The organism is Pseudocitrobacter cyperus (genome assembly GCF_039889165.1).
Classification (GTDB): domain Bacteria; phylum Pseudomonadota; class Gammaproteobacteria; order Enterobacterales; family Enterobacteriaceae; genus Pseudocitrobacter; species Pseudocitrobacter cyperus.
This window is the reverse complement of the sequence record NZ_JAYMYY010000002.1, coordinates 401,405-589,305: the sequence shown is the minus strand read 5'-3', so window position 1 is coordinate 589,305 and position 187,901 is coordinate 401,405. Positions and strand designations below refer to the sequence as shown.

Here is a 187,901-nt window from a genome sequence, read left to right as displayed (position 1 = left end):
GTAGCGCGGTGGTCCCACCTGACCCCATGCCGAACTCAGAAGTGAAACGCCGTAGCGCCGATGGTAGTGTGGGGTCTCCCCATGCGAGAGTAGGGAACTGCCAGGCATAAAATTAAGAAGTATGGCATTGACCTTTGAGGCAGTTCGCTACTCGATAAGAGAGTAGGACAAAAGCGGAAGCTTTTGAACGTTGCGAAGCAATGGCCCGAAGGGTGAATCACGAAGTGATTCATAAACTGCCAGGCATCAAATTTAGCGTGCTGATATGGCTCAGTTGGTAGAGCGCACCCTTGGTAAGGGTGAGGTCCCCAGTTCGACTCTGGGTATCAGCACCACTTTTTCGGTTAAAGTTCGGCAGATGAGAAAAGAATTTGTCTGGCGGCAGTAGCGCGGTGGTCCCACCTGACACCATGCCGAACTCAGAAGTGAAACGCCGTAGCGCCGATGGTAGTGTGGGGTCTCCCCATGCGAGAGTAGGGAACTGCCAGACATCAAATAAAACAAAAGGCTCAGTCGCAAGACTGGGCCTTTTGTTTTAGCAGGACAAAGAAGAAGGCCATCCGCAAGGATGGCCTTTTTGCATTGGTGCGAAAAAAACGGAATAGCAATTAATGGATTACCTGCGATAAAAATGCCCGTGTACGCTCGGATTTCGGGTGTGCAAAAAACTCATCCGGCGCGGCCTGTTCAACAATCTCTCCGCGATCCATAAATATCACCCGATCAGCGACAGTACGCGCGAAACCCATCTCATGCGTGACACACAGCATCGTCATACCCGACTGCGCCAGTCCAATCATCGTATCCAGCACCTCTTTAACCATCTCCGGGTCGAGCGCCGATGTCGGTTCATCAAACAGCATAATCTTGGGCTTCATGCACAGAGAACGGGCAATCGCGACACGCTGCTGCTGCCCGCCGGAAATTTGCCCGGGAAACTTATGTGCATGCTCGGCAATTCTCACGCGTTCAAGGTAATGCATCGCCAGCGCTTCCGCCTCTTTCCTGGGCATTTTATGCACCCAAATGGGGGCCAGCGTACAGTTTTGCAGAACGGTCAAATGCGGGAATAAATTAAAGTGCTGGAACACCATGCCCACTTCCTGGCGCACTTTCTCAATATTACGCAGATCGTCGTTTAGCTCGATCCCATCGACAATAATCCGTCCCTGCTGATGCTCCTCCAGGTGGTTGATGCAGCGAATGGTCGTTGATTTCCCGGAGCCCGAAGGCCCGCATAATACAATACGCTCACCCGGCCTCACTTTCAGGTTAATGTCTTTTAAAACATGAAATTGCCCATACCATTTATTTACATTTTCCAGCGTAATCATCGCATCGGCGGGTTGCATTAAAATTTGGCTCATAGATTCCTCAGTGCGGTGTACGCCCGGTGTGGAAGCGCTTTTCCAGGTACTGGCTATAGCGCGACATGCTAAAACAGAAGATCCAGTAGATCAGTGCGGCGAAGACATATCCTTCGGTCGACATCCCCAGCCAGGCGGGATCGACGGTCGCCTGTTGTACGCTGCTGAAGAGATCAAACAGGCCGATGATGATCACCAGGCTGGTATCTTTAAACAACGCAATGATGGTGTTCACCAGACCTGGAATCACCAGTTTCAGCGCCTGTGGAAGGATTACCAGTCCCTGCATCCTCCAGTAGCCCAACGCCAGAGATTGCGCGGCCTCATATTGCCCCTTTGGCAGTGCCTGCAGCCCGCCACGTACTACCTCAGCGACGTAGGCTGACTGGAACAGGATCACACCGACCAGCGCGCGAATCAGCTTATCGATACTGGTGCCTTCCGCCATAAAGAGCGGCAGCATGACTGAGGACATAAACAGGACGGTAATCAAAGGCACACCGCGCCAGAACTCGATGAAAATGACTGACAGAATGCGCACTACCGGCATGGTTGAGCGTCGTCCTAACGCAAGAAGGATCCCGAGCGGTAATGCCCCGGCGATACCGACAGATGCGATAATCAACGTCAGCGTTAAGCCGCCCCACTGGCGTGTCTCGACGCGGTCCAGGCCGAAAATCCCGCCGTACAGTAGCCCCCAAACAATCAGCGGGTAGATAACCGCCCAGCCAGCAATGTAGCGTCCGCGCTGTGGCAGGTTGCGCCAGAACATCAGCGCAATAGAGAACAGACCAATCAACAGCGCCAGATTAATCCGCCAGCGCTGATCGTGCGGATAGAGGCCATACATAAACTGACCAAAACGTTGGTGGATAAAGACCCAGCACGCCCCGGCTTTCGTACAATCGGCGCGCGTCGTGCCAACCCAGTTGGCCTGCAAAAATGCCCAGTTCAGCAGCGGCGGAATTAACTGCCACATCAACCACAGGCAGAACAGGGTGAGCAGGCTATTCAGCCAACTGGAGAACAGGTTTTTGCGCATCCAGACAAACGGCCGCCAGGAAGGTGCTGGCGTGGGCGGGATCGGATGCGATAACAGTGCTTTTGTCATCATGGCTCCTTAACGCTCGACCAGGGCGATACGGCGGTTATAGAGGTTCATCAGCAGGGAGATCGTCAGGCTGATAATCAGGTAAACCGACATGGTAATGGCGATGGTTTCAATCGCTTGTCCGGTCTGGTTGAGTACCGTTCCGGCAAACAATGACACCATATCGGGATAACCAATCGCTGCCGCTAAAGAGGAGTTCTTCACGATATTCAGATACTGGCTGGTGAGCGGCGGAATGATGACCCGCAGCGCCTGTGGGATGAGCACCTGGCGCAGCGTGACCGGATTCGGCAGCCCCAATGAACGCGCCGCTTCATGCTGGCCATAAGGTACAGCCTGAATGCCCGCACGAATAATTTCCGCGATAAACGCCGACGTATATACAGAGAGCGCCAGGGTGAGTGCTGCCAGCTCAGGGATAAGCGCCATGCCTCCGCGGAAGTTAAAACCACGCAGTTCCGGCACATCCCAGTGCAATGCCGCGCCAAAGAGCGCGTGAGCCAGAAGCGGTAAGCCAATGATGAGCGCCAGCGAAGCAGGCCAGGTACGGCGGAGTTGCCCGGTTTTTATCTGACGTAAGGTGTTATAGCGATATAGCCCGATGGAGACGGCGATAGCGACAATAATGGCCACCAGAAACGCCAGCAGCCCTTCCCCCAACTGCGGTGCAGGAATATACAGCCCACGATTGCTGAGAAACAGCAGGTCAAAGGCGTTAACCGCCTGACGCGGCCCCGGCAGATTACGCAGTACGGCAAAGTACCAGAAGAAAATTTGCAGCAGCGGAGGAATATTACGGAACGTCTCGATGTAGATCGTCGAGAGTTTACGCAGCAGCCAGTTATCCGACAAACGCGCCAGCCCAAGGAAAAAACCGAGAATCGACGCGAAAACAATACATAGGGCGGAAACCAGCAGCGTATTCAGCAGCCCGACGAGAAACACCCGGCCATAGGTATCACCCTGCTGATAATCAATCAGGTGCTGGACGATACCAAACCCGGCACTGCGATCGAGAAAAGCGAAGCCTGAGGTGATACCGCGGTTATTCAGGTTGGTAATCGTGTTGTGTATCAAATAGATGGCGATAGCGACAAGCGTCGCTACGGCGATAATTTGAAACAGCCAGGCACGAACCGTGGGATTAGAAAAGGAGAGGGCTCCCTTTACGGTTGGGTGACGATGGCGCATAAAAAAACCTCAGAACCAGAACGAAAATGTGGGCGCCGCAGCGCAGCGCCCGTTACTGCCGTGCTTAGCGTACTGGCGGTGCGTACTGGATCCCGCCGTTATTCCAGAGGTTGTTTTGTCCGCGCTTAATCTTCAGTGGGCTTTCCGATCCCACATTGCGCTCGAAGATCTCGCCGTAGTTGCCGACCTGCTTCACAATGTTGTAGGCCCATTTATTATCGAGCTTAAGATCTTTACCGTAATCACCCTCTTTGCCTAACAGGTGCGCCATATCCGGCGTGGCAGGGCTGGCGGCTTTCTCGTCGACGTTCTTCGAGTTAATACCCATCTCTTCGGCGTTCAGCATGGCGAAAAGCGTCCAGCGAACGACGGAGAACCATTCGTCATCCCCGCGACGCACCACCGGCCCCAGCGGTTCTTTTGAGATAACTTCAGGCAGTACAATCCACTCAGCCGGGTTGCCAAGTTTGATGCGCAGCGCATAAAGCTGTGACTGGTCTGAAGCCAGCGTATCGCAGCGGCCTGACTCCAGCGCTTTGGCTGATTCATCAGAGCGGTCGAAGGTCACTGGCGTGTACTTCATGTTGTTGGCTTTGAAGTAGTCCGCCACGTTCAGTTCGGTGTCGGTGCCTGCCTGGATACAAACCGTCGCGCCATCCAGTTCTTTCGCACTTTTCAGATCAGCTTTGTTATGAGTCAGGAAGCCGATACCGTCGTAATAGGTTACTCCGGTGAATGACATCCCCATGCCCGCATCGCGCGACGAAGTCCAGGTGGTGTTACGGGAGAGCAGATCCACTTCACCAGATTGCAGCGCTGTGAAGCGTTCTTTGGCGGTAAGAGGGGTATATTTCACTTTGCTGTCATCACCAAAGACGGCTGCGGCGACCCCGCGACAAACATCAACGTCGATACCGCTAAATTTGCCATCGGCATCGGCGTAAGAGAAACCGGGCAGACCGTCACTGATCCCACACTGGACGAACCCTTTTTTCTTTACTGCATCAAACGTGGTACCTGCATGTGCCTGATTCACAACCGCAAACAGCGCGCCGGCAGCGGCGAGGCTGGCTATCATTATCTTTTTCATAATGCATCCTGTGTGGCGGAAAATTATCGTTATAAATGGCGTTTGGGAAACGCCTGAACCTGTCTGTCGTAATGGCTCTACTTTTCACTAAGCAAAGGTAGTGCCAGGTTTGCGCGTGTTATAAAAAGCGCAATATGTCTGAGTGTAGACAGGAAAAAATAAAACCTGCGCCCTTAAATGGTGCGAAATTACAACGTAAGCCACATTTTGGCGCAAAATATTTCCTTTTTAACGGCAACAGTTCACTAACAGTTTTTAGCGTGAATATAAGCAGACTGTGGGATAGAGTGAAATTGTGAAAATGCACACGAATAATTGCAACGCAGCATTATTGAGGGAAAAGGGATGTGATTAACTTCTATATGTATGTATTTATACAACGTGAAGAATGGTAGCGAATGCACCACGGAAAGGCAGACGCGCGGCAAAAGCCGCGCGTGAAGAAGCATTACTTAGACAGGGCGATAATCCCCATCGTCAGGCCCGCAACAGCGGCAGTTCCAGCGGCAATTGCGCCAGCCGTTTCCCAGTTATCCTGCGTGGTGCCTTTCATACAGGTATTGGTATGAACCAGACGGCCCTGGTCATCATAGACCGGTACGCAGGGAGAATCGTGTGCACAACCTGCCAGCAACGCAGTAAGCAGAGCGACAGAAATTAATCTTTTCATGGTGTTACCTCAATAATCACGCCTTCGTTTAATAAGCGAGTTTCCTTATTAACGAGCTCGGGACTATTTTATCACTGGCGATAAAAAGGCCATCGTAGGGAATAATGTCAATTTATGTGGATTGTAAAAATAAAGGAGGGACGTGTTTTATCGATTTGCTTTAGGAAAAAGCGAATCACTATCTTATTAATTACTATGGCCTACTGACTGTGTAAAAAAGGCGTCCGAAGACGCCTTTATGTTACCGCGCTACGCGTTTTTCTTTCTGAAGCGACGGCTTATCACGACAAAGAAGACAGGAACGAAGAAAATGGCCAATAATGTAGCGGAGACCATTCCCCCCATCACGCCGATGCCCACTGCATTCTGCGCACCGCTGCCAGCACCATTACTGACAGCTAGCGGTAATACGCCCAAAATAAAGGCGAGTGACGTCATAAGAATAGGGCGAAGACGCATCCGCACTGACATCAGCGTTGCCTCGATAATCCCTTTACCCTCTTTCTCTATCAGGTCTTTAGCAAACTCAACGATGAGGATGGCGTTTTTGGCCGATAACCCAATAGTAGTCAACAAACCAACCATAAAGTAAACGTCGTTTTTCTGCCCGAATAGTGTTGCAGCCAGCAGTACACCGACAATCCCCAACGGCACAACAAGCATGACCGAAAAGGGAATGGACCAACTCTCGTACAACGCAGCCAGACAAAGGAAGACGATAACAAATGAAATACCAATTAGAGCAGGAGCCTGGTTACCTGAGAGCCGCTCCTGATAAGACATCCCTGTCCAGTCGTAGCCAATCCCGACAGGCAGCGTCGAAGCAAGACGCTCCATCAGCGCCATGGCTTCACCAGTACTTTTACCCGGGGATGATTGACCCAGGATTTCCATCGAGGGCAGGCCGTTATAACGTTCAAGACGTGGTGAACCGTAAGACCATTTCGCTGAACTGAAGGTAGAGAAGGGCACCATTTCGCCATTTGCGCTACGGACGTAAAGATTGTTTATATCTTCTGGTAACATGCGGTACTTCGCGTCGGCCTGCACATAAACTTTCTTCACTCTGCCACGGTCAATAAAGTCATTGACGTAGTAGCCCCCCAGCGACGCGGAGATTGTCTCATTAATATCCGAAAGCGATACACCCAGCGCCTGCGCTTTTTCCTGATCCACATCGAGCTTGAACTGTACCGTATCTTCCAGTCCGTTCGGGCGAACACCTTCCAGCACATCAGGACGTTGCCTTGCTTTTCCCAGCAGTTCATTACGTGCTGCAGTGAGCGCCTGATGCCCAAGCCCGCCCTGGTCGATGAGCTCAAAATCGAAACCCGTTGCTGTTCCCAGTTCCAGAATCGGGGGCATGTTAAAGCCGCGAACGAAACCATCGCTGATTTGTGCAAACGCCGCATTGGCGCGCTCAAGGATAGCTTCGACTTTCGACTCTTTACCTTCACGCTGATCCCATGGTTTCAGGCTAACAAATGCCATCCCGGCGTTCTGTGCCTGGCCGCTGAAACTAAAACCGTTGACGGTAAAGACGCTTTCCACATCGGCTTTCTCGTTATTCAGATAATAGTGTGTTACCTGGTCGAGTACTTTTTGAGTACGTTCCTGCGTCGCACCCGGCGGAAGTTGAACGATGGTCATGAAGACACCCTGATCTTCATCAGGCAGGAACGACGAGGGCAGGCGTAAACCCAGCACGATCATCCCCACAACAATTAACACATAGATCAGTAGATAGCGGCCCGTGGAGCCGAGGATGCGACTGACGCTATTGGTGTAGTGGTTAACGCTATGATCAAACAGGTTGTTAAACCAGCCGAAGAAACCGCCCTTATGCGCGTGCTCCCCGGGTGAGACGGGTTTCAACAGTGTTGCGCATAACGCTGGTGTCAGGATTAAAGCTACCAGCACTGACAATGCCATCGCAGAAACGATGGTGATGGAGAACTGGCGGTAAATAGCCCCCGTCGAGCCGCCAAAGAAGGCCATTGGAATAAAGACGGCGGACAGTACCATGGCGATGCCAACCAGCGCGCCCTGGATCTGCGACATCGATTTTTCTGTCGCTTCCCCTGGAGGAAGATTTTCCTCAACCATGACGCGTTCGACGTTCTCCACCACCACAATGGCATCATCGACAAGCAGGCCGATGGCCAGCACCATCCCGAACATCGTTAGGGTGTTAATGGAGTAGCCGAAGGCCGATAGGATCGCAAAGGTGCCTAACAGTACGACGGGAACGGCAATTGTCGGGATCAGCGTCGCTCTCAGATTCTGTAAAAACAGATACATGACAAGGAACACTAATACAATGGCTTCAAACAGGGTTTTCACCACTTCGTTGATGGAGATCTTCACGAATGGCGTGGTGTCGTAGGGATAAACTACTTTCATCCCCTGCGGGAAGAAAGGCTGTAACTCGGCCAGTTTATCTTTAATTGCTTTGGCCGTGTCCAGGGCATTGGCTCCCGTAGCCAGTTTGATCCCGAGTCCCGATGCTGGATTCCCGTTGATGCGGGCAACAACGTTATAGTTCTCGCCGCCGAGTTCAATTCGTGCAACGTCTTTCAGGTGGACTACGGAGCCATCGCTATTAACCCGCAGGGTGACTTTGCCGAACTCGGTCGGATCTTTCAGGCGCGTTTGCGCAATGATTGAAGCGTTAAGCTGCTGGCCGGGAAGCGCCGGCGTTCCGCCTAGCTGTCCTGCTGCTATCTGGTCGTTTTGCACCTTCAGTTGATTAATCACATCGACGGGAGTGAGGTGATATTTATTCAGCAAATTGGCATCCAGCCAGATACGCATTGCGTACTGCGCGCCGAAAAGCTGTACGTCGCCCACGCCATTTATGCGGCTGATAGAGTCTTTAATGTTAGAGGCGACGTAATCTGAGATATCGTCCTGAGTGGTTGCCGGGTTATCCGACACAAAGCCCGCGACCATCAAAAAACTGCTGCTCGATTTCTCGACGCTAATCCCCTGTTGCTGGACTTCTTGCGGCAACAATGGCGTCGCGAGTTGCAGTTTGTTCTGCACCTGTACCTGAGCGATATCCGGGTCTGTTCCGGACTGGAAAGTCAGCGTAATGGTGACACTCCCTGCCGAATCGCTGGTGGAGGACATATACATCAGGTTATCGATACCGTTCATATTCTGCTCGATAACCTGTGTCACCGTATCCTGTACCGTCTGCGCATCTGCGCCAGGATAGTTCGCCGATATTGAGACCGCGGGGGGCGCAATAGTAGGGTACTGCGCCACCGGCAATTGTAATATCGCCAGTACGCCAGCCATCATTAAAATGATGGCCAGAACCCAGGCGAAAATTGGGCGCTTAATAAAGAAATTTGCCATATCGTCGGGTTACCTTACTGCGCCGTTGCTGGGGTGGATTCATCATTAACGGTGGTGACTTTCGCACCAGGATGCACTTTCTGCAGGCCGCTTACGATTACCTTCTCGCCGGCTTTCAGCCCCTGGCTAATCAGCCACTTGTCACCAATCGCCTGCGAGGCGACAACGTTACGGGTTTCAACTGTGTTTGCACTGTTCACCACCATTACGGTGGCATCGCCGCGCGGCGTTCGCGTCACGCCTTGTTGTGGCACCAGCATGGCATCAGGTTGTACCCCCTCATCTACACGTGCCCGCACAAACATCCCCGGCAACAATGTGTGCTGTGGGTTCGGGAAAACGGCGCGCAGGGTGATGGAGCCGGTGCTTTCATCAACGGTAACGTCGGAGAACTGCAGCGTGCCTTTCAGTGGATAGGGTTGACCATTTTCCATCAGCAGTTCCACGTTGCTGGCGCTGCTCTCTTTTTGCAGATTACCCTGCTCGACGGATTGCTTCAGGCGCATGAAATCGTTGCTGGACTGGGTAACATCGACATAAATGGGATCTAACTGCTGTACGGTTGCCAGTTCGGTCGTTTGCCCGTTGGTTACCAGTGCCCCTTCCGTTACGTTCGATTTACCGATACGCCCACTGATAGGTGATGTGACTTTGGTGTAGGCCAGATTAATACGTGCGCTCTCAACCGAGGCTTTTGCTGCTACCACCATCGCGTCGGCCTGGCGAGCGTCAGCGATCGCCTGGTCGTACTCTTGCTGACTAATGTATTTTGTCCCAACCAGCGGCACGTAGCGTTTTACTGTCAGATGGGCAATTTGCGCAGCAGCTTCGCTTTTCCCAAGCTCGGCTTTGGCGCTGTCATAGCTGGCCTGATAGGTTGCAGGATCAATTTGATACAACGATTGACCCGCCTCGACATCGCTACCTTCAGTAAAGTTGCGCTGCAGAATGATGCCGCTGACCTGCGGCCGCACCTGGGCGATGCGAAAAGCGGATGTGCGACCCGGCAGTTCAGTGGTCACGGAAAGCGGGGCCGTTTTCACAATGTGAACAGTAACCTGCGGTTCGCCAGTATGGGCTTTTTGCTCATCCTGATCGTTGCAACCGGCGAGTAATGCAGCCGAAAGGATGATGAAGGTGGGCAGGAGTGAAAACCTGGCGTATTTCGTCATTGTTGTTCCTTATGAACCGAAGCATGCTAATTACCGTCGGAGGGTAATAGAGAAAAAGGGGCTAAGAGAATTAAACGGTAGCTATCGTACAAATAATAAAGTGCCTATGTAAGTGCTAGTTATTTATTGGCGAAGCGAAAGGCACTTAAACACAAAAAACGAGATAAGTTAACTGTATTTTTTATTAAATAAGTGTTTCCAAACATAATTTATTGTTTGTGCCTGAGTTTGCATCTATTTAGTGAATATAATGATGTTGATTCATTTGTTTTTATTATATGTATTCAACGTGCTATTCATTATGCTTCGTGGTGAATTAAAGAGAAAAAAATGGCATTATCTTTTTCTCTATATTCTCTTCCATGCAGACCCCTACGATGGCGAAAAAAACCAAGGCTGAGTCACTTAAAACACGCCAGCTTCTGATCGAGACGGCAATCACTCAGTTTGCTTCGCGTGGTGTTGCCAACACCACGCTGAATGACATCGCTGATGCAGCCCAGGTCACGCGCGGAGCCATCTACTGGCACTTCGAGAACAAGGCGAAACTGTTCAATGAAATTTGGCTACAGCAACCCGCATTGGGCGATCTCATCATCATTGACGACACCGCCGAGTGGCAGAACAATCCGCTAAAATTGATGCGCGAAAGACTCATTCGGGGTTTGCAATATATCGCAACGAACCCTCGCCAGCGGGCATTAATGCAAATTCTGTATCATAAATGTGAATTTCACGAAGAGATGCTATCGGAACAATATATTCGTGAAAAAATTGGATTCAGCCATTCGCAGATGCATGGTTTATTAATGCAGGCAATTGCACTGGGGCAGATCTCGCCGACGCTGGATTTAGACGTGATATTAATTATTCTGCATGGTTGCTTTAGCGGAATTGTTAAGAACTGGTTGATAAACCAAACGCATTACGATTTATTTTTACAAGCCCCGGCGCTGGTGGATAATACGTTACGCATGCTGGCGAGTAATTATAATTTTGATGAATATCTTGTGCCGGAAGGAATAGCAGGATAATACTGCCAAGAGCATTTACCCTGCACGCTATCGCGCAGCAGGCTTACTCAAGTTCGCTACAGTTCACCAGTTTTAACGGATTGACCGAGTTCATGTTTCGGCACTTGTCCGTTTCCGTTGCCAGTAGCTCTATCCACTGCATTACCACCGCATCGAAGAAGAACATAAACAGCGCGAAAACGACAAGCCAACCGTATTTGCGAATCATGAGCCAACCCTGGTATTGATAACGTGAATGGCAGCAATATACACGAAAATGGAAGGCAGGAAAGTGGGTCGTTGTGTATTTTACAGACAATAAAAAAGGCGCGTCCCCATGCCGAGTAGCGCCTTTTTATCCGTCATGAGCGAAACTTAGTTCATGCCGTATTTTTTCAGTTTTTTACGCAGCGTACCGCGGTTGATCCCCATCATCAGAGCAGCGCGGGTCTGGTTACCACGGGTGTATTGCATCACCATGTCCAACAGGGGCTGTTCTACTTCAGCCAGTACCAGCTCATACAGGTCATTAACGTCCTGACCGTTCAGTTGAGCAAAATAGTTCTTCAGTGCCTGTTTAACCGAGTCACGCAGGGGTTTTTGGGTTACCTGATCCTGAGAGTTAACGGTAGAAACGGTCAGTACGTCAGAATTTACGCGTTGTTCGAACATAGTTCTGTCAGCTCTTTATTTCTATTACGCAAAATTTTCGAAGTATGCCTCCAACGCCTCCAGCTGTTCGCTGGCATCCTCAATGGCGTTGAATGTGCGCCGAAACTGGTCATCTGGTGCGTGTTCCTGGAGATACCAGGAGACATGCTTGCGTGCAATTCGGTACCCTTTTGCCTGACCATAAAAGTCGTGCAACTCCCGAACATGCGCGCAAAGTAAGCGCTTAACCTCTGCCAGAGGCAGGGGGGGCAGCAACTCCCCAGTGTCCAGATAATGCTGGATTTCCCGAAAGATCCAGGGTCTTCCCTGAGCCGCGCGTCCTATCATCAGGGCATCAGCCCCCGTATAGTCCAACACAGCCCTGGCTTTAAGCGGGTCAGTAATGTCGCCATTCGCGATAATCGGAATGGAAACTTTCTGCTTAACTGCCCGAATACTGTCGTACTCAGCTTCTCCGTTAAATAAACAGGCGCGTGTGCGTCCGTGAATCGTCAGGGCCTGAATGCCACAATCTTCAGCCAGTAGGGCAATTTCTTCACAGTTACGGTGCTCAGGAGCCCAGCCAGTGCGAATTTTGAGTGTTACGGGAACGTCCACTGCCTTCACGACCGCGGTCAGGATAGACTGCACCTGATCCGGATACTGCAGTAGGGCTGAGCCCGCGAGCTTGCGATTCACTTTCTTTGCTGGACAGCCCATATTGATATCAATAATTTGGGCGCCGCTTTCCACATTAATGCGTGCGGCCCATGCCATCTCTTCAGGATCGCTACCGGCGATTTGCACGGTTCGGATACCTGGTTCATCAACGTGCACCATCCGTAAGCGGGACTTATCACTCTCCCAAACCTGCGGGTTAGAGGACATCATCTCGGAAACGGTTAAACCTGCTCCCATCTCATAGCACAGCGTCCGGAATGGTCTGTCAGTGATGCCAGCCATTGGCGCTGCGATCAGGCGATTTCTGAGCTGATAGTGTCCGATGCGCATGAGTTAAGAAATGACCATACTGTGACTGCAAGGCGGCGTATATTACGCATTTTTTTAGCGAGATGAAAGGCCAAACTTTGACCAATCAGATGTTGTAGATCAATGAATCGCCGCTCAAAGGATAGTCAAAAAATAAATATCTTTATTAATCATAGCATTAATTCGAGATGGATATTTCGTGCACAAGAATAAAAAGGTCAAACTTCTCGTTTTTTCTTACTTCTCATCGGGCAATTACGATACAAAACGCTGTTTTTATGTGCAAAAAGGGGGCGCGATAGTGCGATCTGGATCGCATTTATCACCTTTGTAAGCAGGAAGAAGTGGGGGAAGGCGGCCCGGACAGGCCGCCTGAAGGATTACTTTTTACGGCCAGTGATGCGGCACCACTCTTCTTTTTCGACCACCGGGTCGAGGTCGAAAAGGTCAGCGTAAGCTTCGCACACGCTTTCAGCCTGGCTTGCCAGAATACCGGAAAGGCCCAGCAGGCCGCCTGTAACGGGCAGCACGCTGATTAACGGGGCCAGCTCGCGTAATGGGCCTGCGAGGATGTTAGCGACCACCACATCCGCTTTCATGGCGTCTGGCTGGTTCTGCGGCAGATAAAGTTCCAGACGCTCGGAGACGCCATTACGTTCGGCGTTATCGCGGCTGGCCTGAATCGCCTGCGGGTCGATATCAATACCGATGGCTTTTGCCGCGCCGAGCTTCAACGCCGCGATGGCCAGAATGCCGGAGCCACAGCCGAAATCGATAACGGTTTTGCCCGCTAGATCGAGCCCGTCGAGCCACTGCAAGCACAGGGAGGTTGTCGGGTGTGTCCCGGTACCAAACGCCAGGCCCGGGTCGAGCATGACGTTAACCGCGTTGGCATCCGGCACATCGCGCCAGCTTGGGCAAATCCACAGGCGCTCGCCGAAACGCATCGGGTGGAAGTTATCCATCCACTCGCGTTCCCAGTCTTTGTCTTCCAGTTGCTCGATTTTATGCGCAAAACCGGCGCCCAGTAGCGGATGCAGTTCCAGGGCGGCAACGACCTCTTTCATGTCGGTTTCTGCGTCGAACAGGCCGATAACGTCCGTATCGCCCCACAGGCGAGTTTCGCCCGGCAGCGGCTCAAACACTGGCGTATCGTGGGTATCCTGGAAGGTGATGGAGACGGCACCCGTTTCCATCAGCGCATCGCTTAAGTCCTCAGCGTTCGCGCCGCTGGTGTTCAGTTTTAGTTGGATCCATGGCATGGCAAAACTCTTTATTTATCAGTAGACAGTACGACAGTTTGTGGTGCGGATGAACCGAAACGGTTTCCGACCAGAAACGCCAGCAAACTCAGCAGTAACGAAGGCACAATCGGATGGAAGCCCAGGTACTGAATATTAAAGGTGGCGAGCACGGCATAAAGTACACCGCCCACGATCATCGCGCTCAATGCGCCTGCGGCGTTAGCGCGTTCCCAGTAAAGCCCCAGCACCAATGGCCACAGGAACACGGCCTCCAGGCCGCCAAAGGCCAGCAGATTCAGCCAGATGATCATCTCCGGCGGACGCCATGCCGCCAGCAGCAGCAGCGCCCCGAGAATCAGAGTGATCAGCGCTGACATTCGTTTCAGTCGCGTCTCGTTGTGCAACTGCTCCGGGCGAAGATTCAGATAGAGATCTTTAATGATCGTAGCGGAACTTTGCAGCAACTGGGCATTGATCGTCGACATAATCGCCGCCATCGGTGCGGCGAGGAAGATCCCTGCGGCGAACGGTGGCAGCACTTTAACCATCAGCGTGGGGATCACCAGATCCGGTACGGTGAGATCCGGGATCACGGCACGGCCTAGTGCACCTGCCAGGTGCATACCAAACATCAGTATCGCAACGACAATGGTGCCGATAATCATACCGCGATGCACGGCTTTGCTGTCTTTATAGGAGATGCAGCGCACCGCCGTATGCGGTAGACCGATCACGCCGAAACAGACCAGCACCCAGAATGAGGTCATAAAGGCGGGTGACAGAATATCTTCCGCCCCTTCCGGACTAACCAGTTTCGGGTCGATGGTTTGCAATGTTTCTACGGCATGGGTTAATCCGCCTGCTGCATGCACGATACCCACAAGCAGTACGATGGTGCCAATCAGCATGACCAGCCCCTGCATCGTGTCGTTGAGCACGCTGGCGCGAAAACCGCCGAAAGCGGTGTAGAGTGCAATGCTGATGCCGAAAATCAGCAGACCGGTTTCGTAGGGAATGCCCGCCGCAGTTTCAAGCAGGCGCGCGCCGCCGATGAATTGCACGGTCATCGCGCCGACAAATGCGATAAGCAGGCTCAGGCTCGCGAGCCATACCAGCAGGCGACTCTGGTAGCGGGCAAACAGCATATCGTTAAGCGTCACTGCATTATAACGGCGCGCCAGAATGGCAAACTTCTTCCCGAGAATGCCCAGTGACAGCCAGATAGCTGGCAACTGGATCATCGCCAGCAGCACCCACCCGAGACCATACTTATACGCAGCTCCCGGGCCGCCAATAAAGGAACTGGCGCTGATGTAGGTGGCCGTCAGCGTCATCGCCAGCACGATACCGCCCATTGAGCGGCTACCGAGGAAGTATTCGTTAAGAAACGAACCCGTCGACCGTTTGCGCATGGCATAAATCGAGAGGCCGAATACAACCAGCAGGTAGGCGATAAGCGGCAGGATCACTTCAAGCTGCATCGTCATCCTCCAGCGGAATGTCGCGATAGATAAATTTCACCATCGCCCAGCACAGCACAATAAAAATCAGCGGAACCAGCAGACAGGCCATCTCAAACCAGTGCGGCAGGCCGGTAAAGCCAATCGCAGAATCTGGTAAGTAAGCAGCCACCAACCACGCAGCAAGATAAAGAAGGGTCAGCCACAGCGCCCAGCGCGCCTCTTTGTGGGCCTGAACAAAACGGTTGTCCATTTTTTGTCCCTTGCGGATGAAGAAAGCGGGGATTGTACATGAGGCCGAGCAGGAGGGAAAAAACAAAAGGCCGGAATATCCGGCCTTATTCAATCAATGCACGCTTATTTGTCCTGAAGACCGAGTTTTTTCTCCAGATAGTGGATGTTAGTACCACCGTGCTGGAAGTTCTCGTCATTCATGATGCGGATCTGCAAATCAACGTTGGTTTTGATACCGTCGATGATCAGTTCCTGCAATGCGTTTTTCATGCGGGAAATCGCGACGTCGCGGGTTTCACCGTAGCAGATCAGCTTGCCGATCATTGAGTCATAGTACGGCGGCACAGTGTAACCGGCGTAGATATGCGATTCCCAACGAACGCCAAAACCACCCGGCGCGTGGAAGCGCGTGATTTTACCCGGGCTCGGCAGGAAGGTATCCGGGTCTTCGGCGTTGATACGGCATTCCACCGCATGGCCGCGAACCTGAACTTCATCCTGTTTGATAGAGAGCGGCTGGCCTGCAGCAATGCGCAGTTGTTCTTTAATCAGGTCGACGCCGGTGATCATTTCAGTAACCGGGTGTTCAACCTGAATACGGGTGTTCATCTCAATGAAGTAGAACTCGCCGTTTTCGAACAGGAACTCGAAAGTACCCGCCCCACGATAGCCGATATCAACACAGGCTTTGGCGCAACGCTCGCCGATGTAGCGACGCAGTTCCGGAGTGATGCCCGGTGCTGGTGCTTCTTCGACCACTTTCTGGTGGCGACGCTGCATGGAGCAGTCACGTTCAGCCAGATAGATAGCGTTACCCTGACCATCAGCCAGTACCTGGATTTCCACGTGACGCGGATTTTCCAGATATTTTTCCATGTACACCATGTCGTTGTTGAAAGCCGCTTTGGCTTCCGCTTTGGTCATGGAGATGGACTGCGCCAGGTCGGCATCGTTGCGCACAACGCGCATACCACGACCGCCGCCGCCGCCAGAGGCTTTGATGATTACAGGGTAGCCGATGCGTTTTGCATGCGCGCGGTTAGCGTCCATGTCGTCGCCCAGCGGGCCATCGGAACCCGGTACGGTCGGTACGCCTGCTTTTTTCATCGCGGTGATCGCAGACACTTTATCGCCCATCAGGCGGATAGTGTCGGCTTTCGGGCCGATGAAGATAAAGCCGGAACGTTCAACCTGCTCGGCAAAGTTGGCATTCTCGGAGAGGAAGCCATAGCCTGGGTGAATGGCTACTGCACCAGTGATCTCAGCCGCGCTGATGATCGCCGGGATGTTCAGGTAGCTTTTTACGGACGGAGCCGGGCCAATACAGACCGTCTCATCCGCCAGCAGTACGTGTTTTAAATCGCGATCCGCAGTGGAGTGCACAGCGACGGTCTTGATGCCCAGTTCTTTACAGGCACGAAGAATACGCAGTGCAATCTCGCCACGGTTAGCGATGACAATTTTATCCAGCATCTTCGCCTCGTTACTCGATGATGATCAGCGGCTCGTCAAATTCAACCGGTTGCCCGCTTTCGACCAGAACGGCTTTCACTACGCCTGCTTTATCAGCTTCGATCTGGTTCATCATTTTCATCGCTTCTACGATGCACAGGGTGTCGCCCACGTTAACTTTCTGACCCACTTCCACGAAAGCTTTCGCTTCCGGGCCAGGGGTGCGGTAGAAAGTACCAACCATTGGGGAACGTACGATGTGACCACTGATTTCAGCTTTAGCCGGAGCGGCTTCTGCTGCTGCTGCCGGAGCGGCAACAGGTGCAGGCTGCGCTTGTGCGGCCGGTGCAGCATAAGCCTGTTGCATAACCGGGAAGCTAGCTGGTGCGGTTGCGCGGCTGATGCGTACTGACTCTTCGCCTTCAGAAATTTCCAGTTCAGAAATGCCAGACTCTTCGACCAGCTCGATCAGTTTTTTAATCTTACGAATATCCATGAGTGGGTTCCGTACTCTTTGTTTAGTGTGATTGTGACAGGCGTTTTACCGCCGTCTGTAAAGCGTATGAATAGCCATCTGCGCCTAATCCGCAAATCACGCCTGCGGAGACATCAGACAGATACGAATGATGGCGAAACGGTTCGCGCGCATGCACATTGCTGAGGTGAATCTCGATAAACGGGATACTTACCGACAGCAGGGCATCTCGAAGGGCAACGCTTGTGTGCGTAAACGCGGCCGGATTAATCAGGATATAGTCGACAATGTCTTTAGCCTGATGAATACGGTCGATGAGTGCGTACTCCGCGTTGGATTGCAGGTGATCCAGCTCAACGTTCAGCGCTTCCGCTTCACGCTGTAAACCAGTCACGATTTGCGTAAGCGTCAGTGCCCCGTACTTCTCGGGTTCACGGGTGCCCAGCATGTTAAGATTCGGCCCGTTCAAAAGCAAAATGCGAAACTTGTCTGCCATTGTGCTGCCATCTCCTGCAATTTTCGGGTAAAAAACAAAATATACCTTCGATGCGCGATTGTCACCCTTTCAGAGGCCTAAAACCCCTGTCAGGTAGACTAAGGTCGCACATTATAACTATTTCGTAGCATTTGGCAGCTAAATACTGGTCTTATCAGGGAAGATTATCAACCGCATTCATGTAAAGTCAGCGCAGAGTTCAGTAATTTGCGGTAAGCCGCACATATCTCGTATCTAGCGCCACCACTGGCGGAACTTCTTGTAACGCCATGCTAAAAGGGCGAACGCGCAGAGTGCGTAAAGCAGTGGCTGCGGCGATAAAATTTTTACCGACCACAGGTAGTGAATCGGTGCGAGGATCGCCACAAGATAGACGAAATTATGCAATAACTGCCAGCGCCTCCCCAGTTTTCGCTGCATGAACTGGGTGGATGTCGCCGCCAGAGCCAGTAAAATCAGCCAACTGACAAAGCCGAGCAGTAAATAGGGGCGAGTAACCAGTTCCTTGCTTAGCAGCGCCAGGTTGTTGATACCCAGCTCCAGTAATGCATAGCTACATAAATGCAACGTGGCCCAGGCGAAACACCATAACCCTAACAGGCGGCGGGTTCGTATCAATAATGGCTGTTTAGCGTAGCGCGCCAGCGGGGAAATCAACAAGGTCGCCAGCAGTAATTTCAGAGCCATCCTACCGGTAAAGTGTTGAATATCCTTCGCCGGATCGGCGCTCAGTTGCCCGGAAGAGGCGGCCCAAAAGAGCCAGACAAACGGCAAAAATGCCGCAAGATGCAGACAAAGTTTCAGCCAACGAATATGTGTAACGGTTAAGCGCATTAAAAATTCTCCCGCAAATCGAGCCCGCGGTAGAGCGACGCTACCTGATCGGCATAGCCATTGAATAGCAATGTTGGCTGACGTTTCACATTGAGGATGCCGCCAGAACCGATAAAACGCTCTGTCGCTTGTGACCAGCGCGGGTGGTCAACGTGCGGGTTCACATTGGCGTAGAAACCATACTCATTCGCTGCCGCAAGGTTCCAGGTTGTAGGCGGGCGTTCGCGGGTGAGTTTAATCGACACGATGGATTTGATGCCCTTAAAGCCATACTTCCAGGGCACGGTCAGGCGAACAGGCGCGCCGTTTTGCGGCGGAAGTGCTTTGCCATACACGCCGACGGTGAGCATAGTGAGCGGGTGCATCGCTTCATCCAGACGTAATCCTTCGACATAGGGGTATTTCAGCCCACCGCCGATAAAGCGATCTTTTTGTCCGGGCATAATATCGGGTGCGTACAGGGTCTGGAAGGCCACATATTTTGCATTGCTGGTGGGCTCAACCAGCGACAGCAGTTTATGCAGAGGAAAACCCACCCACGGCACGACCATCGACCAGGCTTCAACGCAGCGCATCCGGTAAATACGTTCTTCCAGCGCAAAACGACGGGTGAGGTCATCGTGGTCGAGCGTCAGCGGTTTTGCGACTTCGCCATCGATCGTCAATTTCCAGGGATCGGTAGGCATGCTTCCGGCATTGGCGGCCGGGTCGGCTTTATCGAGGCCGAACTCATAAAAATTGTTGTAACCGGTGACTTTATCTTCCGGCGTTAAGGTGAGTGTGTTTTGCCACTCGGCGGGTTTGCTGAAATCAAGCGGTTTACCGGAAGGCGCGGGCGGGCGATCGTTGCCTTTAAACCAGTCGCTGAGGCCTGCCTGGGCGGGCAGCGCAATGGCAGCCGTACTGATTCCTAACATTTTCAGCACCTGGCGGCGCTGCATCATAAAGACGGACTCTGCGGTCACGTCGGCTTCGGTTAATTTTTTCACGTTATTTCACCTCTCCGTCATTTGTACTAAGCATGACGGAGAGGCGTTATTCGCGCGAATATGTCACGAAAATTTGAAGATTAGGCGATTTTTACCAGCGTACGGCCCTGCGCCTGATTGTTGATAATCGCCTCGGCAAACTGCGGCGCTTTATCGAGGGTGATTTCTGTCGCACTCTGGGCGTAGAACGATTCTGGCAGATCTTTCACCAGACGCTCCCACGCGGCGCTACGGCGCGCAATCGGGGTCATCACCGAATCGACGCCCTGCAAACGCACATTGCGCAGGATAAATGGCATCACGGTGGTTGGCAGAGCGAAACCGCCCGCCAGACCGCAGGCCGCCACGCAGCCGCCGTAGTTCATCTGCGCCAGCACTTTCGCCAGCACTTTATCACCGACGGTATCGACCGCTCCGGCCCACACCTGTTTTTCCAGCGGACGTGTTTCTGCAAATTCATCGCGCGGCAGAATGCGGTTAGCGCCTAACTGGCGCAGATAATCGTGGGTGCTTTCGCGACCAGAAACAGCGACCACCTGATAACCCAGTTTATGCAGTAGCGCCACCGCCGTGCTGCCCACGCCGCCGCTGGCGCCAGTCACTACGATTTCGCCATCTTCCGGGCGAACGCCCGCGTCTTCAAGCGCCATTACGCAAAGCATGGCGGTGAAACCTGCAGTGCCGATAATCATCGCTTTACGGCCATCCAGCCCGTTTGGCATCGGCACCAGCCAGTCGCCTTTCACACGCGCACGCTCGGACAGACCGCCCCAATGATTTTCACCCACACCCCAACCGGTGAGCAGCACCTGCTGGCCCGGTTGAAAACGCGGGTCATCGCTGGCGTGTACCGTACCGGCGAAATCAATACCAGGCACCATAGGGAAATTGCGGATGATTTTGCCTTTCCCGGTGATTGCCAGCGCGTCTTTATAATTCAGGCTGGACCACTGAATATCTACGGTGACGTCTCCCGGCGGCAACAGGCTATCGTCGATGCGCTGTACCGATGAAAGGGTTTTCCCGTCCTGTTGTTCTAAGATTAATGCCTGCATAACCCATCCTCAATGGCTCGATGTTTGGTAAAATTACTCTCAGAACTATACTCGCTACACACAATTCTATGTCGATTTGGCGCAATAAATTGCCAGAAACCCCTGATTTGGTAGTATGCCGGGTTCATTTAATATGTTAGTGCTCACTCTTCATCGAGAAGGCAGCCGGGGCCAGGCGATTTGTCGGGTGACGATTAACCAACGGAGTTAAATCAGGGATGCGATTAACGACGAAATTTTCTGCTTTTTTTACCTTGCTAACCGGGTTGACGATCCTGGTGACGCTGATTGGTTCCTCGCTAAGCTTCTATAACGGCATTCAATATAAAGTAAAAGGCCGCGTCGAGGCGGTGGCGACGGTGCTGGATAGCCGTTTGCTCACCACGTCCTTTGAACAGCTAACCCCGCAACTTGATGAAATCTTTGCCCCGGTGGATGTCGTGGACGTCGAATTTATCCAGGACGGCAAAGCGTTTTACAATTATGCCCGCAAAAGCAGCTATCGCCCGGTGGGCAGCTATTACCGCTATCGCGAACTGACGGTCGATTCAGTCAAACACCCTGGCATGCAGATCAAGCTGGTTTATCAAGACCCCATGGCCAACTATTTCCGCTCGCTGATGACGACGCTTCCGTTGACGCTGACGATTGTTTTTATGGTGTTAATCGTGTTCATCGCTGTGCGCTGGCTACGTCGCCAACTGGCGGGGCAGGAGCTGCTCGAATCGCGGGCGATCCGCATCCTTAACGGTGAACGCGGTGCAAAGGTAAAAGGCAATGTTCATGAGTGGCCGGCGCGTACCAGCAGTGCGATAGATGTACTGCTGTCGGAAATTCAGTTTGCCGCCGAACAGCGCAGCCGCATGGACACGCTGATCCGCGCCTATGCCGCACAGGATAATAAAACCGGGCTCAGCAATCGTCTCTTCTTTGATAATCAACTGGCGACGTTGCTCGACGATCAGGAAAACGTCGGCGCACACGGCATCGTGATGATGATACGCCTGCCGGATCTCGATTTACTGCGTGATAGTTGGGGTAACGAAGCGGCCGAAGAGCATCTCTTTATGCTTATCAACCTGCTTTCCACCTTTATGATGCGTTATCCCGGCGCGTTACTGGCGCGATACCACCGCAGCGACTTTACTGTATTGTTGCCGCATCGCACGCTGAAGGAAGCCGACAGCATCGCCGGGCAACTACTCAAGGCGGCGGATGCGCTGCCGATAACGAAAATTCTCGACCGCGACGACATGATGCATATCGGGATTTGCGCCTGGCGCGGCGGGCAGACCAGCCAGCAGGTGATGGAGCACGCGGAAGCCGCCGTGCGCAACGCGGTGCTGCAGGGCAGTAATAGCTGGGCTATTTATGATGATTCACTGCCGGAGAAAGGTCGCGGTAATGTACGCTGGCGAACGCTGATCGAACAGATGCTGCGACGCGGCGGCCCGCGCCTGTACCAGAAACCGGCGGTAACGCTTGATGGACGCGTCCATCACCGGGAGCTGACCTGCCGTATTTATGACGGGAACGAAGAGGTCATTGCGGCGGAGTTTCTGCCTATGGTGCTGGAATTTGGTCTGATGGAAGAGTACGACCGTTTGCAGATTACCCGCATCCTGCCGTTTTTAAATTTCTGGCCGGAAGAAAACTTTGGCTTACAGGTTTCTGTCGAATCGCTGATTCGCCCGCGTTTTCAGCGCTGGCTGCGTGATACTTTAATGCAATGCGAAAAATCGCAACGCAAACGGATTATTTTTGAACTTGCAGAGGCGGATGTTTGTCAACATATCAGCCGTTTGCAACCCGTCGTGCGGTTAATTAACGCGCTGGGTGCCAGAGTCGCCGTTATTCAGGCGGGTTTAACCCTGGTGAGCACCAGTTGGATCAAGCAGCTTGAGGTCGAATTGATCAAGCTTGATCCAGGCCTGGTGCGCAATATTGAGAAACGGAGTCAAAACCAGTTGCTGGTGCAGAGCCTGGTTGAAGCCTGTAAAGGCACAACCATGCAAGTTTTCGCACCGGGCATCCGGAGCCGTAGTGAATGGCAGGTACTGACAGAGTGTGGCGTTTCCGGCGGACAAGGTGATTTTTTTGCCGCCTCACAACCACTTGACACGAATGTGAAAAAATATTCGCAAAGATACTCTGTTTGACCTGCTGTTTAGCGTGTTTATCACGTAGAATAATGCGCGCGGTTTATTCGGGGGTGTGCGTGTCTGCTCGCCGGGTATATGTCGCATCATGCAAGTCGACGACCTTTGAAACAGGTTGCAAGTCCAGATTGGGGTGTGGTTAATGACTCCCGACGCTGATGGAGCCAGGTTGGATTTGTAACAGAGGAAACGAACTGCACTAATTTTCACCGTTGCAGATGATTTTTGCGCCTTGTCGCTGCTGCGTGTGGTTGGTAAAGTAAGCGGATTTTGTTTTCCGCCCCAGCTTTCAGGATTATCCCTTAGTATGTTGAAAAAATTTCGTGGCATGTTTTCCAATGACCTGTCCATTGACCTGGGTACTGCGAATACCCTGATTTACGTGAAAGGACAAGGCATCGTATTGAATGAGCCTTCCGTGGTGGCCATTCGTCAGGATCGTGCCGGTTCACCCAAAAGCGTAGCTGCCGTCGGTCATGACGCTAAACAGATGCTGGGTCGTACACCTGGCAACATCGCGGCAATCCGTCCGATGAAAGACGGCGTTATCGCCGACTTCTTCGTAACCGAAAAAATGTTGCAGCACTTTATTAAGCAAGTGCACAGCAACAGTTTCATGCGTCCGAGCCCGCGCGTGCTGGTATGTGTACCGGTCGGGGCAACTCAGGTTGAGCGTCGTGCGATTCGCGAATCCGCACAGGGCGCTGGCGCGCGTGAAGTGTTCCTGATTGAAGAACCGATGGCTGCGGCAATCGGCGCAGGTCTGCCCGTTTCCGAAGCGACCGGCTCTATGGTGGTGGATATCGGTGGTGGTACCACTGAAGTTGCGGTCATCTCCCTGAACGGCGTGGTTTACTCCTCCTCCGTGCGTATCGGCGGCGACCGTTTCGATGAAGCTATCATTAACTACGTTCGTCGTAACTACGGCTCTCTGATCGGTGAAGCGACCGCAGAGCGCATCAAACACGAAATCGGCTCCGCTTACCCGGGCGATGAAGTGCGTGAAATCGAAGTGCGTGGCCGTAACCTGGCTGAAGGTGTGCCTCGCGGCTTCACTCTGAACTCCAACGAAATCCTTGAAGCACTCCAGGAACCGCTGACCGGTATCGTGAGCGCGGTAATGGTCGCACTGGAACAGTGCCCACCAGAACTGGCATCCGATATCTCCGAGCGCGGTATGGTGCTGACCGGTGGTGGTGCGCTGCTGCGTAACCTTGACCGCCTGTTAATGGAAGAAACGGGCATTCCTGTCGTTGTTGCTGAAGATCCGCTGACCTGTGTGGCGCGCGGTGGTGGCAAAGCGCTGGAAATGATCGATATGCACGGCGGCGACTTGTTTAGCGAAGAGTAGTCAGCCTGAGTCCGGGGTAGCTTTCGGGCTACCCTTGATTTTACTGACACGAGAATACGCATAGCCTATGAAGCCCATTTTTAGCCGTGGCCCGTCGCTACAGATTCGCCTTATCCTGGCGGTTCTGATTGCGCTTGGCGTTATCATCGCCGACAGCCGCCTCGGTACGTTCAGCCAAATCCGAACGTACATGGATACCGCCGTCAGTCCTTTCTATTTTGTCTCAAATGGTCCCCGGGAATTACTCGACAGCGTGTCGCAAACGCTGGCCTCACGTGACCAACTCGAACTTGAAAACCGCGCGTTACGCCAGGAACTGCTGCTGAAAAACAGCGACCTGCTGATGCTGGGTCAGTACAAACAGGAAAACGCCCGTTTACGTGAACTTCTGGGTTCGCCATTGCGTCAGGATGAGCAAAAAATGGTGACGCAGGTGATCTCTACCGTTAACGATCCCTACAGCGATCAGGTGGTTATCGACAAAGGCAGCGTGAACGGTGTTTATGAAGGCCAGCCGGTTATCAGTGACAAAGGTGTTGTCGGTCAGGTGGTGGCCGTCGCCAAACTGACCAGCCGCGTGCTGTTGATTTGCGATGCCACTCACGCGTTGCCTATTCAGGTACTGCGTAATGATATCCGCGTGATTGCCGCCGGTAACGGCTGCACTGACGATCTCCAGCTTGAACATCTGCCGGCAAATACCGATATCCGTGTCGGTGATGTGCTGGTGACGTCAGGCCTTGGTGGTCGCTTCCCGGAAGGGTATCCGGTTGCCGTCGTGTCCTCCGTGAAGCTGGATACGCAGCGCGCATACACCGTGATTCAGGCGCGTCCTACTGCGGGCTTGCAGCGCTTGCGTTACCTGCTGCTATTGTGGGGGGCCGATCGTAACGGCGCGAACCCGATGACGCCGGAAGATGTGCATCGCGTGGCTAACGAACGTCTGATGCAGATGATGCCGCAGGTGCTGCCGTCTCCGGATGCGATGGGCCCGCCAACACCGGTTCCGGCGCCTGCCACTGGGCTTGCGACCCCGCCTGTGGAAACTCAACCTGCTGAGCTCTCCCCTCAGGGAGGGCCATAGTGGCAAGTTACCGTAGCCAGGGACGTTGGGTCATCTGGCTCTCATTTCTTATTGCACTGTTGCTGCAAGTGATGCCGTGGCCGGACAACATTATTGTTTTCCGGCCAAACTGGGTTCTTCTCATTCTGCTTTACTGGTCACTGGCGCTGCCGCATCGGGTGAATGTGGGTACGGGCTTTGTGATGGGCGCAATACTGGATCTCATCAGCGGTTCAACGCTGGGTGTGCGCGCGCTGTCGCTGAGCATCGTGGCATACATGGTTGTGCTCAAATACCAATTGTTTCGCAACCTGGCGCTCTGGCAGCAGGCGCTGGTGGTCATTCTGCTATCGCTGGCGACGGATATTATTGTTTTCTGGTCAGAGTTTTTAGTGATCAACGTCTCTTTCCGACCAGAAGTGTTCTGGAGTAGTGTAGTCAATGGCGTACTCTGGCCGTGGATCTTCCTCCTGATGCGCAAAGTTCGTCAGCAATTCGCCGTACAATAAAGGTCGTTATGAAAATTTATCTCGCTTCAGGTTCCCCGCGTCGCCAGGAACTGCTTACTCAGTTGGGCGTCACATTTGAAAAAGTGGTTCCGGGTATAGAAGAGCAGCGCCGTCCACAGGAGAGCGCGCAACAGTACGTGACGCGTCTGGCGCGAGAAAAAGCACAGGCCGGGGTGACGATGGTCAATCAAGACCTTCCGGTTCTGGGCGCGGATACTATAGTTATCCTCAATGGCGAAGTGCTGGAGAAACCGCGTGATGCCGCTCATGCCGCAGAGATGCTGGGCAAGCTTTCAGGGGAAACGCATCAGGTGATGACCGCCGTCGCGCTGGCAGACAGCCAGAACACGATCGACGTACTGGTTGCCACGGATGTGACGTTCAGAGTGCTTTCAGAACACGATATCGCAGGCTACGTTGCCAGCGGTGAACCTTTAGATAAAGCAGGTGCATACGGTATTCAAGGGTTGGGTGGCTGTTTTGTCAGGAAGATAAATGGCAGCTATCACGCCGTAGTCGGCTTACCGCTGGTGGAAACGTATGAGTTGCTCAGTAACTTTAACTCACTACGTGAGGAAAGGGATAAACATGACGGCTGAATTATTAGTGAATGTGACGCCATCCGAAACGCGCGTGGCGTATATCGATGGCGGCATTTTGCAGGAAATTCATATTGAGCGTGAAGCGCGACGCGGAATCGTAGGCAATATCTACAAGGGTCGTGTCAGTCGGGTTTTGCCAGGGATGCAGGCGGCTTTTGTAGATATTGGCCTGGATAAGGCCGCATTCCTTCACGCTTCCGATATTATGCCGCACACCGAATGCGTGGCGGGCGAAGAACAGAAACAGTTCACCGTGCGCGACATCTCTGAGTTGGTGCGCCAGGGGCAGGATCTGATGGTGCAGGTGGTGAAAGATCCGCTCGGCACCAAAGGCGCGCGCCTGACCACCGACATCACGCTCCCTTCCCGTTATCTGGTCTTTATGCCTGGCGCCTCGCACGTTGGCGTTTCCCAGCGTATCGAAAGTGAAGCAGAGCGTGAGCGCCTGAAAAAGGTGGTGGCGGAGTACTGCGACGAGCAGGGCGGTTTTATCATCCGCACAGCGGCGGAAGGCGTGTGCGAAGAGGATCTCGCATCCGATGCCGCATACCTTAAACGCGTCTGGACTAAAGTGATGGAGCGTAAAAAACGCCAGCAGACGCGTTACCAGATGTACGGTGAACTGGCGCTGGCCCAGCGCGTTCTGCGTGATTTTGCCGACGCGCAGCTTGACCGCATTCGCGTTGATTCGCGTTTGACCTACGAAGCGCTGCTGGAGTTTACCGCCGAATATATCCCTGAGATGACCAGCAAGCTGGAGCACTACAGCGGCCATCAGCCGATTTTCGATCTCTTTGACGTCGAGAACGAAATTCAGCGCGCGCTGGAACGCAAAGTAGAGCTGAAGTCTGGCGGCTATCTGATTATCGATCAGACCGAAGCAATGACCACGGTGGATATCAACACCGGCGCGTTTGTCGGCCATCGTAATCTCGACGACACGATCTTCAACACCAACATTGAAGCGACCCAGGCCATTGCCCGGCAGCTACGGCTGCGTAATCTGGGCGGCATTATCATCATCGACTTTATCGATATGAATAATGAAGATCACCGCCGTCGCGTATTGCACTCGCTGGAGCAGGCGCTGAGCAAAGATCGGGTGAAAACCAGTATCAACGGCTTCTCCCAGCTTGGGCTGGTGGAGATGACCCGTAAACGTACCCGTGAAAGCGTGGAACATGTGCTTTGCAATCAGTGCCCGACGTGTCATGGACGCGGAACGGTGAAAACGGTTGAGACCGTGTGTTACGAAATCATGCGTGAAATTGTGCGGGTGCATCATGCGTATGACTCCGACCGCTTCCTGGTGTATGCATCGCCGTCGGTCGCAGAAACGCTGAAGGGTGACGAATCGCATGCGCTGGCGGAAGTAGAGATTTTCGTGGGCAAGCAGGTCAAAGTACAAATCGAACCGCTCTATAACCCAGAGCAGTTTGATGTGGTGATGATGTAAAGCAGGCTGCTGCGACACAAGGAGAGAAGCGTGAGGCGATTGCCGGGGATTTTACTGCTCACCGTGGCAACACTGATTGTCATTGCTGCGCTGCTGGTGAGCGGCCTGCGTCTCGTATTGCCGCACCTGAACCAGTGGCGTCCGCAGATCCTCGCGAAAATCTCTTCGGCGGTAGGGCAGCCGGTTGACGCATCGGAAATTCACGCCAGTTGGGAAAACTTTGGGCCGACGCTGGAAGTGCGCGATATCAAAGCCGGGCTTGATGACGATGGCGGCGAGATGTCTGTTAAGCGCGTTTCGCTGGCGCTGGATGTTTGGCAAAGCCTGCTGCATATGCGCTGGCAGTTTCGCGACCTCACTTTCTGGCAACTCAACATTCACACGAATAAGCCGCTGCAAAGTAATGACAGCGGTGATGCGCTACAGGGCGATCGCATTGGCGATCTCTTCCTGCGTCAGTTTGACCAGTTTACCCTGCGCGACAGCCATCTCAGCTTCCTGACACTTTCCGGCCAGCGCGCCGAACTGGCGGTGCCTCAGCTTACCTGGCTGAACGGCAAAAACCGTCACCGTGCGGAGGGGGAACTGAGTCTCACCAGCCTGACCGGGCAGCACGGTCTGATGAAAGTGCGTATGGATCTGCGTGATGAAAACGGATTGCTGAACAAAGGCAAGCTGTGGCTGCAGGCGGATGACATCGACGTTAAACCCTGGCTGGGTCGCTGGATGCAGGACAACATCGCGTTGACCAGCGCGCGCTTCAGCCTTGAGGCCTGGGCTTCGCTCGACAAGGGCGAGATTTCCAGCGGCGACGTCTGGTTGAAAAAAGGCGGCGCAAGCTGGGAAGGCGATAAGAAAGACCATCACCTTGCCGTAGATAACCTGACGGCACACCTTTCGCGGGAAAAATCAGGGTGGGAATTTCGCATTCCGGACACTCGCATTTCTATTGACGATACCCCCTGGCCGCGAGGCGCACTGGCGCTGGCGTGGATACCGCAACAGGAAGTCGGTGGGAAAAATAATCTGCGTAGCGATGAGCTACGCATTCGCGCCAGTCATTTGTCACTGGCCGGTCTCAATGGCCTGTTGCCTATTGCCGATAAACTCTCGCCGACGCTGGGTGAAATCTGGCGCACCACGCAGCCAAACGGCATGATTGAATCTCTGGGGCTGGACATTCCACTCCAGGCGACCGGGAAAACCCGTTTCCAGGCGACGTGGAGCGACCTGGCGTGGAAACAGTGGAAGTTACTACCTGGTGCGGAAAATGTTTCCGGCGAGGCGACCGGCAGTGTTGAAGATGGCGAGCTGAAAGTGAATATGCAGCAAGCGAAGATGCCGTATGAAACGGTCTTTCGCGCGCCGCTGGAAATAGCCAAAGGTACCGCCACGCTCAACTGGCAGAACAATGATAAAGGCTTCATGCTTGATGGGCGCAATATTGATGTAGAAGCTAAAGCCGTGCGCGCAGCGGGCGGATTTCGCTATTTGCAACCAAAAGATGACCAGCCCTGGCTCGGCATTCTGGCCGGGATCAGCACGGATGACGGTGGTCAGGCCTGGCGATACTTCCCGGAAAATCTGATGGGTAAAGACCTGGTTGATTACCTGAGCGGGGCGATTAAAGGCGGTCAGGCCGACAACGCCACGCTGGTTTACGGTGGCAATCCGCATCTCTTCCCATATAAGCACAACGAAGGGCAATTTGAGGTCTCTGTACCGCTGCGTAACGCGACCTTTGCCTTCCAGCCTGACTGGCCTGCACTTACCGATCTGGACATTCATCTCGACTTCCTCAATGACGGTTTGTGGATGAAGGCGGATAAAGTGCAACTGGGCGGCGTGACGGCCAGCAACCTCAACGCGATGATCCCGGATTATGCGAAAGAGAAGCTGCTGATCGATGCCGATATCAACGGGCCGGGTAAGGCGGTTGGGCCGTATTTCAATGAAACACCGCTGAAAGAATCGTTAGGCGCGACGCTGGATGAGCTACAACTTGATGGGAATGTGAGTGCTCGCTTACAACTTGATATCCCGCTCAACGGCGAGCTGGTACATGCGACTGGCGATGTGGCGCTCAATAACAACAGCCTGTTTATCAAACCGCTCGACAGTACCCTGCAAAATCTGAGCGGCAAATTCAGCTTCTCTAACGGTGACTTGCAGAGCCAGCCGATGACGGCGACCTGGTTTAATCAGCCGCTGAAGGTCGATTTTAATACCCGCGAAGGTGAAAAGTCGTATCAGGTCGGTGTCAATATGGACGCCAACTGGCAGCCAGCCCGGACGGGGGTTCTGCCAAAAGCCCTCAACGACGAAATAGGCGGTAGCGTACCGTGGCAGGGGAAAGTGAATATTGAGCTTCCCTATCAGGGAAGCCCGACTTACAAGGTCGGTATTACCGGGGATCTGAAAAATGTAAGTAGTCACTTACCTGCTCCGGCTAATAAATCGGCTGGAGAGCCGCTACCGGTCAAAATTAATGTCAGTGGCAACCTGAAAAGCTTCGATTTAACCGGCAAGTTTGGCGATGAAAATCATCTCAACAGCCGTTGGCTGTTGAACCAGAAACTGACGCTGGATCGGGCAATCTGGGCAAGCGATAGCCGCACCAACCCGCCTCTGCCGGAACAGCAGGGCGTTGAACTGAACCTGCCGCCGATGGATGGCGCGCAGTGGCTGGCGCTGTTCCAGCAGGGTGCAGCCAGCGATGCCAGCTCGGCTGCGGTCTTCCCGCAGCAGATTACGTTACGTACACCGTCGCTGACTTTTGGCGGGCAGCAGTGGAACAACCTGAGCATTGTGTCGCAGCCTTCCGCGCAGGGAACAAAAGTGGATGCACAGGGGCGCGAAGTGAACGCCACGCTGACGATGCGCGATAACGCCCCATGGCAGGCGGCCATTCGTTATCTCTATTACAACCCCGCTTCTACCCCGATAACGCAGGCGCCAGCGGGCCCGCTGACTGCCAGCCGTATCGATTTCCGCGGCTGGCCGGATCTCCAGCTACGCTGTGCTGAGTGCTGGTTGTGGGGGCAAAAGTATGGCCGCATTGACGGTGATTTCACCATTAAAAACGATACGATGACCCTGAGCAACGGGCTGGTGGACACGGGCTTTGCCCGCCTGACCAGCGATGGCGTATGGGTTAACTCGGCGAGCGGCCAGCGCACGTCGCTAAAAGGTAAACTGCGTGGCAAGAAGATTGATGATGCCGTGGCGTTCTTCGGCGTTTCTACGCCGATCCGCGACTCATCCATCGATCTGGACTACGATTTACACTGGCGAGCCAGCCCGTGGCAGCCGGATGTACCTACATTAAATGGCATACTTAAAACGCGTATCGGCAAAGGTCAGTTTACCGATTTGAGCACCGGACATGCCGGCCAGTTGCTGCGCTTGCTGAGCGTCGATGCTCTGCTGCGTAAGCTGCGCTTCGATTTCAGCGACACGTTTAGCGAAGGGTTTTACTTTGACTCTATCCGCAGCACCGCGTGGATCAAAGACGGTGTGCTGAATACGGATGACACGCTGGTCGACGGTCTGGAAGCGGATATTGCCATGAAAGGGTCGGTGGATTTAGTCCGCCGTCAACTGGCGACGGAGGCCATCGTCGCGCCTGAAATCTCCGCCACCGTTGGCGTGGCGACGGCGTTTGCCATCAACCCGATCATCGGTGCGGCAGTCTTTGCGGCCAGTAAAGTGCTGGGGCCATTGTGGAGCAAAGTCTCCATCCTGCGCTATCGCATCACCGGGCCAATCGATTCGCCGCAAATCAACGAAGTGCTGCGCCAGGCGCGCAGCGATACAAAGCAATGATTTGACGCAATCGTACAATTGCCTCACTCTTTTAACACGAGCATCTTAGCGGTAACTAACGAGTAGCGAATAATGAGTCTAAACCTGGTAAGTGAACAATTGCTGGCAGCGAACGGCCTGAATCATCAGCGTCTGTTTGACATTCTTGGTCAACTCGCCGAGCGCCGTCTCGACTATGGCGATCTCTATTTTCAGTCGAGCTATCACGAGTCCTGGGTTTTAGAAGACAGCATCATCAAAGATGGCTCCTACAATATCGACCAGGGCGTGGGTGTGCGTGCGGTAAGCGGTGAGAAAACCGGGTTTGCCTACGCGGATCAGATAAGCTTACAGGCGCTGGAGCAAAGCGCACAGGCGGCGCGTACCATCGTGCGCGACGCGGGTGATGGCAAAGTACGTACCCTTGGCGCGGTAGACCATTCGCCACTTTATACCTCGCTTGATCCTCTGCAAAGCATGAGCCGTGAAGAGAAACTCGATATTCTGCGTCGGGTGGATAAAGTCGCGCGGGCGGCTGATACGCGTGTACAGGAAGTCTCCGCCAGCCTGACGGGTGTTTATGAATTGATCCTGGTCGCGGCAACGGATGGCACGCTGGCAGCGGACGTGCGCCCGCTGGTGCGTTTATCTGTGAGTGTACAGGTTGACGACAACGGAAAACGCGAGCGCGGCGCCAGCGGCGGCGGCGGTCGCTTTGGTTATGACTACTTCCTGGCGGATCTCGACGGTGAAGTGCGCGCGGATGCATGGGCAAAAGAAGCCGTGCGTATGGCGCTGGTGAATCTCTCGGCAGTAGCCGCACCAGCGGGCACCTTGCCGGTGGTGCTGGGCGCTGGCTGGCCGGGTGTACTGCTGCATGAGGCGGTGGGCCATGGTCTGGAAGGCGACTTCAACCGTCGCGGCACCTCTGTTTTCAGCGGTCATATGGGCGAACTGGTGGCCTCCGAACTGTGTACGGTTGTCGATGACGGCACCATGCAGGATCGCCGTGGCTCCGTGGCTATCGATGATGAAGGGACGCCGGGCCAGTACAATGTACTGATCGAAAATGGTGTGCTGAAAGGCTATATGCAGGACAAGCTCAACGCGCGTCTGATGGGCGTTGCGCCGACCGGGAACGGCCGTCGTGAATCCTATGCGCATCTGCCGATGCCGCGGATGACCAACACCTACATGCTGGCCGGGAAATCGACGCCGCAGGAGATTATCGAATCCGTTGAGTATGGCATCTACGCGCCTAACTTTGGCGGCGGCCAGGTGGATATCACCTCCGGCAAGTTTGTTTTCTCTACCTCTGAAGCGTATCTGATCGAAAACGGCAAGGTCACGAAACCGGTGAAAGGCGCGACGCTGATTGGTTCCGGTATCGAAACCATGCAGCAGATCTCTATGGTCGGTAATGACCTGAAGCTGGATAACGGCGTGGGCGTTTGCGGTAAAGAGGGGCAGAGCCTGCCAGTTGGCGTGGGCCAGCCGACGCTGAAGGTGGACAACCTGACGGTAGGCGGCACGGCGTAATTTTGCCTTGTCAGGCCTACGGAAGATTGTAGGCCTGGCAGGCAGTTATCTTACCGCTCGCCCGTCTCACCTCTGTCACGCATCCCCTGATACAAATTCGCCACCTCGACAAAGTAATCCGTCAGGTAGTTAATGCATACCTGCACCTTTAACGGCAGCTTATCTTTCTCGGTATAGAGTGCGTATACCGGACGTGGATCGGACTGATAGCGCGGCAGCAATATCTCTACCTCACCCCGGTTAATTTCCTCAATCACCCACATCAGCGGCACATAAGCGATCCCTGCTCCCGCAGAGAGCCAGCGGCTCAGCGTCATCGGGTCGTTCGTGACAAAACGCCCCTCCGGGATCACGCGTGTGGTCAGCCCCTCAGGGGCAATCAACTCAAATTCGTTATCCGGACGCACGCTGTATTCCAGCCACGAATGGTTGGCGAGGTCGGCGGGTTTCTCGGGAATGCCCGCCTGTTGCAGATAACTTTTGGCGGCACAGATAACCATCGGCATCGAGCCTAACCGGCGGGAGAAGAGGCTGGAATCCTGCAACGCGCCGACGCGGATCACCACATCCAGGCCGTCGGCAATCAGGTCAGGCGCCGGAATACCCGTAACCAGATTCACCGTCAGCCCGGTGTATTCTTTCAACATCTCTGCGGTGATCCGCGCGAGGACATTTTGTGCCATAGTTGAAGAACAACCGATTCGCAGCGTGCCGATAGGCGTGTTGTTAAAAGCATAAAGTTGTTCGTGGACGTCCTGTGCTTCAAACAGCATACGGCGGCAGCCCTGGTAATAAATTTTGCCGGCTTCTGTGAGTCCTATACTACGTGTGCTGCGGTTTAACAGCTTGACTTGTAACTCATCTTCCAGCTTTGATACAGTCTGACTGATGGAAGAGACGCTCATCTGAAGCTGTTTCGCGGCGGCGGTGAACGAGCCTTGCTCGACCACTTTCGCAAACACCGACATTCGTTTTAGTCGTTCCATTATTCACTCTGGCTTAAAAGTGATTTAGATCACAATATATAGATAACGGCATAACAGTTACGTTAATATACTGTTAGCTGAATAATTAAAGCGCACTCTCACCTGCACGCTAGTCTAAACCAAGGTCAACATGAGTCTGTTTCCTGTCATTGTGATTTTCGGCCTGTCATTCCCGCCGATCTTCTTTGAGTTGCTATTGTCGCTCGCCATCTTCTGGGGGGTGAGGCGACTGCTTATCCCAACCGGTATCTATGACTTTGTCTGGCACCCTGCGCTGTTCAACACAGCATTGTATTGCTGTCTTTTTTATCTGATATCACGTTTGTTCGTTTGAGGTAGATGTGAAAACGCTAATAAGAAAAATCTCCCGTACAGCTATCACACTGATACTGGTCATTCTGGCTTTCGTCGCCATTTTCCGCGCCTGGGTGTACTACACCGAGTCGCCGTGGACGCGTGATGCGCGTTTCAGCGCCGACGTGGTTGCCATCGCGCCCGATGTTTCCGGGCTGATTACTCAAGTAAATATCAAGGATAACCAACTGGTTAAGAAAGACCAGGTATTGTTCACGATTGACCAGCCACGTTACCAGAAAGCGCTGGAAGAAGCCGAGGCTGATGTCTCCTATTACAAAGCGCTGGCCAGCGAAAAGCGTCGTGAAGCCGGACGTCGTAATCAGTTAGGTATCCAGGCGATGTCGCGTGAAGAAATTGACCAGGCCAATAACGTGCTGCAAACCGTTGAACATCAATTGGCAAAAGCGCAGGCGACGCGCGACCTGGCGCGTCTTGACCTCGAACGCACGGTGATCCGCGCCCCGGCAGACGGCTGGGTGACTAACCTCAACGTTTTCGGCGGTGAATTTATTACCCGCGGCTCGACCGCCGTAGCGCTGGTGAAAAAAAATTCGTTCTATGTACTGGCTTATCTGGAAGAGACCAAACTGGAAGGTGTGCGTAAGGGCTACCGGGCAGAAGTGACGCCGCTTGGCAGCAATCGCGTCATTAAAGGAACCGTCGATAGCGTTGCCGCGGGGGTGACTAACGCCAGCAGCAGCAACGACGCAAAAGGCATGGCAACCATCGATTCCAACCTTGAATGGGTGCGTCTGGCACAGCGTGTGCCGGTGCGTATCCACCTGGATGAGCAGCAGGAGAACGTCTGGCCTGCCGGGACGACGGCGACGGTGGTGATCACCGGTGAGAAGGATCGCGATGCCCGGAACATGACCTTCTTCCAGAAACTGGCGCTGCGTTTGCGTGAGTTCGGTTAATCGCCATGGGGATCTTTAGCATTGCCAACCAGCACATTCGCTTTGCTATCAAGCTGGCATGCGCGATTGTTCTGGCGCTGTTCATCGGTTTCCATTTTGAACTGGAAACGCCGCGCTGGGCGGTACTGACTGCTGCGATCGTGACGGCGGGCCCGGCCTTTGCCGCCGGTGGCGAACCGTACTCAGGCGCCATTCGCTACCGCGGGATGCTGCGTATTATCGGAACCTTTATCGGCTGTATCGCTGCGTTAACGATCATTATTTTGATGATTCGCGCCCCGCTGTTAATGATTCTGGTGTGCTGTATCTGGGCTGGTTTTTGTACGTGGCTCTCCTCGCTGGTGCGCGTTGAGAACTCCTACGCATGGGGGCTTGCGGGCTATACGGCGTTAATTATCGTCATTACCATTCAGGCTGAGCCGCTGCTAACGCCACAGTTTGCCGTGGAACGCTGTAGCGAAATCGTGATCGGTATCGTCTGTGCGATCATGGCCGACCTGCTTTTCTCCCCACGTTCAATTAAAAAAGAGATCGATCTTGAGCTGGATAACCTGCTTATCGATCAATACCGCCTGATGCAGTTGTGCATCAAACACGGTGACAGCGAAGAGGTTGACCGTGCCTGGAGCGGGCTGGTACGCCGCACCGCGGCGTTGGGCGGCATGCGCAGTAACCTGAGCATGGAATCTTCCCGTTGGTCACGCGCCAATCGCCGCTTAAAAGCGCTGAATACCGTCTCGCTGACGATGATTACCCAGGCCTGCGAAACCTACATTATTCAGAATACTCGTCCGGAGACCGTCACCGATGACTACCGTGAACTCTTTGCCGAGCCGGTGGAGACGGTTCAGGACGTTCACCGTCAGCTAAAACGTATGCGTCGGGTAATGGCCTGGACGGGCGAACACGGCACACCGGTCACGATTTATGGCTGGATAGGGACGGCAACGCGCTACCTGCTGTTGAAACGCGGGGTGATCGGCAACGCTAAAATCAGCGCCCGTGAAGAAGAAATATTGCAGGACGAGGTGGTGGTGAAGGCAGAATCTGCCGAACGTCACCACGCGATGGTTAACTTCTGGCGTACAACCGTTTCCTGTGTGCTGGGAACACTCTTCTGGCTGTGGACGGGTTGGACGTCCGGTAGCGGGGCGATGGTGATGATTGCGGTAGTGACAGCCCTTGCTATGCGCCTGCCTAACCCTCGCATGGTGGCCGTCGACTTCCTTTACGGTACGCTACTGGCGCTACCGCTGGGAACGCTATTCTTCCTGGTGATCATCCCCTCAACGCAGCAAAGTATGCTGCTGCTCTGTATCAGCCTTGCAGTGTTGGCGTTCTTTATCGGTATTGAAGTACAGAAACGGCGGCTGGGCTCGCTTGGGGCACTGGCGAGTACTATCAACATCATTGTCCTCGACAACCCGATGACATTTGAGTTCAGTAAGTTCCTCGACAGCGCGTTGGGGCAACTGGTGGGCTGCTTCCTGGCGCTAATGGTTATCCTGATTATTCGTGATAATTCGCGTGAACGTACCGGACGGGTATTATTGAACCAGTTTGTATCGGCGGCGGTTTCAGCGATGACCACCAATTCCGCGCGACGTAAAGTGAATCATTTGCCAGCGCTCTATCAGCAACTCTTTCTGCTGTTGAATAAATTCCCGGACGACATTGCTAAATTCCGTCTGGCGCTGTCGCTTATTATCGCGCACCAGCGGCTGCGCGATGCGCCAGTGCCGGTGAATCAGGATCTCTCAGAGTTTCACCGCCAGCTTAGACGCACGGCGGACAGCGTCATCTCCGCGGGCAACGATGATAAACGTCGGCGCTACTTCCTGCGCCTGCTGGAAGAGCTGGATATCTATCAGGAAAAACTGCGCGTCTGGGATGCTTCACCGCAGGTCACTGAACCCGTTGGGCGGCTGGTGGCGATGCTGCATAAGTATCAGAGTGCGTTAACCAACAGCTAGTTTCCCCCTCTTAAAACCGACGCCTGAGCGTCGGTTTTTTTATGGCTATACTTAGAGGCGGAATAAAGCAGTGGGAAATTGAGGGCAGGCGATGGAAGTCTATTCTTTTGATTTTGATGAAATAGAGAATCAGGGTGATTTTTACCGGGAGTTCTCCCGCCTCTTCACGCTCAAAAGTGGGCTGGTACACGATCTGGATTCTCTATGGGATGTCGTTACCGGAAGTCAGCTCCCGCTCCCGCTGGAAATAGAGTTCCTGCATCTTGATGAGAAACAGAAGCGGCGTTATGGCGCGCTAATTCTGCTGTTTGATGAAGCGGAAGAGGAGCTCGAGGGGATGTTGCGTTTCAACCTCTCCCGGACATAAAAAAGCCCCCGCGTAACGGCGGGGGCAAGTCGTCGGACAAGACGACGAGGGTTTATTTGTACAGTTCTGCGGTCGCGTGCCAGGTGTTACCGGAACGCGCTTCAATGATGCGATAGCCGCTGGCGCCTTCTTTTTCTGCTTTTGCTGATAATGCGCTGTTCATATCCATCGGTGAGCTACCGACCTGAGATACGGAGACGGTACCCATTGATTGCAGACTCTGTGCTTGTTCTGCGCTGATTTGCTCTGCCGCGCTAACGCCGAAAGAGAGAACGGAAGCCAGGCCAAGAGAAGCGATGATAATTGCGTTTTTCATATTTTTTACTCCACCATGTGCGACAGCGGTGAGAGGAAAAAGAGGGCGTATCCTGAACCGCTGTAGATAATCTGTATTTTGAAACGTTACCGACCTTTTAAACGAACTTATTTGTACAGTTCAGCCGTTGCGTGCCAGTGGTCTCCGGTACGCGCTTCAATGATGCGGTAAGAAGAAGCACCTTGTTCTTCCGCTTTCTTGTTCAGCATCTCGTGCATATCCATCGGTGAAGAACCGATAGCGCCAACGGAGATGGTGCCCATAGCCTGACGATTTTGCGCCTGCTCACTATTAATAGAGTCTGCTGCAAAAGCACCGAAGGAGATGACAGAAAGGATGCTCAGAGCGGCTACTGTTGTTTTGATTTTCATGATCTACACCTCGTCGAATTATTTGGAAGGTCTTTGTTTTGTGATCCTCATCACGAAAATAAGTATAAACTAATCACATTAAAAATTAATACCAGACTAATGATTTCAGGTGTAAATCTGTTTTAATAAAATCATTTTTTATTACCTTAAGGAATAGAAAATGGTGTTTTAGTGCTATGTACCAGGGTATTTTATAGGGAAATCATATGGATAGAACGATTTGATTTTTCGTGCGATTTTGAAAGGTGGTATTCACTGTATATATGGTTTTAACCAATTTTTAGCACTTAATGCCAAACGGGATATAGAGGGATACGGAGGAAACGAAGCGGTAAAGAGGAATGATCCTCTGGCCGCTGGCCAGAGGACAGGCAGGATCACAGCTCTTGCTCAAACAGCACCAGAATGGCTTCGTAGAGATCTTTCACCGTAAAACCGCGGGCAGGGGTGGTGAAGATGGTGTCGTCGCCAGCGATGCTGCCGAGGATGCCTTCCGCTTTACCCAGTGAATCGAGCAGGCGGGCAATGAGCTGGGCCGCTCCCGGGCTTGTGTGAATAACCACAACGGCATCGTTATAATCGATATCCAGCACCAGATTTTTCAGCGGGCTGGACGTGGTTGGTACGCCGAGCTCAGCAGGCAGGCAGTAGACCATCTCCATCTTGGCGTTGCGGGTGCGAACCGCGCCAAACTTGGTCAGCATGCGGGAGACTTTGGACTGATTGATATTCTCGAATCCTTCCTCCTGCAGCGCCTGGACGATCTCTCCCTGAGAGCTAAACTTTTCTTCTTTTAATAGCGCTTTAAACGCCTTCACTAATTCTTCTTGTTTGGTCGAACTTCGCATAAGTCACCCGTATATGGTGATGAAATTAACATTATTATGCATATAAATGCATTTTTATGCAAATAATCTGCAAAAAAGGCGGGTTTTAATCGCGAGAAGGGGCGGATCTTAGCAAAATTTACCATTAATAAACATGCCTATATCACGGCCTGCAAATAAGGTTAAAAGTAAATTAAATGTTATGAAAATGATGTTGTTTTAACCAGATCACTGGTTATAGTTTAAGTGATAGTTGATGTGGATTTGGTTACGTGAAAAAGGCCTTTCCCGGTAAATGAGTGAGCAATTTTGTAGCAAGGCTGCTAAATACCCCTCATTCTGTAAGTAATTAGATTGTAATTATTTACGCCGTGAATTAAGGTCGCCGCAACGGAGTATAACAGGCAGTGCCCTGCGTCGGTTACGCGGTACATGACAGGTCACCCTGAATGACATTAACCACAATAAGGAGTTTCGGATGAAAGTTGCAGTCCTTGGTGCCGCTGGCGGTATCGGTCAGGCGCTTGCCCTACTACTTAAGACCCAACTACCTTCAGGCTCAGAACTTACTCTCTATGATATCGCCCCCGTCACCCCTGGCGTGGCCGTCGATCTCAGCCATATCCCGACCGATGTGAAGATCAAAGGCTTCTCGGGTGAAGACGCTTCCCCGGCGCTGGAAGGCGCGGATGTGGTGCTGATCTCCGCGGGCGTTGCGCGTAAACCTGGCATGGATCGTTCCGATCTGTTCAATGTGAACGCCGGGATCGTGAAGAACCTGGTGCAGCAGGTGGCGAAAACCGCCCCGAAAGCCTGCATTGGCATAATCACAAATCCGGTGAATACTACGGTGGCAATCGCCGCGGAAGTGCTGAAAAAAGCAGGCGTTTACGACAAGAACAAACTGTTTGGCGTCACCACGCTGGATATCATCCGCTCAAATACCTTCGTGGCGGAACTGAAAGGCAAAAAAGCGACCGAAGTGGAAGTGCCGGTGATCGGCGGCCACTCTGGCGTGACCATTCTGCCGCTGCTGTCGCAGATCCCTGGCGTCTCCTTTAGCGATCAGGAAGTGGCCGATCTCACCAAACGTATTCAAAATGCGGGTACGGAAGTGGTGGAAGCCAAAGCGGGCGGCGGGTCTGCAACGCTGTCGATGGGACAGGCGGCGGCGCGTCTGGGGCTCTCTCTGGTTCGTGCCCTTCAGGGTGAGAAAGGCATTGTGGAGTGTGCTTATGTGGAGGGCGATGGTCAGTATGCTCGCTTCTTCTCTCAGCCACTGTTGCTGGGCAAAAATGGCGTGGAAGAACGCCAGTCTATCGGCAAGCTGAGCGCGTTTGAACAGCAGGCGCTGGAAGGTATGCTCGATACGTTGAGGAAAGATATCCAGCTCGGCGAAGATTTTGTGAATAAGTAAATTTTTACGTCCTTGAGGCCGGAATTTAGTTTCCGGCTTTACTGTATTAGTAGAAGCATTTACTTAATTTAAATAAAGATAAATCTTATAGATTTGATTTATTTATGATTTCGCTAACACAGAATTGGTGGTAAATAAAATATATTAAATGTAATTAAACTAAAAGTTAATTACATTTAATAATATATTTTATATCTGATGAGGTAGCTTGCTAAAATATTTCGATAAAAAATCAATGCATTTATGCATCTTTTCCGAATCTGAGATTCTGGTAGGGTAGACGGCCCATATATTAGCACTTTGCTTATAATCTGGTAGTATATTTATAAGTGTGCCGTCCTTGATATGAGGATAAACATCCCACCAAGAGCGCAGCATGATTCCATGAGCATTCAAACTCCATTGCATTGCAACACTTCCGCAGTTAGTCGAAAGATGACTTCTGATACGGACTGGATATTCGATACCTTTTTTTTCAAGTGTCCATAAGCCAAAAGATGAATTCTTCTCTTGTATGAAAAGACAATTATGGTGCTCTAGTTCCTCTAATCTTTTTGGTGTGCCATTTTTTTCTAAATAGTGAGGAGATGCACATAATACTCTATAGTTTGTTGCTAATTTTCTTACAATGTTTTTTTCATTAATTGCATCTCCAACTTTAATCTCTAAATGGAATCCATTACTCGCAAGATCTACTTCCTGATCGGTCAAATATAATTTGATATGCAATTGTGGATAAATTTTTGAGAGATGAGAGATTGCTTCTGAAACATGGTTTATACCGAATCCAAAACTAGTGCAAATATTTATGCTACCAAATATTTCTTTCTTTTGAATGTTAGCTTCAGTAAGCAAGTTATCCATACCATCTAATACTAAAGTTGCTTTCTTAGCAATGTTTATTCCTTCTTCTGTTAAGATTAAATGCCTGGTGTCTCGATGGAATAACTTTACTCCTAACCTATTTTCAAGAATCTTAATTCTTTTGCTAATGTAAGCGGGTGATACCCCCATTTCTTGAGCTGTTTTGCTAAAGCTTTTTTTATATATAATAGTAAGGAAAACTTGTAGATCTTCAATCAAGGGCCATTCTTTTCCCATTTTAATTATTCCTATTATACTCACTTTTTTAATTAATTATCATTAAATCATGGTTGAAAATGAGAAGATAAAAGATTGATCACAGTTTGGATAAAATTTTTGTATCACTATCAACGAAGTGTAAATCTTATTTTTATATAATGAGAGTGCCAGGTAAATTTTCCTCGTGCTAGGCTAGCTATTCATCGTTAACGTCTGTAACCATAGTGGGCTTTGTAATTGAGGATTTAGTAATGGACAAACCTAAAACTTTATATGATAAATTTATAGATTCGCACACAATAAGAAATCTGGATGATAAAGGAAACGTATTACTGTATATCGATCGAACAATTCTTAATGAATACACTAGCCCACAGGCTTTCACCGGGCTACGCGAGGCGGAACGGCCTGTTTGGAATAATAAAAGTATTTTATTTAATATTGATCATGTGAATCCTACCAGACCTGAACGTAATGCCGATATGACAGATGCTGGGGGGACATTACAGGTTAACTATTTCCGAAGAAATAGCCGGGATTATAATATTGAATTATTTGATGTACTAGACCCAAGACAAGGGATAGAACATGTTGTAAGTCATGAGCAAGGGTGGGTATTACCGGGTATGGTGATTGGGGCTGGAGACAGCCATACAACCACATATGGTGCATTAGGAGCCTTTGGATTTGGTATAGGGACTTCTGAAATTGAGCATTTATTAGCTACCCAGACGCTAGTTTATAAGAAGTTAAAAACAATGCTTGTCACTATTACTGGTGTCTTAGCTCAAGGTGTAGTTGCTAAGGATATTATTATTGCTCTTATAGCTAAAATAGGGGCTAATGGGGCAACTGGATATGTTATTGAGTTTACAGGAAATACGATTGAATCACTTAGTGTTGAAGGTCGAATGACCCTCTGTAATATGGCGGTAGAAGCTGGAGCTAGAGGCGCTTTTATTGCTCCTGATGAAAAAGTATTCTCATATATAAAAAATACACCCAGAGCTCCACGAGGAGAAGATTGGGAGCATGCAGTTTCCGTATGGCGTAATCTAAAATCGGATAGCGGAGCCATTTTTGATCGCTATGTCGAATTATCTTGTGCAAAGCTGGAGCCTATGATTACTTGGGGAATTAGTCCAGATCAGGCTGCGACGATTAATGATGTTGTACCGTCTATAGAGGCTTTACCATCATTTATTAAGCCTGAGGAATACCACAAAGCATTAAATTATATGGGATTAAAACCCGGCATGCTCTTACAAGATATTAAGATATCGCATGCATTCATTGGATCCTGTACTAATTCTCGAATTGAAGATCTTCGTTCAGCAGCTGCGATAATAAAAGGAAGAAAAATAGCTCCGACAGTTCGAGGTATTATTGTTCCCGGTTCAACACAGGTCAGAAAACAGGCCGAGGATGAAGGTCTGGCATCGCTCTTTATTGATGCTGGTTTTGAGTGGCGTCAATCTGGTTGCTCTATGTGTTTGGCGATGAATGAAGATGTTCTCTCTTCAACTGACCGTTGTGCTTCTAGTACGAATCGAAACTTTGCTGGACGGCAGGGGGCTGGCTCCCGAACCCATTTAATGAGTCCTATGATGGTTGTTGCCGCCGCTATAGCCGGTCATTTAGTGGATGTTCGTGAATATTTATAGGGGTGAGTATGATGGAACCAATTAAAATAGTAACAGGCATTATGGCTCCGATGATGGATGATAATATTGATACTGATGTCATCATGCCAAAGCAGTTTTTAAAAGGGATTGATCGCGAGGGATTGGATAAAGGTTTATTCTTTGATCTGCGATTTAATAAATCTGGAGAATGCAATCAAGATTTTGTATTGAATAAGGCTATGTATCGTGGTGCAAAGGTATTGATTGTTGGTGATAATTTTGGCTGTGGTTCCAGTCGCGAACATGCCGTCTGGGGGCTTAAGCAATTAGGTATTAGAATTCTTATTGGTACAAGTTTTGCAGGCATATTTAACGACAACTGTGCTCGTAATGGTATTCTTACAATTACGTTAGATCATGATTTGGTATTATTTATCGCAGAACAAGCGAAAAAAGGAGTATCTATTACAGTTGATCTTTCTGAGCAATTAATTGCAGTTGCTGAGAAAAAAATTTTGTTTGACATTGATTCCGTTAAAAAATACATGCTGCTAAATGGCTTAGATGCTATTGATCTCACTTTGCAGTATGTAAAGGAAATTAAGTCTTTTGAAAAATTATATTTTGAAAAGAATCATTGGTTAAAAATATGATTCGTTTATTAGGAATGGTGCTGATTTCTCTAACCTAAATTATTTATTTTTTATAGGGTTTGGTTAGCCACGGTGATCATCACGTATTTTCATTGTTGGAATAAAAAGGATTATTTATGCCTATAGAATTAGCCTTTCTTATCGGAATAGCTGTTTTGCTATTTTTGGCATTGAAACTGAAAGTTAATGCATTTATGGCTTTATTAGCTACTGCATTAGTTATTGGAATTTTGTCTGGCATGCCTCAGACAAAGGTGGTCGATGCAATTGTTAGTGGCTTCTCTGGTACTGTAAAGAGTATTGGTATTGTTATCATCTTTGGTATTATGTTAGGAAACTATCTTGATGCATCCAGAGGTACAACCCGAATGGCACTTGATACCATTCGGATGGTAGGGCAAAAACGGTCAGGTATTGCTATGGTCATCACTGGCTATATTGTATCTATTCCTGTTTTTAGTGATGCGGCTTTTGTAATACTTTCGCCTTTAGTTAAAGCGATTGCTAAAAAAACGAAAATTTCAATAGCGGTTCTCTCTGTGTCCTTATCTGCGGGATTGCTTGCAACACATGTCTATGTGCCTCCGACTCCGGGTCCCTTAGCAGCAGCTGGTATGCTGGGTATTGATATAGGTCGAGCAATTTTATATGGTTCTTTTGCTGCATTGTTTATGGCTCTTGCCGGTTGGTTATTCGCCGAGTTTTATTTCAAAAACAAGAAAGGAGACTTTTATTCTTATCAAGAAATAGAGTCTCCAAAACCAGAGGTAGATATCAATAATGATGACCTTCCTGGGTCATTGGCATCTATATTGCCTTTATTTGTTCCTATTATTCTCATTATTTTGAATACTTCTTGCGGAATGATTTTACCCAAGACTTCTTCGATGGCAAGAATCGCTTCATTTATTGGCGATGCAAATATTGCTTTGGCCATTGGTGCTCTTTTGGCAATCGCAACTTTAGGTAAGCGTTTAGGCCACAAAGCTGTAATGAAGGTAATGGATAGTTCGCTTAAAGATGCGGGGCCGATTGTATTTATTACTGCTGCTGGTGGAGCACTCGGCCAGGTTTTAAAAGCCTCAGGTGCAGGTGATAGTATTGCCCATATGGTAATTAATTTAGGCTTGCCTTTTATCCTCATCCCCTTTGTTATTTCGGCCTTACTGAAGGTAGTGCAAGGTTCTGGAACTGTTTCTGTGATTACAGCGGCAACGTTATCTGCTCCAATTGGTATACAGTTAGGAATCGATCCTATTCTTATATTCCTGGCTTCAGGCGCCGGGGCCAGAGCTTGTTGCCATGTAAATGATAGCTATTTTTGGGTTTATACTAACTGCATGGGTTTTGATATGAAAACAGGTCTGAAGACTTTAAGTATTTCTAATGTATTCATGTCACTTGGTGGATTACTTGCCACATATATAGCAAGCCTATGGTTGTAATATTTTATATATTCGACTGGTTATTTTAGTAGAGCTATGGCTTACTTAATTTGTAACTAGTGACGTTATTGAAAAAATAGCAGTTGGTTAACCTAATCGCACGATAATGTGATTTTTTCATTTCAGTAAGTGCTGGAAGGCGAACATTATCGTGCTTCTACGTTGAGGTGTCCTCATGACTGATGCCGCACTACTGGGCGAAGGGATTACCCTGATGCTCCTGGGAATGGGGTTTGTCCTCTCCTTCCTTTTTTTACTCATCCTTGCCATACAGGGAATGTCCACCCTCATCAACCGCTTCTTTCCTGAACCAGAACCGGTTGCTGCGCCACGCCCTGTTCCTGCCCCCGTCGATGATTTCAGCCAGCTAAAGCCGGTTATCGCGGCCGCTATCCACCATCATCGTCGCCTTAATGCCTGATTCACGGAGGAATTTATGACCGTTGCTATTACTGATGTCGTCCTGCGCGACGCCCACCAGTCTCTGTTTGCCACCCGTCTGCGTCTTGATGACATGCTACCGATTGCCGCGGCGCTCGATGACGTGGGTTACTGGTCGCTGGAGTGCTGGGGCGGCGCCACCTTTGACGCCTGCATTCGTTTTCTCGGCGAAGACCCGTGGGTACGCCTGCGTGAACTGAAAAAAGCGCTGCCGAAAACGCCGTTGCAGATGTTGCTGCGAGGGCAGAATTTACTGGGCTATCGCCACTATGCCGATGATGTGGTGGAACGCTTTGTCGAGCGCGCAGTGAAAAATGGCATGGATGTGTTCCGCGTTTTTGACGCGATGAACGACCCACGCAATATGAAAGCCTCTCTTGAGGCGGTGCGCAGCCACGGTGCGCATGCGCAGGGCACACTCTCCTACACCACCAGTCCGGCGCATGATTTACAGACATGGCTCGACCTGACGGAACAACTGCTGGAAATCGGCGTTGACTCCATCGCCATCAAGGACATGTCCGGCATCCTGACGCCGGGGGCGGCATATGAACTGGTCAGTGAAATCAAAAAACGCTATGACGTGCGCCTGCATCTGCACTGTCACGCTACGACGGGGATGGCGGAAATGGCGCTCCTCAAAGCGATTGACGCAGGTGTTGACGGTGTCGATACCGCTATCTCGTCCATGAGCGCCACCTACGGTCATCCGGCGACTGAAGCGCTGGTCGCCACGCTCGCCGGGAGTGAGCAGGATACCGGTTTTTCTATTCCTCAGATTGAGAAAATCGCCGCGTACTTCCGCGACGTGCGTAAGAAATACCACAGCTTTGAGGGGCAGCTAAAAGGCTATGACAGCCGTATTCTGGTGGCGCAAGTGCCGGGCGGCATGCTGACCAACCTTGAGAGCCAGCTTAAGCAGCAGAACGCCACCGATAAGCTCGACGCCGTGCTGGCGGAAATTCCGCGCGTGCGGGAAGACCTCGGCTTTATCCCACTGGTGACACCCACCTCGCAGATCGTCGGCACCCAGGCGGTGCTCAACGTGCTGACCGGCGAGCGTTATAAAACCATCGCCAAAGAGACGGCTGGCATTCTGAAAGGCGAATATGGCCGCACGCCAGCGCCGGTGAATGCGGCGTTGCAGGCCAGAGTGCTTGAGGGGGCACAGGCGATCACCTGCCGTCCGGCCGACCTGCTGAAGCCAGAGTTAGCAATGCTGGAAGCGGATATCAAGCGTCAGGCGCAGGATAAAGGCATCACGCTTGCCGATAACGCGATTGACGATGTGCTAACCGTGGCGCTCTTCCCGCAACCTGGCCTGAAGTTCCTTGAAAATCGCGGCAATCCGGCGGCATTTGAGCCGCGTCCTGAGCTGGCGGCCGTGAAATCCGCCGCCCCGGCCAGCGCGCCAAAACCGGCGGCTTCGAGCGGCATCTACACCGTGGAAGTGGATGGCAAAGCCTGGGTGGTGAAAGTCAGCGATGGCGGGGATATCACGCCAGTGGCCTCTGCGCCAGCACCGGTGTCACAGGCTCCGGCAGGCGCTGCTACGCCAGTTGCCGCGCCGCTGGCGGGGAATATCTGGAAAGTTATCGCCAGCGAAGGCCAGCAGGTAGCGGAAGGCGACGTGCTGCTGATCCTTGAAGCGATGAAAATGGAGACGGAGATCCGCGCCGCGAGGGCAGGGCAGGTACGCGGGATCGTGGTGAAAGCCGGGGATGCGGTCGCGATGGGTGACACCCTGATGCAGCTTGCGTAACGGGGGGCAGATATGGAGAGTCTGAACGCCCTGCTTCAGGGCATGGGGCTGATGCACCTCAGCGCAGGCCAGGCGGTGATGCTGCTGGTCAGCCTGCTGTTGCTGTGGCTGGCGATTGCGAAGAAGTTCGAGCCGCTGCTGCTGTTGCCGATTGGCTTCGGCGGCCTGCTGTCCAACATCCCGGAAGCGGGTATGGCGATGACGGCACTGGAGAGCCTGCTGGCGCATCACGATGCCGGGCAACTGGCGGTGATAGCCGCGAAGCTCAACTGCGCACCGGATGTTCACGCCATCAAGGAGGCACTGGCGCTGGCATTACCGTCGGTGCAAAACCAGATGGAAGCGCTGGCGGCGGATATGGGTTACACGCCGGGCGTGCTCGCGCTGTTCTATAAAGTGGCGATTGGCTCCGGCGTTGCGCCGCTGGTGATCTTTATGGGCGCGGGGGCGATGACTGACTTCGGCCCGCTGCTGGCCAACCCGCGCACGTTGCTGCTCGGCGCGGCGGCGCAGTTCGGCATCTTCGCCACGGTGCTCGGGGCGCTCGGCCTGAACTACCTCGGCTTCATCCACTTCACCCTGCCGCAGGCGGCGGCGATAGGCATTATCGGCGGCGCGGACGGCCCGACGGCGATCTACCTCGCCAGTAAACTGGCGCCGGAGCTGCTCGGGGCGATTGCGGTGGCGGCGTACTCTTATATGGCGCTGGTGCCGCTGATCCAGCCGCCGATCATGAAGGCGCTGACTACCGAAAAAGAGCGCAAAATCCGCATGGTGCAACTGCGCACGGTAAGCCGTCGGGAGAAAATCGTCTTCCCGGTGATCCTGCTACTGCTGGTGGCGCTGCTGCTGCCGGACGCCGCGCCGCTGCTGGGGATGTTCTGCTTCGGTAATCTGATGCGTGAAAGCGGGGTGGTGGAACGGCTGAGCGACACGGTGCAAAACGGGTTGATCAATATCGTCACTATTTTCCTCGGCCTGTCGGTGGGCGCGAAGCTGGTGGCGGATAAGTTCCTGCAACCGCAGACGCTGGGCATTCTGGTACTGGGGGTGATCGCCTTTGGCATCGGGACGGCGGCAGGGGTATTGATGGCGAAATTGCTGAACAAATTCAGTAAGAATCCGATTAACCCGCTTATTGGTTCGGCAGGCGTCTCGGCGGTGCCGATGGCGGCGCGCGTGTCTAATAAAGTGGGTCTGGAAGCGGACGCGCAAAACTTCCTGCTGATGCATGCGATGGGGCCGAACGTGGCGGGCGTGATTGGCTCAGCCATCGCTGCGGGGGTGATGCTGAGGTATGTTCTGGCGATGGCCTAACGCTATGCAGAGCGGGTCTTCACACTTTTTACGATGTAAGGATACGAATATGAGTCAAATAGCAGCATTACGGCCGGCGATCGGCGCGTCGTCCATGGAAGCTGTTCTGAACAGCGTTAAGGAATCGACAGATGAACTCGAACAGTTGCAGCCAGTACTTAATCTTTTAGCGCATCCTGCTCTGACGTTGCGCACTCACGAAATGTTTCGCTCTTGCTATAGCGTCGGGGCGCAAAATGCCCACAGCGACAACACGTTTATTGCGGAAAAGTTGCCTTCGACGCTGCGACAATCGGCCGTCAGCCTGCAAAGTATTGGCCTGTTATGCGCGGCGGCGGGCAAAATGAACACCCTGCGCAAGCCGATGGCGCACAATCGATTATGTGATTATGCGGGGCAGTTCGCGGTCGATAGCGTTCCGGAATCCGCTCAGATTAAGGATTCGTTCCTGACGGTGCGTAGCATTGCATTGCCGGTTTATCAGCGCCTGTTACGCGATGGACACTCGCACCCGAACTGCGTACATCAGGTGTTGTTGCATCTGTTGGCGTGGAAAAGTGAGTCGCAGTGGGTGAGGCAACAGGCTCAGCGTGTGCTGTGGCAGGGAGGCATCCTGGGAGAAAATGGTACGGAAGAACTTGAACTGTTAGACAGCGAGATGGCCGTGCGACAATTTGCCTGGCCATCGCTGTGGTCGCTGCTGGCGATAGCGGGGTTTTTGGTTCGCTACCCCGCCGGGCCGATGTTTATTGATTAATACAGACTCCCCCGTAATGGGGGAGCCTCTGTTAGTTTGACGCCGGGTACTCCTGAATCGTGACCTTCAGCGTCAGCTTCTTATCATCACGCATCACCTCGACCGGAATTTCTGAGCCCGGGCGGATCTCGGCCACCTGATCCATCGTTTCCAGCGCGGAGAGCGCCGGTTTGCCATTAACGGATGTGATGACATCATTTACCTGAATACCCGCCTGGGCCGCCGGGCCGCCAGCGGTCACTTCATTGACCACGATCCCCTGGATCTGATCCATTCCTCCGCCTTGCGTATGCAGTGGGGCGATCTCTCTGCCGCCAATGCCGATATAACCACGGATCACACGGCCATCGCGGATCAGTTTATCCATAATTCTGGTGGCCAACTGGAACGGGATGGCGAAGCTCAAGCCTTCCGGTGTTTCGCCATCGTTGCTTTTATCGAAGGAGAGGGTGTTGATACCCATCAGCTCGCCCAGCGAGTTAATCAACGCGCCGCCGGAGTTACCGTGGTTGATGGAGGCATCTGTTTGCAGGAAATTCTGTCGCCCGGTCGGGTTCAGGCCGATACGCCCGGTGGCGCTGATGATCCCCTGGGTGATGGTCTGCCCCAGGTTGTAAGGGTTGCCAATTGCCAGCACGACATCCCCAATGTGCGGTACGCGTTTCGGGTTAATTGGAATAACCGGCAGCCCACCGGTGGCGTTAATTTTGAGTACAGCCAGATCGGTGAGCGTGTCGGAGCCGACCAGCAGCGCTTCGAATACGCGGCCATCCTGTAGCGCGACGATGATTTGGTCGGCATCGTTGATCACATGCTTGTTGGTAATGATATAACCGCGCTCATCCATGATCACCCCAGAGCCGAGGGTGCGGATCTCCAGTTGATTTTGACCCGTGTTGTTCAGGCCACGGTTATAGACGTTCACTACCGCGGGCGCAGCACGGCGCACGGCCTGGTTATAGCTTACCGGAGATTCGTCCGAGCTGGTGAGCGTGGTGGTCGCGGTCGTCCACTTGCGTAAAGAGGGCATCGCGGCCAGCAGAATGCCACCGACAATAAAACCAATTGCGATAGAACGTAAAAGCTTTGCAAGCATGATCAGGTATCGTTGATGAATAAACGTTCGCAGCATACCACGAGTTCACCGGACATCACATTGTCTGCAATGTCCGGTGAGGCGGTTAACGCAGAAGCAGATAAATGCTCTCTTCCCCGCGCATGACGTTCAGTGCGATAACGGACGGTTTGGTTTCCAGCACTTTACGCATCTCCGCGATGGACTGTATGCGCTGGCGATTGATACCGATAATGACATCATCTTTATGTAAGCCGACCTGCGCTGCAGCGCTGCCTTTTTCGACGTCGCTGATGACAACGCCTTTGGTGCCGTCTTTCAACTGACCGTCGCTTAAGGATGCGCCTTGTAGCTGCGGTGCGATCATATCCGCGCTGGCAGTGGCGGAGGTACTCTTATCGAGCGTCACCTCGACTTCCAGCGGTTTACCGTCGCGCAGCAGGCCCAGTTTCACTTTCGAACCCGGTTCTGTGGTGGCGATGCGTGAGCGGAGTTCCGCGAAACTGCTCAGTGCTTTTCCGTTCAGGCTGACAATCACATCCCCGGATTTGACGCCTGCTTTTGCCGAGCCAGAGTTTGGCAGCACTTCGCTGACAAACGCTCCGCGCTGAACGTTGAGGTTAAATGCTTTAGCGATATCGGCGCTCATCTCCATGCCGCGAATGCCAAGCAGGCCGCGTTTGATTTCGCCAAACTGAATAAGTTGCTTCGCCAGAATTTGCGCCATGTTGCTGGGGATGGCGAAACCAATGCCGACGCTGCCGCCGCCTGGGGCGAGGATCGCGGTGTTGATGCCAATAAGCTCTCCGTTGAGGTTCAGCAGCGCCCCGCCGGAGTTACCCCGGTTAATGGAGGCATCGGTCTGAATAAAGTTTTCCAACCCTTCCAGGTTCAGCCCACTGCGCCCCAGTGCGGAGACAATCCCGGAGGTCGCGGTTTGCCCGAGGCCAAAGGGGTTGCCGACGGCGACAGCGAAATCACCAACGCGCAGTTTATCGGAGTCGGCGATGGCGATTTGCGTCAGTTTGCTTCCGCCCTGAATTTGCAGCAGAGCAATATCGCTTTGATCGTCGCTGCCGATCAGTTTGGCATCAAACTCACGGCCGTCGTTTAACTGAATGCTGATTTTTTGCGCCTGGCTTATTACGTGGTTGTTGGTCAATACGTAGCCTTTAGCGGCATCAATAATGACACCTGAACCCAGCCCTTCAAACGGCTGTGCAGGTTCGTTACCGCCTTGTTCTCCGAAGAATTTTTTTAGCTCTTCCGGCACGCGCTGGTCTGGCGTTGCCGTGCCTTCCACCTGTACGCTCACCACGGCTGGCAGCACTTTTTCCAGCATTGGCGCGAGGCTAGGCAGCGCTCCTTGTCCCGGAACCTGAGTGGGAATGGATGCGCTGGCCACCTGAGGCACGGCGCAGGATAGCCCGACACTTAACGCTAATGCACTCAACAGCAAAGTAGATTTATTCATTGATGCTGGCTCTCCTGACCTGAGGTATAAAGGCATGCTTCCCAAACGGTCTGATGTTATTGAATTTTTATCAGAGGAACAATGCGGATATTGACTAAATATAGTCGGCGTGGGGCGAAGTGACGGGCGCAACAGGCGCGCCCGTGAAATAAATTGTTCGTCAGGAGGTTAGTCGCGTTTTGCGCCGCTACGCAGCAGGCCAGACGCGCCTTCTGAGTAGTCTCGCGGCATTTGTACAGGAGCCTGATCGTTACCGGCTTCAGATTCCGCCAGACGGTTGCGGAACGGGTTGGACTCCGCGCTCATTTCAGGCAGCAGATTGCTGGAGCTTTTCGCCATGTGCTGATAGAGCTGACGATAGTCATCCGCCATGTTGTTCAGCAATTCCGCACTGCGCGCAAAATGGCTCACTAACTCTTCGCGATACTCTTCCAGCTCGGCTTTATTTTTTTCCAGCTCGTATTGCAGGGCCTGTTGTTGACGCAATTTGCGATTGCCGAAACGCATGGCCACAGCACCGATAATAATGCCGACAACGAGCCCAATTAGCGCATATTCCCAGGTCATGAACATCTCCCATTGTTTTGTGGTTCCGTAGGGTATTGGTTGCCAGGCACTCCTTGCCTGTACCAGATACTGCCACTATAACCGCTTATTCCGCAGAAGTGGAATCCTGGCGTATCATCGCGTAGTGTAGAACGGCACTTTTTTCGCCAATCGTGAAGTAAGACATACCGGTTTTCAAAGGAATAACAATTAGATCATGCAAAGCCTGTCCCCCACATCGCGCTATCTTCAGGCCCTCGAAGCGGGTACCCATCAGCCTGATGATGTCCAGCGAGAGGCGGTAAATCGCCTCGATACTATTTACCAGGAACTGCTCGCCAATCGAACGACGCCTGTCCAAAGCGGCAGCGGTCTGATGGCAAAATTCGGAAAATTGCTTGGCAAGCGAGAGGCGGAGGCCAACACGCCTGTTCGCGGCCTGTATATGTGGGGCGGCGTAGGGCGGGGGAAAACCTGGCTGATGGATATGTTCTATCACAGCCTGCCTGGCGCGCGTAAACAGCGCCTGCACTTTCACCGTTTTATGCTGCGCGTACATGAAGAGCTGACGCAGCTTCAGGGGCACAGCGACCCGCTGGAGATTGTCGCTGAGCGTTTTAAAGCGGAAACGGACGTGCTCTGTTTCGATGAGTTTTTTGTCTCGGATATCACCGACGCCATGCTGCTCGGCGGCCTGATGAAAGCGCTCTTCTCGCGTGGGATTACGCTCGTCGCCACCTCGAACATCCCGCCGGACGAGCTTTATCGCAATGGCTTGCAGCGCGCGCGCTTCCTGCCAGCCATCGATGCGATTAAATCCCACTGCGACATCATGAACGTTGATGCGGGCGTCGATTACCGTCTGCGCACGTTAACCCAGGCGCATCTTTGGCTTTCGCCGCTAAACGACGAAACGCGCGTGGAAATGGACAAACTGTGGCTGGCGTTGGCCGGGGCACAACGCGAGCATGCGCCAGCGCTGGAAATCAACCATCGCTCGCTGCCGACGCTGGGCGTTGAGAATCAAACGCTGGCGGTCTCCTTTACGACGCTGTGTGTTGACGCGCGTAGCCAGCACGACTACATCGCGCTCTCGCGTCTGTTCCACACGGTGATGTTGTTCGATGTGCCGGTGATGACGCCAATGCTGGAAAGCGAGGCGCGGCGCTTTATCGCGCTGGTGGATGAGTTTTATGAACGTCACGTCAAGCTGGTGGTGAGTGCGGAAGTGCCGCTGTACGACATTTACCAGGGTGAGCGGCTGAAGTTCGAGTTCCAGCGTTGCCTGTCACGTCTGCAGGAGATGCAGAGTGAAGAGTATTTGAAACGGCCGCATATGCCATAAATACCACCCTCTCTCTGCGGGAGAGGGCCGGGGTGAGGGCATCAGGCCGCACACCCCCTATTAAAAACCCTCGATCAAAATCACAAATAAGGGTCGATCTTTAACCCCGACTTCTCTATAATCTTGCGACCCCACGTTACAAGAAGGTTTTTTTCCCGAAACTTTCTGTGTGCTGGCATTAGCTATTCGAAGGGGTAGGTTTGCCGGACTTTGTCGTGTGAACCTCAACTGACTAAACGTTTGGGTGTTCACCAACGTGTAACTATTTATTTGGGTAAGCTTTTAATGAAAACTTTTACAGCTAAACCAGAAACCGTTCAACGCGACTGGTATGTTGTTGACGCGACCGGTAAAACTCTGGGCCGTCTGGCTACTGAACTGGCTCGTCGCCTGCGCGGTAAGCATAAAGCGGAATACACTCCGCACGTAGATACTGGTGATTACATCATCGTTCTGAACGCAGAAAAAGTTGCTGTAACCGGCAACAAGCGTACTGACAAAATGTACTACCATCACACCGGCCACATCGGTGGTATCAAAGAAGCGACCTTCGAAGAAATGATTGCTCGCCGTCCTGAGCGTGTGATTGAGATCGCGGTTAAAGGCATGTTGCCAAAAGGCCCGTTGGGTCGTGCTATGTACCGTAAACTGAAAGTTTACGCAGGTAACGAGCACAACCACGCGGCACAGCAACCGCAAGTTCTTGACATCTAATCGGGATTATAGGCAATGGCTGAAAATCAATACTACGGCACTGGTCGCCGCAAAAGTTCCGCAGCTCGCGTTTTCATCAAACCGGGCAACGGCAAAATCGTTATCAACCAACGTTCTCTGGAACAGTACTTCGGTCGTGAAACTGCCCGCATGGTAGTTCGTCAGCCGCTGGAACTGGTCGACATGGTTGAGAAACTGGATCTGTACATCACCGTTAAAGGTGGTGGTATCTCTGGTCAGGCTGGTGCGATCCGTCACGGTATCACCCGCGCTCTGATGGAGTACGACGAGTCCCTGCGTGGCGAACTGCGTAAAGCAGGCTTCGTTACCCGTGATGCTCGTCAGGTTGAACGTAAGAAAGTCGGCCTGCGTAAAGCACGTCGTCGTCCTCAGTTCTCCAAACGTTAATTGGTTTCTGCTCAGGCAGAATACAATTTGCGCAAAAACCCGCTTCGGCGGGTTTTTTTATGCATGCAATATTGGAGGGTTCTGGGTTCTTTTTCCGGATTTCCAGAATCCACTCACCACAAGCCGTGCAAAATCTGGTAAACTATCATCCAATTTTCTGCCCAAATGCGGGTGATTGTTCAATTTTTGTTTGGTTTGCAAGCAGGAATACCACTCAACGCAGGATGGGGACACACTTCTGGCTAGCCACTGTGTGGCTGGTAGCAGTAAAAATTCTGAATATACCTGGAGGTTTTCATGGCTGTCGCTGCCAACAAACGTTCGGTAATGACGCTGTTTTCTGGTCCTACTGACATTTATAGCCATCAGGTCCGCATCGTGCTGGCTGAAAAAGGTGTCAGCTTTGAGATAGAGCACGTGGAAAAGGACAATCCACCGCAGGATCTGATTGACCTCAACCCGAATCAAAGCGTACCGACACTGGTAGATCGCGAACTGACTCTGTGGGAATCCCGCATCATTATGGAATACCTGGATGAGCGTTTCCCTCATCCGCCGCTGATGCCTGTTTACCCGGTCGCACGTGGTGAAAGCCGCCTGTACATGCAACGTATTGAGAAAGACTGGTATACGCTGATGAACGTCGTCATGACGGGGTCTGCGGCTCAGGCTGACGCTGCACGTAAGCAACTGCGCGAAGAGCTGTTGGCGATTGCGCCGGTCTTCACCCAGAAGCCGTACTTCCTGAGCGATGAGTTCAGCCTGGTCGACTGCTACCTGGCACCGCTGCTGTGGCGTCTGCCGGTAATGGGCATTGAAATGGCTGGCGCGGGTGCGAAAGAGCTGAAGGGCTACATGACCCGCGTCTTCGAACGTGACTCTTTCCTTGCCTCCTTAACGGAAGCCGAGCGCGAAATGCGCCTTGGCCGGGGTTAACTGAATGGATGTGTCACAGCTTTCTCCGCGCCGCCCATATCTGCTTCGTGCATTTTATGAGTGGCTGCTGGACAACCAGCTTACGCCGCATTTGGTCGTTGATGTTATGCAGCCAGGCGTTCAGGTGCCGATGGAGTACGCCCGTGACGGCCAGATAGTCCTGAACATCGCGCCGCGCGCGGTGGGCAACCTTGAGCTGGCGAACGATGAAGTTCGCTTCAACGCCCGTTTTGGCGGTGTTCCGCGTAACGTTTCCGTACCGCTGAGCGCTGTGCTGGCTATCTACGCGCGTGAAAATGGTGCTGGCACCATGTTCGAGCCGGAGACAGCCTATGGCGAAGATGCAGAAGGCTACAACGACGACCTTGAAGTCGTGGAAAACGAAACGGTGATGTCGGTCATCGACGGCGATAAGCCGGATCACGACGACGACACCGACCCGGACGATACGCCGCCGCCGCGCGGTGGCCGCCCGGCGCTCCGCGTTGTGAAGTAACCTGGTAAGAACAGACCCAAATGGGTCTGTTTTTTTTCATCTGAGACACAACATCTCCCGTCACGCATTTCAGCCGCACATTTTGTGATATGATGAAAACGCAGTAATTTTTCCCTATCTTTCCAGGTTAAACGGTACCTATGCGCGCATTTGATTCCAACTCAGAAGACACCATCGGCAATAGCCTGCGCCGCCGTCCGCTGGCGCGTAAGAAACTGTCCGAAATGGTGGAAGAAGAGCTTGAGCAGATGATCCGCCGCCGTGAATTTGGGGAAGGGGAACAGCTTCCGTCCGAGCGCGAACTGATGACGTTTTTTAACGTCGGTCGTCCCTCTGTACGTGAAGCGCTGGCGGCTCTCAAGCGTAAAGGGTTGGTACAGATCAACAACGGAGAGCGCGCACGCGTCTCGGTGCCCTCCGCCGATACGATCATCAGTGAGCTTTCCGGCATGGCGAAAGATTTCCTCTCGCATCCTGGCGGCATTGCCCACTTTGAACAGTTACGCCTGTTCTTTGAATCAAGCCTGGTGCGCTATGCCGCCGAACACGCCACGGATGAACAAATTGCGCTACTGAGTAAAGCGCTGGAGATCAACAGCCAGGCGCTGGATGACAACGCGCAGTTTATCCGCTCGGATGTCGACTTCCATCGCGTATTGGCGGAAATTCCCGGCAACCCTATCTTTATGGCAATCCATGTTGCGCTTCTCGACTGGCTGATTGCCGCTCGCCCGAAAGTGGCGGATCAGGAACTCCACGAGCACAACAATGTGAGTTATCAACAGCATATCGCCATTGTTGACGCTATCCGCGCCCGCGACCCGGACGAAGCGGATCGCGCTTTGCAAACCCACCTGAACAGCGTCTCTGCCACCTGGCACGCCTTCGGCAAAGCCAAAAAATCCCGCAAGTGATCCCATACCGGCGATCGAATTAGTGAAGTTGATCGCACAATAAGCTTTCTGTATTACGCTGCTGCAAAAGCGATCTGGTATAACAGGTATAAAGGTACACAGTTAATCCGATTAAACATCACTATGAGGTATGTATGGCTAGCAACTTACGGGGCGTAATGCCCGCGCTTCTTACCCCTTTCGACGCACAACAGAAGATTGATAAACAGAGCCTGCGTCGGCTGGTACGTTTTAACATCGAGCAGGGTATTGATGGCGTCTACGTGGGTGGGTCTACCGGGGAAGCGTTTATTCAGAGCCTCGCCGAGCGAGAAGAAGTGCTTGAAATTGTGGCGGAAGAGGGCAAAGGGAAAATCACCCTGATCGCCCACGTCGGCTGTGTTAGCACGGCGGAAAGCCAGCAACTGGCGACAGCGGCAAAACGTTATGGCTTTGACGCCGTCTCAGCGGTAACGCCGTTCTACTATCCATTCAGCTTCGAAGAGCATTGCGATCACTATCGCGCAATTATTGATTCGGCCGATGGATTACCGATGGTGGTCTACAACATTCCGGCGCTGAGTGGTGTAAAACTGACACTGGATCAAATCAACACGCTGGTCACGTTGCCGGGCGTCGGCGCGCTGAAACAGACCTCGGGCGATCTGTATCAGATGGAGCAGATCCGCCGTGAACATCCGGATCTGGTGCTTTACAACGGTTACGACGAAATCTTCGCCTCTGGCCTGCTGGCGGGGGCCGATGGCGGGATCGGCAGCACCTACAACATCATGGGCTGGCGTTACATGGGGATCGCGCAGGCGCTGAAAGCGGGCGATATCGCGAAGGCGCAGCAGTTGCAGCGCGAGTGTAACAAGGTGATCGACCTGCTGATCAAAGTCGGCGTCTTCCGTGGGCTGAAAACGGTGCTGCATTACATGGATGTGGTCTCCGTACCGCTGTGCCGCAAACCGTTCGCTCCGGTGGATGAGAAATTCCTGCCGGAGCTGAAAGCGCTGGCGCAGCAGTTGATGCAGGAACGGAGCTGACCCTCCCCCCGGAAAACCGCACACACATGACTATTGGCGCGGTCGGTTCCCTCTCCCTTGAGGGAGAGGGTTAGGGTGAGGGGGAGAACCCGCACCCATCCAAACACATTCATACCGAAGCGCGTGGGCTAAGCCCACCGCGGGAGACTCACCATGAGTACAACAACCCAGAACATCCCGTGGTATCGCCATCTCAACCGGGCGCAGTGGCGGGCATTTTCCGCCGCCTGGTTGGGGTATTTGCTTGATGGTTTTGATTTTGTCTTAATCGCCCTGGTGTTGACCGAAGTGCAGGGGGAGTTCGGTTTAACCACAGTACAGGCGGCAAGTTTGATTTCCGCTGCCTTTATCTCTCGCTGGTTTGGCGGCCTGATGCTTGGCGCAATGGGCGATCGCTACGGTCGTCGTCTGGCAATGGTCACCAGTATCATTCTTTTTTCGGCAGGAACCCTCGCCTGCGGCTTTGCTCCGGGCTACACCTCCCTGTTTATCGCCCGTCTGGTGATCGGCATGGGAATGGCGGGGGAATACGGTTCCAGCGCCACCTATGTCATCGAAAGCTGGCCAAAACAGCTACGCAATAAAGCCAGCGGCTTCCTGATTTCCGGCTTCTCCGTCGGTGCTGTTATTGCGGCACAGGTCTACAGCCTGGTCGTGCCCGTCTGGGGCTGGCGCGCGCTGTTTTTCATCGGCATTGTGCCAATCGTCTTTGCGCTGTGGCTGCGTAAAAACATCCCGGAAGCGGAAGACTGGAAAGCGAAACACGAAGGCAAAGCCCCGGTGCGCACGATGGTCGATATTCTCTATCGTGGTCAGTATCGGGTAATGAACATCATCATGACCTGCGTCGCGGGTGCATCGCTGTGGTACTGCTTTGCGGGTGAAGCGCGCATTGCCGGGCTGGTGGCGCTGCTGGGCCTGGTGTGCGCGATTATCTTTATCAGCTTTATGGTGCAAAGCAGCGGCAAACGCTGGCCGACTGGCGTCATGCTGATGGTGGTGGTGCTGTTTGCCTTCCTCTACTCCTGGCCGATTCAGGCTTTGTTGCCGACCTATCTGAAAACCGAACTGGCCTATGACCCGCATACGGTAGCAAATGTCCTGTTCTTCAGCGGCTTTGGCGCGGCGGTGGGCTGCTGTGTGGGTGGATTCCTCGGCGACTGGCTGGGCACCCGCAAAGCCTATGTGTGCAGTCTGCTGGCCTCACAGTTGCTGATCATTCCGGTGTTTGCGATTGGCGGCACAAACGTCTGGGTATTGGGCTTGTTACTCTTCTTCCAGCAAATGCTGGGGCAGGGGATCTCCGGGATCTTACCGAAGCTGATCGGCGGTTATTTCGAAACGGATCAACGTGCGGCGGGCCTCGGTTTTACCTACAACGTGGGTGCTCTCGGTGGTGCGCTGGCGCCGATCCTCGGGGCATTGATCGCCCAACGGCTGGATCTGGGTACCGCATTGGGTTCGCTCTCCTTCAGCCTGACATTTGTGGTGATCCTGCTGATCGGCCTTGATATGCCGACGCGCGTTCAGCGTTGGATCCGCCCGGAAGCGCTACGCACTCACGATGCGATCGACGGCAAACCGTTCAGCGGCGCGGTGCCGTTTGGCGGCGATAAAAGCGGATTAGCGAAAAGTAAAAGTTAACCAGGGATATGATGATGTCTTTACTTGAACAGCTTAATAACAGGATTGCGGTCTCCGGCGGTCTGATTGTTTCCTGCCAGCCGGTACCCAACAGTCCACTCGATAAGCCTGAAATCGTCGCGGCGATGGCGCTGGCGGCAGAGCAGGCGGGCGCGGTCGCGCTGCGTATTGAAGGTGTGGCGAACTTACAGGCCACCCGTGCGCTCGTTTCCATCCCGATAATTGGCATTCTCAAACGCGACCTTGATGATTCGCCGGTGCGTATCACGCCTTTTCCAGAGGATGTGGATGCACTGGCGCGGGCGGGGGCCGATATCATTGCCGTCGATGGTACAGATCGCCCTCGTCCGGCGAGCGTAGCGGCGTTGCTGGCGCAGATTCATCAGCACGGTTTACTGGCCATGACCGACTGCTCAACGTTTGATGACGGCATGGTCTGCCAGCGGCTGGGCGCGGACATTATTGGCACTACGCTCTCCGGTTATACCACGCCGCATACACCGGAAGAGCCAGACTTCGCGCTGGTGACATCTTTAAGCGACGCGGGCTGTCGGGTCATTGCCGAAGGGCGCTACAACACGCCAGCGCAGGCGGCAGAGGCGATGCGCCACGGTGCGTGGGCGGTAACGGTAGGGTCAGCCATTACGCGGCTGGAACACATCTGTCAGTGGTACAACGCGGCGTTAAAAAAGGCGGTTTCATGACCACGTTAGCGATTGATATCGGCGGCACCAAACTGGCTGCTGCGCTGGTGGATGATGCGCTGAACCTCGTGGCGCGTCGCGAACTTCCCACGCCGGGGAGCAAAACGCCGGATGCGCTACGCGCCGCTTTGCAGACGCTGGTTGAGCCGCTTGTCCCTCGCGCCACGCGGGTGGCGATTGCCTCAACCGGTATTATTCGTGATGGCGTTCTGCTGGCGATTAACCCTGATAATCTGGGCGGCCTGCTAAATTTCCCACTCACAAAAACGCTGGAAGCGATAACCGGGCTGCCTGCGTTTGCGGTGAATGACGCACAGGCGGCGGCCTGGGCGGAATATCATGCCCTGCATGGTGATTATCGTGACATGGTTTTTCTCACCGTTTCCACGGGCGTGGGGGGCGGCGTGGTAAGCAACGGCAAACTGTTTACCGGAACGGGCGGTCTGGCCGGGCATCTGGGGCATACGCTGGCCGACCCGAACGGGCCTATGTGCGGCTGTGGACGTCGCGGTTGTGTGGAAGCGATTGCCTCCGGGCGCGGGATTGCGGCAGCGGCACAGGGTGAACTCGCCGGGTGTGATGCCAGAACAATCTTTGCTCGCGCCGGGCAGGGCAATGACCAGGCGATTCAGCTTATCCATCGCTCGGCACACGCGCTGGCAAGATTAATCGCTGATGTGAAAGCGGCGACCGATTGCCAGTGCGTGGTCATTGGCGGCAGCGTTGGGCTGGCAGAAGGGTATTTAGCGCAGGTGGAAACATTTCTGGCGCAGGAGCCAGCCGTTTATCAGGTCACATTACAATCGGCGCACTATCTACATGACACCGGATTACTGGGGGCCGCGCTGCTGGCTCAGGGAGAACAATCATGGTAACTGGGGATATTCAGGCGTTAAGCTCTGCAGGATTGCATCCTGTGCTGGCCGAGGCGCTAACGCTGGCATTAACCGCACGTCCACAGGAAAAAGAGCCGGGGCGCTATGCGCTGCGCGGTGACGATATCTTTATGAATGTGATGGCATTTTCCACACAGCCTGCTGAGAGTAAAAAAGCGGAGCTGCATATGCAGTATGTGGATATCCAGCTTTTATTGACCGGAGAGGAGCGGATTTATTTCGGTGTCGGCGGGGCGGCACGGCAGTGTGAAGAGGTACATAAGGATGAGGATTATCAGCTTTGCAGCGCGATAGAGAATGAGCAGGCTGTGACGTTAACACCGGGTATGTTCGCAGTGTTTATGCCGGGGGAGCCGCATAAACCGGGGTGTAGCGTAGCGCTATCGCTGGATATTAAAAAAACGGTAGTTAAAGTCCGCGCCAGCTTGCTCGCGCCATTTTAATCCCGATATTTGTGGGCGCATGAGGCAAAAGGCATTCGTCCACAAGTTGATCCCCTTGTTTCATCGCTCTTCTTACCTTCTGAAAATATAATCAAATAATTAAAGAACTCTCTCAGAATAGATATTGTTTAATTTAAGATAGTGCGTGGCTGTTAATTTTATAGCAAATTTCATGATTTGATTTCTATATTATCTTTATGCATTTTGTGCTCTTTAAAATTACCACAATATTTTATTTCTGGATTTATTCTTTTGAATGCATTGTGCCGTTGAATATCAATGTGTATATTTTGATCTTCCCCGTTAGAAAAAAATGCTTTTTCTCTAATGCATAGGGTTTATTGCTTTACAATCGGAAAAAAGTTGTTCATGTTTTCGTGGTTATTTCTCTGGGGAATATTTCCCTAATGAATATCTATATTTAATATTTGTCTTTGTCACCACCTCAAATTATATTTTTCAACGTTCTCAACCAGCCTGTCGTTACAAGTCGTAAAGCGATTTTTGTCAACATTAAAATAAGCTCTTACACAAATAATATATATCATTAGCATCTCTTGTGTGATGTGGTGTGCCTATTATGTTGTTACTGACATGGCGTAGGAGAATGGGAATGAGGCTCTGCTTAAAATAATCATTTAAGGATGAACAATGAATAACACAGTAAAAATGGTGATTGCTGCCGCAATGACCATGGGCGTGGTTGCGTCTGCAAATGCGGTTAACACCGGTAAAGTGACTTTTAAAGGAAAAATCGAAGAGTCCCCGTGCTCTATCGTGGTTGGCGATGAAGATCAGACCATCAATATGGGTCATATCGGTACAGGTTCCTTGATTGGTGGTAAGAAAACGACTGCGGTCAGCTTCCATATCGGTTTACAGGACTGCACCTTCACTGACGAAAAGACAATGACCACCACTTTCCAGGGGGTAGGGGCGATCGCCACTCAGGATAACCTGGCGTTGATGGGCGTTTCTGGTGAACTGAAAGGCGCAAGCCTGGTGATCGGCGATAGCGCAGGTAATGCGAAGAAACTGGGTGACGCTATCTCTCAAAAACTGATTCTTAATTCTTCAGGCGTTGGTCTGGCGACTCAACAGGCTGACTTCAAAGCCTGGCTGGTGGGCGACACTGGCGGTACCTCCGTTGATCTGGGGGAATTTACCAGCGTGGCGAATTTCCAGATCGAATATCAGTAATCGTTCTTATGCTGCGTGGGCATTGCTCACGCAGCATTCATAACAAAAATAATAAGTTATTAAAGAGCCGGGTGAAATAATGGATTTTAATTCCCGATTTCGTGTTACTGCGCTGGCAATGTTGATCGGCGCAATTACCTCCGGATATTGGCAGGTGGCCTATGCTGATGACGTTGTTCAATTTAATACGCAGTTTCTTGATGTAAAAAACGGCGACCGTATTGATATCAACCGTTTTTCCCGCAAAGGTTATGTGCTGCCTGGGCAATATTCCTTACAGGTTGTGGTAAATAAATCCCCGCTGGCCGATGAGCAGCAAATTACCTATTTGAGTGATGATGACAACCCGGGTGATACCTATGCCTGTCTCTCGCCGGAACTGGTGGCGAAGCTGGGGTTAAAACCCGAAATCGTGAAAACGTTGCAGTGGGTAAAAGAGGGCGCTTGTCTGAAACCGGGCCAACTGGATGCGGTGGAAATTTCCGCCGATCTGACGCACTCGCAACTGAATATTATTATTCCGCAAGCGTATCTGGAATATACCGATCAAAACTGGGATCCTCCGGCTCGCTGGGATGAGGGCATCCCAGGGCTGCTATTTGATTACAACCTTAACGGTCAGTGGCGGCACAGCGAACAGAGCGATGGCAGTGATGATCATGATATTAGCGGCAACGGCACCGTCGGCGTTAACGTCGGGCCGTGGCGTCTGCGCGCCGACTGGCAGGGTAACTACCAGCGCGATAAGGGCGATGATTATAAAACCAGCCGTCACCAGTGGGACTGGAGTCGTTATTACGCTTTCCGCGCGCTGCCGCAAATCCACTCGCAACTGACCCTTGGCGAAGATAGCCTCAGTTCCGATATTTTCGACAGCTTCAACTTTATCGGCGCCAGCCTGCGTTCAGACGATCAGATGCTGCCGCCGAACCTGCGCGGCTATGCGCCGGATGTCTCCGGCGTGGCGAAAACCAACGCCAAAGTCACCATCAGCCAACAGGGCCGCGTACTGTATGAAGCGCAGGTTCCGGCGGGGCCGTTCCGCATTCAGGATATCAACGAATCGGTCTCCGGCGATTTACATGTGCGCATCGAAGAGCAGAACGGGCAGGTACAGGAATATAACGTCAGTACTGCCTCCATTCCGTTCCTGACGCGCCCAGGACAGGTGCGCTATCGGATGGCCACCGGCCGCCCGCAAAACTGGGATCACCATATGCGCGCAGACGCCTTCGCCTCGGGGGAAGCCTCCTGGGGGATCAGCAACGGCTGGTCGCTGTACGGCGGCGCGATTGGCGAAAACGACTACCAGGCGCTGGCGCTGGGGATTGGCCGCGACATGGCCGCGCTTGGGGCGCTGGCGCTGGACGTCACCCACTCCAGCACCCATTTGCCGGATAACAGCGCCTACGGCGACGGCACTATCCAGGGTAACTCGTTTCGCCTGAGCTATGCCAAAGACTTTGATGAAATGAACAGCCGCCTGATGTTTGCCGGCTACCGCTTCTCGGAAGAGAACTTCATGACCATGGGCGAATACCTCGACTCGCTGGAGTATGAGAACGAGCGCACCGGGCATGACAAAGAGATGTACACCGTCAGCTATAACCAGAGCTTTCAGGATATCGGCGTCACGGTCTATCTCAACTATACCCGCCACACCTATTGGGATCGGGGGACGGAAGATAACTACAACCTGATGATCTCGCACTATTTTGATATCGGCGATTTCAAAAACCTGAGCGTGACCTTCACCGGCTATCGCAACGAATATGACGATGAAACCGATGATGGCGTCTACCTCTCGCTTTCCATTCCGTGGGGCAATGACAGCACCGTCAGCTATAACGGCGCGTATGGTTCCAGCATGCACTCAAATCAGGTGAGCTATTACTCGCGGCTGAACGACGCCAACAACTATCAGCTCAGCGTGGGCAATAACGAGCATGACGCCAGCGTTAGCGGCTACTACAGCCATAAGGGCACCTGGGCCGATGTCGATGTCAGCGCCAACTATGAAAATAATCAGTACACCTCGGCAGGCATGACGCTGCGCGGCGGGGCGACGCTGACGGCGCAGGGCGGCGCGCTGCACCGCGTGGTGACGCCTGGCGGCACCCGTCTGCTGGTGGATGCCGAAGGGGTGTCGGATGTGCCGGTGAGCGGCTACGGCGCGCAGGTGAAAACCAACGCCTTTGGTAAAGCGGTGATCAGCGATGTGAACAGCTACTACCGCAGCCAGGCGCGTATCGACCTCAACAACATGCCGGAGAACGCGGAAGCGACGCAGTCGGTGGTGCAGGCCACGCTCACCGAAGGGGCGATTGGCTATCGTCACTTCTCGGTGATCAGCGGCGAAAAAGCGATGGCGGTGATCCGCATGCGCAACGGTGATTTTCCACCGTTCGGCGCAGAAGTGAAGAATGCGCGCCTGCAGACGGTCGGGCTGGTGGACGATGACGGCAATGTCTATCTGGCGGGGGTCAATCCGGGCGAGCGTATGCAGGTGAGCTGGGATGGCGCGGCGCAGTGCGAAATCGCCATGCCGGACCCGTTGCCGAAAGATCGCTTCAATGGCTTGTTCCTGCCCTGCCAGGGAGCAGGCCAGCCAGAGCGCGCGCCGAAACCGGAATCGTTAATTCAGGAACAGACGCATCGGCAAATGCCTGCGCCCGACCTGGCGGCGAATATCGCCACGCCAACGGCGACGACGCTCGCAGAGCAACCACGGAAATAAGGAAGAAAATCATGATGAAACGGATCGTTATCTGCGGGCTGCTGGCCGCCGCCACCACGGCGCACGCGGCGATTACGCCCGATCGCACACGCCTGATCTTTAACGGCGAGGAGAAGTCGATAAGCGTCACGCTGAAAAACGACAACAGCAAAAAACCTTACCTGGCGCAGGCCTGGGTGGAAGATGTTAACGGCAACAAGATCAACTCGCCGCTGACGGTGTTGCCGCCGGTGCAGCGCATTGAGTCGCTCTCCAGCGGCCAGGTGAAGGTACAGGGGATGCCGGGGCTGGCGTCTCTGCCGCAGGATCGCGAAACCTTGTTCTACTTCAACGTGCGGGAAATTCCGCCGAAGAGTAGCAAACCCAACACCCTGCAAATTGCCCTGCAAACCCGGATCAAGCTTTTTTACCGCCCGGCGGCCATCAGCAAGGTCGATATGCTTCATCCGTGGCAGAACAAGGTCACGCTGGTGAAAGAGGGCAGCCGTTATAAGGTGGTTAACCCCACGGCCTGGTATGTGGTGATCGGCGGCGCGTCTCCGACCGTTAGCGGTAAGTCGATTGAAAAATTCACCGCCCTGGTGCTGGCGCCCAACAGCAGCCAGATGATGAACATCGACGCCAGCGAGCTGGGCAGTTCGCCAGTGCTGACTTACGTCAACGACTATGGTGGCCGTCTGCCGCTGGTCTTCCGCTGTAGCGGAACGACGTGTGTGGTCGATGAGGCGAAAAGCGGGAAATCCTGAATGAAAAAACTCCTCTTAAGCGTACTGGCGCTCTCCTGCCTCTGCGCCAGTGGTCAGAGCCTGGCCGTCGGGGGGAAGACGGTGAATCTGACGTTACATATTCTGGTGGACGGCCCTTCCCCCTGTAGCGTGATCGGCGGCGATATCGATTTTGGCGACGTCGCGACCACGGGCATTGATGGCGGAACCTACGTACAGCCCATCAACTACAGCCTCAGTTGCGGCGCCAGCATCAGTAACGCTTTGCGGCTGCAAATTCAGGGTACCGCGGTGGAGATTAACGGCGAGTCGGTGCTATCGACCGATGTGCCGGGGCTGGGCATCCGGCTGCAAACCCGCAGCAATCAAAAGTTGCTGAAGCCAGGCACGACCGACTGGCTGAATTTTCTCTATACCGATGGCGAGCCCGCGCTGGAAGCGGTGTTGGTGAAAAACAGCAGTACCACCCTGGCGGCGGGAGAGTTCAGCGCCAGGGCAACACTGGTGGTGGACTATCAATGAAAAAATTACTGATAGCGCTGTACTGCGGTGTGGCTTGCCACTGCGCGCTGGCGGAAAACCTGACGTTTCATGGCCGATTGGTGACGCCGCCCATCTGTACCATCAACAACAATCAGACCATCGAAGTGCCCTTTGACGAGGTGGATATTGATGAGATTAACGGCGCCAATTTCGCGAAAGAGGTGCCGTACACCATCACCTGCGACAGCAGCGTGCGTTTCAGTTCAATGAGTATGACGTTGACGCTGCTCGGTACGCCGGTCGATTTTGATAACGCAGCGGTCGAGACCACGGTTAACGGCCTGGGGATCCAGCTCCGGCAGAACGACAGCGCGTTTACGGTGGGCAGCACCATCACCATCGACGAGCAGGCGAAGCCGACCATCAAAGCTGTACCGGTGAAAAAAACGGGCGTCGCGTTGCAGGAAGGCGCGTTTGAAGGTTGGGCGACATTACAGGTGGATTACCAGTGATGACAGGGAGAAAGACCATGCGAAAACCACTGTATGCGCTGCTGTTATGGAGCGCCGCGCTGTTGCCTGCTGAGGCGGTAGATAACGTCCATTTTACCGGCACCCTGACCTCCGGAAGCTGTGACCTGGTGCTGCAGGGCGACCTTCTGGATGAAGTGGTATTTCCCACGATGTCCACCTCCGGGCTGATGGCGCGCGGTCAGTCGGCGAAAGTGCCGGTGACCTTTGAACTGGAAAACTGCGACGTCAGTAGAAAGGGGCGCGTCAGCATCAAACTGACGGGCGCCGAAGATGGCGACCTGCCGGGTTATCTGGCGATTGACGGCGGCTCGGTCGCCAGCGGCATCGGCATTGGCATCGAAACGCTGGACGGCGCGGCCGTCGCTATCAATGGCAACAGTGGGACGACCTTTACCCTTGAGGCGGGTCATAACACGCTGCACCTCAATGCCTGGATACAGGCGAAAACTGGCGTCACTCCTGTGGCGGGCGACTTCACCGCCACGGCCACCGCGACCTTTGAGTATCTATAAAATGAAAAAACGACCCACTTTGCTGGCAGCGCTCTGCCTCTGTTTGAGCTTTTTCTTTTCTTCTGCGGTAACGGCGGTGCCGATGCTGCGTTCCAGTTTTATTACCGTGGAGTTGCTTTTCGCGAGGGGAAGCACAACATCTAATATTTATCTGGCGATATTAACTCCACAGGGGGTTTACCATGGTCAGTATTACATGGGATTGGCGGTTTATGCCGGAGACAATTTGGATATGGTCTCCTGGGATGGGCCGGAACCCGCCCCGGTACTGACACTCGAAAGCTACGGTAACACTGATGATAGCCGTTGCCCAGGAATCCCCAGTAAATTCCATTGTGGCTACTATACGTTACAAATCACGACTACCCTCGCGGATAGCGGCTGCCCATGGGTAGCATCCATTTATGCGGTGTCGTCGCATTACCTTGGCCCTGAAAAAGGAACGTATACCTCGCCGAAGACCTACGGCAGTGCCTGCCCCAATGTCCCGGTCGCGACCTACGATGTCTCCTGGAGCCCGGATTATATTCAGCATGAGAAAACCCTGCAGATGGCATCGACAGGAGGCACCGTTAGCCAAACGCTGCACACCTATCTGATGGAGAGCGGCACGTTGTGCGACGGCGGCCTGATGGATTCGCGCGGATCGTATTGCCGTTACGTCGGGGAACTGAGTTCAATAACCGTATTGGGGTGCAACAGTTCCAAAGTCACCTCCACCGCCATCAGGCTGGATCCGATGAACCAGGCGATCTACGACATCACGGTGAACGTCAACACCGCAGGCGGCGGAACGATCCAGTCCGATTGCAACTTTCAGTTTATTCTCAATGAGTTGTAGGTTTGATAAGGCGCTCACACGGTATCCGATGATGGGTTTATCGACGTCTGAATCCCGAGGTGAGCGCCTGCTGTGATCGAACAAGTTCTTCCTCAAGCCGCTTTTCATCGGGCAACTGCATCTTGTATTCGCTTGCCAGCACGGTGTTAGGCAAACCACTCAGCGCATAATGCGCTTCACCTGCGCCTTTTCCGGCGCAGAGAATGAGTCCGATGGGCGGATTTTCACCCGGCAGGGTCCATTGTTCTTTCGCATAATTCAGATACATGTTCATCTGCCCGGCGTCGGCATAGCCGAACTTACCGACCTTCAGGTCAACGATCAGCAGACAGCGTAAACGGCGATGGAAAAACAGCAGGTCTACCCGAAACCAGTTGTCGTCAATACGTAAGCGGCGTTGACGACCGACAAAGGCAAAATCATCCCCAAGCTCCAGCATGAAATCCATCAGATGGTTAATCAAAGCCTCTTCAAAATCGGATTCGGAGTACTCATCTTTCAGCTCCAGAAATTCCAGCACAAAAGGATCGCGTATTGCCTGCTGGGGCGTAACGTCAGCTACGATGGGCGGAGATTGCTGCAACATGGTTGATTTATCGTGTGACAACAAAGTTCGCTCATAAAACTGGGTGGCGATTTGTCGCTCAAGCTGTCGCACCGACCAGCCGCAGCGTAATGTCTCTTTTTCGTAAATGTTGCGGGCGTCAGGGTTTTTGACAGAAAGCAAACGGACGTACGTGGACCAGGGGAGGGGGAAAGATTTGGCAGACGCTGTCTGCCAAATCTTCGTCGATGGGAATGCTGCAGACAGTGTCTGGCGAATTTCAACATGTTGAAATAAGAGGTAAAAAAGCCTCATTTGGCGTAAGTTTTTTGCAGAAAACCCACGCTTATACCTTAGACTTAAATCCTTTGATAGCCGCTTGATAAGCTGTGTGCCATAAGCTGCCCTGGCCTCACCGCCTTGTTCAAATTCGACGATGCGTCGGCCTATTTCCCAGTAGGTTGCGGTCATCAGTGCGTTAACGCTACGCACCGTTTCCATCCGGGCGCTATCGACCAGATGAATAATACCGTCGTGAATCTGCTGATAACCTTCTGTCGTTTGTGCAGGGAGCGATTCCATCCTTTATCCCTCAGCGAGTGTTGAAAATAGAACAGCTATACGCCTGGAGTTCGCACGGAACAATCCACAGCAGCGTATTGCATTCATTTTCTTCAGGATATGCGAGGCGCTTTCCAGCAAAGGAGGGGGAATTAAGCGCCGCCACCCTTTTTTCGGGGAGGCGGCGCTGGGGCAGGTTTACACTTCCAGCCAGTTCATGATCCCGTCAGCCGCTTTCCGGCCTTCGGCGATGGCGGTCACCACCAGATCCGAACCCCGCACAATATCGCCACCGGCGAAGATTTTCGGGTTGCTGGTCTGGAAGGCGTTTTCACTGCCTTCCGGGGCGATGATGCGACCCTGCGAATCGAGCTCGACGCTGTGCGCTTGCAGCCATTCCATGCTATGCGGACGGAAACCAAACGCCATCACCACTGCATCTGCCGGAACCACATGCTCGGAGCCCGGAACGATCTCCGCACGGCGGCGGCCTTTCGCATCCGGCTGGCCCATCTCGGTGCGCGCCATTTTCACGCCGCTCACCTTGCCGTTAGCATTTACTTCAATGCCCAGCGGCTGCACGTTGAACTGGAATTCAACGCCCTCTTCACGCGCGTTTTTCACTTCGCGGCGTGAACCCGGCATGTTCTCTTCGTCACGACGATAGGCACAGGTGACGTGCGTAGCGCCCTGACGCACGGAGGTGCGCACGCAGTCCATCGCGGTGTCGCCACCGCCCAGCACCACCACGCGTTTGCCTTCCATGTTGATGTACGGCTCGTCCTGGTTCTCGCCAAAGCCCATGATTTGACGGGTATTGGCGATCAGGAACGGCAGAGCATCAAACACGCCGGAAGCGTCTTCGTTCTCCAGCCCGCCGCGCATCGACTGATAAGTCCCAACGCCGAGGAACACCGCGTCGTAGTCGCTGAGCAGCGTTTCAAGCTGTACGTCACGACCCACTTCGGTATTCAGTTTGAACTCAATACCCATGCCGGTGAAGATTTCGCGGCGGCGGGTCATGACCTCTTTTTCCAGCTTAAAGGCCGGAATACCGAAGGTCAGCAGGCCGCCGATCTCCGGGTGACGGTCAAAGACCACCGCTTTCACGCCGTTGCGCGTCAGCACATCGGCGCAGGCCAGGCCCGCCGGGCCAGCACCGATAATCGCCACTTTCTTACCGGTTTGCTTCACGCCAGACATATCCGGACGCCAGCCCATTTCAAACGCTTTATCGTTGATATAGCGCTCAATGTTGCCAATCGTCACCGCACCAAACTCATCGTTCAGCGTACAGGAGCCTTCACACAGACGATCCTGCGGGCAGACGCGCCCGCACACTTCCGGCAGGGTGTTGGTTTGATGCGACAGTTCTGCCGCTTCAAAAATACGCCCCTCGTTGGCGAGCTTCAGCCAGTTCGGAATGTAGTTGTGTACCGGGCATTTCCATTCGCAGTACGGGTTGCCGCAGGAGAGGCAGCGGTCTGCCTGCGCCTTGGCCTGGCCTTCGGAAAACGGCTCGTAAATTTCAACAAACTCGATTTTGCGGATCTTCAACGCTTTCTTAGCGGGATCAACGCGTTGCAGGTCGATAAATTGATAAACGTTCTGACTCATGATGACCCCTTACTGCGCCTGCACACGCAGCTCTGCTGCGCTACGACTACGGTGACCCAACAGTGCTTTGACATCGCTGGACTTCGGCTTAACCAGAGCAAACTTAGCAGAGAACGCCGGCCAGTTAGCCAGAATCTCTTCAGCGCGTTGCGAACCGGTTAACTGAACGTGCTCGGTGATCAGCCCACGCAGATGCTCTTCGTGGATTGCCAGAGAGTCAACGTCCAGTACTTCTACCAGTTCCGGGTTGACGCGTTTGCGGAAATCACCGCTTTCATCAAGCACGTAAGCGAAGCCGCCGGTCATCCCCGCGCCAAAGTTCACGCCGGTTTTGCCCAGAATACAGACGATACCGCCGGTCATATATTCACAACCGTTGTCGCCAATGCCTTCCACCACGGTGATAGCGCCCGAGTTACGCACGCCGAAACGCTCACCCGCGCGGCCTGCGGCGTACAGACGACCCCCGGTCGCGCCGTACAGGCAGGTGTTGCCGATAATGCTCGCTTCATGGCTGCGGAAGGCGGAGCCAACCGGAGGACGAATGGCAATCAGGCCGCCCGCCATGCCTTTACCGACGTAGTCGTTGGCATCACCGGTCAGATGCAGCTCCACGCCGCCTGCGTTCCACACGCCGAAACTCTGACCTGCGGTGCCGCTGAAGTGCGCTTTGATCGGATCGGCCGCCAGACCCTGGTCGCCGTGCGTTTGCGCGATATAACCTGACAGCGACGCGCCCACGGAGCGATCGGTGTTGCGAATATCGAACCAGAAGGTTTTGCTCTGGCGCTCATCGACAAACGGTTTTGCCTGTTGCAGCAGTTGCGCATTCAGCACGCCGTTATCGAACGGCGGGTTGGTCTCGGTGCAGTACAGCGCTTTGCCTGCATGCGGCTCGGCGGTCTCCAGCAGGCGAGACAGCTCCAGCTTCTGCTGTTTGGCGGTGAAACCGTCCAGCTCTTTGAGCAGGTCGGTACGACCAATCAGATCGACCAGACGCGTCACGCCCAGTTGCGCCATCAGCTCGCGCACTTCGCGGGCGATGAACTCAAAGTAGTTGGTCACTTTGAACGGCAGGCCGTGGTAGTGATTCTTACGCAGTTTGTCATCCTGAGTTGCCACGCCCGTTGCGCAGTTGTTCAGGTGACAAATTCGCAGGTATTTACAACCCAGCGCGACCATTGGCCCGGTGCCGAAGCCGAAGCTCTCCGCGCCGAGGATTGCTGCTTTGATGATATCGACGCCGGTTTTCAGGCCGCCATCGACCTGCAAACGAATTTTATGACGCAAGCCGTTGGCAACCAGCGCCTGCTGGGTTTCCACCAGGCCCAGTTCCCACGGGCAGCCTGCATATTTCACCGAGGAGAGCGGGCTTGCCCCCGTACCGCCGTCATAACCGGCGATGGTGATCAAATCGGCATAGGCTTTCGCCACGCCCGTGGCGATAGTACCGACGCCTGGTTCGGAAACCAGCTTCACGGAGATCATCGCTTTCGGGTTGACCTGTTTCAGGTCGAAAATAAGCTGTGCCAAATCCTCGATAGAGTAGATATCGTGGTGCGGCGGCGGGGAGATCAACGTCACGCCCGGCACCGAATAGCGCAGTTTGGCGATGTACGGGGTGACTTTATCACCCGGTAACTGACCGCCTTCGCCCGGTTTCGCACCCTGAGCGACTTTAATCTGAATGACGTCGGCATTCACCAGGTACGCCGGGGTGACGCCGAAGCGACCGGAAGCCACCTGCTTGATGCGCGACACTTTGTTGGTGCCATAGCGCGCCGGGTCTTCACCACCTTCGCCGGAGTTGGAGTTGCCGCCGATGCTGTTCATCGCTTCCGCCAGCGCTTCGTGCGCTTCCGGGCTCAATGCGCCGATAGACATCGCCGCCGTATCGAAGCGTTTGAACAGTTCGCTTGCCGGTTCAACGTCGTTGATGCTGACAGCGTTTTCACCCGGAGTGATGGCCAGCAGGTCGCGCAGCGTTGCCGCCGGGCGCTCGTTGACCAGCTTCGCGTATTCCTGATAATCGCTGTACTCGCCGCTTTGAACTGCCTGTTGCAGCGTGCGCACTACATCCGGGTTATAGGCGTGATATTCCCCGCCGTGCACATATTTCAGCAGGCCGCCCTGGCTAATCGGTTTACGCGCCAGCCAGGCACGTTTGGAGAGATTCAGCAGATCCTGCTGGAAGTCCTCAAAGCTTGCGCCGCCGATACGGCTCACCACGCCCTGGAAGCACTGTTCAACCACATCGTCATGCAGGCCAACCGCTTCAAACAGTTTCGAGCAGCGGTAAGAAGCGATGGTCGAGATGCCCATTTTGGACATGATTTTGTACAGACCTTTGTTGATGCCGTTACGGTAGTTCAGCATCACGGTGCGGTACGCTTTATCAATCGCTTTGGTGTCGACCAGTTTCGCCAGCGTTTCGTAGGCGAGATACGGGTAGATTGCCGTCGCGCCAAAGCCCAGCAGCACGGCGAAGTGGTGCGGGTCGCGGGCGCTGGCGGTTTCGACGATGATGTTGGCGTCACAGCGCAGGCTCTTATCCACCAGACGCGCCTGAATCGCGCCAACCGCCATCGGCGCCGGAACCGGCAGACGATTTTTGGCGATGTTGCGGTCAGAGAGCACCAGCAGGACGGTGCCGTTACGCACCATCTCTTCGGCTTTGTCGCACAGCGCTTTTACCGTCGCCTCAAGCGAGGTTTCAGTCGCGTCATACGTAATATCGAGCGTATCCGCACGATAGTGCACTTCGTTGATGGTGGTGAGCTGTTTAAAATCAGAGAACAGCAGGATCGGTGATTTGAAGCTCAGGCGGTGCGCCTGGCCTTCTGCTTCACAGAAGACGTTCATTTCGCGGCCAATGCTGGTCGCCAGTGACATGACGTGCGCTTCACGCAGCGGGTCGATTGGCGGGTTAGTCACCTGCGCAAACTGCTGGCGGAAGTAGTCGTAAATAATGCGCGGCTGGCTGGAGAGCACGGCGAACGGCGTATCGTCGCCCATTGAGCCGACCGCTTCCTGGCCGTTTTCACCCAGCACGCGGATAACCGAATCCAGCTCTTCCGCGCTGTAGTTAAACTGTTTCTGGTAGCTGGCGAGGGTATCGTCGTCCAGCTCGCGGCTGCCGACTTCTTCATCCGGCAGATCTTCAAACGGCACCAGACGGCGGACGTTTTTCGCCATCCACTCTTTGTACGGGTGACGGCTTTTCAGGTCATCGTCGGTTTCTGCCGAGTGCAGAATGCGGCCGCTGCGGGTGTCGATCACCATCAGCTCGCCTGGCCCAACGCGGCCTTTTTCCATCACTTCGTCGGGCTGATAATCCCAGATGCCGACTTCAGACGCGCAGGTGATGAGCTTATCTTTGGTGATCACGTAGCGCGCCGGGCGCAGGCCATTACGGTCAAGGTTACAGGCCGCGTAGCGACCATCGGACATCACGATGCCCGCCGGGCCATCCCACGGCTCCATGTGCATGGAGTTAAAGTCGAAGAAGGCGCGCAGTTCCGGATCCATATCCGGGTTGTTTTGCCAGGCTGGCGGCACCAGAAGACGCATCGCACGCACGATGTCCATCCCGCCTGCCAGCAGCAGTTCAAGCATGTTATCCATTGAGCTGGAGTCGGAGCCGGTTTCGTTAACGAACGGCGCGGCGTCGTGCAGATCAGGGATCAGCGGCGTCTGGAATTTATAGGTACGGGCGCGCGCCCACTGACGGTTGCCGGTAATGGTGTTGATTTCGCCGTTGTGCGCCAGATAGCGGAACGGCTGCGCCAGCGGCCAGCGCGGCACGGTGTTGGTGGAGAAGCGCTGGTGGAACAGGCAGATGGCCGATTCCAGACGCAAATCCGCGAGATCCAGGTAAAAGCGCGGCAGATCCGCCGGCATACACAGACCTTTATAGATATTCACCAGGTTAGACAGGCTACAAACGTAGAACTCTTTATCCTCGACCAGGCGTTTTTCAATGCGGCGGCGGGCGATGAACAGACGACGTTCCATATCGCGCGGGCGCCAGCCTGCCGGGGCGTTAACAAAGATTTGCTCAATACGGGGCAGCGAGGAGAGGGCTATTTCACCGAGAACGCCTTCGTTGGTCGGCACGTCGCGCCAGCCAACAATCGAGAGCGTTTCACGTTGCAGTTCTTCTTCAACGATGCGGCGCGATGCGGCGGCTTTGTCCGGATCCTGGTTGAGGAACAGCATGCCGACGGCGTAGTTTTTGGCTAAACGCCAGCCGCGCTCTTCCGCCACGATGCGGAAGAAACGATCCGGTTTTTGCAGCAGCAGGCCGCAACCATCGCCGGTTTTACCATCAGCGAGGATTGCCCCACGGTGCTGCATGCGGGCCAGTGCGTGTATAGCGGTACGCACTACCTTGTGGCTAGGTTCGCCTTCTATGTGGGCGATCAGGCCGAAACCACAGTTATCCCTCTCAAGGGATTTATCGTACAACATATCAGTGAACCTCCCCAGGCTCTACGTGACTCACTCCGACACCGATTGCGCACGGGCGCAGAAAGAGCATGGCGACGGGATTGGGTCGTTCAATGACCAATCTCGCATTCGCCCTCTTTTTGCCTTTTCGCGCAGGTCAAACAAGTTTGAGGACTTGCTTCAGAGGGAATCTCAATTACTGCATAAATATGATGAGCTGAGTGCTCATCCAGAAAGCTTCCAGCGGATTTCCAACTTATCGGGAATCTGTAGACAGGTCAAATGGCAATCTTATTTATCCAAAAATGTGCTAAAGCATGGTTAACATTTTGAATTTAAATGTATTTGTTTGGTTTTTACATTGTATTAACCACTAAATACCTGTCAGTGGAGTGTGATCTGACTCACTATCTGGAAGCGCTGTGATTAACGGCCTGTGCTAATTTTATCGCTTAAAGCAGCACATAACACTGGCAATGGTTGTGAGGGTATAGGATCGCTCTGTTTTTCTACAATGGCTGGATAATTGCAAAATAAGCGGCGTGTATAAGCAAAAGTAATCGCTTCTTTATTGAATGAAATTTCGTTTATTTTGAGTGGTTATGCAATGAGGTAATGGTCTGCCGGGCGATTGATCCAGGTCATCGCCGGTCGAGACTAAAAATGGCAGGCTTGGCCCCTTTCTACAGGCCGGTCTATCAGATTATGCAGTTACAAAAATTAGTCAATATGTTTGGTGGGGATCTTACGCGCCGCTATGGCGAAAAGGTTCATAAATTGACGCTGCATGGCGGGTTTAGCTGCCCGAATCGCGATGGCACCATTGGCCGGGGCGGCTGCACATTTTGCAATGTCGCCTCTTTTGCCGACGAAGCGCAGCAGTACCGCTCTATTGCCGAACAACTGGAGCATCAGGCGCACCTGGTGAACCGCGCCAAACGTTATCTCGCCTATTTTCAGGCTTACACCAGCACCTTTGCGGAAGTGCAGGTGCTGCGTTCTATGTATCAGCAGGCAGTCAGTCAGGCCAGTATCGTTGGCCTGTGCGTAGGCACACGCCCGGACTGCGTGCCGGAAGCGGTGCTCGATTTGCTCACCGAATATAAAGATCAGGGTTATGAGGTGTGGCTCGAACTGGGGCTGCAAAGCGCCCACGATAAAACCCTCCACCGTATCAACCGAGGCCATGATTTCGCCTGCTACCAGAACACCACCCGGCTGGCGCGCGAGCGCGGGCTGAAGGTCTGCTCGCACCTGATTGTCGGCCTGCCGGGAGAAGGTCAGAGCGAATGCCTGCAAACCCTGGAACGCGTGGTGGAGACTGGCGTAGACGGCATTAAGCTGCATCCTCTGCATATTGTGAAGGGCAGCATTATGGCGAAGGCATGGGAAGCGGGGCGCTTAACCGGCATTGCGCTGGAAGATTACACCGTGACGGCAGGCGAGATGATCCGCCACACGCCGCCGGAGGTCATTTTCCACCGCATCTCCGCCAGCGCCCGTCGCCCGACGCTACTGGCTCCACTATGGTGTGAAAATCGCTGGACTGGGATGGTTGAGCTGGACAAATACCTGAACGAGCAGGGTGTGCAGGGATCGGCGCTGGGGCGTGGATGGGTGCCGCCCCTCACCCCGGCCCTCTCCCGGAGGGAGAGGGAGAAAACCAGCGCAGTTCTGTGATATCACGCGGTCAGCCCTCTTTCGAAGGGAGAGGGAGAAAACCAGCGCAGTTCTGTGATATCACGCGGTCAGCCCTCTTTTGAGGGGAGAGGGAGAAAACCAGCGCAGTTTTGTGATATCACGCGGTCAGCCCTCTTTCGAAGGGGGAGGAAGCAAACCAGCGCAGAACATTAACACGCATGCGATCGGTTCCCTCTCCCTGTGGGAGAGGGGTAGGGTGAGGGCACCAGACCGCACAACCCCGCATTTTTCACACAACCTTCAACGCATTGCTCAGAATTGGGTATTATTGAGCGATGATGATGCGAAGGAACCTCCAATGAAGCAAATCCGTTTACTGGCGCAGTATTACGTCGACCTGATGATGAAGCTGGGTCTGGTGCGCTTTTCGATGCTGCTGGCTCTCGCACTGGTGGTGCTGGCTATCGTGGTACAGATGGCAGTCACCATGGTGTTACATGGTCAGGTCGAGAGCATCGATGTGATCCGCTCTATCTTCTTTGGTCTGTTGATTACGCCCTGGGCGGTCTACTTTCTGTCGGTGGTGGTAGAGCAGCTAGAAGAATCCCGTCAGCGCTTGTCTAAGCTGGTTGAAAAGCTGGAAGAGATGCGTGAACGCGACCTGAAGCTGAATGTGCAGCTTAAAGATAATATTTCGCAGCTTAACCAGGAGATAAGCGATCGTGAAAAGGCAGAGGCCGAACGCGAGACGACTCTCGAACAACTGAAAGTTGAGATGAAGGAGCGCGAAGAGACGCAAATTCGCCTTGAACAACAATCCTCTTTCCTGCGTTCTTTCCTCGATGCCTCACCGGATTTAGTCTTCTATCGCAATGAAGATAAAGAGTTTTCTGGCTGTAACCGGGCGATGGAGTTGCTAACCGGCAAGAGCGAGAAGCAACTGATCAATCTGCATCCGGAAGATGTATACACTCCGGAAGCCGCGGCCAAGGTGCTGGAAACCGATGAGAAAGTGTTCCGTCACAACGTCTCGCTCACCTATGAACAGTGGCTGGATTACCCGGACGGCCGCAAAGCCTGCTTTGAAATCCGTAAAGTGCCTTATTACGACCGCGTCGGGAAGCGCCACGGCCTGATGGGCTTTGGCCGCGATATTACCGAGCGTAAGCGTTACCAGGACGCTCTGGAGCGCGCCAGCCGCGATAAGACCACCTTTATTTCCACCATCAGCCATGAACTGCGTACACCGCTTAACGGTATCGTCGGCCTGAGCCGCATTCTGCTGGATACAGATCTCACCGCGGAGCAGGAAAAATACCTGAAAACTATCCATGTTTCAGCGGTAACGCTGGGGAATATTTTTAACGATATCATTGATATGGATAAAATGGAGCGGCGTAAAGTCCAACTGGATAACCAGACTATCGACTTTACCGGCTTCCTCTCTGATTTAGAAAACCTCTCTGGCTTGCAGGCGCAGCAGAAAGGGCTGCGTTTCGTGCTGGAACCGACGCTGCCGCTGCCGCATAAAATCATCACTGACGGCACCCGTCTACGGCAGATCCTGTGGAATCTTATCAGCAATGCGGTGAAGTTTACCCAGCAGGGTAAAGTTGAGGTGCGTATTCGTTACGACGAAGGCGATATGCTGCACTTTGAAGTGGCGGACTCCGGCATCGGTATACCGCAGGAGGAGCAGGATAAAATCTTTGCCATGTACTATCAGGTGAAAGACAGCCAGGGCGGTAAACCGGCCACCGGCACCGGGATTGGTCTTGCAGTATCACGCCGCCTGGCGAGAGACATGGGCGGTGATATTGAGGTTTCCAGCCAGCCGGGCCAGGGTTCAACCTTCATCCTGACCGTTCATGCCCCGGCGGTTGCCGAAGAGGTTGAAGATACGCTGGATGACGATGATATGCCGCTGCCTGCCCTTAACGTGCTGCTGGTGGAAGATATTGAACTCAACGTGATTGTCGCCCGCTCGGTGCTGGAAAAACTGGGCAACAGCGTCGATGTGGCAATGACCGGTAAAGCCGCGCTGGAGATGTTTACGCCAGGCGAGTACGACCTGGTGCTGCTGGATATTCAGTTGCCGGATATGACCGGGCTCGATATCTCACGCGAACTGAAGAAAGAGTATGCCGCTGATGACCTGCCACCGCTGGTGGCGTTGACAGCTAACGTATTGAAAGATAAAAAAGAGTATCTGGAAGCCGGAATGGATGATGTGCTGAGTAAGCCATTATCCGTACCGGCGCTTACCGCGATGATTAAGAAGTTCTGGGATACCACCGACGATGAGGAGAGTGCCGTAATGCCAACTGAACTGGGTAAATCGCAGCAGTTACTGGATATCCCTATGCTGGAGCAGTACATCGAACTGGTTGGGCCGAAGCTTATTAATGATGGTCTGGTGGTGTTTGAAAAGATGATGCCGGGCTATCTGGCGGTGCTGGAGTCTAATCTCACGGCTCGTGACCAGAAAGGCATCGTAGAGGAAGGGCATAAAATTAAAGGTGCTGCGGGGTCTGTTGGCCTGCGCCATCTCCAGCAACTCGGTCAGCAGATCCAGTCGCCCGATTTACCGGCGTGGTGGGATAACGTAGGTGAATGGGTTGAAGAGATGAAAACCGAGTGGCAGCACGATGTCGCGGTACTGAAAGCCTGGGTGGCGAACGTGGAAAAAAAATGACCCCGGTTTGACCGGGGTGCGCGAACACTGCGCCAACACCAGGGAAATCGTGGCTGCGCCATAATATTTAATAGGATTTTGGTTAGACACAACCTGATGAATACGATTGCACGCAGATTAAGATAGCAAATCTTGAAATATTTGTTACATGAATCAGCAAAATATGTGAAGCATAGCGAGTTAATCAGAAATAGTAATAATCTTCAGTCGGTTACAGCGAGGGATGAGCATCATGAAAAGAGTTGGCGTTGTATTGAGTGGTTGCGGTGTTTATGACGGTTCTGAAATTCACGAAGCAACCATTACACTGCTGGCGATTGCCCGCAGCGGCGCGCAGGCCATCTGCTTCGCGCCGGATAAGCGCCAGTTTGACGTCGTCGATCACCTCTCGGGAGAGGCGATGGGCGAGAGCCGCAATGTACTGATTGAGTCTGCCCGCATCGCGCGCGGTGAAGTAAGCCCGCTCAGTAGCGCACAGGCTGAAGAACTGGATGCGCTGATTGTTCCCGGTGGCTTTGGGGCCGCGAAAAACCTCTCTAACTTTGCGACCCAGGGAGCGGAGTGTGAAGTGGATAACCATCTGAAAACGCTGGCGCAGGCCATGCATCAGGCGGGAAAACCACTCGGTTTTATGTGCATCGCCCCGGCGATGTTGCCAAAGATTTTCGATTTCCCACTGCGTATCACCATTGGTACCGATATTGATACCGCGGAAGTGCTGGAAGAAATGGGGGCGGAACATGTGCCGTGCCCGGTAGACGACATTGTTGTTGATGAAGATAACAAAGTGGTCACGACCCCGGCGTATATGCTGGCGCAGAATATCGCTGAAGCCGCCAGCGGAATTGAAAAACTGGTGGCGCGCGTACTGGTTCTGGCTGAATGAGTAAGCGGATCACACCGCTGGCGTGGGTGAAGCGCCTGCTATGGCGCGTCGCGCTGCTGCTGGCGCTTTTCTGGGGAGGCGGCATTGCGCTGTTCAGTTTTGTACCGGTACCGTTTTCTGCGGTTATGGTCGAGCGTCAGTTAAGCGCCTGGTTCAGCGGCGATTTTCATTACGTGGCGCACTCTGACTGGGTCAGCATGGATGAGATCTCGCCGTGGATGGGGCTGGCAGTGATTGCCGCCGAAGATCAAAAATTCCCGGAGCACTGGGGATTTGACGTTCAGGCTATCCAAAAAGCGCTCTCCCATAACGAACGTAATGAAAACCGCATTCGTGGCGCGTCTACGCTTTCGCAACAGACGGCGAAAAATCTGCTGCTGTGGGATGGCCGTAGCTGGCTGCGCAAAGGGCTGGAGGCCGGGCTGACTGTCGGAATTGAAACGGTATGGAGTAAGAAACGTATTCTGACTGTTTACCTGAATATTGCTGAGTTTGGCGAGGGGATATTTGGCGTGGAAGCCGCAGCCCAGCGCTACTTCCATAAACCCGCCAGCAATCTGACGATGTCGGAAGCCGCGCTGTTAGCCGCTGTGTTGCCTAGCCCTGTCCGCTTTAAGGCCGATGCGCCTTCAGGCTATGTTCGCAGCCGCCAGGCGTGGATCCTGCGGCAGATGCGTCAGCTTGGCGGTGAATCCTTCATGACTCACCACAAGCTGTATTAAGATTTACGCGACGAAAATTCCAGCGGGCTGTGCTCTGTAAGCGGCTTGCTGGTTTTCAGTGCGGCAGCCAGTACCGGCTGCGCAATAAAACGTTCCCACAGACGATCCTGTTTACGACGGCAGAACCATTTTGACCAGGTGGCCAGTGGAATAAAGGTGGATTCACCGATGTTGTCGCAGATAACCGGCACCACTTCCGATTCGCTGATGCGGTGGCAAAGAATATTGGCTGGCTTCAGCGTCATGGTCACGATGTGGTTTTCATTGATGTACTTCTTCAGCGCGCGCAGGAGCTGACGCAGCACAACCAGATCTTCTTCGTAACGACATTCCTGAGCGAACTGTTTTAAGGTGATCGACGGTTTACCGTCGAAGTCGCTGATCACGTCATAGACATAACCCACCCCGCAGTCAGTCTCAACGGTACCGTAATAGCGCGGGATCCCGCTCCAGTCTTTCAGGTGGCGATTGAGATGGGCGTAATAACCCAGTTCACGTTTGATCTCTTTATCGCCGCCGTCATCATCGTTGTAGACGATCTTAATGCAACGTTGGGCATCATCCGGATGCGCATAACATTTACGATGTCTTCCGGTGCCCAGGGGGTTTTGATCCGATAACTTTAACATGACGCGCTCCTGGAATTATTTGCTGACAATTAACCAGTATCGACATCAAACTTAAATGAAACATAAACGAACCCTGTTAAGGTTTTCTTAAGGTTAGTCCTGGATTGAAAAGAGCACAAATTGTACAGGGACAATAAAAAAACGCCGAATGGCGTTTTGAAGGTGTGGAGTTCGTTGTGAAGGGCAGACAGGGCGAAGCCGCCATCTGCTATTCTGAGGAGAGTTACTTAATCTTCATCAAAGCCGGATTCAAACAGTGCGATAACTGCGGCCAGCGCTTCGACTTCCTGCGGCCCGGTTGCTTCAACTTCAATCTGACGGCCTTTAGCGGAATCCAGCATAAGCAGGGCAATCACGCTGTTGGCCTCCGCCTCTGTGCCTTCGTCGTTGCGTAATAGCACTTCCGCATCGAAATTCTGCATCAGTTCAAACAGCTTCATCGCTGGCCGGGCATGCATGCCCAGCCGGTTGGTGATTTCAACGGTTTGCTTTACGGTCATGATTTACGTTTTTCCAGCGTCCGGTGACGAGACTGCACGTTCTTACCGCGAGAGCGGAAGTAGTCAGCCAGTTGCTCGGCGACATACACCGAACGGTGTTTACCGCCGGTGCAGCCAATCGCCACGGTCAGATAGCTACGGTTATTGGTTTCCAGCATAGGTAACCATAGCTCAAGATAGCTGCGGGTCTGGTAGATAAAGTTATGAACTTCCGTGTGACGGTCAAGGAAGGCCGCTACAGGTTTATCCAGGCCGGTCATTGGACGCAGTTTAGGATCCCAGTGCGGGTTCGGCAGGAAGCGCACGTCGAAAACATAGTCCGCATCGATAGGGATGCCGTGCTTAAAGCCGAAGGATTCAAACACCATCGTCAGCTCGCGTTCACGTTTACCCAGCAGGCGAGTACGCAGCATCTCTGCCAGTTCATGCACCGACATCTCGGAGGTATCGACGATGAGATCCGCGCGTGAGCGCAGAGGCTCGAGCAGGTCGCTCTCTTTGTCGATGGCGCTTTCAAGCGACAGATTTTTGCTGGAAAGCGGGTGCAGACGGCGCGTGTCGCTGTAACGACGGATCAGCGTATTGCGATCGGCATCGAGGAACAGCAACTGTGGAGAAAATGCGTCCGGCAGATTTTCCATCGCTTTTTCGAAGATTTCCGGCGACTCCGGCATGTTACGCACGTCGATACTGACGGCGGCGGAGATCTCCCGGTCGGCAAGCGTATTCGCAAGCTCAGGCAACAGGACCACCGGCAGGTTATCTACGCAATAGAAACCCATATCTTCCAGCGCCCGTAAGGCCACGGATTTACCCGAGCCTGAGCGGCCGCTGACGATCATCAGTACCATGTACCGTTTCTCCTCAGTACGAACTCATTTTCCTTACGCTTCATCACTGTTTTCCGTTTCGGTGATGATTTGATAGAGCTCTTCGTCACTCTGCGCCGAGCGCAGGCGGCGGCAGATGGTTTTATCCGCCAGACGTTTCGCCACCAGTGAAAGCGTGTGTAAGTGCGTTTTGGTCTGGTCAGCAGGCACCAGCAACGCAAACAGCAGGTCAACCGGCTGATTGTCGATGGCATCGAACGCAATCGGCGTTTCAAGCTGCACGAATACCCCTACGGCGCGAAGAGTGTCTTCTTCCAGCTTGCCGTGTGGGATCGCGATACCGTTGCCAATCCCGGTACTCCCCATCTTTTCGCGGGTGAGAATCGCTTCAAACACCACCTGCGGAGGCAGACCTAACTGTTTCGCCGCCAGTTCACTGATGATTTCCAGCGCCCGTTTTTTACTCTGGCAGTGAACAGCACTGCGGGTACATTCCTGGTTAAGCACATTGCTCAGTTGTAGAGCCGAATCGTTATTTATCATAATTTCACCTAAGCATCGCCCGACACTTTACCGGCATCGGGCGGCTGCCCGGACAATTAGTGTTGTTTCAGTTTATCTTTATGTTTATTTAACTGCCGCGCCAGTTTGTCGATCAACAGATCAATCGCGGCATACATGTCTTGCCCTTCCGCGCTGGCATGAAGTTCGCCCCCGTTAACATGCAGGGTCGCATCCGAGATGTGCGTCACTTTCTCCACTTTTAACACAATATAGACCTGATTGATCCTCTCAAAATACTGTTCCAGCTTCGCGAATTTCGTGTTGAGGAAATCGCGCAGGGCTTCAGTGATTTCGACGTTGTGTCCAGTGATGTTGAGCTGCATAGTGTCTTCCTTATCAGTTGAGTCAGACCAGTTGTTTACGCTGGTTAGACGGCGGAATGGATAAAGACTCTCGGTACTTCGCAACGGTTCGCCGGGCCACCATGATACCTTGATCGGAGAGCATAGAGGTCAGCTTACTGTCGCTCAGTGGTTTCGCGGGATTTTCCGCGGCAATCAATTTCTTCACCAGCGCGCGAATCGCCGTGGATGAGGCTTCACCGCCACCCTCGGTATTCACATGGCTTGAGAAGAAATACTTAAGCTCAAAAATGCCGCGTGGGCTATGCAAATACTTCTGCGTAGTCACGCGTGAAATCGTGGACTCGTGCATCTCGACGGTCTGGGCGATATCCGCCAGCACCATCGGTTTCATATACTCTTCGCCGGACTCAAAAAACGCCTGCTGCTGCTCTACGATGCAGCGGCTGACGCGCAGCAACGTGTCGTTGCGGCTCTCAAGGCTTTTAATCAGCCACTTCGCATCCTGCAGATTACTGCGGATAAACTGGCTGTCGGCATCGTTACGGACGTTGTTGCACATCCCGGCGTAGTGCTGGTTAATCTGCAAACGGGGAATGCTGTCGGCGTTGAGTTCCACCACCCAGCGCCCGCTGACTTTGCGCACCAGTACATCAGGGATCACATACTCTGGCTCGCCGGTCTGGATCGACTGACCCGGACGCGGATCCAGTGACTGGATGAGATCGACCGCTTCTTTCAGCACGTCCTCTTTCAGACGCGTGACGCGCATTAACGATCGGAAATCGTGATTGGCAAGCAGATCGAGGTGGTCGCTGATGATCAGGCGGGCTTCGGTGAGGCGGGGAGTCTCTTTGGCAAACTGGGATAGCTGAATAAGCAGGCAATCGCGGAGATCGCGGGCGGCAACGCCAACCGGGTCAAATCGCTGGATCCGTTTAAGCACCGCTTCGACTTCATCCAGGCCGATTTCGTCGTTGCCCATGCTTTCGCGAATATCTTCCAGCGGGACGGTCAGATAACCCGTATCGTCAACGGCGTCAACGATGGAGGTGGCAATTGCCCGGTCAGTATCGGTGAACGGCGTCAGCTCGACCTGCCACATCAGGTAATCCTGAAGTGACTGGGTGGTTTCCCCCTGATAGACCGGCAGTTCGTCATCCTGGTAATCTGCGCCGGTGCCTGAGGGCGTTCCGGCGGTGTAGATTTCATCCCAACTGGCATCCAGTGGCAGCTCTTCCGGCATATCTTTCTGTTCGAGCGCGTCGGCGCTATCTAACGTTTCGTTATCCGGCGTCTCTTTAGCGTCGATTTCTTCATGAAGATCGGTTTGCTCAAGCAGGGGATTACTCTCCAGCGCTTGCTGAAGTTCCTGCTGAAGTTCCAGCGTAGACAACTGCAACAGGCGAATAGCTTGCTGTAGCTGCGGCGTCATGGCGAGCTGTTGGCTGAGCCTTAATTGCAAACCTTGCTTCATATTCAGTGCGATAATCTCCGGCTAACCTCTCTCAACCTTCTACCCTATCAGAGTCTGAAGTCTTCCCCAAGATACACACGTTTAACATGTTCGTCTTGTAAGATCTCTGTCGGGGTACCGTGGGCGATCAGTTGCCCCTGGCTGACGATATACGCACGCTCACACACCGCCAGCGTTTCACGAACGTTGTGGTCAGTGATTAACACGCCGAGACCGCTGTCGCGCAGGTGTTCAATGATGTGTTTGATATCAATAACGGAGATCGGGTCAACGCCGGCAAACGGTTCATCAAGCAGGATGAATTTCGGATTTGCGGCCAGCGCGCGGGCGATCTCTACGCGGCGGCGTTCGCCCCCGGAGAGCGATTGACCCATGTTGTCGCGCAGGTGTTCGATGTGGAACTCTTCCATCAGCTCGTTGCAGCGGTCTTCCCGCTGCTCGCTGGTGAGGTCGTCGCGAATTTGCAGCACCGCCATCAGGTTGTCGTAGACGCTCAGACGACGGAAAATGGACGCTTCCTGCGGCAGATAGCCAATCCCGCGGCGCGCACGGGCGTGCAGCGGCAGCAGGCTGATGTCTTCGTCATCAATAATGATATTGCCCGCATCGCGCGGCACGATACCGACCACCATGTAGAAGGTGGTGGTTTTACCCGCGCCGTTCGGCCCAAGCAGGCCCACAATCTCACCGGAATTGACGGTCAGACTGACATCCTCTACCACGCGGCGGCCTTTGTAGGCTTTAGCCAGGTTCTTTGCAATTAATGTCGCCATAACGAATTAGTTACTCTTCTTCTGTGCCGGAGCCTGGTTTTTGTTTTTGTCCTGCAACTGGGACGGAACCAGAACGGTCGTTACGCGTTTACCTTTTTCGCTAAACGCCTGCATTTTCTGTTCTTTAACCAGGTAAGTGATTTTGTCGCCCTTGATGTTGCTGTCGACCTGTTCAAGATAGGCATTACCGGTCAGCACCACGAAATCGCTTTGCAGTTCATAGTGCATCTTTGCCGCGTGGCCTTTTACCGGCTTGCCGTTATCCTGCATCTGGTAGAAGGTCGCCGGATTACCGTAGCCGTCGATCACTTCTTTGCCTTTTTCGCCGCCAGGGCGCGTCACTACCACTTTATCGGCGTTAATTTTGATACTGCCCTGAGTCACAATAACGTTGCCGGTAAAGGTGACGATATTGCCCTGCATATCCAGCGACTGCTGATCGGATTCGATATGAATCGGCTGGTCGGTATCACCCGTCAGCGCCAGTGCTGGCAGGCTGGCTGCCAACAGTGAGCCCGCGATCGCCAGTTTAAGGCTGAGTTTGTTTGTTCTGAATTTCATAAGAGGTTCTAACCTTTTCAATCAGCTCGGCGTTCTTGCTGCGTAAATTGCCGCGCATTTTCAGGCCGCTGGAATTAAATGTCGTTCCGTATAACGTCACCAAATCGTCTGAAGAAACATCCTGAGTAATCAGGTTGATTTGGGCATTATCCGTCGTAATTTTGCGCAATTGCGCATCAGGGGTCAGCGCATTCACTTCAACGTGACCGTAAAGGTACAGCATGCGATCGTTTGTCAGCTTCGCTTTATCGGCTTTGATCGACCAGGTTGGCACTTTATCGGTGTCAAAAGTGGTCAGTCGCGGCTGGGTAAACCACGAAATAGCCTCGTCGGAAAAATACTCGACGTGTTCCGCGATTAACCGATAATTCAACGCGCCTTCAGGGCTGTAGACCACCGTATCGGTATGTTCGCTTTTATAAGTTGGATCGTTGGCGTTCACTACGGGCTGACCGTCATCGTCATTACTGGCCAGATTCACGCCAATGAGGATGAGCGCTGCAAGCGAAAGCAGGATAATAACCCAACGTCTGGTTTTACTCATATCGATTGCCCTTTGGCTTCCTCTAACTTTCCTTGCGCCAGCAACAGGAGATCGCACACTTCACGAACGGCGCCACGCCCACCGGCAATGCGGGTGACGTAATTTGCGCGCGGCAGCAGCAGCGGATGCGCGTCACTAACCGCCACGCTTAACCCCACCTCCGCCATCACCGGCCAGTCGATGAGATCGTCGCCCACGTAGGCCACTTCATCGGCCTGTAGACCGAGCTTGCCGAGCAGCTCGCGATAGGCGATAAGTTTATCGGATTGCCCTTGATAAAGATGGGTAATTCCTAACGTATCACAGCGGTCTTCTAACAGTTTAGCTTTTCGCCCGGTAATAATGGCAACTTCGATTCCGGACGTCAGAGCGCAGCGGATACCGTAGCCATCACGCACGTTGAAGGCCTTCAGTTCTTCGCCATTATTGCCCATGTAAATCAATCCATCGGACAGCACACCGTCGACGTCGAGGATAAGCAGGCGGATTTTTTCCGCCTTCGCAATAAATTCGGTGCTCACCGGGCCGTAACAGGTTGCCACGGAAGTGACAGCATTACTCATTGTTTTTAATCCTTTTACACTACGCCTGCGCGCAGTAAATCATGCATATGGATGACGCCAAGCAGTTGATCGCCATCGGCAACCAGCACGCAGGTAACGTGGCGGGATTGCATCAGGTTTAACGCGTCAACGGCCAGCGTTCCCGGACGGATACGAATGCCGCCTGGGGTCATCACATCGGCAATGTTCAGGCTACGTAAATCGGCACCGTTATCAAAGATACGGCGCAAGTCACCATCGGTGAAGATACCGTCGATCTTCATGTTTTCATCGCAAATCACCGTCATGCCAAGGTTTTTGCGGGTAATTTCCAGCAGCGCATCACGTAAAGACGCCGTTTTATTGACGTGTGGGATTTCGTCGCCAGTGTGCATGATGTCGTTTACGCGCAGCAACAGCTTGCGACCCAGAGCGCCGCCAGGGTGGGAGAGCGCGAAATCTTCGGCAGTGAAGCCGCGCGCTTTCAGCAGTGCAACGGCCAGCGCATCGCCCATCACCAGCGCTGCCGTGGTACTGGAAGTCGGTGCCAGACCGAGCGGGCAGGCCTCTTTTGGCACTTTCACACACAGATGGATATCCGCCGCGCGGCCCATGCTGCTTTCCGGGCGGCTGGTCATGCAAATCAGCGGTACCTGCAAGCGTTTCAGAACCGGGATTAATGCCAGAATTTCGTTTGATTCTCCGGAGTTAGACAAGGCGATGACGATATCGTGCGGCGTCACCATGCCCAGGTCGCCGTGCGCGGCTTCACCAGGATGAACGAAGAAAGAGGAGGTTCCGGTACTGGCGAATGTCGCCGCCATTTTGCGGCCAATATGCCCGGATTTTCCCATGCCCATCACCACGACTTTACCGCCGCAGTAGAAGATTTTCTCACAGGCGCGGCTGAAGTCCTCGTTGAGGTATTGATCGAGCTGGGCTAAGCCCTCACGTTCAATCTCCAGCACCTCTTTCCCGGCTTTCTGGAAGTCAAAACCCGGTTGCAAATCGATTTGCGACATAATGTTATCCCGATTCATTCTACGAAGAGCGGCGTTGCCCACCAGAGCAGCGCCAGCCATGCGATAAATCCACCCATTAAGAGCGCACCCGCCATGCTGCCAATCTGGCGGCGTCGCCAGCATAGCAATGCAAAAATCACGCTCACCACAACCATCACGCCATAATCGCGGGTGAAGGCCAGGGGACTGAACGTTCCTGGCGCGAGAAGCGCCGGTATCCCCAGAACAATGGCGATATTAAAAAAGTTGGAGCCGATGATATTGCCGATAGCAATATCATTTTCGCCTTTGCGCACACCGGCGATGGCGGTTGCCAGTTCTGGCAGGCTGGTGCCCAGCGCAATAGCCGTTAAGCCAATCGTTAACTCGCTCATGGCAAAGAAGTTCGCCAGCACGGTGGCGTTATCAACGACCATGCGGGTTGCCATGGGCATAATGATCAATGCGATACCCAACCACAGAAAAGCGACTGGCAGCGACCCTTCGCGGGGCAGTTCTGCCACCTGTTCGCGGGTCAGGCTGTCGTTGCCCTGGCGTTCCGCCATACGGGCGATTTTAACGGTAAATAACAACCAAATCACTGCCAGGGTGAGTAAAAACACGCCGTCAAACAGTGATAATTCACCATCATACAACACATAGCCCGCCAGCAGGCTGACGATCAACATTAATGGTATTTCGCGGCGCAGGATATCAGAATGCACGGTAAAAGGGTGCAGAAGAGCGGCAAGGCCCAGTATCAGCAAGATGTTAATGATATTTGAACCGATAGCGGTGCCTATGGCCAAATCGACCTGCCCATGCAGAGCGGCGGCGGAAGAGACAATAATCTCGGGAAGCGATGTGCCGACGCTGACCACCGTCAGACCAATAATTAGCGGCGGTATCCCCACCGCGCGGCACAGTATTGACGCGGAGTAAACCAGACGGTCGGCGCTGTAAACCACCAGAAGTAAACCAATTATGAACAGAGCCGTCGCTAAAAGCATTTGAAATCCTTTCTTAAGGTATAATCGCTAGTCCATAACGCCTGGGATAACGAATTCCTAATTTTGACTTTATGCGGTGTAAAAGTAAAACAAATGCCAGATTTCGTTAACCAAAGCGGAGCAGATTCTGTAAGAATGTCGGGTTTAGGGCAGGGAAACATTTCATGCCTACCCTGTTAAGGTCCTGGTAAAGGTAAACGTATGAGCCAGAGTTTAGCGAATCTTGTTGATGTCCGGGGAATGAGCTTCACGCGCGGGAACCGTGTCATCTTCGACAACATCTCGCTTTCGGTGCCGCGCGGAAAAATTACCGCCATCATGGGGCCGTCGGGCATCGGCAAAACCACGCTGTTGCGCCTGATTGGCGGGCAGATCCCACCGGACAGCGGCGAGATCCTGTTTGACGGCGAAAATGTGCCGGAGATGTCGCGTTCGCGTTTGTATACTGTTCGCAAACGCATGAGCATGCTGTTCCAGTCCGGTGCGCTGTTCACCGATCTGAACGTTTTTGATAACGTCGCCTATCCTATTCGCGAGCACACACGGCTTCCTCCCGCTTTGCTGAAAAGCACAGTGATGATGAAACTGGAAGCGGTCGGCCTGCGTGGGGCGGCAAAACTGATGCCGTCTGAACTCTCCGGCGGGATGGCGAGGCGTGCGGCGCTGGCGCGCGCCATTGCGCTTGAACCCGATCTCATCATGTTTGATGAACCTTTTGTCGGCCAGGATCCCATCACCATGGGCGTACTGGTGAAACTGATTTCGGAACTCAATAGCGCGCTGGGTGTCACTTGTGTTGTGGTCTCGCACGATGTGCCTGAGGTGCTGAGTATCGCGGACTACGCCTACATCGTGGCGGATAAAAAAATTGTCGCGCACGGAAGTGCGTCGGCGTTGCAGGAGAACGACGATCCTCGGGTACGCCAGTTCCTCGACGGCATTGCCGACGGGCCTGTGCCGTTCCGCTATCCTGCGGGCGACTATCGCCGCGATCTCTTAGGTACAGGGAGCTAACATACTCATGCTGTTAAATGCACTGGCCGCGCTGGGCCATCGTGGGATTAAGACTCTCGCGACATTCGGGCGCGCCGGGTTAATGTTATTCAATGCCATCGTCGGCAAGCCGGAGTTTCGTAAGCACGCGCCGTTGCTGGTGCGCCAGCTTTATAACGTCGGCGTGTTGTCGATGCTTATTATCATCGTGTCCGGCGTGTTTATCGGCATGGTGCTGGGGCTTCAGGGATATCTGGTGCTCACCACCTACAGTGCGGAGACCAGTCTGGGCATGCTGGTGGCGCTGTCGCTGCTGCGTGAACTGGGGCCGGTGGTTGCCGCGCTGCTGTTTGCGGGCCGCGCGGGTTCCGCTCTGACGGCTGAAATCGGCCTGATGCGCGCCACCGAACAGCTCTCCAGCATGGAGATGATGGCCGTCGACCCTCTGCGCCGCGTTATTTCACCGCGCTTCTGGGCGGGCGTTATCTCGCTGCCGCTGCTGACAATTATGTTTGTTGCCGTCGGCGTCTGGGGCGGGTCGCTGGTCGGCGTAAACTGGAAGGGCATCGACGCCGGGTTCTTCTGGTCGGCGATGCAAAATGCGGTGGACTTCCGCCTGGATCTGGTGAACTGCCTGATCAAGAGCGTGGTCTTCGCCATTACAATTACATGGATTGCGTTATTCAATGGTTACGATGCGATCCCTACTTCTGCCGGGATCAGCCGGGCGACAACGCGCACCGTGGTGCATTCGTCGCTGGCGGTGCTTGGGCTGGACTTTGTGCTGACGGCACTGATGTTTGGGAATTGAGTGAATGCAAACGAAAAAGAGTGAAATCTGGGTCGGTATCTTTTTGCTGGTGGCCATGCTGGCGGCGCTGTTTATCTGCCTGAAAGCGGCGGATGTTACTTCGCTGCGCACGGAGCCGACGTACCGCATTTACGCCACCTTCGATAACATTGGCGGTCTGAATGTGCGTTCGCCAGTGCGTATTGGCGGGGTTGTGGTGGGGCGCGTTGCGGACATCACCCTTGACCCGAAAACCTATCTGCCGCGTGTGGCGCTGGATATTGAAGAACGCTACAACCATATCCCGGACACCAGCTCGCTGGCTATTCGCACCTCCGGCCTGCTGGGGGAGCAGTATCTGGCGCTGAACGTCGGTTTTGAAGACCCTGAGCTGGGAACGTCTATCCTTAAAGATGGCAGCACTCTCCAGGACACGAAGTCCGCGATGGTGCTTGAGGACTTAATCGGTCAGTTCCTTTACAACAGTAAAGGCAGTGACAATAAGAATTCAGGCGATGCGCAGGCATCTGGCGAAGGACATACTGACGCTGCAACGCCTGCTGCTGGCTCGACGAATTAATTTCAGGAGAAGTAATCTATGTTTAAACGCTTATTGATGGTCGCTATGCTGATGATTGCGCCGTTGACGGCGGCCACCGCGGCCGATCAGTCCAACCCGTACAAACTGATGAATGAAGCGGCGCAGAAAACCTTTGATCGCCTGAAAAATGAACAGCCGAAGATTCGTGCTAACCCGAACTACCTGCGTGATGTGGTAGACCAGGAACTGCTGCCGTATGTTCAGGTGAAATACGCCGGCGCGCTGGTGCTGGGTCGCTATTACAAAGATGCGACGCCTGCACAGCGTGACGCCTACTTTGCAGCTTTCCGTGAGTATCTGAAACAGGCCTACGGCCAGGCACTGGCGATGTACCATGGTCAGACTTACCAGATTGCGCCGGAACAGCCGCTGAACGACGCGACTATCGTGCCTATCCGCGTCACTATCATCGATCCGAATGGCCGCCCGCCGGTACGCCTGGACTTCCAGTGGCGTAAAAATACCCAGACGGGTAACTGGCAGGCTTACGATATGATTGCGGAAGGGGTGAGCATGATCACCACCAAGCAAAACGAGTGGAGCGACCTCCTGCGCACCAAAGGCATTGATGGCCTGACCGCGCAGTTGAAATCGATCTCTACCCAGCCTATTACGCTGGAACAGAAAAAATAATGACGGAACAGTTGAGCTGGACGCGCGACGGGGAAAGCCTGTCGCTGCACGGTGAACTGGATCAGGATCTTCTGGTGCCTCTGTGGGAAGCCAGAGCCGAAGCCACACAGGGCGCGACGGTTATCGATCTCAGCGGGCTTAGCCGCGTGGATACCGCAGGTCTGGCGTTACTGATCCACTTCATCGATCTGATTCGCCGACAGGGCAATACAGCCAGCGTTAAGGGGGTGAGTGAAAATGTCGCTACTCTTGCCGGGTTGTACAATCTGCCAGCAGATATGATCCCGTAATGCTTTCAGTGCGTTACTACTGTTGATGACTCCTAAAGCCCTATCAATCTGCACGATAGGGCTTTTTGCTTGTTTAAGCCAACGTCACTTTCCTCTAAGATGTTGGGCTGTTTTCTCTATCAGATAAAATGTGAACCCATGGAAAATCATGAAATTCAGACCGTGCTGATGAATGCACTCTCCCTTCAGGAAGCGATCGTCTCGGGCGATGGCAGCCACTTTCAGGTTATCGCGGTGGGTGAGATGTTTGACGGCATGAGCCGGGTCAAGAAGCAGCAAGCAATCTATGCCCCGCTGATGGAGTATATTGCGGACAACCGCATCCATGCCCTGTCAATCAAAGCGTATACCCCGCAAGAGTGGGCGCGCGACCGTAAACTTAACGGATTTTGAGCCATGGATTCGCCTGTAAAGGCGTGAATCGATGGCGAGTATGACTTTTAACAGAGAACAGAATAATGGATAAATTCCGTGTTCAGGGGCCGACTAAGCTCCAGGGCGAAGTGTCTATTTCCGGCGCTAAAAATGCCGCATTGCCAATCCTCTTCGCCGCGCTGCTGGCGGAAGAGCCGGTAGAGATTCAAAACGTCCCGAAACTGAAAGACGTTGATACGTCGATGAAGCTGCTGAGCCAGTTAGGCGCGAAAGTTGAGCGCAATGGTTCCGTACACATCGACGCCAGCGGCGTGAACATCTTCTGTGCGCCGTATGAACTGGTGAAAACCATGCGTGCTTCCATCTGGGCTCTTGGGCCTCTGGTAGCGCGTTTTGGTCAGGGCCAGGTTTCGCTGCCGGGTGGCTGCACTATCGGCGCACGTCCGGTTGACCTGCACATTACCGGCCTGGAACAGCTCGGTGCGACCATCAAGCTGGAAGAAGGCTATGTGAAGGCGTCCGTTGATGGTCGTCTGAAAGGCGCGCACATCGTGATGGATAAAGTGAGCGTTGGCGCCACCGTGACCATCATGTCGGCGGCGACGCTTGCTGAAGGCACCACCATCATCGAAAACGCCGCGCGTGAGCCGGAAATTGTCGATACGGCAAACTTCCTCGTTGCGCTGGGCGCGAAAATCAGCGGCCAGGGCACCGATCGCATCACCATCGAAGGCGTAAAACGTCTGGGTGGCGGCGTTTACCGCGTACTGCCAGACCGTATCGAAACCGGTACTTTCCTGGTGGCTGCGGCGATCTCTCGCGGTAAAATCATCTGCCGTAACGCTTGTCCGGAAACCCTGGACGCGGTGCTGGCGAAACTGCGTGAAGCGGGGGCTGAAATTGAAGTCGGTAGCGACTGGATAAGCCTCGATATGCACGGCCAGCGCCCGAAAGCGGTGAACGTGCGTACCGCGCCGCACCCGGGCTTCCCGACCGATATGCAGGCGCAGTTCACCCTGCTGAATATGCTGGCGGAAGGTACGGGTGTGATCACTGAAACCATCTTCGAAAACCGTTTCATGCACATTCCGGAACTGATCCGTATGGGCGCTCGCGCGGAAATCGAAAGCAATACCGCGATTTGCCATGGCGTCGAGAAACTCTCTGGCGCTCAGGTGATGGCGACCGATCTGCGCGCGTCTGCAAGCCTGGTGCTGGCAGGTTGCATCGCGGAAGGTACCACCATTGTTGACCGTATCTATCACATCGACCGTGGCTACGAGCGCATTGAAGACAAACTGCGCGCGCTGGGTGCGAATATCGAACGTGTGAAGGGCGAGTAATCGTTCTGCTGACAACGCCTCTTGCGCGCAGCGCGAGAGGCGATCGGATTTTACTTCTTCTTTGATTTACGCATTGACAGGGTCTTATCAATAAACTCATGCGTGATCGGGTCGTGATAGCGTGATGGCCAGATGACCCAGGGTTGAGTGCCCAGCGCGTTCGCAATAATCAGTTCACCCTTCGGCCACGGACGTGACAGAACGTTGGCAAGCGTAGAGGAACTCAGACCATTTTCGCGCGACACCGCCGCCATCGTTGTGCCTTTTTTGCGCAGACCCGCGATGATATCCGCAGGGTGCCAGTCAATAAACTTTTCCATGTTTCCTCCCTGATTCAGACGCTAAATTGTTCGTTGAAAAGACACGGGAGTACTATAGCGCTTTCTATAGATAAGTTCTAAAAAGTTCATGTAGTGCGCATGTAATTCAGAAAACATCAAATTACTGGCGTTATATGGTGTTTTTAGTGGTGTTTATAGTGGTGTTTTCTGGATTTTATTGGAACTCTCCCGTGAATGACACGGGAGAGGGAAGTGCGGTTAGCGATCGCGCTGGACGGCGATGTGGGCGAGGGCAATGAGCGCTTCACGCCATTGAGAATCGGGTAACGGAGAGAGGGCGGCGATAGCTTTATCCGCTTCTTCCTCAGCGCGCTGACGCGTCCACTCAAGTGAACCACAAGCCGCCATCGCTTCCAGTACGGGCTCGAGCAGGTGACGCCCGTTACCTTGCTCAATAGCGCTACGGATAAGCGCAGATTGCTCTGGTGTGCCGTTCCGCATCGCATGCAGCAGCGGCAGTGTCGGTTTACCTTCGTTGAGGTCATCTCCGACGTTTTTGCCCAATGTCTCACCATCGGCACTGTAATCCAGTAAATCGTCAATTAACTGGAAAGCCGTACCAAGATAGCGCCCATAATCCTGCAGCCCTTTTTCCTGTTCAGGCGTACAGTTCGCGAGTAGTCCCGAGCACTGGGAAGCGGCTTCAAACAGGCGCGCCGTTTTGCTGTAAATCACGCGCATGTAGTTTTCTTCGGTGATATCGGGGTCGTTGACGTTCATCAACTGCAAGACTTCCCCTTCAGCAATCACGTTCACCGCTTCAGACATCACTTCCAGAACTTTCAGCGAACCGAGGCTGGTCATCATCTGGAAAGCGCGAGTGTAGATGAAATCGCCAACCAGCACGCTGGCTGCGTTACCGAATGCGGCGTTTGCGGTCGCTTTACCGCGACGCATGTCTGACTCGTCCACGACGTCATCGTGCAGTAGCGTAGCGGTATGGATAAATTCAATCAGCGCGGCGATGGTAACGTGAGCATTTCCCTCGTAACCAACCGCGCGCGCAGCCAGAACGGCGATCATTGGGCGGATGCGTTTCCCACCTCCGCTGACGATGTAATAACCCAACTGATTGATGAGCTGAACGTCTGAGTTGAGCTGTTCAAGAATCGTTGCATTGACACCCGCCATATCCTGCGCGGTTAACTCATTGATTTGTTGTAGATTCATCGCAAAAGCCGGGCTTAATGTCCTGTTTACCACTTATCCACAGGGGATAACGAAGGTTTTACGTTAGAGTTGTGGTACTGATTGTACTGAAAAAACGGCTCAGATAAACGTTACCGTGAAAGTTGTGTTTTTTTTCTGCGTCTATTGATGGTAGCACTTGTCAAAGGCTCGCGTTTTGCGTAATATTCGCGCCCTATTGTGAATATTTATAGCGCACTCTGAATCACACGATTAATGTGCGCGGAAGCGGAGTTCTATATGTACGCGGTTTTCCAAAGTGGTGGTAAACAACACCGAGTAAGCGAAGGTCAGACCGTTCGCCTGGAAAAGCTGGACATCGCAACTGGCGAATCTGTTGAGTTCGCTGAAGTTCTGATGATCGCAAACGGTGAAGAAGTCAAAATCGGCGTTCCTTTCGTTGATGGCGGCGTAATCAAAGCTGAAGTTGTTGCTCACGGTCGTGGCGAGAAAGTTAAAATCGTTAAGTTTCGTCGTCGTAAACACTACCGTAAGCAGCAGGGCCATCGTCAGTGGTTCACTGATGTGAAAATTACTGGCATCAGCGCCTAAGACCTGAGGAGAGATTTAAATGGCACATAAAAAGGCTGGCGGCTCAACTCGTAACGGTCGCGATTCAGAAGCTAAACGCCTGGGCGTTAAGCGTTTCGGTGGCGAAACCGTTCTGGCGGGCAGCATCATCGTTCGTCAGCGTGGTACCAAATTCCACGCTGGTAACAACGTAGGTTGCGGTCGTGACCACACTCTGTTTGCTAAAGCAGACGGTAAAGTGAAATTCGAAGTTAAAGGCCCGAACAACCGTAAATATATCAGCATCGTTGCTGAGTAAGGTTTTCGTGGTCCGGTAACGGATTAAAGCCCCGCAACTCGTTGCGGGGCTTTTTACATTCGACGCCCGAAAAATCCCCAGACAGGGAATCCGGTATGAAGCAGCAGGCAGGTATTGGTATTCTTTTGGCGCTCACCACGGCGATATGTTGGGGTGCTTTGCCGATTGCAATGAAGCAAGTGCTGGAGGTCATGGAACCGCCTACCGTTGTCTTCTATCGCTTTTTAATGGCCAGTGTGGGCCTCGGTATCATTCTTACGTTGAAGCGTAAGCTGCCGCCGCTGCGAATTTTCCGTAACCCGCGTTGGCTGGTGCTGCTGGCGATTGCCACGGGCGGTCTGTTTGGGAACTTTGTTCTCTTCAGCTCCTCGCTGCAATATGTCAGTCCGACCGCTTCGCAGGTGATTGGGCAACTCTCGCCAGTCGGGATGATGGTTGCCAGCGTATTTATCCTCAAAGAGAAAATGCGCGGTACGCAGATTATCGGCGCTATCATGCTGGTCTGCGGGCTGGTGATGTTCTTCAACACCAGTCTGGTCGAGATTTTCACACGTCTCACCGATTACACCTGGGGCGTTATCTTTGGGGTCGGGGCGGCGATGGTCTGGGTGAGCTACGGCGTCGCGCAAAAGGTGTTATTGCGGCGCCTGGCGTCACAACAGATCCTGTTTTTGCTGTACACTTTATGTACTGTTGCGCTGCTGCCACTGGCAAAGCCCGCGGTTATCCATCAGCTCAGTGATTGGCAGCTCGCCTGCCTTATTTTCTGTGGGTTGAATACGCTGGTTGGCTATGGCGCTCTGGCGGAAGCCATGGCTCGCTGGCAGGCGGCGCAGGTGAGCGCGATTGTGACGCTCACTCCACTGTTTACACTGTTATTTTCAGATTTATTATCAATGGCCTGGCCCGATTTCTTCGCCAGACCGATGCTAAACCTAATTGGTTATCTCGGTGCGTTTGTCGTGGTTGCGGGCGCAATGTATTCCGCCATTGGTCATCGTCTTTGGGGACGGTGGCGTAAGCGTGAAGCGGTTGTAGTTGTTCCCCGCTCAGGCGAATGATTTACGGAGAGTAAAATGAAGTTTGTTGATGAAGCAACGATCCTGGTCGTAGCAGGTGATGGCGGTAATGGTTGCGTAAGCTTCCGCCGTGAAAAATATATTCCACGCGGTGGCCCGGACGGCGGTGATGGCGGTGATGGCGGCGATGTCTGGCTGGAAGCGGACGAGAACCTGAACACCCTGATTGACTACCGTTTCGAAAAATCTTTCCGTGCTGAACGTGGCCAGAACGGCCAGAGCCGTGACTGTACCGGTAAGCGCGGCAAAGATGTCACCGTTAAAGTGCCGGTTGGTACCCGTGTTATCGACCAGGGCACCGGTGAAACCATGGGCGATATGACCAAACACGGTCAGCGTCTGATGGTGGCAAAAGGCGGCTGGCACGGTCTGGGTAACACCCGTTTCAAATCGTCCGTTAACCGTACTCCGCGTCAGAAAACGATGGGGACACCGGGCGACAAGCGCGATCTGCAACTGGAACTGATGCTGCTGGCCGACGTCGGGATGCTGGGGATGCCGAACGCCGGTAAATCCACCTTCATCCGCGCCGTTTCTGCGGCGAAGCCGAAAGTGGCGGATTATCCGTTTACCACCCTGGTGCCAAGCCTCGGTGTGGTGCGTATGGATAACGAGAAAAGCTTCGTTGTTGCCGATATTCCGGGGCTGATCGAAGGCGCAGCGGAAGGTGCTGGCCTGGGTATCCGTTTCCTGAAACACCTTGAGCGTTGCCGCGTGCTGCTGCACCTCATCGACATCGCGCCAATTGACGGTTCCGATCCGGTTGAGAACGCCCGCATTATTATCGGCGAACTTGAGAAGTACAGCGAAAACCTGGCTGGTAAACCGCGCTGGCTGGTCTTCAACAAGATCGACCTGATGGATAAAGCGGAAGCTGAAGCGAAGGCTCAGGAAATTGCAGAAGCGCTGGGTTGGGAAGGTAAACACTACCTGATCTCCGCCGCCAGTCAGCAGGGGGTAAAAGACCTGTGCTGGGACGTCATGACCTTTATCATCGAGAACCCGATTGTTTCTGCCGAAGAAGCGAAACAGCCGGAGAAAGTTGAGTTCATGTGGGATGACTACCACCGTCAGCAGCTTGAAGAAGCGGCTGTCGAAGAAGATGATGAAGAGTGGGATGACGACTGGGACGAAGACGACGAAGAAGGCGTTGAGTTCATTTACAAGCGTTAATCTTATAAAACCCGGCCGGATGGCCGGGTTTTTGTTTGCCGCTTAGTTGTTCTGATAAATATCTTTGTACAATCGGCTCTCAAACCGCACCAACGGAATACGTCTGTTACGTTGGTCTGCCGGTGACACCGCATAGCCCGAAAGATACTGAACGAATGCCATTCGCTGGCCGCTGGCGGTGGTGATAAAACCGGCCAGGTTATAAACACCTTGTAATGAGCCGGTCTTCGCCGACACCTTTCCATCAACACCTGCCTGATGCAGGCCCGCACGGTACTGCAACGACCCATCATGGCCGGCGAGCGGCAGCATGGAGATGTAGTTCAGCTCATTATCATGCTGAGCGATATATTGCAGCACCTGCATCATCGTCGCGGGGGCAATCAGGTTATGACGTGAAAGCCCGGAACCATCGGCAATGATGGTATTGCCCAAATCCACTCCAGCCTGCTGGCGTAAAATCTGACGAACCGCATCGGAACCAGCGCGCCAGGTGCCTGGTACGTTAAAACGGGCATGTCCAATCATGCGGAAGACCGTATCGGCGATCATGTTGTCTGATTTTTTCAGCATAATCTTAAGCAGATCGTGCAGTGGCGCAGACTGTTTCGTTGCGATCACCGTACCCGGTTCGTTTACGAGCGTCTGGCGCAGCAATGTGCCGCTGTAGGTGATTCCAGCTTGTTTGAGTTCATCTTTGATAATTGCACCGGCGTAGCTTGCCCCGTCCTGAATGGCGAAGGCCAATGGCAGCGGCTCCGGGCGTTGTGGCAGGCAGCCGGTCAGGGTGTAGCGGTTGAGATCGCCAGGCACCACATCCAGCTCACAGTATTGCGCGTCAGGGGAGCCTTTCGCCAGTGTACGAACCTGGCTGAACATGGTCACCGGATAATAGGAAGCGACGCGAATAAACGCTAAATCATCCGCTTTTTGCGCGCTATAGAGAGAAATCGAGAAGCAGTTACGGTCGACAATCGCGGCAGCGGGCGGGGCGCTAAAGCACTGGGTCATGTCGTTCCACGGCCAGCCGGGGGCTTTGTCGTGGCTGGCGAAAATCGAGGTGTCGATTAGCACGTTACCTTCGATTCGCTGTACGCCTGCTTTTTTAAGATTCGCTACCATATTGCGGATATCCTGACGTTTTAACGTCGGATCGCCGCCAAATCGCGCTACCAGATCACCTTTTAGCGTACCGTCGTCGACGCTGCCTTTACTTTCAAGGGTCGTGGTAAAGCGAAAATCGGGGCCAAGCTGTAACAATGCCGCCAGCGCAGTGATCACTTTCTGCGTACTGGCAGGCAGCGCCATCTGCTGGCTGTGGTAGTCAATCTCTGGCGCTGAAGCGCCCACTTTTTGCACCATAAAAGCAAGATTGGCCCCTGCAGGAAGTTGACTGGTGTACTCTTCAACATTCGCGGCCTGGACGCTAAACGCTATACTGGTGGTCAATCCAATGATAAATCTGGAAAATCGCATAATCCCGCGCTAACAACCTGGAAACAAGCCGACATACTACGGCGCAACGCCCTGTAAAGTAAACGATGACCCATAGTGAACTTCAGGGTAAAATGCGCATCAAATGAGAAATTGCTGCTGACCTGGGACTTTGTGCCCGGGTCGGTTTTCTTTTGCTTCTGGCCTGGCCGCGTGGCGGTGTCAGGCGGGCTTAGAGCCGGAGTGGGGTGAACTGCTCCCAACAGGAATGTTCAAGAGGTATAACAAATGCAAGCTATTCCGATGACCCTTCGTGGCGCAGAAAAACTGCGTGAAGAACTCGATTTTCTGAAATCTGTGCGCCGTCCTGAAATTATTGCGGCAATCGCTGAGGCTCGCGAGCATGGCGATTTGAAAGAGAACGCTGAATACCATGCCGCGCGCGAACAGCAGGGCTTTTGCGAAGGTCGTATTAAAGACATTGAAGCTAAGCTGTCTAACGCGCAGGTGATCGATATCACCAAAATGCCTAACAATGGCCGCGTGATTTTTGGCTCCACTGTCACCGTACTGAACCTCGATACGGACGAAGAACAAACCTACCGTATTGTGGGTGATGATGAGGCGGACTTTAAGCAGAATCTGATTTCTGTGAACTCACCGATCGCGCGTGGTCTGGTCGGCAAAGAGCAGGATGATGTCGTAACCATTCGTACTCCGGGCGGCGAAGTGGAGTACGAAATCATCAAGGTAGAATATCTTTAACGGTTGCCCGGCACACTGATGCTGATGCATTGTAAAGATAAGAAAAAGGCCGCATAGCGGCCTTTTATCAAGCTGAAGAGCGTGGCATGTTGCTAGCCTTCGCGAAGGAAATCCCTCGTTTTACACACTGTTGTGTGCGATTTTAGGATATTCTTAACGTGGCAGCGAGATTTTACGCTCTTTACTCGGGCGATAAAGCACCAGCATTTTACCGATGACCTGTACGTTACAGGCGCCGGTTTCGCGCACGATAGCGTCCACGATCAAGGTTTTGGTCTCGCGATCTTCTGACGCGACTTTCACCTTGATAAGTTCATGGTGCTCTAACGCTTGTTCAATCTCGGCCAGTACCCCTTCGGTCAAACCATTATTGCCAAGCATGACGACAGGCTTGAGCGGATGTGCCAGACCTTTTAGGTGCTGTTTTTGTTTAGTACTCAGATTCATCGTATATTTTTGCTTACGTTGGGATTGAAAACGGGTCATTCTACCGCCATCTCCCATATATCGCCAAATAGTGCGTTGAAATTTACGCCGCATGGCAACGATGTTCTGCCCCGATGGGAAAGTTAAATGACAGGTAAAAAGCGTTCTGCCAGCTCGAGTCGCTGGCTTCAGGAACACTTTAGCGATAAATATGTTCAAGAGGCACAGAAAAAGGGGTTACGTTCCCGTGCCTGGTTTAAACTTGATGAAATACAGCAAAGTGACAAACTTTTTAAGCCGGGGATGACGGTTGTCGACCTCGGTGCTGCTCCAGGAGGCTGGTCACAGTACGTGGTCACGCAGATTGGCGGCAAAGGCCGCATCATCGCTTGCGATCTTTTACCTATGGATCCAATCGTTGGCGTGGACTTCCTTCAGGGCGACTTTCGTGATGAACTCGTAATGAAAGCGTTACTGGAACGCGTGGGTGACAGTAAGGTACAAGTTGTCATGTCAGATATGGCACCAAACATGAGCGGAACACCCGCGGTGGATATCCCCCGCGCCATGTATCTGGTGGAGCTGGCGCTTGAAATGGCTCGTGATGTATTAGCGCCAGGCGGTAATTTTGTAGTGAAGGTGTTCCAGGGCGAAGGCTTCGATGAGTATCTAAGGGAAATTCGCTCCCTGTTTACGAAGGTGAAAGTTCGTAAGCCGGACTCTTCACGCGCACGTTCGCGTGAAGTGTACATTGTAGCGACCGGGCGAAAACCATAGACGGTGGAATTTCAGATGAAAGTTTGAAAGAAACTGGATATAGAGTATCCTGACGCTGTTTTTAACACAGTTGTAATAAGAGGTTAATCCCTTGAGTGACATGGCGAAAAACCTAATACTCTGGCTGGTCATTGCCGTCGTGCTGATGTCAGTATTCCAGAGCTTTGGGCCCAGCGAGTCGAATAGCCGCAAGGTGGACTATTCTACCTTCCTGCAAGAGGTCAATCAGGACCAGGTTCGCGAAGCGCGTATCAACGGACGTGAGATCAACGTTACCAAGAAAGATAGTAACCGTTACACGACTTACATCCCGGTTAACGATCCGAAGCTGCTCGACAACCTGCTGACCAAAAACGTCAAAGTGGTTGGCGAACCGCCTGAAGAACCGAGCCTGCTGGCTTCTATCTTCATCTCCTGGTTCCCGATGTTGTTACTGATCGGTGTCTGGATCTTCTTCATGCGCCAGATGCAGGGCGGCGGTGGCAAAGGTGCCATGTCGTTCGGTAAGAGTAAGGCGCGCATGTTGACGGAAGATCAGATCAAAACCACCTTTGCTGACGTCGCAGGCTGTGACGAAGCGAAAGAAGAGGTGGCTGAGCTGGTTGAATATCTGCGTGAGCCGAGCCGCTTCCAGAAACTGGGCGGTAAAATCCCGAAAGGCGTCCTGATGGTCGGCCCTCCGGGTACCGGTAAAACGTTGCTGGCGAAAGCAATCGCTGGCGAAGCGAAGGTTCCGTTCTTTACGATTTCCGGTTCTGACTTCGTAGAAATGTTCGTCGGTGTGGGTGCATCTCGTGTGCGTGACATGTTCGAACAGGCTAAGAAAGCGGCACCGTGCATCATCTTTATCGATGAAATCGACGCCGTAGGCCGCCAGCGTGGCGCAGGCCTGGGCGGCGGTCACGATGAACGTGAGCAGACCCTGAACCAGATGCTGGTTGAGATGGATGGCTTCGAAGGTAACGAAGGTATCATCGTTATCGCGGCGACTAACCGTCCGGATGTTCTCGACCCGGCGCTGCTGCGTCCTGGCCGTTTCGACCGCCAGGTTGTGGTTGGCCTGCCAGATGTTCGCGGTCGTGAGCAGATCCTGAAAGTTCATATGCGTCGCGTACCGCTGGCGCCGGATATCGACGCGGCAATTATTGCCCGTGGTACCCCAGGCTTCTCCGGTGCAGATCTCGCGAACCTGGTCAACGAAGCGGCACTGTTTGCGGCTCGTGGCAACAAACGCGTTGTATCGATGGTTGAGTTCGAAAAAGCGAAAGACAAAATCATGATGGGTGCGGAACGTCGCTCCATGGTGATGACGGAAGCGCAAAAAGAATCGACCGCGTACCACGAAGCAGGCCACGCGATCATCGGTCGCCTGGTGCCGGAACACGATCCGGTGCATAAAGTGACGATTATCCCGCGCGGTCGTGCGCTGGGTGTAACCTTCTTCCTGCCTGAAGGCGACGCGATCAGCGCCAGCCGTCAGAAACTGGAAAGCCAGATCAGTACGCTGTACGGCGGCCGTCTGGCGGAAGAGATCATCTACGGCGTGGAACATGTTTCTACCGGTGCGTCGAACGACATTAAAGTCGCGACCAACCTGGCGCGTAACATGGTCACTCAGTGGGGCTTCTCCGACAAACTCGGCCCGCTGCTGTATGCGGAAGAAGAGGGCGAAGTGTTCCTGGGTCGTTCTGTGGCGAAAGCGAAACATATGTCTGATGAAACCGCGCGTATCATCGATCAGGAAGTAAAATCGCTCATTGAACGTAACTACGATCGTGCGCGTAAGCTGCTTAATGACAACATGGACATCCTGCACGCGATGAAAGATGCCCTCATGAAATATGAGACCATCGATGCGCCGCAGATTGATGACCTGATGGCCCGTCGCGATGTTCGCCCGCCAGCCGGCTGGGAAGAACCGGGTTCATCCAACAACTCTGACAACAATGGCACCCCGCGAGCGCCGCGTCCGGTCGATGAACCGCGCACGCCGAATCCGGGCAACACCATGTCAGAGCAGTTAGGCGACAAATAAGTTATCTGCGCTTGATAACGTAGCATCATCTAAAACCCTGAGGCTTGCCTCAGGGTTTTTTTACATTCAAAACAAGAATCGAAAGGATTAGCCATGAAACTCTTCGCCCAGGGCTCCACGCTGGATCTCTCTCACCCTCACGTTATGGGCATTCTGAACGTCACGCCGGATTCGTTTTCCGACGGCGGAACGCACAATACGTTAGTGGAGGCGGTGAAGCACGCTAACCTGATGATTAACGCCGGGGCGACGATTATTGATGTGGGGGGAGAATCCACCCGACCTGGGGCGTCCGAAGTCAGCGTGGAAGAAGAGCTTGCGCGCGTGATCCCGGTCGTAGAGGCGATTGCACAGCGCTTTGAGGTGTGGATTTCTGTTGATACGTCGAAACCGGAGGTCATTCGTGAATCCGCGCGCGCGGGCGCACATATCATTAACGATATTCGCTCGCTGACGGAACCTGGCGCGCTGGCCGCCGCGGCCGAAACCGGTTTGCCGGTTTCCCTGATGCATATGCAGGGTAATCCGAAAACCATGCAGGAAGCGCCGAAATATGATGACGTCTTTGACGATGTGAATCGCTTCTTTATTGAGCATATCGCACGCTGTGAAGCGGCAGGTATCGGAAAAGAGAAATTGATCCTCGACCCGGGGTTCGGTTTCGGTAAGAATCTCTCTCATAACTATGCATTACTGGCACGTCTGTCCGAATTTCATCATTTTGGCCTTCCGCTGTTCGTTGGGATGTCGCGCAAATCGATGATTGGGCAACTACTGAACGTCGGGCCCTCCGAGCGTCTCAGCGGCAGCCTGGCGTGTGCGGTGATTGCCGCAATGCAGGGGGCGCATATTATTCGTGTCCATGATGTCAAAGAAACTGTAGAAGCGATGCGCGTGGTGGAAGCTACGTTGTCAGCCAAGGAAAACAAACGCTATGAGTAAACGTAAATATTTTGGTACCGATGGTATCCGTGGCCGCGTAGGCGATGCGCCAATTACGCCTGACTTCGTGCTGAAGCTGGGCTGGGCGGCGGGTAAGGTACTGGCCAGCCATGGCTCGCGCAAAATCATCATCGGCAAAGATACGCGTATCTCTGGTTATATGCTTGAATCAGCTCTCGAGGCCGGGTTGGCCGCTGCGGGGCTTTCCGCCTCCTTTACCGGGCCAATGCCGACCCCAGCCGTCGCCTACCTGACGCGCACTTTCCGCGCCGAGGCAGGGATTGTTATCTCGGCCTCCCATAACCCGTACTACGACAACGGCATCAAATTCTTCTCTATCGACGGCACCAAACTGCCGGACGAAGTGGAAGAGGCGATTGAAGCGGAACTGGAAAAAGAGATTAGCTGTGTGGATTCCGCGGAGCTGGGTAAAGCCAGCCGTATCGTGGATGCTGCTGGCCGCTATATCGAGTTCTGTAAAGCCACCTTCCCGAATGAACTGAGCCTGAACGACCTGAAAATTGTGGTCGACTGCGCTCACGGTGCGACCTATCACATTGCGCCAAACGTATTTCGTGAACTGGGTGCAGAGGTTGTGGCCATTGGATGTGAGCCGAACGGCGTCAACATCAATGAGGAAGTCGGTGCAACCGACGTGCGCGCCCTGCAGGCCCGTGTGCTGGCAGAGAAAGCGCATCTTGGCATCGCCTTTGACGGCGACGGCGATCGCGTAATAATGGTCGACCACGAGGGTAATAAAGTCGACGGCGACCAGATCCTCTACATCATCGCGCGTGAAGGCCTGCGTCAGGGCAAACTGCGCGGTGGCGCGGTGGGGACACTGATGAGCAACATGGGTCTCGAAGTGGCGCTCAAGCAATTGGGGATCCCGTTTGTGCGCGCTAAAGTGGGCGACCGTTACGTGCTGGAAAAACTCCAGGAGAAAGGTTGGCGCATCGGTGCTGAGAACTCCGGTCACGTGATTCTGCTTGATCAAACCACCACTGGCGACGGTATCGTGGCGGCCCTACAGGTCGTTGCAGCGATGGTGCGCAACCATATGTCTCTGCATGACCTGTGCAGCGGGATGAAAATGTTCCCGCAGGTACTGGTGAATGTGCGATTCACAGCAGGCAGCGGCGACCCGCTGGAAAATGAAACGGTTAAAAGCGTGACGGCGGAAGTGGAAGCTGCGCTGGGTAATCGTGGCCGCGTACTGCTGCGTAAATCCGGCACTGAACCGTTGATCCGCGTGATGGTCGAGGGCGAAGACGAAGCGCAGGTTATCGCTTTCGCGAATCGCATCGCCGATGCAGTAAAAGCAGTCTAATCGCTGCGATAAGTGACTAATAAGGCGGCGGTTGCCGCCTTTCATTTCGACAAAAGATGCTTTTTTGCTGTTTTTTTCCGCAGTTGATACAATGCAATAAAATTGCCCTTGCGAAGGTGATTCGCTTTGGTTAGTATTCACACCCGCTTCAGTGGGAAACATTAAAAACACCCACTTTAATTGGTCGAAGCAATTGGTATGCGGCAACTCCGCAAGGAACAGGTTGATTATGTACGAAGCTCTTTTGGTAGTTTTCCTTATTGTAGCGATTGGCCTTGTCGGTCTGATTATGCTGCAGCAAGGTAAAGGCGCTGATATGGGAGCCTCCTTCGGAGCAGGCGCTTCCGGCACGCTGTTTGGTTCAAGTGGTTCTGGTAACTTCATGACCCGCATGACCGCAGTACTGGCGACGTTGTTCTTCATCATCAGTCTGGCGCTGGGCAACATCAATAGCAACAAGACCAATAAAGGAAGCGAGTGGGAAAATCTGAGCGCGCCGAAATCTGAGCAAACTCAGCCTGCTGCACCGGCTCAGCCGACCAGCGACATCCCACACTAAAAGTAGTATCCGTGCTGAGGTGGTGGAATTGGTAGACACGCTACCTTGAGGTGGTAGTGCCCTAACGGGCTTGTGGGTTCGAGTCCCATCCTCAGTACCAATATTCCGAAAGAAAGACGCTGAAAAGCGTCTTTTTTTTCGTCTGTAGTTAATCCCAGATCTGATAAGCGCAGCGTATCAGGCGTTGTGCTCGCGGCAGAACCGCCAGATGTCGGTACAACCTGCCCACAAAAAAAGCCGCTTACGCGGCTTTTTAGATGCATCGCAAGGGAGGCGATTACTTCCCTTTGTTTTCCAGGTTCTCGACCTGTGGCACACCGCTGGCGGCTGAGGAAGAGAGCAGGCCGGTCTTCGCATAACCAAACAACTTACCGCGCGTGTCGGTAATATCCAGATTACGCATGGTCAACTGGCCGATACGATCCTCGGCAGAGAACATAGAGTCGCCTTTTTCCATCGTCAGACGCTCTGCTTTATAGGTCAGGTTGTCAGATACGGTATTCAGAATGGAGTAGTCGTTCCCGCGACGCAGTTCCAGCGTGACTTCGCCGGTAATCTGGCTTGCGACCCAGCGTTGCAGAGAATCACGCAGCATCAGCGCCTGAGAATCGAACCAACGGCCCTGGTACAGCAGGCGACCCAACTGACGGCCATGCGCGTGATACTGCTCGATGGTGTCTTCGTTGTGGATACCGGTCAGCAGACGTTCGTATGCGATGTGCAGCAGCGCCATTCCCGGAGCTTCGTAAATGCCGCGGCTTTTCGCTTCGATAATACGGTTTTCTATCTGGTCGCTCATGCCCAGGCCGTGACGTCCGCCGATGCGGTTGGCTTCCAGCATCATTTCAACATCATCACTGAAGGTTTTGCCGTTCAGCGCGACCGGATGACCCTGTTCAAAACGCACCGTTACTTCTTCCGCCGGAATTTTCACGTTCTCATCCCAGAACTTCACGCCCATAATCGGGTTAACGATTTTGACGCTGGAGTTAAGAAATTCCAGGTCTTTCGCTTCGTGCGTTGCACCGAGCATGTTGGAGTCGGTGGAGTAGGCTTTCTCAACGGACATCTTGTAGTCGAAGCCGCAGGAGATCATGAACTCAGACATCTCATGACGACCGCCCAGCTCATCGATGAAGTCGCTATCGAGCCACGGTTTGTAAATCTGTAGTTCGGCATTGGTCAGCAGGCCATAACGATAGAAACGCTCGATATCGTTGCCTTTATAGGTGCTGCCGTCGCCCCAAATGTTCACGCCATCTTCTTTCATGGCGGCAACCAGCATGGTGCCGGTAACGGCACGGCCGAGTGGGGTGGTGTTGAAGTAGGTCAGGCCGCCAGTGGTATTGTGGAAGGCGCCACATTGAATAGCGGCAATACCTTCTGCAACCAGTTGTTTACGGCAGTCGATCAGACGGGCGTTCTCTGCGCCGTATTCCATGGCACGGCGTGGGATGGCGTCATAGTCTTCTTCATCAGGCTGGCCAAGATTAGCAGTGTAGGCATAAGGCACTGCCCCTTTTTGTCGCATCCACAGCAGCGCCGCGCTGGTGTCCAGACCGCCGGAGAAGGCGATACCAATACGTTGACCTACCGGAAGATGCTTGAGAATCGTCGTCATAAAGTAAAACCCTGCTTTGATAGACTGATGGAGAAAACGCTTTTTCGCTCTCAGTGAATTTTTATGCAAAATAAATGAGTTTTCATTTAATCATCTTTTGCGCATTACCGGAAGTGATTCGTGCGTTTTTCAGTGAAAAATCCTCACCTCCTGCGACTGTCGCGCACGATAGATTACGCTTAGCACTACTGCCTGTCCGCTGCATAGAATGTGAGGTTGACAAGATGTTACTTTCTTCCTTATACTACAGGCCGATTTTACGTCCCGTCCTCGGTACCAAATCCCAGCATTATTTGCATTTTTTACTCAAAACGCGTAAAATTTGCCACGTTTCAGGCGCGGGGTGGAGCAGCCTGGTAGCTCGTCGGGCTCATAACCCGAAGGTCGTCGGTTCAAATCCGGCCCCCGCAACCACTTTCCCTTAGAGTTCTTTTTCAAATATACTGTGAAGACTTAGGCCTTCGTAGCTGGATTTGAAAAAAATTCTTTCGGAAGGTTCTCCAGGCCGCAGTTGCGGCTATAGGGTTCAGTTATCTAAAGCCCCGATTTATCGGGGTTTTTTGTTATCTGACTACAGAATAACTGGGCTTTACGCCCTTTTTTTATGTCTTGGGGGTGGGTTTGTCCACATTAGAGCAAAAATTAACAGAGATGATTACGGCACCAGTTGAAGCCCTGGGCTACGAACTGGTCGGCATCGAATTTATTCGCGGTCGCACATCCACACTGCGCATCTATATTGATAGTGAAGATGGCATCAATGTTGATGATTGTGCTGATGTGAGCCACCAGGTAAGTGCGGTAATGGATGTTGAAGATCCGATTACTGTGGCTTACAACCTGGAAGTTTCCTCTCCGGGCCTCGATCGTCCTATGTTCACCGCGGAACACTACACACGTTTCCTGGGTGAAGAGGTCACGCTGGTTCTGCGCATGGCGGTACAGAACCGCCGTAAATGGCAGGGCATTATCAAAGCGGTAGACGGTGAGATGATCACTGTGACAGTCGAAGGCAAAGATGAAGTGTTCGCGCTGAGTAACATCCAGAAGGCGAACCTGGTTCCCCACTTTTAACAGTCTGGATTGAGGTGAAAGGCCCCGATGAACAAAGAAATTTTGGCTGTTGTTGAAGCCGTTTCCAATGAGAAAGCGCTGCCGCGCGAAAAGATTTTCGAAGCGCTGGAAAGCGCGCTGGCAACGGCTACGAAGAAAAAATACGAACAGGAAATCGACGTTCGCGTAGAGATTGATCGTAAGAGCGGCGATTTCGACACATTCCGTCGTTGGGTGATCGTTGAAGAGGTCACGCAGCCGACTAAAGAAATTACCCTGGAAGCGGCACGTTACGAAGACGAAAGCCTGAACGTGGGCGAGTACGTTGAAGACCAGATCGAATCTGTGACCTTCGACCGTATCACTACCCAAACGGCAAAACAGGTTATCGTCCAGAAAGTTCGCGAAGCTGAACGCGCAATGGTCGTTGACCAGTTCCGCGAGCACGAAGGTGAAATCATCACTGGCGTGGTGAAGAAAGTAAACCGCGACAATATCTCTTTGGATCTCGGCAACAACGCTGAAGCCGTTATCCTGCGTGAAGATATGCTGCCGCGCGAAAACTTCCGTCCAGGCGACCGTATCCGTGGTGTACTTTATTCCGTACGTCCGGAAGCGCGTGGCGCGCAGTTGTTCGTCACTCGCTCCAAGCCAGAGATGCTGATCGAACTGTTCCGCATTGAAGTGCCAGAGATTGGCGAAGAAGTTATTGAAATCAAAGCAGCCGCTCGCGATCCAGGTTCTCGTGCGAAAATCGCCGTGAAAACCAACGATAAGCGTATCGATCCGGTGGGTGCTTGCGTGGGTATGCGCGGTGCGCGTGTTCAGGCCGTTTCGACGGAACTGGGCGGCGAGCGTATCGACATCGTCCTGTGGGATGATAACCCGGCGCAGTTTGTGATCAACGCAATGGCTCCGGCGGATGTCGCGTCAATCGTGGTCGACGAAGATAAGCACACTATGGATATCGCTGTTGAAGCGGGCAACCTGGCGCAGGCGATTGGCCGTAACGGGCAGAACGTCCGTCTGGCTTCGCAACTGAGCGGATGGGAACTCAACGTGATGACCGTTGACGACCTGCAGGCTAAGCATCAGGCTGAAGCGCACGCAGCGATCGATACCTTCACCAAATATCTTGATATTGATGAAGATTTCGCGACAGTGCTGGTTGAAGAAGGCTTCTCCACGCTGGAAGAACTGGCCTACGTGCCAATGAAAGAACTGCTGGAAATCGACGGTCTGGACGAAGACACCGTTGAGGCACTGCGCGAACGTGCTAAAAACGCACTGACCACTCTGGCACTGGCCCAGGAAGAAAGCCTCGGTGATAACAAACCGGCTGACGATCTGCTCAACCTTGAAGGGCTGGATCGCGCAATGGCATTCAAACTGGCGGCTCGTGGTGTTTGTACGCTGGAAGATCTCGCTGAACAGGGCGTTGATGACCTGGCTGATATCGAAGGTTTAACTGACGAGAAAGCCGGTGAGCTCATCATGGCCGCCCGTAACATTTGCTGGTTCGGCGACGAAGCGTAATAAACTGTAGCAGGAAGGAACAGCATGACAGATGTAACCGTAAAAACGCTGGCCGCAGAGATACAGACCTCGGTGGATCGCCTGGTACAGCAATTTGCTGACGCTGGTATCCCGAAGTCTGCTGATGACTCTGTGTCTGCCCAAGAGAAACAAACTTTACTGGCGCACCTGAACCGTGAAAACGGTTCTGCGCCGGACAAATTGACCCTGCAGCGCAAAACGCGCAGCACGCTCAATATCCCAGGTACCGGCGGTAAAAGTAAGTCGGTACAAATCGAAGTCCGCAAGACACGCACCTTTGTGAAACGCGATCCGCAAGAGGCTGAACGCCTGGCCGCGGAAGAGCAGGCGCAGCGTGAAGCGGAAGAGCAAGCCCGTCGTGAAGCTGAAGAAGCAGCGAAACGCGAGGCGCAACAAAAAGCCGAACGTGAGGCCGCAGAACAAGCTAAGCGTGAAGCCGCTGATAAAGCGAAACGTGAAGCTGCGGAAAAAGACAAAGTGAGCAATCAACAAGACGATATGACTAAAACTGCCCAGGCTGAGAAAGCCCGCCGTGAAAGTGAAGCTGCAGAGCTGAAGCGTAAAGCGGAAGAAGAAGCACGCCGTAAGCTTGAAGAAGAAGCACGCCGCGTTGCGGAAGAAGCCCGCCGCATGGCAGAAGAAAACGAGAAAAATGGTGTGAATAACGCTGAACCAACTGAAGATACCAGCGACTATCACGTCACCACTTCTCAGCATGCCCGCCAGGCTGAAGACGAAAACGATCGTGAAGTTGAAGGTGGTCGTGGTCGTGGCCGTAATACTAAAGCGGCTCGTCCGGCGAAAAAAGGCAACAAACACGCTGAATCTAAAGCCGATCGCGAAGAAGCGCGTGCTGCCGTTCGTGGTGGTAAAGGCGGCAAACAGCGTAAAGGTTCTTCTCTGCAGCAGGGCTTCCAGAAGCCAGCGCAGGCGGTTAACCGTGATGTTGTGATTGGTGAAACCATCACCGTTGGCGATCTGGCTAACAAGATGGCGGTCAAAGGTTCTCAGGTCATCAAAGCGATGATGAAACTGGGCGCAATGGCGACCATCAACCAGGTCATCGACCAGGAAACCGCGCAGTTGGTTGCCGAAGAGATGGGCCATAAAGTTATCCTGCGTCGTGAAAACGAGCTGGAAGAAGCGGTAATGAGCGACCGTGATACGGGCGCTGCGGCTGAACCGCGCGCACCGGTTGTGACCATCATGGGTCACGTTGACCACGGTAAAACTTCTCTGCTGGACTACATTCGTTCAACGAAAGTGGCCTCTGGCGAAGCGGGCGGCATTACCCAGCATATCGGTGCATACCACGTTGAAACTGACAACGGTATGATCACCTTCCTGGATACCCCGGGCCACGCCGCGTTTACCTCTATGCGTGCTCGTGGTGCGCAGGCAACGGATATCGTTGTTCTGGTTGTCGCAGCAGATGACGGCGTGATGCCGCAGACCATCGAAGCTATCCAGCATGCGAAAGCAGCGCAGGTTCCGCTGGTTGTTGCTGTGAACAAAATCGATAAGCCAGAAGCCGATATGGATCGCGTTAAGAACGAACTGTCCCAGTACGGCGTTATGCCGGAAGAGTGGGGCGGTGAATCACAGTTCATCCCAGTTTCTGCGAAAGCGGGTACCGGTATTGATGACCTGCTGAACGCTATCCTGCTGCAGGCGGAAGTTCTGGAGCTGAAAGCCATCCGTAACGGAATGGCGAGCGGCGCTGTAATCGAATCCTTCCTGGATAAAGGTCGTGGCCCGGTTGCTACCGTTCTGGTTCGTGAAGGTACTCTGCATAAGGGCGATATCGTTCTGTGCGGCTTCGAATACGGCCGCGTTCGTGCGATGCGTAACGAACTGGGTCAGGAAGTGCTGGAAGCAGGCCCGTCCATTCCGGTGGAAATCCTCGGCCTGTCCGGCGTTCCGGCTGCTGGTGATGAAGTGACCGTTGTGCGTGACGAGAAAAAAGCGCGTGAAGTTGCACTGTATCGTCAGGGCAAATTCCGTGAAGTTAAACTGGCTCGTCAGCAGAAATCTAAACTGGAGAACATGTTCGCCAACATGACCGAAGGCGAAGTTCACGAAGTGAACGTCGTGCTGAAGGCTGACGTACAGGGCTCCGTTGAAGCGATTTCCGACTCTCTGCTGAAACTGTCTACCGACGAAGTGAAAGTGAAGATCATCGGTTCTGGCGTAGGTGGTATCACCGAAACCGACGCAACGCTTGCTGCCGCTTCCAACGCCATCCTGGTTGGCTTCAACGTCCGTGCCGACGCCTCTGCGCGCCGCGTCATTGAAGCAGAAAGCCTGGATCTGCGTTACTACTCCGTCATCTATAACCTGATCGACGAAGTGAAAGCAGCGATGAGCGGTATGCTGTCTCCGGAACTGAAACAGCAGATCATCGGTCTGGCGGAAGTTCGTGACGTGTTCAAATCACCGAAATTCGGTGCGATCGCGGGCTGTATGGTTACGGAAGGCATCATCAAACGTCATAACCCAATCCGCGTTCTGCGCGAGAACGTGGTTATCTATGAAGGTGAGCTGGAATCCCTGCGCCGCTTCAAAGATGACGTTAACGAAGTCCGTAACGGCATGGAATGTGGTATCGGCGTGAAGAACTACAACGACGTTCGCGTAGGCGATATGATCGAAGTGTTCGAGATCATCGAGATCCAGCGCACCATCGCTTAAGGTTGTCGGGGTTGTAGGCCGGATAAGGCCTACGTGAACCGCCCATTCCACCTGATATTAATTTTAAAAGGGGCTTTTGGCCCCTTTTTTGTCTGGAGAATTTATTATGGCGAAAGAATTTGGTCGCCCGCAGCGCGTGGCGCAGGAAATGCAAAAAGAGATTGCCATCATCCTGCAGCGCGAAATTAAAGATCCGCGTCTGGGCATGATGACTACTGTGTCCGGCGTTGAAATGTCCCGTGACCTGGCCTATGCCAAAGTGTTCGTGACCTTCCTGAACGATAAAGACGAAGCGGCCGTGAAAGCGGGCATCAAAGCGTTACAGGAAGCATCTGGTTTCGTCCGCTCACTGCTGGGTAAAGCGATGCGCCTGCGTATCGTGCCGGAACTGACCTTCTTCTACGATAACTCGTTAGTTGAAGGGATGCGCATGTCCAACCTGGTGACTAACGTGGTGAAGCATGACGAAGAGCGTCGTGTGAACCCGGACGACAGCAAGGAGGACTGATGAGTCGTCCTCGTCGTCGCGGTCGTGATATCCACGGTGTGTTGTTGCTGGATAAACCGCAGGGTGCCTCCAGCAATGATGTGCTGCAAAAAGTAAAACGCCTCTACAACGCCAATCGTGCCGGTCACACCGGGGCGCTGGATCCGCTGGCGACCGGCATGCTGCCGATTTGCCTCGGTGAAGCGACGAAGTTTTCCCAGTACCTGCTGGATTCCGATAAACGTTATCGGGTGATTGCGCGTCTTGGGCAGCGTACCGATACATCTGATGCCGATGGCCAGATTGTTGAAGAGCGTCCGGTGGCCTTCACCGATGCACAACTGGCTGAAGCGCTGGAGAGTTTTCGTGGCGACACTCAGCAGGTGCCGTCCATGTATTCGGCCCTGAAGTATCAAGGGAAGAAGCTTTACGAATACGCCCGCCAGGGCATTGAAGTGCCGCGTGAAGCGCGCCCGATTACCGTGTATGAGCTGCTGTTTATTCGCCATGAAGGTGATGAACTGGAGCTGGAAATTCACTGTTCGAAGGGCACCTACATCCGTACCATCATTGATGATCTGGGTGAAAAACTCGGCTGCGGCGCGCACGTCATTTTCCTGCGTCGTCTGGCGGTGAGTAAGTATCCGGTTGAGCGAATGGTGACGCTGGAGCAGTTGCGTGAGTATGTGGAACAGGCTGAACAGCAGGGTATTCTCGCCGCGCAGCTACTGGATCCCTTATTAATGCCAATGGACAGTCCGGCTTCGGACTTCCCTGTCGTCAATATTCCTTCCGTGGTGGCGGCATACTTTAAGAACGGGCAGCCGGTACGTGCGTCTCAGGCGCCTGCCAGCGGCCTGGTGCGTGTTACCGAAGGTGACGATGCCAAATTTATTGGTATGGCAGAAATTGACGATGAAGGCCGCGTTGCACCGCGTCGCCTGGTGGTGGAATACCCCGAGTGAGGCTGATGCCTCTCTTGCGATAACAGGTCGCTACGAGTAGAATGTTGCGGCTTAACGCCTGTGTAATTGTTTAACAATTGGCAAGCGTTATCTCAGGGCTGCTGAATTAGAGATCGGCACCCTTTCATTCTTTTAAATTTGGAGTTCAAAATGTCTCTAAGCGTTGAAGCTAAAGCAAAAATCGTTTCTGAGTTCGGTCGCGATGCGAACGACAGTGGTTCTACCGAAGTTCAGGTTGCTCTGCTGACTGCACAGATCAACCACCTGCAGGGTCACTTTGCAGAGCACAAAAAAGATCACCACAGCCGTCGTGGTCTGCTGCGCATGGTTTCTCAGCGTCGTAAACTGCTGGACTACCTGAAACGTAAAGATGTTGCACGCTACACCGCGCTGATCGAGCGTCTGGGTCTGCGTCGCTAATTCTGGCGAGTTTCAGAAAGAGGGGCCTTTATGGCCCCTTTTTTTCACCAGACGCCAGTGAGTTAAAAAAATACCCCGAAAAATAACGCCTTGCGAAAGACAGTTGTGCAACGTAAATGAATTTACAACGCACATTGCTAACGCAGCGGTATTTTGAAAGATAGCGGGTATAATGTATTGTTGTTATACATGTTCTTCATTGCAGAGGTTCGCGCGGCTAATGAGAGGCTTCACCCATGAAGGGTTAGGGTTGTCATTAGTCGCGAGGATGCAAAGAAGATCGGGTTCATCGGCAAGCATACCGAAGGTGTGCTGCTACTCATAAAGAAAGGATAGAATTTTGCTTAATCCGATCGTTCGTAAATTCCAGTACGGCCAACACACCGTAACCATGGAAACCGGCATGATGGCGCGTCAGGCAACTGCCGCCGTTATGGTAAGCATGGATGACACCGCGGTATTCGTTACCGTTGTCGGCCAGAAAAAAGCGAAACCAGGCCAGGACTTTTTCCCGCTGACCGTTAACTACCAGGAGCGTACCTACGCTGCTGGTCGTATCCCGGGTAGCTTCTTCCGTCGTGAAGGCCGTCCAAGCGAAGGCGAAACCCTGATCGCGCGTCTGATTGACCGCCCGGTTCGCCCGCTGTTCCCGGAAGGCTTCGTCAACGAAGTTCAGGTTATCGCGACCGTTGTGTCCGTAAACCCGCAGGTTAACCCAGACATCGTGGCAATGATTGGTGCATCCGCTGCGCTGTCTCTGTCCGGTATCCCGTTCAACGGCCCAATCGGCTCTGCACGTGTGGGTTATATCAATGACCAGTACGTACTGAACCCGACTCAGGACGAGCTGAAAGAAAGCAAACTGGATCTGGTTGTTGCCGGTACCGAAGCCGCTGTACTGATGGTTGAATCCGAAGCCGAACTGCTGAGCGAAGACGTCATGCTGGGCGCGGTCGTATTCGGTCACGAACAGCAGCAGACCGTTATCCGTGAAATCAACGAGCTGGTTAAAGAAGCCGGTAAACCACGTTGGGACTGGCAGCCAGAAGCAGTAAACGACGCGCTGAACGCACGCGTTGCTGCCCTGGCAGAAGCTCGCCTGAGCGACGCTTACCGCATCACCGACAAACAAGAGCGTTATGCTCAGGTTGACGTGATCAAATCTGAAACCATCGCGACTCTGGTGGCGGAAGACGAAACCCTGGACGCTAACGAGCTGGGCGAAATCCTGCACGCTATCGAGAAAAACGTTGTTCGTAGCCGCGTACTGGCAGGCGAACCGCGTATCGATGGTCGTGAAAAAGACATGATCCGTGGTCTGGACGTGCGCACTGGCGTTCTGCCGCGTACTCACGGCTCCGCGCTGTTCACCCGCGGTGAAACTCAGGCGCTGGTTACTGCTACTCTGGGTACAACCCGTGATGCGCAGAACCTCGATGAGCTGATGGGCGAGCGTACTGATAACTTCCTGTTCCACTACAACTTCCCTCCGTACTGCGTAGGTGAAACCGGTATGGTCGGGTCTCCGAAGCGTCGTGAAATTGGTCACGGCCGTCTGGCGAAACGTGGCGTACTGGCAGTGATGCCGGAACTGGACAAATTCCCGTACACCGTTCGTGTGGTTTCTGAAATCACCGAATCTAACGGTTCTTCTTCCATGGCTTCCGTGTGTGGCGCTTCTCTGGCGCTGATGGACGCAGGTGTGCCGATCAAAGCCGCCGTTGCGGGTATCGCGATGGGTCTGGTGAAAGAAGGCGACAACTTTGTTGTTCTGTCTGACATCCTGGGTGACGAAGACCACCTGGGCGATATGGACTTCAAAGTAGCGGGTTCCCGCGACGGTATCTCTGCGCTGCAGATGGATATCAAAATTGAAGGTATCACCAAAGAAATCATGCAGGTTGCTCTGAACCAGGCTAAAGGTGCGCGTCTGCACATCCTGGGCGTGATGGAACAGGCGATCAACGCGCCGCGCGGCGACATCTCTCAGTTCGCACCGCGTATCCACACCATCAAGATCAGCCCGGACAAAATCAAAGACGTTATCGGTAAAGGCGGTTCTGTTATCCGTGCCCTGACCGAAGAAACCGGCACCACCATCGAAATCGAAGATGACGGTACTGTGAAGATCGCAGCGACCGACGGTGAGAAAGCGAAATACGCTATCCGTCGTATCGAAGAGATCACCGCAGAGATCGAAGTGGGCCGTATCTATAACGGAAAAGTGACCCGTATCGTAGACTTTGGCGCATTCGTTGCCATCGGCGGCGGTAAAGAAGGTCTGGTGCACATCTCTCAGATCGCTGACAAGCGCGTTGAGAAAGTCACTGATTACCTGCAGATGAATCAGGAAGTACCGGTTAAGGTTCTGGAAGTTGACCGTCAGGGCCGTATCCGTCTGAGCATCAAAGAAGCAACCGAGCAGTCTCAGCCTGCGAACGCACCGGAAGCTCCGGCCGCGGAACAAGGCGAGTAAGGTTTGCCGTTTTGCCCTCTGCGCAAGCAGGGGGCAATTTTACCTGGCGGGATGCCTGTTTGCAGCCGGGGGACAGGACGTTCATCCAATTGTTGTCTTCGGGAGTGGGAAATGAAGCCTTTTTTGCGCTGGTGTTTCGTAGCGACAGCACTCACGCTGGCAGGATGCAGTAATTCTGCCTGGCGAAAGAGTGAGGTTCTCGCGGTACCATTGCAACCGACTTTACAGCAGGAAGTGATTCTGGCACGCATGGAACAAATTCTTGCCAGTCGGGCTTTAACCGATGACGAACGCGCACAGCTTTTATATGAGCGCGGAGTGTTGTATGATAGTCTCGGTCTGAGGGCACTAGCGCGTAACGATTTTTCGCAAGCGCTGGCAATCCGACCAGATATGCCTGAAGTATTCAATTACTTAGGCATTTACTTAACGCAGGCAGGCAATTTTGATGCTGCCTATGAAGCGTTTGATTCTGTACTTGAGCTTGATCCAACTTACAATTATGCGCACTTGAACCGCGGCATCGCGCTTTATTACGGTGGCCGTGCTAAATTAGCGCAAGATGATCTGCTGGCGTTTTATCAAGACGATCCCAATGATCCCTTCCGTAGTCTGTGGTTATTCCTCGCCGAGCAGAAGCTCGATGAGAAACAGGCAAAAGACGCGTTGAAACGACGCTTCGATAAATCGGATAAAGAACAATGGGGATGGAACATTGTCGAGTTCTACTTAGGCAACATTGACGAAAAAACGTTAATGGAGCGCCTGAAGGCGGACGCAACGGATAACACCTCGCTCGCTGAGCATCTCAGTGAAACCAACTTCTATTTAGGTAAGTATTACCTAAGTCTTGGGGACAAGGACAGCGCTACGGCACTGTTCAAACTGGCGGTTGCTAACAACGTTCATAACTATGTTGAGCACCGATACGCATTGTTGGAATTATCGCTCCTGGGCCAGGACCAAGATGACCTGGCAGAATCGGACCAGCAATAGCTGACGACTACATCAGCCCGTAATCTTTTTGATTGCCATCACCTTCGCGGGTGAGGGCGTTGTTGTTCGTTAATACACCTACTTTGAGCCGGTTCACACTTTTCAATGAAAATTGCAGATCAATTTCATGATGAGTTATGTAGACTGGCCGCCATTAATATCGAGGCACTTGTACTACATGGCTGAATTCGAAACCACTTTTGCAGATCTGGGCCTGAAGGCTCCTATCCTTGAAGCCCTTAACGATCTGGGTTACGAAAAACCATCTCCGATCCAGGCTGAGTGCATTCCGCACCTGCTGGGCGGTCGTGACGTGCTGGGCATGGCCCAGACAGGTAGTGGTAAAACCGCAGCGTTTTCCCTGCCACTGCTGAACAATCTTGATCCTGAGCTGAAAGCACCTCAAATCCTGGTGCTGGCACCGACCCGCGAACTGGCGGTTCAGGTTGCTGAAGCCATGACGGATTTCTCTAAACATATGCGCGGCGTAAACGTGGTTGCCCTGTACGGCGGCCAGCGTTATGACGTGCAGTTACGCGCCCTGCGTCAGGGGCCGCAGATCGTCGTCGGTACGCCGGGTCGTCTGCTGGATCACCTGAAACGCGGCACCCTGGATCTCTCTAAACTGAGCGGTCTGGTTCTGGATGAAGCTGACGAAATGCTGCGCATGGGCTTCATCGAAGACGTTGAAACCATTATGGCTCAGATCCCGGAAGGTCATCAGACCGCTCTGTTCTCAGCCACCATGCCGGAAGCGATTCGTCGTATTACCCGCCGCTTTATGAAAGAGCCGCAGGAAGTACGCATTCAGTCCAGCGTGACTACCCGTCCTGACATCAGCCAGAGCTACTGGACTGTGTGGGGCATGCGTAAAAACGAAGCACTGGTTCGTTTCCTGGAAGCGGAAGATTTTGATGCGGCGATTATCTTCGTTCGTACTAAAAACGCGACCCTGGAAGTGGCAGAAGCCCTTGAGCGTAACGGCTACAACAGCGCCGCGCTGAACGGTGACATGAACCAGGCACTGCGTGAGCAGACGCTGGAACGCCTGAAAGATGGTCGTCTGGACATCCTGATTGCGACCGACGTTGCGGCCCGTGGCCTGGACGTTGAGCGTATCAGCCTGGTCGTAAACTACGATATCCCGATGGATTCAGAGTCTTACGTTCACCGTATCGGTCGTACCGGTCGTGCGGGTCGTGCTGGCCGCGCGCTGCTGTTCGTTGAGAACCGCGAGCGTCGTCTGCTGCGCAACATCGAACGCACCATGAAGCTGACCATTCCGGAAGTTGAACTGCCGAATGCAGAACTGCTGGGCAAACGTCGTCTGGAAAAATTTGCCGCGAAAGTGCAGCAGCAACTGGAAAGCAGCGATCTGGATCTCTACCGTGGCCTGCTGGCGAAAATCCAGCCGACTGCAGAAGGCGAAGAACTGGATATCGAAACTCTGGCCGCAGCACTGCTGAAAATGGCACAGGGCGAACGTACTCTGATCGTTCCGCCAGACGCGCCGATGCGTCCGAAACGCGAATTCCGCGACCGTGATGACCGTGGCCCGCGCGATCGTAACGATCGTGCTCCGCGTGGCGACCGTGAAGATCGTCCGCGTCGCGAACGTCGTGATGCTGGCGATATGGAACTGTATCGCATTGAAGTGGGCCGTGATGATGGCGTTGAAGTTCGTCACATCGTTGGTGCGATTGCCAACGAAGGCGATATCAGCAGCCGTTACATCGGTAACATCAAACTGTTCGGTACGCACTCCACTATCGAACTGCCGAAAGGTATGCCGGGCGAAGTACTGCAGCACTTTACTCGTACCCGCATCCTGAACAAACCGATGAACATGCAGCTTTTGGGCGACGCGCAACCGCGTCCTGAGCGTAGCGGTGGACGTGGTTTCGGCGGTGAACGTCGTGAAGGCGGTCGTGGCTTCGGCGGTGAACGTCGTGAAGGCGGTCGTAGCTTCGGTGGCGAACGTCGTGAAGGCGGTCGCGGTGATGGTCGTCGCTTCAGCGGTGAACGCCGTGAAGGTGGTCGTGGCCCGCGTCGTGATGATGCTGCTGCTCCGCGTCGTGATGACTCCGCTGGTCGTCGCCGTTTCGGCGGTGATGCATAAAAAAACGCCGTTTGTTAGCGTAAAGTAAAATATACAGCCCCGGTTGAGAAATCGGGGCTTTTTTTATTTTCTTTGTACTCGTGTACTGGTACATTGGCGACGTGCTAATTAATAGCAAAGAATGATTCACTGGAGATATCGGCAAATGGCGACACTTACCACTACAGCTTCACGACCGTCACTCTTTGGCGGCGTGGTGATCATCGGCGGTACCATTATTGGCGCGGGCATGTTCTCGCTGCCGGTGGTGATGGCTGGTAGCTGGTTCTTCTGGTCGCTGGCGGCGCTGATTTTCACCTGGTTCTGCATGCTGCATTCCGGGTTGATGATCCTCGAGGCGAACCTCAACTACCGCATCGGCGCGAGCTTCGACACGCTGACCAAAGATCTCCTTGGTAGAGGCTGGAATATCATCAACGGCATCTCGATTGCCTTTGTGCTCTATATCCTGACCTACGCCTATATTTCAGCAAGCGGCTCCATTCTGCACCACACTTTTGCAGAGATGTCGCTGAACGTACCGGCGCGTGTGGGCGGTTTCACCTTCGCACTGCTGGTCGCCTTTATTGTCTGGATGAGTACCAAAGCGGTTAGCCGCATGACGGCTATCGTACTGGGCGCGAAAGTGATCACTTTCTTCCTGACGTTCGGCAGCCTGCTGGGGCATGTTGAACCTGCGACGCTGTTTAACGTCGCAGAAAGTAATGCCTCTTACACCCCGTATCTGCTGATGACGCTGCCGTTTTGCCTGGCCTCCTTTGGCTACCACGGTAACGTGCCGAGCCTGATGAAGTACTACGGCAAAGATCCGCAGACCATCGTGAAGTGCCTGGTCTACGGCACGTTGCTGGCGCTGGGTCTGTATGCCATCTGGTTACTGGGAACGATGGGCAATATCCCGCGCCCGGAATTTATTGGTATCGCCGAGAAAGGCGGGAACATTGATGTTCTGGTACAGGCGCTGAGCGGTGTGCTGAATAGCCGCAGCCTGGATTTGCTGCTGGTGGTGTTTTCTAACTTCGCGGTAGCGAGCTCATTCCTGGGCGTGACGCTGGGCCTGTTCGATTACCTGGCTGACCTGTTTGGCTTTGATGATAGCGCGATGGGGCGCTTTAAAACGGCACTGCTGACCTTCGTTCCACCCATTATTGGTGGCCTGCTGTGGCCGAACGGCTTCCTGTACGCGATTGGCTATGCAGGGCTGGCGGCGACTATCTGGGCGGCAATTGTTCCGGCTCTGCTGGCGCGCGCATCCCGTAAACGCTTCGGTAGCCCGAAATTCCGCGTCTGGGGCGGTAAGCCGATGATTGCGCTGATTCTGGTGTTTGGTATTGGTAACGCGCTGGTGCATATTTTGTCGAGTTTTGATTTGCTGCCGGTTTATCGGTAATTGTGCGGCCTGATGCCCTCACCCTAACCCTCTCCTACAGGGAGAGGGGACAGCCCGGAGTGAGGGGCACATAAACCGCACTTACCCCAACAACTCTTCCTTCACATCCATCGCCAGCCCAAATGAGTGCAGCCGCGCCTGATGATCGAAAATCTGCCCGTTGACCATGATTTCATCCGCGTCAGTTTCACGCAGAATCGACTCCAGGCCGTGGCGCACTTTCGCTTTATCCCCGACCAGCGACATACTCAGCGCCTGCTGTACGCCATACTGCTCGGACGGCGACCAGAACTGATCCATATTTTGAATCGGCGGCGGTAGCTGCCCGGTTTCGCCACGGCGCAGCTTCACAAAGGCCTGCTGCATTGAGGTGAACAGATATTCCGCGTCGCGATTGCTGTCGGCAGCGATGATATTGATACACACCATCGCGTACGGTTTGTCCAGCCGCGCGGAAGGTTTGAAGTTGGTGCGGTAAAGGTGCAGCGCCTGGAATAACATATCCGGCGCGAAGTGTGAGGCGAAGGCAAACGGCAGGCCGAGCTGTGCGGCAAGCTGCGCACTGTAGAGGCTTGAGCCCAGCAACCACACCGGGATTTTTTCGCCGTAGCCGGGAACAGGACGCACGTGCGGGTTGGGGTCACGGGCGTCAAACCAGTCGACCAGCTCCGCCACATCGCGGGGGAAATTATCCACATCGCCGCTCATGTGACGGCGCAGCGCCATCATGGTTCGCTGGTCGCTGCCCGGCGCACGTCCCAGGCCTAAATCAATACGCCCCGGATAAAGCGTATTGAGCGTACCGAACTGCTCGGCAATCACCAGCGGGGAGTGGTTGGGTAGCATCACACCGCCTGAACCGAGATGCAGGGTGGTGGTATTCGCCGCCAGATAGCCAATCAGCACGGAGGTCGCCGCGCTGGCAATGCCGGTCATGTTGTGGTGTTCCGCTAACCAATAGCGGTGATAGCCACGCTTTTCGGCGAGCTTTGCGAGATCAAGGGAGTGGGCAAAGGCATCTTTGACCTGCGAACCCTGTGGCACAGGCGCAAGATCGAGCAACGAGAAAGAAACAGGTTTGTCAGTCATAAAGGCTCACTTTGTTACAGCGTCATCATCAGATTGAAGGTCTTGTTCCAGCCTGGCAGCGCAGCGCGCTGTCGGCCAGAAAAGCTGCATCTTTAATACTGCATTAAAAATTGATGATTGTTGTTAACAAAGTGAGCTTTTTTTATCATGCTTGCAGCTCCAGGCCCGCCAGACGTTTCCAGTAACCGTTACAGTCGCTGTTAGCGGTAAGGTTCAGCGGCGCCTGGCCATTTTCGTTGGCGCGGAAGGCATTCAGCATCTCAAACGTTTCGGTGCCCAGCGGCGAGAGACGCACGATATCTACCAGACCTTCCATTGATGCCAGTTCATTACCCAGGTTGTAGACATAACCGCTCATGGTCTGAATACCGTTCAGCACGAAGACCTGCTGATTTTCCTGCGACAGCATGCTGCGCCCGTTCGGGTATTTGATGCAGCAGGTTTCGCACTCATCTTTCGGTTTGTCTTCTGAGCGAGCGGTAAAGCAGCGGGCGGAGTAAGCCAGCGGCAGGTGGCCATAGCTCAACACCTCCACCTCGAACTGATCACGAATGCCTAACTCTTCACACTGGGTCAGCAGGTTCGCCAGCCAGTCGCGGGAGAGTTCAACCGGCATGCACCAGCGGGTCATCCCCTGCTTCGCCAGCAGGCGCAGGGTAACGGCGTTATAACAGTTCAGCGCGTGCCCGGCGACAAACGGTAGCTTGCGTTCGGCGCACATATTCACCACCCCGAGGTCGCTCGCTTCCAGCAGGAAGTCGCCGTTCTCGACATAGCGTTTAAGCTCGCCCAGTTCCGAAGAGGCCTGCACCAGCGCCAGTGTAGACAGTACAATCTGCTTGCCGCTGCCGGCCAGCGATTTCGCCATATCCAGCCAGTCGCCAACTTTGGTGGCGCGGCGCTTGCTGCACACCGCTTCGCCCAGATAGATGATATCGGCACTGCTGGTGGCGGCCTGCTGGTAAAATTCTTCCAGCGTCTCTTTTGGCCAGTAGTACAACACCGGCCCTAATGAATATTTCATGCTCATTCCTACTGCCATTTGCGGTGATATGCACCAAGCGTGGTCTGTGTGCCTTCGGACATTGAACCGAGGGTGTCCATCCATGCCGCCTGCGGCACAAAGTTTTGCGGATCCGCAATGCAGCGGTCGATGGCCTGACGCCAGACTTTTGCTACCTGGCTGACATAGGCCGGGCTGCGCTGACGGCCTTCGATTTTGACGGAAGCGATATTGGCCGCCAGCAGTTCCGGCAGCAGTTCCAGGGTATTCAGGCTGGTTGGCTCTTCGAGGGCGTGATAGCGCTCGCCGTCGACCAGATAGCGCCCTTTGCACAGCGTCGGATAACCAGCGTTTTCACCGTCCTGGTAGCGGTCGATCAGCACTTCATTAAGACGCGACTCCAGCCCCTGCGGCGTTTGCTGCCAGCGAACATAGCGCGCCGGGGAGCATGCGCCGACGGTATTCGGTGATTCGCCGGTCAGGTAAGATGACAGATAGCAACGCCCTTCTGCCATAATGCACAGGCTACCGAAGGCAAACACCTCCAGCGGAACCGGCGTGACGCGTGCCAGTTGTTTCACCTGATGAATAGAAAGCACGCGCGGCAATACCACGCGAGCAACATCAAAGTTACGGTGATAAAAACGAATCGCTTCTTCGTTAGTCGCGGAAGCCTGAACGGAGACGTGGCGCTCAATATGCGGATAGCGTTCCGCGGCATACTCCAGCATGGCAATGTCAGCGAGGATCAACGCATCTGCGCCAAGCTGAGCCGCCATATCCACCGCGCGTTGCCAGCGAACATAGCCGTCCGGATGCGCGAAGGTATTGATGGCGATGTGCAGCTTGCGTTTATGCTGATGCACAAAGCTGACGGCTTCCTGCAGTTTTTTCTCTGTAAAGTTCAGGCCGGCAAAATGGCGGGCGTTGGTATCATCTTTAAGGCCGATATAGACAGCATCGGCGCCGTTTTCGATGGCCGCCTTAAGCGCCGGGAGATTTCCGGCAGGGCAGAGCAACTCCATAATTCTTCCTGCAGATAGCAATAATGTTAACGAGGTGGGATTTTAGTTAACCTGGCGGCAATTATTTTTGATTTGAGGCAGACAAAAGCGTATTGATGGCACCAATAATGGTTAGCTATTCCTACATAATTGTTGATTTACGCCGCTATGTCGTTTATCTGATATGGCAAAATAGTGGGATTATTGCATTCAGGGAGTAAAGCTTGTGTTGGATAAACTGCGTTCACGTCTGGTTCATATTGCCCCGACTCTGATGAGTGTACCGGTGAAGTTCGCGCCGTTCGCCCTTAAGCGTCAGGTGCTGGAACAGGTGCTTAGCTGGCAATTTCGGCAGGCGCTGGCCGATGGCGAACTGGAATTTCTCGAAGGGCGTTGGCTGAGCATTGAGGTGCGTGATATTGGCCTGCGGTGGTTCACCTCCGTCGAGAACGGCAGTCTGATTGTGAGTGAATCAGCACAGGCAGATGTAAGCTTTAGCGCGGATGCCAGCGATCTACTGATGATCGCCGCGCGTAAACAAGATCCCGACACGCTTTTCTTCCAGCGTCGGCTGGTGATTGAAGGCGATACGGAACTGGGGTTGTACGTCAAAAACCTGATGGATGCTATTGAGCTTGAGCAAATGCCAAAAGCGCTACGCGTGATGCTGATGCAACTGGCTGACTTCGTGGAAGCGGGGCTGAAGACACCATCAGACTCTAAACACACATCGGTAGGTGAGCCATGCTGATTCGAGTGGAAATTGGAATTGATGCGCCGGGAATTGATTCCCTGCTGCGCCGTACTTTTAACGGTGACGGGGAAGCCGAGCTGGTTCGCGAACTACGCGAAGATGGCCTGATTACGCTTGGCGTGGTGGCGACAGATGATGAAGGTCATGTCGTTGGCTATGTGGCATTTAGCCCGGTGAGCGTAGAGGGCGAAGAGCTACAGTGGGTTGGGCTTGCGCCGCTGGCGGTTGATGAAAACTACCGCGGTCAGGGGCTGGCGCGCCAGATGGTCTATGAGGGCCTCGATTCCCTGAATGAGTTCGGTTATGCCGCAGTCGTCACGCTGGGCGAGCCCGCGTTGTACGGCCGTTTTGGCTTCGAACGCGCCGCACAGTACGACTTACGTTGCCGCTGGCCGGATACGGAAGACGCGTTCATGGTTCATCGTCTGGCGGATGACGCGCTAAACGGTGTTCATGGCCTGGTGGAATATTCCGACCACTTTAATCGTTTCTGAGTCCCTTCAGCAGGGCTTCAAACGAACCATCTCCAGCGACGAGGTGCTCTTTCTGGCGCTTCGTTAGCTGTTTAATACGGTATTCCAGTCTTAACGCTAGCGAGCGTTCACCAACTTCACCTGAAAACGCCAGCGTCAGCTCACCTTTGCCGCGTAACGCTTTTGCGCCTTTACCACTCTGGTGTTGGGCAAAACGGCGCGCCACGTCTGTGGTGATCCCGGTGTAGAGTTTGTCGTCCGCCGTGCGGATCAGATAAAGAAACCAGAGCACGAATTGAAACCTGTATAGTAAAGTGAACGCACCTTAGCATAACGGAGAGAAAAGATGGAAACGCTTGCTGCCATTAGTCGCTGGCTGACAAAACAGCACGTTGTAAGCTGGTGTGTGGCGAATGAGGGTGAACTCTGGTGCGCGAATGCGTTCTTTGTGTATGACCCGGAGCGCATCGCCTTTTATCTTCTCAGTGACACCACCACCCGCCATGGTCAAATGACCGGTAAACTTGCGCCTGTTGCAGGTACGGTGAATGGTCAGCCGAAAACCGTGGCTCTGATTCGCGGTGTACAGTTTAAAGGGGAGATTCGTCTGCTGGAGGGCGATGAGAGCGACGAGAAGCGCGCGCTCTATCTGCGACGCTTCCCGGTCGCCAGAATGTTGTCAGCCCCCGTCTGGGAAATTCGTCTTGATGAACTCAAGTTTACTGACAACACGCTGGGCTTCGGTAAAAAACTGCATTGGTTACGGGATTCAGGCACCCAGCAGGCGTAACGCTTCCCGGTTAAATGCCGGTAAATCATCCGGCGTTCGGCTGGTCACCAGTTGGTCATTGTCGACCACCACTTCCTGGTCGTAAAAATCCGCCCCGGCATTTTTCACATCCACTACAATAGGTTTCACGGCGGTAAGCTTACGCCCGCGCACCACATCAGCGCTGATAAGCAACTGAGGCCCGTGACAGATAGCAAATACAGGTTTACCGGTGTTCACAAAATCGCGGGTGAAGGTGACAAAACGCTCGTCGCCGCGCAGGTAGTCAGGTGAATGACCACCCGGTAGCAGCAGGGCATCAAACTCCGATGGGCTGACCTGGTCAATGGCGGCGTCAATCTTCACTTTCGCTTCGCCGCGTTTGCCTGTTACCGTCTTCCCGACCTGCTTCTCAATAGTGATAACCTGATGGCCTGCTTTGCGAAAAGCGTCTGCCGGTGAAGTGAACTCTGAATCTTCAAACTCGTCGGTGATCAAGACGGCTATTTTCTTGCTCATGATTCCTCCATGGTTTTGGCTTCAGAAAAAATCCTGCGAACTATAAAGTGTGGGGCAGGATGGCGGGATCGCAAGGTAGAAGAATCTGTAAAAAGGGGAACTGAATGAGTCAGGTATTGATAACGGGTGCGACTGGTCTGGTTGGTGGGCACTTACTGCATCTTCTGTTGCAGGAACCCCACATCTACTCGATTGCTGCACCCACACGGCGCCCTCTGGAGGGTTCGCCGGAAGTTTTTAATCCGCACGATCCCCAGCTTAGCGACGCGCTGGCGCAGGTCACAACGCCCATTGATATCGTATTCTGCTGTCTGGGCTCCACCCTGCGTGAAGCGGGTTCAAAAGAGGCGTTTATTCAGTCGGACTACACGCTGGTCGTCGACACTGCGCTGACCGGTCTGCGGCTGGGCGCAAAGCATATGCTGGTGGTGAGCGCGATGGGGGCCAGTGCGCATTCGCCCTTTTTCTATAATCGCGTGAAAGGGGAAATGGAAGAGGCGCTGATCGCGCAGCAGTGGCCGCATCTGACCATTGCACGTCCCTCCATGCTGGTGGGTGAACGGCATAAAAAACGGCTCAATGAGTCGCTGCTGGCGCCGCTGTTCGGCTTTTTGCCGGGTAACTGGAAATCGATTAAAGCGCGTGACGTGGCGCAGGCAATGCTGACAGAAGCATTGTCGCCCAGGAAGGAGCCGGTTACGATTTTGAAGTCAGGAGAGTTGCGCGAAATAGCGCGACGGAGATAAGGCCTGCGATTGCCGCAGGCCATTAACCGTTACTGAATGTAGGTAAACGCGGTGGTTACGCGTTTGACACCACTTACGCGACTGGCGATATCGGCGGCAGCTTTCCCTTCACGATCGGTCACTACACCCATCAGGAAGACTTCACCATTTTCCGTCGTCACTTTCACGTTGGACGATTTCACCTGGTCGGTGGTCAACAACTGAGAACGCACCTTGGTGGTGATCCAGGTATCCGTAGAGGCCGTACCCAGGCTAATTGGCGTCCCCTGGCGGATCTCGTTGAACACTTCGCTGGTTCCTTCAACGCCCATTGCTATCTGTTTGGCCTGAGATGCCAGCCCGGTATTTGGCGCCTGGCCGACCAGCAGTACTTTGCCCTGATAGGCTGTGACGTTGATGCGCGCTTCTTTCTTAATCTGTTCGTCTTTCGACAGCGCGGTATTCACGCGTAATTCCAGCGTGCCATCATCAACCTGTGTGCCCACGCTACGCGGGTCGGTTGCTGCTTTGGTGCCGACAGCAGCGCCGCCAACCACGGCAGCAGCCACACATCCCTGAAGCAGCAGCGCGGAAATAAGGACTGCGAGGGGCGAGAATGCCTTCATATGTACTCCTTAATCGTCCTGGTGTGGGAAAAGCGTGTTATCAATAAGATCGGACAGGCAGTTCACCGTCAGCATATGCATTTCCTGAATGCGCGCACTGCGGTGAGACGGAATGCGGATTTCCACATCCTGCTGACCGAGTAATCCCGCCAGTTCACCGCCATCGTAGCCAGTCAGGGCGACGATAGTCATATCGCGCGTGACGGCGGCTTCCACCGCTTTCACGATATCGCGGCTGTTGCCACGGGTTGAAATCGCCAGTAACACATCTCCGGCATGGCCCAGCGCGCGAACCTGCTTGGCGTAGATTTCATCGTGTAAGCGATCGTTTGCGATTGCCGTTAAGACCACGTTATCGGCGTTAAGTGCAATCGCTGGTAAACCAGGGCGCTCAGTTTCGTAACGGTTGATCATACAGGCAGCAAAATGCTGTGCGTTGGCGGCGGAAGAACCGTTACCACAACAGAGAATTTTGTTGCCATTGAGCAGTGATTGCACAAGGGTCATAGCGGCTCGGGAGATAGCATCCGGGAGGGCTTCTGCCGCTGCAATTTGCGTTTGAATGCTTTCCGTGAAGCAAACTTTAATTCTTTCGAGCACGATTTCCCTTTAAATTCTTGATGTTGCTATTAGCAAAATGCGTTTTTAAACCATTCGATCTCATTGCCAGTGAAGGCTACCACATCGAAACGGCAATCCACAGTATCAAAACTCCCATTGTGACGGGCGAGCCACAATTGAGCAGTGTGTAATAATTTATGTTGCTTGCTCCGGGTAACGCTGGCGGCAGCGCCGCCATAAGCCCCGGAAGTACGATAACGGACTTCTACAAAAACCGTTACCGTACCGTCGCGCATGATCAGGTCTATCTCGCCGCCGCGATCGCGGACGTTGGCGGCGATGAAACTCAGCCCCTGATGCTCCAGCCAGCGACGCGCGCGAAGTTCCGCCGCGTCGCCGCTCTGTTTGGTGGTTAATTTGCTGAAACGACCTGACCCTGTTGGTATTTGAGCCATGATAACTTCCTGTTAATCACGCAATCCTGTGTTGCTGTCAAATCACCGGTGTTGCCGTTCAGTTCAAAGCCCGGCACCTGGCGCATCTGTGAGAAGTGGTTCGCCAGCGACCATGCATCTGCGCCCATTGCATACAGACGGGCCAGAGAGTAGTCGTTATTCACCGCGCGCAGCGCCTGCTGCATCAGCGATGGGTTGCTGCCTGCCAGCATCGGGATTTCACTGTACTGCAAGCCTTCCATCTCTAAACGGAAATCGGGCCCGGCGACGCCCTGTGCGCTGCGGGAGCTGGCATATAGTGTTGCGCCGCCCTGGCTGCCGTTACGCATGGCGATCATCGGTTTGATGAACGCAATTTCCTGCGCTGTCGCTACGATATACGCGGCATCCACTTTACCACCGCTGCTGATTTGCGCGTCGCTCGGTGGTGCCGGAATGGTCAAATCGCCAATGGTGACGCTTTGCGGTTGATTCTGGCTGGTGGTGACAGGGCTGCCTGTCAGGGCAATACCTGCGCCGCCATTTACGCCGCCGCGCAGTTCAGACAGAGAACCAAACTTCTGCTGCAATACGGTTCCGCCACCCAGGGTTTGCCACTCATCGGCAAAGGCGCGTGTCACGCGGTCACCCAATGCACTGCGCGGTACCAACAGCAGCGGAGCCTGTTTGCCCTGCTCATGAATATGACGGGCGGCATCACGGGCTTCATCTTCCGGCGACAGCGCGAAGTAGCAGACGTTCGCACGGTTAGTCACCGATTCCGGCTGGTTAAGCGCCAGTACGTTCAGCGGCGTGTTGCTTTTCAGCAAATCGTCGACGTGATTTTTCAGTAGTGGGCCAACCACCAGCGTGACGCCATCCTGCTGTGCCTGGGTCAGAATCTGACTCATCGGCTGCGTGGTGGTGTCGTAGATTTTTAGTTCGGCAGAGGGATTGGCAGCAACGGGTTGCGTCACAGGAGTCGCTGTTTCAGTTTGCGGTGCCGTAACTGGAGCGGGTTCCTGCTGCTGTGGGGCCGCCGTTACCGATTGTACCGGCGCTTGCGCGGGCGTTGGCGCCTGAACCGGCTGCGTTTGCGGTGAGGTCAGGTCTGTGACTTCGGCCTGAGACGGGCTCACTACGTCATTCGTCGATGCCGCCTGTGCAACCTGTTCAGGCACCGCGCTGCCGCTTACCGGAGAAATCCCGTTTTTCGCGGCTTCAAAACCCTGCTGAATAGCGCGGCCAAATACCGCAGCCTGGCCGTTTAACGGCAGCAGAAGGGCGATCTTATTGGTTGAAGCGGGTTTAAAACTCTGGACATTCACCAGTTGAGTGGGCAGCAGTTTCGCCCCCGGGTTCTGCGGATAGCGGGTTTGCCAGTCTTTGATCCCGGCTTTCATCATGTCCGGGTCGTTACGGTTATCGAACCAGACGCGTTGCAGATCAAGCCAGCCCTGCAGCACGTTTTCGTCGGCATTGATGACCAGCGCTTTGGCCTGTTCCTGGGTCATCGTCGAGAGCGCCTGCCAGGTGGCATCAATATTTTTCTGTTTTTCCGGCACGGCGGTTAGCAGTGGTTCCTGGGCGATTAACGCCCGCAGAAGCGTAAGAGAGGGTCTGCCTTGCTGTGATGCAATGTTATCGGCCCAGAAGCGGATCTGCTGATTAGTATTCAGATCGTTTGGAGATATTTTCGCCAGCAGCGTTTCCGCGCCTTTGAAATCCTGCTGTGCAAGTTTGATTTCGACAGCCAGCAGCGATTGTTCCTGGCGTTGATCATCGCTCAGTTCTTTCGGCAACTGGCCGAACAACTCTATCGCCTGCTGGCTTTTACCTTCTTTCAGCAGTGCACGAATGGCGAGTAATTGCCAGTTGGTCTTGCTATCATTCGTACTCTGCTGCATCTGCTGCAGGTAATAGCCAGAGTCTGCCTGCGCGGTTCCCTCTAAATGGGGTGCACTCTGGTCCTGCGTTTGCTGGGTGCCACAGCCGGCGAAAAGTAATGCCGCCAGAACAACGGGCAGGCAGCGCGCGGCTTTAGGACGAAGAAATGTTGACGGTACCATATGTATCCAGTGATATTTTTTTGGCTCAATGCTCAATATTAAATCGGCAATACGGATGAAACAATGAAACAACACGAATCAGATGCGAATTCTGAAGGTCAGCTCTATATTGTACCCACTCCTATCGGGAATTTGGCTGATATCACCCAACGTGCATTAAATGTCTTGCAAGCCGTTGATTTAATTGCCGCTGAGGACACTCGTCATACTGGTTTACTGCTGCAACATTTCGCGATTAACGCCCGTTTATTTGCGCTTCACGACCATAACGAACAACAAAAAGCGGAAACGCTGCTGGCGAAGCTGAAAGAGGGGCAGAACATCGCGCTGGTCTCTGACGCCGGCACTCCGCTGATTAACGATCCTGGCTATCATCTGGTGCGTACCTGCCGTGAAGCGGGCATTCGTGTCGTTCCACTGCCAGGGCCATGCGCCGCGATTGCAGCGTTAAGCGCCGCCGGGGTGCCTTCAGATCGCTTCTGCTACGAAGGTTTTCTGCCTGCGAAGTCGAAAGGCCGTCGTGATGCGCTGAAAGCGATTGAAGAGGAGCCACGCACGCTGATTTTTTATGAGTCAACTCACCGTCTGTTAGATAGCCTGGAAGATATCGTCGCGGTACTGGGCGAATCCCGCTACGTGGTGCTGGCGCGCGAACTGACCAAAACCTGGGAATCTATTCACGGCGCGCCGGTCGGTGAACTGTTGGCGTGGGTGAAGGAAGATGAAAACCGTCGCAAAGGCGAGATGGTGCTGATTGTCGAAGGCCATAAAGCACAGGAAGATGACCTGCCCGCCGACGCGCTGCGCACACTGGCATTGCTCCAGGCGGAGCTACCGCTGAAGAAAGCAGCGGCGCTGGCGGCGGAAATTCATGGTGTGAAGAAGAATGCGCTGTATAAGTATGCGCTGGAGCAGCAGGGGTAGTGATTGTGAGCACGTACAAACCGCCTTTTACAGTGACACCTTTAATGCTCAACCAGGTTGTGGAAATTGGTGAGTTGATGGGGCATTGGGCGGTGATGGCTGGTCTGGTAGATGTACCGGGCCAGTTGCGTAATGGCGATGTCGGTGTATATCGCGGCCAACGGCTTCTCCATATGGCACCACCTGCTTCTCGAGTCCCGCGCTTGATAGAGAGCCTTCTGCAACGGCCGTATGGGGCGCTTGTGGCAAACCTTAATCCTGAGCGAGTGAAGGTGTGGCAACTAAAAGGTAAAATACAGAGAGTGGGGCCGACCAAGAGAGGGACGTGGCGTGTGCTATAAGCTGCGTTTTTAACCAGAAAGAAAGTGGCCGGGAATAGTGGGCACTTCCTTTCTGAATTTATATTTGCATTGAGATTTTAGTTAAACGATCAAGAGCTCGACACCCGTTTTATCCAGCGCCTGTTTGTCCTGTTTGCTGATACTGTCATCCGTTATCACACAATTGATTCTGTCCATCGGTAGCACTTGATTAAAACCGCGCCGATTAAATTTTGTTGCATCCAGTACGGCGATAACTTTGTGTGCGGCCGCTGCCATAACGCCGCTTATGGAATATCCTTCGTTAAACGTTGTTATGCCGTTGGTAGCATCAATGCCGTCAGCCCCTACAAACATTAAGTCGGCGCTGATGTCATGTAGTGAATGTTCAGCAATCGCGCCATGCATTGAGTGTGTTTTATGTCGGACTGTTCCGCCACAAACCACTAATGTCAGGTCTTTGTTATCCGATAAGACATAAGCGGCGGGGAGGTTGTTGGTAATCACCGTAATATTGCTTTTGCGGGTTAGCGCTTCTGCAATCAATAAAGTGGTACTGCCGCTATCCAGGATCACCGTCATCCCTTCTTCAATCATTGCTGCCGCGGCCTGAGCGATTCGCTTCTTCGGATCGCTTGCGAGTTGATACCGATCTTCGAGGATTATCTCCTGATTATCGCCTTCTGCCAGATGGCTTCCGGGCTTTGCCGCGCCGCCATGAAAACGTGTGACAAGACCTTTCTCTTCCAGTAAACGCAGATCGGCACGGATAGTCACCTCCGAGATACCAAAGGTATTCGAAAGATCCATCACCAGTACGCTACCCTGGGTATTAATCAGATCGACGATTTTGTTCCTTCGTTCAAATGAATTCATGTTGATTTGCCTGATAATTAATTGTAAGTAGTTTAATCGAAGGATTGCGAAAGGTGAACGTCAAATTTCGAAAGTAAATGTGAGCCAGCGCAGGTTGCTGGCTCATGTTCTCAGGCGAGATTAAGGAGAATTTTGCCCTGCATTGGGGCACCGTTCAGCGCTTTTACCGCTCTGGCGAAACTCTCTGCATCGCCTCGGTGGGCGATAAGCGGCTCCAGTTGTAGACGTTTTTCGGCTAATAAACGCGCGGCAATTTCCCATTCTTTACCCGGCCAGGGGGCGGAATAGTTCATCCAACTGCCGAGCAGAGTGAGTTCTTTACGCAATATTTGCCCGAAAATGTTGGATGTTAGCGTCAGGTCGTGATGAAGCGTCCCTACTAAAGCCAGTTGTGCTCGTGGCCCGGCAATCTCAATGGCAAGAGAAACCGTTTGCGGCGTCCCCGCTGTTTCCAGCACCAGTTGGTCAAACTGAAAATCAGACATGGAGGAGGTCATCTCCCCGGTGGTCATCTCCCGGCTATTAAAGATATGCGTGGCACCCAGTTCTTTTGCCAGCATCAGTTTTTGTGGGTTGATATCAATGGCCGTAACACTTTTTGCGCCTAATTCCCGGGCGCACTGTAGCGCCAGCAATCCAATTGTCCCTGCGCCGACGATAATGACGTTTTTACCTTCACAGCCTTGAGCTAGCTGAAATGCATGAAGGCCCACTGTAATTGGCTCGATAAACGCCCCATCTTCAATCGGCATATCTGAAGGCAGGCGGAAAAGATTTGCCCGCTTCACAACGATGTACTCGGCATTTCCCCCTTCGCTGCGCGAACCGACAAACTGATACTTCTTACAAAGTGAGAAGTATCCACGTTCGCACTGTGGGCAGTGGAAGCAGGGAAGTAAAGGCACACAAGCAACAGCATCGCCCGGCTGAATGTCCGTGACGTCAGCGCCATAACTTTCAACATAGCCACTAAACTCATGCCCCAGCGTTATAGGGTAATAATGCGCGCCGCGTGCGAAGATTCGGGGGATATCTGAGCCACATAACCCTGAGCTGACCACTTTAACCAGTACATCATCTCCGGCTGCCAGTTGCGGCACTGGGCGTTCTTCAACGCGCACGTCTCCCTCAGCGTGAATCACCACTGATTTCATAATATTCTCCAGTAAAAGAAAGGGGGGAGCAGTTGCTCCCCTGAAATTAAGAGGAGGTCTGGCTTTCTGTTATTGCCGCCGCTTTTTCCACAGCGGTGAAATTACGTGCCCGACGCCAGGTAAGGAGCACCCCGGTAAAATAGATTGCGGCGATAACCACGAAGCCCACAACGTTTTGCCAGGTGAAGAGTTGAATCAGCAACCAGGTGATTGGCGAGCCCCCCTGATCCATCGACGCCACCATTCCACCCGCTTTTAACGCCCCGGCATTCGCAGCCAGTTGCGTATGCAGACCGATAGTTTGCGTGGCAATCCACAAGGTAATTCCCATGATAATGACGCCAGAGATCAGTGTGCGGAACAGATTGCCCTGGTGGACTGCAACGGCCATGGCAACAAAGAAGCCAATCGTCGCAAGATCGCCAAATGGCAGTACCTGGTTGCCTGGCACCAGCACGGCGACCAGGATGGTAAGAGGGATGAATATCAGGCTGGCTGAAACCACCGATGTATGGCCGAGTAGCAGCGCAGGATCGAGACCAATCAAAAACTCTTGCCCGCCAAATTTTGCCTGTAGGCGCTTACGCGCATGCTTTGCGATAGGCGTTAGCCCGTCCATGATGGGTTTAATTACGCGCGGCATCAGCAGCATCACTGCGGCGGTTTTCACGGCCAGTTGCAGTACGCCCTTCACGTCGTAGCCCGCGAGCATGCCAATCACCAGCCCCATTACAAAGCCTACGGTGACGGGTTCGCCGAAAGGCCCGAAGCGTTTTTGTACATCATCGGCGCTGAAATGAATACGATTGAGGCCAGGGATTTTTTCGATAAGGGTATCGACCAGAACTGCAATCGGGCCGAGGTATGCGGAAGAGCCGTGCGGTATAGCGATACCTTCAAGACCAAAGAAGTCGCGAGTGTCTTTAGCAAACCAGTCGCCGAGTTTGTAGACGAATGCCGCATGAACCACGACGCCCAGAATACCTAACCAGTAAGAACCCGTTGCCAGGTGGAGCATGGCGCCGGTGAAGGTCATGTGCCAGATATTCCAGATATCAACGTTTACTACTCGCGTCATCCTGGTGATCAGCATCAGGATATTGACGCCAATCGCCAGGGGGATCGCGATGAGGGCAATTTGTGATGCCCAGGTCATCGGGGAGGAGCCGGGCCAGCCGATATCAATGACATGCAGGTTAATCTGGAAATGTTCGGCCATCGCTTTCGCGGCTGGCCCAATAGAATCCAGCATCAGGCCAATGACCAGCCCAATCCCGACAAAGCCAATGCCGATATGAAGACCCGATTTGAAGCAGTCCCCAATTTTCATCCCCAACAGCTTTGAAAAAATGATAATCACCAGCGGCAGCATTACCGTTGGGCCTAAGTCGAGGATATAACGCATGATTTCGCTAAACATGGCGTTACCCCTTCAGGATGGTCAGGATTTTTTGTTGTAAGGCTTCGATACCCACGCCAGAGACGAACGGCATCCCATGTACGACGGGAATATCGCCAAAAGTACGATCGACGCGGGCTGTGGTACAGATGAGGTCGGCGCCATCCATATAGGTTTCGATTTCTGTAACCCGGCACTGCACAAGATCGAGGTTGATATTATTGGCATCGCAAAGTTCTTTTATCTCTTCAGCCGCCATTGTTGAGGTTGCTACCGCACCGCCACATGCCACAATTACTTTACGTTTCATCGGATATTCCCTTTATTATCTGTTTATTATCAAGCCTGTGCGCAGGGCGCAGGTTCAAGGATTGTGTTTTGAAAAAGCGTTGCCAGCTCGGAATCAGATGCGCTTAGCAAGGCGTCAAGCGTGTCCGGGTTTTGCAGTTCTCCAAATAAGCGGCGCAGCAGTTTGAGTTGCGCAGTCGGGTTTTCAACGATCAACGCGATAATGAGCGATACGGCAATCTCTTCATCATCATCTGCCTGCTGGAAACTCACGGGGTTATTCGGGCGAATAAGATAGATAGCGGGTGACTTTGCATGAGTTGCTTCGCAGTGTGGAATCGCAACCGCATGCTTTTCTAACGCAATCCCCGTCGGAAATATTGCCTCCCGCTCAATGAGCGCCTGTGGGTAGGTGTCATGGACGACACCTTTTGCCACCATCTCTTCGCCAATATGCGTCAATGCTTGCTGGCGTGAGCTAAAGTGAATACCTGTGCGAACAAATAGTTGGCTCATAAACTCTCCGGTTTTCAGGCCGCATCCAGCACACAACCAAAACGGTAGGCGCGGAGTACATCCTGGATTTTGTCGATAATGAGATCGTGTGGCGTAGCCGTCAGTGTTCCTTCGGAAAGGCGTTCAAACTGAACGGGCATAAACTGGCTGATTAACCCCAACGGTATTGAGATGCCCCCGAGGTTTGCGAGCAATTTCTCAACGCTTTGTTGAATACGCGGATGCGGCCAGTAGTAACGAATCCGGTCTGACAAACTAAAGTGAATATCGACCATCGCCTGGCTCCACGTCGGGCGATAGTACTTTTTCCAGTAGCCGGGTTCGTTGAGCATAACTTCGTCAATGACTTCCAGTATTCTGCTACGTTGCTCAGGAGAAATGATTTCATTCTCCATTTGAGCAAGCGCAAAAATGGCTTCGCGCAAGGCGAAGGTGAGCGCCGGGCCAACTTTCAGAATGGCGTAGTGATCGCGCACCAGCTCGCGGTAAGCCTGGCGAGTCTGGTAGTCGGTTGAGTGTGCTTCATACACCATGGGGGTCGTTTTAATCCAGGATGAAAGCGCCTGGGCTGCTTCTGGCTGGTAATGAATTATTTGCGTGTGGTCGAACTCGACTCCGGGCTGAACGACAATGGCAATCACCCGGGTAAGGGCATCCTCCAGCCCTAATGCGCGGAAGGCTGTTTGATGCGTTTCCAGCGTATTGGCGGCATCCTGTTCATGAGTGACGTGGACTGTGCCAATCGTTGAGGCCTCTCCTCCGGGAACCGGAACTTCGGTGCCAATAACATAGGTCAGGTTACGTTTTTGCTCATCCGTCGCCGTTTCCTCAGCAGCCTGGCAGAGTAGCGCTGCGCGCTGGGCGACAACCTCTGGCCTGAGCGGCGTGGGATCATCAGCACAGGACATCGAAGCATCAAGATGGATTTTGCTGAATCCGGCGGCAACATAGGCTTTAATCAGATCCACCGATTTTTTCATTGCTTCCGCCGCGGGTTCATTTTGCCAGCAGTTTGGCCCCAGGTGATCGCCACCCAAAATTAGCCGTTCATGAGGGAAGCCGATATTTTTTGCAATGCTATAAACAAAATCACGAAAGTCGGCGGGCTTCATGCCGGTGTAGCCGCCAAATTGATTGACCTGATTTGAAGTCGCTTCAATCAGAACCTTATTATCTGTAGCCAAATCGAAGCGCAGTGCAGATTCGATGACTAAAGGATGCGCTGAACAGACCGAGCAAATGCCAAGATGTTCACCTGCTTTATGGCGTAAAATTATCTCTTTCACTTCTCTCTCCGATATCTTTTGTTTTTTTTCAACATGCTTTAAAAATCACTACATTTTTCCTTCGCATCCGCAGTCTGCGATGACTTTACGCACCACCTCTTTCATGGCCGCTTTGGCGGGCATCATGTAGTGACGCGGATCGTTGGCCTCGGTATGGGCGTTAAAATAGTGTTTGAGGGCATCTGAGAAGGCGATTTTCAGTTCTGTCGCTACGTTGACCTTGCAAATTCCCAGTGAGATTGCGCGCTGAATATCGTGTGTTGAAAGCCCTGATGCGCCATGAAGGACGAGGGGAATATCGACACACTGGCGAATTTCCGCCAGGCGTTCAAAATCTAATTTAGGCTCTGCTGTATAGAGGCCATGGGCGGTGCCAATTGCAACGGCAAGCGAGTCAATGCCCGTTTTCTCGACGAATGTGCGAGCCTGTTCAGGATTGGTATAGAGTGCGTCTTTGCCATCGACGATCAGGTCATCTTCCTGTCCGCCTAATCGACCAAGTTCCGCTTCAACGCTGACGTCGTAGCGCTGGCAGTATTCGACCACTCGCCTTACCAACGCGATATTGTCCGTTAACGTCAGGTGCGAGCCGTCGATCATGACTGATCTGATGCCGCAGGCGACCCTGGCTTCAATATCCGTTGCGCTTTCATGATGATCGAGGTGGATTGCGAGGGGGTGATGCCACTCTTTCGCCAGTTCGCCTGCGATGGCAACAATATTGCCTGTTCCCGCATAGCTGAAGGTTCCGGGTGTTCCGGAAACGATCAGCGGGGAGCGTAGCTCTGCTGCCGTTTCTACCACGACCTGTAGGGTCTCAAGATTATGGATGTTGAAAGCAGGTACCGCATAACCTTCGCGCTGTGCTTTCTTAAGCATCGTTTTGCTTGAAATGATAAACATCCTTCCTCCGAATCGTTTCGCTTGAGTTCTTCGAAAGAATGTATAGGGTTTCGTAAGTTTGTTTTGTGATTTTGATCGTACAAACGAAAGATCGAAAGAAAATGGAGGTTATCGAAAGTTTTTGTGATAAGCGCACATTGTTACAGCATGCTCAGTGTCTGAATGCTCGTGAAATCCTTCAATACCAGAGACACGTTGGTTTTCCCTCATCCGAGTCACCCACTACCGGGATATCAACGCTCTGAGTATTTGACCCACGCGCCAGCACAGGCATATGCTGGCGCGACAGGGTCTTCCTCTTATCCGATTAGAATAAAATCGTTAATATTGACGCTGTTAGCATTTACGTTTTCTAAAGTAATGACATTGCCATTAAGCGGATTGCCGATGGTAATCACGGTACTGTTACCGGCTCCTCCGGCAATCGTGACGCTGCTGGCAAAATTCGCCGCGCTAATGCCTAATAGATTCAAATCAAGGAGATCCTGTCCACCGCCGGGATTACTGTCGAAACCGTTGGTAATACGGTCTCGTCCAAAGCCTGTGCTAAAGACGAAGGTGTCATTCCCGGAACCACCAGCCATGTTATCAGCGCCCTGGCCACCATCGATCCTATCGTTACCCGCTCCGCCTGCGATTTTATCGTTACCGGCTCCGCCCTGAAGGTTATCGGCGCCGTCACCACCATCAAGTGAGTCATTTCCGGCCCCGCCGTTCAGTTGATCGTTTCCTCCCATTCCATACAAAAAGTCATTACCGTTGCCACCGTTGATGGTGTTGGCAATGGCATTCCCTCTGCCGGTGAACGTGCCCACCCCGCTGAACACCAGTGTTTCGAGGTTATTGGTCAACGTGTAATTCTGTAGGGTGGTCTGGACAATATCCGTCCCGCTATTACGATCTTCCGTGACGGTATCACCTTTATTATCAACGATATAGGTGTCATTCCCAATACCGCCCTTCATCACATCAGCGCCAGCGCCGCCGTTGAGTGTGTCATTACCAGCCCCACCATTGAGCGTGTCGTTGCCGCCAGCGCCATTGAGGACGTCGTTGCCAGACCCACCATTGAGGAGATCATTGCCACTCCCGCCATTAAGGGCGAGGTTGTGGCCGACGACAACCGGCGGGTTATCGAGCTGGCTCGTCCCGAAGATATTCTCAGGAAGATTGGTCAGGCCCGTGTTGCGTGCCACAATCCCGGCAAAGCCCTGCTCCTCCATGATCTCATAGAGGTCGAGATGCTCCACGCGGTCGAGATAATACAGCCGGTCACCTTCCTGAAGCCGGTCAAGTTGCTCGTGGATGATGGCCCAGAAAGTCTGGCCAACCACACCGCCATTGATGTGTTTCTCGGCGAGTCCGCCAACGAACAGGTCAACTCTGTCGATGCCTTTGACGGTATTTCCATTGATGAATTTATAGCCAGGGTTAGCTGCCAGGAAGCCTGCAATTTGAGACTCTTCCAGCACGAGGTCGGGATAAGCCTGCCTGAATTGCCCAATGACGGTGTCGCTGAGATTGTTCCGCGCCTGGAAGTCCTCCCACGAACTGTAGGGTGTGAGGGAGCCGGCAAAGCTCACTGCCTCCTGCACATACGGATCGAGAGAGGCCATCAGGTCTGCCCGGATCTGGTTCATCGAACCTAAACCGACGTCCCACTCGCGGGCGACGTCGAAGGCGAACACGTCAGCACTCATACGAACGAGGTCGTTTCGGACAGCATCGACGATATTGACGTCGACTTCTTCCGCTTGCTGGACAACACCACCGGCAATAATCCCGGCAGCACCCAGTTGCTCATAGCCTGGCTGCGGAGAGTAAGGCAGTTGCGCTTTGGGGAAGGTGAACGCGCTCGTATCGTTGGTTGGGTTGAGGAACGCGTCGAACAGCGGTACCTGCGTTGCATTGCCCTGAGCGTCGAGCACTGTCAGTGTCTGCCCTATCAGCGAATGGCCGAACCGGTAAGCAGCCGTTGCGAACTCGTGCGAGACGCGTGCATCCACTTCCGGATTGTACCCGGCGAAGCCGTGATCGCCCGTACCTCTCATCCCACCCAGCAACTTGTCGGCAAAGTCGGTGTAAATCACGCGCTGATATTCAGCCTCGTTGATTATCTTGGCTGCCTGGAAAAGCTCTTCAGCGGTTCCTTCAAATCCGGCGTCAAGCAACCCGTTGACATGGAAGTTGTGATTCCGCTCCCAGATGTTATGAATAGCGGTGAGTGCAATATTCTCGTTCGCCCGTCCATCACCCGCCACGTAGTGGTCGAGCAGGTTGATGAAGGGGTTGGTGTCGAGCAGTAGCGCGAAGCCGCTTCCCATAAAATTAGAGGTCATGGCAGGGAGCATCGATTGGTTGATCACGCCATTGCTGTCGACCAACCCGGCGAAGTACTCCTGAAAGGCCACGCTGTGATCGCCCGGCAGTGAGTTGTCGGTAAACTGCGTGTTGTTGTTCCAGTGATGCAGGATCAGCTCCCTAAGCGTAGGCAGCAGCCTGAAATCCGGATTGGATGGATCTATTCCGCCCTCTAACAGCTTGCCCGTAAATCCGCCCAGCCCGTTGCCCTCACGCAGGAACTGGCCGACGAGTTCGTTCGAGCCATAAGTCTGATTCTGGTCTGCGAAGGGGGATGTCTTGTTGAGATGCTGCGGAATACCATTGGCATCTACGCTATCAACGGTGCCACGAGTCAGATCCGCAGGATTTGGAAACGAACCCGGAGCGCCAATCTGAATCGTTCCGTTACCTCCCTTTCCGAGAAAATCGAGACCGTGATCGAAGTACTGACCGAAGGCCGTGAACAAGCTGTTCACGCCAGCGGCGTTGCCGGAGAGGTTTGCTTCCTGTGCGCCAAGGATGTTGCTGATGGCACGCGGATCCAGCCCGGAGAACAGGGGATTGATGTCGCGGTTGTGAGTTGTCTCATTCCAGGCGCCATAATGCGCGTCGGTGAGTCGTATGAACGGCTGATCGGCCGAACCATAGTTAAGGTAAACACGGTTATTGCCGGTACCTTCAAGATCGCGGATCCCGAGAGCATCGTTGTCTTCACCGCCTTCAAGCCCGTTGACGAGATTCTTGAGGCTGGCGACGTCACTGGCGGTGAGCGGGAAGGCACCGTCGCCGCCGACATCGTCATCCGTCGACGATTCTTTGCTCGCTAAGAGCGTGGGTGCGCCAGGATTCAAACTGCTTTTGATGCCGACAGGCACGGTGCGCGTGTCCTGGGGCTGTGTAGAAAGCCTGGAACTCGACGCCAGTTCAATAACTTCCAGCGGCGATGGTATGCCAGACACACCATCCTGGCCTGTGTTGTTCGCCAGTTCGGTACCTTTGTTCAGGTTGTTAGGGATAACATTGAAGGCTCGTATACTGAATGGCAGCATAAGGCTGGCGAGTATATTGAGATTGGCTCCGTCGACATATGTTTGTGCTATAGAGGGCTGATGGAGGATAAATTTCAGGTCAGGCTTTTTGATATCGGTCATTTTCATTTCTCTCAATCATGATGATGAAAAGGCACGAAAAGGCGGAGCCGGAACGCGGCATTCGGATTACACGCCTGGAATGACTAACTGAGCGTACAGGCAGAGCGGCTCCTGAATCCCCCTTCACTTTACAAAAAGACCCTATAATGGAGATGCTCAGCCCCCACTGGAAAATCGCGACGACTTACTTTGCCAATGTGATAGCTGGCTTTAGGCAAGCGATCCCCCTGACATTGATTAAAGCAATAGCCACACTAAAATCGGTAATAAAAAAGTTTAGGAAACAACCCTGAAAATAATACGTTATTAGTACTGCTTCGTTGGCGGCTGAGCATGCCGGAAGATCGCTAAATATGAAGGGTACGATTATGCGCGCTCCTGACACCGTGGCTTACTCGCCAGCGAGCAAAGAGATGGCAGGCAATAAAAACATGGCCCTAAAGCCATGTTTTGCGAGGAATATACCAGAAGGATATCAGGTCACTGGTGCCGGGTTAAAAACAGCCAACTGGTTATGCAACCCCCACTGATCCGAGAAGGTTTTTTTCTTCCCGCTGGCGACATCCAGAATGAACTGGAACAGCTTCCAGCCCACATCCTCAATCGTTTCTTCCCCGGTGGCGATGGTGCCAGCGTTGATGTCCATTAAGTCATACCAGCGGTTTGCCAGTTCAGTACGTGTCGCCATCTTAATAACCGGAACGGCCATCAAACCGTAAGGCGTACCGCGCCCGGTGGTGAACACCTGCACCGTAATGCCGGAAGCCACCTGCTGTGTGCCACAGACAAAATCGCTGGCGGGCGTTGCCGCGTAGATCAGCCCGCGTTTGGTTGGGCGTTGACCGGGCGAGAGCACTTCCACAATCGCGCTTTTGCCTGATTTGGCAATCGAGCCGAGCGCTTTTTCCACTACGTTTGCCAGCCCGCCTTTTTTGTTGCCGGGGGACGGGTTGGCGCTGCGGTCAGTTTTGCCCATATCAAGATAGTTATCATACCAGGCCATCTCTTCCAGCAGACGTTTCCCGACCTCTTCGTTAATGGCGCGGGGCGTCAGCAGGTGGATAGCATCACGTACTTCAGTCACCTCTGAGAACATCACGGTTGCGCCGCAGCGCACCAGCAGATCGGAGGCGTAACCTACAGCCGGGTTCGCCGTCACGCCTGAGAATGCATCGCTGCCGCCGCACTGCATGCCGACGACCAGTTCAGATGCCGGGCAGGTCTCACGCTGGCGCGCGTTCAGTTTTTTCAGGTGACGTTCAGCCACCTGCAAAATATCATCAACCATCGATTTAAAACCGACGTGCTGTTCATCCTGCAAACGCACAATGCTGGCGCTGTCGACCGGGATGGCATTTACGTCCGGCGTACCTTCGAGCAGGCGTTCCGGCTGGAGTTTTTCGCAGCCGAGGCCAATCACCATCACTTCGCCGCCAAAGTTCGGGTTCAGGGCGATATTGTGGATCGTGCGGATGGGGACGATAGCGGCAGGTGCATTAATCGCCACGCCGCAGCCGTAGAGATGATTCAGGCCGACAACACCATCCACGTTGGGATATTTCGGCAGCAGGTCGCGTTCGATAATTTTGACGACATAATCAACGACACCTGCGACGCAGTGGACGCTGGTGGAGATCCCCAGCAGGTTTTTCGTCCCCACGCTGCCATCGGCGTTGCGATAGCCCTCAAAGGTGTAGCCCTCAAGCGCGGGCAGCGGCTCCGGTACTTTGGTCGCCAGCGGCAGGGTATTTAGCGGCGGCGCTTCCGGTAGTGCGACAGTAGACTCGTCAATCCAACTGCCTTTGACGATGTCGCGCACGGCGTAGCCAATGACTTCACCATAGCGGATGATTTCGCCGTTAAGAGGAATATCCACTAATGCCACCTTATGGCCTTGCGGAATATGTTCAATTAACTCCAGGCCATCAGGAAAGCGCGTTCCTGCCTTTAAGCCATTATCATTGACAATAATCGCGACATTATCTGTATCGTGCACTTTTATATAAAATGCTTTTGGCGCGTCTTGCCTTATTTCGATGTTAGCCATTGTCCAGTATTCTCCAGCCAGGTGGTAAACCTTAAAATTTACAATAAAGGGTATCGCTTTCTGACGAAGCAAAATTAATACACCGCGTGATGGCATCAAGAATGTCAGGAGTTTGCGGGTAAAAATGTGACTTAGATCACCACTTAATGTCCTCTCATCTCTGACAGGACGGGCAATACGTAAATCTGTGCATTAGCGCCCATGGTGATGGGCATATGCTCAATAGTATGCGTTATTAAAATATTCAAATTGTGGAAATGCACAGTGTGCAGGCCAGCGATGCTGATTATACTGAATCACGATTTCATTGTGTCTGGTTAGATATTCGATAATAAATAACCAGTGAAATATGTCTTCGTACAAAATAAATAATATAAGGCACTCTGTACCCGAGGATAAATAAAATGATGCTGGATACTGCTGTCGAATCGAAAAAAATTGTGCCAACCCGATATTTAATTTTATTAATCATCTTTATTGTTACTGCCGTTAACTACGCGGATCGCGCCACTTTATCCATTGCGGGTACCGAAGTGGCAAAAGAGCTGCAGCTGAGCGCAGTTTCCATGGGCTATATCTTCTCTGCGTTTGGCTGGGCTTACCTGCTAATGCAAATTCCAGGCGGCTGGCTACTCGATAAATTCGGCTCGAAGAAAGTTTACTCCTACAGCCTCTTCTTCTGGTCACTGTTTACCTTCCTGCAGGGCTTTGTGGATATGTTCCCGCTGGCATGGGCCGGCATTTCTATGTTCTTTATGCGTTTTATGCTGGGTTTCTCCGAGGCGCCATCCTTCCCGGCGAACGCCCGCATTGTGGCGGCCTGGTTCCCGACCAAAGAGCGCGGCACCGCGTCCGCAATCTTTAACTCAGCGCAGTATTTCTCACTGGCGCTCTTCTCGCCGCTGCTGGGCTGGCTGACCTTCGCATGGGGCTGGGAACACGTCTTTACCGTGATGGGGGTGATTGGTTTTGTCCTTACTGCGCTGTGGATCAAGCTCATTCATAACCCGACCGACCACCCACGCATGTCGGCGGAGGAGCTGAAGTTTATCTCCGAAAATGGCGCAGTGGTCGACATGGACCACAAAAAGCCAGGCAGCACGACACAGGGGCCAAAACTCCATTACATCAAGCAGTTGTTGAGCAACCGCATGATGCTGGGGGTGTTCTTCGGGCAATACTTTATCAACACCATCACCTGGTTCTTCCTCACCTGGTTCCCGATCTATCTGGTGCAGGAAAAAGGGATGTCGATTCTGAAAGTGGGCCTGGTGGCATCGATTCCGGCACTGTGCGGGTTCGCCGGTGGTGTACTGGGTGGCGTGTTCTCGGATTATCTGATTAAACGCGGGGCCACCATTACGTTAGCGCGTAAGTTACCGATTGTACTGGGTATGTTGTTGGCGTCGACCATCATCCTGTGTAACTACACCGATAACACCGCGCTGGTGGTGACACTGATGGCGCTGGCCTTCTTCGGTAAAGGATTTGGCGCGCTGGGCTGGCCGGTGATTTCCGATACTGCGCCAAAAGAGATTGTAGGCCTGTGCGGCGGGGTATTTAACGTGTTTGGCAACGTAGCCTCCATTGTCACTCCGCTGGTCATTGGTTATCTGGTTAGTGAACTGCACTCCTTTAACGCCGCGTTGGTCTTCGTCGGCTGTTCGGCACTGATGGCGATGTTTTGCTACCTGTTTGTCGTCGGCGACATCAAGCGTATGGAATTGCAGAAATAATTAACGGTTAAGAGACAAGGTATAAGTGATGAATAACGATATCTTCCCGAATAAATTCAAGGCCGCGCTGGCCGCCAGACAGATTCAAATTGGCTGCTGGTCTGCGCTGGCAAGCCCTATCAGCACTGAAGTGCTGGGCCTGGCCGGGTTCGACTGGCTGGTGCTGGACGGCGAACATGCGCCAAACGATATCTCCACCTTCATTCCCCAGTTGATGGCGCTGAAAGGCAGCAGCAGTGCGCCGGTTGTTCGTGTGCCGACTAACGAGCCGGTGATTATCAAGCGCCTGCTGGACATCGGATTTTATAACTTCCTGATCCCGTTCGTGGAAACGGAAGAACACGCTGTACAGGCCGTTGCGTCCACTCGTTATCCGCCGGAAGGCATTCGCGGCGTTTCAGTATCTCACCGCGCCAATATGTTTGGCACAGTGCCTGACTACTTTGCGCAGTCGAACAAGAACATCACCATCCTGGTGCAAATCGAGAGCCAGCAGGGTGTGGATAACGTTGACGCTATCGCCGCGACCGACGGTGTGGATGGCATCTTCGTCGGCCCAAGCGACCTGGCAGCAGCATTGGGCCACCTCGGCAATGCTTCGCATCCTGACGTGCAGAAAGCCATCGCGCACATTTTTGCTCGTGCCAAAGCACACGGGAAACCGAGCGGCATTCTGGCGCCGGTAGAAGCCGATGCGCGCCGTTACCTGGAGTGGGGCGCAACGTTTGTTGCCGTCGGCAGCGATCTCGGCGTTTTCCGAAGTGCCACGCAAAAACTGGCTGATTCCTTTAAAAAATAACCACCACTGCAACAAGAGAGAGACACAATTATGACGATGAAAGTTGGTTTTATTGGCCTGGGCATTATGGGTAAACCAATGAGTAAAAACCTCATTAAAGCCGGTTACTCGCTGGTGGTTTCCGACCATAACCCGGAAGCGGTTGCTGAACTGATCGCCGCAGGCGCTGAAACCGCCACCACGGCTAAAGCGATTGCTGAACAGTGCGATGTGATTATCACCATGCTGCCGAACTCTCCCAACGTAAAAGAGGTTGCGCTGGGTGAAGGCGGAATTATCGAAGGGGCGAAGCCCGGCACTGTGCTTATCGACATGAGTTCTATTGCCCCGCTGGCGAGCCGTGAAATTAGCGAAGCGCTAAAAACGAAAGGCGTGGAGATGCTGGATGCGCCGGTGAGCGGCGGTGAACCGAAAGCGGTTGATGGCACGTTGTCCGTCATGGTTGGCGGCGACAAAGCCCTCTTCGACAAATATTACGACCTGATGAAAGCAATGGCGGGCTCGGTGGTGCACACAGGTGAAATCGGTGCGGGTAACGTTACCAAGCTGGCAAACCAGGTCATTGTGGCGCTAAACATTGCGGCGATGTCTGAAGCATTAACCCTGGCAACCAAAGCGGGCGTAAACCCGGAGCTGGTTTACCAGGCGATTCGCGGTGGTCTGGCGGGTAGCACCGTGCTGGATGCGAAAGCGCCGATGGTGATGGATCGGAATTTCAAACCAGGTTTCCGCATTGACCTGCATATAAAAGATCTGGCCAACGCGCTGGATACCTCTCACGGTGTAGGCGCGCAACTGCCGCTGACTGCCGCCGTCATGGAGATGATGCAGGCACTACGTGCCGATGGCATGGGAACGGCGGATCACAGCGCTCTGGCGTGCTACTACGAAAAACTGGCGAAAGTAGAAGTCACCCGCTAATGACGTCCAGCCCGGATGGTGTGCAGCGTCCGGGCCTACACGGGTAAAATGCCAACTGGCGTTGTGCAGTAACAGGCTAATGATATGAAAATCGTAATCGCCCCAGACTCTTATAAAGAAAGCCTTTCTGCCAGCGAGGTAGCTCAGGCGATAGAAAAAGGATTTCGGGAAATCTTTCCTGATGCGCAGTATGTGTCTGTTCCGGTCGCTGACGGCGGCGAAGGAACGGTGGAAGCGATGATTGCCGCCACCCAGGGATCTGAGCGCTCTGCCGTTGTCACCGGCCCGCTGGGCGAGAAGGTGACAGCATGCTGGGGGATCTCCGGCGACGGTAAAACGGCATTTATCGAAATGGCCGCCGCCAGTGGCCTGGCGCTTGTACCAGCAGAAAAGCGTAACCCGCTGGTGACGACCTCGCGCGGCACCGGTGAACTGATTTTGCAGGCGCTGGAGAGCGGCGCAACCAGCATCATTATCGGCATTGGCGGCAGCGCCACTAACGATGGCGGCGCAGGCATGGTACAGGCGTTGGGGGCGAAACTTCACGACGCGAACGGTACCGAAATTGGTTTTGGCGGCGGTTGCCTTAACAGCCTGAACACGATTGATATCTCGGGCCTCGATCCACGCATCAAAAATTGTACCATCCGCGTTGCCTGTGACGTCACTAATCCGCTGGTTGGCGATAACGGCGCATCACGTATCTTCGGCCCGCAGAAAGGTGCCAGTGAGGCGATGATCCACGAGCTTGATGACAACCTGTCCCACTACGCCGATATCATCAGAAAATCGCTGCACGTTGAAGTCAAAGGGGTTCCTGGTGCGGGGGCGGCGGGCGGCATGGGGGCTGCGCTGATGGCTTTTCTTGGTGCAGAACTAAAAAGCGGCATTGAGATTGTCACTACGGCGCTGAATCTGGAAGAGCATATCCACGATTGTACGCTGGTGGTCACTGGCGAAGGGCGTATCGACAGCCAGAGTATTCACGGTAAAGTGCCGGTCGGGGTGGCGAGTGTGGCGAAGAAGTACCATAAACCGGTCATTGGCATTGCGGGTAGCCTGACGAGCGATGTCGGCGTGGTTCATCAATATGGTATCGATGCGGTATTCAGCGTACTGACCAGCATCGGTTCGCTGGAAGAAGCCTTCAGGGGCGCATACGACAATATTTATCGCGCTTCGCGCAACGTTGCGGCTACGCTTGCGGTCGGAATGCGCAGTGCGGGGTGACAAGGGCGCGCAAACCCTCTATACTTCGCGCCGAAGCTGACCAGACAGTCGCCGCTTCGTCGTCGTCCTCTTCGGGGGAGACGGGCGGAGGGGAGGAAAGTCCGGGCTCCATAGGGCAAGGTGCCAGGTAACGCCTGGGGGGTGTAACAGCCCACGACCAGTGCAACAGAGAGCAAACCGCCGATGGCCCACGCAAGTGGGATCAGGTAAGGGTGAAAGGGTGCGGTAAGAGCGCACCGCGCGGCTGGCAACAGTCCGTGGCACGGTAAACTCCACCCGGAGCAAGGCCAAATAGGGGTTCATAAGGTACGGCCCGTACTGAACCCGGGTAGGCTGCTTGAGCCAGTGAGCGATTGCTGGCCTAGATGAATGACTGTCCACGACAGAACCCGGCTTATCGGTCAGTTTCACTTTTTTTATGCAAAAACCCGCTTCGGCGGGTTTTTGCATTTTAGGAGTAAAATGAATACATCACTGTGATGGTATTTAGTTGCTGTATTAATACTCTTACTATTATTTTGTTGTGATCGCATTCAAATAGAGAAAATAACAGCATATTTAATCAGGTAAATAGAAAAATATTATTTACAAGGTGAAACTATATGCTTGTTATTGGTAAGACTTTCTCCCTTCCCGCGCGTATGATTTTCTCATTCTAATGACTTGCCTGCAGCGCACGTTCCCCACATCGCCCCGGAGTGGAACGAAAATAATAAAACCCTACACACATGAGCGTAAACGTATGGAAATGGCGAGGAATACAATGTCTGGCTCGTCTGCCCCGGAGGGGATGACGGCAAACGAATGGCGGAATGCGACACGTTTTGACAGTGTTGATATCGGGTGGATCACCATGAGCATCGGAATGGCGATAGGGGCGGGCATCGTGTTTTTGCCTGTTCAGGTCGGCATCATGGGGCTGTGGGTATTTTTGCTCTCGTCGGTGGTTGGCTATCCGGCCATGTTTCTGTTTCAAAAGCTTTTTATTAATACGCTGGTGGAGTCAAAAGAGTGTACTGACTACCCCAATATTATCGCAGGCTACCTGGGTAAGAATACAGGGATGCTATTAGGCGTTCTCTATTTCATTATGTTGATTATTTGGGTATTTGTGTACACCCTGGCGATCACCAATGACAGCGCCTCTTATCTGTATACCTTCGGCGTTACCGACGGTGTGTTGTCGACGAATCCACTTTATGGATTAGGCCTTATTTGCATTTTGGTGGTTATGGCTTCCACCGGGGAAAAATTGCTCTTCAGTCTGGCCGGATTTATGGCGACGACCGTTCTGGTGGCGGTAGCAATACTCGGAATACTGATGATCCCGCACTGGAACTGGCAGCATCCTGGGGCCGTGCCGGAAATCGGGACGCTTATCAAAAATGCGATTGTGACATTGCCGTTTACCCTGACCTCTATTCTGTTTATTCAGTCACTGAGTCCGATGGTCATCGCCTACCGCGCGAAGAATCAGTCCGTTGAAGTGGCGCGCTTTAAAGCGCAACGGGCGATGCGCGTCGCTTTTGTGTTGCTGTTTGTCATCGTCTTTTTTTACGCGGTTTCTTTTTCGCTGGGGCTGTCTCATGAGCAGGCCGTAGAGGCCAGCAAAGAGAATATCTCCTCTCTGGCAATTACTGCGCGTTATATACCGGGTAATTGGGTGACTGTCGCCGGTATTGTGATCAACGTTTTTGCGGTGGTCTCTTCGTTTTTTGGCGTTTTTCTCGGTTTTCGCGAGGCATGCATGGGGCTGGTGATGAATTTCCTCCTGCGGACGCGTAAAGAAGAGGAGATCAACAAAGTGCTGCTGCGTCGGGTTGTGAGCGTGGCGATTGTGCTGATGGCCTGGGGGGCACAGGTGACTAACCTGCCGATCCTCAGTTTCACTTCCATCTGTAGCCCGATTTTTGGCCTGGTTGGGTGTTTGATCCCGGCGTTGTTGGTCTACAAGGTTCCCGCACTGCACAAATACAAAGGAGCGTCGTTGTACCTCATTATCGTCACTGGTTTGTTGCTGTGCATCTCACCGATTTTGGCATTCTCCTGAGCTCCCTGATACGTGAAGGTTATGGCTATGTTTGAAACATCATTGAACCCATTATGGCAGCAGTTTATCAGCGTGATTCAGGAAGAAGTTAAACCTGCGCTGGGGTGTACCGAACCCATTTCTCTGGCGCTGGCCGCGGCTATCGCCGCTTCTGAGCTGGATGGCGTGGTCGAGCGTATTGATGCAAAAGTATCGCCAAACCTGATGAAGAACGGTCTGGGCGTTACCGTCCCTGGTACTGGCATGGTTGGGCTGCCAGTGGCGGCGGCGCTGGGGGCGCTTGGGGGGGATGCCGAGGCGGGGCTTGAAGTGTTGAAAAATGCGACGCCTGATGCTGTCGCAGAAGCGAAAGCGCTGCTGGCGGCCGGTAAGGTGTCGGTGACGTTGCAGGAGCCCTGCGAGGATATTCTTTTCTCGCAGGCTAAAGTCTGGTGCGGTGAAGCATGGGCCTGCGTAACCATTGTTGGCGGGCACACGCATGTTGTTCGTATCGAGACGCACAACGGGGTGCAGTTTACTCAACCCGATGTTGGGCCGCGCGACGCCCGGACGTCGCCAGCCGCGGTGTTGTCTGCCACCTCTCTACAAGAGATCCTCGCCTTTGTTGAGGGGGTGCCTTTTGCGTCAATCCGTTTCATTCTCGATGCGGCAAGGCTAAATGGCGCGCTGTCGCAGGAAGGCTTGAGTGGAGAATAGGGATTGCACATTGGCGCAACGCTGGAAAAGCAGCGTGAGCGCGGTTTGCTGGCGAAGGATTTGCTGAGTGCTATTTTGATCCGTACCAGCGCCGCGTCGGATGCGCGAATGGGAGGGGCAACATTACCCGCCATGACCAATTCTGGTTCCGGAAATCAGGGGATCACCGCAACGGTTCCGGTGATGGTTGTTGCCGAGCATTTCGCCGTCGACGAGGAGCGTTTGGCGAGGGCGCTGATATTGTCGCATCTCAGCGCCATCTATATCCATCACCAGCTTCCAAAGCTTTCCGCGCTATGTGCGACGACCACTGCGGCGATGGGGGCGGCGGCAGGCATGGCGTGGCTGGCCGGTGGCGACTATCAAACGATCGCAATGGCGATCGGCAGTATGATCGGCGATGTCAGCGGAATGATTTGCGATGGCGCTTCCAATAGCTGCGCGATGAAAGTCTCCACCAGCGCGGCAGCGGCGTGGAAAGCGGTATTGTTGGCGTTGGATGGTTCGGCGGTAAGCGGTAATGAAGGTATTGTGGCGGATGATGTCGAACGCTCTATTGCTAACCTTTGTGCGCTGGCACGCCATGCTATGCAGCACACTGATAAGCAGATTATTGAGATTATGTCTCGTAAAGCGATAGCCTGAAGAAACAAAAATCCCCGGAATACCGGGGATTTTTTTATGCCGCTTCTTCTTCCGACTGGCGGATTTGGGCGTCTGCGACAATCGCTTCCAGCTCACCTAACATCTCTTCGTAACCGAAGCTGACGGGAACGGTAATCTCTGGTTTTACCTGCTTTTTTGTCTGTGCTTTCTTATTGCTTTTCTTACTCATCTGCTCACTCTTTTCATCCTGAAAATCACACAGGTAAATCTATCAGTAAAGCGCGCAGCGGCGTATCGGCAACCAGCGTTATGTTATCTTCGTCACGAATAAATGCGCCATCACCGCAGGTGAGCGCCCCTTTTTCCAGCGCCTGCGTTTCAGCGTGCACGGTACCGTGGATAGACTGCAGGTAGGCGCGAGGGCCGTTCAGGTGGAAGCTGGCTTTCTCGCCTTTTTTCAACTCGATATGGTGTATCCACACTTTCTGACGCAACTGCAGGCTGCCGCCTGCGCCATCCGGCGAAGCCAGAAGTTGCCGCACCGTATCCTCAATTTCCACTTTCTGAATCAGCGGGTTTTCGCGTTCCGGACAAGCATCCAGCCAGAGTTGCATCCGGGTGAGCGGTTTATCCTTACTCAAATTATGTTCGCTGTAGCTGATGCCCGGCTGGGTCGAAATCAGCAGCGCTTCGCCTGCTTTCGCCTGGACATGATGGCCTTCGCTGTTGCGGTACTCCGCTTCCCCTTCGAGGATGATATTGAGAATATCCACTTTCGGGTACGTTCGCGGCTGGAAGGAGGCCCCTGGTGCCAGCACTTCCTGGTTCAGGACACGCAAAGAGGCGTATCCCAGCAGTTTTGGGTCAAAGTAGTGTCCAAAGGAGAAAGTGTAGCGAGCCTGTAGCCAGCCGAAGTCCGCCTGTCCACACTGTTTGGCTGTTCGGGTAGTAATCATAGTTTTTGACCTCTCTTTACACTAAATCAATGGTAAAGGTATGGACGCTGCATTGTTAGCCAGATATTCTGCCCGCTATATTCAAATTTCCTGAATGATAAAACGATGGCTAAAGAGAGAGCATTAACGCTGGAAGCCCTGCGGGTGATGGATGCAATTGACCGTCGCGGCAGCTTTGCCGCTGCGGCTGATGAGTTGGGGCGCGTTCCGTCTGCATTAAGCTACACCATGCAAAAGCTGGAAGAAGAACTGGACGTTGTGTTGTTCGACCGCTCAGGTCATCGAACAAAATTCACTAATGTCGGGAGAATGCTTCTGGAGCGTGGGCGCGTGCTGCTGGAAGCGGCGGATAAGCTGACGACCGATGCTGAAGCACTGGCGCGCGGCTGGGAAACGCATCTGACGATTGTCACCGAAGCGCTGATCCCGACTCCGACGCTTTATCCTCTTATCGAAAAGCTGGCGGCGAAAGCGAATACCCAGCTTTCAATCATTACCGAAGTGCTGGCTGGCGCCTGGGAGCGGCTCGAGCAGGGGCGCGCGGATATCGTGATTGCACCGGATATGCACTTTCGCTCTTCGTCGGAAATTAACTCTCGTAAGCTCTATTCGGTGATGAACGTATACGTTGCCGCACCGGATCACCCCATTCATCAGGAACCCGAGCCGCTATCCGAAGTGACGCGCGTGAAATACCGCGGCGTGGCAGTGGCTGATACCGCGCGCGAGCGTCCGGTGCTTACGGTGCAGTTGCTGGATAAACAGCCGCGCCTGACGGTCACGTCGATGGAGGATAAACGCCAGGCATTGCTGGCCGGTCTAGGCGTGGCGACCATGCCTTATCCGCTGGTGGAAAAAGATATCGCCGAGGGGCGTTTGCGGGTGGTGAGCCCGGAATACACCAACGAAGTGGAAATTATCATGGCCTGGCGACGCGACAGCATGGGCGAAGCGAAGTCGTGGTGTTTGCGGGAAATTCAGAAGCTGCTGGCGGTTAAGTAGGTGTTTTCCCCTCACCCTGGCCCTCTCCCCATAGGGGAGAGGGAACCGACCGCGCTCGGGCTAATGGACTGCGCTGATTTTCTCCCTCGCCCCTATGGGGAGAGGGCGGGGTGAGGGGGGGGCAATAACGCGCTACGAAATCAACTTCGGATCTGCCCCAAAGCGGTTGTCGCCCTGTGTGCCCGCCTGGCAGTTGAAAATAATAATCACCAGCCAGCCGATAATCGGGATAAGCAGCAACAGCAGCCACCAAGCCGAGCGATCGGTGTCATGCAGACGGCGGAACTGGACGGCCCACCAGGGCAGGAAAATCAGCACACCATAAATGGTTGTCAGAATGCCTTCGCCGCTGGCGCGCTGCCAGCCCAGCATCTTATCGAGAATACCCAGCACCAGCGTAAAGATGACGTTGACCAGAATAAACATCCAGTACTCTTTACGCCGCGCGCGGCCGCCAAAACCGATGTAATTTCTGAGAACTTTGAGATACCAATCCATTTTCTGCCTCTGCTATTCGTTAATCACTTGTTTTCTAAGCGATAGAATTAAGAATAGCCGTGAATGAAATGGTGGTAAATATTGATGTCACAAATTAATAGGGCATCCCTGAGGATGCCCTGTGTCATTAGCGGAAGCGTTCATCACGCCCGTGTGGCTCGTCGAGATCCTGCCACGGCCCAATGGAAATGATTCCAGTCGGGTTGATGGTTTTATGGCTGCGGAAATAGTGATTGCGGATGTGATCGAAATTCACCGTTTCGGCAATACCTGGCATCTGATAGATATCGCGCATAAAGCCGTGCAGGTTCAGGTAATCGCTAATGCGGTGCTTGTCGCACTTAAAGTGGGTGACGTAGACCGGATCAAAACGGATAAGCGTCGTCCACAGGCGAATATCCGCTTCGGTCAACTGGTTGCCTGTCAGGTAGCGATGCTGACCGAGGATCTGCTCCAGGCGTTCCAGCGAGGTAAACACTTTCTCCACGGCCTCGCTGTAGGCCTCCTGGCTGGTGGCAAAGCCGGCTTTGTAGACGCCATTATTCACCGTATCGTAGATCCAGCCGTTCAGCTCATCAATTTGCTCACGCAGCGTAACAGGGTAGTAATCACCCGCTTTTGCGCCCAGACCATCAAAAGCCGTATTGAACATGCGAATGATTTCGGCAGATTCGTTGCTGACGATGGTGTGGTTTTTCTTATCCCACAGTACCGGCACGGTCACGCGGCCGGTGTAGTGTGGGTCGGCATGCAGATAAAGTTGATAAAGAAATTCATGCTGATACAGCGAATCGCCGGTCGCCGCCGGGAAGCTGTCATCGAAAGTCCAGCCGTTTTCCAGCATCAGCGGGTTGACGACGGAAACGGAGATAAACGGCTCCAGCCCTTTCAGTTTACGCAGGATCAGCGTGCGGTGCGCCCACGGACAGGCGAGCGAAACGTACAGGTGATAGCGATCTTTCTCGGCGGCAAATCCGCCGACGCCCGACGGGCCTGCTTCACCATCCGCAGTGAGCCAGTTACGGAATGCCGAGACTGAACGTTGAAATTTTCCCCCGGTGGATTTGGTGTCATACCAGGTATCATGCCAGACGCCGTCAATCAGTTGTCCCATTTTTTCTCTCCTTCAGATGGCAAAAGCGAGGAGATGTCTCCTCGCTTTGATTCAGTATAGTGCGATTACCATTTTTTATTCAGCACGCGGTCGATGCTGAATGCGCCCGGGCCAGTGATAGCCAGCAGCAGGAAACCGCCTGCGATGGTGAGGTTTTTCATAAACATCAGCGAGTTTACGCCTTCCGCAAAGTTACTGTGGAACAGGAACGCGGTCAGGATGGTGAAGCCCGCGGTAATCAATGCGGTGGTACGGGTCAGGAAGCCAAACAGGATTGCCAGGCCGCCGCCGAACTCAAGCAGAATAACCAGTGGCAACATAAAACCAGGAACGCCCATTGCTTCCATATATTGTTGGGTGCCCGCATAACCGGTGATTTTGCCCCAGCCCGCGGTAATGAACAGGATTGGCATCAGAATACGTGCTACCAGTACACCAACATCTTCTAATTTTTTCATCTTACAACTCCAGAGAACCCATCGGGCGAACAATGTTATTTATTGTGCAAATACACGTTGATGCCGTGTGCCTGCTGTCGATGGAAAGAAGAATACCCGCGGCCTGGATCAATTGTTAGCAAGGAAAACTGTCGAATTGCTTCAAAAATTCTGAGTAATGCAATGCAAGATGAATATTTTTGTCGAGGCTGCTCGGGGAGTGGTGAATTGCCTGCTGACGGCGAAGGTTGCCGTTACCCGTACTCGATGCGCTGGCAAGGCTTTTAGCGCCAGGTTACATTACCGAAAGCCAGTTCGAGGCGGTGATGAGCTATATCGCGCAGGCCGGCCGTTCCGCCAGTCTGTTTGTCTTTTTTCGCCGGCTGGCGCGTAAGGTACCTCAACATAAGGAGACGTTGATGACGATTGCGGAGTGGATGGAAAAAGAGCGGGAAAAAGGGATCGATTTTGGCCGTCGGTTAGGGATGAACAAAGGGCGTCGCGAAGGTATTAAGGATGGGCTCCGTAGAGGGCTTCGGGAAGGGCTTGATAAAGGTCAGCGCGAAGGCGAACGCAACGCCAAACGCCAAATCTCCCAGGCATTGTTAGCCACCGGCATCGACGTGGCGATTATCGCCAAAACCACCGGTCTGACTGTTGCCGAGATAGAAGCGCTTGCCTAAAAACAAGGCCCGGCATGGTATACCGGGCCTGTGTCAGATTAACGCAGCGTATTTTTCACCAGCCGCCAGGCGCTCCAGACGCTGAATCCGCGTCGTGCCCAGCGCACCAGCCTGTTTGGCTGACGCAACCCCCAGACGGCGAACACGCCGCTACCTGCCAGAGCCCAGGTCCGCAGGCTGAGCAGCATCGCCCATTTGCGGTCGTAGACGTGGGTGAGTTCCAGCCAGTCGCGTCGGCCCGCACTTAAGTCCAGCCGCTGTTGCTGAATCTGACTCAGCAAATACGCCTTACGTGCCTCACGCTCCTTTCGGTTACTCACGATCGTCCTCCAGCAGCGCCCGGTCATTGGCCAGTTCGTGACGCGTGTGGCGCAGCAGGGTTGAGCGTCGCACTTTACGTAACGTCCAAAGCCCGCCGATTAACGCCAGCGCCAGCAAGGTGACGGTGGTGCCAATCATCACGTTCAGCCGATATTGCGGATCGACCGCCCAGATAATCAGCACCAGCAGGCTCATCAGGCCGAAAGCGGCAAACAGCAGGGTTAAGCCAACCAGCAGTAATAGCTGGAAGATGTTGGCTTTCTCTTCTTCCAGCTCTACCACCGCAAGGCGCACCCGCGTCTCAACCATCTGCACCAGCACGGTCACCAGCCGTTGGCCGATGCCGAGGATGTTTTTCCCCGGGCCTTGTGTGTGTTGATAATCCGCCATTATTAGCGACGCGTCAGCAGCACGCCCAGTACCAGCCCGACCGCAGCCCCAATTCCCACGCCCGTCCACGGGTTCTCACGCACATAACCGTCGGCACGCGCCGCGGCTTCGCGGGTCTGTTTGGCCAGCGCATCGCTGGTTTCGCCCAGGCGATGGCGGCTCTCTTTCAGCGCGCTTTCCGCTTTACTGCGCAGCTTACTTATCTCTTCTTTCGACTTATCAGAGGAGCTATTCAATACTTCTTCCAGAGTGTCAGCCAGTGATTTCAGTTCCGCGCGCAGGTTATCTGCATTGGTATCTTTAGACATGATGCTCTCCTGTTTGAATGTCCATTTGCTTAGTACTGGCGGGACTCCAGTTCTTTAAGCTCGTACTGAGATTCCGCGAGTTTATGCTCGCGTTTCGCAATTTTATCCGCATCACCTTTTTGCTTTGCTTCCTGCAGGTCACGCTGACGTTCAGCGATCTCTTCTTTTTGCTCAGCAATTTTCTTCTGATGATCGGCGCGTAACTGGCTATCTGAGCAATGTGCTTTGACTTCACTCAGCGCTTTTTTCAGGCCATCAATACGATGTTGATTGTTATGCTTTTCGGCATAGCTTATCTCACGCTGGATATCCTGCTCTTTCTCCTGACACAGTGTCGTCGCGCTCGTGCCAGCAGTAAGGGAAAGAAGGGCGATAGTCAGTGCGATGCGGTATTTCATGTAAGAAACCTTCCATTGAGTTAAGTACATCTGAAATGTACGGGTTCCAGTAAAGGGGCAAAGGTTCAGCCCATTTACTAAAGCATAGTTATAAAATCGGGAAAGCACCAAAGCCAGTGATTAGATACAGAATTATCCAAAGCGATGCGGGCTCTCACGCAACAGTGAAAGCCAGGTCATGGCGTCGCGATCTTCATCCTGTTGAGCAATGATGTAGTCGTGCGGTAGCGTACTATCGAGCACTTTTTTGGCAGCCGCGCTCTGGGCGCTGGACTCAAACTTAATGAGTAGCGCGTCTTTTTGGGGGGTAATGCTCTTAAACTGAATGCCGTTTGCATCCAGATGATGCCAGATGGAGAAGCCATCCGGCATGCTGGTTCCCTGATTTAGCGGGCGAATCGCCAGGGTGGACTCTCTGTGCTGAAGCGTTGTCCATAACCAGAGCATGGCGCAAAACAGGAGTAGTGCGCCAAGGCTCAGGGTAAATCGACGTAGCGTTACCTGTTTCAGCCCCATTATGAGCTCCGGTTGCCGTATTTTTTCTTCCACAGAACAACCAGCGACCCCACCAGACCAATTACCAGCAGGACAACCGGCAGCAGCATCAGGCATGACATCAGCGCGTCTTCATACTTAAGGAATACCGGCGTTTTACCGAGCAGGTAACCCAGTGACGTCAGAATTAAGACCCACAGCAGGCCGCTCATCCAGTTAAAGAACTGGAAACGGGCATTATTCAGCCCCGACAGGCCCGCGATCGTCGGCAACAGCGTTCTCACGAAGGCGATAAAGCGACCAATCAACAGCGCGGAAAGACCATGTTTATGGAACAGATGATGCGCGCGCTGATGGTAATGGGCCGGGAGGTGCGAGAGCCAGTTCTGCACAATTCGCGTATTCCCCAGCCATCGCCCCTGAATATAACTCAGCCAGCAGCCAAGGCTTGCTGCGGTGGTCAGCAGAAGAATGGTTTGTGGGAAACCCAGCGCGCCTTTGGCGATTAATACGCCAATGAGTACCAGCAGGCTATCGCCCGGCAGGAAGGCGGCAGGCAACAGCCCGTTCTCAAGGAACAGGATCATAAACAAGACAAAGTAGAGCATACCGACCATGGAAGGATTCGACAGGGTTTCGAAATCCTGGCTCCATAAGGCATTTAATAACTGGGTTAATAGTTCCATTCACGATTCCTGGTACAACGATTAACGTAACGCCTGAACGAACTGCGACATTGTTGGTGTTTTAATCGGTCGCGGCTAAACACATCCGTGTTAATGGCGAAGTAAGCAATTGCTAACTCACAGAACGACAAAATGCATCTAATTGTAACAAACGCCTGGGTTTTGCGTCATAAAAATTGCACTTTGTTGAGGTTTGATTTTGCGGGTTGTGGGGGTGGGAGGCGAGGCTATTTACAAAGGCTGACACTATATATGTTTTGCTTACCCTTAATAAGACTCAGGCCAGTCTGAAGACCGGCCTGAGAAGGGATTCTGATGGCTATTTTGCGCCGTTGGCGGCGGTATCGAGATGTACCACCGGGTTCTCGGCAAACAGATAGCGGTCAGCATTAAATTCGAAGTCATCGCTGGTTTCGTTAAACAGCATCAGCTTGGTGTTCTCCAGATGCTGCCACATTGCCAGTTTGGCGGCATGTGGGTCTTTGCGGATTAACGCTTTCAGGATCTGATCGTGGTCGTCGCACCAGTTATCCACCGTGCGCGCATCAATATGCTCGTGCAGCTTTTTCCAGTACGGGTTATGGCTGCGCTGCGTCCACATTTTCTCGACGATGGCGGCAAGGGCGGTATTCTGCGTCGCCAGCGCCACCTGGATGTGGAATTGCAAATCCCACTCGGAGTCGCGAAAGCACTTCTCGTTGCGCGCTTTGTCCTGGATCTCCATCAGCTTCATGATGTCCTGTTTGGTCACCTGGGTAGCGGCAAACTCGGCAATATTGCTCTCGATGAGCTGACGCGCCTGGAGCAGTTCAAACGGGCCATAATTGGCAAATTCCATGGATTCGTCAGGCGTCTGCTGATGACGCGGCGTATTGGAGATGACATGGATGCCAGAGCCCTTACGCACTTCAACGTAGCCTTCAACTTCCAGCATAATAATGGCTTCACGAACGACAGTACGACTGACGCATTTTTCGTCAGCAATAAAGCGCTCGGCAGGCAGCTTGTCACCTACGAGATAGACGCCTTGCTCAATGCGTTCTTTCAGCTCAGCGGCAAGTTGCTGATATAAACGACGTGCGTCAGTGATTTCCATATACTCTCCAGGCAGGGTACGGCAGATTAGATTTGTTATACCACTTTTACGAGAATCTAACCATAACGCCGGATGAAAAAAGCCGCCAGAGGAGGCGGCTTTTGCTACATGATTAACACTTTCAAACTAGCTTTGCGTGGCCGGTTGATGCGTTTCCTGCTCAACCTCTTCAGCCGGTTTGTTTTTCAGCACCGTCCAGATAACCAGTGCCCCTAACAAGTCAAAGATAGCCAGGACGGCGAACAGCGGGCTAAAGCCGATGGTGTCGGCCAGCGCGCCGACGACCAGTGCAAACAGGGTGCTCGCAAGCCAGGCGGACATCCCGGTCAGGCCGTTCGCTGTTGCGACTTCGTTACGACCAAATACGTCAGAAGAGAGCGTAATCAGCGCGCCAGACAGTGCCTGGTGAGCGAAGCCGCCAATACACAGCAGGCCGATTGCGACATACGGGCTGGTGAACAGGCCAATCATACCTGGGCCAATCATCAGCAGTGCGCCCATGGTGACAACCATTTTACGGGAAACAATCAGGTTCACGCCGAACCAGCGCTGGAACAGCGGCGGCAGGTAGCCCCCAACGATACAACCCAGGTCAGCAAACAGCATTGGCATCCAGGCAAACATCGCAATTTCTTTCAGGTTAAAGCCGTAAACTTTAAACATGAACAGCGGGATCCATGCGTTGAATGTCCCCCAGGCAGGCTCTGCCAGGAAACGCGGCAGTGCAATACCCCAGAACTGACGGTTACGCAGGATCTGCGCCACAGACATTTTCTTCGCTACGCCAACCTGGTGTTGTGCTTCCTGACCGCTAATGATGTAGTCGCGTTCTTCGTCAGTCAGTTTTTTCTGGTCACGCGGGTGTTTGTAGAAGATAAGCCATGCCATCGCCCATACGAAGCTCAGCACGCCAGAGATAATGAACGCCATCTGCCAGCTATGCATGACGATAGCCCAGACCACCAGAGGCGGAGCAATCATCGCGCCGATAGAGGAACCGACGTTGAAGTAACCGACCGCGATAGAACGCTCTTTCGCTGGGAACCATTCGGAACTCGCTTTCAGACCCGCCGGGATCATCGCAGCTTCTGCCGCACCGACCGCACCACGCGCCAGCGCCAGGCCGCCCCAGCTACCCGCTAATGCGGTTGCGCCGCAGAAAACCGCCCATGCAACGGCGAAGAAGGCGTAACCAATTTTGGTACCCAGAATATCCAGCACGTAACCGGCAACAGGTTGCATCACCGTATAGGCCGCGGAGTAAGCGGCAATGATATAGGAGTATTGCTGTGTAGAAATGTGCAGCTCTTCCATCAGTGTTGGAGCAGCGGCTGCAACGGTATTACGCGTCAGGTAACCCAGCACGGTGCCCAGCGTCACCAGTGCGATCATGTACCAACGTAACCCTTTAATTTTACGCATGTAAACCTCATCGTGTCGTTATTCCGCATTTTCATACGGTTATCATCCAGTACTACGGGAGGATGTCTCAATCGAGGGGCTTACCGGGAGAACCCGATACGACCCGAACCTTGCCTTCGTACTCGTGCTTAATTCGGTATCCGTACCGTTAAGTCAGTTGTATCTTTCACCAACAATGCATTCCGTCGGCTTATGTTTAACGGGGTGCACAATAACTTGTCATACAACTTTAAAAGGTGAATGCTGTCACAAAAGAGGTAATTTGAGTGTGGATATAGGTGGTAGGTCTTGAAGCCAGTCCTGGCGCGGCCTGTGTCGCTTTTTTTACTTTTTTAATGTCATTTTTTGTCAATTTTTATTGATCTAACTCACGAAAAAATCTTCGGCTTGCTGAAATTGGTGTGATAACTTTATCGGCATTACAGATAAACATCTGACCACTCGTGAGAGGAAGACGATAATGACCCCGTTTATGACTGAAGATTTTCTGTTAGATACCGAATTTGCCCGCCGTCTGTACCACGACTACGCAAAAGATCAGCCGATTTTTGACTATCACTGCCACCTTCCGCCGCAGCAGATTGCTGAAAACTATCGTTTTAACAACCTGTATGACATCTGGCTGAAAGGCGATCACTACAAATGGCGCGCTATGCGTACCAACGGTGTGGCCGAGCGTCTGTGCACCGGCGATGCATCCGATCGTGAAAAATTTGATGCGTGGGCGGCGACGGTTCCGCACACCATCGGCAACCCGTTATACCACTGGACGCACCTCGAACTGCGCCGTCCGTTTGGCATCACCGGCAAGCTGCTTTCACCGTCTACTGCTGACGAAATCTGGAACGAATGCAACGAACTGCTGGCACAGGATAAGTTCTCCGCGCGTGGCATCATGCAGCAGATGAACGTAAAAATGGTCGGCACTACCGATGATCCGATCGACTCGCTGGAGCACCACGCGACCGTGGCTAAAGACAGCACCTTCTCCATCAAAGTGCTGCCGAGCTGGCGTCCGGATAAAGCGTTCAACATTGAACAAGCGACCTTCAACGACTACATGGCGAAACTGGGTGAAGTGTCTGACACCGATATCCGTCGTTTCACCGACCTGCAAACCGCGCTGACCAAACGCCTGGATCACTTTGCCGCGCACGGCTGTAAAGTATCTGACCACGCGCTGGATGTGGTGATGTTTGCCGAAGCGAGCGAAGCGGAACTGGACAGCATTCTGGCGCGTCGTCTGGCGGGTGAAACCCTGAGCGAGCACGAAGTGGCGCAGTTCAAAACAGCGGTACTGGTCTTCCTTGGCGCAGAATATGCCCGTCGCGAATGGGTACAGCAGTATCACATCGGCGCGCTGCGTAATAACAACCTGCGTCAGTTTAAACTGCTGGGCGCGGACGTCGGTTTCGACTCCATCAACGACCGCCCGATGGCGGAAGAGTTGTCTAAGCTGCTGAGCAAGCAGAACGAACAGAATCTGCTGCCGAAAACCATCCTGTATTGTCTGAACCCGCGCGACAACGAAGTGCTGGGCACCATGATCGGCAACTTCCAGGGCGAAGGCATGCCGGGCAAAATGCAGTTCGGTTCCGGCTGGTGGTTCAACGACCAGAAAGACGGCATGGAACGTCAGATGACCCAACTGGCGCAGCTTGGCCTGCTGAGCCGCTTCGTGGGTATGCTGACCGACAGCCGCAGCTTCCTCTCTTATACCCGTCACGAATATTTCCGTCGCATCCTGTGCCAGATGATTGGTCGCTGGGTGGCTGCGGGCGAAGCCCCGGCGGACATCCAGTTGCTGGGTGAGATGGTGAGAAATATTTGCTTTAACAATGCGCGTGACTACTTCGCCATTGAACTGAACTAAGGTCTGGGGTTGATATGCAATACATCAAGATCCATGCGCTGGATAACGTTGCGGTAGCATTAGCGGATTTGGCTGAAGGCACGGAAGTTACGGTCGACAATCAAACGGTAACGCTCCGCCAGGCGGTAGCGCGTGGGCATAAATTCACGTTGTGCCCTATTGCCAAAGGTGAAAACGTCATTAAGTATGGTTTACCGATTGGCCATGCGCTGGTGGATATTGCCGCGGGTGAGCACATTCACTCGCACAATACCCGAACCAACCTGAGCGATCTGGATACCTATAGCTATCAACCCGATTTCCAGCCTGAAGCGGCGCAGCCGGCGGATCGCGACATTAACATTTATCGTCGTGCGAACGGTGACGTTGGGGTGCGTAACGAGATCTGGATCCTGCCAACCGTGGGTTGTGTTAACGGCATTGCGCGTCAGATCCAGACCCGTTTCCTGAAAGAAACCAATGACGCCGAAGGTACCGACGGCGTGCATCTTTTCAGCCACACTTACGGCTGCTCTCAACTGGGTGACGACCATATTAACACCCGCACCATGCTGCAAAACATGGTGCGTCACCCTAACGCGGGCGCGGTGCTGGTGATTGGCCTGGGTTGCGAAAACAACCAGGTCGATGCCTTCCGCGAAACGCTGGGTGAATTTGATGCCGACCGCGTTCACTTTATGATTTGCCAACACCAGGACGATGAAGTGGAAGCGGGGATTGAGCATCTCCATCAGCTCTACAATGTGATGCGTAACGACAAGCGCGTACCGGGCAAACTGAGTGAGTTGAAGTTTGGTCTCGAGTGCGGTGGTTCCGACGGCCTCTCCGGGATCACCGCCAACCCGATGCTGGGTCGCTTCTCCGACTACGTGATTGCTAACGGCGGTACGACTGTACTGACCGAGGTGCCGGAGATGTTTGGTGCAGAACAGTTGTTGATGAGCCACTGCCGTGACGAAGAAACCTTCGGCAAGCTGGTTACGATGGTCAATGACTTCAAGCAGTACTTCATTGCCCATGACCAGCCTATCTACGAGAATCCATCACCGGGGAACAAAGCCGGTGGCATCACCACGCTGGAGGATAAATCGCTGGGCTGTACGCAGAAAGCAGGTTCCAGTAAGGTCGTTGATGTGCTGCGCTACGGCGAACGGCTGAAAACGCCGGGCCTGAATCTGTTGAGCGCGCCGGGTAACGATGCCGTGGCGACCAGCGCGCTGGCGGGTGCGGGCTGCCATATGGTGCTGTTCAGTACCGGGCGCGGTACGCCTTACGGCGGATTTGTGCCGACGGTGAAAATCGCCACCAACAGCGAACTGGCGGCGAAGAAAAAGCACTGGATCGACTTCGATGCCGGTCAGCTTATTCACGGCAAAGGGATGCCGCAGTTGCTGAACGAGTTTGTCGATGCCATTGTTGATTTTGCCAACGGCAAACAGACCTGCAACGAACGCAACGATTTCCGCGAACTGGCGATCTTTAAAAGCGGCGTCACATTGTAATAAAAATGTGATCTGATACGATAAAACGGCGTTTCACTTCCTGAAACGCCGTTTTTTTATGCTGTTCACTAAGGATCTCTCCATGACTGCGTATTGGCTTGCCCAGGGCGTAGGTGTACTCGCGTTTTTAATCGGTATCACCACCTTCATCAATCGCGATGAGCGGCGCTTTAAGTTTCAGCTCTCCCTCTACAGTGCGACCATCGGTGTGCATTTTTTCCTGATGGGGGCTATCCCGGCGGGGATGAGCGCTGAACTTAACGTCATCCGAACCATTATCTCGGTCTATACCCGCCGCATCTGGGTGATGTTTGTCTTTATCGCCCTGACGCTGATTCTTGGGTTAAGTAAACTGCACCATCCTATGGAATTACTGCCTATTGCCGGTACGGTCGCCAGTACATGGGCGTTGTTTCGCTGTAAGGGATTGTCGGTACGTTGCGTGATGTGGTGCTCCACGGCCTGCTGGGTTATTCACAACTTCTGGCTTGGCTCAATTGGCGGCACGATGATTGAAGGGAGCTTTCTGGTCATGAATGGCCTGAATATTATTCGCTTCTGGCGCATGCAACGCCGCGGGATTGACCCGTTCAACGTTGAGAAAAAGGTACAGGAAGATAGCCCCTCCGCCTGATGGCGAAAGGGCTGACAGATTAATTACGCAGTGCGTTTTTTGCCAGACGCTCATCTTCCGCTATGCATGCAGCGGCGGTAAACAGTACGTCCGTTGAGGAGTTCAGCGCGGTTTCGCAGGAGTCCTGGAGTACGCCGATGATAAAGCCCACGGCCACAACCTGCATGGCGATATCATTCGGAATGCCGAACATATTACAGGCCAGCGGGATCAGCAACAGCGAGCCGCCGGCCACACCTGATGCGCCACAGGCACACAGCGAGGCCACAACGCTTAACAGCAGCGCCGTTGGCAGATCAACAGGAATGCCGAGGGTACTGACGGCGGCCAGCGTGAGCACGGTGATGGTGATTGCCGCACCGGCCATATTGATGGTCGCGCCCAGCGGAATGGAAACGGAATAGGTGTCTTTATCCAGATTCAGCTTTTCACTTAGCGCCATATTGACCGGGATATTCGCCGCGGAACTGCGGGTAAAGAATGCATAGACGCCGCTTTCACGCAGGCAGAGCAGCACCAGCGGGTAAGGATTGCGGCGGATCTTCCACCAGACCAGCAGAGGGTTAATCACCAGCGCGACGAGCAGCATGCAGCCGACCAGAACCAGCAGCAGATGCGCATAACCCCACAGCGTATCGAAACCGGTGGTTGCAAGCGTAGAGGCCACCAGGCCGAATATACCAATTGGTGCAAAACTGATAACCAGTTTCACCATAAAGGTAACGGCGTTGGAGAAATCATTGACCAGATTTTTAGTCGTTTCGTTGCCATGACGCAGGGCGAAACCAAGGCCCACCGCCCAAACCAGAATACCGATATAGTTAGCATTCAGCAGCGCGTGGATCGGGTTGGCGACGACGCTCATCAACAATCCGCGCATGACGTCGACAATGCCTGACGGCGGCACAATATCAGTGGCGGAGCTCGTCAGATGCAGCGTAGAAGGGAAGAGGAAACTGAACACGACGGCAGTGAGCGCTGCGCTGAACGTCCCCAGCAAATAGAGAAACAGAATCGGGCGAATACTGGTTTTTTGCCCATGCTGGTGGTTGGCTATCGAAGCCATGACCAGCATCAGAACCAGAACCGGTGCGACGGCTTTCAGCGCGCCGACGAACAGTGTTCCAAGGAGCCCGACAGCGATTGCCGCTGGTTTTGAGATCCATGCCAGCAGAATGCCGAGAATCAATCCGATGAGGATTTTTTTTACCAGACTACCCTGCGTAAACCTGCGCAGCAGCCCGCTTGTTGGTTGCGTTGTCATTTCTGTGTCCTTGAATATGTTGTGTCAGCCATCCTGAGGTGCTCTGAAGGCACTTTATATCAGAATGTAACAAATGTTTGCATGGTCGAGTATAAAGAAACGGCGGCAAGGTGGAAGTGCAAAATGCTGGTTTTTTATCTTAGATCTTACTTCTTAACTATTCATGAACATTATTTTGACATTTGTGGGTGTTTCATCCGTGCTGTCCCCGGTGGTTGTCACCACCGGGGAAACAGACTTATTTTACATCACACTTTTTATCGTTCTGGTGGTTTACCCAGGCGTTGATAAGCAACGTCAGCAGCAGAATGCCACCCACCACGCCCAGCGAAATCGCGATAGGAATGTGGTAGAAATCGACAATCAGCATCTTGATACCGATAAATACCAGGATCACCGCAAGGCCATACTTGAGCATTGAGAAGCGCTCTGCCACACCCGCCAGCAGAAAGTACATCGCACGCAGGCCGAGGATGGCGAACAGGTTGGAGGTCAGCACGATAAACGGATCGGTGGTGACAGCGAAAATGGCTGGGATACTGTCGACCGCGAAAATAATGTCGCTAAACTCGACCAGAATCAGCACCAGCAGCAGCGGGGTCGCGTAAAGCAGCCCCTTCTTGCGCACAAAGAAGTGCTCATTTTCGATTTTATCGGTCATGCGTAAATGGCTTCGCAGCCAGCGCACCAGCGGTTTATCGCCAATGCCGCTCTCATCCTCTTTCGCCAGCGCCATCTTGATACCGGTGAACAGCAGGAACGCGCCGAAAACATACAGCAACCATTCGAACTGAGTAATCAGCCAGCTTCCGGCGAAGATCATGATGGTACGCAGCACGATCGCGCCCAGTACGCCATAAACCAGTACGCGGCGTTGCAGCGCTGGCGGCACGGAGAAGTAGCTGAACAGCATCAACCAGACAAAGACGTTATCGACGGCGAGTGATTTCTCTATCAGATAACCGGTGAGGAAGGCGAGCGCCTGCGGATCGGCGACCGCGCGGCCCTGGGTCTCCGCCAGATACCACCAGAACGCAGCGTTGAACAACAAGGAGAGCGTGACCCAGACAATAGACCAGGCCGCAGCCTGTTTCATGGTCATGGTATTAGCGCCGCGTCGCCCCTGTAACATCAGGTCGATGGCTAACATAATCACGACGACGACAGCGAATCCGCCCCACAGCAACGGTGTGCCGACACTATTCATAGAAATTTTCCTTACGCATAAAAAAACGGCTCACGTCGGAAGACGTCAGCCGCTGCTTTTTATGCATAGACCTCGCCTTCCGGCAAGGTCTCACTTACAACAAAAAGTATGCACTTCAAACGGTTGCCAGAAGGTGCATACGTTTTATTGCCCGGCGACCGGATACGGTTTTTCACGTATCGTAATGACGATCCACCGACAAGGAAGTTACTCCCCTTTGCAGGTTACAAAATATTACAGGCCATCGACGCCGTCAATAACCTGTAACATCCGTTTTACATAGCTTTACGCAGGGAGCTGCTCGCTGACATCATCAGCAGGGAAGGTGACACCCGTCTGACGGCGGATCTCCGTCTGCAGTTTCGCCGTGGTGCGGCTGACGGCAAGCCCCGGATGATTCACTTCGTTGGTTTCCACCAGACGAGCAAAAACCTCTGCTTCATACAGCATAGTATTAATATGCTGTGGCTGAGTGAGATCCTGCGCTTTAGCGCCGCGTGGCACGAAGGTGACTTTCTGGCATTCGGAGATCTTCTCAATGACCAGCGACCCGTCTTCGCCCTGGATTTCGCTTGGCAGTACGGAATCACTCACTTTCGAATGTTGTAATGTCACGCTGAAATCGCCGTAGTCGAGCACCGCCAGACCGTGGGCATCGACACCGCTCTCCAGCAGGCTCGCGGTCGCCTGCACGCCATGCGGCTCACCCCACAGCGCAACCGCCGAGGCCAGGCAATAAAAACCGATATCCATAATCGAACCGTTGGAAAACGTCGGATTAAAGGTATTCGGATTCTCGCCATCGAGATAGCGCTGATAGCGGGAAGAGTACTGGCAGTAGTTGATGAATGCCTTGCGGATTTTGCCTGTTTTACTCAGCGACTGCTGTAGCAGCAGAAAATTCGGCAGGCTGGCGGTTTTAAACGCCTCGAACAGCACCACCTGATTTTCACGCGCGGTTTCAATGGCTGCTTCCACTTCACGCAGATTAGAAGCCAGCGGCTTTTCACAAATCACATGCTTTTTATGGCGTAAGAAAAGCTGCGTTTGCGGGAAATGGAATGAATTCGGGCTGGCGATATATACCGCATCAATGGCATCGCTCTGCGCCATCGCTTCAAGCGAAGTAAAGAGGTGCTCGACGGGATAGTCGTTGGCGAAGGTTTGGGCCTGCTCAAGGCTGCGGGAGTAGATGGCGGTAAGCTTATATTTGCCGGTCTCGTGGGCGGCATCGACAAACTGTTTGGTTATCCAGTTTGTTCCAATGACTGCGAAACGTATCATAGACGCTGACGTGCTCCATAAAAAGGGATCTTCCCTCAATGTAGCACGTCAGAATGATAAAGCGCGTGCGCCCTTACGCAGTTTGATGTAATGACATTTGTGTCAGCCACAGTCGGGTATCAAACTCCAGTTGGTGGTACTGCGGCTCCATGTGGCAGCAAAGCTGATAAAACGCTTTGTCGTGCTCTTTCTCTTTCAGGTGCGCTAATTCATGCACCACGATCATGCGCAGAAACGGCTCCGGCGCATTGCGAAAAACGGTGGCGACGCGGATCTCCGCTTTGGCTTTCAGCTTCCCGCCCTGTACGCGCGAAACGGCGGTATGCAGACCCAGGGCATTTTTCAGCACATGGATCTTGTTGTCGTACATCACCTTATTAATCGGCGGGGCGTTACGCAGAAACTGGTTTTTCAGATCCTGGGTGTACTGCCAGAGTGCCTTATCGGTGGCGAAATCGTGCGTACCGGGATAGCGCTTTGCCAGCACGCTGCCCAGACGGCCTTCGGCAATCAGCGTGCGCACCTGCGAAAGCAGGTGTTCCGGGTAGCCCTGGAGATAAGTTAGTTGCGTCATCACAGCCCCAAATTGGATTAAAAAGTGTATACTCACGCACCCTTTTCAGGGATAACGCCAAATTTTACCATTCTGGAGGGCCGATGAGCCACATAGACAACGGTTTCCGTTCACTGAACCTGAAACGCTTCCCGGAGACGGATGACGTCAACCCGCTACAGGCGTGGGAAGCGGCGGATGAGTATCTGCTGCAACAGTTGGACGACACCGAAATCACCGGCCCGGTTCTTATCTTCAATGACAGCTTCGGCGCGCTGAGCTGTGCGCTGGCGGAGCATAAGCCGTACAGCATCGGCGACTCTTACGTCAGCGAGCTGGGCACGCGTGAAAACCTGCGCCATAACGACATTGACGAATCCAGCGTCAGATTCCTCGACAGCACTGCGGAATATCCGTCTGCGCCCGGCGTGGTGTTGATCAAAATCCCGAAAACGCTCGCTCTGCTGGAACAGCAACTGCGCGCCCTGCGCGAGGTGGTGACGCCGCAAACCCGTATCATCGGCGGTGCAAAAGCGCGTGATATCCATAACTCCACGCTGGCGCTGTTCGAGAAAATCCTCGGCACCACTACTACCACGCTTGCGTGGAAAAAAGCGCGCCTGATCAACTGCACCTTCACGAAGCCGGAACTGGCAGATGAGTCGCAGATCATGAGCTGGCCGCTGGAAGGCACCTCCTGGACCATTCATAACCACGCGAACGTCTTCTCCCGAACCGGGTTGGATATCGGCGCACGCTTCTTTATCGAGCATCTGCCGGAAAACCTGGAAGGCGAGATCGTTGACCTTGGCTGCGGTAACGGCGTGATTGGCCTGACGTTGCTTGAGAAAAACCCGCAAGCGTCGGTAGTGTTTGTTGATGAATCGCCGATGGCGGTAGCCTCCAGTCGTTTAAACGTCGAAAGCAACCTGCCGGACGCTATCGATCGCTGCGAGTTTATGATCAACAACGCCCTCTCCGGCGTCGAGCCGTTCCGCTTTAATGCGGTACTGTGCAACCCGCCTTTCCATCAGCAGCATGCGCTGACCGATAATGTGGCGTGGGAGATGTTCCACCATGCGCGTCGCTGCCTGAAAATTAACGGCGAGCTGTACATTGTGGCCAACCGTCACCTTGACTACTTCCACAAGCTGAAGAAGATTTTCGGCAACTGCACGACAATTGCCACCAACAGCAAGTTTGTGGTGCTGAAAGCGGTGAAGCTGGGCCGTCGGCGTTAAGGCGAGCCCCTCACCCCGTCCCTCTCCCACAGGGAGAGGGAGCAAAACCCACCGCTTTTGGAAGCGTGCTCACAGCTCTAAAAATTTACATCTGCCTTCTCTTGTATCGCTCTATTTGAAGCGTAAGCTCATTTAGCCCTGACGATGTAACGTATTGCCAATTTGTCAACGGAGTTGATGAAGAACGCACCTGATAACACAAAAAGCATTGAAGGATGCAGTCGGGAGATTTCCACAGAATGATGGTCATTTCTGAAGTACTGAGAGCAGGTGAAAAATTGACACAAGCCGCTCCTTTTCTGGCCGGTATTCAGAACGATGAGCAGTATAAAGAAGCGCTCAAACTGATTGAGCATCTGTTGCTTAACGATCCTGAAAACCCGCTTGTTGACCTGGTGTGCGCAAGAATCACTGCCTGGGAAGCGTCAGCACCAGAGTTTGCGGAATTTAATGCGAGGCTTGAAGCCACGCCAGCAGGCATTGCGGTAATTCGTACGTTAATGGATCAGTACGGATTAACCTTATCCGATCTTCCCGAAATTGGTAGCAAATCGATGGTATCCCGGGTTCTCAACGGGCAGCGAAAGCTAACCCTTGAACACGCGAAAAAGCTGGCGGCCCGTTTTGATATTTCTCCAGCATTGTTCATTGACTAAGGCGTCGCAGCCCTAACACCACGCACGATCGATCCCCTCTCCCTCAGGGAGAGGGCCAGGGTGAGGGGGTCAAATCTCCAGCGCCAGCTTTGTCCCCTGAGCAATCGCCCGCCGCGCGTCCAGCTCCATCGCCACATCGCAACCGCCAATCAAATGCACGACTTTCCCGCTTTCCGCCAGCGGTTGCGCCAGCGCGCGCTGCGGATCTTGCCCGGCGCAGATCACCACATGATCGACCTTCAATACCTGCGCTTCATTGCCGATCGTGATATGTAACCCTTCGTCGTCGATCTTCTGATAATTCACCGCCGGGATCATCTTCACTCCACGGGAAAGCAGCGTCGCCCGGTGGATCCAGCCGGTGGTTTTGCCCAGCCCATCGCCGGGTTTACTGGCTTTGCGCTGAAGCATCACGATCTGGCGCGGGCTTTTCGGCATCATTGCGCCTTCCGGACGCAGGCCGCCCGGCTGTTGCAGCGTGGTGTCGATGCCCCATTCCTGGCAAAATTCATCGATATTCTGGCTGGCAGGAACGCCGGGTTGACTTAAATACATCGCGGTATCAAAGCCAATACCACCGCAGCCGATAATCGCCACCGAATTTCCCACCGCAACTTTGTTACGCAGCACCTGGAGATAGGTCAGCACTTTGGGATGGTCGATCCCGTCGATAGCGGGAATGCGTGGCACGATCCCACAGGCGAGGATCGTTTCGTCAAAGGCCTGAAGATGATCCGCCGTGACGAGATGATTCAGTTTGAGCGTCACGCCCGTCACCTCGATCATCCGGCGGTAATAGCGCAGCGTTTCATAAAACTCCTCTTTGCCGGGGATCTGTTTGGCGATATTGAACTGCCCGCCAATTTCGCTGTGCGCATCAAACAGCGTCACCTGATGCCCGCGGGCGGCGGCGTTGATGGCAAACGCCAGCCCCGCCGGGCCCGCGCCGACGACAGCAAGGTTTTTCTTTTTCAGCGCCGGAACGACCGGCATTTTAGTTTCATGGCAGGCGCGCGGGTTTACCAGACAAGAGGTGACTTTGCCCATAAAGATCTGATCGAGACACGCCTGGTTGCAGCCGATGCAGGTGTTGATCTCATCGGCGCGGCCTGCCTGCGCTTTCGACAGCAGCTCGGCGTCGGCGAGGAACGGGCGCGCCATCGACACCATGTCGGCATCGCCACGCGCCAGAATATCGTCGGCGACCTGGGGATCGTTAATCCGGTTGGTCGTCACCAGTGGGATCGTCACATGACCTTTCAGCTTGCGAGTTACCCAACTGAACGCACCACGCGGTACGGGCGTGGCGATGGTGGGGATCCGCGCCTCATGCCAGCCGATTCCGGTGTTGATAAGCGTTGCTCCCGCCATTTCAATGGCCTGAGCCAGTTGTACCGTTTCGTCAAACGCGCCGCCGCCCTCAACCAGATCCAACATCGACAGACGGAAAATAATAATGAAGTCCCGGCCCACGCGCTCCCTCACGGCGCGAACCACCTCCACAGCAAAGCGCATCCGCCGTGGGTAGTCGCCACCCCATTCATCGTCGCGATGGTTGGTGCGTGCCGCCAGAAATTCGTTAATCAGATAGCCTTCCGAACCCATGATCTCCACGCCGTCATACCCGGCTTCCCGCGCCAGTTGGGCGCAATGGGCGAAGTCGTTAATCAGCGTCAGGATCTCATCGTGCGCCAGTGCATGCGGTGTAAAGCGGTTAATCGGCGCCTGAATGGCCGATGGCGCGACCAGATTTGGCTGATAGCTGTAGCGCCCGGTGTGCAGAATTTGCAGGGCGATTTTGCCCCCTTCCTGATGCACAGCATCAGTCACCCGGCGGTGTTGCGGTAGTTGGCTGGCGTCATTAAGTACCGCACCGCCCTCCATTCCGACGCCGGAAGGCGCCGGGGCTACACCACCGGTGACAATTAGCGCCACGCCGTGGCGCGCCCGCTCGGCATAAAACGCCGCCAGCCGCTCCGCCCCGCTCGGGTGTTCCTCCAGCCCGGTGTGCATCGACCCCATCAGGACGCGGTTTTTAAGCGTAGTGAAGCCCAAATCCAGTGGGGCGAACAGCGACGGATAGCTCATAGAATTGTCCAGTATGTAAAATTATTGTTATGTGGTCGGATGAGTTTAATTTAGCCGTCGCGGCGCAAAAGGGAAAAGGGGAATGTGGGGATTGTGATGGGAATCAAAAAGTATGCACTTGTTGGTAAAGTCGGAGGGCAGTAAGACTGCCATCCGACCCGGCGTCATATTACTGTTTTCGGAAAAAATCGTTATACAACATATACAAATGGGCGGCGCTCCAGGAGAAATTCGGTGCGCCTTGTTGCGCGCCGGTCAGCGGGTTGTAATTCTCCTGAATCGGGCCGTCGGCGGTTAACCCTTTGGCGTGCCGGAAGAAAGTTCCGGCGAGTTTCAGGGCATCCTCACGGTAACCGTAACGCTCCATCCCTTTCAGACCAAACCAGAACTGATCTACCCATACGCGTCCGCGCCAGTAGATATCCGCGCCAAATGCCGGATTGGTTAACGCCGCCGTACCCAGAGGCACAAAGGTATTGAACTCTTCAGGGGCCAGCATCACCTTGACTACCGCGTCGGCATGGGGCTGTGTTGCCGCGCCGTTAAACAGGGGCGACCAGCCTTCCGGCCCTTTGCCGCGCTCGACAATCGGTTTGCCAGCACAGCCATTCGCCAGCGCCTTATCTTCGATGCGCACGTCATAGAAGAACTGCGTGGTCGGGTCGAACATACAGGTGTTGATATAGTCCGCAAGTTTTTGCGCCAGTTGGCGATAATGTTTGGCCTCTTCAGGCTTACCGAGGATCGTCGCCATCTCTGCCAGATAGTGATTATCGCTGTACATATAGCTGGCCTGATCCACCGACTCCTGCAACAGAGAGTAGCCCAGCAGGGTGCCGTCCTTATTTCGATTTTCAGCGAATTTCACCGTCCAGTCGCTACGTTTGCCGCCGTTCGCGACATATTTATCCAACTGTTCTTTGTCGATAAAACCAAAGACGGCAGCATCATCACGGCCAGATTCCCACCCGGCGGCTTCCTGGGCTGGAATGGTCAGGCTGTCATATTGACCGCTGCTGGCGATTTCCGTGTATTTCCGCAAACCGGACAGCGTCTCCTCCTTGTCACCTTTCTTTACCGTAAACAGCATCTCCCCCGCATCCGTGTTGTGGGCTTTATCGCGGGTCGCGCCATATTCTGGCACACCGTTGCCGTTATGGTCGCGGTTGCGTAACCACCAGTCGTGGTAGGCCACCAGTTTCGGGTACATCTCTTCCAGCCAGGCTTTATCCTGGGTGACGTTGTACACTTCCATCACCGACCATGCCGCAAGGCTGGGTTTGGTATTACGTTCGTTCCAGTTACCACCATCGCCGCCGCGTTCGGGTATTTTGTTCCAGGTCACTAAGTCGAGGATCATCCCGCTATCCTGCGGACGAACAGGATCGTTTGGCTGAATTTGCCAGTCGAACAGCGCCCGGATGCTGTCTTTCGCTATCTCCGGGTTGAAGTGCACCATCGCGTAGGCAATCTTCCAGCTATCCCAGGCGTAAGTCTGGTTACCGGAGAACCAGCGAGCGGTAACGGAAGGGGTGACAGTATTATGCTTTACGGCTCCGCCGGGGGTGCGCCAGTTACCGGTAAGCGTTTCGATAGCTTTCACCGCGACGCGGGTCTGTTCCGGCGTTGCGTCAGGATTGTTTAACCCTTTACTCAGATACTCGTCCCAGCGTTTCTGCGATGCGAGCATATAAGAAGATGGGCGCGCCAGAATATCGCGGATTTGCCCCTGTTCTTTGCTTGCTTCCAGCGCCGTCAGCAGATGAGAGTAAGTCGTATAAATCGTTGTTGAGCCGTTGATATGGGCTTTGCTGGTGAAGCGATGACCATTAACTTCGGTGTCCATCTTCAGGGACTTATGCACCACATATTCAGATTCGCCGGAGGTCAGCAGATCCCAGGTTGAGCGCACCTTACCGAAGGTGACTTTCAGGCCATCGCGGGTGGGGACGATGGTGCGCTGATAGTCAGGGTACTCGACATCAACTCTCTTTCCGGAGGTCGGTTTCCCCTCTTTAGCTTCTACTTTTTCGAGCAACTCCCCATCCCAGACCAGATCTAAAGGAGTATTGCTGATGATTTTGGTTTCCAGCAGTGACGTTCGTGCGCTGGCAAAACGCAGTGTCATATCAATTTGAATACCAGGCGCGGTCAGCTTTTGCATCAGCGCACCGGGAATGCTGTAAGCCTGCATCGTCAGGGTGACTTTTTTACCGTTTTGGTAGACGGTCAGGCGATCAAAGTTAGTCGCCATAAAGTTGATGTACTCTTCTGTCAGCAGAGCGACGCCGGGAAATCCGCCCATTGTTTCGGGCCCGTTCGGAAGCAGATGTCCGTGCCATGAGCCCAGATCGAAAAAGGGGTTAAAGCGTTGATGACTGTCATTGTTGGTGTCACGCATATATTCAGGTGCGCCGTGACGATCAATGAGATCTTTAAAATCGGTAGCCGTAGCGGCATGTGCCGACATACTGAATAACAGGGCACAGGTCAGCGGGGCCAGGGCGTAAAAACATTTCATAAAAATGAAGCTCCTTTTCGCAACGAATGTGGAGAAGAAAATTATTCTTAGCTTTACCAGTAAAAATATTGCATCAGGAACAGCGTGTCCGTCGGGTCGCCGCTGCTGTTTTGCAGGTTAAATTTGCTGTCGAAGGCGGTGGCGAAACGGCCGCCGCCGTACTCGTACCAGATACCAAACTGCACATATGAGGTCGTTTCATCCGGGGCATTGTCCAGGCGGTGTTTGGCATAGTTGTAAGCCGTTGAGAGATAAAACCCTTTAAAGGCTTCATACATTGCGCTAACCATCGTGCCGGTTTCTGTACCGGGTTTGCCCAACCCGTCGCCGCGCCCTGTGTGGTGCCAGACACGCGCCCCGAAATTGGGTGTTAATATTCCTGTCAGAAATAACTCTCCGGTGCCATCGGTAATTTCCAGCCCGTTTAACCAGGTAACATCTTTGGCGAGGTCATACTGGATATACCCGTTCATCATCGCCGGGTAGATATATTTATCGGAGTAGCGATCGTACTTGCCGAAATGCAGCCAGGCATCATCTTCATCGGTATGTCCCGCAGGCACCGCTGTGAAGCTGTAGCGAAAATCACCCTGCAGATTCTGGACTTTCAGTGCCGTGGTGATATCCCGCGTATTGGGGATCTCATAACCAAATTCCGGCGTGAAATCAGCCCAATACTGCAAATCGTCCAGCGACGAGTCGTTATGCAGACTCAGAATAATTTCTGTGCCGTCATCGGTGCGATAGCCGCCGTAAAAACGGTTGATACCGCCCTCGAAACCGCCCCAGCTATGGTCAGGCACCCAGGCGTTGCCGTCATGGTCGGCCTGTACCGTCCAGCCTTCACCGTATATCAAGCCAAACCAGTGACCATATTTACCTTCCAGCCCTCCTTCGATATAGGTGCCGTCGCTGTATTTGTGTTTATATTCGTTTTCCAGATCCATATAGCCGCCAACGCCCATTTCGCCGTAGAAGCGAAACGAGGGGCTGGTAAGCTCCGGCGTTCTGGTATCGTCATGCTGGGCCGGAATGGACTCCTCCGCCGTGACAGGGAAAATGGCGCAGAGCGTCAGCGCAGCCGTTATTCTGCGAATATTTTTTTTGATTTCCATAGGTCTATTCCATTAGGAGTAAAATAGAAATCCTTTTGTTGTTTTTATTTCTGATGTGAAGCAGAGGCCTCACATCAGATTATTATTATATTTTGTTAAATAAAGAGTTATCGGTAGGGTTTTTCACTCGCCAGCGATTAAACAGCACACCGCAGTACCAGAATACGGCGATAATACTGACCGGGCCAAGAATCACCTGAATTAATGAACCGATAAAATTAGCTTTCCAGTCTTCCGGTGCGGGCACCAGCGCGGCCACGGTGGAGGCCGTAAAAATAACGACGATAGGAATAACAGATAACAGCGCCAGCATTCGTCCTTTCCCGAGGAAATAGAAGTCGCGTTCATAATCTGGATGGCTGGAGTTCAGGCGCAGTTTAATATATCCCGCCACCATAAATAGCACCGGGATGGTCGCCGCGCCGCCATCGAGATTTTTCACCGCCACCAGAATCGCGTTCATACCGGCGTTAAACTGGCCGAGCATAAACAGAATAATGATCACCGTAACGACAATGCCCTGCATTTTAAGGGCATTGATCGGCGTGCCTTCGTGATTCACCTCGGAGAGCTTGCTGCCGAAAATCCCCTTCGGCGCATCGACGAACAGCATTTTTACCGGCGCGGCAGTCCACAGCATCAGCGAGCCGCACAGGGTGGTGATCATCAAAAACAGGGCGATGACGTTAGTCCACCAGACCGGGAAACCCAACTGCTGGAAAGCGATATAAATCGCGGACAGCAGACCCAGGTTGGACGCCTGCTCGGCGGGCAGCACCATATTCATACAAAGAGAAGAGAGGATGATAATGCCCGAGAAAATAAAGACGTTCAGAATTAATCCGGTTCTGAAATTACGGTCGCCGCCGCGAATATTGCGCTTATACGCCGCCAGCGCTTCCAGGCCGCCCAGCGACTGTAGCGCCCATGACATTGAGGCGATCTTTGACCACGAGAGATCGATCTTCTCAAAGTACGCCGGAACCACCGGCGCGCCATCAAAGGTCACTGTACCGGTCGACAATTTCCAGGCGGCGGAGAGAATAAACAATAGCGTTAAGGCAAACCCGGCGTATCCCGAGAATGAAAGGGCGCGGGAGAGCCACTTCGGCCCCTTCATCGACACCCAGGTCGCCAGCCAGAACAGGGCGATTGAGGTAATACTGATGATGGGTTTAAACCAGGTTTGATCCAGCAGGTGGCTGACGAATGCCACGTCGCTGGAACAGGTGTACATAAAATAGGTCAGCACGTTGGGCAACAGGTCAACAAAATAGAAGATGTTGACGTAGAAATAGAAGAAACCGGCAATAAATCCCAGCTTCTTACCCATAATTAAATTAAGCCAGGTTTGATAGCCGCTTTCCGATTCACGTAATTTTTTGAGCGAAGAAAACTCAATAATCATGAATGTATAGGGGATGGCATAAAATAGTGAGGCAAAGGCGTAGAGCAGCCACGAGTTATTACCCCAGTCGGTATACTGACTGACCACACCTTTCAGAACAAATCCTCCTCCGGCGATGGAGAAGAACAGAAATGTCACTAATGACATTTGATACCGTGAATCTGATTGTTCAGACATGACCCTTTCCTTTTGCTTGATTTGATTGCGGGCGCCTGTCACGACGCCCGTGGTATGTCATAAAACGAGTTAATGGTTATCCGGCCGCACCGGGCGCAAATAAAAGGCGAAATGGTAAGGTTTCGCGGGCAACTGGTACTCCGGCGGCGGGAGCGATCGCCAGGAGTTCTGCCCGCCGGTTCCCATCTGGGCGAGGTCGATATTCCAGGTGGTGAGCGCGCCAGGCTGGACGTCCACACCGTGCCTGCGGGAGAGCGGCGTTAGCCCGGAAGCGCTGTCGCTGTCGCCATCGGCGACAAAATCGAGTTCTCCTGCGGCAAAGGGCCAGGCGCTGGTATTCAGCAGGGTGTGGTCGGCGACTGCTTCCAGACCAAAGCCATCGCCATTCACCACGCGAACCCAGCGCACATCGGTTTTGTTTCCGCTCTCCTGCGGTCGCGGATAGGCGTGGAACTGCGCCCAGGTGGTGCCGCCGTAAATCCCGACTTTGGCGCCTTTGCGGTCGCTGTAGGTTTCGCCGGGGCCGCGTCCATACCACTGAATGTAATTAAATTCGCAGGGCATAATGAGCTGTGTGCCGATGCGGGGAATGAGCGGCAGCGCTGCGTCGCCGGGGATAAAATCGGTGCTGATGTGGATTTCCCCGTTTGCCGAAATGGCGTAGCGCAGGGTGTACTGGCTGGCGACCGTTGACAGTTCAAAGCGGGTGATTACCGCCACCTGATGGGGGGAGATCTGTTCAACGCTCAACTCCATCAGAACCCGCTGGTTGGCGGCCTGCTGCCAGACTTCAGCCAGACTGAACATCTTCGCGCCGAGGTCATTGTCGGTAAGCCCGCGCCAGAAGTTGGGCTCCGGGCCGCGCTGGATAAGCGTTTTACCGTCGACGGAGAAGTGCGTCAGGCAACCGTCGGCGCGATCAAAACGCAGCGTGAAACCATCGCCGTTGATCTCCACGACGATCTGGCTCTCCTGAACGCTGAGCGGCGAGTAGCCTGTGGCGTCGGCAGGTTGCGGGGCCACGCGCGGGGTTAGCGCGAACTGATCCCAGGCGAGTTCATAGTTGCCGCCGATTAGCGGGGCGTCATCTTTGGTGACCGCGCTCAGGGTCAGTAAATATTCCTGCCCATCCTGACGGCAAAGGGGGGCTAACGGCACCTGAATCGTCTGTTGCTGGTCTGCGGCGACCGGGAAAACGCCCAGGCTGCCGCAGGCGACTTCGTGGCCCTCCTGCGTAATGTGATAGTGGATCTCCAGATGTTCCAGGGAGACAAAATCGTAGCGGTTTTCCACGGCGAACAGGCCGGACGCCGGGTCAACGGCGTGGAAGCGAACCGGCTGATAGACCTTCTTCACCTCGGCCATGTGCGGGTGAGGCGTGCGGTCGGCGGCGAGCAGGCCGTCGTTGAGGAAATTGCCGTCGCTGGGTTTGTCCGGGTGATAATCTTTCCCGTAGCCCCAGTATTTCTGCCCGCGGGCGTTGGTCAGTTCCAGCGCGTGATCCATCCACTCCCAGATGAAGCCGCCCTGCAAATTGTCGTGCCGGTCGATTATTTTCCAGTAGTCGCTGAGGATCCCCAGTGAATTGCCCATCGCATGGGCGTATTCAATCATGATCATCGGGCGATCGCCGCCCTGTTCGGCGAAGCGCTCCAGCCGTTCGAGGTCGGGGTACATCGGGCAGACGATGTCGCTGTAGTAGTTTTCACCTGCCGGTTCATACTGCACCGGGCGGCTGGGATCTTTCTCTTTGATCCACTGATAGAGCGTCTCAAAGACGCAGCCGGTGCCCGCTTCATTGCCCATCGACCAGACGATCACGCAGGCGTGGTTTTTATCGCGCTCGACCATCGCCTGAACGCGATCCAGATGGGCGGGGATCCAGGATTCGGTATCGCCGATTTGCGTTTCCGCTTTCAGCGCCAGCGGGTGAGATTCAATATTGGCTTCATCGACGATGTAGAGACCATACTCATCGCACAACTGATACCAGCGGGAGTGGCAGGGGAAATGGCTGGTGCGTACCGCGTTGATATTATGCTGTTTCATCAAGCGGATATCGGTCAGCATGTTTTCTTCGGTGGGGACATGTCCCAGCGTCGGATGCAGCTCGTGGCGGTTCACGCCCTTAATTTTAATCGCCTTGCCGTTAACCTGGAGTTGCCCGTTGTTGATTTGCACATGGCGAAAGCCGATTTTGTGGCTGGTGGATTCGATCACCTCGCCCCGATCGTCGCTGAGCGTCAGCAGCAGGGTGTAGAGGTTAGGCGTCTCGGCGCTCCACAGGCGCGGATTTTCCACCGTGCCGGAGAAGCGATGCTGCTGCTCCGTTCCTTCGCGGGTAAAACGCACCTGCTCGCTCAGTACAGGCGTGAAATCCTGCGCATCGTCCAGCAACTGCATGCTCAGTACCATCCCGGCGGGGTGCGTGTCGTAGTGCTGCAAATCGATGCTCAGGTCAATTTCCGCATGGGTGAAGGGCGGGTTAACCTGCTGGCGGCAGTGGAAATCGTAGATCCGCGTTTTACCGGTGGCATAGATAAAGACCTCCCGCTCAAGGCCGGACATATCCAGCATGTCCTGCTTTTCCAGATAGCTGGCGTTGGCCCAGCGATAGATCTCAATCGCGATACTGTTTTCGCCTGCTCTGACGTAAGGCGTAATGTTAAATTCCGCTGGATTTTTGGCGTTCTGGCTGTAGCCGACGCGCTGGCCGTTGATCCAGATAAACGATGCGGTGCGGGCGCCGGCGAGTTGTAAAAAGATCTCCCGATCGAGCCAGTGGCTGTCCAGATGGAAGCTCCGGCGATAAGAACCCACCGGGTTGTAGTCGCGAGGCACTTCCGGCCAGTGGGTGGTGAACGGAAAGCGTTCATCGATATAAATCGCTTTATCGAAGCCCTGCGCTTCCCAGTTGCCCGGCACCTGAATCGTCGCCCAGCGCGAGGTGTCGTACTCCTCCTGATAAAATGTTTTTGGCCGCGATTGCGGGTTAACCGAGCAGCTAAACTGCCAGAGCCCGTTCAGGGAAAGATAGTTGCTGGCAGCTATGGGGTCGTTACGTATTGCCAGCAGCGGGTTGGTAAACGGGAAAAGGTGAGGGCGCGGCTTCTCTTTGTTGATGCCGTTAATGCGGTGATCTTCCAGCACGGTCGGAACGTGGTCGCGTTCCGTATACAGTGCGGCAACCTGTTGTTTATCGGAAACAACGGCGTTCATAGTTCTCTCCTTGTCGATATTCGGTCAGACGTAAAATCTTTACCGTGGATTTTAGTAAAATATTTACTAAAATTAAGAGTGAGAACGCATTTGTTTTAAGTTGATCACGAAATAGTTGCGGGTGTGATAGTTACTTTTTGATAAAGAGAGGACGCGGAGGTGCGCCGAATAAGGCGAAGCGCTTATTCGGCGAGGGAGGGGGCTTAGCGGGTGGTTCCGCGTAATTTCAGTTTGCTGGGCACAAAGACTTGCAGTGGGAGCGCACGCCCATCACGCGCTTTCTCGACCAGCAGGTTGACGCCCTGGCTGCCCATCATTTCGGAATGAATGCGCACCGTCGAGAGCGGCGGGAAGGTAAAGCGTGCCGTCGGAATATCGTTGACGCTGATAAGGGCGATATCCTGCGGTATTGCCAGCCCGTGCTCATGAATGGCGCGCAGAACGCCGATGGCGATGGAGTCGGAGGCAACAAACAGCGCTTCGGGGTAGTCGCCGCGCGCCAGCATCTTTTTCGCCAGCGCATAGCCGGAGGCGCTTGAGAACGCGCCGCGCCAGATATCAGTTGTGGAAACGACCCCTTTAAGCCTGCCATATTCTACGAAAACGGACTCACGAATATCCGCTTTTCCGGGCTCATCTTCACCGCCGATATAGCCTATCCGCGTCGCGCCCTGGGAAATAAAACAGTCGATAATCTGTTTTGAGATGCGCGCCAGATCGACATCAACGGCATCAAATTCGCTCTCCTGCTCGTGGAAATCGATAAAGCAGATATTGTCCGTCAGCGCCTTAGCGACCTCGCGCAGCGCAGGCGACGGTTTGCCTACGATCAGCACCCCGGTCACTTTTTTGAGTTCCGCCTGGTAGCTGTGGAGATAGCTGTTGGTGAGTTCGATACCCAGCTTATCGCACTGTGTCTCAATGCCGTGGCGAATAGCCAGATAGTAG

Annotated in this window: 176 protein-coding genes, 3 tRNA genes, 2 rRNA genes, 1 other RNA gene and 2 pseudogenes (1 of these 184 cut by a window edge); 96 read left to right on the top strand and 88 right to left on the bottom strand. The window is 53.5% G+C overall.

The window, feature by feature from the left end:
• The 3 genes from rrf (VSR74_RS11590) to rrf (VSR74_RS11580) form a co-directional block, all read left to right on the top strand.
• Positions 1 to 106: ribosomal RNA gene (gene rrf / locus VSR74_RS11590) — 5S ribosomal RNA — on the top strand; the annotation flags it as partial.
• 153 nt (positions 107 to 259) lie between these two features.
• A tRNA-Thr gene (locus VSR74_RS11585) sits at positions 260 to 335 on the top strand.
• Positions 336 to 374: 39 nt separating this feature from the next.
• Positions 375 to 490: ribosomal RNA gene (rrf, locus tag VSR74_RS11580) — 5S ribosomal RNA — on the top strand.
• 118 nt (positions 491 to 608) lie between these two features.
• On the opposite strand, the gene VSR74_RS11575 is transcribed toward rrf (VSR74_RS11580), so the two are convergent.
• The 7 genes from VSR74_RS11575 to VSR74_RS11545 form a co-directional block, all read right to left on the bottom strand.
• Positions 609 to 1,367: an amino acid ABC transporter ATP-binding protein gene (locus VSR74_RS11575; RefSeq protein ID WP_347794864.1), complete on the bottom strand. Its 759-nt coding sequence runs from the start codon at positions 1,365 to 1,367 to the stop codon at positions 609 to 611.
• Positions 1,368 to 1,374: 7 nt separating this feature from the next.
• Complete coding sequence (locus VSR74_RS11570) at positions 1,375 to 2,478, bottom strand: amino acid ABC transporter permease (RefSeq protein ID WP_347794878.1); 1,104 nt, start codon at positions 2,476 to 2,478, stop codon at positions 1,375 to 1,377.
• 9 nt (positions 2,479 to 2,487) lie between these two features.
• Positions 2,488 to 3,669 carry an amino acid ABC transporter permease gene (locus VSR74_RS11565; protein WP_347794863.1) on the bottom strand — a complete coding sequence of 394 codons (1,182 nt, stop codon included), beginning with the start codon at positions 3,667 to 3,669 and terminating at the stop codon, positions 2,488 to 2,490.
• Positions 3,670 to 3,733: 64 nt separating this feature from the next.
• Positions 3,734 to 4,759, bottom strand: a complete 1,026-nt coding sequence (locus tag VSR74_RS11560) for an amino acid ABC transporter substrate-binding protein (protein WP_347794862.1) — start codon at positions 4,757 to 4,759, stop codon at positions 3,734 to 3,736.
• A gap of 448 nt (positions 4,760 to 5,207) precedes the next feature.
• Entirely contained in the window at positions 5,208 to 5,429 is a 222-nt protein-coding gene (locus tag VSR74_RS11555) for a lipoprotein (protein ID WP_347794861.1), read from the bottom strand.
• 249 nt (positions 5,430 to 5,678) lie between these two features.
• The gene (locus tag VSR74_RS11550) at positions 5,679 to 8,792 is read right to left on the bottom strand and encodes an efflux RND transporter permease subunit (RefSeq protein ID WP_347794860.1); all 3,114 of its coding nucleotides are present in this window, start codon (positions 8,790 to 8,792) and stop codon (positions 5,679 to 5,681) included.
• 14 nt (positions 8,793 to 8,806) lie between these two features.
• Complete coding sequence (locus VSR74_RS11545; RefSeq protein ID WP_347794859.1) at positions 8,807 to 9,964, bottom strand: efflux RND transporter periplasmic adaptor subunit; 1,158 nt, start codon at positions 9,962 to 9,964, stop codon at positions 8,807 to 8,809.
• 377 nt (positions 9,965 to 10,341) lie between these two features.
• Between VSR74_RS11545 and envR the strand changes: the two genes are divergently transcribed.
• Positions 10,342 to 10,998, top strand: a complete 657-nt coding sequence (gene envR, locus VSR74_RS11540; RefSeq protein WP_347794858.1) for an acrEF/envCD operon transcriptional regulator — start codon at positions 10,342 to 10,344, stop codon at positions 10,996 to 10,998.
• Between the two features lie 43 nt (positions 10,999 to 11,041).
• Here the strand turns inward: envR and VSR74_RS11535 are convergent, their stop codons facing one another.
• The 12 genes from VSR74_RS11535 to acuI all read right to left on the bottom strand — a co-directional run bounded on the left by VSR74_RS11535 (position 11,042) and on the right by acuI (position 20,857).
• On the bottom strand, positions 11,042 to 11,206 hold the full coding sequence (locus VSR74_RS11535) for a DUF2556 family protein (RefSeq protein ID WP_149464046.1): 165 nt from the start codon (positions 11,204 to 11,206) through the stop codon (positions 11,042 to 11,044).
• A 146-nt stretch (positions 11,207 to 11,352) separates the two neighbouring features.
• Positions 11,353 to 11,649, bottom strand: a complete 297-nt coding sequence (gene fis, locus VSR74_RS11530; RefSeq protein ID WP_000462905.1) for a DNA-binding transcriptional regulator Fis — start codon at positions 11,647 to 11,649, stop codon at positions 11,353 to 11,355.
• Between the two features lie 24 nt (positions 11,650 to 11,673).
• On the bottom strand, positions 11,674 to 12,639 hold the full coding sequence (gene dusB, locus VSR74_RS11525) for a tRNA dihydrouridine synthase DusB (protein WP_411914249.1): 966 nt from the start codon (positions 12,637 to 12,639) through the stop codon (positions 11,674 to 11,676).
• A 359-nt stretch (positions 12,640 to 12,998) separates the two neighbouring features.
• Positions 12,999 to 13,880, bottom strand: a complete 882-nt coding sequence (prmA, locus tag VSR74_RS11520) for a 50S ribosomal protein L11 methyltransferase (RefSeq protein ID WP_347794857.1) — start codon at positions 13,878 to 13,880, stop codon at positions 12,999 to 13,001.
• 11 nt (positions 13,881 to 13,891) lie between these two features.
• Positions 13,892 to 15,343 carry a sodium/pantothenate symporter gene (panF, locus tag VSR74_RS11515; protein WP_347794856.1) on the bottom strand — a complete coding sequence of 484 codons (1,452 nt, stop codon included), beginning with the start codon at positions 15,341 to 15,343 and terminating at the stop codon, positions 13,892 to 13,894.
• Positions 15,333 to 15,575 (bottom strand): YhdT family protein, encoded by a 243-nt coding sequence (locus tag VSR74_RS11510; RefSeq protein ID WP_347794855.1) that lies wholly within the window; start codon positions 15,573 to 15,575, stop codon positions 15,333 to 15,335. Before VSR74_RS11510 ends, panF begins: the two co-directional genes overlap by 11 nt.
• A 104-nt stretch (positions 15,576 to 15,679) precedes the next feature.
• Positions 15,680 to 17,029, bottom strand: a complete 1,350-nt coding sequence (accC, locus tag VSR74_RS11505) for an acetyl-CoA carboxylase biotin carboxylase subunit (protein ID WP_347794854.1) — start codon at positions 17,027 to 17,029, stop codon at positions 15,680 to 15,682.
• A gap of 10 nt (positions 17,030 to 17,039) precedes the next feature.
• Positions 17,040 to 17,504, bottom strand: a complete 465-nt coding sequence (gene accB / locus VSR74_RS11500) for an acetyl-CoA carboxylase biotin carboxyl carrier protein (protein ID WP_347794853.1) — start codon at positions 17,502 to 17,504, stop codon at positions 17,040 to 17,042.
• Between the two features lie 22 nt (positions 17,505 to 17,526).
• On the bottom strand, positions 17,527 to 17,979 hold the full coding sequence (gene aroQ, locus VSR74_RS11495) for a type II 3-dehydroquinate dehydratase (RefSeq protein ID WP_347794852.1): 453 nt from the start codon (positions 17,977 to 17,979) through the stop codon (positions 17,527 to 17,529).
• 234 nt (positions 17,980 to 18,213) lie between these two features.
• Positions 18,214 to 18,813: a protein-methionine-sulfoxide reductase heme-binding subunit MsrQ gene (gene msrQ / locus VSR74_RS11490; protein WP_347794851.1), complete on the bottom strand. Its 600-nt coding sequence runs from the start codon at positions 18,811 to 18,813 to the stop codon at positions 18,214 to 18,216.
• On the bottom strand, positions 18,813 to 19,802 hold the full coding sequence (msrP, locus tag VSR74_RS11485) for a protein-methionine-sulfoxide reductase catalytic subunit MsrP (RefSeq protein WP_411914248.1): 990 nt from the start codon (positions 19,800 to 19,802) through the stop codon (positions 18,813 to 18,815). Before msrP ends, msrQ begins: the two co-directional genes overlap by 1 nt.
• Before the next feature lie 80 nt (positions 19,803 to 19,882).
• A complete protein-coding gene (gene acuI, locus VSR74_RS11480; protein ID WP_347794850.1) occupies positions 19,883 to 20,857 on the bottom strand; it encodes an acrylyl-CoA reductase (NADPH) in 975 nt (324 codons plus the stop codon).
• A 218-nt stretch (positions 20,858 to 21,075) separates the two neighbouring features.
• On the opposite strand from acuI, the gene csrD reads away from it, so the two are divergent.
• The 8 genes from csrD to tldD all read left to right on the top strand — a co-directional run bounded on the left by csrD (position 21,076) and on the right by tldD (position 33,340).
• Complete coding sequence (gene csrD, locus VSR74_RS11475; protein WP_347794849.1) at positions 21,076 to 23,016, top strand: RNase E specificity factor CsrD; 1,941 nt, start codon at positions 21,076 to 21,078, stop codon at positions 23,014 to 23,016.
• Between the two features lie 307 nt (positions 23,017 to 23,323).
• Positions 23,324 to 24,367 (top strand): rod shape-determining protein MreB, encoded by a 1,044-nt coding sequence (gene mreB / locus VSR74_RS11470; RefSeq protein ID WP_000913396.1) that lies wholly within the window; start codon positions 23,324 to 23,326, stop codon positions 24,365 to 24,367.
• A gap of 67 nt (positions 24,368 to 24,434) precedes the next feature.
• A complete protein-coding gene (gene mreC / locus VSR74_RS11465; RefSeq protein ID WP_347794848.1) occupies positions 24,435 to 25,451 on the top strand; it encodes a rod shape-determining protein MreC in 1,017 nt (338 codons plus the stop codon).
• Entirely contained in the window at positions 25,451 to 25,939 is a 489-nt protein-coding gene (mreD, locus tag VSR74_RS11460) for a rod shape-determining protein MreD (RefSeq protein WP_347794847.1), read from the top strand. Before mreC ends, mreD begins: the two co-directional genes overlap by 1 nt.
• Positions 25,940 to 25,947: 8 nt before the next feature.
• The gene (locus tag VSR74_RS11455) at positions 25,948 to 26,538 is read left to right on the top strand and encodes a Maf family protein (RefSeq protein WP_347794846.1); all 591 of its coding nucleotides are present in this window, start codon (positions 25,948 to 25,950) and stop codon (positions 26,536 to 26,538) included.
• On the top strand, positions 26,528 to 27,997 hold the full coding sequence (gene rng / locus VSR74_RS11450) for a ribonuclease G (protein ID WP_347794845.1): 1,470 nt from the start codon (positions 26,528 to 26,530) through the stop codon (positions 27,995 to 27,997). The genes VSR74_RS11455 and rng overlap by 11 nt, the downstream gene beginning before the upstream one ends.
• 30 nt (positions 27,998 to 28,027) lie before the next feature.
• Positions 28,028 to 31,822, top strand: a complete 3,795-nt coding sequence (yhdP, locus tag VSR74_RS11445; protein WP_347794844.1) for an AsmA2 domain-containing protein YhdP — start codon at positions 28,028 to 28,030, stop codon at positions 31,820 to 31,822.
• Between the two features lie 72 nt (positions 31,823 to 31,894).
• Positions 31,895 to 33,340, top strand: coding sequence for a metalloprotease TldD (tldD, locus tag VSR74_RS11440; protein WP_347794843.1), 1,446 nt, complete (start codon positions 31,895 to 31,897; stop codon positions 33,338 to 33,340).
• A gap of 50 nt (positions 33,341 to 33,390) precedes the next feature.
• On the opposite strand, the gene aaeR is transcribed toward tldD, so the two are convergent.
• Complete coding sequence (aaeR, locus tag VSR74_RS11435) at positions 33,391 to 34,326, bottom strand: HTH-type transcriptional activator AaeR (protein ID WP_347794842.1); 936 nt, start codon at positions 34,324 to 34,326, stop codon at positions 33,391 to 33,393.
• A gap of 130 nt (positions 34,327 to 34,456) precedes the next feature.
• On the opposite strand from aaeR, the gene aaeX reads away from it, so the two are divergent.
• The 4 genes from aaeX to VSR74_RS11415 all read left to right on the top strand — a co-directional run bounded on the left by aaeX (position 34,457) and on the right by VSR74_RS11415 (position 37,940).
• Positions 34,457 to 34,660 carry a p-hydroxybenzoic acid efflux pump operon protein AaeX gene (gene aaeX / locus VSR74_RS11430; RefSeq protein WP_015962790.1) on the top strand — a complete coding sequence of 68 codons (204 nt, stop codon included), beginning with the start codon at positions 34,457 to 34,459 and terminating at the stop codon, positions 34,658 to 34,660.
• A gap of 7 nt (positions 34,661 to 34,667) precedes the next feature.
• The gene (gene aaeA / locus VSR74_RS11425; protein ID WP_347794841.1) at positions 34,668 to 35,600 is read left to right on the top strand and encodes a p-hydroxybenzoic acid efflux pump subunit AaeA; all 933 of its coding nucleotides are present in this window, start codon (positions 34,668 to 34,670) and stop codon (positions 35,598 to 35,600) included.
• Between the two features lie 5 nt (positions 35,601 to 35,605).
• Positions 35,606 to 37,573 (top strand): p-hydroxybenzoic acid efflux pump subunit AaeB, encoded by a 1,968-nt coding sequence (gene aaeB / locus VSR74_RS11420; RefSeq protein WP_347794840.1) that lies wholly within the window; start codon positions 35,606 to 35,608, stop codon positions 37,571 to 37,573.
• 91 nt (positions 37,574 to 37,664) lie between these two features.
• The gene (locus VSR74_RS11415; RefSeq protein ID WP_347794839.1) at positions 37,665 to 37,940 is read left to right on the top strand and encodes a barstar family protein; all 276 of its coding nucleotides are present in this window, start codon (positions 37,665 to 37,667) and stop codon (positions 37,938 to 37,940) included.
• 52 nt (positions 37,941 to 37,992) lie between these two features.
• Here the strand turns inward: VSR74_RS11415 and yhcN (VSR74_RS11410) are convergent, their stop codons facing one another.
• From yhcN (VSR74_RS11410) to argR, 3 genes are all read right to left on the bottom strand, one after another.
• Positions 37,993 to 38,256 carry a peroxide/acid stress response protein YhcN gene (yhcN, locus tag VSR74_RS11410; RefSeq protein ID WP_347794838.1) on the bottom strand — a complete coding sequence of 88 codons (264 nt, stop codon included), beginning with the start codon at positions 38,254 to 38,256 and terminating at the stop codon, positions 37,993 to 37,995.
• A 107-nt stretch (positions 38,257 to 38,363) separates the two neighbouring features.
• Positions 38,364 to 38,627, bottom strand: coding sequence for a peroxide/acid stress response protein YhcN (gene yhcN / locus VSR74_RS11405; RefSeq protein WP_347794837.1), 264 nt, complete (start codon positions 38,625 to 38,627; stop codon positions 38,364 to 38,366).
• A 377-nt stretch (positions 38,628 to 39,004) separates the two neighbouring features.
• Positions 39,005 to 39,475 carry a transcriptional regulator ArgR gene (argR, locus tag VSR74_RS11400; RefSeq protein WP_015962796.1) on the bottom strand — a complete coding sequence of 157 codons (471 nt, stop codon included), beginning with the start codon at positions 39,473 to 39,475 and terminating at the stop codon, positions 39,005 to 39,007.
• A 457-nt stretch (positions 39,476 to 39,932) separates the two neighbouring features.
• Here argR and mdh point away from each other — a divergent pair, with 457 nt between their 5' ends.
• Positions 39,933 to 40,871 carry a malate dehydrogenase gene (gene mdh / locus VSR74_RS11395; protein WP_347794836.1) on the top strand — a complete coding sequence of 313 codons (939 nt, stop codon included), beginning with the start codon at positions 39,933 to 39,935 and terminating at the stop codon, positions 40,869 to 40,871.
• Positions 40,872 to 41,060: 189 nt separating this feature from the next.
• Here the strand turns inward: mdh and VSR74_RS11390 are convergent, their stop codons facing one another.
• Positions 41,061 to 41,972, bottom strand: coding sequence for a LysR family transcriptional regulator (locus tag VSR74_RS11390; RefSeq protein WP_347794835.1), 912 nt, complete (start codon positions 41,970 to 41,972; stop codon positions 41,061 to 41,063).
• Positions 41,973 to 42,205: 233 nt separating this feature from the next.
• On the opposite strand from VSR74_RS11390, the gene leuC reads away from it, so the two are divergent.
• The 7 genes from leuC (at position 42,206) to VSR74_RS11355 (ending at position 49,954) form a co-directional block, all read left to right on the top strand.
• Positions 42,206 to 43,618: a 3-isopropylmalate dehydratase large subunit gene (gene leuC, locus VSR74_RS11385; protein WP_347794834.1), complete on the top strand. Its 1,413-nt coding sequence runs from the start codon at positions 42,206 to 42,208 to the stop codon at positions 43,616 to 43,618.
• Between the two features lie 11 nt (positions 43,619 to 43,629).
• Entirely contained in the window at positions 43,630 to 44,232 is a 603-nt protein-coding gene (leuD, locus tag VSR74_RS11380; protein ID WP_347794876.1) for a 3-isopropylmalate dehydratase small subunit, read from the top strand.
• Between the two features lie 116 nt (positions 44,233 to 44,348).
• Positions 44,349 to 45,677, top strand: coding sequence for a GntP family permease (locus tag VSR74_RS11375; RefSeq protein WP_347794833.1), 1,329 nt, complete (start codon positions 44,349 to 44,351; stop codon positions 45,675 to 45,677).
• 175 nt (positions 45,678 to 45,852) lie between these two features.
• The gene (locus VSR74_RS11370; protein WP_347794832.1) at positions 45,853 to 46,098 is read left to right on the top strand and encodes an oxaloacetate decarboxylase subunit gamma; all 246 of its coding nucleotides are present in this window, start codon (positions 45,853 to 45,855) and stop codon (positions 46,096 to 46,098) included.
• Positions 46,099 to 46,113: 15 nt separating this feature from the next.
• Entirely contained in the window at positions 46,114 to 47,880 is a 1,767-nt protein-coding gene (gene oadA, locus VSR74_RS11365) for a sodium-extruding oxaloacetate decarboxylase subunit alpha (RefSeq protein WP_347794831.1), read from the top strand.
• A gap of 12 nt (positions 47,881 to 47,892) precedes the next feature.
• Positions 47,893 to 49,197, top strand: a complete 1,305-nt coding sequence (locus tag VSR74_RS11360; RefSeq protein ID WP_347794830.1) for an oxaloacetate decarboxylase subunit beta — start codon at positions 47,893 to 47,895, stop codon at positions 49,195 to 49,197.
• Positions 49,198 to 49,246: 49 nt separating this feature from the next.
• A complete protein-coding gene (locus VSR74_RS11355) occupies positions 49,247 to 49,954 on the top strand; it encodes a hypothetical protein (RefSeq protein WP_347794829.1) in 708 nt (235 codons plus the stop codon).
• 31 nt (positions 49,955 to 49,985) lie between these two features.
• Here VSR74_RS11355 and degS read toward each other — a convergent pair whose 3' ends face one another.
• From degS to zapG, 3 genes are all read right to left on the bottom strand, one after another.
• Positions 49,986 to 51,050 (bottom strand): outer membrane-stress sensor serine endopeptidase DegS, encoded by a 1,065-nt coding sequence (gene degS, locus VSR74_RS11350; protein WP_347794828.1) that lies wholly within the window; start codon positions 51,048 to 51,050, stop codon positions 49,986 to 49,988.
• Between the two features lie 85 nt (positions 51,051 to 51,135).
• Positions 51,136 to 52,503: a serine endoprotease DegQ gene (gene degQ, locus VSR74_RS11345; protein ID WP_347794827.1), complete on the bottom strand. Its 1,368-nt coding sequence runs from the start codon at positions 52,501 to 52,503 to the stop codon at positions 51,136 to 51,138.
• 168 nt (positions 52,504 to 52,671) lie between these two features.
• Entirely contained in the window at positions 52,672 to 53,070 is a 399-nt protein-coding gene (gene zapG / locus VSR74_RS11340; protein WP_347794826.1) for a Z-ring associated protein ZapG, read from the bottom strand.
• 196 nt (positions 53,071 to 53,266) lie between these two features.
• Here zapG and zapE point away from each other — a divergent pair, with 196 nt between their 5' ends.
• The 18 genes from zapE (at position 53,267) to VSR74_RS11250 (ending at position 69,608) form a co-directional block, all read left to right on the top strand.
• The gene (zapE, locus tag VSR74_RS11335) at positions 53,267 to 54,394 is read left to right on the top strand and encodes a cell division protein ZapE (protein WP_347794825.1); all 1,128 of its coding nucleotides are present in this window, start codon (positions 53,267 to 53,269) and stop codon (positions 54,392 to 54,394) included.
• 285 nt (positions 54,395 to 54,679) lie between these two features.
• A complete protein-coding gene (rplM, locus tag VSR74_RS11330; RefSeq protein ID WP_347794824.1) occupies positions 54,680 to 55,108 on the top strand; it encodes a 50S ribosomal protein L13 in 429 nt (142 codons plus the stop codon).
• Positions 55,109 to 55,123: 15 nt separating this feature from the next.
• Positions 55,124 to 55,516 (top strand): 30S ribosomal protein S9, encoded by a 393-nt coding sequence (rpsI, locus tag VSR74_RS11325; RefSeq protein WP_000829815.1) that lies wholly within the window; start codon positions 55,124 to 55,126, stop codon positions 55,514 to 55,516.
• A gap of 297 nt (positions 55,517 to 55,813) precedes the next feature.
• On the top strand, positions 55,814 to 56,452 hold the full coding sequence (gene sspA, locus VSR74_RS11320) for a stringent starvation protein SspA (RefSeq protein WP_015962805.1): 639 nt from the start codon (positions 55,814 to 55,816) through the stop codon (positions 56,450 to 56,452).
• A 4-nt stretch (positions 56,453 to 56,456) separates the two neighbouring features.
• Positions 56,457 to 56,948 carry a ClpXP protease specificity-enhancing factor gene (gene sspB, locus VSR74_RS11315; RefSeq protein WP_347794823.1) on the top strand — a complete coding sequence of 164 codons (492 nt, stop codon included), beginning with the start codon at positions 56,457 to 56,459 and terminating at the stop codon, positions 56,946 to 56,948.
• Between the two features lie 140 nt (positions 56,949 to 57,088).
• Positions 57,089 to 57,862, top strand: a complete 774-nt coding sequence (gene nanR, locus VSR74_RS11310; RefSeq protein WP_347794822.1) for a transcriptional regulator NanR — start codon at positions 57,089 to 57,091, stop codon at positions 57,860 to 57,862.
• 134 nt (positions 57,863 to 57,996) lie between these two features.
• Positions 57,997 to 58,890 carry an N-acetylneuraminate lyase gene (gene nanA / locus VSR74_RS11305; protein WP_347794821.1) on the top strand — a complete coding sequence of 298 codons (894 nt, stop codon included), beginning with the start codon at positions 57,997 to 57,999 and terminating at the stop codon, positions 58,888 to 58,890.
• Positions 58,891 to 59,043: 153 nt separating this feature from the next.
• A complete protein-coding gene (locus tag VSR74_RS11300) occupies positions 59,044 to 60,534 on the top strand; it encodes an MFS transporter (protein ID WP_347794820.1) in 1,491 nt (496 codons plus the stop codon).
• A gap of 14 nt (positions 60,535 to 60,548) precedes the next feature.
• The gene (locus VSR74_RS11295) at positions 60,549 to 61,238 is read left to right on the top strand and encodes an N-acetylmannosamine-6-phosphate 2-epimerase (protein WP_347794819.1); all 690 of its coding nucleotides are present in this window, start codon (positions 60,549 to 60,551) and stop codon (positions 61,236 to 61,238) included.
• Complete coding sequence (nanK, locus tag VSR74_RS11290) at positions 61,235 to 62,113, top strand: N-acetylmannosamine kinase (protein ID WP_347794818.1); 879 nt, start codon at positions 61,235 to 61,237, stop codon at positions 62,111 to 62,113. The genes VSR74_RS11295 and nanK overlap by 4 nt, the downstream gene beginning before the upstream one ends.
• Complete coding sequence (gene nanQ / locus VSR74_RS11285) at positions 62,107 to 62,577, top strand: N-acetylneuraminate anomerase (protein WP_347794817.1); 471 nt, start codon at positions 62,107 to 62,109, stop codon at positions 62,575 to 62,577. The genes nanK and nanQ overlap by 7 nt, the downstream gene beginning before the upstream one ends.
• Positions 62,578 to 63,228: 651 nt before the next feature.
• Entirely contained in the window at positions 63,229 to 63,777 is a 549-nt protein-coding gene (locus VSR74_RS11280; RefSeq protein ID WP_347794816.1) for a fimbrial protein, read from the top strand.
• Positions 63,778 to 63,856: 79 nt separating this feature from the next.
• On the top strand, positions 63,857 to 66,514 hold the full coding sequence (locus tag VSR74_RS11275) for an outer membrane usher protein (protein ID WP_347794815.1): 2,658 nt from the start codon (positions 63,857 to 63,859) through the stop codon (positions 66,512 to 66,514).
• An 11-nt stretch (positions 66,515 to 66,525) separates the two neighbouring features.
• Positions 66,526 to 67,260 (top strand): fimbria/pilus periplasmic chaperone, encoded by a 735-nt coding sequence (locus VSR74_RS11270; protein ID WP_347794814.1) that lies wholly within the window; start codon positions 66,526 to 66,528, stop codon positions 67,258 to 67,260.
• Positions 67,261 to 67,761 carry a fimbrial protein gene (locus tag VSR74_RS11265; protein WP_347794813.1) on the top strand — a complete coding sequence of 167 codons (501 nt, stop codon included), beginning with the start codon at positions 67,261 to 67,263 and terminating at the stop codon, positions 67,759 to 67,761.
• Positions 67,758 to 68,234 carry a fimbrial protein gene (locus VSR74_RS11260; RefSeq protein ID WP_347794812.1) on the top strand — a complete coding sequence of 159 codons (477 nt, stop codon included), beginning with the start codon at positions 67,758 to 67,760 and terminating at the stop codon, positions 68,232 to 68,234. Before VSR74_RS11265 ends, VSR74_RS11260 begins: the two co-directional genes overlap by 4 nt.
• Positions 68,235 to 68,251: 17 nt before the next feature.
• The gene (locus VSR74_RS11255; protein WP_347794811.1) at positions 68,252 to 68,767 is read left to right on the top strand and encodes a fimbrial protein; all 516 of its coding nucleotides are present in this window, start codon (positions 68,252 to 68,254) and stop codon (positions 68,765 to 68,767) included.
• 1 nt (position 68,768) lies between these two features.
• Positions 68,769 to 69,608 (top strand): StfH/YfcO family fimbrial adhesin, encoded by an 840-nt coding sequence (locus VSR74_RS11250; RefSeq protein WP_347794810.1) that lies wholly within the window; start codon positions 68,769 to 68,771, stop codon positions 69,606 to 69,608.
• A 37-nt stretch (positions 69,609 to 69,645) separates the two neighbouring features.
• Here VSR74_RS11250 and VSR74_RS11245 read toward each other — a convergent pair whose 3' ends face one another.
• The 3 genes from VSR74_RS11245 to gltB all read right to left on the bottom strand — a co-directional run bounded on the left by VSR74_RS11245 (position 69,646) and on the right by gltB (position 76,800).
• Entirely contained in the window at positions 69,646 to 70,734 is a 1,089-nt protein-coding gene (locus VSR74_RS11245; protein WP_347794809.1) for a PDDEXK nuclease domain-containing protein, read from the bottom strand.
• A 177-nt stretch (positions 70,735 to 70,911) separates the two neighbouring features.
• A complete protein-coding gene (gltD, locus tag VSR74_RS11240) occupies positions 70,912 to 72,330 on the bottom strand; it encodes a glutamate synthase subunit GltD (RefSeq protein ID WP_347794808.1) in 1,419 nt (472 codons plus the stop codon).
• Between the two features lie 9 nt (positions 72,331 to 72,339).
• Positions 72,340 to 76,800: a glutamate synthase large subunit gene (gene gltB, locus VSR74_RS11235; RefSeq protein ID WP_347794807.1), complete on the bottom strand. Its 4,461-nt coding sequence runs from the start codon at positions 76,798 to 76,800 to the stop codon at positions 72,340 to 72,342.
• Between the two features lie 684 nt (positions 76,801 to 77,484).
• On the opposite strand from gltB, the gene VSR74_RS11230 reads away from it, so the two are divergent.
• From VSR74_RS11230 to mtgA, 4 genes are all read left to right on the top strand, one after another.
• The gene (locus VSR74_RS11230; protein WP_347794875.1) at positions 77,485 to 78,459 is read left to right on the top strand and encodes a TIGR01212 family radical SAM protein; all 975 of its coding nucleotides are present in this window, start codon (positions 77,485 to 77,487) and stop codon (positions 78,457 to 78,459) included.
• Positions 78,460 to 78,778: 319 nt separating this feature from the next.
• Positions 78,779 to 81,115, top strand: a complete 2,337-nt coding sequence (arcB, locus tag VSR74_RS11225) for an aerobic respiration two-component sensor histidine kinase ArcB (protein WP_347794806.1) — start codon at positions 78,779 to 78,781, stop codon at positions 81,113 to 81,115.
• Between the two features lie 232 nt (positions 81,116 to 81,347).
• The gene (elbB, locus tag VSR74_RS11220) at positions 81,348 to 82,001 is read left to right on the top strand and encodes an isoprenoid biosynthesis glyoxalase ElbB (RefSeq protein WP_347794805.1); all 654 of its coding nucleotides are present in this window, start codon (positions 81,348 to 81,350) and stop codon (positions 81,999 to 82,001) included.
• Entirely contained in the window at positions 81,998 to 82,723 is a 726-nt protein-coding gene (gene mtgA / locus VSR74_RS11215) for a monofunctional biosynthetic peptidoglycan transglycosylase (protein ID WP_347794804.1), read from the top strand. Before elbB ends, mtgA begins: the two co-directional genes overlap by 4 nt.
• Here the strand turns inward: mtgA and yrbL are convergent.
• The 12 genes from yrbL to VSR74_RS11155 all read right to left on the bottom strand — a co-directional run bounded on the left by yrbL (position 82,720) and on the right by VSR74_RS11155 (position 91,456).
• Positions 82,720 to 83,352 (bottom strand): PhoP regulatory network protein YrbL, encoded by a 633-nt coding sequence (gene yrbL, locus VSR74_RS11210; RefSeq protein WP_347794803.1) that lies wholly within the window; start codon positions 83,350 to 83,352, stop codon positions 82,720 to 82,722. The two genes, mtgA and yrbL, sit on opposite strands and share 4 nt — an antisense overlap.
• A 227-nt stretch (positions 83,353 to 83,579) precedes the next feature.
• A complete protein-coding gene (gene npr / locus VSR74_RS11205; RefSeq protein ID WP_347794802.1) occupies positions 83,580 to 83,852 on the bottom strand; it encodes a PTS phosphocarrier protein NPr in 273 nt (90 codons plus the stop codon).
• Positions 83,849 to 84,703 (bottom strand): RNase adapter RapZ, encoded by an 855-nt coding sequence (gene rapZ / locus VSR74_RS11200; protein ID WP_347794801.1) that lies wholly within the window; start codon positions 84,701 to 84,703, stop codon positions 83,849 to 83,851. Before rapZ ends, npr begins: the two co-directional genes overlap by 4 nt.
• Positions 84,704 to 84,736: 33 nt before the next feature.
• Entirely contained in the window at positions 84,737 to 85,225 is a 489-nt protein-coding gene (gene ptsN, locus VSR74_RS11195; RefSeq protein WP_015962822.1) for a PTS IIA-like nitrogen regulatory protein PtsN, read from the bottom strand.
• 56 nt (positions 85,226 to 85,281) lie between these two features.
• Positions 85,282 to 85,569 carry a ribosome hibernation promoting factor gene (gene hpf, locus VSR74_RS11190; protein WP_347794800.1) on the bottom strand — a complete coding sequence of 96 codons (288 nt, stop codon included), beginning with the start codon at positions 85,567 to 85,569 and terminating at the stop codon, positions 85,282 to 85,284.
• Positions 85,570 to 85,591: 22 nt separating this feature from the next.
• Positions 85,592 to 87,025 carry an RNA polymerase factor sigma-54 gene (gene rpoN / locus VSR74_RS11185; RefSeq protein WP_347794799.1) on the bottom strand — a complete coding sequence of 478 codons (1,434 nt, stop codon included), beginning with the start codon at positions 87,023 to 87,025 and terminating at the stop codon, positions 85,592 to 85,594.
• Between the two features lie 47 nt (positions 87,026 to 87,072).
• Positions 87,073 to 87,798, bottom strand: a complete 726-nt coding sequence (gene lptB, locus VSR74_RS11180; protein WP_108474955.1) for an LPS export ABC transporter ATP-binding protein — start codon at positions 87,796 to 87,798, stop codon at positions 87,073 to 87,075.
• Between the two features lie 6 nt (positions 87,799 to 87,804).
• The gene (gene lptA, locus VSR74_RS11175; RefSeq protein ID WP_347794798.1) at positions 87,805 to 88,359 is read right to left on the bottom strand and encodes a lipopolysaccharide ABC transporter substrate-binding protein LptA; all 555 of its coding nucleotides are present in this window, start codon (positions 88,357 to 88,359) and stop codon (positions 87,805 to 87,807) included.
• Positions 88,328 to 88,903: an LPS export ABC transporter periplasmic protein LptC gene (gene lptC / locus VSR74_RS11170; protein ID WP_347794797.1), complete on the bottom strand. Its 576-nt coding sequence runs from the start codon at positions 88,901 to 88,903 to the stop codon at positions 88,328 to 88,330. Before lptC ends, lptA begins: the two co-directional genes overlap by 32 nt.
• Positions 88,900 to 89,466, bottom strand: a complete 567-nt coding sequence (gene kdsC / locus VSR74_RS11165) for a 3-deoxy-manno-octulosonate-8-phosphatase KdsC (protein WP_347794796.1) — start codon at positions 89,464 to 89,466, stop codon at positions 88,900 to 88,902. The genes lptC and kdsC overlap by 4 nt, the downstream gene beginning before the upstream one ends.
• A 14-nt stretch (positions 89,467 to 89,480) precedes the next feature.
• Positions 89,481 to 90,467: an arabinose-5-phosphate isomerase KdsD gene (kdsD, locus tag VSR74_RS11160; RefSeq protein WP_347794795.1), complete on the bottom strand. Its 987-nt coding sequence runs from the start codon at positions 90,465 to 90,467 to the stop codon at positions 89,481 to 89,483.
• Positions 90,468 to 90,481: 14 nt separating this feature from the next.
• Positions 90,482 to 91,456 (bottom strand): calcium/sodium antiporter, encoded by a 975-nt coding sequence (locus tag VSR74_RS11155; protein WP_347794794.1) that lies wholly within the window; start codon positions 91,454 to 91,456, stop codon positions 90,482 to 90,484.
• Between the two features lie 201 nt (positions 91,457 to 91,657).
• Between VSR74_RS11155 and mlaF the strand changes: the two genes are divergently transcribed.
• From mlaF to murA, 7 genes are all read left to right on the top strand, one after another.
• Positions 91,658 to 92,470 (top strand): phospholipid ABC transporter ATP-binding protein MlaF, encoded by an 813-nt coding sequence (mlaF, locus tag VSR74_RS11150; RefSeq protein WP_347794793.1) that lies wholly within the window; start codon positions 91,658 to 91,660, stop codon positions 92,468 to 92,470.
• A gap of 7 nt (positions 92,471 to 92,477) precedes the next feature.
• The gene (gene mlaE / locus VSR74_RS11145) at positions 92,478 to 93,260 is read left to right on the top strand and encodes a lipid asymmetry maintenance ABC transporter permease subunit MlaE (protein ID WP_347794792.1); all 783 of its coding nucleotides are present in this window, start codon (positions 92,478 to 92,480) and stop codon (positions 93,258 to 93,260) included.
• 4 nt (positions 93,261 to 93,264) lie between these two features.
• Positions 93,265 to 93,819 carry an outer membrane lipid asymmetry maintenance protein MlaD gene (gene mlaD, locus VSR74_RS11140; RefSeq protein WP_347794791.1) on the top strand — a complete coding sequence of 185 codons (555 nt, stop codon included), beginning with the start codon at positions 93,265 to 93,267 and terminating at the stop codon, positions 93,817 to 93,819.
• 18 nt (positions 93,820 to 93,837) lie between these two features.
• Positions 93,838 to 94,473, top strand: a complete 636-nt coding sequence (gene mlaC / locus VSR74_RS11135; RefSeq protein WP_347794790.1) for a phospholipid-binding protein MlaC — start codon at positions 93,838 to 93,840, stop codon at positions 94,471 to 94,473.
• Positions 94,473 to 94,763, top strand: coding sequence for a lipid asymmetry maintenance protein MlaB (mlaB, locus tag VSR74_RS11130; protein ID WP_347794789.1), 291 nt, complete (start codon positions 94,473 to 94,475; stop codon positions 94,761 to 94,763). Before mlaC ends, mlaB begins: the two co-directional genes overlap by 1 nt.
• Positions 94,764 to 94,901: 138 nt before the next feature.
• Positions 94,902 to 95,156 (top strand): BolA family iron metabolism protein IbaG, encoded by a 255-nt coding sequence (gene ibaG, locus VSR74_RS11125; protein ID WP_347794788.1) that lies wholly within the window; start codon positions 94,902 to 94,904, stop codon positions 95,154 to 95,156.
• Positions 95,157 to 95,221: 65 nt separating this feature from the next.
• On the top strand, positions 95,222 to 96,481 hold the full coding sequence (gene murA / locus VSR74_RS11120; protein WP_015962837.1) for a UDP-N-acetylglucosamine 1-carboxyvinyltransferase: 1,260 nt from the start codon (positions 95,222 to 95,224) through the stop codon (positions 96,479 to 96,481).
• Between the two features lie 50 nt (positions 96,482 to 96,531).
• Here the strand turns inward: murA and sfsB are convergent, their stop codons facing one another.
• Together sfsB and ispB are read right to left on the bottom strand one after the other, a co-directional pair.
• A complete protein-coding gene (gene sfsB / locus VSR74_RS11115; protein WP_347794787.1) occupies positions 96,532 to 96,801 on the bottom strand; it encodes a DNA-binding transcriptional regulator SfsB in 270 nt (89 codons plus the stop codon).
• 219 nt (positions 96,802 to 97,020) lie between these two features.
• Positions 97,021 to 97,992: an octaprenyl diphosphate synthase gene (gene ispB / locus VSR74_RS11110; RefSeq protein ID WP_347794786.1), complete on the bottom strand. Its 972-nt coding sequence runs from the start codon at positions 97,990 to 97,992 to the stop codon at positions 97,021 to 97,023.
• Between the two features lie 258 nt (positions 97,993 to 98,250).
• Here ispB and rplU point away from each other — a divergent pair, with 258 nt between their 5' ends.
• The 4 genes from rplU (at position 98,251) to cgtA (ending at position 101,091) form a co-directional block, all read left to right on the top strand.
• Positions 98,251 to 98,562 (top strand): 50S ribosomal protein L21, encoded by a 312-nt coding sequence (rplU, locus tag VSR74_RS11105; RefSeq protein WP_003025032.1) that lies wholly within the window; start codon positions 98,251 to 98,253, stop codon positions 98,560 to 98,562.
• Positions 98,563 to 98,581: 19 nt separating this feature from the next.
• Positions 98,582 to 98,839, top strand: a complete 258-nt coding sequence (gene rpmA, locus VSR74_RS11100) for a 50S ribosomal protein L27 (RefSeq protein ID WP_007673187.1) — start codon at positions 98,582 to 98,584, stop codon at positions 98,837 to 98,839.
• Positions 98,840 to 98,934: 95 nt separating this feature from the next.
• Positions 98,935 to 99,900, top strand: a complete 966-nt coding sequence (locus tag VSR74_RS11095; RefSeq protein WP_347794785.1) for a DMT family transporter — start codon at positions 98,935 to 98,937, stop codon at positions 99,898 to 99,900.
• 15 nt (positions 99,901 to 99,915) lie between these two features.
• The gene (gene cgtA, locus VSR74_RS11090; protein ID WP_347794784.1) at positions 99,916 to 101,091 is read left to right on the top strand and encodes an Obg family GTPase CgtA; all 1,176 of its coding nucleotides are present in this window, start codon (positions 99,916 to 99,918) and stop codon (positions 101,089 to 101,091) included.
• Positions 101,092 to 101,133: 42 nt separating this feature from the next.
• On the opposite strand, the gene dacB is transcribed toward cgtA, so the two are convergent.
• On the bottom strand, positions 101,134 to 102,567 hold the full coding sequence (dacB, locus tag VSR74_RS11085) for a serine-type D-Ala-D-Ala carboxypeptidase (RefSeq protein WP_347794783.1): 1,434 nt from the start codon (positions 102,565 to 102,567) through the stop codon (positions 101,134 to 101,136).
• 246 nt (positions 102,568 to 102,813) lie between these two features.
• Here dacB and greA point away from each other — a divergent pair, with 246 nt between their 5' ends.
• Positions 102,814 to 103,290: a transcription elongation factor GreA gene (gene greA, locus VSR74_RS11080; RefSeq protein ID WP_015962844.1), complete on the top strand. Its 477-nt coding sequence runs from the start codon at positions 102,814 to 102,816 to the stop codon at positions 103,288 to 103,290.
• Positions 103,291 to 103,443: 153 nt separating this feature from the next.
• On the opposite strand, the gene yhbY is transcribed toward greA, so the two are convergent.
• Positions 103,444 to 103,737: a ribosome assembly RNA-binding protein YhbY gene (gene yhbY / locus VSR74_RS11075; protein WP_041686369.1), complete on the bottom strand. Its 294-nt coding sequence runs from the start codon at positions 103,735 to 103,737 to the stop codon at positions 103,444 to 103,446.
• Positions 103,738 to 103,863: 126 nt separating this feature from the next.
• On the opposite strand from yhbY, the gene rlmE reads away from it, so the two are divergent.
• The 6 genes from rlmE to VSR74_RS11045 all read left to right on the top strand — a co-directional run bounded on the left by rlmE (position 103,864) and on the right by VSR74_RS11045 (position 109,459).
• On the top strand, positions 103,864 to 104,493 hold the full coding sequence (rlmE, locus tag VSR74_RS11070; RefSeq protein ID WP_061281660.1) for a 23S rRNA (uridine(2552)-2'-O)-methyltransferase RlmE: 630 nt from the start codon (positions 103,864 to 103,866) through the stop codon (positions 104,491 to 104,493).
• Between the two features lie 100 nt (positions 104,494 to 104,593).
• The gene (ftsH, locus tag VSR74_RS11065; protein ID WP_347794782.1) at positions 104,594 to 106,528 is read left to right on the top strand and encodes an ATP-dependent zinc metalloprotease FtsH; all 1,935 of its coding nucleotides are present in this window, start codon (positions 104,594 to 104,596) and stop codon (positions 106,526 to 106,528) included.
• A gap of 93 nt (positions 106,529 to 106,621) precedes the next feature.
• Positions 106,622 to 107,470: a dihydropteroate synthase gene (gene folP, locus VSR74_RS11060; RefSeq protein WP_347794781.1), complete on the top strand. Its 849-nt coding sequence runs from the start codon at positions 106,622 to 106,624 to the stop codon at positions 107,468 to 107,470.
• Positions 107,463 to 108,800, top strand: a complete 1,338-nt coding sequence (glmM, locus tag VSR74_RS11055) for a phosphoglucosamine mutase (RefSeq protein WP_347794780.1) — start codon at positions 107,463 to 107,465, stop codon at positions 108,798 to 108,800. The genes folP and glmM overlap by 8 nt, the downstream gene beginning before the upstream one ends.
• 229 nt (positions 108,801 to 109,029) lie before the next feature.
• Positions 109,030 to 109,359, top strand: a complete 330-nt coding sequence (gene secG, locus VSR74_RS11050; RefSeq protein WP_347794779.1) for a preprotein translocase subunit SecG — start codon at positions 109,030 to 109,032, stop codon at positions 109,357 to 109,359.
• Positions 109,360 to 109,372: 13 nt separating this feature from the next.
• Positions 109,373 to 109,459, top strand: a tRNA-Leu gene (locus VSR74_RS11045).
• A 177-nt stretch (positions 109,460 to 109,636) separates the two neighbouring features.
• Here VSR74_RS11045 and argG read toward each other — a convergent pair.
• The gene (gene argG, locus VSR74_RS11040) at positions 109,637 to 110,980 is read right to left on the bottom strand and encodes an argininosuccinate synthase (protein ID WP_347794778.1); all 1,344 of its coding nucleotides are present in this window, start codon (positions 110,978 to 110,980) and stop codon (positions 109,637 to 109,639) included.
• A 337-nt stretch (positions 110,981 to 111,317) separates the two neighbouring features.
• Here argG and VSR74_RS11035 point away from each other — a divergent pair.
• The 12 genes from VSR74_RS11035 to mtr all read left to right on the top strand — a co-directional run bounded on the left by VSR74_RS11035 (position 111,318) and on the right by mtr (position 125,134).
• Positions 111,318 to 111,394: transfer RNA gene (locus tag VSR74_RS11035), tRNA-Met, on the top strand.
• A gap of 207 nt (positions 111,395 to 111,601) precedes the next feature.
• On the top strand, positions 111,602 to 112,054 hold the full coding sequence (rimP, locus tag VSR74_RS11030) for a ribosome maturation factor RimP (protein ID WP_015962865.1): 453 nt from the start codon (positions 111,602 to 111,604) through the stop codon (positions 112,052 to 112,054).
• 27 nt (positions 112,055 to 112,081) lie between these two features.
• A complete protein-coding gene (gene nusA, locus VSR74_RS11025) occupies positions 112,082 to 113,569 on the top strand; it encodes a transcription termination factor NusA (protein ID WP_347794777.1) in 1,488 nt (495 codons plus the stop codon).
• A 24-nt stretch (positions 113,570 to 113,593) separates the two neighbouring features.
• Entirely contained in the window at positions 113,594 to 116,281 is a 2,688-nt protein-coding gene (gene infB / locus VSR74_RS11020; protein ID WP_347794776.1) for a translation initiation factor IF-2, read from the top strand.
• A 106-nt stretch (positions 116,282 to 116,387) separates the two neighbouring features.
• Positions 116,388 to 116,789, top strand: coding sequence for a 30S ribosome-binding factor RbfA (gene rbfA, locus VSR74_RS11015; RefSeq protein WP_347794775.1), 402 nt, complete (start codon positions 116,388 to 116,390; stop codon positions 116,787 to 116,789).
• A complete protein-coding gene (gene truB / locus VSR74_RS11010; RefSeq protein ID WP_347794774.1) occupies positions 116,789 to 117,733 on the top strand; it encodes a tRNA pseudouridine(55) synthase TruB in 945 nt (314 codons plus the stop codon). Before rbfA ends, truB begins: the two co-directional genes overlap by 1 nt.
• Before the next feature lie 150 nt (positions 117,734 to 117,883).
• On the top strand, positions 117,884 to 118,153 hold the full coding sequence (rpsO, locus tag VSR74_RS11005) for a 30S ribosomal protein S15 (RefSeq protein WP_032614416.1): 270 nt from the start codon (positions 117,884 to 117,886) through the stop codon (positions 118,151 to 118,153).
• Between the two features lie 340 nt (positions 118,154 to 118,493).
• Positions 118,494 to 120,629, top strand: coding sequence for a polyribonucleotide nucleotidyltransferase (gene pnp, locus VSR74_RS11000; protein ID WP_347794773.1), 2,136 nt, complete (start codon positions 118,494 to 118,496; stop codon positions 120,627 to 120,629).
• 111 nt (positions 120,630 to 120,740) lie between these two features.
• Entirely contained in the window at positions 120,741 to 121,625 is an 885-nt protein-coding gene (gene nlpI / locus VSR74_RS10995; protein ID WP_347794772.1) for a lipoprotein NlpI, read from the top strand.
• 105 nt (positions 121,626 to 121,730) lie between these two features.
• On the top strand, positions 121,731 to 121,811 hold the full coding sequence (yrbN, locus tag VSR74_RS10990; RefSeq protein ID WP_100249910.1) for a protein YrbN: 81 nt from the start codon (positions 121,731 to 121,733) through the stop codon (positions 121,809 to 121,811).
• Positions 121,804 to 123,744 carry an ATP-dependent RNA helicase DeaD gene (gene deaD / locus VSR74_RS10985; RefSeq protein WP_347794771.1) on the top strand — a complete coding sequence of 647 codons (1,941 nt, stop codon included), beginning with the start codon at positions 121,804 to 121,806 and terminating at the stop codon, positions 123,742 to 123,744. The genes yrbN and deaD overlap by 8 nt, the downstream gene beginning before the upstream one ends.
• Before the next feature lie 145 nt (positions 123,745 to 123,889).
• The gene (gene mtr / locus VSR74_RS10980; RefSeq protein WP_347794770.1) at positions 123,890 to 125,134 is read left to right on the top strand and encodes a tryptophan permease; all 1,245 of its coding nucleotides are present in this window, start codon (positions 123,890 to 123,892) and stop codon (positions 125,132 to 125,134) included.
• Positions 125,135 to 125,215: 81 nt separating this feature from the next.
• On the opposite strand, the gene VSR74_RS10975 is transcribed toward mtr, so the two are convergent.
• From VSR74_RS10975 to ubiU, 3 genes are all read right to left on the bottom strand, one after another.
• Entirely contained in the window at positions 125,216 to 126,223 is a 1,008-nt protein-coding gene (locus VSR74_RS10975; RefSeq protein ID WP_347794769.1) for a luciferase-like monooxygenase, read from the bottom strand.
• A 145-nt stretch (positions 126,224 to 126,368) separates the two neighbouring features.
• Complete coding sequence (locus VSR74_RS10970) at positions 126,369 to 127,247, bottom strand: U32 family peptidase (protein WP_347794768.1); 879 nt, start codon at positions 127,245 to 127,247, stop codon at positions 126,369 to 126,371.
• Between the two features lie 8 nt (positions 127,248 to 127,255).
• Positions 127,256 to 128,251, bottom strand: a complete 996-nt coding sequence (gene ubiU, locus VSR74_RS10965; protein ID WP_015962877.1) for a ubiquinone anaerobic biosynthesis protein UbiU — start codon at positions 128,249 to 128,251, stop codon at positions 127,256 to 127,258.
• 205 nt (positions 128,252 to 128,456) lie between these two features.
• On the opposite strand from ubiU, the gene ubiT reads away from it, so the two are divergent.
• Both ubiT and VSR74_RS10955 read left to right on the top strand, forming a co-directional pair.
• Complete coding sequence (ubiT, locus tag VSR74_RS10960; protein WP_347794767.1) at positions 128,457 to 128,981, top strand: ubiquinone anaerobic biosynthesis accessory factor UbiT; 525 nt, start codon at positions 128,457 to 128,459, stop codon at positions 128,979 to 128,981.
• The gene (locus VSR74_RS10955; RefSeq protein WP_347794766.1) at positions 128,975 to 129,478 is read left to right on the top strand and encodes a GNAT family N-acetyltransferase; all 504 of its coding nucleotides are present in this window, start codon (positions 128,975 to 128,977) and stop codon (positions 129,476 to 129,478) included. The genes ubiT and VSR74_RS10955 overlap by 7 nt, the downstream gene beginning before the upstream one ends.
• Here the strand turns inward: VSR74_RS10955 and VSR74_RS10950 are convergent.
• Positions 129,465 to 129,749 (bottom strand): GIY-YIG nuclease family protein, encoded by a 285-nt coding sequence (locus VSR74_RS10950; protein WP_347794765.1) that lies wholly within the window; start codon positions 129,747 to 129,749, stop codon positions 129,465 to 129,467. The two genes, VSR74_RS10955 and VSR74_RS10950, sit on opposite strands and share 14 nt — an antisense overlap.
• Before the next feature lie 54 nt (positions 129,750 to 129,803).
• On the opposite strand from VSR74_RS10950, the gene VSR74_RS10945 reads away from it, so the two are divergent.
• Positions 129,804 to 130,247 (top strand): YhbP family protein, encoded by a 444-nt coding sequence (locus VSR74_RS10945; protein ID WP_347794764.1) that lies wholly within the window; start codon positions 129,804 to 129,806, stop codon positions 130,245 to 130,247.
• On the opposite strand, the gene VSR74_RS10940 is transcribed toward VSR74_RS10945, so the two are convergent.
• Positions 130,227 to 130,745: a type 1 glutamine amidotransferase domain-containing protein gene (locus VSR74_RS10940; protein ID WP_347794763.1), complete on the bottom strand. Its 519-nt coding sequence runs from the start codon at positions 130,743 to 130,745 to the stop codon at positions 130,227 to 130,229. The genes VSR74_RS10945 and VSR74_RS10940 overlap by 21 nt on opposite strands.
• Positions 130,746 to 130,849: 104 nt before the next feature.
• Here VSR74_RS10940 and VSR74_RS10935 point away from each other — a divergent pair, with 104 nt between their 5' ends.
• The gene (locus VSR74_RS10935; protein WP_347794762.1) at positions 130,850 to 131,491 is read left to right on the top strand and encodes an NAD-dependent epimerase/dehydratase family protein; all 642 of its coding nucleotides are present in this window, start codon (positions 130,850 to 130,852) and stop codon (positions 131,489 to 131,491) included.
• Between the two features lie 29 nt (positions 131,492 to 131,520).
• Here the strand turns inward: VSR74_RS10935 and dolP are convergent, their stop codons facing one another.
• The 4 genes from dolP to VSR74_RS10915 are packed head-to-tail and all read right to left on the bottom strand — an operon-like array spanning position 131,521 to position 135,160.
• Positions 131,521 to 132,096, bottom strand: coding sequence for a division/outer membrane stress-associated lipid-binding lipoprotein (dolP, locus tag VSR74_RS10930; protein ID WP_347794761.1), 576 nt, complete (start codon positions 132,094 to 132,096; stop codon positions 131,521 to 131,523).
• A gap of 9 nt (positions 132,097 to 132,105) precedes the next feature.
• Positions 132,106 to 132,696 (bottom strand): DnaA initiator-associating protein DiaA, encoded by a 591-nt coding sequence (gene diaA / locus VSR74_RS10925; protein WP_347794760.1) that lies wholly within the window; start codon positions 132,694 to 132,696, stop codon positions 132,106 to 132,108.
• A 29-nt stretch (positions 132,697 to 132,725) separates the two neighbouring features.
• Positions 132,726 to 133,112 (bottom strand): YraN family protein, encoded by a 387-nt coding sequence (locus tag VSR74_RS10920; protein ID WP_347794759.1) that lies wholly within the window; start codon positions 133,110 to 133,112, stop codon positions 132,726 to 132,728.
• Entirely contained in the window at positions 133,070 to 135,160 is a 2,091-nt protein-coding gene (locus VSR74_RS10915) for a penicillin-binding protein activator (RefSeq protein ID WP_347794758.1), read from the bottom strand. Before VSR74_RS10915 ends, VSR74_RS10920 begins: the two co-directional genes overlap by 43 nt.
• 63 nt (positions 135,161 to 135,223) lie before the next feature.
• On the opposite strand from VSR74_RS10915, the gene rsmI reads away from it, so the two are divergent.
• On the top strand, positions 135,224 to 136,084 hold the full coding sequence (gene rsmI / locus VSR74_RS10910; RefSeq protein ID WP_347794757.1) for a 16S rRNA (cytidine(1402)-2'-O)-methyltransferase: 861 nt from the start codon (positions 135,224 to 135,226) through the stop codon (positions 136,082 to 136,084).
• Between the two features lie 5 nt (positions 136,085 to 136,089).
• A pseudogene (locus VSR74_RS10905) lies at positions 136,090 to 136,351 on the top strand (hypothetical protein); the annotation flags it as partial.
• Between the two features lie 155 nt (positions 136,352 to 136,506).
• Here VSR74_RS10905 and VSR74_RS10900 read toward each other — a convergent pair.
• The 9 genes from VSR74_RS10900 to garD all read right to left on the bottom strand — a co-directional run bounded on the left by VSR74_RS10900 (position 136,507) and on the right by garD (position 148,367).
• On the bottom strand, positions 136,507 to 137,280 hold the full coding sequence (locus tag VSR74_RS10900) for a DeoR/GlpR family DNA-binding transcription regulator (RefSeq protein WP_347794756.1): 774 nt from the start codon (positions 137,278 to 137,280) through the stop codon (positions 136,507 to 136,509).
• A 110-nt stretch (positions 137,281 to 137,390) separates the two neighbouring features.
• A complete protein-coding gene (gene gatD / locus VSR74_RS10895; RefSeq protein ID WP_347794755.1) occupies positions 137,391 to 138,434 on the bottom strand; it encodes a galactitol-1-phosphate 5-dehydrogenase in 1,044 nt (347 codons plus the stop codon).
• Between the two features lie 46 nt (positions 138,435 to 138,480).
• Positions 138,481 to 139,854, bottom strand: coding sequence for a PTS galactitol transporter subunit IIC (locus VSR74_RS10890; protein ID WP_347794754.1), 1,374 nt, complete (start codon positions 139,852 to 139,854; stop codon positions 138,481 to 138,483).
• A gap of 4 nt (positions 139,855 to 139,858) precedes the next feature.
• Entirely contained in the window at positions 139,859 to 140,143 is a 285-nt protein-coding gene (gene gatB / locus VSR74_RS10885) for a PTS galactitol transporter subunit IIB (RefSeq protein WP_347794753.1), read from the bottom strand.
• A gap of 29 nt (positions 140,144 to 140,172) precedes the next feature.
• Positions 140,173 to 140,637, bottom strand: coding sequence for a PTS galactitol transporter subunit IIA (gene gatA / locus VSR74_RS10880; RefSeq protein ID WP_347794752.1), 465 nt, complete (start codon positions 140,635 to 140,637; stop codon positions 140,173 to 140,175).
• Between the two features lie 14 nt (positions 140,638 to 140,651).
• Positions 140,652 to 141,923 carry a tagatose-bisphosphate aldolase subunit GatZ gene (gene gatZ, locus VSR74_RS10875; RefSeq protein WP_347794751.1) on the bottom strand — a complete coding sequence of 424 codons (1,272 nt, stop codon included), beginning with the start codon at positions 141,921 to 141,923 and terminating at the stop codon, positions 140,652 to 140,654.
• Between the two features lie 48 nt (positions 141,924 to 141,971).
• The gene (locus VSR74_RS10870) at positions 141,972 to 142,826 is read right to left on the bottom strand and encodes a tagatose bisphosphate family class II aldolase (protein ID WP_347794750.1); all 855 of its coding nucleotides are present in this window, start codon (positions 142,824 to 142,826) and stop codon (positions 141,972 to 141,974) included.
• A 299-nt stretch (positions 142,827 to 143,125) separates the two neighbouring features.
• The gene (locus tag VSR74_RS10865) at positions 143,126 to 146,320 is read right to left on the bottom strand and encodes a peroxidase family protein (RefSeq protein ID WP_347794749.1); all 3,195 of its coding nucleotides are present in this window, start codon (positions 146,318 to 146,320) and stop codon (positions 143,126 to 143,128) included.
• A gap of 475 nt (positions 146,321 to 146,795) precedes the next feature.
• Positions 146,796 to 148,367 (bottom strand): galactarate dehydratase, encoded by a 1,572-nt coding sequence (gene garD, locus VSR74_RS10860; RefSeq protein WP_347794748.1) that lies wholly within the window; start codon positions 148,365 to 148,367, stop codon positions 146,796 to 146,798.
• Between the two features lie 404 nt (positions 148,368 to 148,771).
• Between garD and garP the strand changes: the two genes are divergently transcribed.
• From garP to VSR74_RS10825, 7 genes and pseudogenes are all read left to right on the top strand, one after another.
• On the top strand, positions 148,772 to 150,103 hold the full coding sequence (gene garP / locus VSR74_RS10855; protein ID WP_347794747.1) for a galactarate/glucarate/glycerate transporter GarP: 1,332 nt from the start codon (positions 148,772 to 148,774) through the stop codon (positions 150,101 to 150,103).
• A gap of 28 nt (positions 150,104 to 150,131) precedes the next feature.
• Entirely contained in the window at positions 150,132 to 150,902 is a 771-nt protein-coding gene (garL, locus tag VSR74_RS10850) for a 2-dehydro-3-deoxyglucarate aldolase (protein WP_347794746.1), read from the top strand.
• A 30-nt stretch (positions 150,903 to 150,932) separates the two neighbouring features.
• Positions 150,933 to 151,823, top strand: a complete 891-nt coding sequence (gene garR, locus VSR74_RS10845; protein ID WP_347794745.1) for a 2-hydroxy-3-oxopropionate reductase — start codon at positions 150,933 to 150,935, stop codon at positions 151,821 to 151,823.
• An 84-nt stretch (positions 151,824 to 151,907) separates the two neighbouring features.
• Positions 151,908 to 153,053, top strand: a complete 1,146-nt coding sequence (garK, locus tag VSR74_RS10840; RefSeq protein WP_347794744.1) for a glycerate 2-kinase — start codon at positions 151,908 to 151,910, stop codon at positions 153,051 to 153,053.
• Between the two features lie 32 nt (positions 153,054 to 153,085).
• Positions 153,086 to 153,466, top strand: an RNA gene (gene rnpB, locus VSR74_RS10835) — RNase P RNA component class A.
• 329 nt (positions 153,467 to 153,795) lie between these two features.
• On the top strand, positions 153,796 to 155,103 hold the full coding sequence (locus tag VSR74_RS10830) for an SLC5/6 family protein (RefSeq protein ID WP_347794743.1): 1,308 nt from the start codon (positions 153,796 to 153,798) through the stop codon (positions 155,101 to 155,103).
• Positions 155,104 to 155,130: 27 nt separating this feature from the next.
• Positions 155,131 to 156,444: pseudogene (locus VSR74_RS10825) on the top strand (L-cysteine desulfidase family protein).
• Positions 156,445 to 156,478: 34 nt separating this feature from the next.
• On the opposite strand, the gene VSR74_RS10820 reads toward VSR74_RS10825, so the two are convergent.
• Positions 156,479 to 156,634 carry a hypothetical protein gene (locus VSR74_RS10820; protein WP_347794742.1) on the bottom strand — a complete coding sequence of 52 codons (156 nt, stop codon included), beginning with the start codon at positions 156,632 to 156,634 and terminating at the stop codon, positions 156,479 to 156,481.
• Between the two features lie 25 nt (positions 156,635 to 156,659).
• The gene (locus VSR74_RS10815; protein WP_347794741.1) at positions 156,660 to 157,361 is read right to left on the bottom strand and encodes a pirin family protein; all 702 of its coding nucleotides are present in this window, start codon (positions 157,359 to 157,361) and stop codon (positions 156,660 to 156,662) included.
• A gap of 105 nt (positions 157,362 to 157,466) precedes the next feature.
• On the opposite strand from VSR74_RS10815, the gene VSR74_RS10810 reads away from it, so the two are divergent.
• Positions 157,467 to 158,363: a LysR family transcriptional regulator gene (locus tag VSR74_RS10810; RefSeq protein ID WP_015962907.1), complete on the top strand. Its 897-nt coding sequence runs from the start codon at positions 157,467 to 157,469 to the stop codon at positions 158,361 to 158,363.
• 132 nt (positions 158,364 to 158,495) lie between these two features.
• Here VSR74_RS10810 and VSR74_RS10805 read toward each other — a convergent pair whose 3' ends face one another.
• From VSR74_RS10805 to VSR74_RS10795, 3 genes are all read right to left on the bottom strand, one after another.
• A complete protein-coding gene (locus VSR74_RS10805) occupies positions 158,496 to 158,861 on the bottom strand; it encodes a DUF805 domain-containing protein (RefSeq protein ID WP_347794740.1) in 366 nt (121 codons plus the stop codon).
• Positions 158,862 to 158,988: 127 nt separating this feature from the next.
• Positions 158,989 to 159,975: a glutathione S-transferase family protein gene (locus tag VSR74_RS10800; RefSeq protein WP_347794739.1), complete on the bottom strand. Its 987-nt coding sequence runs from the start codon at positions 159,973 to 159,975 to the stop codon at positions 158,989 to 158,991.
• Between the two features lie 65 nt (positions 159,976 to 160,040).
• A complete protein-coding gene (locus VSR74_RS10795) occupies positions 160,041 to 160,433 on the bottom strand; it encodes a DoxX family protein (protein ID WP_347794738.1) in 393 nt (130 codons plus the stop codon).
• A 227-nt stretch (positions 160,434 to 160,660) separates the two neighbouring features.
• Between VSR74_RS10795 and VSR74_RS10790 the strand changes: the two genes are divergently transcribed.
• A complete protein-coding gene (locus VSR74_RS10790; protein ID WP_347794737.1) occupies positions 160,661 to 161,095 on the top strand; it encodes an RpnC/YadD family protein in 435 nt (144 codons plus the stop codon).
• A gap of 38 nt (positions 161,096 to 161,133) precedes the next feature.
• Here the strand turns inward: VSR74_RS10790 and VSR74_RS10785 are convergent, their stop codons facing one another.
• The 8 genes from VSR74_RS10785 to exuT all read right to left on the bottom strand — a co-directional run bounded on the left by VSR74_RS10785 (position 161,134) and on the right by exuT (position 166,211).
• Positions 161,134 to 161,415, bottom strand: a complete 282-nt coding sequence (locus tag VSR74_RS10785) for a YqjK-like family protein (RefSeq protein WP_015962912.1) — start codon at positions 161,413 to 161,415, stop codon at positions 161,134 to 161,136.
• Positions 161,408 to 161,806 carry a phage holin family protein gene (locus tag VSR74_RS10780; RefSeq protein ID WP_347794736.1) on the bottom strand — a complete coding sequence of 133 codons (399 nt, stop codon included), beginning with the start codon at positions 161,804 to 161,806 and terminating at the stop codon, positions 161,408 to 161,410. Before VSR74_RS10780 ends, VSR74_RS10785 begins: the two co-directional genes overlap by 8 nt.
• 2 nt (positions 161,807 to 161,808) lie before the next feature.
• Positions 161,809 to 162,114, bottom strand: coding sequence for an ElaB/YgaM/YqjD family protein (locus VSR74_RS10775; protein ID WP_015962914.1), 306 nt, complete (start codon positions 162,112 to 162,114; stop codon positions 161,809 to 161,811).
• 29 nt (positions 162,115 to 162,143) lie between these two features.
• On the bottom strand, positions 162,144 to 162,512 hold the full coding sequence (locus tag VSR74_RS10770) for a DUF1090 domain-containing protein (protein ID WP_347794735.1): 369 nt from the start codon (positions 162,510 to 162,512) through the stop codon (positions 162,144 to 162,146).
• A gap of 132 nt (positions 162,513 to 162,644) precedes the next feature.
• A complete protein-coding gene (mzrA, locus tag VSR74_RS10765; protein ID WP_347794734.1) occupies positions 162,645 to 163,028 on the bottom strand; it encodes an EnvZ/OmpR regulon moderator MzrA in 384 nt (127 codons plus the stop codon).
• The gene (gene yqjA / locus VSR74_RS10760; RefSeq protein WP_347794733.1) at positions 163,028 to 163,693 is read right to left on the bottom strand and encodes a DedA family general envelope maintenance protein YqjA; all 666 of its coding nucleotides are present in this window, start codon (positions 163,691 to 163,693) and stop codon (positions 163,028 to 163,030) included. Before yqjA ends, mzrA begins: the two co-directional genes overlap by 1 nt.
• Positions 163,694 to 164,012: 319 nt before the next feature.
• Positions 164,013 to 164,789 (bottom strand): transcriptional regulator ExuR, encoded by a 777-nt coding sequence (gene exuR / locus VSR74_RS10755; protein ID WP_347794732.1) that lies wholly within the window; start codon positions 164,787 to 164,789, stop codon positions 164,013 to 164,015.
• 126 nt (positions 164,790 to 164,915) lie between these two features.
• Entirely contained in the window at positions 164,916 to 166,211 is a 1,296-nt protein-coding gene (gene exuT, locus VSR74_RS10750) for a hexuronate transporter ExuT (protein ID WP_347794731.1), read from the bottom strand.
• Between the two features lie 460 nt (positions 166,212 to 166,671).
• Here exuT and uxaC point away from each other — a divergent pair, with 460 nt between their 5' ends.
• The 3 genes from uxaC (at position 166,672) to VSR74_RS10735 (ending at position 170,220) form a co-directional block, all read left to right on the top strand.
• Positions 166,672 to 168,084 carry a glucuronate isomerase gene (uxaC, locus tag VSR74_RS10745; protein ID WP_347794730.1) on the top strand — a complete coding sequence of 471 codons (1,413 nt, stop codon included), beginning with the start codon at positions 166,672 to 166,674 and terminating at the stop codon, positions 168,082 to 168,084.
• Positions 168,085 to 168,098: 14 nt separating this feature from the next.
• Entirely contained in the window at positions 168,099 to 169,586 is a 1,488-nt protein-coding gene (locus VSR74_RS10740; RefSeq protein ID WP_347794729.1) for a UxaA family hydrolase, read from the top strand.
• An 82-nt stretch (positions 169,587 to 169,668) separates the two neighbouring features.
• The gene (locus VSR74_RS10735) at positions 169,669 to 170,220 is read left to right on the top strand and encodes a YgjV family protein (protein WP_347794728.1); all 552 of its coding nucleotides are present in this window, start codon (positions 169,669 to 169,671) and stop codon (positions 170,218 to 170,220) included.
• Positions 170,221 to 170,239: 19 nt separating this feature from the next.
• Here VSR74_RS10735 and sstT read toward each other — a convergent pair whose 3' ends face one another.
• The 4 genes from sstT to VSR74_RS10715 all read right to left on the bottom strand — a co-directional run bounded on the left by sstT (position 170,240) and on the right by VSR74_RS10715 (position 174,549).
• Positions 170,240 to 171,484, bottom strand: coding sequence for a serine/threonine transporter SstT (gene sstT / locus VSR74_RS10730; protein WP_347794727.1), 1,245 nt, complete (start codon positions 171,482 to 171,484; stop codon positions 170,240 to 170,242).
• Positions 171,485 to 171,722: 238 nt separating this feature from the next.
• Entirely contained in the window at positions 171,723 to 172,691 is a 969-nt protein-coding gene (locus VSR74_RS10725) for a TerC family protein (RefSeq protein ID WP_347794726.1), read from the bottom strand.
• A 285-nt stretch (positions 172,692 to 172,976) separates the two neighbouring features.
• On the bottom strand, positions 172,977 to 173,975 hold the full coding sequence (locus tag VSR74_RS10720) for a Gfo/Idh/MocA family protein (protein WP_347794725.1): 999 nt from the start codon (positions 173,973 to 173,975) through the stop codon (positions 172,977 to 172,979).
• A gap of 73 nt (positions 173,976 to 174,048) precedes the next feature.
• Entirely contained in the window at positions 174,049 to 174,549 is a 501-nt protein-coding gene (locus VSR74_RS10715; protein WP_347794724.1) for a M48 metallopeptidase family protein, read from the bottom strand.
• An 83-nt stretch (positions 174,550 to 174,632) separates the two neighbouring features.
• On the opposite strand from VSR74_RS10715, the gene rlmG reads away from it, so the two are divergent.
• Both rlmG and VSR74_RS10705 read left to right on the top strand, forming a co-directional pair.
• Positions 174,633 to 175,769, top strand: coding sequence for a 23S rRNA (guanine(1835)-N(2))-methyltransferase RlmG (rlmG, locus tag VSR74_RS10710; RefSeq protein ID WP_347794723.1), 1,137 nt, complete (start codon positions 174,633 to 174,635; stop codon positions 175,767 to 175,769).
• Between the two features lie 239 nt (positions 175,770 to 176,008).
• Entirely contained in the window at positions 176,009 to 176,425 is a 417-nt protein-coding gene (locus VSR74_RS10705; protein ID WP_347794722.1) for a helix-turn-helix domain-containing protein, read from the top strand.
• 69 nt (positions 176,426 to 176,494) lie between these two features.
• On the opposite strand, the gene VSR74_RS10700 is transcribed toward VSR74_RS10705, so the two are convergent.
• From VSR74_RS10700 to ebgR, 6 genes are all read right to left on the bottom strand, one after another.
• Positions 176,495 to 178,513 carry an NADPH-dependent 2,4-dienoyl-CoA reductase gene (locus VSR74_RS10700; RefSeq protein ID WP_347794721.1) on the bottom strand — a complete coding sequence of 673 codons (2,019 nt, stop codon included), beginning with the start codon at positions 178,511 to 178,513 and terminating at the stop codon, positions 176,495 to 176,497.
• 169 nt (positions 178,514 to 178,682) lie between these two features.
• A complete protein-coding gene (ygjK, locus tag VSR74_RS10695; protein WP_347794720.1) occupies positions 178,683 to 181,034 on the bottom strand; it encodes an alpha-glucosidase in 2,352 nt (783 codons plus the stop codon).
• 53 nt (positions 181,035 to 181,087) lie between these two features.
• Positions 181,088 to 182,149, bottom strand: a complete 1,062-nt coding sequence (gene ygjJ / locus VSR74_RS10690) for a protein YgjJ (RefSeq protein ID WP_347794719.1) — start codon at positions 182,147 to 182,149, stop codon at positions 181,088 to 181,090.
• An 85-nt stretch (positions 182,150 to 182,234) separates the two neighbouring features.
• A complete protein-coding gene (locus VSR74_RS10685; RefSeq protein WP_347794718.1) occupies positions 182,235 to 183,734 on the bottom strand; it encodes an APC family permease in 1,500 nt (499 codons plus the stop codon).
• A 69-nt stretch (positions 183,735 to 183,803) separates the two neighbouring features.
• Positions 183,804 to 186,953: a glycoside hydrolase family 2 TIM barrel-domain containing protein gene (locus tag VSR74_RS10680; protein ID WP_347794717.1), complete on the bottom strand. Its 3,150-nt coding sequence runs from the start codon at positions 186,951 to 186,953 to the stop codon at positions 183,804 to 183,806.
• A gap of 203 nt (positions 186,954 to 187,156) precedes the next feature.
• Positions 187,157 to 187,901, bottom strand: partial view of a transcriptional regulator EbgR gene (gene ebgR / locus VSR74_RS10675; protein ID WP_347794716.1) — the 3' portion only. It continues 239 nt past the right edge of the window; 745 of the gene's 984 nt are visible here — the last part of the coding sequence; the start codon falls outside the window, past its right edge; it ends in the stop codon at positions 187,157 to 187,159.

Bases quoted from the DNA above. Each gene is read 5' to 3' on its own strand.
- VSR74_RS10795 (WP_347794738.1), bottom strand. From the start codon at position 160,433: ATGAAAAAATTAGAAGATGTTGGTGTACTGGTAGCACGTATTCTGATG.
- sspB (WP_347794823.1), top strand. From the start codon at position 56,457: ATGGATGTGTCACAGCTTTCTCCGCGCCGCCCATATCTGCTTCGTGCA.
- sfsB (WP_347794787.1), bottom strand. From the start codon at position 96,801: ATGGAAAAGTTTATTGACTGGCACCCTGCGGATATCATCGCGGGTCTG.
- VSR74_RS10770 (WP_347794735.1), bottom strand. From the start codon at position 162,512: ATGAAATACCGCATCGCACTGACTATCGCCCTTCTTTCCCTTACTGCT.
- VSR74_RS10920 (WP_347794759.1), bottom strand. From the start codon at position 133,112: ATGGCTCAAATACCAACAGGGTCAGGTCGTTTCAGCAAATTAACCACC.
- aaeR (WP_347794842.1), bottom strand. From the start codon at position 34,326: ATGGAACGACTAAAACGAATGTCGGTGTTTGCGAAAGTGGTCGAGCAA.
- zapE (WP_347794825.1), top strand. From the start codon at position 53,267: ATGCAAAGCCTGTCCCCCACATCGCGCTATCTTCAGGCCCTCGAAGCG.
- sstT (WP_347794727.1), bottom strand. From the start codon at position 171,484: ATGACAACGCAACCAACAAGCGGGCTGCTGCGCAGGTTTACGCAGGGT.
- VSR74_RS10725 (WP_347794726.1), bottom strand. From the start codon at position 172,691: ATGAATAGTGTCGGCACACCGTTGCTGTGGGGCGGATTCGCTGTCGTC.
- rlmG (WP_347794723.1), top strand. From the start codon at position 174,633: ATGAGCCACATAGACAACGGTTTCCGTTCACTGAACCTGAAACGCTTC.
- VSR74_RS10810 (WP_015962907.1), top strand. From the start codon at position 157,467: ATGGCTAAAGAGAGAGCATTAACGCTGGAAGCCCTGCGGGTGATGGAT.
- VSR74_RS10870 (WP_347794750.1), bottom strand. From the start codon at position 142,826: ATGTTTATCATTTCAAGCAAAACGATGCTTAAGAAAGCACAGCGCGAA.
- VSR74_RS11275 (WP_347794815.1), top strand. From the start codon at position 63,857: ATGGATTTTAATTCCCGATTTCGTGTTACTGCGCTGGCAATGTTGATC.
- envR (WP_347794858.1), top strand. From the start codon at position 10,342: ATGGCGAAAAAAACCAAGGCTGAGTCACTTAAAACACGCCAGCTTCTG.
- leuC (WP_347794834.1), top strand. From the start codon at position 42,206: ATGGACAAACCTAAAACTTTATATGATAAATTTATAGATTCGCACACA.
- VSR74_RS11575 (WP_347794864.1), bottom strand. From the start codon at position 1,367: ATGAGCCAAATTTTAATGCAACCCGCCGATGCGATGATTACGCTGGAA.
- folP (WP_347794781.1), top strand. From the start codon at position 106,622: ATGAAACTCTTCGCCCAGGGCTCCACGCTGGATCTCTCTCACCCTCAC.
- cgtA (WP_347794784.1), top strand. From the start codon at position 99,916: ATGAAGTTTGTTGATGAAGCAACGATCCTGGTCGTAGCAGGTGATGGC.
- VSR74_RS11155 (WP_347794794.1), bottom strand. From the start codon at position 91,456: ATGCTTTTAGCGACGGCTCTGTTCATAATTGGTTTACTTCTGGTGGTT.
- garD (WP_347794748.1), bottom strand. From the start codon at position 148,367: ATGGCTAACATCGAAATAAGGCAAGACGCGCCAAAAGCATTTTATATA.
- deaD (WP_347794771.1), top strand. From the start codon at position 121,804: ATGGCTGAATTCGAAACCACTTTTGCAGATCTGGGCCTGAAGGCTCCT.
- nanR (WP_347794822.1), top strand. From the start codon at position 57,089: ATGCGCGCATTTGATTCCAACTCAGAAGACACCATCGGCAATAGCCTG.
- hpf (WP_347794800.1), bottom strand. From the start codon at position 85,569: ATGCAGCTCAACATCACTGGACACAACGTCGAAATCACTGAAGCCCTG.
- zapG (WP_347794826.1), bottom strand. From the start codon at position 53,070: ATGACCTGGGAATATGCGCTAATTGGGCTCGTTGTCGGCATTATTATC.
- VSR74_RS10900 (WP_347794756.1), bottom strand. From the start codon at position 137,280: ATGAATTCATTTGAACGAAGGAACAAAATCGTCGATCTGATTAATACC.
- VSR74_RS11280 (WP_347794816.1), top strand. From the start codon at position 63,229: ATGAATAACACAGTAAAAATGGTGATTGCTGCCGCAATGACCATGGGC.
- ptsN (WP_015962822.1), bottom strand. From the start codon at position 85,225: ATGATAAATAACGATTCGGCTCTACAACTGAGCAATGTGCTTAACCAG.
- glmM (WP_347794780.1), top strand. From the start codon at position 107,463: ATGAGTAAACGTAAATATTTTGGTACCGATGGTATCCGTGGCCGCGTA.
- nanK (WP_347794818.1), top strand. From the start codon at position 61,235: ATGACCACGTTAGCGATTGATATCGGCGGCACCAAACTGGCTGCTGCG.
- ubiU (WP_015962877.1), bottom strand. From the start codon at position 128,251: ATGGAGTTGCTCTGCCCTGCCGGAAATCTCCCGGCGCTTAAGGCGGCC.
- nusA (WP_347794777.1), top strand. From the start codon at position 112,082: ATGAACAAAGAAATTTTGGCTGTTGTTGAAGCCGTTTCCAATGAGAAA.
- panF (WP_347794856.1), bottom strand. From the start codon at position 15,343: ATGCAGCTTGAAGTGATCCTGCCGCTTATCGCCTACCTGCTGGTTGTA.
- VSR74_RS11360 (WP_347794830.1), top strand. From the start codon at position 47,893: ATGGAGAGTCTGAACGCCCTGCTTCAGGGCATGGGGCTGATGCACCTC.
- oadA (WP_347794831.1), top strand. From the start codon at position 46,114: ATGACCGTTGCTATTACTGATGTCGTCCTGCGCGACGCCCACCAGTCT.
- uxaC (WP_347794730.1), top strand. From the start codon at position 166,672: ATGACCCCGTTTATGACTGAAGATTTTCTGTTAGATACCGAATTTGCC.
- VSR74_RS10935 (WP_347794762.1), top strand. From the start codon at position 130,850: ATGAGTCAGGTATTGATAACGGGTGCGACTGGTCTGGTTGGTGGGCAC.
- VSR74_RS11560 (WP_347794862.1), bottom strand. From the start codon at position 4,759: ATGAAAAAGATAATGATAGCCAGCCTCGCCGCTGCCGGCGCGCTGTTT.
- ftsH (WP_347794782.1), top strand. From the start codon at position 104,594: ATGGCGAAAAACCTAATACTCTGGCTGGTCATTGCCGTCGTGCTGATG.
- VSR74_RS11415 (WP_347794839.1), top strand. From the start codon at position 37,665: ATGGAAGTCTATTCTTTTGATTTTGATGAAATAGAGAATCAGGGTGAT.
- mlaF (WP_347794793.1), top strand. From the start codon at position 91,658: ATGAGCCAGAGTTTAGCGAATCTTGTTGATGTCCGGGGAATGAGCTTC.
- VSR74_RS11550 (WP_347794860.1), bottom strand. From the start codon at position 8,792: ATGGCAAATTTCTTTATTAAGCGCCCAATTTTCGCCTGGGTTCTGGCC.
- rapZ (WP_347794801.1), bottom strand. From the start codon at position 84,703: ATGGTACTGATGATCGTCAGCGGCCGCTCAGGCTCGGGTAAATCCGTG.
- mzrA (WP_347794734.1), bottom strand. From the start codon at position 163,028: ATGGGGCTGAAACAGGTAACGCTACGTCGATTTACCCTGAGCCTTGGC.
- exuR (WP_347794732.1), bottom strand. From the start codon at position 164,789: ATGGAAATCACTGACGCACGTCGTTTATATCAGCAACTTGCCGCTGAG.
- VSR74_RS10865 (WP_347794749.1), bottom strand. From the start codon at position 146,320: ATGACCGATATCAAAAAGCCTGACCTGAAATTTATCCTCCATCAGCCC.
- elbB (WP_347794805.1), top strand. From the start codon at position 81,348: ATGAAAAGAGTTGGCGTTGTATTGAGTGGTTGCGGTGTTTATGACGGT.
- nanQ (WP_347794817.1), top strand. From the start codon at position 62,107: ATGGTAACTGGGGATATTCAGGCGTTAAGCTCTGCAGGATTGCATCCT.
- leuD (WP_347794876.1), top strand. From the start codon at position 43,630: ATGGAACCAATTAAAATAGTAACAGGCATTATGGCTCCGATGATGGAT.
- VSR74_RS10720 (WP_347794725.1), bottom strand. From the start codon at position 173,975: ATGATACGTTTCGCAGTCATTGGAACAAACTGGATAACCAAACAGTTT.
- gltD (WP_347794808.1), bottom strand. From the start codon at position 72,330: ATGAGTCAGAACGTTTATCAATTTATCGACCTGCAACGCGTTGATCCC.
- degQ (WP_347794827.1), bottom strand. From the start codon at position 52,503: ATGAATAAATCTACTTTGCTGTTGAGTGCATTAGCGTTAAGTGTCGGG.
- nlpI (WP_347794772.1), top strand. From the start codon at position 120,741: ATGAAGCCTTTTTTGCGCTGGTGTTTCGTAGCGACAGCACTCACGCTG.
- mreC (WP_347794848.1), top strand. From the start codon at position 24,435: ATGAAGCCCATTTTTAGCCGTGGCCCGTCGCTACAGATTCGCCTTATC.
- msrQ (WP_347794851.1), bottom strand. From the start codon at position 18,813: ATGCGCTTAACCGTTACACATATTCGTTGGCTGAAACTTTGTCTGCAT.
- yrbL (WP_347794803.1), bottom strand. From the start codon at position 83,352: ATGTTAAAGTTATCGGATCAAAACCCCCTGGGCACCGGAAGACATCGT.
- accC (WP_347794854.1), bottom strand. From the start codon at position 17,029: ATGCTGGATAAAATTGTCATCGCTAACCGTGGCGAGATTGCACTGCGT.
- yrbN (WP_100249910.1), top strand. From the start codon at position 121,731: ATGAAAATTGCAGATCAATTTCATGATGAGTTATGTAGACTGGCCGCC.
- kdsD (WP_347794795.1), bottom strand. From the start codon at position 90,467: ATGTCGCAAATCGATTTGCAACCGGGTTTTGACTTCCAGAAAGCCGGG.
- npr (WP_347794802.1), bottom strand. From the start codon at position 83,852: ATGACCGTAAAGCAAACCGTTGAAATCACCAACCGGCTGGGCATGCAT.
- VSR74_RS10830 (WP_347794743.1), top strand. From the start codon at position 153,796: ATGGAAATGGCGAGGAATACAATGTCTGGCTCGTCTGCCCCGGAGGGG.
- VSR74_RS10940 (WP_347794763.1), bottom strand. From the start codon at position 130,745: ATGAGCAAGAAAATAGCCGTCTTGATCACCGACGAGTTTGAAGATTCA.
- lptA (WP_347794798.1), bottom strand. From the start codon at position 88,359: ATGAAATTCAGAACAAACAAACTCAGCCTTAAACTGGCGATCGCGGGC.
- tldD (WP_347794843.1), top strand. From the start codon at position 31,895: ATGAGTCTAAACCTGGTAAGTGAACAATTGCTGGCAGCGAACGGCCTG.
- rpmA (WP_007673187.1), top strand. From the start codon at position 98,582: ATGGCACATAAAAAGGCTGGCGGCTCAACTCGTAACGGTCGCGATTCA.
- VSR74_RS10945 (WP_347794764.1), top strand. From the start codon at position 129,804: ATGGAAACGCTTGCTGCCATTAGTCGCTGGCTGACAAAACAGCACGTT.
- mlaD (WP_347794791.1), top strand. From the start codon at position 93,265: ATGCAAACGAAAAAGAGTGAAATCTGGGTCGGTATCTTTTTGCTGGTG.
- VSR74_RS11295 (WP_347794819.1), top strand. From the start codon at position 60,549: ATGTCTTTACTTGAACAGCTTAATAACAGGATTGCGGTCTCCGGCGGT.
- mlaB (WP_347794789.1), top strand. From the start codon at position 94,473: ATGACGGAACAGTTGAGCTGGACGCGCGACGGGGAAAGCCTGTCGCTG.
- VSR74_RS11250 (WP_347794810.1), top strand. From the start codon at position 68,769: ATGAAAAAACGACCCACTTTGCTGGCAGCGCTCTGCCTCTGTTTGAGC.
- VSR74_RS10700 (WP_347794721.1), bottom strand. From the start codon at position 178,513: ATGAGCTATCCGTCGCTGTTCGCCCCACTGGATTTGGGCTTCACTACG.
- gatB (WP_347794753.1), bottom strand. From the start codon at position 140,143: ATGAAACGTAAAGTAATTGTGGCATGTGGCGGTGCGGTAGCAACCTCA.
- sspA (WP_015962805.1), top strand. From the start codon at position 55,814: ATGGCTGTCGCTGCCAACAAACGTTCGGTAATGACGCTGTTTTCTGGT.
- VSR74_RS10970 (WP_347794768.1), bottom strand. From the start codon at position 127,247: ATGAAATATTCATTAGGGCCGGTGTTGTACTACTGGCCAAAAGAGACG.
- degS (WP_347794828.1), bottom strand. From the start codon at position 51,050: ATGCTTGCAAAGCTTTTACGTTCTATCGCAATTGGTTTTATTGTCGGT.
- rpsI (WP_000829815.1), top strand. From the start codon at position 55,124: ATGGCTGAAAATCAATACTACGGCACTGGTCGCCGCAAAAGTTCCGCA.
- VSR74_RS10685 (WP_347794718.1), bottom strand. From the start codon at position 183,734: ATGTCTGAACAATCAGATTCACGGTATCAAATGTCATTAGTGACATTT.
- VSR74_RS11535 (WP_149464046.1), bottom strand. From the start codon at position 11,206: ATGATTCGCAAATACGGTTGGCTTGTCGTTTTCGCGCTGTTTATGTTC.
- rpoN (WP_347794799.1), bottom strand. From the start codon at position 87,025: ATGAAGCAAGGTTTGCAATTAAGGCTCAGCCAACAGCTCGCCATGACG.
- mlaE (WP_347794792.1), top strand. From the start codon at position 92,478: ATGCTGTTAAATGCACTGGCCGCGCTGGGCCATCGTGGGATTAAGACT.
- greA (WP_015962844.1), top strand. From the start codon at position 102,814: ATGCAAGCTATTCCGATGACCCTTCGTGGCGCAGAAAAACTGCGTGAA.
- VSR74_RS10715 (WP_347794724.1), bottom strand. From the start codon at position 174,549: ATGACGCAACTAACTTATCTCCAGGGCTACCCGGAACACCTGCTTTCG.
- gatA (WP_347794752.1), bottom strand. From the start codon at position 140,637: ATGAGCCAACTATTTGTTCGCACAGGTATTCACTTTAGCTCACGCCAG.
- gltB (WP_347794807.1), bottom strand. From the start codon at position 76,800: ATGTTGTACGATAAATCCCTTGAGAGGGATAACTGTGGTTTCGGCCTG.
- VSR74_RS11300 (WP_347794820.1), top strand. From the start codon at position 59,044: ATGAGTACAACAACCCAGAACATCCCGTGGTATCGCCATCTCAACCGG.
- VSR74_RS10890 (WP_347794754.1), bottom strand. From the start codon at position 139,854: ATGTTTAGCGAAATCATGCGTTATATCCTCGACTTAGGCCCAACGGTA.
- garL (WP_347794746.1), top strand. From the start codon at position 150,132: ATGAATAACGATATCTTCCCGAATAAATTCAAGGCCGCGCTGGCCGCC.
- VSR74_RS10975 (WP_347794769.1), bottom strand. From the start codon at position 126,223: ATGACTGACAAACCTGTTTCTTTCTCGTTGCTCGATCTTGCGCCTGTG.
- mdh (WP_347794836.1), top strand. From the start codon at position 39,933: ATGAAAGTTGCAGTCCTTGGTGCCGCTGGCGGTATCGGTCAGGCGCTT.
- rplM (WP_347794824.1), top strand. From the start codon at position 54,680: ATGAAAACTTTTACAGCTAAACCAGAAACCGTTCAACGCGACTGGTAT.
- fis (WP_000462905.1), bottom strand. From the start codon at position 11,649: ATGTTCGAACAACGCGTAAATTCTGACGTACTGACCGTTTCTACCGTT.
- VSR74_RS11565 (WP_347794863.1), bottom strand. From the start codon at position 3,669: ATGCGCCATCGTCACCCAACCGTAAAGGGAGCCCTCTCCTTTTCTAAT.
- dolP (WP_347794761.1), bottom strand. From the start codon at position 132,096: ATGAAGGCATTCTCGCCCCTCGCAGTCCTTATTTCCGCGCTGCTGCTT.
- VSR74_RS11255 (WP_347794811.1), top strand. From the start codon at position 68,252: ATGCGAAAACCACTGTATGCGCTGCTGTTATGGAGCGCCGCGCTGTTG.
- rsmI (WP_347794757.1), top strand. From the start codon at position 135,224: ATGAAACAACACGAATCAGATGCGAATTCTGAAGGTCAGCTCTATATT.
- mreB (WP_000913396.1), top strand. From the start codon at position 23,324: ATGTTGAAAAAATTTCGTGGCATGTTTTCCAATGACCTGTCCATTGAC.
- mlaC (WP_347794790.1), top strand. From the start codon at position 93,838: ATGTTTAAACGCTTATTGATGGTCGCTATGCTGATGATTGCGCCGTTG.
- VSR74_RS10775 (WP_015962914.1), bottom strand. From the start codon at position 162,114: ATGTCTAAAGATACCAATGCAGATAACCTGCGCGCGGAACTGAAATCA.
- secG (WP_347794779.1), top strand. From the start codon at position 109,030: ATGTACGAAGCTCTTTTGGTAGTTTTCCTTATTGTAGCGATTGGCCTT.
- VSR74_RS11355 (WP_347794829.1), top strand. From the start codon at position 49,247: ATGAGTCAAATAGCAGCATTACGGCCGGCGATCGGCGCGTCGTCCATG.
- argR (WP_015962796.1), bottom strand. From the start codon at position 39,475: ATGCGAAGTTCGACCAAACAAGAAGAATTAGTGAAGGCGTTTAAAGCG.
- VSR74_RS10800 (WP_347794739.1), bottom strand. From the start codon at position 159,975: ATGGGACAACTGATTGACGGCGTCTGGCATGATACCTGGTATGACACC.
- yhcN (WP_347794838.1), bottom strand. From the start codon at position 38,256: ATGAAAAACGCAATTATCATCGCTTCTCTTGGCCTGGCTTCCGTTCTC.
- infB (WP_347794776.1), top strand. From the start codon at position 113,594: ATGACAGATGTAACCGTAAAAACGCTGGCCGCAGAGATACAGACCTCG.
- lptB (WP_108474955.1), bottom strand. From the start codon at position 87,798: ATGGCGACATTAATTGCAAAGAACCTGGCTAAAGCCTACAAAGGCCGC.
- VSR74_RS11375 (WP_347794833.1), top strand. From the start codon at position 44,349: ATGCCTATAGAATTAGCCTTTCTTATCGGAATAGCTGTTTTGCTATTT.
- VSR74_RS11390 (WP_347794835.1), bottom strand. From the start codon at position 41,972: ATGGGAAAAGAATGGCCCTTGATTGAAGATCTACAAGTTTTCCTTACT.
- VSR74_RS11510 (WP_347794855.1), bottom strand. From the start codon at position 15,575: ATGGACAACCGTTTTGTTCAGGCCCACAAAGAGGCGCGCTGGGCGCTG.
- aroQ (WP_347794852.1), bottom strand. From the start codon at position 17,979: ATGGCAGACAAGTTTCGCATTTTGCTTTTGAACGGGCCGAATCTTAAC.
- VSR74_RS10805 (WP_347794740.1), bottom strand. From the start codon at position 158,861: ATGGATTGGTATCTCAAAGTTCTCAGAAATTACATCGGTTTTGGCGGC.
- csrD (WP_347794849.1), top strand. From the start codon at position 21,076: ATGCGATTAACGACGAAATTTTCTGCTTTTTTTACCTTGCTAACCGGG.
- mtgA (WP_347794804.1), top strand. From the start codon at position 81,998: ATGAGTAAGCGGATCACACCGCTGGCGTGGGTGAAGCGCCTGCTATGG.
- VSR74_RS11245 (WP_347794809.1), bottom strand. From the start codon at position 70,734: ATGGAATCGCTCCCTGCACAAACGACAGAAGGTTATCAGCAGATTCAC.
- ygjK (WP_347794720.1), bottom strand. From the start codon at position 181,034: ATGAAATGTTTTTACGCCCTGGCCCCGCTGACCTGTGCCCTGTTATTC.
- garK (WP_347794744.1), top strand. From the start codon at position 151,908: ATGAAAATCGTAATCGCCCCAGACTCTTATAAAGAAAGCCTTTCTGCC.
- VSR74_RS10955 (WP_347794766.1), top strand. From the start codon at position 128,975: ATGCTGATTCGAGTGGAAATTGGAATTGATGCGCCGGGAATTGATTCC.
- VSR74_RS10735 (WP_347794728.1), top strand. From the start codon at position 169,669: ATGACTGCGTATTGGCTTGCCCAGGGCGTAGGTGTACTCGCGTTTTTA.
- accB (WP_347794853.1), bottom strand. From the start codon at position 17,504: ATGGATATTCGTAAGATTAAAAAACTGATCGAGCTGGTCGAAGAGTCT.
- VSR74_RS11555 (WP_347794861.1), bottom strand. From the start codon at position 5,429: ATGAAAAGATTAATTTCTGTCGCTCTGCTTACTGCGTTGCTGGCAGGT.
- VSR74_RS10680 (WP_347794717.1), bottom strand. From the start codon at position 186,953: ATGAACGCCGTTGTTTCCGATAAACAACAGGTTGCCGCACTGTATACG.
- rpsO (WP_032614416.1), top strand. From the start codon at position 117,884: ATGTCTCTAAGCGTTGAAGCTAAAGCAAAAATCGTTTCTGAGTTCGGT.
- VSR74_RS11230 (WP_347794875.1), top strand. From the start codon at position 77,485: ATGCAGTTACAAAAATTAGTCAATATGTTTGGTGGGGATCTTACGCGC.
- arcB (WP_347794806.1), top strand. From the start codon at position 78,779: ATGAAGCAAATCCGTTTACTGGCGCAGTATTACGTCGACCTGATGATG.
- dacB (WP_347794783.1), bottom strand. From the start codon at position 102,567: ATGCGATTTTCCAGATTTATCATTGGATTGACCACCAGTATAGCGTTT.
- aaeB (WP_347794840.1), top strand. From the start codon at position 35,606: ATGGGGATCTTTAGCATTGCCAACCAGCACATTCGCTTTGCTATCAAG.
- garR (WP_347794745.1), top strand. From the start codon at position 150,933: ATGACGATGAAAGTTGGTTTTATTGGCCTGGGCATTATGGGTAAACCA.
- ispB (WP_347794786.1), bottom strand. From the start codon at position 97,992: ATGAATCTACAACAAATCAATGAGTTAACCGCGCAGGATATGGCGGGT.
- VSR74_RS10705 (WP_347794722.1), top strand. From the start codon at position 176,009: ATGATGGTCATTTCTGAAGTACTGAGAGCAGGTGAAAAATTGACACAA.
- murA (WP_015962837.1), top strand. From the start codon at position 95,222: ATGGATAAATTCCGTGTTCAGGGGCCGACTAAGCTCCAGGGCGAAGTG.
- truB (WP_347794774.1), top strand. From the start codon at position 116,789: ATGAGTCGTCCTCGTCGTCGCGGTCGTGATATCCACGGTGTGTTGTTG.
- acuI (WP_347794850.1), bottom strand. From the start codon at position 20,857: ATGCAGGCATTAATCTTAGAACAACAGGACGGGAAAACCCTTTCATCG.
- VSR74_RS10820 (WP_347794742.1), bottom strand. From the start codon at position 156,634: ATGAGTAAGAAAAGCAATAAGAAAGCACAGACAAAAAAGCAGGTAAAA.
- mtr (WP_347794770.1), top strand. From the start codon at position 123,890: ATGGCGACACTTACCACTACAGCTTCACGACCGTCACTCTTTGGCGGC.
- dusB (WP_411914249.1), bottom strand. From the start codon at position 12,639: ATGCGCATCGGACACTATCAGCTCAGAAATCGCCTGATCGCAGCGCCA.
- rplU (WP_003025032.1), top strand. From the start codon at position 98,251: ATGTACGCGGTTTTCCAAAGTGGTGGTAAACAACACCGAGTAAGCGAA.
- rlmE (WP_061281660.1), top strand. From the start codon at position 103,864: ATGACAGGTAAAAAGCGTTCTGCCAGCTCGAGTCGCTGGCTTCAGGAA.
- aaeX (WP_015962790.1), top strand. From the start codon at position 34,457: ATGAGTCTGTTTCCTGTCATTGTGATTTTCGGCCTGTCATTCCCGCCG.
- ygjJ (WP_347794719.1), bottom strand. From the start codon at position 182,149: ATGGAAATCAAAAAAAATATTCGCAGAATAACGGCTGCGCTGACGCTC.
- prmA (WP_347794857.1), bottom strand. From the start codon at position 13,880: ATGCCATGGATCCAACTAAAACTGAACACCAGCGGCGCGAACGCTGAG.
- VSR74_RS11545 (WP_347794859.1), bottom strand. From the start codon at position 9,964: ATGACGAAATACGCCAGGTTTTCACTCCTGCCCACCTTCATCATCCTT.
- rng (WP_347794845.1), top strand. From the start codon at position 26,528: ATGACGGCTGAATTATTAGTGAATGTGACGCCATCCGAAACGCGCGTG.
- yhcN (WP_347794837.1), bottom strand. From the start codon at position 38,627: ATGAAAATCAAAACAACAGTAGCCGCTCTGAGCATCCTTTCTGTCATC.
- VSR74_RS11270 (WP_347794814.1), top strand. From the start codon at position 66,526: ATGATGAAACGGATCGTTATCTGCGGGCTGCTGGCCGCCGCCACCACG.
- gatD (WP_347794755.1), bottom strand. From the start codon at position 138,434: ATGAAATCAGTGGTGATTCACGCTGAGGGAGACGTGCGCGTTGAAGAA.
- yhbY (WP_041686369.1), bottom strand. From the start codon at position 103,737: ATGAATCTGAGTACTAAACAAAAACAGCACCTAAAAGGTCTGGCACAT.
- VSR74_RS10915 (WP_347794758.1), bottom strand. From the start codon at position 135,160: ATGGTACCGTCAACATTTCTTCGTCCTAAAGCCGCGCGCTGCCTGCCC.
- VSR74_RS10740 (WP_347794729.1), top strand. From the start codon at position 168,099: ATGCAATACATCAAGATCCATGCGCTGGATAACGTTGCGGTAGCATTA.
- VSR74_RS11095 (WP_347794785.1), top strand. From the start codon at position 98,935: ATGAAGCAGCAGGCAGGTATTGGTATTCTTTTGGCGCTCACCACGGCG.
- exuT (WP_347794731.1), bottom strand. From the start codon at position 166,211: ATGCGTAAAATTAAAGGGTTACGTTGGTACATGATCGCACTGGTGACG.
- VSR74_RS11570 (WP_347794878.1), bottom strand. From the start codon at position 2,478: ATGACAAAAGCACTGTTATCGCATCCGATCCCGCCCACGCCAGCACCT.
- nanA (WP_347794821.1), top strand. From the start codon at position 57,997: ATGGCTAGCAACTTACGGGGCGTAATGCCCGCGCTTCTTACCCCTTTC.
- kdsC (WP_347794796.1), bottom strand. From the start codon at position 89,466: ATGAGTAATGCTGTCACTTCCGTGGCAACCTGTTACGGCCCGGTGAGC.
- ibaG (WP_347794788.1), top strand. From the start codon at position 94,902: ATGGAAAATCATGAAATTCAGACCGTGCTGATGAATGCACTCTCCCTT.
- VSR74_RS10815 (WP_347794741.1), bottom strand. From the start codon at position 157,361: ATGATTACTACCCGAACAGCCAAACAGTGTGGACAGGCGGACTTCGGC.
- VSR74_RS11455 (WP_347794846.1), top strand. From the start codon at position 25,948: ATGAAAATTTATCTCGCTTCAGGTTCCCCGCGTCGCCAGGAACTGCTT.
- garP (WP_347794747.1), top strand. From the start codon at position 148,772: ATGATGCTGGATACTGCTGTCGAATCGAAAAAAATTGTGCCAACCCGA.
- VSR74_RS10780 (WP_347794736.1), bottom strand. From the start codon at position 161,806: ATGGCGGATTATCAACACACACAAGGCCCGGGGAAAAACATCCTCGGC.
- rbfA (WP_347794775.1), top strand. From the start codon at position 116,388: ATGGCGAAAGAATTTGGTCGCCCGCAGCGCGTGGCGCAGGAAATGCAA.
- VSR74_RS11265 (WP_347794813.1), top strand. From the start codon at position 67,261: ATGAAAAAACTCCTCTTAAGCGTACTGGCGCTCTCCTGCCTCTGCGCC.
- yqjA (WP_347794733.1), bottom strand. From the start codon at position 163,693: ATGGAACTATTAACCCAGTTATTAAATGCCTTATGGAGCCAGGATTTC.
- VSR74_RS11370 (WP_347794832.1), top strand. From the start codon at position 45,853: ATGACTGATGCCGCACTACTGGGCGAAGGGATTACCCTGATGCTCCTG.
- lptC (WP_347794797.1), bottom strand. From the start codon at position 88,903: ATGAGTAAAACCAGACGTTGGGTTATTATCCTGCTTTCGCTTGCAGCG.
- VSR74_RS11260 (WP_347794812.1), top strand. From the start codon at position 67,758: ATGAAAAAATTACTGATAGCGCTGTACTGCGGTGTGGCTTGCCACTGC.
- argG (WP_347794778.1), bottom strand. From the start codon at position 110,980: ATGACGACGATTCTCAAGCATCTTCCGGTAGGTCAACGTATTGGTATC.